Origin of the sequence: Conexibacter sp. W3-3-2 (assembly GCF_009707605.1) — a bacterium.
Taxonomy (GTDB): Bacteria; Actinomycetota; Thermoleophilia; order Solirubrobacterales; family Solirubrobacteraceae; genus Paraconexibacter; species Paraconexibacter algicola.
The window spans coordinates 2,750,624-2,977,007 of sequence record NZ_WLYW01000001.1; the positions used below are offsets into that span (position 1 = coordinate 2,750,624).

211 protein-coding genes, 2 tRNA genes and 7 pseudogenes (2 of these 220 cut by a window edge) are annotated in these 226,384 nt (G+C 75.1%); 113 read left to right on the forward strand and 107 right to left on the reverse strand.

The window, feature by feature from the left end; all coding sequences use genetic code 11:
- Positions 1-380: the start of a phosphoribosylaminoimidazolesuccinocarboxamide synthase gene (locus tag GKE82_RS13295; protein ID WP_309233586.1), read on the reverse strand. 511 nt of this gene lie to the left of the window's left edge; the window shows 380 of its 891 coding nt (coding positions 1-380); it begins with the start codon at positions 378-380; its stop codon lies off the left edge, out of view.
- Between the two features lie 60 nt (positions 381-440).
- Here GKE82_RS13295 and GKE82_RS13300 point away from each other — a divergent pair, with 60 nt between their 5' ends.
- Positions 441-974 (forward strand): class IV adenylate cyclase, encoded by a 534-nt coding sequence (locus GKE82_RS13300; protein ID WP_154733629.1) that lies wholly within the window; start codon positions 441-443, stop codon positions 972-974.
- Positions 975-985: 11 nt separating this feature from the next.
- Entirely contained in the window at positions 986-1,873 is an 888-nt protein-coding gene (locus GKE82_RS13305) for an MYG1 family protein (RefSeq protein ID WP_154733630.1), read from the forward strand.
- Positions 1,874-1,882: 9 nt separating this feature from the next.
- Here GKE82_RS13305 and GKE82_RS13310 read toward each other — a convergent pair whose 3' ends face one another.
- Positions 1,883-2,320, reverse strand: coding sequence for a MarR family winged helix-turn-helix transcriptional regulator (locus tag GKE82_RS13310; protein WP_196189221.1), 438 nt, complete (start codon positions 2,318-2,320; stop codon positions 1,883-1,885).
- On the reverse strand, positions 2,317-3,804 hold the full coding sequence (locus GKE82_RS13315) for a DHA2 family efflux MFS transporter permease subunit (RefSeq protein ID WP_154733631.1): 1,488 nt from the start codon (positions 3,802-3,804) through the stop codon (positions 2,317-2,319). Before GKE82_RS13315 ends, GKE82_RS13310 begins: the two co-directional genes overlap by 4 nt.
- 231 nt (positions 3,805-4,035) lie before the next feature.
- Between GKE82_RS13315 and GKE82_RS31455 the strand changes: the two are divergent.
- Positions 4,036-4,764 (forward strand): annotated as a pseudogene (locus GKE82_RS31455) (PPK2 family polyphosphate kinase); the annotation flags it as partial.
- Positions 4,765-4,872: 108 nt separating this feature from the next.
- Here GKE82_RS31455 and purB read toward each other — a convergent pair.
- Positions 4,873-6,333 (reverse strand): adenylosuccinate lyase, encoded by a 1,461-nt coding sequence (gene purB, locus GKE82_RS13325; protein ID WP_154733632.1) that lies wholly within the window; start codon positions 6,331-6,333, stop codon positions 4,873-4,875.
- On the opposite strand from purB, the gene GKE82_RS13330 reads away from it, so the two are divergent.
- Positions 6,332-6,949 carry a nitroreductase family protein gene (locus GKE82_RS13330; protein WP_154733633.1) on the forward strand — a complete coding sequence of 206 codons (618 nt, stop codon included), beginning with the start codon at positions 6,332-6,334 and terminating at the stop codon, positions 6,947-6,949. The genes purB and GKE82_RS13330 overlap by 2 nt on opposite strands.
- Positions 6,950-7,015: 66 nt before the next feature.
- Here the strand turns inward: GKE82_RS13330 and GKE82_RS13335 are convergent, their stop codons facing one another.
- Genes GKE82_RS13335 through GKE82_RS13345 form a run of 3 tightly spaced genes read right to left on the reverse strand, consistent with a single transcriptional unit; the run spans position 7,016 to position 9,058 of the window.
- The gene (locus tag GKE82_RS13335) at positions 7,016-7,483 is read right to left on the reverse strand and encodes an AIR carboxylase family protein (protein ID WP_107567379.1); all 468 of its coding nucleotides are present in this window, start codon (positions 7,481-7,483) and stop codon (positions 7,016-7,018) included.
- Positions 7,480-8,751, reverse strand: coding sequence for a phosphoribosylamine--glycine ligase (gene purD, locus GKE82_RS13340; RefSeq protein WP_154733634.1), 1,272 nt, complete (start codon positions 8,749-8,751; stop codon positions 7,480-7,482). Before purD ends, GKE82_RS13335 begins: the two co-directional genes overlap by 4 nt.
- 25 nt (positions 8,752-8,776) lie before the next feature.
- Positions 8,777-9,058 (reverse strand): GYD domain-containing protein, encoded by a 282-nt coding sequence (locus GKE82_RS13345; protein ID WP_107567381.1) that lies wholly within the window; start codon positions 9,056-9,058, stop codon positions 8,777-8,779.
- A gap of 135 nt (positions 9,059-9,193) precedes the next feature.
- Here GKE82_RS13345 and GKE82_RS13350 point away from each other — a divergent pair, with 135 nt between their 5' ends.
- The gene (locus tag GKE82_RS13350) at positions 9,194-9,907 is read left to right on the forward strand and encodes a hypothetical protein (RefSeq protein ID WP_107567382.1); all 714 of its coding nucleotides are present in this window, start codon (positions 9,194-9,196) and stop codon (positions 9,905-9,907) included.
- 55 nt (positions 9,908-9,962) lie between these two features.
- Here GKE82_RS13350 and clpB read toward each other — a convergent pair.
- A pseudogene (gene clpB, locus GKE82_RS13355) lies at positions 9,963-12,540 on the reverse strand (ATP-dependent chaperone ClpB).
- A gap of 258 nt (positions 12,541-12,798) precedes the next feature.
- Between clpB and GKE82_RS13360 the strand changes: the two are divergent.
- The 4 genes from GKE82_RS13360 (at position 12,799) to GKE82_RS13375 (ending at position 15,712) form a co-directional block, all read left to right on the forward strand.
- Entirely contained in the window at positions 12,799-13,029 is a 231-nt protein-coding gene (locus GKE82_RS13360) for a hypothetical protein (protein WP_154733635.1), read from the forward strand.
- Entirely contained in the window at positions 13,029-13,187 is a 159-nt protein-coding gene (locus GKE82_RS13365; RefSeq protein WP_154733636.1) for a hypothetical protein, read from the forward strand. Before GKE82_RS13360 ends, GKE82_RS13365 begins: the two co-directional genes overlap by 1 nt.
- Before the next feature lie 117 nt (positions 13,188-13,304).
- A complete protein-coding gene (locus GKE82_RS13370) occupies positions 13,305-14,672 on the forward strand; it encodes a hemolysin family protein (protein ID WP_309233588.1) in 1,368 nt (455 codons plus the stop codon).
- The gene (locus GKE82_RS13375; protein WP_154733637.1) at positions 14,669-15,712 is read left to right on the forward strand and encodes a hemolysin family protein; all 1,044 of its coding nucleotides are present in this window, start codon (positions 14,669-14,671) and stop codon (positions 15,710-15,712) included. Before GKE82_RS13370 ends, GKE82_RS13375 begins: the two co-directional genes overlap by 4 nt.
- A gap of 46 nt (positions 15,713-15,758) precedes the next feature.
- Here the strand turns inward: GKE82_RS13375 and GKE82_RS13380 are convergent, their stop codons facing one another.
- From GKE82_RS13380 to GKE82_RS13400, 5 genes are all read right to left on the reverse strand, one after another.
- Positions 15,759-16,265, reverse strand: a complete 507-nt coding sequence (locus tag GKE82_RS13380) for a heat shock protein transcriptional repressor HspR (RefSeq protein ID WP_107567387.1) — start codon at positions 16,263-16,265, stop codon at positions 15,759-15,761.
- Positions 16,265-17,395, reverse strand: a complete 1,131-nt coding sequence (gene dnaJ / locus GKE82_RS13385) for a molecular chaperone DnaJ (RefSeq protein ID WP_154733638.1) — start codon at positions 17,393-17,395, stop codon at positions 16,265-16,267. The genes GKE82_RS13380 and dnaJ overlap by 1 nt, the downstream gene beginning before the upstream one ends.
- Before the next feature lie 14 nt (positions 17,396-17,409).
- Positions 17,410-18,045, reverse strand: a complete 636-nt coding sequence (locus GKE82_RS13390; RefSeq protein ID WP_154733639.1) for a nucleotide exchange factor GrpE — start codon at positions 18,043-18,045, stop codon at positions 17,410-17,412.
- A 6-nt stretch (positions 18,046-18,051) separates the two neighbouring features.
- A complete protein-coding gene (dnaK, locus tag GKE82_RS13395; RefSeq protein ID WP_154733640.1) occupies positions 18,052-19,965 on the reverse strand; it encodes a molecular chaperone DnaK in 1,914 nt (637 codons plus the stop codon).
- A 93-nt stretch (positions 19,966-20,058) separates the two neighbouring features.
- Complete coding sequence (locus GKE82_RS13400; RefSeq protein ID WP_154733641.1) at positions 20,059-23,886, reverse strand: VWD domain-containing protein; 3,828 nt, start codon at positions 23,884-23,886, stop codon at positions 20,059-20,061.
- A gap of 84 nt (positions 23,887-23,970) precedes the next feature.
- On the opposite strand from GKE82_RS13400, the gene GKE82_RS13405 reads away from it, so the two are divergent.
- The gene (locus GKE82_RS13405) at positions 23,971-24,921 is read left to right on the forward strand and encodes a sensor domain-containing diguanylate cyclase (protein WP_309233589.1); all 951 of its coding nucleotides are present in this window, start codon (positions 23,971-23,973) and stop codon (positions 24,919-24,921) included.
- 287 nt (positions 24,922-25,208) lie between these two features.
- Positions 25,209-27,083, forward strand: coding sequence for a helix-turn-helix transcriptional regulator (locus GKE82_RS13410; protein ID WP_154733642.1), 1,875 nt, complete (start codon positions 25,209-25,211; stop codon positions 27,081-27,083).
- A gap of 15 nt (positions 27,084-27,098) precedes the next feature.
- Here the strand turns inward: GKE82_RS13410 and GKE82_RS13415 are convergent, their stop codons facing one another.
- Positions 27,099-27,698, reverse strand: coding sequence for a TetR/AcrR family transcriptional regulator (locus GKE82_RS13415; protein WP_196189222.1), 600 nt, complete (start codon positions 27,696-27,698; stop codon positions 27,099-27,101).
- A gap of 120 nt (positions 27,699-27,818) precedes the next feature.
- Between GKE82_RS13415 and GKE82_RS13420 the strand changes: the two genes are divergently transcribed.
- The 6 genes and pseudogenes from GKE82_RS13420 to GKE82_RS27120 all read left to right on the forward strand — a co-directional run bounded on the left by GKE82_RS13420 (position 27,819) and on the right by GKE82_RS27120 (position 35,873).
- Entirely contained in the window at positions 27,819-29,342 is a 1,524-nt protein-coding gene (locus tag GKE82_RS13420; protein WP_154733644.1) for an MFS transporter, read from the forward strand.
- A 145-nt stretch (positions 29,343-29,487) separates the two neighbouring features.
- Positions 29,488-31,923, forward strand: coding sequence for a nitrite reductase large subunit NirB (gene nirB / locus GKE82_RS13425; protein ID WP_154733645.1), 2,436 nt, complete (start codon positions 29,488-29,490; stop codon positions 31,921-31,923).
- Positions 31,920-32,246 carry a nitrite reductase small subunit NirD gene (gene nirD, locus GKE82_RS13430; RefSeq protein ID WP_154733646.1) on the forward strand — a complete coding sequence of 109 codons (327 nt, stop codon included), beginning with the start codon at positions 31,920-31,922 and terminating at the stop codon, positions 32,244-32,246. The genes nirB and nirD overlap by 4 nt, the downstream gene beginning before the upstream one ends.
- Positions 32,247-32,284: 38 nt before the next feature.
- A pseudogene (locus GKE82_RS13435) lies at positions 32,285-33,675 on the forward strand (molybdopterin-dependent oxidoreductase); the annotation flags it as partial.
- A gap of 357 nt (positions 33,676-34,032) precedes the next feature.
- Positions 34,033-34,359 (forward strand): molybdopterin dinucleotide binding domain-containing protein, encoded by a 327-nt coding sequence (locus tag GKE82_RS27115; protein ID WP_196189224.1) that lies wholly within the window; start codon positions 34,033-34,035, stop codon positions 34,357-34,359.
- A 17-nt stretch (positions 34,360-34,376) separates the two neighbouring features.
- A complete protein-coding gene (locus GKE82_RS27120) occupies positions 34,377-35,873 on the forward strand; it encodes an FAD-dependent oxidoreductase (protein WP_309233807.1) in 1,497 nt (498 codons plus the stop codon).
- Positions 35,874-35,876: 3 nt separating this feature from the next.
- Here the strand turns inward: GKE82_RS27120 and GKE82_RS13450 are convergent, their stop codons facing one another.
- The 3 genes from GKE82_RS13450 to GKE82_RS13460 are packed head-to-tail and all read right to left on the reverse strand — an operon-like array spanning position 35,877 to position 38,013.
- Positions 35,877-36,380: a GNAT family N-acetyltransferase gene (locus GKE82_RS13450; RefSeq protein WP_154733647.1), complete on the reverse strand. Its 504-nt coding sequence runs from the start codon at positions 36,378-36,380 to the stop codon at positions 35,877-35,879.
- An 8-nt stretch (positions 36,381-36,388) separates the two neighbouring features.
- On the reverse strand, positions 36,389-37,117 hold the full coding sequence (gene nth, locus GKE82_RS13455) for a DNA lyase (RefSeq protein WP_309233590.1): 729 nt from the start codon (positions 37,115-37,117) through the stop codon (positions 36,389-36,391).
- The gene (locus GKE82_RS13460; protein ID WP_107567398.1) at positions 37,114-38,013 is read right to left on the reverse strand and encodes a carbohydrate kinase family protein; all 900 of its coding nucleotides are present in this window, start codon (positions 38,011-38,013) and stop codon (positions 37,114-37,116) included. Before GKE82_RS13460 ends, nth begins: the two co-directional genes overlap by 4 nt.
- Positions 38,014-38,046: 33 nt before the next feature.
- Between GKE82_RS13460 and GKE82_RS13465 the strand changes: the two genes are divergently transcribed.
- The 7 genes from GKE82_RS13465 to GKE82_RS13495 all read left to right on the forward strand — a co-directional run bounded on the left by GKE82_RS13465 (position 38,047) and on the right by GKE82_RS13495 (position 47,738).
- On the forward strand, positions 38,047-38,877 hold the full coding sequence (locus GKE82_RS13465; protein WP_107567399.1) for an alpha/beta fold hydrolase: 831 nt from the start codon (positions 38,047-38,049) through the stop codon (positions 38,875-38,877).
- Positions 38,874-40,490, forward strand: coding sequence for a glycosyltransferase family 87 protein (locus GKE82_RS13470; RefSeq protein ID WP_154733648.1), 1,617 nt, complete (start codon positions 38,874-38,876; stop codon positions 40,488-40,490). The genes GKE82_RS13465 and GKE82_RS13470 overlap by 4 nt, the downstream gene beginning before the upstream one ends.
- A gap of 64 nt (positions 40,491-40,554) precedes the next feature.
- Complete coding sequence (locus tag GKE82_RS13475) at positions 40,555-42,138, forward strand: hypothetical protein (protein WP_154733649.1); 1,584 nt, start codon at positions 40,555-40,557, stop codon at positions 42,136-42,138.
- A 75-nt stretch (positions 42,139-42,213) separates the two neighbouring features.
- Positions 42,214-43,032, forward strand: coding sequence for a phosphatase PAP2 family protein (locus tag GKE82_RS13480; protein ID WP_107567402.1), 819 nt, complete (start codon positions 42,214-42,216; stop codon positions 43,030-43,032).
- Between the two features lie 40 nt (positions 43,033-43,072).
- On the forward strand, positions 43,073-43,675 hold the full coding sequence (locus GKE82_RS13485) for a CDP-alcohol phosphatidyltransferase family protein (protein ID WP_107567403.1): 603 nt from the start codon (positions 43,073-43,075) through the stop codon (positions 43,673-43,675).
- Between the two features lie 108 nt (positions 43,676-43,783).
- Positions 43,784-45,772, forward strand: coding sequence for a sensor histidine kinase (locus tag GKE82_RS30815; protein WP_154733650.1), 1,989 nt, complete (start codon positions 43,784-43,786; stop codon positions 45,770-45,772).
- Positions 45,773-45,803: 31 nt separating this feature from the next.
- A complete protein-coding gene (locus GKE82_RS13495; protein WP_309233591.1) occupies positions 45,804-47,738 on the forward strand; it encodes a PHP domain-containing protein in 1,935 nt (644 codons plus the stop codon).
- Between the two features lie 447 nt (positions 47,739-48,185).
- Here the strand turns inward: GKE82_RS13495 and GKE82_RS13500 are convergent, their stop codons facing one another.
- A complete protein-coding gene (locus GKE82_RS13500; RefSeq protein WP_154733651.1) occupies positions 48,186-48,377 on the reverse strand; it encodes a hypothetical protein in 192 nt (63 codons plus the stop codon).
- A 36-nt stretch (positions 48,378-48,413) separates the two neighbouring features.
- Here GKE82_RS13500 and GKE82_RS13505 point away from each other — a divergent pair, with 36 nt between their 5' ends.
- The 3 genes from GKE82_RS13505 to GKE82_RS13515 all read left to right on the forward strand — a co-directional run bounded on the left by GKE82_RS13505 (position 48,414) and on the right by GKE82_RS13515 (position 49,950).
- Positions 48,414-48,671 carry a hypothetical protein gene (locus tag GKE82_RS13505; RefSeq protein ID WP_154733652.1) on the forward strand — a complete coding sequence of 86 codons (258 nt, stop codon included), beginning with the start codon at positions 48,414-48,416 and terminating at the stop codon, positions 48,669-48,671.
- A gap of 117 nt (positions 48,672-48,788) precedes the next feature.
- Positions 48,789-49,394, forward strand: coding sequence for a uracil-DNA glycosylase family protein (locus GKE82_RS13510; protein WP_154733653.1), 606 nt, complete (start codon positions 48,789-48,791; stop codon positions 49,392-49,394).
- A gap of 4 nt (positions 49,395-49,398) precedes the next feature.
- Positions 49,399-49,950 (forward strand): hypothetical protein, encoded by a 552-nt coding sequence (locus tag GKE82_RS13515; protein ID WP_154733654.1) that lies wholly within the window; start codon positions 49,399-49,401, stop codon positions 49,948-49,950.
- Between the two features lie 245 nt (positions 49,951-50,195).
- On the opposite strand, the gene GKE82_RS13520 is transcribed toward GKE82_RS13515, so the two are convergent.
- From GKE82_RS13520 to GKE82_RS13530, 3 genes and pseudogenes are all read right to left on the reverse strand, one after another.
- Positions 50,196-51,383, reverse strand: a complete 1,188-nt coding sequence (locus tag GKE82_RS13520; RefSeq protein WP_154733655.1) for an ABC transporter permease — start codon at positions 51,381-51,383, stop codon at positions 50,196-50,198.
- Positions 51,384-51,399: 16 nt separating this feature from the next.
- Positions 51,400-52,056: pseudogene (locus tag GKE82_RS13525) on the reverse strand (ABC transporter ATP-binding protein); the annotation flags it as partial.
- 98 nt (positions 52,057-52,154) lie between these two features.
- Complete coding sequence (locus GKE82_RS13530) at positions 52,155-53,096, reverse strand: zinc-binding dehydrogenase (protein ID WP_107567408.1); 942 nt, start codon at positions 53,094-53,096, stop codon at positions 52,155-52,157.
- Between the two features lie 20 nt (positions 53,097-53,116).
- Here GKE82_RS13530 and GKE82_RS13535 point away from each other — a divergent pair, with 20 nt between their 5' ends.
- Positions 53,117-53,839, forward strand: a complete 723-nt coding sequence (locus tag GKE82_RS13535) for a DUF480 domain-containing protein (protein WP_154733656.1) — start codon at positions 53,117-53,119, stop codon at positions 53,837-53,839.
- Positions 53,840-53,891: 52 nt separating this feature from the next.
- The gene (locus GKE82_RS27125) at positions 53,892-54,596 is read left to right on the forward strand and encodes a hypothetical protein (protein WP_196189226.1); all 705 of its coding nucleotides are present in this window, start codon (positions 53,892-53,894) and stop codon (positions 54,594-54,596) included.
- 1 nt (position 54,597) lies between these two features.
- On the opposite strand, the gene GKE82_RS13545 is transcribed toward GKE82_RS27125, so the two are convergent.
- Positions 54,598-55,299 carry a TVP38/TMEM64 family protein gene (locus GKE82_RS13545; protein WP_107567411.1) on the reverse strand — a complete coding sequence of 234 codons (702 nt, stop codon included), beginning with the start codon at positions 55,297-55,299 and terminating at the stop codon, positions 54,598-54,600.
- Between the two features lie 84 nt (positions 55,300-55,383).
- Between GKE82_RS13545 and GKE82_RS13550 the strand changes: the two genes are divergently transcribed.
- The 3 genes from GKE82_RS13550 (at position 55,384) to GKE82_RS13560 (ending at position 59,273) form a co-directional block, all read left to right on the forward strand.
- Positions 55,384-56,886 (forward strand): PD40 domain-containing protein, encoded by a 1,503-nt coding sequence (locus GKE82_RS13550; RefSeq protein WP_154733657.1) that lies wholly within the window; start codon positions 55,384-55,386, stop codon positions 56,884-56,886.
- Positions 56,883-58,244 (forward strand): hypothetical protein, encoded by a 1,362-nt coding sequence (locus GKE82_RS13555; RefSeq protein WP_154733658.1) that lies wholly within the window; start codon positions 56,883-56,885, stop codon positions 58,242-58,244. Before GKE82_RS13550 ends, GKE82_RS13555 begins: the two co-directional genes overlap by 4 nt.
- A 186-nt stretch (positions 58,245-58,430) precedes the next feature.
- On the forward strand, positions 58,431-59,273 hold the full coding sequence (locus GKE82_RS13560; protein WP_154733659.1) for an FkbM family methyltransferase: 843 nt from the start codon (positions 58,431-58,433) through the stop codon (positions 59,271-59,273).
- 13 nt (positions 59,274-59,286) lie between these two features.
- Here GKE82_RS13560 and rlmD read toward each other — a convergent pair whose 3' ends face one another.
- Positions 59,287-60,675, reverse strand: a complete 1,389-nt coding sequence (gene rlmD, locus GKE82_RS13565) for a 23S rRNA (uracil(1939)-C(5))-methyltransferase RlmD (protein WP_154733660.1) — start codon at positions 60,673-60,675, stop codon at positions 59,287-59,289.
- Positions 60,676-60,696: 21 nt separating this feature from the next.
- On the opposite strand from rlmD, the gene GKE82_RS13570 reads away from it, so the two are divergent.
- Complete coding sequence (locus tag GKE82_RS13570; protein WP_154733661.1) at positions 60,697-61,878, forward strand: hypothetical protein; 1,182 nt, start codon at positions 60,697-60,699, stop codon at positions 61,876-61,878.
- Positions 61,879-61,881: 3 nt separating this feature from the next.
- On the opposite strand, the gene GKE82_RS13575 is transcribed toward GKE82_RS13570, so the two are convergent.
- Together GKE82_RS13575 and argF are read right to left on the reverse strand one after the other, a co-directional pair.
- On the reverse strand, positions 61,882-62,529 hold the full coding sequence (locus GKE82_RS13575) for a hypothetical protein (protein ID WP_154733662.1): 648 nt from the start codon (positions 62,527-62,529) through the stop codon (positions 61,882-61,884).
- Positions 62,530-62,539: 10 nt separating this feature from the next.
- On the reverse strand, positions 62,540-63,421 hold the full coding sequence (gene argF, locus GKE82_RS13580; RefSeq protein ID WP_154733663.1) for an ornithine carbamoyltransferase: 882 nt from the start codon (positions 63,419-63,421) through the stop codon (positions 62,540-62,542).
- A 21-nt stretch (positions 63,422-63,442) separates the two neighbouring features.
- On the opposite strand from argF, the gene GKE82_RS13585 reads away from it, so the two are divergent.
- Positions 63,443-64,225, forward strand: a complete 783-nt coding sequence (locus GKE82_RS13585; RefSeq protein WP_154733664.1) for an endonuclease/exonuclease/phosphatase family protein — start codon at positions 63,443-63,445, stop codon at positions 64,223-64,225.
- Positions 64,226-64,261: 36 nt separating this feature from the next.
- Positions 64,262-64,657, forward strand: a complete 396-nt coding sequence (locus tag GKE82_RS13590) for a plastocyanin/azurin family copper-binding protein (protein ID WP_154733665.1) — start codon at positions 64,262-64,264, stop codon at positions 64,655-64,657.
- Between the two features lie 23 nt (positions 64,658-64,680).
- Here the strand turns inward: GKE82_RS13590 and GKE82_RS13595 are convergent, their stop codons facing one another.
- From GKE82_RS13595 to thiO, 4 genes are read right to left on the reverse strand one after another with little or no spacing between them, the layout of a single operon-like run.
- Positions 64,681-65,166, reverse strand: coding sequence for an ester cyclase (locus tag GKE82_RS13595; RefSeq protein WP_196189227.1), 486 nt, complete (start codon positions 65,164-65,166; stop codon positions 64,681-64,683).
- Entirely contained in the window at positions 65,163-65,966 is an 804-nt protein-coding gene (locus GKE82_RS13600) for a thiazole synthase (RefSeq protein WP_154733667.1), read from the reverse strand. Before GKE82_RS13600 ends, GKE82_RS13595 begins: the two co-directional genes overlap by 4 nt.
- On the reverse strand, positions 65,963-66,172 hold the full coding sequence (thiS, locus tag GKE82_RS13605) for a sulfur carrier protein ThiS (RefSeq protein WP_154733668.1): 210 nt from the start codon (positions 66,170-66,172) through the stop codon (positions 65,963-65,965). Before thiS ends, GKE82_RS13600 begins: the two co-directional genes overlap by 4 nt.
- A complete protein-coding gene (gene thiO, locus GKE82_RS13610; protein ID WP_309233594.1) occupies positions 66,169-67,317 on the reverse strand; it encodes a glycine oxidase ThiO in 1,149 nt (382 codons plus the stop codon). The genes thiS and thiO overlap by 4 nt, the downstream gene beginning before the upstream one ends.
- A 110-nt stretch (positions 67,318-67,427) precedes the next feature.
- Between thiO and thiE the strand changes: the two genes are divergently transcribed.
- From thiE to GKE82_RS13640, 6 genes are all read left to right on the forward strand, one after another.
- Entirely contained in the window at positions 67,428-68,117 is a 690-nt protein-coding gene (gene thiE, locus GKE82_RS13615) for a thiamine phosphate synthase (protein ID WP_154733670.1), read from the forward strand.
- On the forward strand, positions 68,104-68,661 hold the full coding sequence (locus GKE82_RS13620; RefSeq protein WP_146175258.1) for a hypothetical protein: 558 nt from the start codon (positions 68,104-68,106) through the stop codon (positions 68,659-68,661). Before thiE ends, GKE82_RS13620 begins: the two co-directional genes overlap by 14 nt.
- A 9-nt stretch (positions 68,662-68,670) precedes the next feature.
- Positions 68,671-70,041 (forward strand): dihydrolipoyl dehydrogenase, encoded by a 1,371-nt coding sequence (gene lpdA, locus GKE82_RS13625; protein ID WP_154733671.1) that lies wholly within the window; start codon positions 68,671-68,673, stop codon positions 70,039-70,041.
- A gap of 42 nt (positions 70,042-70,083) precedes the next feature.
- Complete coding sequence (locus GKE82_RS13630; protein WP_196189228.1) at positions 70,084-70,740, forward strand: DsbA family protein; 657 nt, start codon at positions 70,084-70,086, stop codon at positions 70,738-70,740.
- Positions 70,737-70,991: a hypothetical protein gene (locus GKE82_RS13635; protein WP_154733673.1), complete on the forward strand. Its 255-nt coding sequence runs from the start codon at positions 70,737-70,739 to the stop codon at positions 70,989-70,991. Before GKE82_RS13630 ends, GKE82_RS13635 begins: the two co-directional genes overlap by 4 nt.
- 378 nt (positions 70,992-71,369) lie before the next feature.
- Complete coding sequence (locus GKE82_RS13640; RefSeq protein WP_309233595.1) at positions 71,370-71,888, forward strand: sugar transferase; 519 nt, start codon at positions 71,370-71,372, stop codon at positions 71,886-71,888.
- A 27-nt stretch (positions 71,889-71,915) separates the two neighbouring features.
- Here GKE82_RS13640 and GKE82_RS13645 read toward each other — a convergent pair whose 3' ends face one another.
- Complete coding sequence (locus GKE82_RS13645) at positions 71,916-72,320, reverse strand: SRPBCC family protein (RefSeq protein ID WP_309233596.1); 405 nt, start codon at positions 72,318-72,320, stop codon at positions 71,916-71,918.
- Positions 72,321-72,354: 34 nt separating this feature from the next.
- Between GKE82_RS13645 and GKE82_RS13650 the strand changes: the two genes are divergently transcribed.
- Positions 72,355-73,092, forward strand: a complete 738-nt coding sequence (locus tag GKE82_RS13650; RefSeq protein WP_154733675.1) for a 2-oxo acid dehydrogenase subunit E2 — start codon at positions 72,355-72,357, stop codon at positions 73,090-73,092.
- A 22-nt stretch (positions 73,093-73,114) separates the two neighbouring features.
- Here the strand turns inward: GKE82_RS13650 and GKE82_RS13655 are convergent, their stop codons facing one another.
- Entirely contained in the window at positions 73,115-73,708 is a 594-nt protein-coding gene (locus GKE82_RS13655; RefSeq protein ID WP_154733676.1) for a hypothetical protein, read from the reverse strand.
- Positions 73,709-73,827: 119 nt separating this feature from the next.
- Positions 73,828-74,493: a hypothetical protein gene (locus GKE82_RS13660; RefSeq protein ID WP_107567433.1), complete on the reverse strand. Its 666-nt coding sequence runs from the start codon at positions 74,491-74,493 to the stop codon at positions 73,828-73,830.
- A gap of 59 nt (positions 74,494-74,552) precedes the next feature.
- On the opposite strand from GKE82_RS13660, the gene lipB reads away from it, so the two are divergent.
- Positions 74,553-75,239, forward strand: a complete 687-nt coding sequence (lipB, locus tag GKE82_RS13665) for a lipoyl(octanoyl) transferase LipB (protein ID WP_154733677.1) — start codon at positions 74,553-74,555, stop codon at positions 75,237-75,239.
- 382 nt (positions 75,240-75,621) lie between these two features.
- Here lipB and GKE82_RS13670 read toward each other — a convergent pair whose 3' ends face one another.
- Entirely contained in the window at positions 75,622-75,987 is a 366-nt protein-coding gene (locus tag GKE82_RS13670) for a hypothetical protein (RefSeq protein WP_154733678.1), read from the reverse strand.
- 133 nt (positions 75,988-76,120) lie between these two features.
- On the opposite strand from GKE82_RS13670, the gene GKE82_RS13675 reads away from it, so the two are divergent.
- From GKE82_RS13675 to GKE82_RS13685, 3 genes and pseudogenes are all read left to right on the forward strand, one after another.
- Positions 76,121-77,221, forward strand: a complete 1,101-nt coding sequence (locus GKE82_RS13675) for a ferredoxin reductase (RefSeq protein WP_154733679.1) — start codon at positions 76,121-76,123, stop codon at positions 77,219-77,221.
- Positions 77,218-78,451 (forward strand): annotated as a pseudogene (locus GKE82_RS13680) (fatty acid desaturase family protein). Before GKE82_RS13675 ends, GKE82_RS13680 begins: the two are co-directional and overlap by 4 nt.
- Positions 78,452-78,544: 93 nt before the next feature.
- Positions 78,545-80,503 (forward strand): serine/threonine-protein kinase, encoded by a 1,959-nt coding sequence (locus GKE82_RS13685; protein ID WP_154733680.1) that lies wholly within the window; start codon positions 78,545-78,547, stop codon positions 80,501-80,503.
- Here GKE82_RS13685 and GKE82_RS13690 read toward each other — a convergent pair.
- Complete coding sequence (locus GKE82_RS13690) at positions 80,500-81,885, reverse strand: glutamate decarboxylase (protein ID WP_107567439.1); 1,386 nt, start codon at positions 81,883-81,885, stop codon at positions 80,500-80,502. The two genes, GKE82_RS13685 and GKE82_RS13690, sit on opposite strands and share 4 nt — an antisense overlap.
- A 32-nt stretch (positions 81,886-81,917) precedes the next feature.
- Positions 81,918-82,598 carry an FHA domain-containing protein gene (locus tag GKE82_RS13695; protein WP_309233598.1) on the reverse strand — a complete coding sequence of 227 codons (681 nt, stop codon included), beginning with the start codon at positions 82,596-82,598 and terminating at the stop codon, positions 81,918-81,920.
- Positions 82,599-82,694: 96 nt separating this feature from the next.
- Here GKE82_RS13695 and lipA point away from each other — a divergent pair, with 96 nt between their 5' ends.
- From lipA to GKE82_RS13730, 7 genes are all read left to right on the forward strand, one after another.
- A complete protein-coding gene (gene lipA, locus GKE82_RS13700; protein ID WP_154733681.1) occupies positions 82,695-83,696 on the forward strand; it encodes a lipoyl synthase in 1,002 nt (333 codons plus the stop codon).
- A 24-nt stretch (positions 83,697-83,720) separates the two neighbouring features.
- Positions 83,721-84,488 carry a rhomboid family intramembrane serine protease gene (locus tag GKE82_RS28535; protein WP_309233599.1) on the forward strand — a complete coding sequence of 256 codons (768 nt, stop codon included), beginning with the start codon at positions 83,721-83,723 and terminating at the stop codon, positions 84,486-84,488.
- Positions 84,488-84,670 (forward strand): hypothetical protein, encoded by a 183-nt coding sequence (locus tag GKE82_RS13710; RefSeq protein ID WP_107567442.1) that lies wholly within the window; start codon positions 84,488-84,490, stop codon positions 84,668-84,670. Before GKE82_RS28535 ends, GKE82_RS13710 begins: the two co-directional genes overlap by 1 nt.
- A complete protein-coding gene (locus GKE82_RS13715) occupies positions 84,667-85,626 on the forward strand; it encodes a D-alanyl-D-alanine carboxypeptidase family protein (RefSeq protein WP_154733682.1) in 960 nt (319 codons plus the stop codon). The genes GKE82_RS13710 and GKE82_RS13715 overlap by 4 nt, the downstream gene beginning before the upstream one ends.
- Positions 85,627-85,655: 29 nt before the next feature.
- Positions 85,656-85,913: a hypothetical protein gene (locus GKE82_RS13720; protein ID WP_107567444.1), complete on the forward strand. Its 258-nt coding sequence runs from the start codon at positions 85,656-85,658 to the stop codon at positions 85,911-85,913.
- 124 nt (positions 85,914-86,037) lie between these two features.
- Complete coding sequence (locus GKE82_RS13725) at positions 86,038-87,252, forward strand: acyl-CoA dehydrogenase family protein (RefSeq protein ID WP_309233600.1); 1,215 nt, start codon at positions 86,038-86,040, stop codon at positions 87,250-87,252.
- Between the two features lie 55 nt (positions 87,253-87,307).
- Positions 87,308-88,432 (forward strand): acyl-CoA dehydrogenase family protein, encoded by a 1,125-nt coding sequence (locus tag GKE82_RS13730; protein WP_154733683.1) that lies wholly within the window; start codon positions 87,308-87,310, stop codon positions 88,430-88,432.
- Between the two features lie 114 nt (positions 88,433-88,546).
- Here the strand turns inward: GKE82_RS13730 and GKE82_RS13735 are convergent, their stop codons facing one another.
- On the reverse strand, positions 88,547-89,227 hold the full coding sequence (locus tag GKE82_RS13735) for a zinc metallopeptidase (protein WP_107567447.1): 681 nt from the start codon (positions 89,225-89,227) through the stop codon (positions 88,547-88,549).
- 90 nt (positions 89,228-89,317) lie between these two features.
- Here GKE82_RS13735 and GKE82_RS13740 point away from each other — a divergent pair, with 90 nt between their 5' ends.
- Positions 89,318-89,971, forward strand: coding sequence for a DUF2461 domain-containing protein (locus tag GKE82_RS13740; RefSeq protein ID WP_154733684.1), 654 nt, complete (start codon positions 89,318-89,320; stop codon positions 89,969-89,971).
- A gap of 13 nt (positions 89,972-89,984) precedes the next feature.
- Here GKE82_RS13740 and GKE82_RS13745 read toward each other — a convergent pair whose 3' ends face one another.
- From GKE82_RS13745 to GKE82_RS13765, 5 genes are all read right to left on the reverse strand, one after another.
- Positions 89,985-90,899, reverse strand: a complete 915-nt coding sequence (locus GKE82_RS13745; RefSeq protein WP_158276647.1) for a LysR substrate-binding domain-containing protein — start codon at positions 90,897-90,899, stop codon at positions 89,985-89,987.
- Positions 90,900-91,089: 190 nt separating this feature from the next.
- On the reverse strand, positions 91,090-91,521 hold the full coding sequence (locus tag GKE82_RS13750; RefSeq protein ID WP_107567450.1) for a response regulator: 432 nt from the start codon (positions 91,519-91,521) through the stop codon (positions 91,090-91,092).
- A gap of 47 nt (positions 91,522-91,568) precedes the next feature.
- Positions 91,569-92,003 (reverse strand): response regulator, encoded by a 435-nt coding sequence (locus tag GKE82_RS13755; RefSeq protein WP_154733686.1) that lies wholly within the window; start codon positions 92,001-92,003, stop codon positions 91,569-91,571.
- Entirely contained in the window at positions 92,000-94,270 is a 2,271-nt protein-coding gene (locus GKE82_RS13760; protein WP_154733687.1) for an ATP-binding protein, read from the reverse strand. Before GKE82_RS13760 ends, GKE82_RS13755 begins: the two co-directional genes overlap by 4 nt.
- Entirely contained in the window at positions 94,267-94,815 is a 549-nt protein-coding gene (locus GKE82_RS13765) for a biliverdin-producing heme oxygenase (RefSeq protein WP_107567453.1), read from the reverse strand. The genes GKE82_RS13760 and GKE82_RS13765 overlap by 4 nt, the downstream gene beginning before the upstream one ends.
- A gap of 97 nt (positions 94,816-94,912) precedes the next feature.
- Between GKE82_RS13765 and GKE82_RS13770 the strand changes: the two genes are divergently transcribed.
- Complete coding sequence (locus GKE82_RS13770) at positions 94,913-95,431, forward strand: hypothetical protein (protein ID WP_154733688.1); 519 nt, start codon at positions 94,913-94,915, stop codon at positions 95,429-95,431.
- Between the two features lie 40 nt (positions 95,432-95,471).
- Positions 95,472-95,921: a hypothetical protein gene (locus GKE82_RS13775; protein WP_154733689.1), complete on the forward strand. Its 450-nt coding sequence runs from the start codon at positions 95,472-95,474 to the stop codon at positions 95,919-95,921.
- 9 nt (positions 95,922-95,930) lie between these two features.
- On the opposite strand, the gene GKE82_RS13780 is transcribed toward GKE82_RS13775, so the two are convergent.
- The 8 genes from GKE82_RS13780 to GKE82_RS13815 form a co-directional block, all read right to left on the reverse strand.
- Positions 95,931-96,003 (reverse strand) — tRNA-Ala (locus GKE82_RS13780).
- 14 nt (positions 96,004-96,017) lie between these two features.
- Positions 96,018-97,364 (reverse strand): patatin-like phospholipase family protein, encoded by a 1,347-nt coding sequence (locus tag GKE82_RS13785; protein ID WP_107567456.1) that lies wholly within the window; start codon positions 97,362-97,364, stop codon positions 96,018-96,020.
- Between the two features lie 96 nt (positions 97,365-97,460).
- On the reverse strand, positions 97,461-98,363 hold the full coding sequence (locus GKE82_RS13790; RefSeq protein ID WP_154733690.1) for a neutral zinc metallopeptidase: 903 nt from the start codon (positions 98,361-98,363) through the stop codon (positions 97,461-97,463).
- 251 nt (positions 98,364-98,614) lie between these two features.
- A complete protein-coding gene (locus tag GKE82_RS13795) occupies positions 98,615-99,301 on the reverse strand; it encodes a hypothetical protein (RefSeq protein WP_154733691.1) in 687 nt (228 codons plus the stop codon).
- A 29-nt stretch (positions 99,302-99,330) separates the two neighbouring features.
- Positions 99,331-101,262 carry a diguanylate cyclase gene (locus GKE82_RS13800; protein WP_107567459.1) on the reverse strand — a complete coding sequence of 644 codons (1,932 nt, stop codon included), beginning with the start codon at positions 101,260-101,262 and terminating at the stop codon, positions 99,331-99,333.
- Between the two features lie 60 nt (positions 101,263-101,322).
- Complete coding sequence (locus GKE82_RS13805; RefSeq protein WP_154733692.1) at positions 101,323-102,096, reverse strand: hypothetical protein; 774 nt, start codon at positions 102,094-102,096, stop codon at positions 101,323-101,325.
- A 24-nt stretch (positions 102,097-102,120) separates the two neighbouring features.
- On the reverse strand, positions 102,121-104,748 hold the full coding sequence (locus GKE82_RS13810; protein ID WP_154733693.1) for a choice-of-anchor D domain-containing protein: 2,628 nt from the start codon (positions 104,746-104,748) through the stop codon (positions 102,121-102,123).
- A 134-nt stretch (positions 104,749-104,882) separates the two neighbouring features.
- Entirely contained in the window at positions 104,883-106,517 is a 1,635-nt protein-coding gene (locus GKE82_RS13815; RefSeq protein WP_107567462.1) for an AMP-binding protein, read from the reverse strand.
- Positions 106,518-106,584: 67 nt separating this feature from the next.
- Here GKE82_RS13815 and GKE82_RS28540 point away from each other — a divergent pair, with 67 nt between their 5' ends.
- From GKE82_RS28540 to GKE82_RS13835, 4 genes are all read left to right on the forward strand, one after another.
- On the forward strand, positions 106,585-107,277 hold the full coding sequence (locus GKE82_RS28540; protein ID WP_309233601.1) for an AzlC family ABC transporter permease: 693 nt from the start codon (positions 106,585-106,587) through the stop codon (positions 107,275-107,277).
- Positions 107,274-107,576 carry an AzlD domain-containing protein gene (locus GKE82_RS28545; protein ID WP_199223859.1) on the forward strand — a complete coding sequence of 101 codons (303 nt, stop codon included), beginning with the start codon at positions 107,274-107,276 and terminating at the stop codon, positions 107,574-107,576. Before GKE82_RS28540 ends, GKE82_RS28545 begins: the two co-directional genes overlap by 4 nt.
- Positions 107,577-107,608: 32 nt before the next feature.
- The gene (locus GKE82_RS13830; RefSeq protein WP_309233602.1) at positions 107,609-108,901 is read left to right on the forward strand and encodes an NAD(P)/FAD-dependent oxidoreductase; all 1,293 of its coding nucleotides are present in this window, start codon (positions 107,609-107,611) and stop codon (positions 108,899-108,901) included.
- Between the two features lie 118 nt (positions 108,902-109,019).
- A tRNA-Ala gene (locus GKE82_RS13835) sits at positions 109,020-109,092 on the forward strand.
- A 60-nt stretch (positions 109,093-109,152) separates the two neighbouring features.
- On the opposite strand, the gene GKE82_RS13840 is transcribed toward GKE82_RS13835, so the two are convergent.
- On the reverse strand, positions 109,153-110,598 hold the full coding sequence (locus tag GKE82_RS13840) for a cytochrome P450 (RefSeq protein WP_154733695.1): 1,446 nt from the start codon (positions 110,596-110,598) through the stop codon (positions 109,153-109,155).
- 25 nt (positions 110,599-110,623) lie between these two features.
- Between GKE82_RS13840 and GKE82_RS13845 the strand changes: the two genes are divergently transcribed.
- The gene (locus GKE82_RS13845) at positions 110,624-111,277 is read left to right on the forward strand and encodes a TetR/AcrR family transcriptional regulator (RefSeq protein ID WP_154733696.1); all 654 of its coding nucleotides are present in this window, start codon (positions 110,624-110,626) and stop codon (positions 111,275-111,277) included.
- Between the two features lie 41 nt (positions 111,278-111,318).
- On the forward strand, positions 111,319-113,187 hold the full coding sequence (locus GKE82_RS13850) for an LVIVD repeat-containing protein (protein WP_154733697.1): 1,869 nt from the start codon (positions 111,319-111,321) through the stop codon (positions 113,185-113,187).
- Positions 113,188-113,196: 9 nt separating this feature from the next.
- Here GKE82_RS13850 and GKE82_RS13855 read toward each other — a convergent pair whose 3' ends face one another.
- From GKE82_RS13855 to GKE82_RS13870, 4 genes are all read right to left on the reverse strand, one after another.
- Positions 113,197-115,299: a hypothetical protein gene (locus tag GKE82_RS13855; RefSeq protein ID WP_154733698.1), complete on the reverse strand. Its 2,103-nt coding sequence runs from the start codon at positions 115,297-115,299 to the stop codon at positions 113,197-113,199.
- Positions 115,296-115,835, reverse strand: a complete 540-nt coding sequence (locus GKE82_RS13860) for an RNA polymerase sigma factor (RefSeq protein ID WP_196189229.1) — start codon at positions 115,833-115,835, stop codon at positions 115,296-115,298. Before GKE82_RS13860 ends, GKE82_RS13855 begins: the two co-directional genes overlap by 4 nt.
- A gap of 122 nt (positions 115,836-115,957) precedes the next feature.
- Positions 115,958-117,220 (reverse strand): ammonium transporter, encoded by a 1,263-nt coding sequence (locus GKE82_RS13865; protein ID WP_233243722.1) that lies wholly within the window; start codon positions 117,218-117,220, stop codon positions 115,958-115,960.
- Positions 117,217-117,579 carry a P-II family nitrogen regulator gene (locus GKE82_RS13870; RefSeq protein ID WP_107567471.1) on the reverse strand — a complete coding sequence of 121 codons (363 nt, stop codon included), beginning with the start codon at positions 117,577-117,579 and terminating at the stop codon, positions 117,217-117,219. The genes GKE82_RS13865 and GKE82_RS13870 overlap by 4 nt, the downstream gene beginning before the upstream one ends.
- Before the next feature lie 151 nt (positions 117,580-117,730).
- Between GKE82_RS13870 and GKE82_RS13875 the strand changes: the two genes are divergently transcribed.
- Positions 117,731-118,576, forward strand: a complete 846-nt coding sequence (locus GKE82_RS13875; RefSeq protein WP_154733700.1) for an alpha/beta hydrolase — start codon at positions 117,731-117,733, stop codon at positions 118,574-118,576.
- Here the strand turns inward: GKE82_RS13875 and GKE82_RS13880 are convergent.
- The gene (locus tag GKE82_RS13880; protein ID WP_230316169.1) at positions 118,557-119,180 is read right to left on the reverse strand and encodes an acylphosphatase; all 624 of its coding nucleotides are present in this window, start codon (positions 119,178-119,180) and stop codon (positions 118,557-118,559) included. The genes GKE82_RS13875 and GKE82_RS13880 overlap by 20 nt on opposite strands.
- Here GKE82_RS13880 and GKE82_RS13885 point away from each other — a divergent pair.
- Positions 119,179-120,120: a bile acid:sodium symporter family protein gene (locus GKE82_RS13885; protein WP_230316871.1), complete on the forward strand. Its 942-nt coding sequence runs from the start codon at positions 119,179-119,181 to the stop codon at positions 120,118-120,120. The two genes, GKE82_RS13880 and GKE82_RS13885, sit on opposite strands and share 2 nt — an antisense overlap.
- A gap of 49 nt (positions 120,121-120,169) precedes the next feature.
- Positions 120,170-120,757 carry a VOC family protein gene (locus GKE82_RS13890; RefSeq protein ID WP_154733701.1) on the forward strand — a complete coding sequence of 196 codons (588 nt, stop codon included), beginning with the start codon at positions 120,170-120,172 and terminating at the stop codon, positions 120,755-120,757.
- A 6-nt stretch (positions 120,758-120,763) separates the two neighbouring features.
- Here the strand turns inward: GKE82_RS13890 and GKE82_RS13895 are convergent, their stop codons facing one another.
- From GKE82_RS13895 to GKE82_RS13910, 4 genes are all read right to left on the reverse strand, one after another.
- Complete coding sequence (locus GKE82_RS13895; protein ID WP_154733702.1) at positions 120,764-122,158, reverse strand: hypothetical protein; 1,395 nt, start codon at positions 122,156-122,158, stop codon at positions 120,764-120,766.
- 61 nt (positions 122,159-122,219) lie between these two features.
- Positions 122,220-122,738 carry a Clp protease N-terminal domain-containing protein gene (locus tag GKE82_RS13900; protein WP_154733703.1) on the reverse strand — a complete coding sequence of 173 codons (519 nt, stop codon included), beginning with the start codon at positions 122,736-122,738 and terminating at the stop codon, positions 122,220-122,222.
- A gap of 345 nt (positions 122,739-123,083) precedes the next feature.
- A complete protein-coding gene (locus GKE82_RS13905) occupies positions 123,084-124,271 on the reverse strand; it encodes a CocE/NonD family hydrolase C-terminal non-catalytic domain-containing protein (RefSeq protein WP_196189230.1) in 1,188 nt (395 codons plus the stop codon).
- Positions 124,183-125,193, reverse strand: coding sequence for a CocE/NonD family hydrolase (locus tag GKE82_RS13910; protein WP_154733705.1), 1,011 nt, complete (start codon positions 125,191-125,193; stop codon positions 124,183-124,185). Before GKE82_RS13910 ends, GKE82_RS13905 begins: the two co-directional genes overlap by 89 nt.
- Before the next feature lie 99 nt (positions 125,194-125,292).
- Between GKE82_RS13910 and GKE82_RS13915 the strand changes: the two genes are divergently transcribed.
- Positions 125,293-127,284: an FAD-dependent oxidoreductase gene (locus GKE82_RS13915; protein ID WP_154733706.1), complete on the forward strand. Its 1,992-nt coding sequence runs from the start codon at positions 125,293-125,295 to the stop codon at positions 127,282-127,284.
- Here the strand turns inward: GKE82_RS13915 and GKE82_RS13920 are convergent.
- Positions 127,263-127,634: a helix-turn-helix domain-containing protein gene (locus GKE82_RS13920; RefSeq protein ID WP_309233603.1), complete on the reverse strand. Its 372-nt coding sequence runs from the start codon at positions 127,632-127,634 to the stop codon at positions 127,263-127,265. The genes GKE82_RS13915 and GKE82_RS13920 overlap by 22 nt on opposite strands.
- A gap of 57 nt (positions 127,635-127,691) precedes the next feature.
- Between GKE82_RS13920 and GKE82_RS13925 the strand changes: the two genes are divergently transcribed.
- Entirely contained in the window at positions 127,692-128,549 is an 858-nt protein-coding gene (locus tag GKE82_RS13925) for an SDR family oxidoreductase (protein ID WP_154733707.1), read from the forward strand.
- 7 nt (positions 128,550-128,556) lie between these two features.
- On the opposite strand, the gene GKE82_RS13930 is transcribed toward GKE82_RS13925, so the two are convergent.
- From GKE82_RS13930 to GKE82_RS13940, 3 genes are all read right to left on the reverse strand, one after another.
- A complete protein-coding gene (locus GKE82_RS13930) occupies positions 128,557-129,003 on the reverse strand; it encodes a hypothetical protein (RefSeq protein ID WP_107567479.1) in 447 nt (148 codons plus the stop codon).
- Positions 129,004-129,268: 265 nt separating this feature from the next.
- Positions 129,269-131,272, reverse strand: coding sequence for a biotin carboxylase N-terminal domain-containing protein (locus GKE82_RS13935; protein ID WP_154733708.1), 2,004 nt, complete (start codon positions 131,270-131,272; stop codon positions 129,269-129,271).
- A gap of 10 nt (positions 131,273-131,282) precedes the next feature.
- On the reverse strand, positions 131,283-132,884 hold the full coding sequence (locus tag GKE82_RS13940; protein WP_309233604.1) for a carboxyl transferase domain-containing protein: 1,602 nt from the start codon (positions 132,882-132,884) through the stop codon (positions 131,283-131,285).
- Positions 132,885-132,932: 48 nt separating this feature from the next.
- On the opposite strand from GKE82_RS13940, the gene GKE82_RS13945 reads away from it, so the two are divergent.
- Both GKE82_RS13945 and GKE82_RS30820 read left to right on the forward strand, forming a co-directional pair.
- Positions 132,933-133,526: a TetR family transcriptional regulator gene (locus tag GKE82_RS13945; RefSeq protein ID WP_154733709.1), complete on the forward strand. Its 594-nt coding sequence runs from the start codon at positions 132,933-132,935 to the stop codon at positions 133,524-133,526.
- Between the two features lie 99 nt (positions 133,527-133,625).
- Positions 133,626-134,552 carry a DUF559 domain-containing protein gene (locus GKE82_RS30820; protein ID WP_154733710.1) on the forward strand — a complete coding sequence of 309 codons (927 nt, stop codon included), beginning with the start codon at positions 133,626-133,628 and terminating at the stop codon, positions 134,550-134,552.
- Between the two features lie 86 nt (positions 134,553-134,638).
- Here GKE82_RS30820 and GKE82_RS13955 read toward each other — a convergent pair whose 3' ends face one another.
- Positions 134,639-135,649 carry a phosphotriesterase gene (locus tag GKE82_RS13955; protein WP_154733711.1) on the reverse strand — a complete coding sequence of 337 codons (1,011 nt, stop codon included), beginning with the start codon at positions 135,647-135,649 and terminating at the stop codon, positions 134,639-134,641.
- 34 nt (positions 135,650-135,683) lie between these two features.
- Positions 135,684-136,778, reverse strand: coding sequence for an alpha/beta hydrolase (locus GKE82_RS13960; protein WP_154733712.1), 1,095 nt, complete (start codon positions 136,776-136,778; stop codon positions 135,684-135,686).
- Positions 136,779-136,860: 82 nt separating this feature from the next.
- Here GKE82_RS13960 and GKE82_RS13965 point away from each other — a divergent pair, with 82 nt between their 5' ends.
- From GKE82_RS13965 to GKE82_RS13990, 6 genes are read left to right on the forward strand one after another with little or no spacing between them, the layout of a single operon-like run.
- Positions 136,861-137,289 (forward strand): hypothetical protein, encoded by a 429-nt coding sequence (locus GKE82_RS13965; protein ID WP_154733713.1) that lies wholly within the window; start codon positions 136,861-136,863, stop codon positions 137,287-137,289.
- The gene (locus GKE82_RS13970) at positions 137,286-138,230 is read left to right on the forward strand and encodes an FAD:protein FMN transferase (RefSeq protein WP_154733714.1); all 945 of its coding nucleotides are present in this window, start codon (positions 137,286-137,288) and stop codon (positions 138,228-138,230) included. The genes GKE82_RS13965 and GKE82_RS13970 overlap by 4 nt, the downstream gene beginning before the upstream one ends.
- 4 nt (positions 138,231-138,234) lie before the next feature.
- Positions 138,235-138,810 carry a ferric reductase-like transmembrane domain-containing protein gene (locus GKE82_RS13975; RefSeq protein WP_107567489.1) on the forward strand — a complete coding sequence of 192 codons (576 nt, stop codon included), beginning with the start codon at positions 138,235-138,237 and terminating at the stop codon, positions 138,808-138,810.
- The gene (locus GKE82_RS13980; RefSeq protein ID WP_154733715.1) at positions 138,807-139,628 is read left to right on the forward strand and encodes a hypothetical protein; all 822 of its coding nucleotides are present in this window, start codon (positions 138,807-138,809) and stop codon (positions 139,626-139,628) included. Before GKE82_RS13975 ends, GKE82_RS13980 begins: the two co-directional genes overlap by 4 nt.
- A gap of 44 nt (positions 139,629-139,672) precedes the next feature.
- Positions 139,673-140,194, forward strand: a complete 522-nt coding sequence (locus GKE82_RS13985) for a DUF4333 domain-containing protein (RefSeq protein ID WP_154733716.1) — start codon at positions 139,673-139,675, stop codon at positions 140,192-140,194.
- A 38-nt stretch (positions 140,195-140,232) separates the two neighbouring features.
- The gene (locus tag GKE82_RS13990; RefSeq protein WP_196189405.1) at positions 140,233-141,264 is read left to right on the forward strand and encodes an LLM class F420-dependent oxidoreductase; all 1,032 of its coding nucleotides are present in this window, start codon (positions 140,233-140,235) and stop codon (positions 141,262-141,264) included.
- An 11-nt stretch (positions 141,265-141,275) separates the two neighbouring features.
- On the opposite strand, the gene GKE82_RS13995 is transcribed toward GKE82_RS13990, so the two are convergent.
- The 3 genes from GKE82_RS13995 to GKE82_RS14005 form a co-directional block, all read right to left on the reverse strand.
- Positions 141,276-142,019 carry an NAD(P)H-dependent oxidoreductase gene (locus tag GKE82_RS13995; protein WP_196189231.1) on the reverse strand — a complete coding sequence of 248 codons (744 nt, stop codon included), beginning with the start codon at positions 142,017-142,019 and terminating at the stop codon, positions 141,276-141,278.
- 87 nt (positions 142,020-142,106) lie between these two features.
- On the reverse strand, positions 142,107-144,041 hold the full coding sequence (locus GKE82_RS14000; RefSeq protein ID WP_154733719.1) for an acyl-CoA dehydrogenase: 1,935 nt from the start codon (positions 144,039-144,041) through the stop codon (positions 142,107-142,109).
- A 60-nt stretch (positions 144,042-144,101) separates the two neighbouring features.
- The gene (locus GKE82_RS14005) at positions 144,102-144,989 is read right to left on the reverse strand and encodes an alpha/beta fold hydrolase (protein WP_154733720.1); all 888 of its coding nucleotides are present in this window, start codon (positions 144,987-144,989) and stop codon (positions 144,102-144,104) included.
- Between the two features lie 144 nt (positions 144,990-145,133).
- Here GKE82_RS14005 and GKE82_RS14010 point away from each other — a divergent pair, with 144 nt between their 5' ends.
- Positions 145,134-146,744 (forward strand): FlgD immunoglobulin-like domain containing protein, encoded by a 1,611-nt coding sequence (locus GKE82_RS14010; RefSeq protein ID WP_196189232.1) that lies wholly within the window; start codon positions 145,134-145,136, stop codon positions 146,742-146,744.
- Between the two features lie 7 nt (positions 146,745-146,751).
- Here the strand turns inward: GKE82_RS14010 and GKE82_RS14015 are convergent, their stop codons facing one another.
- Both GKE82_RS14015 and GKE82_RS14020 read right to left on the reverse strand, forming a co-directional pair.
- A complete protein-coding gene (locus GKE82_RS14015) occupies positions 146,752-147,030 on the reverse strand; it encodes a hypothetical protein (RefSeq protein ID WP_154733722.1) in 279 nt (92 codons plus the stop codon).
- Positions 147,027-147,428, reverse strand: coding sequence for a GNAT family N-acetyltransferase (locus tag GKE82_RS14020; RefSeq protein ID WP_107567498.1), 402 nt, complete (start codon positions 147,426-147,428; stop codon positions 147,027-147,029). Before GKE82_RS14020 ends, GKE82_RS14015 begins: the two co-directional genes overlap by 4 nt.
- A 67-nt stretch (positions 147,429-147,495) precedes the next feature.
- Between GKE82_RS14020 and GKE82_RS14025 the strand changes: the two genes are divergently transcribed.
- Genes GKE82_RS14025 through GKE82_RS14040 form a run of 4 tightly spaced genes read left to right on the forward strand, consistent with a single transcriptional unit; the run spans position 147,496 to position 152,968 of the window.
- Positions 147,496-148,950, forward strand: coding sequence for a DUF5715 family protein (locus tag GKE82_RS14025; protein WP_196189233.1), 1,455 nt, complete (start codon positions 147,496-147,498; stop codon positions 148,948-148,950).
- Between the two features lie 51 nt (positions 148,951-149,001).
- Entirely contained in the window at positions 149,002-150,270 is a 1,269-nt protein-coding gene (locus GKE82_RS30825) for an HtaA domain-containing protein (protein WP_154733724.1), read from the forward strand.
- A gap of 24 nt (positions 150,271-150,294) precedes the next feature.
- Positions 150,295-151,407 (forward strand): HtaA domain-containing protein, encoded by a 1,113-nt coding sequence (locus tag GKE82_RS14035; protein ID WP_154733725.1) that lies wholly within the window; start codon positions 150,295-150,297, stop codon positions 151,405-151,407.
- A 49-nt stretch (positions 151,408-151,456) separates the two neighbouring features.
- On the forward strand, positions 151,457-152,968 hold the full coding sequence (locus GKE82_RS14040; RefSeq protein ID WP_154733726.1) for an acetyl-CoA acetyltransferase: 1,512 nt from the start codon (positions 151,457-151,459) through the stop codon (positions 152,966-152,968).
- 57 nt (positions 152,969-153,025) lie between these two features.
- Here GKE82_RS14040 and GKE82_RS14045 read toward each other — a convergent pair whose 3' ends face one another.
- Positions 153,026-153,940 (reverse strand): hypothetical protein, encoded by a 915-nt coding sequence (locus GKE82_RS14045; RefSeq protein WP_154733727.1) that lies wholly within the window; start codon positions 153,938-153,940, stop codon positions 153,026-153,028.
- A 155-nt stretch (positions 153,941-154,095) separates the two neighbouring features.
- Positions 154,096-156,118: pseudogene (gene tkt, locus GKE82_RS14050) on the reverse strand (transketolase).
- A 20-nt stretch (positions 156,119-156,138) separates the two neighbouring features.
- Here tkt and GKE82_RS14055 point away from each other — a divergent pair.
- Genes GKE82_RS14055 through GKE82_RS14065 form a run of 3 tightly spaced genes read left to right on the forward strand, consistent with a single transcriptional unit; the run spans position 156,139 to position 157,798 of the window.
- A complete protein-coding gene (locus tag GKE82_RS14055; RefSeq protein ID WP_154733728.1) occupies positions 156,139-156,507 on the forward strand; it encodes a CrcB family protein in 369 nt (122 codons plus the stop codon).
- The gene (locus GKE82_RS14060) at positions 156,504-156,839 is read left to right on the forward strand and encodes a CrcB family protein (protein WP_154733729.1); all 336 of its coding nucleotides are present in this window, start codon (positions 156,504-156,506) and stop codon (positions 156,837-156,839) included. Before GKE82_RS14055 ends, GKE82_RS14060 begins: the two co-directional genes overlap by 4 nt.
- A 53-nt stretch (positions 156,840-156,892) precedes the next feature.
- Positions 156,893-157,798, forward strand: a complete 906-nt coding sequence (locus tag GKE82_RS14065; RefSeq protein ID WP_154733730.1) for a haloalkane dehalogenase — start codon at positions 156,893-156,895, stop codon at positions 157,796-157,798.
- Here the strand turns inward: GKE82_RS14065 and GKE82_RS14070 are convergent.
- From GKE82_RS14070 to GKE82_RS14080, 3 genes are all read right to left on the reverse strand, one after another.
- Positions 157,782-158,231 (reverse strand): GyrI-like domain-containing protein, encoded by a 450-nt coding sequence (locus GKE82_RS14070; RefSeq protein ID WP_154733731.1) that lies wholly within the window; start codon positions 158,229-158,231, stop codon positions 157,782-157,784. The genes GKE82_RS14065 and GKE82_RS14070 overlap by 17 nt on opposite strands.
- A gap of 30 nt (positions 158,232-158,261) precedes the next feature.
- A complete protein-coding gene (locus tag GKE82_RS14075) occupies positions 158,262-159,791 on the reverse strand; it encodes a potassium/proton antiporter (RefSeq protein ID WP_309233605.1) in 1,530 nt (509 codons plus the stop codon).
- Between the two features lie 318 nt (positions 159,792-160,109).
- Complete coding sequence (locus tag GKE82_RS14080; protein ID WP_154733732.1) at positions 160,110-160,997, reverse strand: SDR family oxidoreductase; 888 nt, start codon at positions 160,995-160,997, stop codon at positions 160,110-160,112.
- 208 nt (positions 160,998-161,205) lie between these two features.
- Between GKE82_RS14080 and GKE82_RS14085 the strand changes: the two genes are divergently transcribed.
- Positions 161,206-162,780 carry an ATP-binding protein gene (locus tag GKE82_RS14085; protein ID WP_154733733.1) on the forward strand — a complete coding sequence of 525 codons (1,575 nt, stop codon included), beginning with the start codon at positions 161,206-161,208 and terminating at the stop codon, positions 162,778-162,780.
- Here the strand turns inward: GKE82_RS14085 and GKE82_RS14090 are convergent, their stop codons facing one another.
- A complete protein-coding gene (locus GKE82_RS14090; protein WP_196189234.1) occupies positions 162,781-164,535 on the reverse strand; it encodes an RNA polymerase sigma factor in 1,755 nt (584 codons plus the stop codon).
- A gap of 118 nt (positions 164,536-164,653) precedes the next feature.
- Between GKE82_RS14090 and GKE82_RS14095 the strand changes: the two genes are divergently transcribed.
- Entirely contained in the window at positions 164,654-165,547 is an 894-nt protein-coding gene (locus GKE82_RS14095) for an alpha/beta fold hydrolase (RefSeq protein WP_158276656.1), read from the forward strand.
- On the opposite strand, the gene GKE82_RS14100 is transcribed toward GKE82_RS14095, so the two are convergent.
- Positions 165,544-166,089 (reverse strand): hypothetical protein, encoded by a 546-nt coding sequence (locus tag GKE82_RS14100; RefSeq protein WP_107567513.1) that lies wholly within the window; start codon positions 166,087-166,089, stop codon positions 165,544-165,546. The two genes, GKE82_RS14095 and GKE82_RS14100, sit on opposite strands and share 4 nt — an antisense overlap.
- A 56-nt stretch (positions 166,090-166,145) precedes the next feature.
- Positions 166,146-167,243: an HD-GYP domain-containing protein gene (locus GKE82_RS14105; protein WP_158276657.1), complete on the reverse strand. Its 1,098-nt coding sequence runs from the start codon at positions 167,241-167,243 to the stop codon at positions 166,146-166,148.
- Between the two features lie 59 nt (positions 167,244-167,302).
- Between GKE82_RS14105 and GKE82_RS14110 the strand changes: the two genes are divergently transcribed.
- Entirely contained in the window at positions 167,303-168,058 is a 756-nt protein-coding gene (locus GKE82_RS14110; RefSeq protein WP_154733735.1) for a DUF3105 domain-containing protein, read from the forward strand.
- A gap of 21 nt (positions 168,059-168,079) precedes the next feature.
- Here GKE82_RS14110 and GKE82_RS14115 read toward each other — a convergent pair whose 3' ends face one another.
- Positions 168,080-169,081 (reverse strand): ATP-grasp domain-containing protein, encoded by a 1,002-nt coding sequence (locus GKE82_RS14115; protein WP_158276658.1) that lies wholly within the window; start codon positions 169,079-169,081, stop codon positions 168,080-168,082.
- Positions 169,082-169,112: 31 nt separating this feature from the next.
- Here GKE82_RS14115 and GKE82_RS14120 point away from each other — a divergent pair, with 31 nt between their 5' ends.
- From GKE82_RS14120 to GKE82_RS14130, 3 genes are read left to right on the forward strand one after another with little or no spacing between them, the layout of a single operon-like run.
- Positions 169,113-169,949, forward strand: coding sequence for an ion transporter (locus GKE82_RS14120; RefSeq protein WP_107567517.1), 837 nt, complete (start codon positions 169,113-169,115; stop codon positions 169,947-169,949).
- A 29-nt stretch (positions 169,950-169,978) separates the two neighbouring features.
- Positions 169,979-170,365 (forward strand): cupin domain-containing protein, encoded by a 387-nt coding sequence (locus tag GKE82_RS14125; protein ID WP_154733736.1) that lies wholly within the window; start codon positions 169,979-169,981, stop codon positions 170,363-170,365.
- Positions 170,366-170,404: 39 nt separating this feature from the next.
- A complete protein-coding gene (locus tag GKE82_RS14130) occupies positions 170,405-170,737 on the forward strand; it encodes a DoxX family protein (RefSeq protein ID WP_107567519.1) in 333 nt (110 codons plus the stop codon).
- A gap of 6 nt (positions 170,738-170,743) precedes the next feature.
- Here GKE82_RS14130 and GKE82_RS14135 read toward each other — a convergent pair whose 3' ends face one another.
- The 4 genes and pseudogenes from GKE82_RS14135 to GKE82_RS28565 form a co-directional block, all read right to left on the reverse strand.
- Positions 170,744-172,507, reverse strand: a complete 1,764-nt coding sequence (locus GKE82_RS14135) for a sugar transferase (protein ID WP_154733737.1) — start codon at positions 172,505-172,507, stop codon at positions 170,744-170,746.
- A gap of 2 nt (positions 172,508-172,509) precedes the next feature.
- Positions 172,510-173,142 carry a dihydrofolate reductase family protein gene (locus GKE82_RS14140; RefSeq protein ID WP_309233808.1) on the reverse strand — a complete coding sequence of 211 codons (633 nt, stop codon included), beginning with the start codon at positions 173,140-173,142 and terminating at the stop codon, positions 172,510-172,512.
- Positions 173,139-173,387, reverse strand: a complete 249-nt coding sequence (locus GKE82_RS28560) for a glycosyltransferase (protein ID WP_309233809.1) — start codon at positions 173,385-173,387, stop codon at positions 173,139-173,141. Before GKE82_RS28560 ends, GKE82_RS14140 begins: the two co-directional genes overlap by 4 nt.
- A gap of 94 nt (positions 173,388-173,481) precedes the next feature.
- Positions 173,482-174,297: pseudogene (locus GKE82_RS28565) on the reverse strand (glycosyltransferase); the annotation flags it as partial.
- Positions 174,298-174,320: 23 nt separating this feature from the next.
- Between GKE82_RS28565 and GKE82_RS14150 the strand changes: the two are divergent.
- The gene (locus GKE82_RS14150) at positions 174,321-175,040 is read left to right on the forward strand and encodes a ZIP family metal transporter (protein WP_107567524.1); all 720 of its coding nucleotides are present in this window, start codon (positions 174,321-174,323) and stop codon (positions 175,038-175,040) included.
- An 8-nt stretch (positions 175,041-175,048) separates the two neighbouring features.
- Positions 175,049-176,014: a glycosyltransferase family 2 protein gene (locus GKE82_RS14155; protein ID WP_309233606.1), complete on the forward strand. Its 966-nt coding sequence runs from the start codon at positions 175,049-175,051 to the stop codon at positions 176,012-176,014.
- 21 nt (positions 176,015-176,035) lie between these two features.
- Here the strand turns inward: GKE82_RS14155 and GKE82_RS14160 are convergent, their stop codons facing one another.
- Together GKE82_RS14160 and GKE82_RS14165 are read right to left on the reverse strand one after the other, a co-directional pair.
- Positions 176,036-177,196, reverse strand: coding sequence for an acyl-CoA desaturase (locus GKE82_RS14160; RefSeq protein WP_154733740.1), 1,161 nt, complete (start codon positions 177,194-177,196; stop codon positions 176,036-176,038).
- Positions 177,197-177,226: 30 nt separating this feature from the next.
- The gene (locus GKE82_RS14165) at positions 177,227-178,309 is read right to left on the reverse strand and encodes a ferredoxin reductase (RefSeq protein ID WP_154733741.1); all 1,083 of its coding nucleotides are present in this window, start codon (positions 178,307-178,309) and stop codon (positions 177,227-177,229) included.
- Positions 178,310-178,383: 74 nt separating this feature from the next.
- Here GKE82_RS14165 and GKE82_RS14170 point away from each other — a divergent pair, with 74 nt between their 5' ends.
- Positions 178,384-179,529, forward strand: coding sequence for a helix-turn-helix domain-containing protein (locus GKE82_RS14170; RefSeq protein WP_154733742.1), 1,146 nt, complete (start codon positions 178,384-178,386; stop codon positions 179,527-179,529).
- 10 nt (positions 179,530-179,539) lie between these two features.
- Here the strand turns inward: GKE82_RS14170 and GKE82_RS14175 are convergent, their stop codons facing one another.
- Positions 179,540-180,985, reverse strand: a complete 1,446-nt coding sequence (locus tag GKE82_RS14175) for a lipopolysaccharide biosynthesis protein (protein WP_196189235.1) — start codon at positions 180,983-180,985, stop codon at positions 179,540-179,542.
- A gap of 25 nt (positions 180,986-181,010) precedes the next feature.
- Here GKE82_RS14175 and GKE82_RS14180 point away from each other — a divergent pair, with 25 nt between their 5' ends.
- A complete protein-coding gene (locus GKE82_RS14180) occupies positions 181,011-182,162 on the forward strand; it encodes a glycosyltransferase (RefSeq protein ID WP_196189236.1) in 1,152 nt (383 codons plus the stop codon).
- A 3-nt stretch (positions 182,163-182,165) separates the two neighbouring features.
- On the opposite strand, the gene GKE82_RS14185 is transcribed toward GKE82_RS14180, so the two are convergent.
- Positions 182,166-183,338, reverse strand: a complete 1,173-nt coding sequence (locus tag GKE82_RS14185; protein ID WP_196189237.1) for a serine protease — start codon at positions 183,336-183,338, stop codon at positions 182,166-182,168.
- A gap of 43 nt (positions 183,339-183,381) precedes the next feature.
- Here GKE82_RS14185 and GKE82_RS14190 point away from each other — a divergent pair, with 43 nt between their 5' ends.
- The 3 genes from GKE82_RS14190 (at position 183,382) to GKE82_RS14200 (ending at position 186,326) form a co-directional block, all read left to right on the forward strand.
- Positions 183,382-184,065, forward strand: coding sequence for a response regulator transcription factor (locus tag GKE82_RS14190; RefSeq protein ID WP_309233607.1), 684 nt, complete (start codon positions 183,382-183,384; stop codon positions 184,063-184,065).
- Positions 184,062-185,279, forward strand: coding sequence for a HAMP domain-containing sensor histidine kinase (locus GKE82_RS14195; RefSeq protein WP_154733746.1), 1,218 nt, complete (start codon positions 184,062-184,064; stop codon positions 185,277-185,279). The genes GKE82_RS14190 and GKE82_RS14195 overlap by 4 nt, the downstream gene beginning before the upstream one ends.
- Before the next feature lie 105 nt (positions 185,280-185,384).
- Positions 185,385-186,326 carry a cation diffusion facilitator family transporter gene (locus tag GKE82_RS14200; protein ID WP_154735171.1) on the forward strand — a complete coding sequence of 314 codons (942 nt, stop codon included), beginning with the start codon at positions 185,385-185,387 and terminating at the stop codon, positions 186,324-186,326.
- 6 nt (positions 186,327-186,332) lie between these two features.
- Here the strand turns inward: GKE82_RS14200 and GKE82_RS14205 are convergent, their stop codons facing one another.
- Positions 186,333-187,022 carry a metal-dependent transcriptional regulator gene (locus tag GKE82_RS14205; protein ID WP_154733747.1) on the reverse strand — a complete coding sequence of 230 codons (690 nt, stop codon included), beginning with the start codon at positions 187,020-187,022 and terminating at the stop codon, positions 186,333-186,335.
- Positions 187,023-187,142: 120 nt separating this feature from the next.
- Here GKE82_RS14205 and GKE82_RS14210 point away from each other — a divergent pair, with 120 nt between their 5' ends.
- Positions 187,143-187,718: a hypothetical protein gene (locus GKE82_RS14210; protein WP_154733748.1), complete on the forward strand. Its 576-nt coding sequence runs from the start codon at positions 187,143-187,145 to the stop codon at positions 187,716-187,718.
- Here the strand turns inward: GKE82_RS14210 and GKE82_RS28570 are convergent.
- The 8 genes from GKE82_RS28570 to GKE82_RS14255 all read right to left on the reverse strand — a co-directional run bounded on the left by GKE82_RS28570 (position 187,708) and on the right by GKE82_RS14255 (position 200,558).
- Positions 187,708-188,742 carry a hypothetical protein gene (locus GKE82_RS28570; RefSeq protein WP_230316172.1) on the reverse strand — a complete coding sequence of 345 codons (1,035 nt, stop codon included), beginning with the start codon at positions 188,740-188,742 and terminating at the stop codon, positions 187,708-187,710. The two genes, GKE82_RS14210 and GKE82_RS28570, sit on opposite strands and share 11 nt — an antisense overlap.
- A 531-nt stretch (positions 188,743-189,273) precedes the next feature.
- Positions 189,274-190,776, reverse strand: a complete 1,503-nt coding sequence (locus tag GKE82_RS14225; RefSeq protein ID WP_154733751.1) for an O-antigen ligase — start codon at positions 190,774-190,776, stop codon at positions 189,274-189,276.
- Positions 190,777-192,654 (reverse strand): N,N-dimethylformamidase beta subunit family domain-containing protein, encoded by a 1,878-nt coding sequence (locus tag GKE82_RS14230; protein ID WP_154733752.1) that lies wholly within the window; start codon positions 192,652-192,654, stop codon positions 190,777-190,779.
- Complete coding sequence (locus GKE82_RS14235; RefSeq protein ID WP_107567539.1) at positions 192,651-193,193, reverse strand: histidine phosphatase family protein; 543 nt, start codon at positions 193,191-193,193, stop codon at positions 192,651-192,653. The genes GKE82_RS14230 and GKE82_RS14235 overlap by 4 nt, the downstream gene beginning before the upstream one ends.
- Positions 193,190-193,966, reverse strand: a complete 777-nt coding sequence (locus GKE82_RS14240) for a phosphosulfolactate synthase (protein ID WP_107567540.1) — start codon at positions 193,964-193,966, stop codon at positions 193,190-193,192. The genes GKE82_RS14235 and GKE82_RS14240 overlap by 4 nt, the downstream gene beginning before the upstream one ends.
- A gap of 16 nt (positions 193,967-193,982) precedes the next feature.
- A complete protein-coding gene (locus GKE82_RS14245) occupies positions 193,983-195,236 on the reverse strand; it encodes a LytR C-terminal domain-containing protein (protein WP_154733753.1) in 1,254 nt (417 codons plus the stop codon).
- A 12-nt stretch (positions 195,237-195,248) separates the two neighbouring features.
- Positions 195,249-197,219, reverse strand: coding sequence for a nucleoside-diphosphate sugar epimerase/dehydratase (locus GKE82_RS14250; protein WP_107567542.1), 1,971 nt, complete (start codon positions 197,217-197,219; stop codon positions 195,249-195,251).
- A gap of 57 nt (positions 197,220-197,276) precedes the next feature.
- On the reverse strand, positions 197,277-200,558 hold the full coding sequence (locus GKE82_RS14255) for a M14 family zinc carboxypeptidase (protein ID WP_154733754.1): 3,282 nt from the start codon (positions 200,556-200,558) through the stop codon (positions 197,277-197,279).
- 102 nt (positions 200,559-200,660) lie between these two features.
- Here GKE82_RS14255 and GKE82_RS14260 point away from each other — a divergent pair, with 102 nt between their 5' ends.
- The 8 genes from GKE82_RS14260 to GKE82_RS14295 all read left to right on the forward strand — a co-directional run bounded on the left by GKE82_RS14260 (position 200,661) and on the right by GKE82_RS14295 (position 208,787).
- Positions 200,661-201,614, forward strand: coding sequence for a Gfo/Idh/MocA family oxidoreductase (locus GKE82_RS14260; protein WP_196189238.1), 954 nt, complete (start codon positions 200,661-200,663; stop codon positions 201,612-201,614).
- Positions 201,615-201,675: 61 nt separating this feature from the next.
- Positions 201,676-202,602: a GNAT family N-acetyltransferase gene (locus tag GKE82_RS14265; protein WP_154733756.1), complete on the forward strand. Its 927-nt coding sequence runs from the start codon at positions 201,676-201,678 to the stop codon at positions 202,600-202,602.
- Complete coding sequence (locus GKE82_RS14270) at positions 202,599-203,300, forward strand: bifunctional 2-polyprenyl-6-hydroxyphenol methylase/3-demethylubiquinol 3-O-methyltransferase UbiG (RefSeq protein WP_154733757.1); 702 nt, start codon at positions 202,599-202,601, stop codon at positions 203,298-203,300. Before GKE82_RS14265 ends, GKE82_RS14270 begins: the two co-directional genes overlap by 4 nt.
- Entirely contained in the window at positions 203,293-204,696 is a 1,404-nt protein-coding gene (locus GKE82_RS14275; RefSeq protein ID WP_154733758.1) for a hypothetical protein, read from the forward strand. Before GKE82_RS14270 ends, GKE82_RS14275 begins: the two co-directional genes overlap by 8 nt.
- A complete protein-coding gene (locus GKE82_RS14280; RefSeq protein ID WP_154733759.1) occupies positions 204,693-205,445 on the forward strand; it encodes a bifunctional 2-polyprenyl-6-hydroxyphenol methylase/3-demethylubiquinol 3-O-methyltransferase UbiG in 753 nt (250 codons plus the stop codon). Before GKE82_RS14275 ends, GKE82_RS14280 begins: the two co-directional genes overlap by 4 nt.
- Positions 205,446-205,454: 9 nt before the next feature.
- Positions 205,455-205,886, forward strand: a complete 432-nt coding sequence (locus tag GKE82_RS14285) for an FdtA/QdtA family cupin domain-containing protein (RefSeq protein WP_107567549.1) — start codon at positions 205,455-205,457, stop codon at positions 205,884-205,886.
- Positions 205,887-205,891: 5 nt separating this feature from the next.
- Positions 205,892-207,034: a DegT/DnrJ/EryC1/StrS family aminotransferase gene (locus GKE82_RS14290; protein WP_196189406.1), complete on the forward strand. Its 1,143-nt coding sequence runs from the start codon at positions 205,892-205,894 to the stop codon at positions 207,032-207,034.
- Positions 207,027-208,787: a glycosyltransferase gene (locus tag GKE82_RS14295; RefSeq protein WP_154733760.1), complete on the forward strand. Its 1,761-nt coding sequence runs from the start codon at positions 207,027-207,029 to the stop codon at positions 208,785-208,787. The genes GKE82_RS14290 and GKE82_RS14295 overlap by 8 nt, the downstream gene beginning before the upstream one ends.
- A 2-nt stretch (positions 208,788-208,789) precedes the next feature.
- Here GKE82_RS14295 and GKE82_RS14300 read toward each other — a convergent pair whose 3' ends face one another.
- From GKE82_RS14300 to GKE82_RS14325, 6 genes are all read right to left on the reverse strand, one after another.
- Entirely contained in the window at positions 208,790-210,397 is a 1,608-nt protein-coding gene (locus GKE82_RS14300; RefSeq protein WP_154733761.1) for a PAS domain S-box protein, read from the reverse strand.
- Positions 210,398-210,461: 64 nt separating this feature from the next.
- On the reverse strand, positions 210,462-212,207 hold the full coding sequence (locus tag GKE82_RS14305) for a hypothetical protein (protein ID WP_154733762.1): 1,746 nt from the start codon (positions 212,205-212,207) through the stop codon (positions 210,462-210,464).
- A 28-nt stretch (positions 212,208-212,235) separates the two neighbouring features.
- Positions 212,236-212,529 carry a DUF4333 domain-containing protein gene (locus GKE82_RS14310; protein WP_107567554.1) on the reverse strand — a complete coding sequence of 98 codons (294 nt, stop codon included), beginning with the start codon at positions 212,527-212,529 and terminating at the stop codon, positions 212,236-212,238.
- A 53-nt stretch (positions 212,530-212,582) separates the two neighbouring features.
- Positions 212,583-212,990 (reverse strand): DUF4234 domain-containing protein, encoded by a 408-nt coding sequence (locus GKE82_RS14315; protein WP_154733763.1) that lies wholly within the window; start codon positions 212,988-212,990, stop codon positions 212,583-212,585.
- A 114-nt stretch (positions 212,991-213,104) separates the two neighbouring features.
- Entirely contained in the window at positions 213,105-214,106 is a 1,002-nt protein-coding gene (locus GKE82_RS30830; protein WP_154733764.1) for a glycosyltransferase, read from the reverse strand.
- A gap of 66 nt (positions 214,107-214,172) precedes the next feature.
- The gene (locus GKE82_RS14325; protein ID WP_154733765.1) at positions 214,173-215,186 is read right to left on the reverse strand and encodes a DUF354 domain-containing protein; all 1,014 of its coding nucleotides are present in this window, start codon (positions 215,184-215,186) and stop codon (positions 214,173-214,175) included.
- Positions 215,187-215,233: 47 nt separating this feature from the next.
- Between GKE82_RS14325 and GKE82_RS14330 the strand changes: the two genes are divergently transcribed.
- Complete coding sequence (locus GKE82_RS14330) at positions 215,234-215,668, forward strand: VOC family protein (RefSeq protein WP_107567559.1); 435 nt, start codon at positions 215,234-215,236, stop codon at positions 215,666-215,668.
- Here the strand turns inward: GKE82_RS14330 and GKE82_RS14335 are convergent.
- Positions 215,665-216,786 carry a DegT/DnrJ/EryC1/StrS aminotransferase family protein gene (locus GKE82_RS14335; protein WP_154733766.1) on the reverse strand — a complete coding sequence of 374 codons (1,122 nt, stop codon included), beginning with the start codon at positions 216,784-216,786 and terminating at the stop codon, positions 215,665-215,667. The two genes, GKE82_RS14330 and GKE82_RS14335, sit on opposite strands and share 4 nt — an antisense overlap.
- Before the next feature lie 54 nt (positions 216,787-216,840).
- Here GKE82_RS14335 and GKE82_RS14340 point away from each other — a divergent pair, with 54 nt between their 5' ends.
- The 7 genes from GKE82_RS14340 (at position 216,841) to GKE82_RS14370 (ending at position 223,449) form a co-directional block, all read left to right on the forward strand.
- The gene (locus tag GKE82_RS14340) at positions 216,841-217,521 is read left to right on the forward strand and encodes a DedA family protein (RefSeq protein WP_154733767.1); all 681 of its coding nucleotides are present in this window, start codon (positions 216,841-216,843) and stop codon (positions 217,519-217,521) included.
- Complete coding sequence (locus GKE82_RS14345) at positions 217,518-218,342, forward strand: undecaprenyl-diphosphate phosphatase (RefSeq protein WP_158276663.1); 825 nt, start codon at positions 217,518-217,520, stop codon at positions 218,340-218,342. Before GKE82_RS14340 ends, GKE82_RS14345 begins: the two co-directional genes overlap by 4 nt.
- A gap of 27 nt (positions 218,343-218,369) precedes the next feature.
- Positions 218,370-219,467, forward strand: a complete 1,098-nt coding sequence (purM, locus tag GKE82_RS14350) for a phosphoribosylformylglycinamidine cyclo-ligase (RefSeq protein ID WP_107567563.1) — start codon at positions 218,370-218,372, stop codon at positions 219,465-219,467.
- Positions 219,464-220,372: an alpha/beta fold hydrolase gene (locus tag GKE82_RS14355; protein ID WP_154733769.1), complete on the forward strand. Its 909-nt coding sequence runs from the start codon at positions 219,464-219,466 to the stop codon at positions 220,370-220,372. The genes purM and GKE82_RS14355 overlap by 4 nt, the downstream gene beginning before the upstream one ends.
- 81 nt (positions 220,373-220,453) lie before the next feature.
- Positions 220,454-221,032, forward strand: coding sequence for a hypothetical protein (locus GKE82_RS14360; protein WP_154733770.1), 579 nt, complete (start codon positions 220,454-220,456; stop codon positions 221,030-221,032).
- Positions 221,033-221,077: 45 nt separating this feature from the next.
- Entirely contained in the window at positions 221,078-222,154 is a 1,077-nt protein-coding gene (locus GKE82_RS14365) for a HupE/UreJ family protein (RefSeq protein ID WP_154733771.1), read from the forward strand.
- Entirely contained in the window at positions 222,151-223,449 is a 1,299-nt protein-coding gene (locus GKE82_RS14370; protein WP_154733772.1) for an MFS transporter, read from the forward strand. Before GKE82_RS14365 ends, GKE82_RS14370 begins: the two co-directional genes overlap by 4 nt.
- On the opposite strand, the gene GKE82_RS14375 is transcribed toward GKE82_RS14370, so the two are convergent.
- From GKE82_RS14375 to GKE82_RS14390, 4 genes are all read right to left on the reverse strand, one after another.
- Positions 223,446-223,742 (reverse strand): hypothetical protein, encoded by a 297-nt coding sequence (locus GKE82_RS14375; RefSeq protein WP_154733773.1) that lies wholly within the window; start codon positions 223,740-223,742, stop codon positions 223,446-223,448. The genes GKE82_RS14370 and GKE82_RS14375 overlap by 4 nt on opposite strands.
- A gap of 9 nt (positions 223,743-223,751) precedes the next feature.
- The gene (locus GKE82_RS14380) at positions 223,752-224,441 is read right to left on the reverse strand and encodes a CHAP domain-containing protein (RefSeq protein WP_154733774.1); all 690 of its coding nucleotides are present in this window, start codon (positions 224,439-224,441) and stop codon (positions 223,752-223,754) included.
- 92 nt (positions 224,442-224,533) lie between these two features.
- A complete protein-coding gene (locus tag GKE82_RS14385) occupies positions 224,534-225,340 on the reverse strand; it encodes a flagellin (protein ID WP_154733775.1) in 807 nt (268 codons plus the stop codon).
- Between the two features lie 130 nt (positions 225,341-225,470).
- On the reverse strand, positions 225,471-226,384 hold the 3' portion of the coding sequence (locus GKE82_RS14390; protein WP_154733776.1) for a glycosyltransferase family 2 protein. It continues 322 nt past the right edge of the window; the window shows 914 of its 1,236 coding nt (coding positions 323-1,236); its start codon lies off the right edge, out of view; it ends in the stop codon at positions 225,471-225,473.

Sequence of the window (226,384 nt, forward strand, 5' to 3'; positions counted from 1 at the left end):
GGCAGCTCGATCCCGGAGACGCGGCCGGTGGCCTGGTAGTCGGTCCAGCCCGAGCCGGTGATGTAGCCGCGCACGACGGCCTCGACCGGCAGCATCGTGAGCTTGCGCACCACGGCGGCGCGTCCGCGCACCTCGGCGGGCACGCCGTCGGTGTAGGAGACGACGTGGTTCGGCACGATCGGGGCGGTCCGCTCGAACCAGAACGCGCTCAGCGCGGTGAGGACCTTGCCCTTGTCCGGGATCGGGTTCGGGTGGATGACGTCGTAGGTGGAGATCCGGTCGCTCGCGACGAGCAGGACCGTGTCCGCGCCCAGGTCGTACATCTCGCGGACCTTGCCGCGGTGCAGCAGGGGCAGGTCGGCGAGGGACGGCGGGCTCACGTGGGCCGATGCTAGCGACCACAGCGGGCGGCAGGCGCGCGCCCGCTAGCGTCCGGGCACGTGATCCCGCCCGCCGCACCCCGCCGCAACGTCGAGCTGAAGGCCCACGATCCGGATCCGGTCTCGACCCTCGCCGCCGTCCGCGACACCGGAGCCGTCTCGATGGGCACGCTCGAGCAGGCCGACACGTACTTCCCGGTGCCCCACGGCCGGCTCAAGCTCCGCGACGAGGGACCGCGCGGCGCGACGCTGATCTCCTACGACCGCCCGCGCGAGGCCCGCGCGCGACCGAGCAGCTACCGGCTCGTGCCGGTCCCGGACCCGGCGTCGCTGCGGGCCGCGCTGGCGCAGGCCCTCGGCGAGTCCGGGACGGTCGTGAAGTCCCGCCGGCTGCTGATGCACGGCGCGGTCCGGATCCACCTCGACCGCATCGAGGGGCTCGGCGACTTCGTCGAGCTCGAGGCGGTCGCACCGCCGGACTCGGACCTGCAGGCCGAGCACGCCGCCGTCGACGCGCTCGCGCGGGCCCTCGGGATCACCCCGGACCGGGTGGTCGACCGCGGCTACGCGGAGTTGCTCGGCATCCACGACTAGGCTGCAGCGCCATGCGCGTCGCCACCCACTCGGGCTCCTTCCACGCCGACGAGGTCTTCGCCCTCGCGGTCCTGCGCGCGGTCCACGGGGCGGAGAACGTGGAGATCGTCCGCACGCGCGACCGGGAGCTGCACGCCGCCGCCGACCTGCGGGTGGACGTCGGACACCGCTACGACCCTGCCACCGGGGACTTCGACCACCATCAGCGCGGCGGCGCGGGCGAGCGGCCGAACGGGATCCGCTACGCGTCGTTCGGCCTGGTGTGGAAGGCGTTCGGGGTGCAGGCGTGCGGCGGGGACGAGGTCACGGCGCGGTTCGTGGAGGAGGCGCTCGTGCAGGGGATCGACGCCAACGACACGGGCCAGACGATCGCCACCCCGGTGGTGGAGGGCGTGGCGATCATGGGCGTCAGCGGCGTGATCGGCGGCTTCAACCCGACGTGGGAGGAGCCGGAGGACGACGCCACGGTCGACGCGCGCTTCCACGAGGCGCTCGCGCTCGCCGAGGGCGTCCTCGCGCGCGAGATCCGCGGCGCGGCGGCGACGGCGCGCGCGCAGGAGATCGTCGCCCGCTGCGTGGCGGCGAGCGCGGACCCGCGGATCGTCGAGCTGGACCGGTCGCTGCCGTGGATGCGCGCGGTGCACGCGCACGCCCCCGAGGCGCTGTACGTGCTCGCCCCGAAGTCGGCGGGCTGGGGCGTGCAGGCCGTCCAGGCGGTGCCGGGCCAGTTCGCCAACCGCAAGGATCTGCCGGAGGCGTGGGCGGGCCTGGAGCACGAGGCGCTGCAGGAGGTCACCGGGGTGCCGGACGCCGTGTTCTGCCACGCGGCGCGGTTCCTGGCGGTGGCGCGCAGCCGCGAGGGCGCGATGGCGCTCGCGCGCGCCGCGGTCGACGCCTGAGCGCTTCGCCTAGAAGCGCAGCAGCAGGGCGGTGAGCCGCTCGAGGGTCCGGGTCGCCTGCGCGAGCTCCTCGGGGGTGTCGTCGCCGAACGCCTCGTCCCACAGCGGCTGGATGCGCGCGCCGACCGCGTCGTACTTCTCGCGCCCGGCGGCGGTGAGCACGACGTCGACCCGGCGACGGTCCGCGTCGGAGCGGGCGCGCTCGACCAGCCCGAGGGCGGCGAGGCCGTCGACGGCCTGGGTGAGCGACGCGGGCGTCATCTCGGCGGCGACGGCGAGCTTGCCGGCGGGCGCGGTACCGCCGAGCTCGACGAGCGCGTGCACGACGCGGTACTGCGGCCACGACAGCCGGCCGGGCTCGGGTTCGCGGCTGCGCAGCCGTCGCTCGGTGTGCAGCAGCTCGCGCAGCGCGCGGCGCAGCTCCAGGAGCTGCTCCTCGCGGGTCACGCGGGCACCGCCTCGCGCAGCGTCTCCTGCGCCTCCTCGACGGCCTGGACGTCGGTGGCGCGGCGCGCGGCGCGCTCGACGGCGAGCAGCCGCAGGGCGGGCAGGAGGGCGAGCAGGGTCACGCCGAGCACCCACCAGTAGGTGCTGGCGAACCCGTCGGCGGCCCCCGCCGCTCCCGGGGCCGCGTCGTCGAGGCGGTGCTGCAGGACGACGGTGAAGAGCGCGGTGCCGAGCGAGCCGCCGACGCGCTGGAGCGTGTTCAGCTGCGGGGAGGCGTCGCCGACCTGGTCGGGGCGCAGCACCGCGAACGCGACCGACATCGCGGGGACGAACGCGATCCCGATGCCGATGCCGCGGACGACCATCGCGGCGCCGATCAGGACGTAGGAGGTCTCCGCGCCGATGAACGCGAACGGGATCGTCGCGACCGCGGTGACGACGACGCCGATCGTGGCGATGAGCCCGCCGCCGTAGCGCTCGGTCAGCCGTCCGGAGAGGAACATGGCGAGCGCGGCGCCGACGCCCTGGGGGGCCATCAGCAGGCCGGTGGCGGTGGCGCTCTCGCCGCGCAGCGTCTGGAAGTAGAGCGGCAGCAGGATCATCGAGCCGAACATCGCGGCGCCGAGCGCGAAGGTCAGCAGCGACGCGTTGCGGAAGCCGCCGTTCTGGAACAGCCGCACGTCGAGCAGCGGGCGGGGGATCCGCAGGGCGCGGAGCGCGAAGGCGACGACGAGGACGGCGCCGGCGAGCAGCGGCAGCACGACCGGCGCGCTGGCGAGGTCGTGGGTGGCGGTCTCGGCGAGGCCGTAGGTGATGCCGACGAGGCCGGGGGCCAGCAGCGCCATCCCGGCGAGGTCGAGGCGGCCGGCCTCCTGCGGCTCGTCGTGCGGGAGCAGGCGCAGCGCGGCGACGACGGCGACCGCGCCGACGGGCACGTTGATGAGGAAGATCCACTCCCAGCCGGCGCTCTCCAGCAGCACGCCGCCGAGGACGGGGCCGAAGATCGGCGCCATCACGACGGCGACGCCGACGAGGCCCATGACGCGGCCCATGCGCTGGGGGCCGGCGGCCCGGGCGAGGATCATCTGGCCGACGGGGAGCAGGAGGCCGCCGCCGGCGCCCTGGATGACGCGGGCGGCGACGAGGCTGGGGGTCGACCAGGCGAGCGCGCAGAGCGCGGAGCCGGCGGTGAAGAGGACGAGGGCGGTGAGGTAGAGCCGTCGGGCGCCCCAGCGGCGGGAGGCCCAGCCGGTGATCGGGATGACGGCGGCGAGGGCCAGCAGGTAGCCGGTGACGATCCACTGGATGTCGGCGAGCGGGCTGCCGAGGTCGCGCGCGAGCGTCTCGAGGGCGACGTTGACGATCGTCGTGTCGAGGACCGACATGACGGCGCCGAGGACGACGACGATCGCGACGGAGACGACCTCGCGGCCGAGCGGCTCGGGCGGGGTGCGGGGGTCGTGTGCGGTGACCGGAGAACTCATCAGGTACCGAACATTAGGGACCTAACGATCTCGCGCAAGGGCGCCGCGGGCAGGTTGGCGGGTCGCCCTGCGCGGGTGGACACGCAGGGCGACCCTGTTGGGCGGGCCGGTGACAGCGAATCCCGGCCCACGCCTGCCGTCGCGCACGCGACGGGCGAAGACTCCGTGCGCGCCAGCATCCTCCCTTCCGGACCCCTGGGTCAAGGGCGACGGAGATGCGATGCTGCGCGCATGCCCTCCCGCCCCGTGTCCGACCGCTGGCGGATCCGCCCGCGCACCACCGTCGACCTCGCGGCGATCGACCCCGGCACGAAGGCCGGCGCCCCCGGCGACAAGCTCGCCACCAAGGACGCGTCAGCCGTCCTGCGCGCCCGTCTCGCCGAGCTGCAGGCCCGCCTGTACGCGGAGGGCTCGCGGTCGCTGCTCGTCGTCCTGCAGGCGATGGACGCCGGCGGCAAGGACGGCACGGTGCGGGCCGTGTTCGAGGGCGTCAACCCGCAGGGCGTGCGCGTCGCCTCGTTCAAGGCCCCCACCGCCCAGGAGCTCGCGCACGACTTCCTCTGGCGGATCCACGCGCAGGCGCCGGGCGACGGCGAGATCGCCGTGTTCAACCGCAGCCACTACGAGGACGTGCTCGTCGTCCGCGTCCACGGCCTCGTCGGCGAGGACGTCGTGCGCGCCCGCTTCCGCCGCATCCGCGCGTTCGAGGAGCTGCTCGTCGGCGAGGGCACGACCGTCGTGAAGATCATGCTCCACATCTCCGCCGAGGAGCAGCGGGCGCGCCTGCAGGAGCGGGTCGACGACCCGGCCAAGCGGTGGAAGTTCAACGCCGCCGACCTCGCCGAGCGCGAGCACTGGGACGCCTACCAGCGCGCGTTCGAGGACGCCATCGCCGCCACGACCACGCGCGACGCGCCCTGGTATGTCGTGCCCGGCGACCGCAACTGGTACCGCAACTGGGCGGTCCTGAACATCCTCGTCGACACGCTCGAGCGGCTCGACCCGCAGTACCCCCGGCGCCCGCGGGCGTCGAGGGGACCGTGGTGGAGTGAGCCGCCGGGCGGCCGCTCAGAGGATCGCGCCGGGGGTGTAGGAGGCCGCCTGCGGGAAGCGGGCGAGCACCTCCTCGACGCGCGCGACGACCGCGCGCGTCTGGGCGACCGCCCCGCCGGTGAACGCGAGCGGCTCGGCGACCGCCTCGCGCAGCGCGTCGAGCGTCATGCCCAGCCGGTCGTCGGCGGCGAGGCGCCCGAGCAGCTCGTTCTCCGCCGTGCCCTGCTCGCGCATCCCGAGCGCGACGCCGACCGCGTGCTCCTTGATCGCCTCGTGCGCCTCCTCGCGGCCGGTGCCCGCCCGGACGGCGGCCATCAGCACCTTCGTGGTGGCGAGGAACGGCAGGTAGCGGTCGAGCTCGCGGGCGATCACCGCGGGGAACGCGCCGAACTCGTCGAGCACGGTGATGAACGTCTCGTAGAGGCCGTCGGTGGCGAAGAACGCGTCGGGCAGCGCGACCCGGCGGACCACGGAGCAGGAGACGTCGCCCTCGTTCCACTGGTCGCCCGCGAGCTCGCTGACCATCGACAGGTGGCCGCGGAGGATCACCGCCAGGCCGTTGACGCGCTCGCACGAGCGCGTGTTCATCTTGTGCGGCATCGCCGACGAGCCGACCTGGCCGGGCTGGAAGCCCTCGGTGACGAGCTCGTTGCCGGCCATCAGCCGGATCGTCGTCGCGAGGTTCGACGGCGCGCTGACGACCTGCACGAGCGCGGAGACGACGTCGAAGTCCAGCGACCGCGGGTACACCTGCCCGACGCTCGTCAGCACGCGCTCGAAGCCGAGGTGCCGCGCGACCCGCTCCTCCAGCTCCGCGAGCCGCCCCTCGTCCCCGTCGAGCAGGTCGAGCATGTCCTGGCTCGTGCCGACCGGTCCCTTCACCCCGCGCAGCGGGTAGCGGGCGATCAGTTCCTCGAGCCGCTCGAGCGCGACGAGCTGCTCGTCGGCGACCGTGGCGAACCGCTTGCCGAGCGTCGTGGCCTGCGCCGGCACGTTGTGGGAGCGGCCCGCCATCACGAGCGTCTCGTACTCGGCGGCGCGCGCGGCGAGCCGCGCGAGCGTCGCGACCACGCGCGTGCGGACGAGCTCCAGCGACGCGCGGATCTGCAGCTGCTCGACGTTCTCGGTCAGGTCGCGCGAGGTCATCCCCTTGTGGATGTGCTCGTGCCCGGCGAGCGCGGAGAACTCCTCGATGCGCGCCTTGACGTCGTGCCGCGTGACCCGCTCGCGCTCGGCGATCGACGGCAGGTCGACCCGGTCGACGACCGCCTCGTAGGCCTCGATCACGCCGTCGGGGACGTCGACGCCGAGGTCCTTCTGCGCCCGCAGGACCGCGATCCACAGCTGCCGCTCGAGCACGATCTTGTGCTCGGGGGACCAGATGCGCGCGAGCTCCGCCGAGGCGTAGCGGTGGGCGAGGACGTTCGGGACGGCGGTCACCGGGCGATTCTCGCGCACCTGCCAGGATCGGGGCATGGCGCTCGACCGCGAACCCGGGCAGGACGGCCCGCCCATCCACGAGCTGCTCGCGCAGCGTTGGAGCCCGCGTGTGTACGACCCGGGGCACGAGCTGACCGACGAGGACCTGCGGACGGTGCTGGAGGCGGCCCGCTGGGCGCCGTCGTTCGGCAACGTGCAGCCGTGGGCGTTCGTCGCGCTGCGCCGGGGGGACGCGCAGCACGCGGCGTTCACGGAGCTCCTGTCGCGCGGCAACGCGTCCTGGGTCCCCCGCGCGAGCGCCGTGGTGGTGACCGCCCATCGCGTGACGGAGGACGACGGCGCGACGGTCGACTACGCCGCGTACGCGGCGCACGACCTCGGCCAGGCGACCGCGCACCTGTCGGTCCAGGCGACGGCGCTCGACCTGCACGTCCACCCCTTCGCGGGGTTCGACCACGCGGGCGCCGCGGCGCTCCTGGAGGTCCCGGCGGCGTGGGAGCTGACCATCGGCGTCGCGATCGGCCGCCTGGCCCCGCCGGAGTCCGTCGAGGCCTCCGACCCCCGCCTCGCCGAGCGCGACCGGCGCCCGCGGGCGCGCAACCCCCTGGCGGAGATCGCCTTCGCCGACCGCTTCGGCACCCCACTCCGCTGAGCCCACGCCGGGAACGCGAGGGTGCGGTCGGGCGCGCCGTGGCGTTCCCGGGCCCGGTCGCGCGCGCTACGCGGCGAGGATCCGCAGCGCGAGGTGCGCCGCGTTCTGCGCGTTGTCGAGCCCGACCGCCGCGACCGGGACGCCCGGCGCCATCTGCACCACGCCCAGCACGGCGTCGAGGCCGCCGGACACCGTCCCCGGAGCGGTCAGCGGCACGCCGATCACCGGCAGGTCGGTGTGCGCGGCGGCGACGCCCGGCAGCCCGGCCGACAGGGCGGCGCCCGCGACGATGACGCGCAGGCCGCGCATCCGGGCGTTGCGGCAGTAGTCGGCGACGGCCTCCGGGCTCTTCAGCACGCGGATCTCGTACCGCACGCCGGCCTCCTCGAGCACGGGGCCGGCCTGCTCCATGACGGGCAGCGCGGCCTTCGTGCCCATGACGATCCCGACGCGCGGCGCCCCGACCTCGAGCTCCTCGAAGGCGACCTCGGGCCGCGTGGTCGGCGTCAGGTCCGCCCCGGGCTGCTCGCTCATGGGTGCGCGCTGCGCTCCACGGCGCGCAGCGCGATGTCGCTGCGCTGCTGCCTGCCGGCGAAGGCGATGTGCTCGGCCGCCGCGTACGCGGCGGAGCGGGCGGCGGCCGCGTCGGGCCCCAGCGCCGTGACGTTCAGGACGCGCCCGCCGGCGGTGACGATCGCGCCGTCCACCGCCCGCGTGCCCGCGTGCGTGATCTCCACGCCGGTCGCGGCCGCGGCGTCGAGTCCGGTGATCGGGTCGCCGGTGCGCGGCGCCTCCGGGTAGCCGGCGCTGGCGAGCACGAGCGTCACCGCCCAGCCGTCGTCCCACTCGAGCGCGATGCCGTCCAGGCCGCCCGGCTCGACGGCGCGCAGGAGATGCTCGAGCAGGTCGGACCGCAGCCGCGGCAGGACCGCCTGCGTCTCCGGGTCGCCGAAGCGCGCGTTGAACTCGATGACCTTCGGGCCCGCGGCGGTGAGCATGAGGCCGGCGTAGAGCACGCCGTGGAACGGGGTGCCGCGCCGCGCGAGCTCGTCGATGACGGGCTGGTGGATCTCGCGCACGATCCGCTGCACCAGCGCGGCGTCGACCCCGGCGACCGGGGAGTAGGAGCCCATGCCGCCGGTGTTCGGGCCCTGGTCCCCGTCGAAGATCCGCTTGTAGTCCTGGGCGGGGGCGAGCGCCACCGCCCGCTCCCCGTCGCAGAGCGCCAGCAGCGACAGCTCCTCCCCGACGAGGAACTCCTCCACGACGACGCGGCCGTCGCCGTAGCGGCGCTCGACGAGGAACGCCTCGAGCGCCTCGCGGGCCGCCGCCTCGTCGGGCGCGATGACGACGCCCTTGCCGGCGGCGAGCCCGTCGAACTTCAGGACCGTCGGGTAGCCGGTGATCGCGGCCAGACCGGCCTCGACGTCGTCCACCGCGGTCCACGAGGCGGTCGGGACGCCCGCCGCCTCCATGACCTCCTTGGCGTACTCCTTGGAGCCCTCCATGCGCGCGGCGGCCGCGATCGGGCCGAACGCCCGGCGGCCGACCGCGGCGAGCGCGTCGACGAGGCCCGCGACGAGCGGGACCTCGGGACCGACCACCACGAGGTCGACGTCGTGCTCCTGCGCGGCGGCCACGAGCCCGTCGGTGTCGGTCACCGCCACGTCGACGAGCGTCGCGTCGGCGGCGATGCCGGGGTTGCCGGGGGCGCAGAGCAGCTGCGGGGACTGCGGGCTGCGGGCGAGCGCGCGCACGATCGCGTGCTCGCGGCCGCCGCTGCCGACGACGAGGACCTTCATGGGCGGTGGGGCTCCTGGGGAGGTCTTAGAGCGACGCGATGAAGTCGTCGATCGGGATGGCGGGCAGCGTCTCGTAGCGGGCGGTGCCGCGCGAGCCGAGCTCGAGGCTGACGCGCGCCATCGTCTGCTCGTCGGGCGCCTCGACGATGTTGATGAAGTCGTAGCGGCCGAGCGTGGACCACTGGGCGGTGACCTTCGCCCCGAGCTGCGCGACCTCGTTGTTGACCTCGCGGATGCGCTGCGGGTTGTTCTTGACCGTCTGCACGCCTTCCGGGGTGAGGGTCGAGAGCATGATGTACGTGGGCATGGGGACCTCCGTGGGTTGGTGCCGCAGGACGACTTCCGGACACCGCGCGTTCTACCCGATCCGCGTGTTCCCGTGTGCGGACACCGTCGCACGGAGCGGCTACCGTCCGTCCACACCGCCCGCCCCGGAGGTCCCATGAACGCCCGTCGTACCGCCGTGTCCGTCCTCGCGCTGTCGCCGCTGCTCGCGGTGCCGGCCGTCGCCCAGACCCCGGCCGCGACCCCGCGGATCCAGACCGACCTGGACTGCTACGCGGACGTCGGCGGCGACGACCGCCGTCCGGTGATCCTGTCGGGCAACCAGTTCCAGCCGAACGCGGACTACCAGATCAACCTCGACGGGCAGCCGCTGCCGGGCGGCACCGGCAGGACCGACGCGCTCGGCGCGATCGGGCCGGGCGAGGTCCGCACGCCGTCGCTGGCGTCGCTCGGGGAGCGCCAGCGGCGCTGGACGCTGCGGGTGGACTCGGGTGCCCAGTCGGCGACGACGAGCTTCTTCACCTCCGACGTGTTCGCGGGCTTCTCGCCCTCCCGCGGGCGGCCGTCGACGCTGAAGGTGCGGTTCACCGCGACCGGCTTCAACCTCGAGCAGCGCGCGAAGGCCCCGTCCGTGTACCTCCACTACGTGCGACCGAACGGGAGGCGCAAGGCGACCGTGCGGCTGGGCACCGCCACGGGCGCGTGCGGCAACCTCGCCCGCACGAAGCTGCGACGGCTGTTCCCGTTCGAGGCCGAGAAGGGCCTGTGGCGGCTGCAGTTCGACACCAGCCCGACCTACCGCAAGGGCACGTCCAAGACGACGTTCACCTACTACACGGTCGGCGTGCGGATCCGGACCGTGACGGGCTGAGCGCGCCGGTCCACCCCGTCCCGCACCGGGCGGCGCGGGACGGGCGGACGGACGGTCAGGCGGTCGCCACGTCGGGCGACGGCGCACCGGCGGTGAGCACGAGCTCCCCGTCGACGGCCTCGACGTGCACGGTGTCGCCCTCGCGGTAGGTGCCCTCCAGGATCGCGATCGCCAGCGGGTCGACGAGCCGCTTCTGGATGACCCGCTTGAGCGGCCGGGCCCCGTAGGTGGGGTCGTGCCCGAGGTCGCCGAGCAGGGTGCGCGCACCGTCGGTGAGCTCGACCTCGACCCCGCGCTCGCGCACGCGGCCGACGAGCCGCTCGACCTGGATGTCGACGATCTCCGACAGCTGCTCGCGGCTGAGCGCGTGGAACTCGACGATGTCGTCGAGGCGGTTGAGGAACTCGGGCCGGAACGTGCGCTCGAGCGCGGCGCGGTACCCGTCCGCACTGCCCGCCCCGACGTTCGAGGTCATGATCAGCACGACGTTCTTGAAGTCGACGGTGCGCCCCTGGCCGTCGGTCAGGCGCCCGTCGTCCATCACCTGCAGCAGCGCGTTGAACACGTCCGGGTGGGCCTTCTCGACCTCGTCGAGCAGCACGACGCCATAGGGCTTGCGGCGCACCGCCTCGGTCAGCTGGCCGCCCTCGTCGTAGCCGACGTAGCCGGGGGGCGCCCCGACGAGCCGGGCGACGGAGTGCTTCTCCATGTACTCGGACATGTCGATGCGGACCATCGCGTCCTGGCTGTCGAACATCTGCTCGGCGAGCGCGCGGGCGAGTTCGGTCTTGCCGACGCCCGTGGGGCCCATGAACAGGAAGGAGCCGATCGGCCGGTCCGGGTCCTGCAGGCCGGCGCGCGAGCGGCGGATCGCGGCGGCGACGGCGGAGACCGCCTCGTCCTGGCCGATGACGCGGCGGTGCAGCCGCGCCTCCATCTGCACGAGCTTCTCGATCTCGCCCTCCATCAGGCGGCTGACCGGGATGCCGGTCCAGCGGCCGACGACCTCGGCGATGTCCTCGGCGTCGACCTCCTTCTTGAAGAAGCGGCTGGCCGGCGCGTCCTCGTCGGCGGCCGCGGCCTCAGCCTCCTCGAGGCGGCGGCGCAGCTCGGGCAGCTCCCCGTGGCGGAGCTTCGCGGCGGTCTCGAGGTCGGCCTCGCGCTCGGCCCGCTCGAGCTCGCGCTCGACCTCGCCGATCCGCTGGATGACCTCGCCGACGCCCTGCGCGGCGTCCTTCTCGCGCTGCCACTCCGCGGTCATCGCGGCGTGCTGCTCCTCGAGGTCGGCGATCTCGCGCTGGAGCGCGTCCAGGCGCGCCTTGGAGGCGTCGTCCTTCTCCTTCTCCAGCGAGGTCTGCTCGATCTGCAGCTGCAGGATGCGGCGGCCGACCTCGTCGATCTCGGTGGGCACGGAGTCCATCTCGATCGCCAGTCGCGACGACGCCTCGTCGATGAGGTCGATCGCCTTGTCGGGGAGGAAGCGGTCGGAGATGTAGCGGTGCGACATCGTCGCGGCGGCGATGAGCGCGGCGTCCTGGATGCGGACGCCGTGGTGCTCCTCGTAGCGCTCCTTGAGGCCGCGGAGGATCGCGATGGCGTCCTCGACGGACGGCTCCCCGACCGTGACGGGCTGGAAGCGCCGCTCGAGCGCCGCGTCCTTCTCGATGTGCTTGCGGTACTCGTCCAGGGTGGTGGCGCCGACGGCGCGCAGCTCGCCGCGGGCGAGCATCGGCTTGAGCAGGTTGGCGGCGTCGACGGCGCCCTCGGCGGCGCCCGCGCCGACGATCGTGTGGAGCTCGTCGAGGAACAGGATGATCTGCCCCTTGGCCTCCTGGACCTCCTTGAGGACGGCCTTCAGGCGGTCCTCGAACTCGCCGCGGTACTTGGCGCCCGCGATCAGCGAGCCGATGTCGAGCGCGACGACGCGGCGGTGGGTCAGGGCGGCGGGCACGTCGTTCTGCACGATCCGCTGGGCGAGGCCCTCGGCGATCGCGGTCTTGCCGACGCCGGGCTCGCCGATCAGCACCGGGTTGTTCTTCGTGCGCCGGGAGAGGACCTGGATGACGCGGCGGATCTCGTCGTCGCGGCCGATCACCGGGTCGAGCTCGCCGCGCTCGGCGCGCGCGGTGAGGTCGATGCCGAAGCGCTCGAGCGCCTGGTAGCGCTCCTCGGGGTTCTGGTCGGTGACCTTGTGCGGGCCGCGGACCTCGCCGATGGCGGGGAGCAGCCGCTCCTTCGTGGCGCCGGCGCCGCGCAGCGCCTCGCCCCCCCCGCGAGCCATGTCCGGAGAGCGAGAGCAGCAGGTGCTCGGTGGAGATGAAGTCGTCGCCGAGCTCGCGCATCTCGTGCTCGGCGGCCCGCACGACCTGCACGAGCTCGGAGGCCGGCCCGGCGACCTCGCCGCCCTCGCCGAGGCGGGGGAGGTCGTCGATCGCCGCATCGGTGGCGGCGCGGATCGCGGTCGTGGCCACGCCGAGCTTCGCGAGGACGGCCGGGACGATGCCGTTCTCCTGGTCGAGGAGGGCGAGCAGGAGGTGCTCGGGCATCGCCTGCGGGTTGCGGCGGCGCTCCGCAAGCGAGACGGCGTCGCGGACGGCTTCCTGGGTGAGCGTGGTGAAGCGATCGGGCTGCATGGGCGGGTCCGTTCAGGAGAGGAGGCACGATCTCAGTCGTACGGACTGAGATTTTTGCACACCACCACCATCGCCGCAAGACCGGTCCACGCTGCCGTGCGTGCCTGCCGTCCGCCCCGCGATCGCGACGCCGGTCGCGCTCCTCGGCCTCCCCGTCGCCGACGCCGCGGGCAACCCGACGCGCGTCGGCACGCCGGGTCCGCACTCGGCTGGGCGGGCCCGGTTTCCAGCCCCCGGCCGGCGGGTACGACCCGGCCCATGTCGCTAGAGCGCGAGATCAACCCCGAGGCCCGCGACGAGTCGAGCCCGCACGACGGCGCGTCGAAGGAGCCCTTGGGCCCCTTCACCCCGGACGACGAGACCCCCGCCGGGGACACGCCCGAGGTGCACGACATGATCAACCCGCACGACCTGCGTCCCGGCACGCCGGCCCGCCGGGCGGCCGAGGAGGCCGTCGGCGAGGACGGGTTCACCAAGGGGAACGTCTGATGCGCCGCGTCATGCTGCTGCGCGAGCCCCTGCGCCGCCGGCCCTACGGCGAGCGCTCGCTCTCGCAGTCCCACGGCGCTCGCCGCTCGCGCGTGGCCGTCGTCGGCCCGCGGTACGCGTCCGCGGTGGCGCGGCGCGGCATGGACCGCCAGCGCTGAGCGCCGCGCGGCCCGCCCCGGGCCGCCGATGTCCTACCCTCTCAGGGCACCGATGCCCGACGACCCAGGCTGTAGCGCCCCGCGCCCCCTTCCCGTGAGCAGACAGGGGGGCGCGCGGTGATCGAACTGCTCCTCATCCTGATCTCGTTGGGGCTCGTCTTCGCGTGCGGCCTGTTCGTCGCCTCGGAGTTCTCGCTCGTCACCGTCGACCGTCCCACGGTCGAGCGCCGTGCCGAGGAGGGTGACGCGGCCGCCGACGGCGTCCTCGACGCGCTGCGGTCGCTCTCGACGCAGCTGTCCGCCGCCCAGGTCGGCATCACCCTGACGAACCTGCTGATCGGCTTCCTCGCGGAGCCCGCGATCGCCGACCTCGTCCACGGGCCGCTCGAGGACGTCGGCGTCACCGGCGACGCGGCGGACGCCACGAGCCTCGTCATCGCGCTCGTGCTCGCGACCGGCGTGACGATGGTGTTCGGCGAGCTCGTACCGAAGAACCTCGCGATCGCCCGGCCGCTGGAGACCGCGCGCGCGGTCCAGCGGTTCCAGCGCACCTTCACGGTCGTAGCCGGGCCGGTCATCCGGCTGTGCAACGACAACGCCAACCGGCTGCTGCACCGCCTCGGCGTCGAGCCGCAGGAGGAGCTCGCGTCCGCGCGCAGCCCCGAGGAGCTCGCGTCGCTGGCCCGCCGGTCCGCCGAGCAGGGCACGCTCGGGGACGCGACGGCCGAGCTGCTGACGCGCTCGATCGCGTTCGGCGAGCACCGCGCGATCGACGTCATGACCCCGCGCGTGAAGGTCCACGTGATCGGCGCCGACAGCCCGGCGATCGAGGTCTTCCGGCTCGCGCGCGCGACCGGTCGGTCGCGCTTCCCCGTGGTCGAGGGCGACCGCGGCGACGTCTGCGGGATCGTCCACGTCAAGCACGTCATGGCCGTGCCGCACGAGGACCGCGAGGACGTCACGGTCCGCTCGATCATGGTCGACCCGGTGCTCGTCCCCTCGACGATCGAGCTCGACCCGCTGCTGACGCTGCTGCGCGAGGGCGGCCTGCAGCTCGCGGTCGTCGTCGACGAGTGGGGCAACGTCGACGGCATCGTGACGCTCGAGGACCTGATCGAGGAGATCGTCGGCGACGTGCGCGACGAGCACGACGGCCGCGAGGAGACGGTCCGCCATCACCCGGCCGGCGGCTGGACGATCTCCGCGCTGCTGCGCGAGGACGAGGTCCAGGAGGAGATCGGCATCGCGATCCCCGACGACCCCGAGGTCGAGACGGTCGGCGGCCTGATCGCCCTGCACCTCGGACGGATGCCGCAGGTCGGCGACGCGATCGAGCTCGAGGGCTCCGACGCCGACGGCACCCCGCAGCAGGTGACGCTCACGGTCCTCGCGATGGACGGTCTGCGGATCGACCGCGTCCGCCTGCAGGCCGAGCCGGCGGTCGCCGCGGACGACGACGCCGAGCCCGCGGAGGGGGAGCGATGAGCCCGCTCGCCGCGCTCGGCGTCTCCCTCCTGCTGCTGGCCGCCAACGCGTTCTTCGTCGGCGCCGAGTTCGCGATCATCAGCGCCCGCCGCACCTCGATCGAGCCGCGTGCCGAGGAGGGCTCGCGCGCGGCCCGGATCACGCTCGGCGCGATGGAGAACGTGTCGATGATGCTCGCCGCCGCGCAGCTCGGCATCACGATCTGCTCGCTGGGCCTCGGCTTCGTCGCCAAGCCCGCGATCAGCTACGCGCTCGAGGCGCCGTTCGGCGACCTCGGCATCCCCGACTCCGCCGCGTACGCGCTGTCGTTCGCGATCGCGCTGACGCTCGTCAGCTACCTGCACGTCGTGCTCGGCGAGATGGTCCCGAAGAACCTCGCGCTCGCCACCCCCGACCGCGCCGCGCTCGCGCTCGGCCCGCCGCTCGTGCTCGTCGTGCGCGCGCTGAAGCCCGCGATCTTCGCCATGAACTGGACGGCGAACGCGATCCTGCGGGCGTTCGGCGTCGAGCCGAAGGACGAGGTGACGAGCGCGTTCACGCGCGACGAGGTCGCCGGCCTCGTCGAGGAGTCGCGCAAGGAGGGCCTGCTCGACGCGGACGAGACGCGGCTGCTGACCGGGGCGCTGACGTTCGAGGAGCGACGCGCGCGCTCGGTCCTGATCCCGCTCGATGCGCTGGAGACCGTGCCGCCCGACGTGACGCCCGCCGAGCTCGAGCAGGCCGCGACCCGCTCGGGGTACTCGCGGCTGCTCGTCGCCGGGCCGGACGGCACGCTCACCGGCTACCTGCACGTCAAGGACGTCCTGGAGTTCGAGGACCGCCACCGCCACCGGCCGATCGCGCCGTCGTGGATCCGGTCGATGCCGACCGTCCGGGCGGACGACCGCCTGCGCGAGACGCTCGAGTCGATGCGCCGGGGCACCGCGCACCTCGCGCGCGTCGTCGACGCCGACGGCACCGTGCTCGGCGTCGCCGCCCTCGAGGACGCGCTGGAGGAGCTCGTCGGGGAGATCCGCGACGAGGCGGGCGCCGCCGCCTGAGGCCGTAGCCCGCCGCGCGGATCGCGGACGGACCGGATCGCCCGCGTCAGCCGCGGTCGATGCGGATCCGGGTCGTGCGCGGCGCGACGTCCTTCGCGCGCACGACGTCGGTGCCCGGCTGCTCGTAGCGGACGATGTCCGCACGGACCTGCTCGCGGACGGCCTCGAGGCGCTCGATCTCCTTCGTGAGCGTCTCGGCGCGCGCCTCGAGCTCGTCGACCTTGCGGCGGGCCTGCTCGAGCTGCGTCTGCTTGCGCTCGAGCGTGTCCTCGAGCTCCATGACCTTCTCGACCCCGGCCAGGTTGAGACCGAACTCGGTCGTCATGTGCTGGATCTTGCGGAGCCGCTCGACGTCGGCGTGCGAGTACAGCCGGGTGCCCTTCGGCGAGCGCTGCGGCTCGATCAGACCGCGCGCCTCGTACATGCGCAGCGTCTGCGGGTGCATCTCGGCGAGCTCCGCGGCGACCGAGATCATGAAGACGCCGCGGTCCTCCGCGACGGTGACGCGGACCGAGCTGCGACTGACGGTGCGGCGGCGGTCGTCGTCGGTCATCAGGTCGTCGCCTCGAACAGCTGGGCTCGCGGGTCACCGGTGAGCACGGCCTGCAGTCTCTCGACCGCCTCGGACTGCTCCTTGCTGAGCTCGGTCGGCACGTCGATGACGAACCGGTAGTGGATGTCGCCCCGCGTGCCGGTGGCGCCGAGCTTCGGCGGCCCCGCGCCGCGGAGCCGCTGGACCGTGCCGTGCTTCGTGCCGGCCGGGACGCGCAGGGTCTTGCGGCCGTCGAGCGTCGGCACCTCGACCTCCGCGCCGCGCATCGCCTCCGGGATCGACAGCGGCACCTCGACCTCGAGGTTGTCGCCCTTGCGCCGGAAGATCGGGGACGGGTCCACGCGCGTGAGGACGTACAGGTCACCGGGCGGTCCGCCGTGGCGGCCGGGCTCGCCCTTGCCCGCCAGCCGGACCTTCGAGCCGTCCTGGACGCCGGCCGGGATGTTGACCCGGTACTTCTTCACCGTCCGGGTCGCGCCGCTGCCCCCGCACGTCGGGCACGGGTGCTCGACGATCGTGCCGGTGCCCTCACAGCGCCGGCACGGCTGGGAGATCGAGAACAGGCCCTGGCCCTGCGCCTCGATCCCGCGACCCGAGCAGCGCGGGCAGATTGTCGGCGACGTGCCGGGCTTGGCGCCCGCTCCGCGGCAGGTCCCGCAGGTCTGCGAGGTCGGCACCTGCAGCGGGACCTGCGCCCCGTCGATCGCCTGCTGGAAGCTGATCGAGACGCTCGCCTCGAGATCGCCGCCGCGCTCGGGGCGCGGCCCGGTCGGTCCGCGACGCGTCCCGGCCCCGCCCCCGGCGGGGCCGGTCCCGCCGCCGAAGATGTTGCTGAAGATGTCCGAGAACGAGCCGGCGTCGAAGCCACCGCCCCCGCCCGCCGTGCCGCCGCCGAAGCCTCCGGCCCCGCCGCCGAACAGGCCGCCGCGGTCGTACTGCTTGCGCTTCTCCGGGTCGCCGAGGACGTCGTATGCCGCCTGGACCTCCTTGAACTTCGCCTCCGCGGCGGTGTCCCCCGGGTTGCGGTCCGGGTGGTACTGGCGCACGAGCTTGCGGTGCGCCTTCTTGATCTCCTCCGCGGAGGCCTTCTTGTCGACGCCGAGCGTCTTGTAGAGATCGGGACGGGCCATGTGGTGCTCCTGCGCTACTGCGCGACGACGACCTTCGCGGCCCGCAGGACGTCGTCCCCGAGCAGGTAGCCGGCGGAGTAGACCTCGGTGATCGTGCCGCTCGCGACGCCCTCCGCGGGCATCTGCGCGATGGCCTCGTGGCGGTGCGGGTCGAACGCGGCGCCCTTGGGGGCGTCCTGGACGATGCCGACGCGGCCGAGCGCGGCGATCAGCTCCTGCTGGACCAGGCGGATCCCGCTGGTGAGCTGGTGCTCGTCGCCCTCCTGCGCCTCGGCGGCGGCGAGCGCCCGCTCGAGGTTGTCGAGCGCCGGGAGCAGCTCCTTCGCGAGCTTGGCGACGCCGCGACCGTGCGCGACCTCGACGTCGCGCCGCGCGCGCTTGCGCACGTTGTCGGTCTCGGCGACCGCGCGCAGGTACTGGTCCTTGTAGTCGGGCTCGGGCGCGGCCTCCGGCGCGGCGGCCTCGGCCTCCGCCGCGACCGGCTCGCCGGGCGCGGCGGAGTCGACGGCCGGCTCGGGCTGGGGCGCCGAGCCGGTGCCGGGCACGTCGGCGGTCGCCGCGGGCTGCGCGGCGCCGTCCGGCGCGGGCCCGGCCCCCGACGCCTTGGGCGTCGGGGTGTCCGGCGTGGTGGGCTCCTCGGGAGCGGTCATCGGGGACTACCGCCCCTCGTCCACGACCTCGGCGTCGACGACGTCCTCGACGTCGTCGGCCGGGGCGTCGGCCGACGCCCCGTTGGCGCCCTCGGCCGCCGCGGCCGCCTGCTGCTGCTGGGCCTTCTCGTACAGGGCCTCGGAGACCTTGTGGAACGCGGCCTGCAGCGCCTCGGCCTTCGCCGTGATCGCGGCGGCGTCGGAGCCGTCGAGCGCCTCGCGGACGTCCTTGATGGCCGCCTCGATCTCCGTCTTGGACGCCTCGTCGACCTGGTCGCCGAGGTCCTTGAGCTGGCGCTCCGCCTGGTAGGCGGCGTTCTCGGCGCCGTTGCGCGCCTCGGCCAGCTCGCGGGCCTGCTTGTCGGCCTCGGCGTTGGACTCGGCGTCGGACACCATGCGCTTGATCTCGTCGTCGGACAGGCCGCCGCCCGCCTTGATCTCGATCTTCTGCTCCTTGCCGGTGCCGAGGTCCTTCGCGGACACCGACAGGATGCCGTTGGCGTCGATGTCGAAGCCGACCTCGATCTGCGGCACGCCGCGCGGCGCCGGCGGGATGCCGGTCAGCTGGAACTTGCCGAGCGACTTGTTGTAGGTCGCCATCTCGCGCTCGCCCTGCAGGACGTGGATCTCCACCGACGGCTGGTTGTCCTCGGCCGTGGAGAAGACCTCCGACTTGCGGGTCGGGATCGTCGTGTTGCGCTCGATGAGCTTCGTCATGACGCCGCCCTTGGTCTCGATGCCGAGCGTCAGCGGCGTGACGTCGAGCAGCAGGACGTCCTTGACGTCGCCGGAGAGGACGCCGGCCTGGATGGCGGCGCCGACGGCCACGACCTCGTCCGGGTTGACGCCGCGGTGCGGCTCCTTGCCGGTGAGCTCCTTGACCTTCTCCTGCACGCTGGGCATGCGGGTCATGCCGCCGACGAGGACGACGTGGTCGATCGACGCGGCGCCCTTGTCCTTGGCGTCGTCCAGCGCCTGCCGGACCGGGGCGACCACGCGGTCGAGCAGGTCGGCGGTCAGCTCGTTGAACTTCGCGCGGGTGATGCGCACGTCGAGGTGCTTCGGGCCGGTCGCGTCCGCGGTGATGAACGGCAGGTTGATCTGCGACTCCTGCGCGGAGCTCAGCTCGATCTTCGCCTTCTCGGCGGCCTCGTACAGGCGCTGGAGCGCCATCGGGTCGGCCTTCAGGTCGATGCCCTGGTCCTTCTTGAACTCGCCGGCGAGCCAGTCGACGATCGCCTTGTCCCAGTTGTCACCGCCGAGGTGGTTGTCGCCCGCGGTCGACTTGACCTCGAAGACGCCGTCGCCGATCTCCAGCACCGACACGTCGAACGTGCCGCCGCCGAGGTCGAAGACGAGGATCGTCTGGTCGTCCTCCTTGTCGAGGCCGTAGGCGAGCGACGCGGCGGTCGGCTCGTTGATGATGCGCTTCACGTCGAGGCCCGCGATCTTGCCGGCGTCCTTCGTCGCCTGACGCTGGTCGTCGTTGAAGTACGCGGGGACGGTGATGACCGCGGAGTCGACGGTCTCCCCCAGGTACGCCTCGGCGTCCGCCTTGAGCTTGGCGAGCGTCATCGCGGAGATCTCCGGCGGCGAGTACTGCTTGCCGTCGGCCTCGATCCGCGCGTCACCACCGGTGCCGGAGACGACCTTGTACGGGACGATCGACTCCTCCTCCTTGACCTCGGCCTCCTTGCGGCCCATGAAGCGCTTGACGGAGAAGATCGTGTTCGTCGGGTTCGTGACCGCCTGGCGCTTGGCGACCGTGCCGACCAGCCGCTCGCCGCCCTGGGTGAACGCGACGACGGACGGGGTGGTGCGCCCGCCCTCGGAGTTCTCGATGACGGTGGGCTCGCCGCCCTCGAGGACGGCCATGCACGAGTTCGTCGTGCCGAGGTCGATGCCGATGGTCTTGCCCATGTTCAGGCTCCTTCAGTGACGTGAGGGGGGCTGCGGCTCCTCGCCGCTGCAAATCTAAGTGCGAGTATGGCAGATATTGCGCGCGGGCTCGCGTCAGTCCGTGGTGAGGCGCCCGATCCATGTTCCACCGGGCGCCCCGTCCCGCCCTTCAGGCGCGTAGACGAGGTCCAGCGCACCCTCCCGCGCCACCCCGGACCAGGGCGAGACGCCCGTCCGGGTCGTCACCACCGGAGGCGCGACGATCCGGGCCGGCACCGTGAAGGTGACGCCGTCCGGCTCGCTGCGGCGGACGACCAGCCGGCCCGTCCCGTCCTCCCACGCCACCCACACACGTCCGCCGGCGGGCTCGGGCAGCACGCGCACGCCGATCGGTGCCTCACCGTCGACGGTCGCCACCACCGTGGCCTGCGGCGCACCCGCCCGCCAGACCCGCACTTCGTGCCGCGTCGGCGGGACGGACCGCCGGTAGCCGAGGAGCACCCCGCCGCCGGACCGCGCCACGAGCGAGAGCCGCCGTAGCCCGGCGGCGTCGTCGTACCCCAGCGCGTAGCCGTCGGCGCCACCGGGCGGGACGATCGCGGGGCCCACCGGGGTACCCGTGGCCGCATCCACACGGTGCGCGACGAGCGACGGGGACGGACAGTCCCAGCGTCCGCCGATCGTCCACGCCTCGGCGCCCGCGTCGATCGCGACCGCGACGCTGGATGCGTAGCAGTCGCTGCCGCCCTCCGGGTCCACCCGCTCCCCCGGGTCCGTCCGTCCGACACCTCGGGCGAGGTGCGCGGCGCCACCCCGCGGAAGCACCGTCAGCGGCGTGCCGTCGCGTGTGAACACGGTCGACGGGGTCTCCCCGCCCGACAGGCTGTCGGTCGTCACGATCTCCGGTGGCGCCCACGGAGCCCCAGGGGTGCCCGCCCGGCTCAACGCGGTGCCCGCGTCGAACCCGGGAATGCGATCCGGCACGTCGACGGTCGCCCACGTCGCGACCGGCGTGCCGTCGGGGGCGACCGCGAGCGACGGCTCCGCCTCCGCGCCCGCGACCGGCTCGAGCGGGCCTGCGGTGCCGGCCGCCGCGTCGAGACGCTGCGCCACGATCTCGCCCGGCCCCCCGCCCGGCTTCTGCATCCACGCGGCGACGAGCCCGCCCCCCGCCATCGCGACGACGCTCGCGGCACCGCGGCGGTCCGCACCACCCGGCACCGCCGCGAACCTCACCGGCGCCGCGGCGGCGCTCGACTCGGCCGCGGACTCCGCCGCGGCCGCATCGGCCGCCCATCCAGGATCGTTCGTCCGCGCGACGTCGGCGGCGCACGTCGCCCTGGCGAAGACCGAGTCGACTCCGCGCCGCGCGCACACCGACGCGGCGTCCCGCACCTCCTCCGGCGACGGCCTCCTCGTCGGTCGGCGGGGCACGGTGCGGTCGACGAACGACGCCGGGGACTCGCCAGGCTCGTAGCGGAGGATCGACGTCGCGGACGTGACACGCCACGAGGGCCCGAGCACGTCGTAGAGCGCGTCGTCGAAGGCGGGCCCCGCGCCGTCCATCAGCGACGTCCCACCCCGTCGCGCCTTCTGGCGCAGCGCTTCGGGCAGGGTGCCCCTCGAGGTGCGCAGGTCGTCGTCAGGACGTCCGTCGGCGTCCCCGAGCAGACCGGCGAGCTTCCCTGCGCGCCCGGGGCCGGGAGTGAAGCCGATCCCCAGCCGTCCCGGCCGGGCGCTCGTCACGAGCAGCCGGGTGCCGTCCGGCAGCCGCACGGTGACCCCGAGCTCGTCCGGGGTGAGCGACAGGTCGCCGACCGTCGTCGGGGCCCGCAGCACCGTGCCGTCGCGCCGGACACGGAGCGCCTCGCCCGGTGCGTCGAAGACGACCGTGGCGGAGCCGGAGCGCACCGCGACCATCGACATCAACGACGCGTCGCGACCGACACGGGCGAAGCGGGCCTGGACCTCGAGGCCGCCCGCGCCCCGGGCCAGGACGAACTCCCCCACCGCCTGGAAGCTGTAGAGCAGTCCGTCGAAGGTGATCAGGTGCGGGTCACCGAGGACCACCGCGGTCCCGGGCTGGCCCGCCGGCGACGGGCCGCCTGGCCGCGTCGCGGGGTCGCAGAACTGCTCGAGCGTCAGGCGCGACACGCGGACGGTCGCCCCGGTCCGCGCGCCGCCGACCGCGAGCCGCAGGTCACCCGGGGTCTTCGCCGACGACGGCGGGGTCCCGCTGGTCCCTGCCGGGCAGGCGCAGTCGCCGTCCTGGCAGAAGTAGGCCGGCTGGTCGCGGAGCGTCAGGTCGACCGGCGGGTTGGTGACCTGCCCCTTCCCCTGGAGCACGCGAACCTCGGTGAGCGGGACACGCGGGTCCCGCGGGACCAGCGCCAGACGGTTCCCGAGCGGCTTGGCGGTGACGACCCCGGTCGCCGCAAGGACCTGCTCGGGCGTGCGGACCTGCGTGTCGGCGACGACGTACGGCCGGCGCTGGAACCACAGCGGGGTGAGGACGCCGCTGCGCGCGAGCCCCGGCGCCCAGGCGTCCTCGAACGCGGGATCGGTCCCGCCGGCCGCCTCGTAGGCGCGGGCGTCACCGCCGGTCCCCCACGCGCGGATCGCCCCGTCGATGACGCGGAAGAAGGAGTCGGGAGCGATCTCGTCGAGCCGACCCCAGAAGCCCTCCGCCGTGTAGGTCCGCTCGAACAGTCCGTAGTCCGGACGGCGCAGGTAGTTCAGGTACGAGCTCGGGGTCCCGCCTGAGCCGAGCCCGGTCACCCGGTCGGCCGCGTAGTTGGCGCTGCCCTCGATCAGCCAGTCGGAGTAGCCCATGAGCCGCCCATCGAGCTCGAACTGCATGCAGTGGAAGGCCTCGTGCGCCAGCGAGTAGGTGCGGTATGCCGCGGACTTCGTGGCGAGCCAGCTCTCGAACGTGCGGATGCGGCAGGTGGTCGGCGAGAGCGACGGCTTGCCGACGTCGTCGATCGCCAGCGTCACCGCGGCGGCTTTGCCGCCGGGTGGGCCGGGCTCGGACTCGACGAGGAGACGCAACCGCGGCGGCCGGCCCAGCAGCGCGGCGTACCGCGCGCGGAAGCCCTCGATCGCCGCGACGTCGGAGCTGGACCCCGGCGCCCGGAACGCGGTTCGGCGGGCGGCGGGGGACGCGCTGGTACCGGTGAGCAGGTCGATCCCGAGCGCGCGGCCGGCAGCGGCCCGCTGCGCGGGCGTGAAGGCCCGAGCGTGGTGCAGCGCGTGCCGCAGCGCGGCGGTCGCCGAGGCCGGCGCGTCCACGAGGCCGCCCGGCGCCGGGACGCCGGGGATGCGGGCGCCGGTCGTCGCCGCGACGAGCCGCAGCGCCCCCGCCGGCGTGAGTGCGCCGTCCGCGCGACGGCCCGCGGTGAGATAGCCGTCGAGCGTCGGTGTCAGGCGCTCGTCGAGCCGCGCCTCGAGCGCGCGGAGGACGCGGACGCTCGCGCTCCGCCGCGCCGCCGTCGTCGACGCGGACGGGACCCAGCGGAGGACCGCGATGCCTCGGCCGCGCAGGACGAGCCCCACGTGGATGGCGCGCGAGCCGCCACGGCCCTCGCGGAGCGCGGCGAACACGCCCGTACCGGGGATACGCTGCGCGCCGCGCGCCCAGCGCCGGACCAGCGTGCGGGCGCGTGCCGCCGACGACAGCACGACGGTCCCCGTCCGGACGACGCGCCCGCCGGCGAGCCGGGTCCCGCTCGCCCGTGCCGTGCCGCGCGCCGCCCGCAGCGCCCGCCGGTCCGCCGCATCCACACGGCGAGCCAGGACGTCGATCGCGAACGCGCGCGGCACCGGGACCGCCCGGCCGCCCAGGTCCGCGGCGCCGAGGGCCGGCACCTGCGCCGTGGCCGCTCCCGGGAGGGCCACGGGGACGAGGAGCAGGGCGAGGACCACCACGCGGAAGCTGGGCATGCCGCAAACCTACGACGCCCGGGCTGCGCAGCGGCCATCCCAAGGGCGTCACCCACGCAGCCCGCATCCCGCCAGACTGTGCGTGTGCCGGATCAGGACGCCGCCCAGCCGTTCGAGGACTTCGACGCCGCCTGCGCGGCGGTCCTCGACTACCTCCGCGACCGCTTCGGCCTCGGCCTGTGGATGGTCACGCGCACGCTCGGCGAGGACTGGATCGTGCTGCGGACGACCACCGGCGAGGACCCGCTGGTGACCGCCGGCTCGGTGCACGCCTGGGACGACTCCCTTTGCTCGCGGATGATGGCCGGGGAGGGGCCACCCGCCGCGCCCGACGTCCGCGCGATCCCCGCGTACGCGACCGCTCCGATCACCGCGCAGCTGGGCATCGGCTCCTACCTCGGAGTCCCGATCGAGCTGCCCGACGGCGAGCTGTTCGGCACGCTCTGCGCGATCGACCCCGACCCCGCCGAGCAGGACCTCGCGCACGAGCTGCCCGCCGTGCGCATGTACGCACGGCTGCTCTCGACGATCCTCGCCCGCGAGCTGGAGGCCCAGCGCGAGGCGCGCCGCGCCCAGGTCGCCGAGGACGAGGCGACCCACGACGCGCTCACCGGCCTACTCAACCGCCGCGGCTGGGACATCGCGCTCCGCGAGGAGGAGGCGCGCTGCGTCCGCTACGGGCACCCCGCTGCCGTGCTCTCGGTCGACGTCGACGGCCTCAAGGAGATCAACGACGCCGAGGGCCACGCCGCGGGCGACGACCTGCTGCGGCGCGCCGCCACCGCCATGCGCACCGCGGTCCGCGCGCACGACGTCGTCGCGCGGCTCGGCGGCGACGAGTTCGGCGTCCTGCTGCCGGAGTGCCCCGGCGGCGAGGCATCGCGGCTGGCGACCCGCATGCGCGACCGGCTCGCGATCGCCGGCGTCACCGCGTCGATCGGCTGCGCCACCCGCCCCACCGGTGACGGCGGGCTCGTCGCCGCGCTCGCCCGTGCCGACGAGCGCATGTACCGCGCCAAGCGCGGCCGGGGCTGAGGCGCGGGACGGCCCCGCCCCCAGCCCCGGCGCTCGCCGCCGGGGCGTGGGGGAACGCTCCCGGCCCGCGGGCGCGCAGGGATGCGCCAGGCGGCTGGTCCGTCCCTGGAGGGGACGGGCACGCCGGCGCCCCACCGTGTGGCGCCGGACACGTGCGACCGTCCTGTCGTCGGGCCCCCGCGGAGCAGCGGCTCCGCCCACCTGACGGCCGGGACGGTAGAGCGGCGGGCGCGCCGACTCCAGTCGTGGTGGGTAGTTCCACCCACCACGCGCCCTAGAGTGGGCGCATGGGGATCACCGTGGACCTGACGGACTGGATGGACGCGATCACCGAGCGGGACCCGCTCTCGCTCCTGCTGGCCGACGAGGACGGCACCCCGTCCGATCGCGCCCGCTGCATCGCGATCCTCGAATCGGTGCGCGAGGACGCCGCCCAGCGCGCGGACGAGGTCGCCCGCGGCTACATCGAGCTCGCCTCCGCCGTCCTGGGCCACGCCTCCTTCGACGAGCAGACCGTCGAGCAGGCCAACTCGTTCAACCCCGGCGCGGACGGCCACGCCGTCCTCATCGCGCGCGAGCGCGTCTGGTGGGCGGCGATGTCGGTCGCGGACGCCGACGGGTCGATCGCCCGCGCCCTGCGCGAGACCTACGACGGCATCCTCAACGCCTACGCGCCCGCGACCACCGCGATGCTCCTCGCCGGCCGGCGGCGGCCGCGGGGCGGCATGACGAGCGACGAGCTCAACGTGCTGATGGGCTACCTCACCGACGGGATGACGCTGCGCGGCCGCATCGACCCGCTGTTCGGGCCCGAGCAGCAGGCGCTCGTGACCGGCCGCCTCTTCGACCTGCTCACCGAGGACGACCCCGACGGCCTCGTCGACGACGAGGCCGAGGGCAGCGCCGCCTGGCTCGACCGGGAGCTCGCGGTCCGCGGCGTGACCGTGGCCGGCGCGGCCCCGCAGGTCCTGCAGCTCCTGCGCATGGCCCAGCTCGACGACATCGCGCTCGTCCGCGCCCGCCTGCGCTGCGCGACGGTGCTCCGCGCCCGCGACCTGCGCGGCACCGCCGAGGGACTGGCCGCCTGGCGGCTCGCCGCCCTCACCGTCGGGATCCTCGACCCCACCCACGAGCCACTCGTCGCCGACGTCGCCAGCAGCCCGGGCGCCGCGGGCGAGCCGCTGGACGAGCTCGCCCGGATCCGGGCGCTGCTGCGCCTCGGACGCCCCGCCGCGGCCGCCGACGCCGCGACCCGCCTGGCGGCCCGCTGGCGCGACGCTGCCGGCGCCGCGCTGGCGACCGCGCTCGCCGCCCAGGCCCGGCTCGAGCTCGACGACCCCGGTGCCGCGCAGCGGCTCGCCGACGAGGCCGTCGCCGCCGGGGGCACGGCGGCCGCGCACGCCCACGCCGTCCGCGCCCACCTCCTGCACGACCGCGGCGAGCACGAGGCGGCCACGGCCGCCACCGAGCTCGGACGCGCCGCGGCCGACGCCGCCGGCGCCGACCACCGCCCGCACGTCGCCCTGGACCTGGCCGCCGGGACGATCGCGCTGGCGACCGGCCAGGCCACCGCCGCCGCCGACCTCGGCCGCACCGCCGGCGACCGTCTGGCCCGCGTGCTCGACACCCACCCGGCCGGCGGGCCGTGGCGCCTGCTCGTCGCGCGCGCCCGCGTCGCCGAGGGCGACGCCCCGCAGGCCCGCCGGCTCGTCAGCGACACGCTGCTCGCCCTCGGTGGCGCCGAGTCGCCGACCGTGCGCACGCTCGCGCTGCTCGTGCACGCCCGCACCGAGCAGGGCGCCGCGGCCACCGCGACGCGCGAGGAGGCCGCCGCGATCGCCGACCGGCACGGCCTCGCCCGCCTGGCCCGGATCGCGCGCGCCGACGACTGGACCGGCGCCCCCGCCCCGGCGCCCGCCACCGCACCCGCGACCGCGCCCACGACCGCCGCCCCGACCGTGGTCGACCTCGCCGCGCTCGGCCTCTCGCCGCGCGTCGCGGAGGTCGTGGCGCTCGTGGCCAAGGGCATGCGCGACGCCGAGATCGCCGACGCGCTCGGGATCGCCGTGCGCACGGTCAACCGGCACGTCGCCACCGCGCTGAAGACGACCGGGGCCCGCAACCGCGTCGCGCTCACCCGGCTCGTGCTCGGCCAGGACTGACGGAACGGCCGCGGCTCACGCGGTCGGCCAGTCCTCCGGTCCGGGCGCCTGCGGCAGCGGCACGATCTCCGCGAGCGTCGCGGCGAGCACCGCGCGCGCCGGCCGCCGCTCCCCCGGCCGCACCTCGGCGAGCGCGTGGGCGCCCGCGTGCAGCGCGCGGGCGAGGAACGGCGCGAGCGCCGGGTCCAGGCCGTCCGCCGAGAGGTCCCGGCGCAGCGTCTCGGCCATCCGGTCCGGCACCCGGCGGACGGCGGCGCGCACGTCATCGGCGACCGCCGACGACTCGTGGTGCGCGGTGCGGTGCAGCAGCCGGGCGCCCGCCGGACGGGCGGCCGCGTGGTCCAGCAGCGCGCGGACCGCGGCGGTCGCGCGGTCGCGCGCGGTCCGTCCCGCGGCGGCCCGCTCGGCCCCGTGCAGGCGGTCGACCACCCGCTCGACCTCCGCCTCGACCGCCAGCAGGAACAGCGACTCCTTCGAGGTCCCGTGCACGTACAGCGTGGGCTTCGCGACCCCGAGACGCTGCGCGAGCTCCGCCGCGGAGATCCCGTGCAGCCCGTCGGCCGCGAACGCGTCGGCGAGGACGGCGAGGTCGAGACGGGCACGGGGACGGGCCATGCGCACATGGTGTTCCCGAACCACCCGGTTCATCTTCGACCGCGCGGTGCGAGCTGCCCGGGCATCCTTCGACCGACGGTCGATGGAGGGTCGACCGGCGGCGCTCCAACGTGGTCTCCCATGAGCACCACCATCGATCGGGCCGGCGCACCACGGGCCCCGAGAACCTTCGCTCCGAGCGGCGTGCGCGGCCGCTGGATCGACCACTGGGAGCCCGAGGACGAGCACTTCTGGGAGACCACCGGCAAGCGGATCGCCCGGAAGAACCTGATCCTCTCGATCTTCGCCGAGAACATCGGGTTCAGCGTCTGGGTCCTCTGGACCATCATCGTCCTGAACCTCGGCAACGCCGGGATCACGATGTCGATCTCGGAGCTGTTCTGGCTCACCGCCGTCCCGAACCTCGTCGGCTCGTTCCTGCGGATCCCCTACACCTTCGCCGTCCCCCGCTTCGGCGGCCGCCTGTGGACCGGGATCAGCGCCTCGCTGCTGCTGATCCCGACGCTGCTGCTCGCGTTCCTCGTCCCCAGCGGCTGGCTGCTCGAGCAGTCCCACGACACCCAGTTCTGGGTGCTGCTCGCCTGCGCCGCGACCGCCGGCTTCGGTGGCGGCAACTTCTCCTCCTCGATGGCGAACATCTCGTTCTTCTACCCCGAGGGCAAGAAGGGCCTGGCGCTCGGCCTCAACGCGGCCGGCGGCAACCTCGGCGTCGCGATCGCCCAGCTCCTCGTCCCGCTGGTCCTCATCATCGGCGTCCCCGCCGCCGCCGTGAAGCTCCCGCAGCACGAGGTGCACCTCGCCTACGCGGGCTTCATGTGGATGCCGTTCATCGTCCTCGCGGCGATCGGCGCCTGGCTCGCCATGGACTCGCTCACGCAGGCCAAGGCGGACACGTCCTCCTACGTGAAGGCCCTCGGCCACGGCCAGACCTGGATCATGTCGGTCCTCTACATCGGCACCTTCGGCTCGTTCATCGGCTACTCGTTCGCGCTGCCGCTGGTGATCAAGAACACGTTCCCGGAGTTCCTCGCCCAGCACCAGTTCATCGCCACGTACCTCGCCGGGCTCGGCTTCGTCGGCGCGCTGCTCGGCTCGGTCTCGCGGCCGTTCGGCGGCTGGCTCAGCGACCGCATGGGCGGGGCGCGCGTGACGCTCGCCTGCTTCCTCGGGATGGGCGTCTTCACCGGGCTCGCCATGGTTGGCGTGCAGGAGCGCAGCTTCGGCGTGTTCTTCGCCGCGTACATGGCGATCTTCGTCCTCGCCGGCATGGGCAACGGCTCGACCTACCGCATGATCCCGTCGATCTTCGCGGAGCTCGGGCGGCGCAACGGCGGCGACGCGGTCGACTACAAGCGCCGCGCCGCCGCGGTGATCGGCATCGCCGGGGCGATCGGCGCCTTCGGCGGCTTCCTCATCCAGGTCGCGTTCCGGCAGGCATCGCTCGACGTCGCCGCAGCGGTCAAGGCGGCGAAGGACCCCGCCGAGAAGGTCGCGGTCGCCGCCGCCAACGCCGACTGGTCGATCCCCGCCCTGTGGGTGTTCCTCGGCGCCTACGTCGTCCTCGCCGCCCTCACCTGGGCCGTGTACCTGCGGCGGACCTCGGACACCAGCCGCGTGCCGAGCTTCGCCTCCGCCGGGGTGTAGGCGCCCCGCCTCCACCGTTTCCTGACCGCCCGGTTCGGATTGGACCGGGCGGTGTGAACTTCCCCGCCGCGCTCGACCCGGGGGCCGTAGAGGCCCCGACGACCCGGTCCTAGCGTGGCGGACGTGACCGAAGGGACCCCCTGACATGTTCTCCACCCACGGCATCCTCGTCATCGGCGGCGGCATCGCCGGCCAGGCCGTCTGCGAGGCGGTCCGCGCCCGCGACACCGACGTCCCCGTGACGCTCGTCTGCGCCGAGGACCACCTCCCCTACGACCGCGTCCGGCTCGGCGACCTGCTCGAGGAGACCGGCTCCGTGCAGGCCCTGCGCCTGCGACCCGACGCCTGGTACGAGGACGCGGGGATCACCGCGATCACCGGGGCGCGCGTCACCGCGCTGTCCCCCGACGCCGGCACGGCGACCCTGTCCACCGGCACCGTCCTGCACTACGACCGCGTCGTGCTCTGCACCGGCAGCGACGCGCTCGTGCCCCCCATGGAGGGCTCGGCCGCCACCGGCGTCGAGGTCTTCCGCGACCCGGCGGACTGCGCGGCCATCCTGGGCGCCGCGCGGTCCGCCCGGCACGCGGCGGTCATCGGCGGCGGGCTGCTCGGCCTCGAGGCCGCCCACGCGCTCGCCCGCGGCGGCACCCCGGTCACGCTCGTCCACCTCGTCGACCGGCTGATGGAACGCCAGCTCGACGCGCCCGCGGCCGCGCTGCTCGCGCCCGCGATCGAGGCGCTCGGCGTCGAGGTGCGGCTCGAGCACGCGACCCGCGAGATCCTCACCCACGGCGACGGGCGCGCCTGCGGACTGCGGTTCGCCGACGGCACGACGCTGGACTGCGACCTCGTCGTCGTGGCCGTCGGCATCCGCCCGCAGGTCTCCCTCGCCCGGGACACCGGCCTCACGGTCGAGCGCGGGATCGTCGTCGACGACCGGCTCGTGACCTCGCACCCGAACGTCCTCGCCGTCGGCGAGTGCGCGCAGCACCGCGGCGTCGTGCACGGGATCGTCGCCCCGATCCACGACCAGGCGCAGGTCGCGGCCGACACGCTCGTCGGGCGTCCCGACGCGCCCGCGTACACGGGCTCGATCCCGACCGCGAAGCTCAAGGTGATGGGCGTCGACCTCGTGACCGCCGGCGCCCCCGAGGGCGAGCGGGAGGTCGTCGTCGCCGACGCGGCCGCCGGCACCTACCGCAAGCTCGTCTGCGATCCCGACGGGGTCGTCCTGGGCGCCGTCCTGCTCGGCGACGCCCGCGGCGCCGAGCTGCTGATGGACGCGGTGCGGACCGGTCGCACCACCGACGACCCGCTGGCGCTGCTGGCCGAGGCCTCGCAGGCCACCGCGGCCGAGCTGCCCGACAGCGCGCAGGTCTGCAACTGCAACGGGATCTGCAAGGGCGAGATCGTCGCCGCGATCCGCAGCGGCGGGCTCGGCTCCACGCAGGAGGTCGTCAACGTCACCCGGGCGGGCGCGGGCTGCGGCTCCTGCAAGCCGGTCGTCAGCGAGCTGCTGCAGATCGAGCGCGCGGGCGCCGCCGAGGAGCCCACCTACCTGTGCCCGTGCCGCAAGCTCACCCGCGAGGCCGTCGGCGAGCTCGTCCGCACCGAGGACCTCTGCTCGGTCAGCGAGATCTCCGCCGCGTGCGGGGCCGGCCGCGACTGCGGCGCCTGCAAGCCCGGGCTGAGCTACCTCGTCGAGGAGCGCCAGAAGGTGAAGTTCCGCCAGGAGCGCCACGCGAAGTTCATCAACGACCGCGTGCACGCGAACATCCAGAACGACGGCACCTTCAGCGTCGTCCCGCGCATCCGCGGCGGCGTCGTCACCAGCGACGAGCTGCGCCGCTTCGCCGACGTCGCGGACAAGTACGAGCTGCCGATGATCAAGATCACCGGCGGCCAGCGCATCGACCTCCTCGGCGTGAAGAAGGAGCAGCTGCCCGCCGTGTGGGAGGACCTGGGGATGCCCTCCGGCTACGCCTACGCGAAGGCGGTCCGCACCGTCAAGACCTGCGTCGGCACGCAGTTCTGCCGCTTCGGCCTCGGCGACGCGATCACGGTCGGCATCGATCTCGAACGCGCGATGGAGGGCCTGCACACGCCGCACAAGGTGAAGGCCGCCGTGACCGGCTGTCCGCGCAACTGCTCCGAGGCGTACGTGAAGGACATCGGCCTCGTCGCGATCGGGGACGCCGCCGCCCCGCAGTGGGAGATCTACGTCGGCGGCGCCGCCGGCGCGTCGATCCGCAAGGGCGACCTCCTCACGACCGTCGACTCCGCCGAGGAGGCCCAGCGGGTCGCGCTCGCCTACCTGCAGCACTACCGCGAGCACGGCGAGCACCTCGAGCGCACCTACGGCTTCCAGGAGCGCGTCGGGCTCGAGGCGGTCCAGGCGGTCGTGCTGGACCCCGAGCAGCAGACCGCGCTGCTCGAGCGGTTCGCGATCGCGAAGGCCGCCTGCGACCCCGACCCGTGGCAGGAGCGCTACGCGCCCGTCCACCCCAAGCAGTTCTCCGAGCTCGACAGCGATCCCGAGGGCCTCGACCTCGTCGCGCTCGCGGAGGCCACCCGATGAGCACCTGGACCCGCATCGCCGACGTCACCGACGTGCCGCTGCTGGAGGGCCGCAGCGTCGAGCTGCACGGTCGCCGCATCGCGATCTTCCGCCTGCCCGACGGCTGGGCGGCCACCGACGCCGCCTGCCCCCACCGCGGCGGCCCGCTGCAGGACGGCATCGTCGCCGACAGCTGCGTGACGTGCCCGCTGCACCAGCGCCGCTTCGACCTGCGCAGCGGCGCGCAGGTCGGCGGGGAGGACCGCGTCGCCATGCACGAGGTCCAGGAGCGGGACGGCGGCCTGTGGGTGCGGCTGGCCGTCGCCGCCCGGGTCGCCGCGTGAGCCTCCCGGCCCCGCCCCCCGCGACCCGCACCCGCGAGGTGCGGACCGCCTGCCCGTACTGCGGCACCGGCTGCGGCCTCGTCGCCGAGGTCGCCGGCGGCCGCGTGCAGGCGGTCAAGGGCGACCCGCTGCACCCGGTCAACCGCGGCGCGACGTGCCGCAAGCCGCTGCGGCTCCCGGACGCCCTCACCGCCGCCGACCGCGCCACCACCCCGCTCTGGCGGGACGCCCTCGACGCGCGCTGGCGACCGCGGACCTGGCGGCAGACCGCCGGGGAGCTCGCCCGCCGACTGCAGGACGTCACCCGCCGTCACGGCCCCGACGCGATCGCGCTCTACCTCTCCGGTCAGATGCTGACCGAGGACTACTACGCGGCCTCGAAGCTCGCCAAGGGGTTCCTCGGCACCAACAACGTCGACTCGAACTCGCGGCTGTGCATGTCCAGCGCGGTCGCCGGCTACACCGGGGCGCTCGGCTCCGACGGGCCGCCCGCGTCCTACGCCGACCTCGACCAGGCCGACCACGTGCTCGTGCTCGGCTCCAACACCTCCGCCTGCCACCCGATCGTGTGGTCGCGCATCCGTCGCCGCCGCCAGGAGGGCGCGACCGTCACCGTGATCGACCCGCGCGCCACCCCGACCGCGCAGCAGGCCGACCTGCACCTCGCGGTGCGTCCCGGGGCGGACCTGCCGCTGCTCAGCGCGATGCTCCACGTCCTCGAGGGCGAGGGCCTGCTGGACGAGGCGTTCCTCACCCGGCACACCGAGGGGGCCGAGGAGGCGCTCGCCGCCGCGCGCGAGTGGACCCCCGGCCGGGCGGCCGAGGCCTGCGGCCTGGAGACCGAGGAGATCGTGCGCGCCGCGCGCATGTTCGGCGGTGCCCGCCGCGCGATGGCGCTGTGGTCGATGGGCGCCAACCAGTCGACCGTCGGCACGCTGAAGAACCGCGCGCTGATCAACCTCTGCCTCGCGACCGGCAACATCGGCCGGCCCGGCACGGGACCGTTCTCGCTGACCGGCCAGCCCAACGCGATGGGTGGCCGCGAGTCCGGCGGGCTCGCCCACCTGCTCCCCGGCTACCGGCTGGTGACCGACCCCGAGCACCGCGCCGAGATGCGGCGGCTGTGGGACCTGCCGGCCGACCTACCCGGCATCTCGCCCGCGCCCGGCATCCCCGCGACCGAGCTCGTCGAGGCGCTCGAGGACGACCGCGTCAAGGTCGTCTGGATCATCGCGACGAACCCCGCCGTCTCGCAGCCCGACGCGGCGCGCTTCGCGGCCGCCCTGCGCCGCGCGGAGCTCGTCGTCGTCCAGGACGCCTACCACCCCACCGAGACCGGGGCGCTCGCCCACGTCGTCCTCCCGGCCGCGCAGTGGGGGAGAAGGACGGCACCCAGACCAACAGCGAGCGGCGCGTGTCGCTCGTGCGCAAGCTCGTCGACCCGCCCGGGGACGCGCTCCCCGACTGGGAGATCTTCGCGCGCGTCGGGCGGGCGCTCGGGCATCCCGACGCGTTCGGCTGGCGCACCGCGGCCGACGTGCACGCCGAGTACGTCACCGCGACCGCGGGACGGCTGTGCGACCAGACCGGCCTCTCGCACGAGCGACTGCGCCGCGAAGGACCGCTGCAGTGGCCGGTGCCCGCGCGCGGCGTCGACGGCGAGGACCACGCCGGGACCGAGCGCCTCTACACCGGCCGGCGCTTCCCCACCCCGACCGGCCGCGCGCGCCTCGCGCCGACCCCGCACGCCGAGCCCGCCGACCGGCCGGGTCCCGAGCACCCGCTCGTGCTGACGACCGGCCGGGTCGCCCACCAGTGGCACACGATGACGCGCACCGGCAAGGCGAAGGACCTGCTGGCCGCGGAGCCCGAGCCGTTCGTGGAGCTGCACCCCGACGACGCCGCCACCGCCGGGGTCGCCGACGGCGAGCTCGTGCTCGTCCGCTCGCCGCGCGGCCGCGCGACCATGCGCGCCCGCGTCACGGACACCGTCCGCCCCGGCGTCGCGTTCGCCCCGTTCCACTGGGGGGCGCTGCACCTGCCCCCGGGGCCGGGGCGCTCAACGGCGTCGTCGCCCGCGCGATCGACCCGGTCTCCAAGCAGGCCGAGCTGAAGGCGAGCGCGGTACGGATCGAGCCGCTCGGCGCCGACCGCCCGGCCGCTGCCGCGTCCGCCGACGACCCCGGCGCGCGCCCGCGGCGGCTCGTCGTCGTCGGCGGTGGCATGGCCGGCATGGCGACCGTGGAGGCGGCGCTCGCCAACGTGCCCGCGGGCGCCCCCGGCTTCGACGTCACGATCATCGGCGCCGAGCCGGTCGCCCCGTACAACCGCGTGCTGCTGTCCACCTACCTCGCGGGCGGGGTCGGGGAGCACGAGCTCGCGCTGCGGCACCCCGACTGGCTGGCCGCGCGCGGCGTGACCCTGCGGCTCGGCGTGCCCGCCCGGCACGTCGACACCGCCGCCCGGGTCGTCGAGCTCGCCGACGGCGACACCGTTCCCTACGACGACCTCGTGCTGGCGACCGGCTCGCGACCGTTCGTCCCCCCGGTCCGCGGCGCGGACGCCGGCGGCGTGCACGTGTTCCGCACCACCGCCGACGCCGGCGCGATCCTCGAGCGGGCCGCGCGCCCCGAGGTCCGCCGCGCGGTCGTCATCGGCGGTGGCCTGCTCGGGCTCGAGGCCGCGCGGGCGCTGACCGAGCGCGGCCTGCGGGTCACCGTCGTGCACCTCGCCGACCGGCTGATGGAGCAGCAGCTCGACGCCCCCGCCGCCTCGCTGCTGACCCGGGCGCTCTCGGCGCTGCGGATCACCGTGCGGGTCGGGGCGCGCACGCAGGCGATCGTCCCCGACGAGGACGGCCACGTCCGCGCGGTCGCCCTGGAGGGCGGCGAGGAGCTGCCCGCCGACCTCGTCGTGATCGCCGCGGGCATCCGGCCCGACGTGGACCTCGCCCGCACCGCCGGGCTCGAGCTCGACCGGGGCGTGCTGGTCGACGACGAGCTGCGAACGAGCGCCCCCGGCGTCCGGGCGGTCGGGGAGTGCGCCGAGCACCGCGGGCACGTGTACGGCCTGTGGGCGCCGCTGCTGGACCAGGCGCGGGCGGCCGGCGCGTCGCTCGCCGGGCAGCCCGCCGCGTTCCAGGGCGCACTCCCCGCCACGACCCTGAAGGTCGCGGGGATCGAGCTGTTCTGCTGCGGCCGGGTGCTCGAGGAGGACGGGGACGAGGAGGTCCTCGCGCTCGACACCCGCCAGGGCCGCTACCGCCGCCTGCTGCTGCGCGACGGCCGGCTCGAGGGCGCGATCCTCCTCGGCGACCTGCGCGACGCGCGGGCGCTGCGCGAGCTGCTGCGCGACCGCGGCGAGGTGCCCGCGTCGCTGCTGGACGGCCCCGCCGCGTCGGCGAACGCGGACGCCGCACTGGCCGGCGCCGTCGACCCCGCGATGAACGTCTGCTCGTGCCAGGGCGTCACGCACGGCGAGATCGAGCACGCGATCCGCGACCGCGGGCTCACGAGCGTCGACCAGGTCGCCGAGCACACGCGCGCGTCGACCGGCTGTGGCGGCTGCCGCCCGGACGTCGCCGAGATCCTCGCGCGGCTGCGCGCCCGCGCGGCCACCCCGGCCTGACGGTCAGGGCAGCGCGGACACCAGCGCGTCGAACGGGCGCAGCCCGCGCGCCCGGTAGTTCGGCAGCGCCGCCGGGCCGTCGAGGCGGCGGGTGTGGACCCACACGCGGCGCGTCCCGTCCGGGTGCAGCGCCCACGCCTCCTCGATCGCGCGGGTCAGCAGCCAGCCGCCCAGGCCGAGCCCGTGGTAGTCGGGCAGCAGGCCGAAGATGACGATCTCCACGGTCCCGCGCGGCTGGACGGCCAGCTCGAAGAAGCCCGCCTCGCACGGCACGCCGTGCACCGCGGCGAGCGCGCGGTGCGTGGTCACCGACGCCGTCCACGCCGCCCACCGCTCCGGCGTCCACGCCAGCCGGTCGGTCCACGCGTACGCGGCGCCGACACCGCGGTAGAGGCGCCGGTTCACGTCGCCCTTCTCGGGCGGGACGGGCGTCAGGTCGGCCGGGATGCGTGGAGGCGCGGCCGGGCGCAGGTCCGCCGGCGAGCGCATCTCCAGGGAGGTCTGCACGTCGATCCTCACCGGGCCACCCCCACGCCCGGGCAGGACCGCCGCAGCGCGCAGCCGCGACAGCCGGGCCGCTGCGCGTGACACGTGCGACGGCCGTGGCGCAGCAGCTGCACGTGCAGCTCCAGGGCGCGGCCGCGCGGCGTCAGCGCGTTCATCGCGTCGTGGCGCTCGGGATCGAGGCCGGATCCGGGCCGCAGCAGCCCGAGCCGCTCGCCCACGCGCGAGACGTGGGTGTCGACCGGCACGTCGTCGCGGCCGAACGAGAACAGCAGCACGCACGCGGCGGTCTTGCGGCCCACCCCGGGGAGCGCGCAGAGCGCCTCGCGGCACGCCGGCAGCGGCGCGTCGCGCATCCAGTCCAGCGACAGGTCCGCGGGCAGCGCCTGCAGCATCGCGACGATCCGCCGGGACTTCTGGACGTGCAGCCCGCCGGGCCGGATCGCCTCCTCCACGTCGGCGATCGGCGCGTCGCGGACCGCCTCCCACGTCGGGAACCACTCCCGCAGCCGCAGGTAGGCGACGTCGCGGTTGCGGTCGTTGGTCGACTGCGACAGCACCGTCAGGACGAGCTCGGCGAGCGGGTCGCCGTGCGGCGGCTGGACGGGCACCCCGTAGAGCGCGGCGAGCCGCCGGCGCAGGCCCGCGACGCGGGCGCGGCTCGGCGGGGCCCACTGCGCGCGCGGGACGGGCGCGACCGCGACCGGCCGGGCCGCGGCGCCGGCACGCGTGGGACTCACCCGACGGCGCCCCACCGCTCGGTCGCGCGCGCGGCGGCCGCGACCGCGATCGGCAGGCCGGCGGCCAGCGACGCCGGGTAGAAGCGGGTCTTCGCGAGCTCCGCGACGAGCGTGCCGAGCAGGACGTCGCCGGCGCCGGTCGTGTCGACGGTGGCCGCCGGAACGCCGGGCACCTCGAAGCGCATGCCCGGCCCGCGCAGCACCGCGCCCTCGGCGCCGCGCGTGACGACCGCGTGCTGCACGCGCGAGGACACGAGGCTCCCCGCGACCCCCGCGGCGTGGATCTCGCCGGTGAGCAGGCGTCCCTCCTCCTCGTTGAGCTTCACGAGGAAGGCGCCGTCCAGGCAGGCACGGGTCGCCTCGACCGCCTGCGCGGTCGACGGCCAGCGGTGCAGGCGGAAGTTCGGATCGACGATCACCGGCACCCCGAGCGCCAGGGCCCGCTCGCGGGCCGCCATCGTCAGGGCCCGCTCGGTCTCGCCGACGAGCGTGTTGGAGGTGATGACCAGCGCGTCGGCCTGCTCGACGAGCTCCGGCAGGTGCGGCCCCGCCGCCTCGACGCCCACGCCGATCGTGTCCCCGTGGATCAGGAACGACGGCTGCGCGTCGGCGTCGACCGTGACGAACGCGACGGCGGTCGCCGCTCCGGTGACGAGCCGGAAGCCCTCCAGGCCGACGCCCTCCGCCTCCAGCCGGCCGCGCAGCCACGCGCCCCATGCGTCGTCCCCCGCGCCGCCCGCGAGCTGCACCGCCGCGCCCGCCCGGGCGGCGGTCACCGCGACGTTCGCCATCGCCCCGCCGAAGTGCGGGACGAAGGAGGTCGCCTGCGAGAGATCGTCCACCGGGGACTCGCAGACCAGATCGACGAGCGCCTCACCGAGGCAGAGCGTGGCCATGCGCGGCAGTGTGACACGACTATTGTGGCGCCCATGGGCGTGAAGGACGTGGTGCTCCGCACCGGCGAGCTCGACGGTCGGCCCGTCGCCTGGCGGGAGGCCGAGCCCCCGGCCGGGGAGCTGCCGACCGTGTATGTCCACGGGGTCCCGACCAACGCGGACCTGTGGCTGCCGTTCCTCGCCCGCACCGGCGGGGTCGCGCCCGACCTGCCCGGCTTCGGTCGCAGCGGCAAGCGCGGGGACGGCGACTACACGATGGAGGGCTACGACCGCTGGCTGGAGCGGTTCCTGGAGTGGCGGGGGATCGACCGCTTCAACCTGCTCGTGCAGGACTGGGGCGGCGTCGGGCTGCTGCCCGCCATGCGCTTCCCCGAGCGCGTCGCGCGGCTCGCCGTCGTCAACGCCGTGCCGCTGCTGCCGGGCTACCGCTGGCACCGGATCGCGCGCGCGTGGCGCACCCGCGGGCTCGGGGAGATCGCGGTCGGCCTGATGGTCCGCCCGCTGCTCAAGCAGCTCTCGCGCGAGGCGCGCGCGACCCCGGGACCGATGCCCGACGACTTCCTCGACCTCGTCTGCGACCACCTCGACCAGGGCACGCAGCGCGCGATCCTCGCGCTCTACCGCTCCAGCCCGCCCGAGAAGCTCGCGGCGGCGGGCGCCGGGCTCGGCGCGCTCGACTGCCCCGCGCACGTCTGGTGGGGGCAGGAGGACCCGTACATCCCGGCGCGGTTCGGCCCCGACTACGCGGCGGCGCTCGGGAACGCCGGGTTCACCGCCGTGCCCGGGGCCGGGCACTGGCCGTGGGTCGACCGTCCCGAGCTCGTCGACGAGATCACCGCGTTCCTGCTGGCGGACGCGGGGTGAGCACCGCCGCCGTCCCCCGCCCGGTCCGCGTGGCCCGGGCGTCGCTGTCGCACCACCACGCCCCCTGGGTCGTCGCGGGCGTGCTCGCGCTCGTCTACGTCCTCTGGCAGCCCGCAGCGGGCGACCTGCCCGCCCAGACCTACCGGACGTGGCTGTTCGAGCACGAGGGCCCGTCGCTGTTCGACACCGCCTGGTACGGCGGCCATCACCTGCCCGGCTACTCGCTGCTGTTCCCGCCGCTGGCGTCGCTGCTCGGCGTGCAGCTCGTCGGCGGGCTGAGCGCGGTCGCCTCCGCGTGGCTGTTCGCCCGGATCGCCGAGGAGACGCTCGACGACGACGTCTGGCTCGGCTCGCTGTGGTTCGGGGTGGCGAGCGCGTCGACGCTGCTCGCAGGCCGGCTGACGTTCGCGCTCGGGATCGCGTTCGCGCTCGGCGCCGTGCTGCTCGCCGTCCGGCGCCGGCCGGCCTGGGCGACCGCCGTGGCGGTCGGCACCGCGGTCGCGAGCCCGGTCGCCGCCCTGTTCCTGGCGATGGTGCTCGGCGCCTGGTGGCTCGTGCAGCGCGACCGGCGCGACCTGCTGCTGGTCGCCGTGGTCGGCGCCGCACCGGTGATGGCGATCAACCTGTTCTTCCCCGAGGGCGGCGGGCAGCCGATGGAGACCGGCACGTTCCTGCGCACGCTGGGCACCACGGTCGCGATCGCGCTGCTGCTGCCGCGCGAGCGGCAGGTGCTCCGTGCGGTCACCTGGGTGTACGCGCTGGCGATCCTCGCGAGCTTCGTGATCGTCAGCCCGATGGGCTCGAACGTCACGCGGCTCGGCACGCTGTTCGCGGGCCCGGTGCTCGCCTGCGCGCTGCTGCCGCACCGCCGGGTGCTGCTCGCCGTCCTCGCCCTGCCGCTCGTGCAGTGGCAGTGGCAGGCGCCCGTGCTCGACTGGCACCGCGCGCACGACGACCCGCTCGTGCAGGCCCGCGCCTACGAGCCGGTGCTGCGCTTCCTGGACCGTCAGCGCAGCCTCGAGGGCCCGTTCCGCGTCGAGGTGCCGTTCACCCAGAACCACGTGGAGGCCGACCTCGTCGCGCGGCGTCACCCGCTCGCGCGCGGCTGGCAGCGCCAGCTCGACACGAAGTGGAACGGGCTCTTCTACGAGGACGGGGAGCTCGAGCCCGCCGAGTACCGGCGCTGGCTGGACGAGAACGCGGTCCGCTACGTCGCGCTGCCCGAGGGCCGGCTCGACCAGACCGCGAAGGCCGAGCGACGGCTGCTGCAGCACGGCGACGTCCCGGGGCTGCGCAAGGTCCTCGACGAGGGCCGCTGGACCGTGTGGCGTGTCGAGGGCCCGACCGCGACCGCCCTCGCGACCGGGGCCGGGGCGCGCGTGACCGTCCTGGACCACGACCGCGTCGAGCTCGACGCCCCTGCCGCGGGGGACGTGCTCGTGCGGGTCCGCTTCACCCCGTACTGGCGGGTCCGCACCGGCGACGCGTGCGTCTCGCGGGACGCGGGGGACCAGCAGTGGACGCGCGTGCGGGTGCGGCGGCCCGGACCGGTGACGCTCGTGACGACGTTCTCGCCCGGCCGCGTCGGCGCGACCGGCGAGCGCTGCCCCTGAGCGCCTGCCCGCGGTCACCGCTCGTTCACCGCGCCCGTCCCCTGGTGCGCCACCGTGGGCGGCGATGGCGACGGTCCTGCGCACCCCCGTCCGCGTCCCGGCCTGGCTGCTCGCCGCGATCGGCGCGACGCTCTGGCTGCTGCTCGCGCCGCGCACCCCGGACCTCGCCGCACAGGTCTTCCGCGCGGGCCTGTGGGCCAGCGACGGCTTCGAGGTCTGGAACGGCAACTGGTACGGCGGCCACCACCTCCCCGGGTACAGCCTGACGTTCCCGCCGCTGGGCGCCTGGTTCGGCCCGCGCGTCGTCGGCGCGGTGGCCGCCGTCGCCTCCGCGGTGCTGTTCGACCGGCTCGCCCGCGCGCACGTCGGCGATCGTGCGCGCTGGGGCGTCGCGTGGTTCGCCGCCGCCACCACCTGCGACCTGCTGATCGGCCGGCTGACGTTCGGGCTCGGCGTCGCCGTCGGACTCGGCGCGCTGCTGGCGCTGCAGCGCGACCGGCCGCGCACGGCGGCCGCCCTGGCCGTCGTGTGCGCGGCGACGAGCCCGGTCGCCGGGGCGTTCCTCGCCCTGGCCGGATCCGCCGTCGCGCTGACCGCCCCGGCACGGCGGGCCGGCCTGGCGCTCGTCGCCGCCGCGGGCGCGACCATCGCGGTGCTCGTCGTCGCGTTCCCGGAGGGCGGCCGCCAGCCGATGTCGCTCGGGGCGGTCTGCGCGATCGCCGGGTTCTCGCTCGCGCTCGCGGTCCTGCTGCCCGCGCGCGAGCGGACCCTGCGGGTCGGGGCGCTGCTCTACCTGCTCGCCGGGCTCGCCGCGTTCCTCGTCGCGACCCCGATGGGCAGCAACGTCGCGCGGCTCGGCGCGACGTTCGCCGGGCCGCTGCTGATCATCGCCGCGTGGTCGCCGCACGCCGCGCGCTGGCGGCGGGCGGCGATCGTGGCGCTCGCCGTGGGGATGGCCGCCTGGCAGTGGCTCGCACCGATCCGGGAGGTCGCCAAGGGCGCGGGCGACCCGTCGACCTCGGCCGCGTACCACGCCCCGGTCGCCGCGTTCATCGCCGCGCAGGGAGGACCGCTCGGGCGCGTCGAGGTCCCGTTCACGCGCGGGCACTGGGAGGCCGTCCACCTGGGCCGCCGCCTGCCGCTGGCGCGCGGCTGGGAGACCCAGCTCGACACGCGCTACAACCCGCTCTTCTACGACGGCACGATCGACGCGCGCAGCTACCGCGCGTGGCTGCGGCGCACCGCCGTCCGCTGGGTCGCGGTGCCCGACGCGCCGCTGGACCCGTCCGGTCGCGCGGAGGCGGCGCTCGTCGCGCAGGGCCTGCCGTACCTGCGGCGCGCGTGGGCGGACGCGCACTGGGTCGTCTACGAGGTCCGCGACCCGGCACCCCTGGCCCGCGGTCCCGCGGAGGTCGTGCGCCTGGACCGCGACGAGGTCGTGCTCGACGTGCGGGCCGTCGCCCCGATCGTGCTGGCGGTGCACCACACGCCGTACTGGCGGGCCGACCAGCCGGGCGCCTGCGTCGGACCGCAGGGCCGCTGGACCCGGGTCGTGCCGACCCGCCCGGGCCGCCTGACGCTGCGCGCGAGCTTCGCCCCGGACCGCATCCTGCGCCGCGACGCGCGGTGCACCCCGCGCGGCCCCTGACGGTCACCGGATCACGACAACCGGGTAACAGGTGTTTCACCACCCCGGGTCCGATGGGTAGTCTGTCCGTCTCCGATGCTCGTCCGCGTCCTCGACTACCGGACGCGACTGTTCCCCAGGGGCGTCCTCGACGTCGCGGTGCAGGTCGCGATCTTCTTCGCCATGTACTACGCGTACAGGATGCTTCGCGGCGCCATCGACAACCCCGAGGGGGCCGCGGTCGCGTTCGAGAACGCCCGCAACCTCATCGACATCGAGCGGTCGCTCGGGCTGTTCGTCGAGCCGAGCATGCAGGCGTGGGCGTCGGGCACCGGCTTCCTCGTCGACGCCGCGAGCGCGATCTACGTCAACGCGCAGACCTCGGTCACCGTCGGCGCCCTCGCCTACCTGTACCTCCGCCACAACGCGCACTTCTACTTCGTGCGCAACATGTTCTTCTTCGCGTTCCTCTGCGCGATCGCCGGCTACGTGCTGTACCCGACCGCGCCGCCGCGGTTCTTCCCCGAGTGGGGCTTCTTCGACGCGGTCGCGGAGTTCAGCGGCATCTCGAGCACCGACCCGTCGCTGGTCAACAAGCTCTACAACCCGTACGCCGCGGTGCCGTCGATGCACATCGCGTTCGCGCTGATGATCGGCATCCCGCTCGCGAAGCTCGTCAAGTGGCGCGTGCTGAAGGTGTTCTGGGCCACGTACCCGGTCATGGTGCTGTTCGTCATCGTCGTGACCGGCAACCACTTCCTCGCCGACGCGTTCCTCGGCGCGGTCGCGGCGGTCGTCGCCGCGCTCTGCGCCCGGACGGTCTCGCGGATCCGCCCGGACCGCTGGGGATGGGGCCCGGCCGCGCCGGCCGGCCCGCCCACCACGCCGCCGGCCCCGGCCGCGGCGACCGCCTGACCGCCGGTCCGGGCACCGGCCCGCTACCCTCCCCGACGCCATGAGCACGCCGACCCCGCGCGGTCAGCGCCGCGAGATGACGCGCAACGCGCTCATCGAGTCGCGCCTGACGCCCAACGCGATCTCGCTCACCGGTCTGGCCCTCCACTTCGTGGCGGCCGCCGTCCTGTGGAACGGCCACTTCGTGGCCGGCGGCATCGCGTTCATCATCGGCTCGGTCTGCGACACCCTCGACGGGCGCTACGCGCGCATGTCGGGCAAGGGGTCGCCGTTCGGGGCGTTCCTGGACTCGACGCTCGACCGCGTCGAGGAGGCGATCATCCTCACGGTCGTCGCCCGGTACTTCGCCCAGCAGGGCGACGACGCCGCCGTCGTCGGCTGCGTCGTGGCGGTCGCCGGGTCGCTGCTGGTGAGCTACACGCGCGCCCGCGCGGAGGCGCTCGGGGTCGAGTGCAAGGTCGGCTTCGCGAACCGCGCCGTGCGCGTCGTGATCCTCTCCGTCGGCCTGCTGTTCGCCACCGGTCCCGGGGACGTCGAGCTGCTCGCTCCCGCCGTGTACGTGCTCGCGGCAATGTCGCTCGTGACGACCCTGCAGCGCATCTTCCACGTTCGCGGCCAGCTGATCGCCGCCAAGACCTCCTGACCGCGCCGCCTGGCGGACCGCAGCTCGCGGGGCCCGCGAGCTGGTGTCCGGCGGACGGGGGTCGCCGTCACTGTTCGCGCTCCCGCGCGCGCACTAGCCTGCAGGGCGGTGAGCGACCGTCGGCGCATCGACATCCTGGACCGCGCCGGACTCGCCGTCCGCGCGCCGGACGAGGACCCCGACATCGCGGTCCGCGTCATCAGCCTGCGGTTCCTCGTGCTGATCCGCAGCGTCGGGCTGACGGTGACGATCGCCGCGGGCGCGCTCGGGGACCCGCGGCCCGCCTACTGGGCCGTCGCCGCGGTCGCGGTCGCCGCGCAGCTGGCGAGCGCCCGCGTCGCGTTCTCCGACCGCTGGGAGCAGACCTCCGAGCACCTCTTCCCCCTGCTCGGCCTGAGCCTCGTGTGCGGCCTCGTCCTGACCTCCGGGGGCGCCGCGAGCCCCGCCGCGCACGTCGCGATCGCCTTCCCCGCCATCGGCGCGTTCATCCTCGGCCGGGTCCGCGTCCTGGCCTCGTGCGCGGTCGTCTTCGTCGCGCTCGCCGTCCCGGTCCTGCCCGACGTGCTCGACGGCGATCCGGGCGCCGGGCGCACCGCGGTCGGGCTGCTGTGCGGCCTCGGCTTCACCGCCGCCGTCGCCGTCGCGATCGCCTCCGGGCGCACGATCCTCGGCGAGCGCCTCGCCGACCTCTACCGCGAGCGCCGACTGCTCCTGGTCGACGAGCTCACGACGGCGGGGACCGAGCGTCGCCGCATCTCCGCGGAGCTCGGCGCCGGCCCGTTGCAGCTGCTGCTCGCCGCCAAACAGGACCTCGAGGAGCTCGCCGAGCCCGGCGGCGACGACGCCGCCGCCCGCAGCCGGAGCGCCGCCACTCTCCACGACGCGGCCCGGCTCCTGCGGGCGACGATCGTCGCCCTGCGCGAGCCACGCGCCGGCGCCGACCCGCCCGACGACGCCGCGCCGATGTCCGACCCGCAGATCGCCGGCCGGCTGCTCGCGATCGTGCAGCTCGCCGCGGTCCCGACCTTCGGCGCCGCGACCATCGTGGGCGCCGCCGACGGCGGCGAGCTCGATTCGGCGATCGCGCTCGTCGGCCTCGTCGCGGTGGTCCAGCTCACCGTCCTCGCGGTCGCGTTCGGTCCGCACTGGGACCGGCTCCCGCAGACCGCGGTCGCGGTCGCCTGCACGCTCGCCGTCGCGGCGGCGACCGCCCTGAGCGGTGGAGCGCAGTCACCCGTGCTGATCCCGGCGGCCGTCCTGCCGATCAGCTTCCTGCTGCTCGGACCGGGGATCGTGCAGGCACCCGTCGCCGGCGCGCTCGCGGTCGGCCTCGCGGCCGCGATCGTCCCCGACGTCGCCCAGGGCGAGCCGGGAGCCGGCGTCGCGATGGCCGTGACCGCCATGGCCCTCGTCTGGACCGGCCTCGCGGCCTTCGTCGGCACGCTGGGCCGCCAGCGCCTCGAGCAGCGCACCGCGCGCCTGGAGACCGCCCGCCGCACCCTGCTGCGCGACTCCGTCGCCGTCCAGGAGCGCGAGCGCGGCGCCGTCGCGCGGTCGCTGCACGACGACGTGCTGCAGCTCGTGCTCGCAGCGGCGCAGGAGACCGCCGAGCCGGGGCCGGACGCCGCGGCGCGAGCCCTCGCCCACACCGCCGCGGGCGTCGCCGCGCTGCGCGAGGGCGCCGACGCGCTGCACCCCTCCGCGCTCGAGCACGGTGGCCTGGCCCCGGCGCTGCGGGAGATCGCCGCGCGCGCCGCGCGCCTCGGCGGCCCGACGCCGAGGGTGCGGGTGGCCGACGGGGTCGCCGCCCGCCATCACGAGCTCGTCGTCGGTGTCGCCCGCGAGCTGCTGACGAACGTCGCGAAGCACGCCTCGGCCACCGGCGCGACCGTCGAGGTCACCCTCGACGCGGCGGCGGTGCTCCTCGTCGTCGACGACGACGGCTGCGGCATGGCGCCCGCGCGACCACAGCGCGCCCTGGAGTCCGGGCACGTCGGCCTGGCCTCCTGCCGCGAGCAGGTCGAGGCGGCCGGCGGGACGGTCGAGCTGCGCTCGGCGCCCGGCGAGGGCACGACCGTCCGGGTGTGGCTCCCGTAGGCCCGGACGCGGTCGAAGTATCGTTCGGCCCGTGTCCGTCCCGCGCCTGACGATCGCCCACGTGACGCCGTACCCGTGGGACGGTGACGGCCCGGACACGACGCCCGGCGCGGCCGGCGAGGTCGGCCGGGCGGTCGCCCGGACCACGGCCCTGCTGGCGCAGCGCGGGCACCGCGTGCTCGTCGTCGCGCCGTCCACCTCGGCAGCCGCCGTGCGGACCACCCGCCGGGCGATCCGCGCCGGCGAGCTGTTCGCGCAGGACGGCACCGTCGCCGTCGCGGCCGTCGGCGAGGTCCTCACCGCGCCCGGCCCGGTGCGGCGCAGCCCCGGCCTGCCGGTCGACGTGGCCCGCACCGTCGAGGAGCTGCTCGGCTCCGTGTCGCTGGACATCTGCCACGTGCACGAGCCGTTCGCCCCGTCGGTGCCGAGCGTCGCGCTGCGCCACTCGCGCGCGCTGAACGTCGGCACGTTCCACGCGCCGACCGAGCGGCACGTCGCCACGCAGGTGACGAAGAAGCTCGTCGAGCGGGTCTTCGGTCGCCTCGACGCGCGCCTGGCGAGCTTCCAGGCCACCGCCGAGCTGATGGGCCGCCACTTCCCCGGCCGCTACGAGGTCGTGCACCCCGGGGCGGACCCGGCGCCCGCCGGCGCCACGCCGCGCGCGACGTACGCGGGCGCCCCGGTGCGGCTGCTGTTCGTCGACGAGGAGGAGCGCGGGGCCCTGCGACTGTTCCTGCGCGCCCTGCGGCGGCTGGACACCGGGGAGCTCGCCGCCCCCTGGGAGGCCGTCGTCGTCAGCGCCCGCGGCCCGTCCTCCTCGACCCCGCTGCGGCACGAGCTGCGCGAGCGCGTCCGCTTCGTCGGCGGCGCCGAGGCCGACGCCGAGCTCGCCGCCGCGCACGTGCTCGTGTGCGCCAGCGACGGCGGCGCGCCGGCCCCCGGACTGCTGCTGCGCGGCATCGCCGCGGGAGCGGTGCCGGTCGCGTCGCGCCTGCCCGCCTACGAGGAGCTCACCGAGGACGGCGCGGGCCTGCTGTTCGAGCCGCGCGACGTCGACACGCTCGCGGCGCAGCTGCAGCGGCTCGTGTCCGACGCCGCGCTGCTCGCCCGCGTCCGCGGCGCCGGGCAGGAGCTGCGCGACCGCAGCGGCTGGGAGCGGGTCACCGACGACCTCGAGCGCGTCTACGGGGCGGTCGTCGCCCGCCGCCACGACACCACCGGGGACCCGGAGATCCGTCGGCGCCTGCAGTCGCGGCCGCTGATCGACGTCGACCTGCACATGCACACCGACCACTCGCACGACTGCGCGACCCCGGTCGAGGTCCTGCTCGCCACCGCCCGCGACCAGGGCCTCGGCGCGATCGCCGTCACCGACCACAACGAGATCTCCGGCGCGCTCGACGCCGCCGAGAAGTGCGCCGAGTACGGCGTGAAGGTGATCGTGGCGGAGGAGGTCAAGACCGCCAACCAGGGCGAGGTGATCGGCCTCTTCCTGACCGAGAAGATCCCGCGCGGCCTGACGCTCGAGGAGACCGTCGCGGAGATCAAGCGCCAGGGTGGGCTCGTGTACGTGCCGCACCCGTTCGACCGCATGCACGCCGTGCCCGACTACGAGCACCTGCTGACGATCGTCGACGACGTCGACGCGCTCGAGATCTTCAACCCACGCGTCGCGATCGGCTCCTTCAACGAGGAGGCCGAGCGGTTCGCGGCCAAGTACCGCATCGTGGCGGCGGCGGGCTCGGACTCGCACGTCGCCCAGGGTCTCGGGACCGTCCGGATCCGGATGCGCGACTTCGACGGGCCGCAGGAGTTCCTCGAGTCGCTGCGCGACGCCGAGATCCACACCCGGCGCGGCACGCTGCTCTACGTGCAGGCGCTGAAGTTCCTGGAGACGAAGGCCACGCCGCCCGCCGCGCGCAAGGCCCGCCGGGCGCGCCGCGTCGAGCGCGCCCGCCGCAGCTGAGCCCGCACGGGTTCGTGAGAGCTCCGTGAGGACGGGCGTGCCGGGACGCGCGCGCGGGAAGGACGGCCCCATGACCCGTCTGCGCCGTGCCCTCGCCGTCCTGCCGCTGCTCGCGACCGCCGCCGTCGCGCTCGCAGGCCCGACCAGTCCCGCGCAGGCCGCGGATCCCCCGCGCTACAAGCTCTACTACGACCTCTTCGACCGTGGCGGCGCGAAGATCCCCGGGCACGACACCTCCTGGGTGCCGCAGGGGCTCGCGTACTGGTCCGAGCAGGACGCGCTCGTGATCTCGTACTACGACGGGAACGAGAAGCAGAAGAGCCGCATCGCGATCATCGACCGGAACACCGGCGCCAAGCGCAAGATCCTCGTGCTCCCCCGCAAGGGTCACGCGGGCGGCATCGGGTTCACCAAGCGGTTCCTGTGGGTCACCCAGGACGGCATCGTCTACCGCGTCCGCAAGAGCGAGCTCGCGAAGCCCGAGATGTCGACCGTGAAGCTCGACGAGGACTGGCCCGTCTCGGCCTCGTCGTTCATGACCATCGCCGGCGACCGGATGTGGCTCGGGCAGTTCCGCGAGAACGCCAACGGCACCACCTGGGAGTACCGCTTCGCGAAGGGCGGCGTCCCGGTCCGCACGGGCCGCAACATGATCAACCCCCGCAGGTCCAGGGCATGGTCATCACCGGCGGCAAGGTCGTCTGGAGCCGCTCCTACGGGCGCGACAACGACAGCCGCATCGACGTCCACGCGCTCGGGTCGACGTTCGGCCGGCCGCTGCGGTCGATCCTCGCCCCGAACATGTCCGAGGGCATGGTCATCGCCCGCGGGGAGCTGCGCGTCGTCTACGAGTCCGGCTCCTCGAAGTACAGCGACGCCGACTACCGCGTGCGCACCGTGCACCGCGCCCCGATCGGGCGCATCGTCGGCTGACCCCGGCGGGCCCGCCTCCGCGCGGCGCTACCATCGGCCGATGGCCGGTCGAGCGCCGCGCAAGTCGTGATGCAGGGCGAGGACGCAGCCCCGCCGCCGTCGAACAAGACGTCGCCGATGCCTGCGACCGACGACGAGATCCGGGAGAAGTACCTGGAGCGCGCGATCCGTGAGCTGAACACGCTCACGCGCGAGATCCAGGACTGCTCCGACTGCCCGCGCGGGAGCCTGATGCCGGTCCTCGGCTCCGGGCACCCGCAGGCCGACGTGTTCCTGCTGAAGCTCGCGCCGACCGCGGCGGAGATCGAGGAGGGCGTGGCGTTCTACGGCCGTGTCGGCACGGCGCTGATGAAGTCGCTGGAGCGGCTGCGCATCGATCCACTCGTCGTGTACGGGACGCTGTGCGTCAAGTGCCCGGTCAGCGACACCGCCCTGGCCGACCCGGGGTGCATGGCCCGCGTGGTGCAGGAGCTCGCGATCGTGCAGCCGAAGATCGTGGTCGTGATGGGCGAGGAGGCGCTCGCCGTGCTGAACGACCTCGACGTGCCGCTCGCGCGGCCGGTGGTCGCCGAGCCGGGCCGGGTGCAGGAGCTGACGCCGTCGATCGACGCGCTCTACACGCCCGACATCGACCACGCGCTCGACGAGGAGGGCGCCAAGCGCGCGTTCTGGTCGGCGTTCCGGGTCCTCGGCGACTGGTACGCCGACCTCCCGCCGTACTGAGTCGATGGTCGACGCGGGCGCGCTGCTCGTCGCGCTGGCGACCGGCGCGGGGGTCGTCGCGGCGACCCCGCTGGGGGATGTCCGCTGGAGCGTCGTGCTCGTGCTCGTCGCGACGGGCCTGCTCGCGGGCGCCGGGCTCGCCTCCGGGCAGGACGCGACGGCCACCATGGTGCTCGTGCCCGCCGCGGTCGCGTTCGCGTGCGCGGGGATGCTGTTCGCGCGCGTCTTCCACGAGCCCGCGTTCGTGCTCGCGATCCCGCTGCTCGTCGCTGCGCTGGAGCTGGTCGGGGGCGACGTGCGGACCGATGCGACCGACACCGTCGACCGCGTTCTCGCCTCGTCGGTGTTCTTCCTCGCGGTCTTCGCGACCTGGGCGCGCCGCGACGGGCGCCTGCGGCGCGGGCCGACGCTCGTGGCGCTCGCCCTCGCCCCCGCCCTGGCGGGCCTCGTGGGGGACCTCGTCGACGGGTTCGGCACGGCGCCGATCGCGTTCGTGGCCGCCGCCCTGCTGGTGCCCAACGCCGACCGGCTCGTGCGCGAGCCGGCCGGCGCCTGAGCCTGGGCGCACACACCGCGAACCGAGAGAGCGGCGGTGCGGAGCCCAGGCGGGGGACGGCTCCGCTGCGTGGCACCGTCCCCCGCCCGAGATCCGCGCCGCCGATGAGGAGCGGAACCGTCGCGCTGACTCGACCAGCTCCTCGGCGGTGATCGGGGGGAGCTGCATCCTCCCGCGTCCGGCAGGCGGCTCCATCCGGGGAAACCCCGGATGCGCGCTCCGCAGCCGCCCGCAGACCTGGGCGCTCAGGCGCGGGCGGCGCGCCAGGTCTCGCGCAGCGAGGCGCGCTTGCCGGTGCGCAGCGCGCCGCCGGCGTAGATGCGGCCCGCCAGCGGGACGACGACGGCGATCGCGGCGAGCATGAGGCCGACCGACAGCGCGATCTCCCAGGTGGCCGCGGCGTCCTGCACGATCCGCGAGGGCATGACGAGCGGGGCGCTGGGCGGCAGCAGGCTCGCGATCCGCGCGACGCCGCCCTCGGGGTCGCTCTGCGCCGCGAACGACGCGAAGAACGCGGCCATCAGCACGAGGTTCATCGGGCCGGTCGCGGACTGCAGGTCCTCCTGTCGGGCGACCGTGGCCGCGAGCAGCGCGAACACGGTGGCGTAGAACGCGTACCCGAGCAGGAACCACGGCAGGACCGCGAGGATCGCCGGCAGGGTGGCATCGGGGAGCTCGACCGCCCCGGTCACGGCGGCGACCCCCACCCCCAGGCCCGCCATTCCGAGCAGCTGGACGAGCCCGAGCGCCCCGATCCCGAGGATCTTCCCGGCGAGCAGCTGCCACGGCCGCACGGTCGAGAGCAGCAGCTCGACGACCCGGGAGGACTTCTCCTCGACGACCCCGGACGCGACCCAGTTGCCGTAGCCGATCAGCTGGAAGTACAGGAGCAGCACGACGACGAACGCGACACCGGCGGCGGCCGCGTCGTCCCCGCCCGGATCGAGCTGCGCGGTCCGCACCGGGCTCGGGTCGAGGATCCGACGGACCTCGGCGGCGTCGGCGCCGCGCTCGCGCAGCGCGCTGGCGGTCCCGAGGTCGCGGGCGGTGGTCTGCACGAGCAGCGCCAGGTCGTCGTCGGGATCCTGCTCGGCCGACAGGGTGGCGCCGCGGTCGGTGAGGGCGGCGTCGGCGTCCCCGTCGGACACGGCGGCGCGCGCGGCGGCCACGTCCGCGACGCGGTCGACGGTGAGCTCGACGTCGTAGGCGTCGGCGCGCGCCTGCAGCTGCGTGACGAGCGCGGCGGGCACGTCGGGCGTGACGGCGAGCGTCTGCTTGGACGGCCCGTCGAGGCCGAGCGCGCTCGGGACGACGACGACCGCGATGAGGATCACGACGGACAGCACCGTCGAGACGAGGAACGACCGCTCGCGGCCGCGTTCGACGATCTCGCGCCGCGCGACCAGCCAGGTGGCTCCGCCGCGCTCAGGCACGGACGAGCTCCCGGTAGCGGGCGGGGAGGCCGGCGACCTCGCCCACGGTGACGACCTGGCCGCCCGAGACGATCGCGACCGCGTCGCAGAGCTTCTCGACGAGCTCGAGCTGGTGGCTGGAGAAGAGGACGGGGACGCCGGCTTCGGCGCGCTCGCGCAGGACCTCGGACATGAGGTCGACGCCGACGGGGTCGAGGCCGCTGAACGGCTCGTCGAGGATCAGGCACGCGGGGTCGTGCACGAGCGCGGCGGCGAGCTGGACGCGCTGCTGGTTGCCCAGGGACAGGTCCTCGACGCGGTCGTCCGCGCGGTCGGCGAGCCCGACGCGGTCGAGCACGGCGTCGGCCGCGTCCGCGGCGGTCGCGGCGTCCCGGCCGTGCAGGCGCGCGAAGTGGACGAGCTGCGCGCGGGCACGCATCCGCGGGTAGAGCCCGCGCTCCTCCGGCAGGTAGCCGAAGCTCGCGCGGTCAGCGGGCGTCGCGGGCCGCCCGTCCCAGAGGACGTCTCCGGCGTCGGGCTCGAGGACGCCGAGCGCGATCCGCATCGTCGTGGTCTTTCCGGCCCCGTTGGCGCCGACGAAGCCGAGCAGCTGCCCGGCCTCGAGGGTCAGGGAGAGGCCGTCGAGGGCGACGCGGTCGCCGAACGCCTTCCGCAGCTCGCGCAGTTCCAGCACGCCCGCGAGATACCCACCGGACCGCCGGGGCGAACGGTCGACGCGGCGGTACGAGGCGGAAAACCCGAGCGTCGGACGCCCCGGAGACGGGTCCCTCGCTACAGCTCGAGGACGATCTTCCCGAGCTTGCCGCCCGCCGCGAACCGCTCGTAGGCGTCGTGGACCCGCTCCAGCGGGAACGTCTCGGCCACCGGGACGGTGAGGGCGCCGCGGGCGAGCAGCGGCAGCACGCTGCGCTCCATCGCCCGCGCGGTCAGCGCCTTCTCCTCCAGCGGCCGGGCGCGCAGCGTCGAGGCGCGGATCGCGCCCCGCTTGGCCATCAGCGCCAGCAGGTTCAGCTCCGCCTTCCCGCCGCCGCCCACGCCGATCACGACGATCCGCCCGCCGGTGTTCAGCGCCTGCACGTTGCCAGGCATGTTGGGGCCGCCGACGAGCTCCAGGACGACGTCGAACGGGCCGTGGTCGGCGAACCCCTCGGGGTCCAGGACGACGTCGGCGCCGAGCTCGGCGACCCGGTCGCGCAGCTCGGGGTTGCGGACCGTCGCGGTGACGTGCGCGCCGGCGGCGGCGCCGAGCTGGACGGCGGCGGTCCCGACGCCGCCCGCGGCGCCGTGGACGAGCAGCCGCTCGCCCGCGACGAGGCCGCTCTGCGTGAAGATCGCGTCGTGCGCGGTCGTGAACACCTCGGGCACGCCGCCCGCCCCGGGCCAGTCCAGGCCCTCGGGGACGGCCATCAGCTGCCGCTCGTGCACGACGCACAGCTCGCCCTGACCGCCGCCGCCCACGATCGCCATGACGCGGTCGCCCTCGGCGAAACGAGTGGCGCCTGGGCCGAGCTGTGCGACCTCGCCGGCGAGCTCGAGGCCGGGGATGTCGGCCGGGGAGCCGGGCGGGGCCGGGTAGAAGCCCTTGCGCTGCAGGAGGTCGGCGCCGTTGAGGCCCGCGGCCCGGACCCGGACGAGGACCTCCCCGGCGCCGGGGGTCGGGTCGGGGTGCTCCTGCACCGACACGGCACCGTCACGGATCGTCGCTGCTCTCATGGCCGACTACCCTACGCGCCGTGGATCCCGATGCCGTCGAGCTCCGCGTCCTGGGCTGCCTGATCGAGAAGCAGCGCACGACGCCGGACCAGTACCCGCTGAGCCTCAACGCGCTGCGCCTGGCGTGCAACCAGTCGACGAACCGCGACCCGGTGGTCGACTACGACGAGCACACGGTGCGGGAGGCGGCCCAGCGGCTCGGGCGGCGCCGCTGGTCGCGGCTGGCGAGCAGCTCCTCGTCGCGGACCGCGAAGTACCGGCACCTGCTCGACGAGGCGCTCGGCATCGGGCAGGACGAGCTCGCGCTGCTCGGCGTGCTGCTGCTGCGCGGCCCGCAGACTCCGGGCGAGCTGAAGGCGCGCAGCGAGCGGCTGCACCGCTTCGCGGACCTCGACGAGCTGCTGTTCACGCTGCAGAAGCTGATCGGCCGGGGGCACGTCGCGAAGCTCGAGCGGCGCCCGGGGCAGAAGGAGGAGCGCTACGTGCAGCTGCTCGGGGGCGAGGAGGAGGCCGGGGCGGACACGACGTCCGTGGCGGGCGCGCCCGCGCCCGTGACGACCCCGGGTGCGGCGGCCGCGTCCGACGCGCCGACGCCCGCCCCCACCCCGGTCCCCACGGCCGCGCCCGCGCCCGCCGACGACGCGCGGGTCGCGGCCCTCGAGGCGCAGGTCGCGCGCCTGCAGGACGACCTCGCGGCCGTCCGCGGCGAGCTGCGCGCGCTGCGCGAGGAGCTCGGCGCCTGAGCGCCGCGTGCGACTTGCGTCGTACGGCGGCCCCGTGAGAAGGTCCCGCCCCATGAGGATGAGGCTGGCGGCAGGGATCGTCGTACTGGCCTGCGCGGCCCTTCCGGGCGCGGCGCAGGCCCAGAGCCCGTGCGGCGGGTTCCTGCAGCGGCCGTGCCCGGCGCCCACGCCGACCCCGACCCCGGAGCCGACGCCGACGCCCACGCCGGAGCCGACGCCCGCCCCGGAGCCGGCGCCGCTGGAGGCGTCCCGGTACGCGGCGCTCGAGCCCGTCATGGCCGCCGCGGTCCCGGCGTTCAGCCCGAAGGCCACGCGCGCGCAGGAGCGGCGCTATCTGCGCCTCTGCCGCGACCTGTCGACCGACGACGCGCTGCTGCGCGACTACCGCCGCCACTGCCTGGCCGAGGTGGCCAGCGCGTCGGCGTTCGAGTGCTCCGGCAGCGCCTGCGTCGGCGCACTGCGCCGCGGCATCATCCGGCTGACGACCGAGATCGCGCGCGCCCGCGCGCTCGGACGCACGGCGACCCGGGAGGTGGAGGATCGCGCCTGCCGCAACGTGCTGCGCGTGCCCGCCAACGACATCGCCTTCCTCGGCGTGCTGCGGACCTACGCGCGGGAGCTGTCGCGCGCGAAGAGCCGCCGCGCGCTCGACCGGGCCGAGACCCGCTTCGACCGGGCCTCGCGCCGCCTCGACCCGCCCCGCAGCCCGGCGGCCCGGCTGACCGCGCTGCGGGCCCGTTGCGCGCCGCCGGCCTGAGTCAGGTCTCGGCGTCGACGACGGGCGTACGCCGACGGTGGGCCCAGATGCCGGCGGCGACCGCGAGCAGCAGCGGCGTGAGCGCGGCCCACAGCCGCGGGTCGGACGGGTGCAGCGACTCGAGCCGCGAGCCGAGGTAGACGCAGGCGATGGTCAGCGGCAGGAACCCGATGACGGTCGTCCAGACGAACCGCCACAGCGACACCCTCGTCGCGCCGGCGACGTAGCCGATGAGGCTGAACGGGACGAGCGGGATCAGCCGAGCGGCGAGCAGCGCTCCCGCGCCGCCGCGGTCGACGACCGCCTCCGCCTTGCGGGCCCGCTCCTCGCCGACGAGGCGGTGGATCGCCGGCCGGCCCGCGTAGCGTCCGACGTAGTAGGTGCCGATCGCCGACAGCGTCCAGCCGGCCATCGCGATCGGCACGGCCGCCCAGAACCCGTACACGTAGCCCGAGGCGGCGCTGGGGATCTCCGACGGGTACGGCACGACGATGTGGACGAGCATGAACGCGTAGAGCAGCAGCACGCCCGCGACGCCGAGCTCGTCCAGCCGCTCGCGCACGAGGCCCGTGTCGCCACGGAAGGCGGCCTGGGCCAGCTCGCGCAGATCGGGGACGAGCAGGACGAGCGCCACGAGCGCTGCCATCCCGCCGAGCGTGAACAGCAGCGCGGTCCGGGAGGCGCGTTCGGGCGGGAGACTCACCCCCCAATCATGGCGGACGCGCCGAGCTTCGACACCGGTCGCGGATCGTGGTTCGGGACGGCGCCGACGGGGTAGGGGCGCGGCATGGCTCCCCGTGCGCGATGGCTGGCCCTCCTGACCACCGCCGCTCTCGGCGCCGCGGCGCCCCCGGCCGCCGCGGAGGTCCGCTCCGGGTCCGCCCCAGACCCGGCGGGCGACAGCGCCGACCCGGCCCCTGCCCGCGACATCCTCGGCGCGCAGGCCGACTACGACAGCGACGCCGGGACGTTCGCGCTGCGGCTCACCCTCGCCGCGCCCGCCGACGCGAGCACCCGCTCGTTCGTCTTCGGGTTCGTCGGCTCGGAGGTCAGCGGCGGCTGCGGCTTCGCGGAGGGCGGCACGCCGACCACGCGTCTGGGCGGCGGGACCGTGTCCGGTGACGGCTTCGTCTGGAACGAGAACGCCGGCACCCCGACCGCGCCGCAGCCCGCGAACGCCGCCTACGACGGGGCGACCGTGTCGGCCTCGGTCACCAGCCCGTCGCTCGCCGGCCGCCCCTACACGTGCGTGCGCGTCTCGCTGCAGGAGCCCGGCGGCTCGGGCACCGTCTACGACAGCGTGGCGATCTCCCTGCCGCAGTCCCCGACCCCGCAGCCCACCCCGACTCCCCAGCCGTCCCCGACCCCGGTCGTCACGCCGCCCAGCCCCGACGCGGACGCCCCGCCGGTCCGCGGCTCGGACCGCACGAAGCGCGGTCGCGCGTCCGGCACCGTCATCTACGGCATCTGCGGCAGGAACCTCTGCCGCGTCGACCCGCGCACCCGGCGCCTGACGACGCTCTACCGGGCCCGCGGCAAGGACGAGTACCAGGGCGTCTCCGCCTCCCCGAGCGGCCGGACGCTCGCCTTCAGCTACGGCGACGACGTCTTCCGCGCCTCGCGCGACGGGCGCGGGCGCAGGAAGATCGGCGAGGGCATCTTCCCCGCGGTCAGCCCCGACGGCCGCAACTTCGCGTGGATCCAGTACATCGTCACGCCGCTGTGCGTGCCGAACATCGACCTCGGCCTCCAGTGCCAGTACCCGCTCGCCCCGTCGCTGCAGCGCCGCGGCCCCGGGGAGGCGGACTCGACGACCGTCGAGACCCTCCTCGGCGAGTTCGCCTGGTACCGGGGCCGCACGTTCCTCGCCCCCGAGGACCCCGACGAGGGCGAGGCCGACTTCATCTGCGAGCTGAAGGACCGCACCGCCGGCAAGGACGAGGGCGACTGCCTGCGACCGGTCGCCGTCGACCCGGCGCGGTTCCTGTCCACCCCGTCCGTCTCGCCGGACGGCCGCTACCTGGCGGTGGTCAGCGAGCCCGTCCCCGCGGACTCGAGCAACGCGATCCGCAAGGGTCGGATCGCGCTCTACAGCCCGGCGACCGGCCGCTTCATCCGCTACCTGACGACCTCCCGGCGCGACGACACGCCGATCTTCAGCCCCGACGGGCGGACCGTCGCGTTCAACCGCGGCACGGACCTGCTGACCGTGCCGACGCGGGGCGGCTCGCCGTCGCTGGTGAAGCGGAACATGGCCCTGACCGGCCCGAGCTGGGCGAAGCGCCGATGAGCCCGCGACGCGCCGTCCGGCTCGCCGTCGCCGCCGGGCTCGCCGCCGCCCTCCCGGCGGTGGCCGCCGCGCCCGCGAGCGCCCAGCAGCTGCTGCGCAGCTGGGGGACGCTCGGGGACGCCCCGACCCAGTTCCGGGACATCAAGGACGTCGTCGCCGACGCGCGCGGCTACGTCTACGTGCTCGACGAGACGCTCGGCTCGAGCGGTCGCGTGCAGAAGTTCACCGCCGACGGACGGCTGATCCGGACCTTCGGTCGACCGAACGACCCGGACGACCAGCGGCGCACCGAGGAGCTGCCCGGCGCGATCGACAGCGGCGAGTCGCTGGCGATCGGGCCCGACGGCACCGTGTACGTCGGCGAGGCCGGCCCCGACCGCGCCCGCGTGAGCGTCTGGAGCCCCCTGGGCGAGTACCGGCGGGCGTTCGGCTCCCGCGGCGACGGTCCCGGCCAGTTCCGCAGCGCCGCCGGCCTCGCCGTCGACGGGGCGGGCAACGTGCTCGTCGGCGACAGCAGCAACCAGCGCGTCGTGGTCTTCACCAATCCCGGCGCCTTCGCCGGGACGATCGGTGCGGGCACGAGCCTGTCCGCCGTCGACGAGCCCACGCTCGGCTCCACCGATGGCCTGACCTTCGGGCCCAACGGGCTGCTGTACGTCGGCGACTCCCCGCAGGTGAAGCTGTTCCGGCCGACCGGGGAGTTCGCGGGCCTGTTCGGGCAGCGGGCCGACGACCCCGGCCCGTTCTTCCAGGACGTCAGCGACCTCGCGTTCGCCGGACCGGTCCTCTACGTCAGCGACCGGCGGCTCTCGCGCGTGCAGGCGTTCACGGAGACCGGCGGCTACCTCGGCCAGCTCGGCGCCGGCCCGGGCTCGCAGCCCGGCCAGCTGACCGAGCCGACGGCCGTGACGACGGACTGCCGCGGCGCGATCTACGTCGCCGACGCGGGCAACCGGCGCATCCAGAAGTTCGGGCCCGCGGGCGCGACGCCGTGCGGGGACGTCACGAACGACCCGCAGGAGCGGTTCCTGGTGAAGCTCGGCGGCCCGACCGTGCTGCGCTTCCGCGAGGACTTCGCGGCGGTGCCGCAGGTCACCTGCGACCGGCCCTGCACCGCGACGGTGACGGGCACGGTGCGGATCAGCGGGCGGCGCCGCGCGGTGCGCCTGGAGCCGGCGCGCGAGGTCATCAACGGTCCGGCGCCCGTCCGCGTGGCGGTGGCGCCCAGCGAGGCCGGCACCGACGCGATCGCCGCCGCGCTGCGCCGCCGCAAGCGCGTCAGCGCGAGCCTGCGGCTGTCGGTGCGCGACCTCGCCGGCAAGACCGTCGTGCGCACCCGCGTCTACCGCCTGCGCTGACGCGCCGCCACCGGGCGCGGCGCCCGCCGCGCCGCGCCGTGCCGCGCCCCACCGCCCCCCGCCCCCCGCGCGCCCCGCCCCGCCGCAGGGCGTACTGGGTGATCTCGATGCCGGATATGGGTGCGCGATCACCCGGTACGCCGCGTCGTGGCGGGTCGCGGGACGGGACCTGCGAGCATCCGGCCGGTGCCGGCCCACCCCGCCCGCATCGCGCGCTCCCGCGCCTACCGCCTCTACACCCGGTTCCCGCCGGCGCTGCGCGCGCGGCTGGAGGCCGACGGCGCGACGGGCGTGCCCCTGGCGCTCGTGCAGCGGCTCGTCGACCGTGGACCGGTCGAGGTCGCGGCCGGCGCGGCCCGCGGCGTGCTGCTCGACCCGCGGGCATTCCCGCTCACCCACGTGCAGGCGCACGGGGCGGTGCGCGGGACGCTCGAGCCCGAGGTGCAGGAGGCGCTGCGGCGCACCGTCGCGCCCGGGGACGTCGTCTACGACATCGGGGCGAACGTCGGCTTCTTCACGCTGCTGGCCGCCCGGCTCACCGGTCCCGACGGGCACGTCGTGGCGTTCGAGCCGTCCCCGCCCGCGGTCGCCGGGCTGCGCGCGAACGTCGCGCTGAACGGCCTCGCCGTCACGGTGCGGGAGGCCGCGGTCGCGGCGACGCCCGGGCGGGCCCGGCTGCTGCAGGTCGGCGAGCACAGCTGGTCGCACCTCGAGGACCGTGGCCACCACCCCGGCACGACCGCGGTCGTCGAGGTCGAGGTCACGACCGTCGACGCGGAGGTCGCCGCCGGCCGGCCCGTCCCCGCGGTGGTGAAGCTCGACGTCGAGGGGTCGGAGGTCGCGGCGCTCCAGGGGATGGCGCGGACGCTCGCCGAGCACCGCCCCGCGCTCGTGATCGAGCTGCACGGCACCAACCACGAGGTGCTGGACGTCCTCGACGACGCCGGCTACCGCGCCGAGAACCTCGAGGGCCCGCAGCCGCTGCGCGACGCGGGCCCGGTCCACCTGCTCGCGCGCCCCGCGCGCTGAGCGCCGGCCCGCGTCAGTCCCGCGCGGGGTTCTGCACGCCGCCCGGCCCGGCCTCCAGCAGCGCGACGCACTCGATGTGCGGCGTCTGCGGGAACATGTCGACCGGCCGCACCCGGCGCAGCACGTAGCCGGCCTCGACGAGCTGGGCCGCGTTGGGGGCGAGCGTCGTCGGGTTGCAGCTGACGTAGACGATCCGCTTCGGCGCGGTCTCGACGATCCGCCGCACGACCTTCTGCGACAGGCCGGCGCGCGGCGGGTCGACCACGACGAGGTCCGGCTTCTTCGCCTTCTCCGCCAGCTCGCGGAGCGCGAGCCGCACGTCCCCGGCGAAGAACTGCGCGTTGGAGACCTCGTTGGCGCGCGCGTTGGCGATCGCGTCCTCGATCGCCTGCTCGATGATCTCCAGGCCCCAGACCTCGCCCGCGCGCTGCGAGAGCACCAGCCCGATCGTCCCGATGCCGCAGAACAGGTCGTAGACGCGCTCCCAGCCCTTCAGGCCCGCGTACTCGGCGGCGACCGCGTAGAGCTTCTCGGCCATCTCGGTGTTCGTCTGGAAGAACGCCTCGGCGCTGATCGAGAACGTCAGCCCGCTGAGCTCCTCCTCGATCGCGGGGCGGCCCGCCACGAGCTCGGAGAAGCCGCCCTGCGTCGTCTCGCCCGTCCCGTCGACCTGCGTCCAGACGAGCGAGTCGCACGGCACCGCCGCCTCCAGCGACGCGCTGTCGAGCTCCCCGGGGGAGGTGACGAGGCGGACCTGCAGCTGCCCGGTGCGACGGCCCTCGCGGATCACGAGGTTGCGCAGGAACCCGAGCGTCGAGCGGCGGTCGTAGGCGGTCAGGCCCTCCGCCCGCGCCCAGGCGAGCACCTGCTCGCGCGCGGCGTTCGCGCGCGCCGAGCCGAGCTTCGACTCGCCGTCGACGATCGTCTCCCACGAGCCGGGGGCGTGGAACCCGCAGACGAGCCCGCCCGGGGCGGTCGCGTCGACGCCGAACGAGTACTCGAGCTTGTTGCGGTAGCCCCACTGCTCGACCGCGGGGACGATCTCCTCCATCTCGAAGCCGTCGAGCTTGCCGATGCGCCGCAGGGCGTCCTCGACGTGCTCCTGCTTGTGCGCGAGCTGGACCGCGTAGGGCATGACCTGCCAGGCGGCGCCCGGGTGGTGCGCGACCGGCTCGATGCGGTCGGGTCCTGGCTCGAGGATCTCGAGCGTGCGCGCCTCCGCGTACTTGCGGTTGCGCTTCGTGACGACGGCGCGGACCCGGTCGCCCGGGATCGCGCCCTGGACGAACACGACGTAGCCGCCACCGTGGCGCGCGACGCCGTTGCCGCCGTGGGCGAGCCGGTCGATCGTGAGCTCGAGCTCCTCCCCGGTCTGGGGGCGGGATGCGGCGGGGGCGTCCATGGCTGTCAGGATGGCAGCCCGATGGAGATGAGCGCCTACCGGGCCCGCGCCCAGGAGTACGCGACCGCCCTGGGCGGCGCGCACCACCGCCACTACGCGGGCGTCGACCCGACCTGGGAGCCGACGGCGATCCACGCCGCGTTCGCGGACGTGATGGCCGACGAGGCGATCGACCACCTCGCGGACCTCGCGCAGAACGGGAACGCCGGCGCGCGGCTGCTGTGGGGCTTCGCGGTCCGCAGTCGCCTGCGCGCGGTCGCCGCCCCGCACGACGCGCAGCGCGCCCGGCTCGAGGGCGCCAGCGGCCTCGCCGCGCTGACCGAGGAGCTCGCGGTCGAGCCGTCCCCGCTGCGCCGCCACGAGCTGGAGGAGGCGCGGATGACGATCGTCGCCGAGCAGCTGTCCGCCCCGGCCGCGGCGGCGCTGGACGCGGTGCGGCGGGAGATCCGGGCGCTCGGCTGGCCGTCGGCGCGCGCGCTGTGGACGGCGATGACGAAGGTCGACCTCGGGGCGCTCGGCCGTCACGCCGAGACGCTGCTGCGCGAGGAGTCCGCCCCCGCCCTCGACGGGGCGCTGACGCGCGCCGACGGCCCCGCCTGGCACCGCGCCGCGTGGGCGGACCACCACTTCCCGGCGGACGGGCAGCTGGCGCTGCTGCACGACGCGCTGCGGCAGGCGGGCGCGGACCCGGACGCGCCGGGCTTCGCGATCGACGCGGAGCCGCGACCGGGCAAGTCGCCGCGCGCGTTCTGCGCCGCCGTGACCGTGCCGGGCGACGTCCATCTCGTCGTGCGCCCGGGCGCGGGGGTCGGCGCGGCGGAGTCGCTGTTCCACGAGGCGGGCCACGCGCTGCTGCTCGCCTCCCGTGACCCGTCGTGGCGCTTCGAGGAGCGCCACCTGCTCCCCGCCCACCTCGGCGAGGCGGCCGCGTTCGCGTTCGAGGCCCGGCTGCCGGACTTCGGCGACGAGCGGCTGCGCGAGCACCTGCGGCTGCGCCGCGTCCTGCGCCGCCGCCGTCAGGCCGCACGGCTGCTGCACGAGCTCGACCTGCTCGACCGCGGCCCGGTGAAGGAGCTGCGCGAGCGCTACGCGCAGCGGATGGCGACGGCGACCGGCCTGGACTGGCCGGGCGCGCCGTGGCTCGTGGACGCCGACCCGCTGCTCACCGCCGCGGACTACGTCCGCGCCGAGCAGCTGCTCTGACCGTCAGGCGAGCTTCTTGTCGACCGCGCCGAGGACCGACTTGCGGTTCGCGTTGCGGGTCTCGTACTCGCGGACCTTGCGCAGGTCGGAGGCGTCGAGCTCCCCCAGGCGCGAGACGATCTGCGCGGCCGTGAGGTCGTCGTAGCCCTCGATCGGGAACGCGCCGCCGGGCGCCGGGAGCTTCGCCGCGCGGCGCACGCGGTCGGCGCCGCGCAGCGCCCGGTCGGAGCTCTTGACCGCGGTGTCGCGCACCTTGCGGGCGGCGTCGTCGAGGTCGGTGCGCCCCTTGTCGAGCAGACCCTCGACCTCGGCGATCAGGTCGTACGCCTGCTGGCGGCCGGTCGAGACGAGGCCCTGCACGAGCTGCTCGGCGTCGTCGCGGGTGAGCCGTCCGCGCGACACCGCGTCGTCCATCGCCTCCTGCACGCGCTGGGCGGTCAGGACCACGCCACCGGCGAGCAGGTCGCGCAGCTGCGAGATGTTCGAGCGCAGCGCCTCGTCGCGCAGCGCCGCCGCCTCGTCGTCGCCGGGGGCCGCCTGCGCGACCGGCCGGCGGACCACCGCGGGGGCTGCGTCGTCGGTTCCCGTGCCGTCCGTCGACGCCCCGGAGGTGCGGCGCGTCGTTCCCTCGGACTGCTTGGGCTGCGGCATGTGCCTGATGCTACGCGACCGGCGCGAGCAGGAGCTCGAGCAGCGCCTTCTGCGCGTGACGGCGGTTCTCGGCCTGGTCCCAGATGCGCTGACGGTCGCCGTAGAGCACCTCGGCGGTGATCTCCTCGCCCGGGTGGGCGGGCAGGCAGTGCAGCGCAACTGCGTCGGGTGCCGCGAGATCGAGCAGCTCGTCGTCGATCCGGTACGGGGTCAGAGCGGCACGGCGCGCGTCCGCCGTCTCCTCGTCGCCCATGCTCACCCACACGTCCGCGTAGATCGCGTGCGCGCCCGCGACCGCCTCGGCCGGGTCGCTCGTCAGCAGCGCGCCGGTGCCCTCCTCCAGCTGGTAGCCGTCCGGCGCGGCGACCGCGACCTCGACGCCCGCCAGGCCGCCGAGCAGCGCCAGCGAGCGCGCCACGTTGTTGCCGTCGCCGACGTACGCGAGCTTCAGGCCGCGGACGTCGCCGAACGTCTCCTTCAGCGTCAGCAGGTCTGCGAGCGCCTGGCACGGGTGGTGGCCCGCGGTGAGCATGTTGAAGACCGGGATGTCGCCCTCCGCCGCGAGCTCCTCGAGCATCGCGTCCGGGCCGGTGCGCACGCCGACCGCCTGCACGTGCCGGCTGAGGATCCGCGCCGTGTCCTTCACCGACTCGCCGCGCGAGAGCTGCAGGTCCTCGGCGCGCAGCAGCATCGCGTGACCGCCGAGCTCGACGATCCCCGCCTCGAAGCTCAGGCGCGTGCGCGTCGACGGCTTCTGGAAGATCAGCGCCACGACCTTCTCGCGCAGCGCGTCGGAGGAGTACGGCGCGGCCTTCAGCGCGACGGCGCGGTCCAGGAGGGCGTGCAGCTCGTCGGCGCTCAGCTCGAGCCCGGTCAGGAGATGGCGGGGCATGGGCTGCGGAAGGATACGGGGGTGCGCGTCCTGAGCTGGAACCTCTTCCACGGCCGATCGCTCCCGGAGACCGAGCGGTCGCTGCTGCCCGAGTTCTCCGCCGCCCTCGCGGCGTGGCCGTGGGACGTCGCCCTGCTGCAGGAGGTCCCCCCGTGGTGGGGGCCGGCGCTCGCCCGCGCGACGGGAGCACCGTGGGCGCGCACGGCGCTCACCTCGCGCAACCAGCTGCTGTGCCTGCGCCGCGCGGTCGCGTCGCGCCGGCCGGGGCTGCTGGGCTCGTGGGGCGGCGGCGCGAACGTCATCCTCGTGCGCGCGTCGGCGGGCGTCGTGACCGACCACCGCCGGGTGCGCCTGACGCGCACGCCCGAGCGGCGCGTGGCGCACGCGGTCGCGCTCGCGGGCAGCCCGCTGGCCCCCGAGGGCGTCCTGTGGGTCGGCAACCTGCACGCCTCCCAGGCCGACCCGCTCGAGCGTGCCCGGGCCGACGGGGCGCGCGCGGAGCGGTGGCTGCTCGGCCTGCCGGGCGCCGGGCCCGCCGTCGTGCTCGGCGGCGACTTCAACGACCGCGAGCCGCCGCCCGGGCGACCGCTGCGCCCGGTCGCCTCGCGGAGCGTCGACCACGTCCAGGTGGGGGCGGCGCTGACCGCGGCGGCGGGCGCCGCGACGCTGCTGCGGCGCGCCCGCGAGGTCGACGGCGAGATGCGCCGGCTCAGCGATCACCCACCGCTGAGCGTGGAGCTGCGCCGCGCCGAGGCAGGGAAACCGGTGTCCGAGGGTGAACCGGATGACAAGCTGCGTCCGTAGGAGCAGTCGCCCCTCCCCACAGGAGAACCACACCACATGCGCAAGACCGCCGTCGCCCTCTCCCTCCTCGCCCTCGCCGGGTTCTCCGGCTGCGGCGACGACGACGAGGACACCACGAGCAACGCCCCTGCCGAGACCACGACCAGCCAGACCGGCGCCGCCCCGGCCCCCGAGGCCGCACCGGGCGAGGTCATCATGAAGGGGATCCGCTTCCAGCCCGCCGAGATCACCGTGAAGGTCGGCGACACCGTCACCTGGAAGAACGAGGATCCCGTCGACCACAACGCCGTCGACGAGGCCGGTGGCCAGTTCAAGTCCGAGCTGTTCGGCGAGGGCAAGACCTACGAGTTCAAGACCACGAAGGCCGGGGTCATCGACTACGTCTGCACCGTGCACCCGGGCATGACGGGGAAGATCACCGTCACCGAGTAGCGCGTCCGGGCCGGGGGCCGCGCTCAGCGGCCCTTGGTCCAGCCGAACCCGCGGAGCATGAGGAGCGCCCGCTCCCCCATCGTCCCGCGGGCCGGCAGCACGCCGAGCTGCACGGCCGCGTCGTAGCGGTCGAAGAAGCCACGCACCCGCCAGACCCGCTCGCCGGGTTCGTCGAGCTCCACGTAGAAGACCGCGTGCAGCACGAGGAACCGCCCGGTGGCGGGCAGGCCCGCGAGCTCCTCCTTGTGGGTCGCGAGGAGCTTGACCGGCGCGCAGCCGTAGCGCCCGTCCGGGCTCCACAGCCGCTGCGCGGTCGCCTCCATGCGGGCGTCCGGGAACGCGTCCCACAGCCGTTGGGCGTGCCGGCCGAGCTCGCCGACCGACTCGATCGGCTGGTCGAGCACCGGGTCCTCGTAGTGGACGTCGGGCGTGCAGACCGCGCGAAAGGCGTCCGGGTCGCGGGAGGACCACGCCTCCTGCCAGGCGTCGAGCAGCGCGTCGCGGCTCACTGGGCGGGGACCGAGTCGGGGTCGAGCTCCGGGCGCCCCTCGTGGGGCGTGGAGGCCTGCGCGTAGGTGCGCCGGGGGATCCGGCCCGCCAGCCGCGCGAGCCGCCCGCCCTCGACCCCGGCGCGGATCGCGCAGGCCATCGCGACCGGGTCGTGCGCGCGGCTGATCGCGCTCGCGCACAGCACGGCGTCGCAGCCGAGCTCCATCGCCAGCGCGGCGTCGGAGGCGGTCCCGACCCCGGCGTCGAGGACGACCGGGACGGTCGCCTGCTCGACGATCAGCGCGATGTTGTACGGGTTGAGGATCCCCTGGCCGGAGCCGATCGGGGAGCCCAGCGGCATCACCGCCGCGCAGCCGACGTCCTGCAGCCGGCGGGCGAGGACCGGGTCGTCGGTCGTGTACGGGAGGACGGTGAAGCCGTCGGCGACGAGCTGCTCGGCCGCGAGCAGCAGCTCGGGCGCGTCGGGCAGCAGCGTGCGCTCGTCCCCGATGACCTCGAGCTTGATCCAGTCGGTCTCGAACGCCTCGCGCGCGAGCTGCGCGGTGAGCACGGCGTCGCGCGCGGTGAAGCAGCCCGCCGTGTTGGGCAGCAGCGCCACGCCGCAGTCGTCGAGCGTGTCGACGAGCGAGCCGCGCATCGCCGGGTCGATCCGGCGCAGCGCGACCGTGACCATGCCGGTGCCGCTGGCCCGGACGGCGGCGGCGAGCGTCTCCATCCGCGGGAAGCCGCCGGTGCCGAGGACCAGGCGGGACGGGAACGGGCGGTCGGCGATCAGGAGCTGGTCGTCCACGCCCCTCATCCTCCCTGAACGGCGCCGACGACCTCGACGCGCGTCCCGTCCGGGACGGTCGTGGTCGTCCACGCGCCGCGCGGCACGACGGTGGCGTCGAGCGCGACCGCGACGCCGCGGCCGTCCGGGTCGACGCCGGCGACGCGCCGGACGAGGTCGGCGACGGTGAGTCCCGGCTCGAGTTCCGGGGCGTCCTGGCCGTTGACGGTGATCACGCGGCGACGCTCGCCGGGTCGAACCGCTCGGGGGCCACGGCGGGACCGGCGGCCGGATCGGTGGCGCCGCGCAGGCCGGCGGCGACGACGTCCGCGGTGACGGGCGCGAGGAGCACCCCGCCGCGGTGGTGCCCGGTGGCGAGGTGCAGGCCCGGCGCGTGCGGGTGGGCGCCGAGCAGCGGCGTGTTGTCCGGGGTGCCGGGGCGCAGGCCGGCGACGGTCTCGGCGACCGCCAGCTCGAGGCCGCCGGGCACGACCTCGTGGAGGTCGCGCAGCAGCTCGTGGAGGCCGAGCGCGGTGACCTGCGTGTCGAAGCCCTGCTCCTCCATCGTCGCGCCGAGGATGACGGTGCCGTCCTCGCGCGGGACGAGGTAGCCGCTGTCGAACCGCACGACGCGCTGCAGCAGCGGCGGCTCGCCCGCGCGCGCCGGGTGCAGGCGCAGCAGCTGTCCCTTGACCGGCCGGACGGGCACGCGCACGCCGTGGTCGCGCAGCGGCGCGGCGGCGACCGCCGACCAGGCGCCGGCGGCGAGCACCGTCGCGCCCGCGCGCACCTCCCCAACCCCGGTGACGGCGGCGCCGTGGGTGCGCAGGACGAGGTCGCCGGCGTGCTCGCGCAGCTCGACGGCCGGGTGCGCGCGCAGGGCGGCGAGCAGCGCCGCGACGACCGCGCGCGGGTCGACGACGTGGTCGTCGGGCGCGTGCAGCGCGCCGCGGATCGTCGGTGCCAGCGCGGGCTCCAGGCGGCGGGCCTGGGAGGGCAGCAGCGACGCGACGGGCGCGCCGAGCTCGGCGCGGATCGCGGCCTCGCGGACGTTCGCCTCCGCCGCGTCGCGGTCGCGCGCCACGACGAGCGTGCCGGTCTCGCGGTAGCCGACGTCGACCCCGGTGGCGTCCTGCAGCTCGCGGGCGAACGCGGGCCAGCGGCGCGCCGAGTCCAGCCCGAGGGCGAGCAGCGCGCGCTCCCCGGCGTCCGCCTCGGCGACCGGGGCGAGCATGCCCGCGGCGACGTGGCTCGCGGCCGCGCCGGCGGCGCCGCGCTCGAGCACGACGACCCGCGCGCCGTGGCGGGCGGCACGCCAGGCGACCGCCAGACCGGCGACGCCGGCGCCGAGCACCGCGACATCAGGGAGGGGCGAGGACACGCCCGTCCATCGTAGCCCGCGCCCCCGCCCGGCCCGGGGACCGCGACCGGCGACGGCGGCGCAGCCGGGCATCGCGCGGGGCCGCAGCCACGTACCCTGGGAGATCGCCGATGGCCGAGCTGTCCCGCACCGAACGCCTCGCGCGCCTGGACCGGGCGCGGCTCTATCTCGTCACCGACGCCGAGCCCGGCGCGGGACCGCTCGCCGACGTCCTCGTGCGCGCGCTCCACGGCGGGGTCGACATCGTGCAGCTGCGGATGAAGGACGCCGCCGACGACGCGATCCGCGCCGCCGCGCAGGTCGTGCGGCGGGTCGCGCACGAGCACCGGGCGCTGTTCGTGCTCAACGACCGGCCGGACCTCGCCAAGGAGGTCGGGGCCGACGGCGTGCACGTCGGCCAGGACGACCACTCGGTCGAGCAGGCGCGCGCGCTCGCCGGCCCGTCGCTGCTCGTCGGGCTGTCGACGCACGCGCCCGACGACCTCGACGGCGCCTGGCTGGACCGCGCCGACTACGCGGGCGTCGGACCGGTCCACGCCACGCCGACGAAGCCCGGACGGCCCGCCGCCGGCCTCGAGTACGTGCGCCACGCGGCCGCGTCGGCCGCGACGCTCCCCTGGTTCGCGATCGGCGGCATCGACACGACGAACGTCGCCGCCGTGCGCGCGGCGGGCGCGTCCCGCATCGCGGTCGTCCGCGCGATCGCCGACGCGCCCGACCTGGACGCGTCCGGTGCCGCCGCACGCGCGCTGCGCGCCGCCATCACCCAGACGCAGGAGGACCCCGTTGGGACGCCGTAGCCGCAAGTCCGGGCAGGCCGCCCCCGAGAGCGTGCGGCGGACCCCGCCGCCCGGCCTGGAGCGCGCCAAGCCGGACATGCGCGCCCAGTACGCGAGCCGCTCCGCGAAGTCCGAGGCGCGCAACGCCGAGGTCCGCGCGAAGCTGCGCCCGCTGGCCCCCGACGAGCACCCGCGCCCGCTGAAGTTCGGGATCGCGACGTGCCTGGTCCTCGCGATCTCCAACGTGACGCTCGCGCTGTCCGGCTACGAGCTGCAGAACTCCGACACCGACGGCGCCAACGCGTACGTCGGGGTGACCGCGTTCAGCATCATCCTCGTCGTCGCCGCGGTCGGGATGTACAAGCACAAGTACTGGGCGATCCTCGGCTTCCAGGCGCTCCTGGCGCTCACCGTGCTGATCGCCGGACTGTCCGTCGTCGTCGCCTCCAACGTGCTCGCGCTCGTGCTCTGCCTCGCCGTCATCGCGTACGGCGGCTGGCTGTTCTGGTCGATGATCCGCGTGATGGCCCGCGTGCAGATGCCCGAGGCTCGTCGGCCTCGATAGGCTCGATGCATGGCTGACTCCTCGTTCGACTGCATCGTCATCGGCTCGGGTCCCGGTGGCTACGTCACCGCGATCCGCGCGGCGCAGCTCGGTCTCACGACCGCCTGCATCGAGAAGGGGGACGTCGGTGGTCGCTGCCTGAACGTCGCCTGCATCCCCGCGAAGGCGGTGCTCCGCGTCGCCGACATCGCGCAGGAGGTCCGCGAGGCCGGCGAGTTCGGCATCAAGGTCTCCGAGCCGGAGATCGACTACTCGGCCGTGTCGGACCGGCGGCTGAAGGTCATCAAGACGCTGACGGGCGGCGTGTCCGGGCTGCTGAAGAAGAACGGCGTCGAGTACGTCGAGGGCTTCGCGTCGCTGCTCGGCGACGGCAAGGTCAAGGTCGGCGACGACACGCTCAGCGCGAAGCTCATCATCCTCGCGACCGGCTCCGTGAAGAAGCCGATCCCGGGCACCGAGTTCGGCGGCCGCGTCATCGGCACCGAGGAGGCCTGGGCGCTGGACGAGCTGCCGAAGACGCTCGCGGTCGTCGGCGCCGGCGCGTCGGGCACCGAGATCGCCTCCGCGTACGCCCGCCTCGGCGTCACCGTGCAGCTGTTCGAGGGGCTCGACCGCGTGCTCCCCAGCGAGGACGCGGACATCTCCAAGATCGCGGCCCGGCAGTTCAAGAAGACCGGGATCGACGTGCACACGTCGACGTTCGTGGAGAACGTCCAGACCTCCGACGAGAAGGTCACCTTCACCTACGGGGGCACCGACGGCGAGGCCGACTGGCTCGTCATCGCGGCCGGCCGCGGCCCCGACGTCGAGGGCCTCGGCCTCGACACCGCGGGCGTCAAGCTCGCCGACAACGGCCTGATCGAGGTCGACGAGTACGGCCGCACGAGCGTCGAGGGCGTGTACGCCATCGGCGACCTCGTCCGTGGCCCGGCGCTCGCCCACAAGGCCAGCGAGGAGGGCGTCATCGCGGTCGAGCACTTCACCGGCACCCCGACCCACCCGCTCGTGCACGTCGACATCCCGCGCGCCACCTTCTGCCTGCCGAACGTCGCCTCGTTCGGCCTCACCGAGGAGCAGGCCAAGGAGGCCGGGCACGACGTCGTCGTCGGCAAGGTCCAGTACGGCGCGGTCGGCGCGGGCGCGGTCTACGGCGACCGCACGGGCCTCGTGAAGATCGTCGGCGACAAGAAGTACGGCGAGATCCTCGGCGCGCACATCGTCGGCGCGAAGTGCACCGAGATGATCCAGGAGATCGTCAACGCCAAGGCGCTCGAGGGCGGCTACCCCGAGCTCGCCCGGCAGATCCACGGCCACCCGACGATGAGCGAGGCCGTGCTCGAGGCCGCCCGCGCGGCCGACGGCTGGCTCATCCACGGGTGAGGGTTCGCGACGACGTCGCTGCCCGGGTTCGGGTGTCGGACCGTGGATGAGCGGGACGACGACGTGCTCCGGGTGATCCGCCCGCAGGACGGTCCCGCCGCGACGCCCGCGGACGTCGAGTTCGGCGACGGCGTCCGCTTCTACTACGACTTCGCCACGCCGGACAGCTACCTCGCGATCGAGCGGCTCGTGCACACGCTCGGGGTCGTGCCCGAGCTCATCCCCGTCCGCCGGCGCGACCTCGCCGACCCCGCGGCGCTGCGACCCGCCCCGGGGGACGTGGCGGCGCGCAGCGCGATGTCCGACGTCGTCGCGGGCCGGCACCTGCAGCCGCTGCGCTGGCCGGCCGCCTGGCCGTTCGACGACGAGCTGGCGCTGCGGGCGGCGACGTACGCGCGCGGCATCGGCAAGGTGGCGGCGTTCTCGCTCGCGGCGCTGCGCCAGGCCTACGCGGGCGGCGCGGACCTCGGCGCCGAGCAGACCGTGCTGCTGGCGGCGGCCGCCTGTGAGATCCACCCGCGGGCGCTGCTCGTCGGCGTCGGGACGCGGAACGTCGCGGCCGCGCTGGACCGTGCGGGCGAGACGGCGCGCGCCGACGGGGTGCGCGACCTGCCGTCCGTGGTGGTCGGGGACGCGGTGTTCGTCGGCGACGCCGGCCTGGACGCCGCGGCGGCCGCGATCGACGCGTCCGTGGCGTGAGGGCGGGCCGCGCGTACGAGCTGCTCGTGACCCGGGGCGGTCGCGGCTGGCGGCTCCTCGCGCCCCCGGACCGGGTCGACCACCTCGAGGTGGTCGAGATCGACAGCGGCGAGGTCGTCCTCTTCTGGGACTGCCTGCCCGCCGACGCGTCCCGCATGGCACGGGCGCTGCGCGCCGATCTGGCGCAGCTCGAGGCCGACGCGTTCCTCGATCGCTGGACGGCGATCGAGTCGGTCTCCGACCTGCCGTAGCGATCGCACGACGCCGCTGACCGATCGGGGCCCGGCGGGTCCTCCGATCGGTCGACCCGAACCGGCGTTCGGGCCGATGCACCGATGTTCTGTCGGAGGACCGCGGAGCGCCCGCGCAACCGTCCCGTCCGGTGATGGGGCGGGGTCCGCGCGGCGCCGATCCTTTCCCTGCAGGCGAACACCACCGTTCAGCTCCTGGCAGGGAGGACCAGATGCTCACGCTCACCACGACCCTCGACGCACCCCCGACCGCCCCGCGGCACGCCGCGCAGACCGCGCCCGCACCGCAGGCCTCGGCCCTGCGCTTCGCGGTCAAGCACGCCGCCGGCTGGCTCCTGGCGCTCGTCGCCGTCGTGGTGCTCCTGCCGCTCCCTGCTGGTGATCGCCGCCGCGGTCAAGGCCTCCTCCCCCGGCCCGGTCCTCTACCGCCAGCGCCGCGTCGGCCGCGACGGCCGCACGTTCGACATCCTGAAGTTCCGGTCGATGGGGCCCGCCCCCGTCGAGGCGCGCGACTTCCGCCCGACGGCCGGGAGCGCCCCCGGCGGCGTCGAGGGCACCGACCGTCGCACCCCGGTCGGCAAGCTGCTGCGCCGCACCTCGCTGGACGAGCTGCCCCAGCTGCTGAACGTCCTGCGCGGCGAGATGGCGCTCGTCGGGCCGCGGCCGGAGCGCCCCGAGTTCGTCGAGCAGTTCAGCGCCGAGGTCGACCGCTACGCCGACCGCCACCGCGTCCGCGTGGGCATCACGGGCTGGGCGCAGGTGAACGGGCTGCGCGGCCAGACGTCGATCGCCGACCGGGCCGCCGCCGACAACTGGTACGTCGACAACCACTCGCTGTGGCTCGACGTCAAGACGCTCGCGCTGACCGCGCGCGCCGTCTGCCGCGCCGCCGAGTAGCACCGCCCCCGTGGCGCGCGTCGCGGCTCAGCGGCCCGCGGACGGCCGCTCCGCGACCCGCGCGAGGCGACGGACGAGCAGCGCGACCACCGGCCCGTAGGTGCGGGCCAGCAGCGCCTCCACCGGGGCGGGCGCGCGGAGCTGCACGGCGACGACCGCGCCGCGCTCGAGCGGCTCCACGACGTGGTCCATGAGGATCCCGCCGACGTCCCAGGTCCAGCTGCGCCCCGCCTCCACCGCCGTGATGCGCGCGGGGACGGGCACCACGCCGAGCAGCCGCGCGGCGCCGCGCGCGCCCTCGCGCACCTCGGGCTCGCCGAGCCCCCAGGCGCCCCGGACGTGCGGGGCCCAGTCCGACCAGCGGTCGGGCCGGGCGAGCAGCGCCCACGCGGTCGCCGCGTCGGCGGCGGTGTCGGCCTGGTAGCGGAGCACTGCCCGGGATACGCCCCGTACTAGGCTGAGGCTCATGGCCGACCCGCAGCAGACCGCCGCCCCCGCCTCCCCGCCGGCCCCCGGTGTCGGGCTCGCGAAGGGCGAGGTGACCGTGCAGGAGCTGACGCGCGTGCAGCAGCTGATCGCGCGCCGCGCGGCCGAGTCGCGCGCCACGGTCCCGAGCTACGACGTGACGGTCGCGGTCGACGCGGAGGCGCTGCTGGCGCTGCGCGAGCGCCGTCTTGCCGCGCAGGAGCCGGTCCCGACGGTCACCGAGCTCGTCGTGGGGGCGGTCGGTCGCGCGCTGCGGGAGCACCCGCGGCTCAACGGCGCCTACCGCGACGCGCGCGTCGAGCTGCACGAGCGGGTGAACGTCGCGGTCATGGTCGGCACGCCCGAGGCGCTGTACGCGCCCGTGATCGTCGACGCCGACCGCGCGACCGTCGAGGAGATCGGCGACCAGCTGCGCCGCCTGGCCGCGCGGGTCCGGGAGGGCGAGATCGAGGCGCGCGAGCTGAGCGGCGCGACGTTCACGGTCGCGAACCTCGGCATGCACGGGGTGGACCGCTTCGCGGCGGTGATCACGCCGCCGCAGGCCGCGATCCTGTCGGTCGGGGCGGCCGCGCCGCGCGCCGTGGTGCGGGACGGCGCGGTGGTGGCGCGCGCGACGATGGACCTCACGCTCTCGTGCGACCACCGCATCGTCTACGGCGAGCACGCCGCCGCGTTCCTGGCGCGCGTGCGGGACCTGCTGGAGCGCGCGGAGGTCTGAGCGGCCGGGTCGCCCGCCGCGCTCAGCGGCGCGGCTTCAGCGCGTCGAGGATGTCGGAGACCGTGTTGGTGACGCCCTGCACGGTGTCCCCGACGACCTGACCGGTGTCGTCGACGGTCTGCCCGAGGGTCGGGCTGACGGGGTCGAGCTTGGCGCCGACCTCGCTGACGGTGGTGTCGAGCGCGCCACCGAGTCCGGCGCCGACGTCACGGACCACCTCGGTGGCCGGGCGACGGCGGGCGGGCTTCTTCTGCGCGGGCGCGGTCTCGCCGGGCCCGTCCCCCCACTCGCGGGCGGGCATGACGGCGCCGTTGCCCGTCACCTTGCGCGCGGGCCGGCGGGTGACCTCGACGTGCGTGTCGGTCGGCGCCGGGATCGCCTGCGGGACGGCGGTGCGCCGCGGGGCGCGGACGGCCGCGCGGGCGGTCGGCGGGGCCTCCGGGACGACGAGGGCGGTCCGGGCGGCGACGGTGTCGGCCTGCACGGGGACGCCCGCGTCGGCGAGCATCGCGGCGGGCGTGTCGGGCAGCTGCGGGGCGCCACCGGGCCAGCCCTTGAAGGCGACGACGGTGCTGACCGACGCGAGCAGCAGGACGCCCACGAGGACCAGGCTCATGCCGGTTCCCAGGGAGGCGAGGATCACGCGCGTCGGCCGCATCTCCTCGCGTACTCGGCCCGCGCGCGCGGGGGCTTGAGCGTTCGGCCCCGAAGTTGGCGCGATAGCGCTTACGACGTTCAGCCGCCGCCGCGGCGGCCGGGGTTGTCCGGCCCGGCGAACCGGGAGTTCGGCTCCTGGCTCGTGTCGACGCGGATCCCGGGCGGGCTCTGATCGGTCTGCACGAGCAGGCAGAGGTGCTTGGACGGGTCCGGCCCCGGGATGCAGGTCCGGTACAGGTCCGGGCCGGCCATGTAGGTGTCCGCCCGCTCGATGTTCGCGCGGAACTCCGGCGGCGCCTGGTTGGCCACGTAGCGCCGGACCGCGGCGGACTGCGCGGAGAAGTCCTGCTCGCGGTCGACGATGTCGTCGTGGTGCGCGAGGCCGAGGACGAGCAGCAGCGCGGCGAGCGCCCCGAGCAGCCCGGTGCCGGCGCGGTCGACCGCGACGTCCTTCGGCAGACGCGGCACGCGGCGGCGCAGGAGCCAGCCGGCGACCGGGGCGCCGACGGCGACGACCGCGAGGTTGAAGAACCCGCAGAGCAGGAAGGCGGGCAGGACGCCGATGCCCTCGCCGGCGATCGGCCGCCAGTGCAGCATCACGGCCTCGAGCGTGGTAAGCGCGTAGAACGCGGGCCACATCGTGGCGCCGGCGAGACGCCAGCGCAGCCGCGACCGCCAGAGACGCTCGACGGGCTCGTCGTCGAGGTCGTCGTGCAGCGGCGGGTTCGGGGCGGCGTCGGCCACCCGACGAGGGTCGCACACCGGCCGTCGGGCCGCCCACGGCGGTGTGCCACGATCCGTGGATGGGCGAATCGCTGCGCGTCGTGCGACTGGGGACCGTCGAGTACCGCCAGGCCCTGGCGATCCAGGAGCGCCTGCGCGAGGCGCGCCAGGCGGACGAGGTCCCGGACACGCTGCTCGTCCTCGACCACCCGCCGGTGCTGACCGTGGGGCGCCGTCGCGGCGAGGGCGACCTGCCGATGGGCGCCGCCTGGTACCTGGGGAACGGGATCGACGTCGTCGAGGTCAACCGCGGCGGCAAGGTCACCTACCACGGGCCCGGCCAGGTGGTCGGCTATCCGATCATGCGCGTCACCGACGTGGTCGGTCTGGTCCGCGACATGGAGCAGGCGCTGATCGCCGCGCTCGCCACCGAGCACGTGCCGGCGCACAGCCGCACCTGCGAGGGCCCGGACTTCACCGGCGTGTGGGTCGAGGACCGCAAGATCGCGTCGATCGGCGTGCACGTCGCCAAGGGCGTCACGATGCACGGCTTCGCGATCAACGTCAGCAACGACATGCAGCCGTGGAACTGGATCGTGCCGTGCGGCCTGAGCGAGGTCCAGATGACCTCGCTGTACCTGGAGAACGGCCGCCCCGACCGCCTCTCCCCGTTCACGGACGCGATCGTCGCCGCGTTCGCGCAGCGCCTGGACCGCGAGGTCCAGGAGACCGACGCCGCCGCGCTCGGCCAGCTCGTCACCGGCTGATCGGGCGCCCTGGGGCGCGCCGGGGCGCACGGCGCGCCGGGCGCGCCGGGCGGCCGAACTGGGTGATCTGCGTGCCATATCTGGGCTCGGGCTCACCCAGTACCGCGCGGTGCGCGCCGCGTGCCGTCGTACTGGGTGATCTGCGTGCCACATGTGGACCTGCGATCACCCAGAACCGCGGACCCCGCGCCGCGTGCGTGCGCCGGGGCGTGCCCTGACGCCCGCAGAGCCCGAGCGCCATCGCGCGCGCCCGCCGGCCTGCCCGCACGGCCGAACTGGGTGATCTGGATGCCGGATATGGGCCGCAGATCACCCAGAACCGCCCGGGTCGGGCCGGGCGCGCCCCGGCGAACGCGCGTGCTCGCGGCGCCCGCGCGGCGTGCTACTCGCCGGCGTTCGCGGCCGCGACGCCCAGGGCGACCGCGCCGGCGGCGGTGAGGCCGCCGAGGACGGCGGTGGTCTTGGGGAGGCTGCCGTCGCGCCCGCCGAGGACGGCGCTGACGACGTCGGCGGCGTCGGTGAGGACGCCGATCTTGATCCAGGTCGCGCGGGACGGGCCGGTCGTGGCGTTGGTGCCGACCGCGAGCGCGACGTCGCGGGCGCCGAACAGACGGGCCATGTAGGAGGCCTGCGGGTTGGCGTCGACGTCCATGCCGAAGAGCTTGCCGAGGGTGTTGGGGGCGACGAAGGCTCCGACGCCGACGGCGATGCGGAGTCCGGTGAGGATCTGGAGGGGATTCTTGGCCATGGACGCGACCCTAACCGGATGCGCCCACCTCCTGTCTCTATTTGACATGAAACGATGTCACATGATTCCATGACACGTGATGCACGACGCTCCCCGGTTGCTCCCGAACCTCCGACAGGCGTAGCGTCCCGCCATGGTCGAACACGGCGCTGCGCCCAAGATCTCCGGCCTCCGACGACTGCTCGTCGGAGCCGCCCGGACCATCACCACCCCCCTCGTCCCCGACGACTACCTCGGCCTGCTCGACCCGCGCTGGTCCGCGCGCGAGCTCATGGGCACGATCGTGCGCCTCAAGCCCGAGACGCCGGACGCGACGACCGTCGTCGTGAAGCCGTCGTTCCCCTGGCCCGGTCACCGGCCCGGCCAGTACCTGCGCATCGGCGCCGAGCTCAACGGCATCCGCCACTGGCGCGCGTACTCGCTCACGAGCGATCCCGACCATCCCGAGGGCCTCGTGTCGATCACCGTCAAGCACGTGGAGGAGGGCCTCATGTCGCCGTTCTTCACGCGACGCGTCCAGCCCGGCGCCATGGTCTACCTCGGGCAGGTCGAGGGCGAGTTCCGCCTGCCCGACCCGCTTCCGCAGAAGGCGCTCTTCTTCAGCGCCGGCTCCGGCGTCACGCCGATCTGGGCGATGATCCGCGAGCTCGAGCGCCGCGACGGCCTGACCGACGTCGTGCACATCCACTGCGCCCGCGAGCCCGAGACCGTCATCTTCGGCGAGGACCTGCGGCGGATGCACGCCCGCTACCCCGGGTACACGCTGCACGAGCACCTCACCGGACAGGTCCCTCGCATCACCCCCGACACGCTCGCCGAGCTCGTGCCGGACTGGGCGGAGCGCGACACGTTCCTCTCCGGTCCCCGCGAGATGATGGACGTCTTCGAAGACCACTGGAAGACCGTCGGCGACCCCGACCGGCTGAACATGGAGCGCTTCCAGCCGATCATCGGTCGCGGCGACGCGGAGGTCGGGGGCGGCGGGACCGTCCGCTTCCGCGTCACCGACGTCGAGGCCACCTGCGCGCCCGGCGTCTCGATCCTCGTCGGGGGCGAGGAGGCCGGTGGCCTGCTCCCCTACGGCTGCCGCATGGGGATCTGCCACACCTGCGTCGGCCGGCTGCGCGCCGGCCAGGTCCGGGACCTCCGCACGGGCGAGGTCCACGGCGAGCAGGGCCAGACCGTCCGTACCTGCGTCAACGCCCCGGAAGGACACGTGGAGATCGAGCTATGACCACCGCCACCTACACCAGCGACCACCCGAACCATCCGCTGCACCGCCTGACGCCCGAGCAGATCGAGGAGATCGGCGACGCGTTCCAGGCGATCCACGACGAGGTGAAGGCGGACCTCGGCGAGCGCGACGCCCAGTACATCCGCAACCTGATCCTGTTCCACCGCCGCCTCGCCGCCCTCTCGCGGATCGTGCTGATGGCCTCGCGCTACCCCCGGCGTGGGTGCTCGGCACCACGGGACTCAGCGTCGCGAAGATCCTCGAGAACATGGAGATCGGGCACAACGTCCTGCACGGCCAGTGGGACTGGATGAACGACCCGAACATCCACTCCTCGACCTGGGACTGGGACACCGCCTCGACCGCGGAGTCCTGGAAGCACTCGCACAACTACCTGCACCACACGTACACGAACGTCGTCGGCAAGGACAAGGACGTCGGCTACGAGATCATGCGGGTCGACCCCAAGCAGCAGTGGGAGCCGCGGTTCCTCGCGCAGCCGGTCGTGAACGTGCTGCTGATGCTCCTGTTCGAGTGGGGCGTCGCGCTGCACGACCTCGACATCGAGGCGATCCGCAAGGGCAAGAAGGACCCGAAGGAGCTCAAGCGCGAGCTGCGCGGCATCGGTCGCAAGGCCGGCCGGCAGATCCTCAAGGACTACATCGCGTTCCCGGCGCTGAGCGGCCGCAAGGGCTTCAAGGCGACGTTCGCCGCGAACTTCACCGCGAACCTCGTGCGGAACATCTGGTCCAACGCGATCATCTTCTGCGGCCACTTCCCCGACCAGGCGTACACGTTCACCGAGGAGGAGGCGGCGGACGAGTCGCGGGGCGCGTGGTACCTGCGCCAGCTGCTCGGCGCGGCGAACATCGACGGCAGCGACACCTTCCACCTGATGAGCGGCAACCTCAGCTACCAGGTCGAGCACCACCTCTTCCCGGACATGCCGAGCAGCCGCTACAAGGAGATCGCCCCGAAGGTGAAGGCGATCTGCGAGCAGTACGAGCTCCCGTACAACACCGGCCCGTTCCTGCAGCAGTGGCTGATGGTCCAGCGCACGATCCTGCGGCTCGCCTTCCCCGGAGGCGAGGAGCGCCCGAAGGCGCCGCCGTACGTCGCGCCGCCCGAGGTCCAGGACCCGGGCCCGGTCGTCGCGAGCGCGCAGGGCCCGATCCCCGCGTTCCCGTGAGCGGCACGGGGGTGGGTACGGCCCATCCCCTGGGTGGCTGACCGCGGGGTCGGGCGCGCGTAGCGTCCGACCCCGTGGAGTCCCCGCCGCCCGACAGCCATCCGCGCACCGCACCGGAAGTAGGATCCCGGGCCGTGCTGGCCCCCGGGACCGAGATCGCCGGCCATCGCGTCCGGCGCGAGCTCGGGCGCGGCACGACCGCGATCGTGGTGGAGGCCGACCCGCCCGGCGGCGGCGCGCCGGTCGCGCTGAAGGTCCCGCTCTCCGGGACCGCCGACGACCCGACGGTGCGTGCGCGGTTCCTGCGCGGCGCGCGCGCCCAGGCGGCGCTCGCCCATCCGGCGGTCGTGCGCGTGCACGCGGTCGGGGAGAGCCCGGTCCACGGGCCGTGGGTGGCGATGGAGCTCGTGCGTGGCGCGACGCTCGGGGAGCTGCTGGGCGTCGGCGAGCTGCCGGGGGACCGCGCGCTGCGGGTGCTCGAGCAGGTCGCGGGCGCGCTCGACGCCGCGCACGCGGCGGGCGTCGTGCACCGGGACGTCAAGCCGTCCAACGTGCTCGTCGACGGCGACCGCGCGTGGCTGGCGGACTTCGGCCTGGCGCGCGGGGACGAGGACGACGACGCGACCACGCGCGCCGGGGCGGTCATCGGGACGCTGCCCTACCTGGCCCCGGAGCTCGTGCGCGGCGGGCCGCCGTCGGCCGCGGGGGACCGCTACGCGCTCGCGGCGGTCGCGCACCAGCTGCTCGTCGGGGAGACCGTGTTCCCGCGCCCGACGGACGCCGCGATCCTGTTCGCGCACGTCGAGGAGCCGCCACCGGCGGCGAGCGCCCGTCGACCCGCGCTGCCGGCGGCGATCGACGCCGTGCTCGCGCGCGGCCTCGCGAAGGAGCCCGCCGACCGCTTCCCGACCGCGACCGCGTTCACGGACGCGCTGCGCGAGGCGCTGGGCCCCGCGGCGGCGCAGCTGCCGTCCCCGGTGCCCGCGACCCGCGCGGAGGCCTCGACCGTCGACCCGCCGTCGGGGGCCGCCACCGCGGCGTCGGCCCGGGACGAGGGCCCGCCCGCGCACCCCGCGCCGTCGACTGCCGGAGATCGCCGGGACGCGGCCGGCGCGACCCCGCCGCGGCGCGCGCGACCCGGCCGGCGGCTGCTGCTGCTCGGCGCGCTCGCGGCGGCGGGGGCGGCCGCCGGGGTCGTCGTGCTGGTGCCCGCGGAGGACCGTGGTCCCGCCCGGGCCGCCGACGTGGTCCCGCCGGTCGGCAGCGGCCTCGTGGCGATCGGCAGCGCGCTCGACGGACCGGCCGAGGAGCTGCGGGGCCGCGACTGCCGCGACCGGGTCCCGTCGGGCAGCTCGCCGGCGTGCACGGTGCTGCAGACCGAGCTGCCGGGCCGCCGGACCGTCGTGCCGACGACCGGCGCGATCCGCGCGTGGACCGTCCGCGGCGCGCGCGGCGAGCTGGTCCTGCAGGTGCTGCGCCGGCGGGGCGGCGAGATCTTCCAGGTCTTCCGCTCGCAGCCCACGGTCGTCCCCGACACCGGCGTGCACCGCTACCCGCTGGCGCTGCCCGCGCTGGCCGGGGACCTCGTCGCGCTCGCGGTCCTGCCGGGCGCCCGGGTCGGGTTGCGGCCCGCGGCGGGCGCGCGGACCGAGCGGTGGTTCGGCCCGGTGAGCGCCCAGACCGGTCCCGGCCGGACGACGGGGTTCGCCTACGACGTGCAGCTGCGCGTCGAGCTCGAGCGCGGCGCGACGGTGCCCCCGCCGCGGCTGCTCGTCGGCGCGGAGGCGGCCCGGGCGCGCGCGGGCCGGGAGGTCGCCGCCTCCGAGACGCGCCTGCCGGACGGTCGCCGCGTGCGCGTCGCGCTCGTCGAGGTGGGAGGCGCGGTGGTCGTGGACCTCTTCCGCGGCGGGGTGCGCCGCGCGCGCAGCGTCGTGCCCGACCTGCGGCCCGGCGGTGAGGTCGTCGAGTTCAAGGCGTTCGAGTCCCCGGGCAACGACAGCCAGCTGAACGTCGGCTGGCGCAACCCGGGCACGCGCAGCGACATCGCCCACTACTTCGGGCTGCTCGCCGAGTCGCTGGAGTACTACAGCTAGTGGTGGAACGCGGTCGGCTCCCCGCCGACCGCGCCGCGCCCGGAGAGCGCGGCGACGACCTCGCCGAGGTGCTCGACGAGCTTGGCGGCGAGCTCGGGACCGAAGCCGTTGCGGACGACGACGCGCAGCACGGCGAGGTCCTGCAGGCCCTCCGGGAACGTGTACGCGGGCACGAGCCACCCGTACTGCCGCAGCCGGGCGGACACGTCGTAGACGTCGAAGGCCGTCTCCCCCTCGCGGATGCGCACCGCGAAGACGGGCAGCTCGCTGCCGTCGGACACGAGCTCGAACGGCTCGATCTCCGCGATCCGCGCCGCCATCCAGGTCGCGGTGTCACGCGAGGCCTGCTGCACGCGCCGGTAGCCCTCGAATCCGAGCCGCAGCAGCTCGTAGTACTGGGCGACGACCTGGGCCCCGGGGCGCGAGAAGTTCAGGCCGTAGGTCGGCATGTCGCCGCCGAGGTAGTTGACGTGGAAGACGAGCTCCTCCGGGAGCGCGTCGCGGCTGCGCCACACCGCCCAGCCGACCCCGGGGTAGACGAGCCCGTACTTGTGGCCGGACGCGTTGATCGACCGCACGCGCGGGACGCGGAAGTCCCAGAGCAGGTCGGGGTCCAGGAACGGGGCGACGAACCCGCCGGAGGCGGCGTCGACGTGCACCGGCACGTCCAGGCCCGTCTCGTCCTCGAGCGCGTCGAGCATCGCGGCGATCTCGGCCACCGGCTCGTAGCTGCCGTCCATGGTCGAGCCGAGGATCGCGACGACGCCGATCGTGTGCTCGTCCACGAGCGGCCGGGCGCTGTCGGCGTCGAGGTGGGTGCGGCCGGGGGCCAGCGGGGCCTGGCGCGCCTCGACGTCGAAGTAGCGGCAGAACTTCTCCCAGCAGACCTGGACGTTGGCGCCCATCACGAGGTTCGGTCGCTCCACGGACGCGCCGGCGGCGCGGCGCCGCGCCTCCCAGTGGCGCTTGAACGCGAGGCCGGCGAGCATGCACGCCTCGGAGGATCCGAGCGTCGAGCAGCCCGTGGCGCCCTCGCCGTCCGGGCGGGTCGGGGCGTTCCACAGGCCGGCGATCATGCTGACGCAGCGCGCCTCGATCTCCGCGGTGAGCGGGTACTCGTCCTTGTCGATCATGTTCTTCTCGTGGCACTCGGCCATGAGCCGGGCGGCCTGCGGCTCCATCCACGTCGTCACGAACGTCGCGAGGTTGAGCCGGGCCTGCCCGTCGAGCAGCAGCTCGTCGTGCACGACGCGATAGGCGGTCTCGGGGTCCATCTCGCCGTCCGGGAGGCGGTGGCGCGGGAGCCGGTCGGCGCCTCCGGGCGGGGCGTGCTGGGGACGCACGGAGAGCGGCGGGGCGTCGGGCCGGTGGGCGTGGAGCATGGGCGCGACGCTACCGGTCGGGCGCTGCGTGCTCAGCCGGGCGGGGCGAGGTCCGCGGCGCGGACGAGACCGGTGGCGAGCGCGCGCCGCGCGAGCTCGGCGCGCTTGCGGTTCTGCGGCAGCTCCTCGACCCCGAGCTTCTGGAACAGCGACCGCAGTTGCGTCTTGACGCCGGGGATGGAGAGGACGAGCTCGTCGGCGATCTCCTGGTTGGACGCGGGCGACGCGACGCCGCCACTGGCGGCCGCCCACGGGCGGCACAGCGCGACGAGCACCCGGTGCTCGGCGGGCGTGAGCTTCGCGGCACCGGCGGTGTCCTGGGCCTGGACGGTCTCGACCGCCTGCTGCGCGGGGGCGCGGACGACGAGCACGGTGCGCCCGATGCGCACGAGATCACCGGGCTCCAGCGCCCGGCGTCCGGTGACGCGGTCGGGGCCGACGAAGGTGCCGTTGCGGCTGAGGCCGTCGTCGACGACGGTCCAGCGCGCGGCGACGCGCTCGAGTCGCGCGTGCGAGCGCGAGACCTCCGGGTCCCAGTCGACGGTAACGTCGTTCTCGACCGCGCGCCCGATCGTGACGAGGTCCCCGTCGAGCGCGTGGAAGACCAGGCGGGCGTCCCCGGCGCGGTAGGCGAGGTACGGCACGCCGCCGCGGTCCGCGGCCAGCACCGCGGACAGCTCGCTCGCGGTCAGCTGGTAGGGCCCGAGCGCCACGGCCCGCATCATCGCGCAGCCCGGCGCCGTCGTGGGCGCGCCGACACCGGATCGAGACCCGGGGCCGCCGACGGGCGATCTGTAGCCTGGATGGCGATGGCCACGACGCCGAAGACGACCGACGACCGGCACCTCTCGACGCGCTCGCGGCGCAACCCGGGCGGCATCGACGTGGTGCAGTTCCTGGGCAGCGAGGGCGTCCCGATCCGCGAGCGCAAGCCGCCGTGGTTCAAGGTCCCGGCACCGGGCTCGCCGCGGTACCTCGAGCTGCGCCAGCAGATCAAGGACGAGGACCTCCACACGGTCTGCCAGGAGGCCGCGTGCCCGAACATCGGGGACTGCTGGGAGCGCGGCACGGCGACGTTCATGATCCACGGCGACACGTGCACGCGGCGCTGCGGCTTCTGCAACGTGCGGACCGGCAAGCCGACGTGGAACGACCCGCTGGAGCCGGCGCGGGTGGCGCGCTCGATCGCGAAGATGGGCCTGCGTCACGCGGTCATCACGAGCGTCGACCGCGACGACCTGCCGGACTACGGTGCCGGCATCTGGGCGGCGACGATCCGCCAGGTCCGCAAGCAGGCGCCGCGCTGCAAGATCGAGGTGCTGACCCCGGACTTCCGCGGGGCGGACATGCCGCTGGCGCGCGTGATCAACGAGGGTCCGGACGTCTTCAACCACAACGTCGAGGTCGTGCCGCGCCTGTACCCGATCGCGCGTCGCGGGTCGACGTGGGAGCGCTCGACGCGCGTGCTGCGGACCGCGAAGTTCTACGGCGGCGACCGGCTCTCGACGAAGTCCGGCCTGATGGTCGGGTTCGGGGAGACGGTCGACGAGGTCGTCGAGACGCTGAAGCTCCTGCGCGAGGCCGAGGTGCAGATCATCACGGTCGGCCAGTACCTGCGGCCGACCGAGCGGCACCTGCCGGTGATCCGCTACTGGCACCCGGACGAGTTCAAGGAGGTCGAGGAGCGCGGCATGGCGCTGGGCTTCGACCACGTCGCGTCCGGGCCGCTGGTGCGCTCCAGCTACCACGCCGACCTGCACGTCCAGCAGGACGAGCCGGGCGTCGGCCCGGTCGCTGCCGCCTCCGCGTAGCGCGCCCCGTACCCTCCCGGAGCGGTGTTCCCGCTCAAGGACAACATCCCGACCGACCGGCTGCCGGTCGTCACGCTGACGCTGATCGCGCTCAACGTGCTCGTGTACCTGCTGCTGCAGCGGCCGGGGTCGATCCTCGGGGATCCCGACCAGCAGTTCATCGTCGACTGGGGCGCGATCCCCTACGAGTTCAGCCACCCGGGCGACCAGTGCGGGATCCTCGGCTCGCAGCTCGTGTGCGACGGACCGGGCGTCGAGGTCACCGGCCCGCCGACCGTCCTGACCGCGTTCAGCTCGATGTTCCTGCACGGGGGCCTGCTGCACCTCGCCGGGAACATGCTGTTCCTCTGGATCTTCGGGAACAACGTGGAGGACGCGATGGGCCGCGCCCGGTTCGTCGCCTTCTACCTGCTCGGCGGCCTCGCCGCGCTGGGCCTGCAGATCGCGGTCGGCCCGGACGAGATCGTCCCGACGGTCGGGGCGTCCGGGGCGGTCGCCGGGGTGCTCGGCGGCTACATCCTGCTGTATCCGCGCGCCCGGGTCGTCACCCTGATCTTCATCGTCTTCTTCTTCACGATCATCGAGCTGCCCGCGACCCTGATCCTCGGCTTCTGGTTCTTCCAGCAGATCGCGTTCGGCGCCCTGGACCTGACGAACCCGACCGGGGGTGGCGGCGGGGTCGCGTACTTCGCGCACATCGGCGGCTTCCTGTTCGGGCTCGTCGCGATCCGCCTGTTCGCGACCCGCGTGAAGGATCTGCCCTTCGGGGGCGCGAAGTACCCGGTGTACTGATGTCCAACGAGCACCGCACCGTCCTCGGCCTCGCCCTCGCGTTCACGCTGCTGCTCGGCGTGTTCACGATCGCCGACCTCGTCGACACCGGCCCCACGCCGCTGTCGCTCGTGTCGCTGATCGTCCTGGCGATGTTCGCCTTCGGGATCATCGGCGCGCTGCGCCAGCCACCGGACCGGTGAGACGGCGCCCGCTGGTCCTCCTGCTCACCGCCGGCCTGGCGCTGGGCGGCTGCGGCCTGCTCGACGACGGGCCGCGCACGCCCGCGGTCGTGACCCCGGCGGTCCCGGCGCTGCCGCTGACGCCCCCGCAGGAGGCCAACGGCGCGCTGCTGGTGGACGGGGGCCCGAAGGCGCTGGACCTGCGCCTGGACGCGACGGCGATGGATCCCGTCCGCGTGGCGTTCAAGCGGCCGCCCGCGGCGGGCCTGCTCGTCGACATCGACAGCGGCGAGGTGCTCTGGCGGCTGCGGCCGGTGACCCCGCTGCCGATCGCGTCGCTGACGAAGATCATGACCGCGGTGCTGACCGCGGAGCGGACGGACGCCGACGAGAAGGTGCGGATCTCCGCACGGGCGCGCAACGTCGAGGGCTCGAAGATCGGGATCCTCCCGAAGAAGCAGCGGGTGCGCCTGGAGACGCTGCTCAACGGCCTGATGCTCGTGTCGGGGAACGACGCGGCCGTCGCGCTGGCCGAGCACGTCTCCGGGACGGAGGCGGCGTTCGTCGCGCAGATGAACGAGCGGGCGAAGGAGGAGCGGCTGGCCTGCACGGCGTTCGCGTCGGCGAGCGGGATCGTCGACGAGGGCAACCGGTCGTGCGCCGTCGACCTGGCGGCGATGGCGAAGCTCGCGCTCGACCAGCCGCGCGTGGCGCGGATCATGAAGCGGCGCCGCGCGGTGCTGCCGTTCCCGACGAAGGGCGGCCGCATCTACCTGTACGGCCACAACTACCTGATCCGGGACGGCTACCCGGGCGCGCTGGGCGTGAAGACCGGGTACACGGACGCGGCGGGCCGCTGCTTCGTCGGGGCGGCGGAGCAGAACGGCCGTCGTCTGGTCGTCGTGCTGCTGCACTCCCCCGACCCGGGCAGGCAGGCGACGCAGCTGCTCAACCGCGGGTTCTCGCTCGGCACGTAAGTTCCGTCGGCGGCCGCGGTTGGGGGGACATGACCATCACCCACACCATCCGCTCCGCCGCCGCCGTCCTCGTGACCGCCGCGGCGCTCGCCGCTCCTGCCGCCGACGCCGCCCCCCGCCCGGTGGGCGGGCTGAGCGCCGGCCCCGTCCAGCCCCAGGTGACCTGGGACCACGCGAAGTGGAAGCAGTGCTGGACGCTGTCCTACGCGCAGGGACGCCAGGACGGGCTCTCCCCGAACGGGGCGACGGCGTACGCCGACCTCGTCTGCGGCGACCCGCCGAAGTGACCCGGAGCGGGCGCCGCCGGACCCCCGGCGGCGCACTTCCAGAACAGGCGCTCTGTCGCTCGTTGGCGCCGTGCCAACAGTGCTACGGTCCCTCCTGACTGACCAGTCGACCAAGGAGAACAGGGTGGATCTGAACGACACCCCCGAGCAGGCCGCGTTCCGCGCCAAGGTGCGCGACTGGCTCGAGGCGAACAAGGCCGACGCCCCGCCCGCCGGCGGCGACAGCGGTGACACGGCCTACATCGACAGCCGCCGCGCCTGGCAGCGCAAGCTCGCCGAGAACGAGCTCGCCGGCCTCACGTGGCCGAAGGAGTTCGGCGGCCAGGGCCTCGGCCCGATCGAGCAGGTCATCGCCAACCAGGAGATCGCCGCCGCCGGCGTCCCCGGCATCCTCGACGTCATCGGCATCGGCATGATGGGCCCGACCCTCATCGCCCACGGCACCGACGACCAGAAGGCGAAGTACCTCGGCCCGATGCTCCACGCCGACGAGGTCTGGTGCCAGCTGTTCAGCGAGCCCGCCGCCGGCTCGGACCTCGCCGCGGTGCAGACCCGCGCGAAGGACAACGGCGACGGCACGTACACGCTCAACGGGCAGAAGGTCTGGACGACGTACGCGCAGTTCGCCTCCTACGGGATGCTGCTCGCGCGCACCGACCCCGAGCAGCACAAGCACAAGGGCCTGACGATGTTCGTCATCGACATGAACACGCCGGGCATCACCGTGCGCGGCCTGCGGCAGATCACCGGGGAGGCCGAGTTCAACGAGGTCTTCCTCGACGACGTCGTCGTCCCGGCCGAGAACATCGTCGGCCAGGTCAACGGCGGCTGGGCCACCGCGCTCACCGTCCTGATGTTCGAGCGGCTCACGATCGGCCTCGGCTCCGAGGGCTTCGGCTACCGCGCCGACCGCTTCGCGACCGCGCTGGCCAACGACGCGGCCGCCGCCAAGGACCCGACGACCCGCAAGCGGCTCGGCGAGATCTCGACCGAGCTGCTCGCCGTGCGCTTCAACGGCTACCGGACACTGACCGCGCTGGCGAAGGGCCAGATCCCCGGCCCGGAGGCCGGGCTGGCGAAGGTCACGACCGTCAACGCGGCCATCGCGGCGGGCGACCTGCTCGCCGACGTGATCGGCCCCGACGCGCTCTCCGAGGAGAGCGAGTGGTACCACATGATCTCGTTCCTCCCGGGCCTGAAGTCCGCGGGCGGCACCGAGGCGATCCTGCGCAACACGATCGGCGAGCGCGTGCTCGGCCTGCCCCCGGAGCCGCGGCTCGACAAGGGCATCCCGTTCAGCGAGCTGCGCGCCAAGGAGAAGGAGGCCGTGACGGCATGACCGGGCGTCATCGATCGACAGCAGCTGGCGACGACACGAAGGGCGGTCCGTCCCGATGAACCTCGCACTGAGCGACGAGCAGGAGTTCCTGCGCGAGGCGGCGCGCGGCGCGCTGTCGCGCTTCAAGACCGTCGAGGCCGCGCGTGACGCGCTCGAGGGCACGCCGCTGCCCGACCTCTGGACGGTGGCCAAGGACGCCGGCTGGCCCGGCCTCCTCGTCTCCGAGGAGCACGGCGGCGCCGGCCTCGGCGTGTTCGACGCGCTGCTCGTCGCGGAGGAGACCGGTCGCGTGCTCGCGGCCGTCCCGTTCCTCGGCGTGCTCCCGGCGACGCTGATCCTCGACGCCGCCGGCCACGGCGACGTGCAGGCCGCCGCGTCCGGGGAGACCCGGGTCGCGTACGTGCCCGCGCGCCCGCCGAGCGCGACGGTGGACGGCTGGACCGTCGATCCGGCGCGCGGCAAGGCCCGCCCGGCGGCGCCCGCCGCGACGGTAGACGGCGACACGGTGACGCTGAGCGGCACGGTCGCCTGGGTCCCGGACGCCCCGGAGGCCGACCTGCTGGTGGTCGTCGGCGTGACCGCCGACGGTGCGCCGGTGGCGGCCGCGGTGCCCGCGTCGGCCGCGCAGGTCGACACGGTCGCCGGGTACGACGCGACGCGTGCGCTGGCGCACGTCACGCTCGACGGGGCGCAGGGCGACCTGCTCGACGTCGACGAGGAGGTCCTGCACCGCGCCTGGTACCTCGCGCACGCGATCCTCGCCGCGGAGGCGATCGGCACGATCGCCACGACGCTCGACATGAGCGTCCAGTACGCGAAGGAGCGGTTCACGTTCGGCCGCGCGATCGGCTCCTACCAGTCGATCAAGCACGAGCTCACCGAGGTCCTGCGGACCCTGGAGAACGCGCGCTCGCTGCAGTTCTACGCAGGCTACGCGGGCGAGTCCAAGCAGGACGAGTTCGCCCTCGCGGCCTCCGCGTTCCGCTCGGCGGCGGGCACGGCGCTCGACCACGCGGCACGCTCGAACATCAACGTGCACGGCGGCATCGGGGCGACGTGGGAGCACGACGCGCCGCTGTACTTCCGCCGTGCGCAGCTCGCCCGCCGGCTGCTCGGCGGCACCGGCGACGCGACCGATCGCGTCGCCGACGAGCTCCTGAAGTCCGCCGCGGCGGCCTGACGGTCCCGGCTCTGCCGCCGCGCCCGGGAGAGCTCCCGGCGCGGCGGCGGTGGGGTGTCGCGTCGCCCTCCGCCCCGCGCGATCGCGCGCAGGGCGGGTCACGGGCGAGACGTCTCAGTCCTGCAGGTAGGCGAGGACGAAGTAGATGAGCTGCGACAGGGCGGCGATCGCACCGACCACGTAGGTCATGGCGGCCGCGGTCAGCACCTTGCGGGTGCCGCTGCGCTCCACGTCGGTGACGAGCCCCATGCCGGCGAGCTGCACCTGGGCGCGGCGCGACGCGTCGAACTCGACGGGCAGCGTCACGAAGTGGAACAGCACGGCGACGGCGTAGAGCGCGATCGCGACCTGGATGAGGCCGATCGCGTTCATGAACGCACCGGCGAGCAGCAGGAAGATCCAGGTGGACGAGGCGAACGCGACCGCGGGGAAGAGCGCGGAGCGCACCTGCATCGGCGCGTAGGCCTTGTCGTGCTGGATCGCGTGCCCGACCTCGTGCGCGGCGACCGCGGCAGCCGCGATCGACCGGCCGGCGAAGACGGGCTCGGACAGGAAGACGCCGCGCGAGCGCGGGTCGTAGTGGTCGCTCAGGGGACCACCGGGCGACGGGTGGACGGGAACGCCGTGCAGGCCGTTGGCGTCGAGGATCCGGCGCGCGACCTCCTCGCCGGTCATGCCCGACTGCACGCCGATCTCGCTGTTCGTCGCGAACGTCCGCTTCAGCCACCACTGGGCGGCGAGGCCCAGGACGAGCGCGGGGACGAGGAAGACGAGGTACATCACGATGCCATCCATGAGTCGATGGTACGTCCGGTCGGTCGGGCTTCAGGAACGTTTTAGGAGGTCCAGCCGATCGGACCCCCACCGATCGGTAGCGTGGTCGCGATGCCCGAGTTCACCGGCTTCCCGCCCGCGGCGATCGCGTTCCTGGAGGACCTCGAGGCACACAACGACCGCGACTGGTTCAAGGCCAACCGCGACCGCTACGACGACCATCTGGTGGCTCCGGCGCTCGCCCTCGGCCGGGACCTCGCGCGGTTCGGCCCGGTGCGCCTGTTCCGGCCGTACAACGACACGCGGTTCCATCCGCGCCCGCCGATCAAGGAGCACATCGGCATCCCGTTCGGGTTCGAGGGCGGGATCGGCTGCTACGTCGAGCTGAGCCTCGACGGGCTGCTCGTCGCGGCGGGCATCTACCGCGTCGAGAAGGACCAGGTCGCCCGGCTGCGCGAGGCGGTGGCCGACGACCGCACGGGTCCGGCGCTCGTGCGGGCGCTGGGGAAGGCGCGGCGCGCGGGCCTCGAGCCGCAGGACCCGGACCTCGTGCGCGTGCCGCGCGGCTACGACGCCGATCACCCGCGCGCCCCGCTGCTGCGCCATCGCCGGCTGGTGGTCGGCCACCGGGAGGCGACGCTGTCGGACTGGCTGCACACCGCGGAGGCGGGCGAGCGGATCGGTGCGTGGCTGGACGCGGCCGCCCCCACGGTCCGCTGGCTGCGCGAGCACGTCGGGCCGCCGCGGACGGGCGCGCCGGCCTGACCGCGCGGCGCGGTCAGAGGCGGCCGTCGCGCGCGGCGCGGACGGCCTCGACGAACGAGGCGACGACCGGGGACGTGTCCCGTTTGCGGAACGCGACGGCGAGCTCGACGCGCGGGGCGGGGCCGACGATGTCGCGGTAGACGACGTCGTGGCGGTCGAGCGCGCGGACGGACGCGGGCACGAGCGACACGCCGAGCCCGCTGGCGACGAGCCCGACGACGGTCTGCAGGCCCTCGGCCTCCTGGACGACCAGCGGGGCGGCGCCCTCGGCGGCGAGCGCGCGCTGGATCGCGTCGTGCTGGCCGGGCGCCGCGGCGGCGGAGAGCTGCACGAACCGCTCGCGCCGCAGGTGCACGAGGGTGAGCGACGGCATGCCGACGAGGTGATGGTCCTGGGGCAGCACGACGACGACGGGCTCGTCGGCGAAGTGCTCGATCTCGATGCCCTCGGCGGACACGGGCGGGCGCAGGAAGCCGACGTCGATCTCGCCGTGGACGAGGCCGTCGACCTGGGCGGCGGTGCCGAGCTCGCGCAGCGTGAGGTGGACGCCGAGGTGCTCGGTGCGGAACCGGCGCAGCACGTCGGGCACGCGGCCGTACATGGCGGAGCCGACGAAGCCGATCGACAGGCGGCCGAGCTCGCCGCGGTCGGCGCGGCGGGCGACGTCGACCGCCTGGTCCATGGCGGCGAGCACGGCGCGCGCCTGCTCGAGGAACGCCTGCCCGGCGACGGTGACCTCGACGCCGCGCCGGTTGCGGATGAGCAGCTCGACGCCGAGGGCCTCCTCGAGCGTCTTGATCTGCTGGCTCAGCGGCGGCTGGGACATGTGCAGGCGCTCCGCGGCACGCCGGAAGTGGCGCTCCTCGGCGACGGCCACGTAGGAGCGCAGGTGACGCAGCTCGATGCGGTGCGGGGCGGGCTCGATCACGGGCGTGCCCCCCAACGCAACAGGGCCACTCCGAGAAGTGGCCCTGACGTACTACGAGGGAGGAGAGGGTGCAACTCGGCGATCACCAGGATATGAGGGCGACCGCTGGTTTGAAGTTGCTCGGCAAGCCTACGGCGAAGGTGCACGCATCTCCAATATCAGATCCGGACCCTGTGAGAGGCCTGGCGTATCAGTCGCGGGCGGGGATGACGGCGTCCAGCCAGAACGACCGCAGCGCCAGGATCCGGCGACGGAACTCGCCGGGATCGAGCGCCTTCTGCACGTAGCAGTTCGCGCCCCCGCGGTACGCGGCGTGCACGTCCCCGGGACTGCCGGAGGTGGTGAGGATGATGATCGGCAGCACCCGCAGCGCGTCGTCGGCCTTGACGTGCTCGAGCACCTCGCGGCCGTCGGTGCCCGGCAGGTTGAGGTCGAGGACCACCAGGCCGGGGGCGGCGACCTCCGCGTAGGCGCCGCGGCGGAACAGGTAGTCGAGCGCCTCGTCCCCGTCGACGCAGCGGTCGACCCGCAGGTCGGGCTCGACCGCGTGGAACGCGCGGACGAGCGCCTCGAAGTCCTCGTCGCTGTCCTCGACCGCGAGGATCGTGCTGTACGCCGCCACCGCCCTGCACTGTACCCGGGACCGCGCGGCCCAGCCGCCCCGGCGCGTCAGTCGTCGCAGTCCGCCGGCAGGACGACCGCGTCGAGCCAGAAGCTCTTCAGCGCGGCGATCGACCGCTCGTAGTCGTCCGGGCGCAGGGCCTTGCGGACGTAGGCGTTGGCCCCGTCCCGGTAGGCACCCGTGACGTCCTGCGGCGCCGCCGAGCTGGAGAGCACGATCACCGGCAGCGCCCAGCCGTCCGGCTGCGCGCGCTTGAGCGTGGCGAGCACCTCGCGCCCGTCCGTGCCCGGCAGGTTGAGGTCCAGGACCAGCAGCCCGTAGCCGTGGTCGCCGGCCAGCCGCGCGAGCGCCTCGTCGCCGTCGCCGGCCCGGTCGATCCGAGCCTCGGGCGCCAGCCGACCGAAGGCCCGGCTGAGCGCGTAGAAGTCCTCGTCGGAGTCCTCAGCGACGAGGATCGGACGGCTGCCCGGGCGCGCCGTCATGCGTCCGGGTCCTTCAGCGTGAAGCACATCTCGGTGCCCTCCCCGTGGACCGACTCGGCCCAGATCCGGCCGTGGTGACGCTGCACGATCTTCTCGGCGAGCGTCAGGCCCGCCCCGGTCCCGCCGCCGAAGCGGTCCCGGGCGTGCAGGCGCTTGAAGATCCGGAAGATCGTCTCGAGGTGCTTCTCGCGGATCCCGATGCCGTTGTCGCGCACGACGAACGCGGGCTCCGGCACGCCCGCACCGGGCGGGGTGCGCGGCTCGTGCGTCACCTCGATCCAGTGCTCGTCCTTGTCGGGGTCCTGGTACTTGATCGCGTTGGAGACCAGATTGTTCAGCAGCTCGCGGACGCGGACGGCGTCGCAGCGGACCGTCGGCAGCGGCCGCGGGACGCGGACCTCGATCCCCCGCAGCGACCCCTCGTGGATCGCGAGCGTCTGGGCGAGCACGTCGCCCATGTCCGTGTCGGAGACCGCGAGGTCGATCCGCCCGACGCGCGAGTAGTGCAGCAGCGTGTCGATGAGGTCCTCCATGCGGCCCGCGAGCCGCATGATCGTCGCGACCTGGTCGCGGCCCGCCTCGTCGAGGTCGGCGAGGTGGTCCTCGGTGAGGTAGTGGACGTAGTTCGTCAGGCCGCGCAGCGGCTCCTTGAGGTCGTGCGAGGCGATGAACGCGAACTGGTCGAGCTCCGCGTTGGAGCGCTCCAGCTCGAGGTTCAGCGCCGCGAGGTCCTCGGCGCGCCGCACGACGACCCCGACGATCGTGGACCGCAGCTCCTCGGCGGCCTGCAGCTCGGCGGCCGTCCAGGGCTGCGCGCTGCGGTCGACCGTCTCGCGCCAGAGCGCGAAGGACCGGCGCGGCTGCAGCCGCATCCCGTCCGGGGACTGCTCCACCGGCTTGGTCGGGTCGCCGCCCCACGACACCGTGCGCACGACCTCGGGCCGCAGCCACAGGATCCAGTCGCGCCGGTCGACGGACACCGGGGCGCCGAGGACGCCGGCGGCGACGTCCCGCACGTCGTCGAAGGACGGCTCGTCGCGCGGGAGGGTGGCGGTCACCAGCAGCGGGGACCCGTCGTCGCTGCGGCGTACGTGGCGCAGCAGCGCGTCGACGCGCTCGGGCGGCGGGGTGCGACCCAGCAGCACGCGCTCGTCGCCCACCTGCACGATCGCCCCGGTCGCGCCGACGACGTCGAGCAGCCGCTCGTCGCCGACGAGCGCGGACGGGAACGCCTCCGGCTCGGAGAGGCGGTCGACGAGCTCGCGCTGCACGCCGCGGATCCGCGCGCGCTCCGCGTGCTCCTCGCTGTCCTGCGTCGTGGAGAGGTGCAGCGACACGACCTCGCCGAGGAACTCCGCGGCGGCCCGCAGCGGCCACGGGAGCTCCTTGCGGTCGCCGTGGTGGCAGGCGATCAGGCCCCACAGCCGGGAGCCGTCCATGAGCGAGATCGTGAGCGTGGCGCGCACGTCCATGTTCGCCAGGTACTCCAGGTGCATCGGCGAGACGCTGCGCAGCACGGCGTGGCTGAGGTCGACCGGCGCGCCGGTGTCGGACCGCAGCGGCGGTTCGAGCACGGCGGGCTCGTAGCGGATGTCGAGGATCGCCCGGACCCAGTTGGTGCGGTAGAGCTCGCGGGCCTGGACCGGGATGTCGGACGCGGGGTAGTGCAGGTCCAGGAACGACTCCAGGTCCGCGCGGCGGTGCTCGGCGATGACGTGGCCGGACCAGTCGGGGGCGAACCGGTAGACCATCACGCGGTCGAAGCCGGTCATCGCGCGGACCTCCTGCGCGACGCGGTCGGCGAGCTCGACGACCCCGGTCACCCCGGCGAGCCGGCGCAGCACCTCGCGCACGCCGGCGTAGCGGTCGTCGTGCCCGGCGCGGTCGCCGGCGGGCACGAGCTCGAGCAGCAGCAGCCCGTCGTGGCGGTGGGCGAACGCGTCGAGGCGGCGGGTGTCGCCGTCCCCGCCGATCCAGCCGACGGCGATCGGTCCCGCGCCGCGGTCCTGGAGGCCGGTGAGCTCGCGGGCCAGGGCGGCGGCGTCCGGGACGCCGGCGGCCTGCGGCAACGGCGTCCCGAGGAGCTGCGGCACGGGGACGCCGAGCAGCTCGGCGGCGTTGGCGCTCGCGTGGCGGATGACGAGGTCCGGCTCGTCGAGCACGAGCAGGACGCCGTGGGGCTGGATCGCGCCGGGCACGTGGATCGGCTCGCGGTCGCAGGTGGTCAGGTCGACCGGGGTGCCCGCGGGCAGCGGCTGCAGGCTCATCGCAGCACGCCCTCGGTCTCCAGCCAGTCCTCGAGCGCCGCGAAGGTCTCCTGCGCCGCCCCGACCGTCTCGTCGGGGTCGTCGTCGTGCGCCGCGAGCGCCTCCTGGAACCGTCGCCACATGGGCCCGGTCTGCCCGCCGTAGGGCGCGAGGAACCGCACCGCCTGCGGGGCGGGGTCGGGGAGCGTCGCGCGCACGTGGCGGCTGATGCCCGCGCCGCCGAGCGTCGCGCCCTCCACGACGTACGCCGCGCCGAGCGCCCGCGCGGTGGTCGCCAGGTCGGGGATCGGGGCGCGCCGCGCCGGAACCGGCGCGCCGAGGTCGCGCAGGTCGGCGCCGAGGCCGGGGAGCTTGCGGCGCGCCGTCAGGTCGGGGAGCGCGGCCCGCAGCCCGGGGTGGGCCTGGAGCGCCTCCTCCAGCGGGGCGTGGAAGCCGTGCATGCCGCGCAGCACGGCGCGGTAGTCGTCCAGGCCGCGCAGCACGCCCGGCAGGCCGAGCCGCCGCTCGAGCCGGTGGTGAGCGACGCGCGTCGCAGCTCTCAGCATGGGGGCGAGCGTCTCGATCGCCCGACCCTAGCGCGCCGCCCCCGGCGGCCGAGCGGTGCGCGGCACGACGGGGCGCCATCCCCTAGCCTCCGGCGCCGTGCGCACCACGTCCCGCCGACCGGCCGTCCTGCTGCTCGTGCTCCTCGCCGGGATCCCGGCGGCCGGCTGCGGGAAGGGCGAGCTCGTCCTCGACGGCGACCGCGAGCCCGCCTCCGCCGCGCCACCCGCCCCCGCCCCGTCCTCGAGCGCGGCGGTCCGGGCCGCGATCCCGGACGGGCTCGCCGCCCCCGAGCGCGGCGCGGCCGAGATCGTCCTGAAGTACGCGCGGGCCGTCGCCGACGGCGACTACGCGCGGGCGTGCGCGACGCGCGTGCGCGCGGAGCGCACGCGCCTCGCCCGCGCGTCGGGCACGTGCGAGCGCGCACTGCTGCTGAACTTCCGCGGCCGCCCGCGCGAGCTGTTCGCGACGATGGAGGTCGCCGCCGTGCGCATCCGCGGGGACCTCGCAGGTGTCGACCTGCGCCAGCCCGGCGGCCGCACCGAGCTCACCCTCGCCGCCCGCCGGGTCCGCGAGCGCTGGCGCGTCGAGGACGTGCCCGACGCGCGCAAGCCCTGAAGGCGCGTGGGTTGCCCGGGCGACGGGTAGGACGGCGATCATGCCCGCCCGACCGCTCGTCCTCGCCGCGTCCATGCTCACCCTCGCGGTCGTCCTGCTCGCCCCCGGCGGCGGTCCGGCCGCCCCGGCGGACGCGGACGCCGCCAAGCCCATCCGGGTGTCGCTGAGCTTCTCGTTCCAGCGGGACTCCGGTGCCCGGCTGCGCCAGGCGACGCTCATCTGCGAGCCCGACGGACGCATCACCGCCTCAGGGTGGCTCGCCAACCGTCCGAAGCGCGCGTGCGAGGTGGCCCGGCGCCAGACGAGCCTGCTGCTGGCCGGCCCGGCCCGCGGTGAGGGCGGGACCTGCCTGTCACAGGTCTACGGGCCGCAGCGCGGCCGGATCTACGGGACGCTCGCGTCGCGTGGCGTCAACCGCGCGGTGTCGCGGACCGACAGCTGCCGCGAGCGCTTCTACCAGGCGGTGCGACCGCTGTTCCCGAAGGGCTGACCGACCGAGTGGAGCCAGACGGATTCGAACCGACGACTTCCTGCTTGCAAAGCAGGCGCTCTACCAACTGAGCTATGGCCCCGCGGTGAGCCGAGTCTAGCGCCGCCGCAACGACCGCCACTCGTCGATGGCGAGCTGCTCCCGGGCGGCCTGCGTCTCGACCTGGTCGACGTGGAAGTCGTGCGCGGCGTCCGAGCACCAAAAGCGCGGGTGGCGATCGAGCCAGCGCTGGGCGTCCGCGGCCCCGGCGGCGAGCAGCTCCTCGACGAACAGCTCGTCGAACAGCAGGAACGACAGCAGCTCGCCACGGGCGCGCGTGCGGTCCCCGCCGAGCAGCCGGGACATCAGCGGGTAGTCGATGTCGCGCAGCCCGCGCAGGCCCGAGTAGCGCTCGCGGAACACGCGGTCGGCGATCAGCCCCATCTCGCCGCGCCGCTCCGGCGCCACCAGCGCGTAGGAGATCTTGCGGTAGGGCAGCCGGCCCCGCGCGGTGCGGTAGGCGCGCGCGGACCGTGACGTGCTCGACCCGGCCGCCGCGCCCTCCACGAAGAACGAGTTGATCGACACCATCCGCTGGAGGTCGTCGGAGACCTGGTCGACCAGGAGCCCGTCGACGATGTTCGCCGCCACGTCCGCCATCCGCGGGATCGGGGGCTTCTCCGGCGGCTGCGCGCGCGGCGCGAACGGCTCGAAGCCGATGATCACCACGCGGTCCGCGCCGAGCGCGAGCGCCGGCGCGATCGGGGAGTTCTGCCGCGTGCCGCCGTCGATGTAGAAGTCCGCCGCCGCCTTCGGGACCGTGACCTCCACGGGCGGGAACAGCACCGGGATGGCCGCCGAGGCGCGCACGTGCTCCGGGGACATCGAGGGGACGCGCACGTAGCGCAGGTCGTCGCTGGCCGACTGGCGCGGCAGCCGCCCCTTCGTCTCCACGAACGCGACCGGCTGGCTGCGGGTGAGCGCGGTCGCGACGACGCAGACCGCGTCGATCAGGCCGTGCTTGACGTTGCGGTGCAGCGCCAGCCAGTCGATCCACTGCGCGAGACTGCGCTGCAGCGGCGACGGGTCGAGCACCGAGGCGAGCCGGACGCCCGGGACCTCGAGCAGCTCGCCGAGGAAGCGCGCGGCGACGAGCGGCAGGCCCGGCCCGAAGACCGGCTTGATGACGTCGGACTTGCGCATATCGCGCCAGCGCGACAGGGCGATCTCCGCGATCTCGTCGGCGCCGCGGTCCGCCAGGGACCCCAGCAGCGCCGCGTTGATCGCGCCGACCGAGGTGCCGCAGACGATGTCGACGCGCTCGCCGCGCCGCTCGAGCTCCGGGAGCAGCACGCTGAGCGCGCCCGCCTCGTAGGCGCCGCGCGCGCCGCCGCCCGGGAGGACGATCGCGGTCTTCGGTCCGGTGCCGTTCGTGGCGGTGGTGGAGGAGGAGCCGTCGGGCATGCGGGTGGGAAGACTGTCGCAGCGGGTCCGGTCCCGGGCTTTGGCCCCGGGGTCCAGGCCCGTCGGTCGATCGTGGCCGTGCGGTCGAGCGGAACCCTAGAGGTCGGCGGAGAAGGTGTCGCAGCGCTCGGGATCGCCGCTGTCGTAGCCGCGCCGGAACCACGTCTGGCGCTGGGCGGCCGAGCCGTGCGTCCAGGTCTCCGGGTTCACGTCCGCCCCGGCGGCCTCCTGGATGCGATCGTCGCCGACGCTCTCGGCGGCCGAGAGCCCCTCCTCCAGGTCCCCGGACTCGAGCAGCTCCCGCGTGTAGGCGGCGTGGCCCCAGACGCCGGCGAAGCAGTCGGCCTGCAGCTCCTGGCGGATCGACAGGTCGTTCTCCCGGTCGGGCTCGCGCTCGCTGCGGGCGCGGACCTGCTCGTCGATGCCGAGCAGGTTCTGCACGTGGTGGCCGATCTCGTGGGCGATCACGTAGGCCTGCGCGAAGTCGCCGGGCGCGCCGAAGCGGTCCGACAGCTCGCGGAAGAACCCGAGGTCGATGTACACGCCCTGGTCGGGCGGGCAGTAGAACGGGCCGGTGTCGGAGGTGCCCGTCCCGCACGCGGTCGACGTGCGGCCGCGGAACAGCTCCAGGGTCGCGTCGCGGTACTGCTCGCCGGAGCGCCGGAACTGCTCGCGCCAGACGCCCTGCACGTCGTCCAGGACGAAGCTCACGAAGTCGACCTGTCGCCTCTCCGGGTCCGGGGCGTCGGCGTCGAGCGCGTCGTCGGTGGCGGCCGGGACCGTCGGGCCGCCGAGCTGCTCGAGGATCTCGCCGAGCGCTCCGCCGCCCGTCCCGGTGCTGCCGCCGTCGCCGCCGGTGCCGACGAGCAGCGCGACGATGATCACGATGATGGTGCCGAGGCCGCCGCCGAGCTTGCCCGGCAGCGGGATGCCGCCCCCGCCGGTGGAGGCGCGGCGGTCACGGAGATTCCCGCTCCGCTTTCCGGGGCTCCAGCGCATGCGCGGATCCTAGTGCGCGGGTGGGAAAGGGCGGGGCGTCCGGGGGTTCCGACCCGAACGCCCCGAAGATCCCTTCGCGCCCGCGCGGCGTGGCGCGGGCGGCTGGACCAGCTGCGGGCCGGCGGTTCCCCAACGACCGGCTCGCGTGGTGTGTGCGTCCCTCCGGTCATCGGCGCGGCGACCGGTCCGCTGAACGGGGATGGACGTTCGTCCGACGCGCCCCGGTGCCGTCCACCGGCGCGGGTCGCGACTCAGAACTCGAAGTCGCGCGGCGGCTTCTGCTCGAACCAGAGCCGGTCGTGCTCCGGCGTCTCCTCGAGGAACTCCGGGGTGTCCTCGAGCACGTCGTGCTCGCCGGGCTCCTCGTCGGCCGGGACGACGTCGCGCGGCGCCAGCGGCGCGGGCTCCGGCGCGCGGGCCGGCGGATCCGCGGGCGGGGCGGCCGGCGGGGCCGGGGCACCGCCCATCGCCTCGAGGTCGTCGAGCGAGAACGCCTGCGTCGGCTGGTCGGCCGCCGGGGCGGCCGCAGCGGGCTCCGGCGCGGTCGGCGCGACGGGCTCGTAGGCGGGCTCGGGGCGCGGCGGCTCGGGCTCGCGCGCGACCGGCGGCGCCTCGTCGGCGGGCGCGGGCGGTTCGTACGCGGGTGCCGGCGGCTCGGCCACGGGCTCCGGCGTCGCGCGCGGGCGCTCGGCGGGCGGCGCGACCTCGCGCGCGACCGGCTCATCGGCGAACAGGCCCGCGTCGGACGCCTCGCGGTCCGCTACGGGGGCGTCCTCGGCGGCCGCGGCCGCACCGGGCGGCTGCAGGTCGATCGCTGGATCACCGCGGCGGATCGGCCCGAAGGCCTCGTGCTCGAGCTGCGCCAGCTTGCGGGCGTCCTCCCCGCTGCGGCGCTTGAGCTCGAGGTGCTCGCGGATGGCGTCGTCGAGCAATCCCATACCGGTGACTACCCTAGCGCCGTCGCCGGTCAGCCGATGCGCTGCGCGCGCTCGGTCCGGTTCTTGCCGCTGTGCTTGGCGGCGTAGAGCGCCTCGTCGGCGGCGGCGATCAGGGCCCGCACGTCGTCCGCGGTCCCCGGCACCTCCGCCGCACCGAAGCTCGCGGTGATCCGCAGCGTCGTGCCGTCCTCGGGGAGCGGCAGCTCGAGCTCCTCGATCCCCTGCCGCAGCCGCTCGGCGAGGTTGTACGCGCCCTCCAGGTCGGTGCCGGGCAGCACGATCGCGAGCTCCTCGCCGCCGTAGCGGGCGGGCTCGTCGATCTCGCGCGCGGTCGCCTTGAGCACGCGCGCCACCTCGCGCAGGACCTCGTCGCCCAGCTGGTGGCCGTGCGTGTCGTTGACGCGCTTGAAGTCGTCGATGTCCAGCAGCACGAGCCCGACCGGCTGGTCGAAGCGCTTGGAGCGCTCCACCTCGGTCGCCAGCGCCTCCTGGAAGCGCCGGCGGTTGGACAGCGTCGTCAGCTCGTCGGTGACCGCCTGCCGCTCGACCGTCTCGTGCAGGCCCACGTTCTCGACCGACACGCCCGCCTGCCCGGCCAGGTAGTGGAAGAGCTCGCGGTCCTTGTCGTCGAACGGGACCCCACGCCGCGCCACGGCCATGATCCCGGTGACGCGCGGCGGGCCGTCCGGGCTCTGGTCCGGGGCGGTGCGCAGCGGGTGGGCGAGCGCGTGCAGGTCGCCGCTGGACACCGTCGCCGGGCGACCGGTGGCGAGGACGTCGGACTCCCCCAGCCGGATGATGTCCTCCAGGCCCGCGGGGTCACCACCGACGGCGAGCTGGCGGAACTCGCCGCCCTCGTCGGGGCGCAGCGTCGCGCGGGCGGCCCCGCCGGGCCCGGCGACGCCCTCCACCGCGGTGCGGACGAAGATGTCCAGCAGCGCCTCGCGGTCGAGGTTCGACGCGGCGGTGTCGCCGATCGTCCGCATCGCGCTCGTCAGGCGGACCTCCTCACGCTGCAGCGCCTCGACCTTCTCCTGCAGCTGCCGGCTCATCGCGTTGAACTCGGTGCCCAGCGCGGCGAACTCGTCGCGGCCGACGGTCGGCACGACGATCCCGAAGTCCCCCTCGCCGATCCGCCGGGCGGCCGCGAGGAACTCCGCGATCTGCCGCTGCAGGGCGCGCGCGACGATCAACGCACAGAGGAACGCGAGCACGAAGAACCCGGCCAGGAGACCGATCGCGAAGCCGCGCGAGGACTGCCGGTCGTTCGTCGTGCGCGCCTCGTCGGCGAGCACGGTGATGCGGGTGCGGCCGCCGTCGAACGCGGGCGCGGTGAAGCTCGCGCTGCGGTAGGAGATGCCGCCGAGCTCGACGACCGACGGGACCGTCGGCAGCACGCCGGGCTGCACGTCGGCGAGCGTGTCGATCGGCGCCCCGCGCGGGCGCGACACGACGACGTCGAGATCCGTGGCCTCCTTCACGAGCGTCGCGTAGGAGCGCGGGCCTGTGGTCGAGACGAGCAGCGAGCCGAACGAGCGGCCGCCGTCGTCGCGCAGCTCCCGGACCGCGGGGAAGACCGCGTCACGCGACCCGACGTCGACGAACGTGCCCGCCGGACGCCGGATCACCAGCCGCTTGAGCTCGAGCTCGCCCACGAGCGTCGCCGCGCGCCGCCGCGCCGCGGCGGCGTCCCCGGCGCGCAACGCGGTCGCCAGCAGCACGTCCTGGGAGACCTCGACCGCGGCACGGTCGGCGTCGTTGCGCGCCCGCTCCTGGAGGTTGATCGCCGCCTCCTGCCGGGCCGCCAGCCGCGCGTCCGCCTTGGCCGACTCGTTGTCGTCGAGCAGCCGGAAGACGATCACGCTCAGCGAGATCATCGGCACGATGACGATCGCGACGAAGAAGAACGTCAGCCGCCCGCGAAAGCTGCGCAGGAAGCTGAGGAGGCGGGACGTGGGCATGGGACAGCGCCAGCGTACCCGCGCCGGGGGCGGCGTCCAGCCGCTGTCCGTCCGTCCGGGCTACCCGTCGACGTAGGCCGAGGCGTCACGAGCGACCGCGACGGTCAGCACGCGGCCCCCCGACACCACCGCCCCGCGCGCCTCCTGCGCCCGGACGGCGCGGTCGACGAGCTCGCGCGCGGCACGCGGCGCGGTGAACCCGTCGAGCCCGTCCAGCAGGCCCGGGTCGGCGGCGGAGTCCCAGTCCTCGACGAGCCCGGCGTGGCGCTCCTCGCTGGTGACGAGCTGCCGCGACCCGAGGAACGCGCCGATCGCCTCGGGCTCCTGCGGCGGGCGGCCGCAGCGCACCGCGCCCTGCCAGATCTCCCCGCGGGCGCGCGCGGGACTCCAGCCGGCGACGTACACGCGCACCGACCAGTCGCGGCCGAGCGTCTCCTCGTCCGCGTCGGGGGCGGCGGCGAACGCGGCGCGCACCAGCGACGGCGCGACGAGCGCGCAGAGCTGCTCGGTCAGCTGCTCCGGGTCGGTGGGGGGCGTCGTCAGCTCGCGCTCCCAGAAGCGGACGCGCTCCGCGTTGGTGACGATCCCGCGGCGCGTCCAGTCGGGCAGCAGCTCCGGGTCGAGGTCCGGCTCGAGCCGGTCGGCGACGACGCGGCCGTCGTCGTCGAAGCTGAAGCGGTCGTGGTCGGGCAGGTGGTCGCGGCCGCCGAACGCGACCGCGAACCGGTCGAGGACCGGCAGCACCTTCACCGTGCGGTCGCCCTGCACCGCCGAGCGGCCGTCGGCGGCCAGCCCGAGGGTCGTGGGGGTCACGGCGAGCCCGATCGCGGTCATGCGATCAGCCTAGGGCCCCGCGGGTCAGCGGCGGACCGTCACGCGCCTCGTCGCCGTCCGGCGCACGCCGTCGGGCCCGACGACCTGCAGGCGCAGCGTCACGGTCGGCCGCCGGGCGCGCCGCAGCTGCCGCCGGCCCGCGGTCGTGAGCGTCAGCGTGACCCGCGCGGTCCGTCCCGCGGGCACGGCCGTGCGACCGCGGGCGAGCGTCGTGCGTCCCCGCACCGCCGTGGCCGTCCCCGTGACCGCGCACGCCCGGCGCGCACCGGCCGGACAGCTGACGAGGAACGGCGTGCGCAGACGGCGCCCGCGAAGGCTCGCGGTCCCGGACGTCCGGATCCGCGCGGGCCCGGTGGTCGTCGGCGGTGCGGCGGCGGGGCCCGGCGTCACGGTGGGCCCGGGGGCCGGCGGCGTGGTCGCGGTGACCGGGGCGTCCGGGGTCGGCTCCGCGACCGGCGTCGGCAGCGTCTCGACGCCGCGACCGCGCAGCTCGAGCCCGAGCTCGAGCTTCCGTCCGTCGACGTCGACGGTGAGCGGGACGGACCGCCGGCCGAGCCCGCCGGGGACGAACGTGTAGTGCAGCCGGCAGCTCGTGCCCGGCGGCAGGACGGCGCCGCAGTCGTCCTCGACGGTGCGGTCGCGCGTGAACGGACCGAGCTCGTCCGGCGCGAGCTCGCCCGAGGCGTCGCGGAGCCGGACGTCGAGCTCGCTGGTCCCGGTGTTCCGCAGGACGGCGGTGAGCGCGATGCCCGGCCGCCCGTCCGGGAGCGCGTCCCCGAAGTCGAGGACCGGCGGGGTCAGGGTGGCGCCGCGGCGCACCCCGGTGCCCGCGAGCGTCACGGTCCGCTCCGGGGCGTCGCTCGTGAAGGCGAGCGTCGCGGCCTTGTCCCCCGGGCTCGTCGGGTCGAACGCGAACCGCACCGAGCAGCTCGCGCCGACCGCGAGCACGAGGTCGTGCGTGCAGTCCCCGTCGGCCGGGGGCTCCAGGACGAAGTCCTCGGCGTCCGGCCCGCGGAGGCTCGTCGCGTCGTAGGTGACCGGTGCGCTGCCGACGTTCTCGATCCTCAGGAAGTCCCCGTAGTCGGTCGCGCCGTCGTCGACCTGCTGCTCCCCGAAGCGGTACCGCTCCTGCTCGAAGATCGCGTAGCGCAGCCGGCGCTCCGTCCCGACCGCGGAGAGCGGGACGCTCAGCGGCGGGGCGTTGCTCGCGACCCGGATCGCGGCCGACCGCGCACCCGTCTCCTGCGGGACGAACCGCACCCGCACGGTGCACGTGTCGTCCGGGGCCAGCACCAGTCCTGCGGCGCAGTCGCCGGCCTGACCGGTCAGCAGCTCGAAGCGATCCGGCGCCGCACCGGTCAGCGTCGGCGCCGAGGAGAGCTTCGCCGGGCCGGTCCCGGTGTTCCTGACCGTCGTCGACTGCGCGGCGGACGGACCGTCCGCGACCACCCGGGACCCGAGGTCCAGCGCGGCCGGCGTCGCCGTCAGCAGCCCGGATGCGGCATGGACCCGGACGGTGACCCCGTCGTCGTCCCCGCTGACGAGGTCCAGGAGCCCGTCGCCGTCCATGTCGGCGAGCGCCAGCGCGTTGGGCTGCCGGGCCGGGAACGTGTCGACCGTGCCCGACGCCCGGGCGACGCGGACGCTCCCGTCGATCAGCGCGGCGCCGTCGAGCGCGCCGTCGCCGTCGAGGTCGGCGACGTTCAGCGCGGTCCCCGGATAGGGCGTGGCGTCGAAGGTGACCCCGCGGCCGGCGGAGGAGAGCACGCCCTGGCCGTCGTTGGCGATCCGCTGGATCCCCACGCCGACCGACGGCGCGCCCGTCAGGAGGAGCAGGTCGTCGACCCCTGCGGCTCCCGGGACCGGGACCAGCGACGCGCTGTAGGCCGTGCGCGGCCGCGCCGTGTCGTACGGCACGAGCGCACCGTCCTGCACGCGCAGCCCGCCCGGCTGCGTCTGGGCGCGGCAGACGCCCCCGCCGGAGCCGCAGACGACCCGCACGGCACCGAAGGCGATCTCGGGAGCGCCGGAGCCGTCGAGGTTCGCGGGCGCGATCGAGCCGATCGTGACGTCGGGAACGGTGGTGCTCGCGTACGGGGTGATCGAGCCGTCCGTCCCGCCGGCGTAGAGCCGGACCGCGGAGCCGCTCTGCGGTGCCGTGGCGATGTCGAGGCCCCCGCCCGGCACGAAGTCGGCGACGGCGAGACGCAGCGCCCACTCGGGGGTCGCGACGTCGACCCGGTCGAACCCGGCACCGGTGCTGCCGGCCCCGGTCGCGGTCCGCAGCAGGGCGTGCAGGCCGGCGCTGTCGACCCACACGACGTCGTCGCGGCCGTCACGGTCGAGGTCGCGCACGACAACGTCGACCGCCGACGGCGCCGGGACCGACAGCAGGGACGCGTAGTCGAGGTCGCCGTCGTCGCCCGCGTCCCCGAGCCCACGGGCGAGCTCCAGCCGGTCGTCGGCGACCGTCGCGACGTCGCGCACGTCGCCGGCGTCCAGGAACCCGGCCGCGACGGCCCGAACGGTCTTCCCCGCGGTCGGCGCGACCGCGGACGTCGAGCCGGCGAACGGGTACGCGACCGCGGACGGCGCCGCGACGGCGAGCGCGAGGGACGCGGCGAGTGCCGCGAGGGCGAGCGGGCGTGGCATGCGACTGGAGAGCTCCCGGGACCGGGCGGCACGCCTCATGCGTCCGCCGACCGGTCATGGTGGACGGCGGGCCCGTCCGGAACGTCGTCCAGCTGACGTATCTTCGACCGCTGTCGCGCCGGACCCGGCCCGGGTCAGGCGGTCGCGGCCGCCGCCCGCAGCCCGAGCCGCGCGACCGACTCCTCGCGCATGACGTTCTTGCGGACCTTGCCGGTGACGGTCATCGGGAACGCGTCGACGACCAGCACGTAGCGGGGGATCTTGTAGTGCGCGAGCCTGCCGGTGCAGAACGCGCGCAGGGCGTCCGCGTCGAGCGCGGGGGCGCCGTCGCGCAGCTGCAGCCAGGCGCACAGCTCCTCGCCGTAGCGGGCGTCGGGCACGCCGACGACCTGGGCGTCGAGGACGTCCGGGTGCGTGTACAGGAACTCCTCGACCTCGCGCGGGTACACGTTCTCCCCGCCCCGGATGACCATGTCCTTGGAGCGGCCGACGATGTTCAGGTAGCCCTCGTCGTCCATCGTCGCGAGGTCCCCGGTGTGCATCCAGCCGGCGTCGTCCTTGGCCTCCGCGGTCTTCTCGGGGTCGTTCCAGTAGCCGCGCATGACCGAGTACCCGCGCGTGCAGAACTCGCCGGTCTGCCCGCGCGGGACGGTGAGGCCGGTGAGCGGGTCGACGATCTTGACCTCGACGTGCGGACCGACCCGGCCGATCGAGCCGACCCGGCGCTCCAGCGGATCGTCGCGGCGGGTCTGGGTCGAGACCGGGGACGTCTCGGTCATGCCGTAGGCGATCGAGACCTCCTCCATGTGCATCTCGTCCACGACCCGGCGCATCACCTCGGTCGGGCAGGGCGACCCGGCCATGATGCCCGTTCGCAGCGACGTCAGGTCGTGCTCGGGGAACGTCGGGTCGGCGAGCATCGCGATGAACATCGTCGGGACGCCGTAGAGCGACGTGCACCGCTCCTGCGCCACCGCGCGCAGCGTCGCGGTCGGGTCGAAGCCCGCGGCCGGGATCACGACGCAGGCGCCGTGGCTCAGCGCGGCGAGGTTGCCCATGACCATGCCGAAGCAGTGGTAGAAGGGCACCGGGACGGCGATCCGGTCCGCGTGCGTGTAGGAGCACAGCTCGCCGACGAAGAAGCCGTTGTTGAGGATGTTGTGGTGGGAGAGCGTCGCGCCCTTCGGGTTGCCGGTCGTGCCGCTCGTGTACTGGATGTTGATCGGGTCGTCGGGGTCGAGCCCGGCGAGCCGCTGCGCGAGCGCCTCCGCGTCAACGGGCGTGGCGGCCAGCGCTGCCCAGTCGTCGTCGCCGAAGAACACGACGTCCTCCACGGCGGGGGTGTCGGCGCGGACCTCGGCGACCATCGCCCGGTAGTCGCTCGTCTTGAAGTCGGGCGCGCTGAACAGCAGGCGGATCCCGGACTGGTTCAGCGCGTACGTCAGCTCGTGCGTACGGTAGGCGGGGTTGACGTTCACGAGGATCGCGCCGACCTTCGCGGTGGCGTACTGGACGAGCATCCACTCCAGCCGGTTGGGCGCCCACACGCCGACGCGGTCGCCCGCCGCGATCCCGCGTGCGAGCAGCCCGCACGCCACCGCGTCCACCGCGGCGTCGAGCTGCGCGTAGGTGAGCCGCACGCCCTGCTCGCAGGAGACCACCGCCTCCCGGTCGGGATGCTCGGCGGCGACGCGCCTCAGCAGGCCGCCGATGGTGTCGCGCAGCAGCGGGGTCGCGGACGCGCCGTGGGCGTAGGACAGCTCGGGCATGGACCGACGCTACCGGCGCGGCTCGCACCGGTGTGCGGGGTGTCGGGGGACGCGCTTGAATGCGCGGGTGCGCCGACCCGACCCCGTCCTGCGCGCCGCGCTCGCGATCGGCCTCGCGACCGGCGCGTACGCCGTCTCCTACGGGGTGCTGGCCGTGGCGGCGGGACTGTCGGTCGCGCAGACCTGCGCGATGTCGGCGCTCGTCTTCACCGGGGCGTCGCAGTTCGCGGTGATCGGGGTGCTCGGCGCGGGCGGCAGCGCGGCGGCCGCCCTGGCCCCGGCGCTGCTGCTCGCCGCCCGCAACGGGCTGTACGGGCTCGCGCTCGCGCCGGTGCTGCGCGGCGGCCGGCTGCGGCGGGGCGTCGAGGCGCAGCTCGTGATCGACGAGTCGACCGCGATGGCCCGGGCCCAGGCCGACCCGCACGGGGCGCACCGCGCGTTCCTGCTCACCGGCCTGAGCGTGTTCGTCTGCTGGAACGCCGGGTCGCTCGCCGGGGCGCTGGCGGGCGAGGGGATCGGCGACCCGCGTGCGCTCGGGCTCGACGCGATGTTCCCGGCCGCGTTCCTCGCGCTGCTGTGGCCGCAGCTGCGCGACCGTGCCACGCGGACGGCGGCGGGCGTCGGCGCGGCGGTCGCGGTCGCGCTCGTGCCCGTCGCGCCGGCGGGGCTGCCGATCCTCGCCGCGGTGCTCGGCGTGCTGCCGGGGCTGCGGGCGCTGCGCGCGGCCGCGCCGACCGACGACCCCGCGGACGCCGCGTGAGCTGGACCGCGCTGCTGCTGCTGGCCGCCGCGGCCTGGGCGATGAAGGCGGCCGGGCCGCTCGTGCTGGGCGGCCGCACGCTACGACCGGACGTCGAGGCGGCCCTGGGGCTCGTGCCGGTCGCGCTGCTCGGCGCGCTGATCCTCGTGCAGACGGTCGACGGCGGCGAGCGACTGGTGCTCGACGCGCGCGTGCCCGCCCTGGGCGTGGCGGCGCTGCTGGTCTGGCGGCGGGCGCCGTTCCTCGTGGTCGTGCTGGTCGCCGCGGCGACCGCCGCGACGCTGCGCGCGATCGCGTAGGCCCGCGCCGGTCCTGGCGCGTACCCCTTGTCGTGAGCTCTTCCCCGTCCCGTCCCGTCGTCGTCGTCGGAGCCGGCCTCGCCGGTCTCGCGTGCGCCCGCGCGCTGCACGAGCGCGGCGTCCCCGTCACCGTGCTGGAGGCCGACGACGGCGTCGGCGGGCGCGTGCGAACGGACGTCGTCGAGGGCTTCCGCCTGGACCGCGGCTTCCAGGTCCTCCTGACCGGCTACCCGCAGGCGCGCGCGCAGCTCGACCTCGACGCGCTGGACCTGCGCGAGTTCCACGCCGGGGCGCTCGTGCAGCGCGGCGGCCGCCAGGTCGTCGTCGGGGATCCGCGCCGCCACCCGCTCGAGGCGCTCGGCGCGCTGCGCGGCGGCCTGGCCGCCCCCGGGGACGCGCTCGCGCTCGCGCGGCTGCTGCGCGACGCGCACCGCGCGGTCCGCGACGGCGCCGACGCTCCGGGCGCACCGGCCGATACGACGACGACCGCGCAGGCGCTGCGCGACGCGGGCCTGTCGGACGCGCTGATCGACGGCTTCCTGCGGCCGTTCCTGGCGGGCATCACGCTCGACCCGCGGCTGGACGTGAGCGCGCGGTTCCTGCGGTTCGTCCTCGGGTCGTTCCTCGCCGGGGGCACCGCGGTCCCGAACGCGGGCATGCAGGCCATCCCCGAGCAGCTCGCGAGCCGCCTGCCCGCCGGGACGGTGCGGCTGGGCGTGCGCGTGACCGACGTCGACGAGGACGGCGTGACGCTCGCCGACGGCGGCCGCGTCGACGCGGCGGCCGTGGTCGTCGCCACCGCCGGGCCGGTCGCGGCGCAGCTGCTGCCCGAGGTCCCGGACCCCGGCAGCGTCAGCACCACCGCGCTGTGGTTCGACGCCCCCGCCTCCCCGACCGCCGGCCGGCCGATCCTCGTCCTCGACGGGGACGGGCACGGGCCGGTGAACAACGTCGCCGTGCTGTCGGACGTCGCCCCGGGCTACGCGCCGGCGGGCCGCACGCTCGTCAACGCGAGCATCCCCGGCGACGCGCCCGGCGACGACGCGACGACCGAGACCGCGGTCCGCGACCAGCTGCGCGGCTGGTTCGGCGCCACGGTCGACGGCTGGCGGCTGCTGCGCACCGACCGGATCGCCCACGCCCAGCCCCGCCAGGAGCCGGGCGCCCTGGAGCCCGAGCAGCGGCCGGTGCGGTTGCGCTCCCGCCTGTGGGTGTGCGGCGACCACCGCGACACCGCGTCGATCAACGGCGCGCTCGCCGGCGGCCGGCGCGCGGGCGTCGAGGTCGCGGTCACCCTGCGCGAGGCCGCTCGCGCAGCGGCCTGAGCGGCGCGCGGTCGGTGGCGGCGGGCGCCCGATCGGCGCGCCGCCGCGGATCGATCGCGGGGACGCGCCGCGAGCGGGCGTCCGGGCGGTCGATCCTGCTACCTTCCGGGACCCGTCTGGGGCTGTAGCTCAGCTGGTAGAGCGCTGCCTTCGCATGGCAGAGGCCAGGGGTTCGAGTCCCCTCAGCTCCACTCGACGCGAAACCCGCCCCCGAGGCGGGTTTCCTCGTTCCGGGGGCCGGTCGACCGCCGTCAGACCGGTCGCAGCTCGACGGGCAGGCCGTCGGCGGGGAACGGCCCGGTGCCGAAGTCGATCACCGGGTCGTAGGAGGCCGGGACCGACCAGCGGCGCGTGAGCAGCAGCCGGTGGAGGATCGCCTTGACCTCCATGCCGCCGAAGTGCATGCCGATGCACTTGTGGACGTTGCCGCCGAACGGCGCCCACGCGTACTTGTGAGAGAGGTCCTCGCGGCGACCCTCGGCGAACCGCTCGGGGTCGAAGCGGTCCGGGTCGCTCCACCACGGCTCCATGCGCTGGCTCGGGTACAGGCCGACCGCCAGGAGCGTGCCCTGCGGCACGAAGCGCCCGTCGATCTCGGTGTCGGTCAGCGTCCGCCGCGCGACGATCCCGACCGGCCCGTTCATCCGCAGCGTCTCGCGGAAGGCGAGGTCCATCGCCGGGAGCGCGTCGAGGTCGTCGTAGCCGATCGCCTCCTTGCCGAGCGCGACGGACTCCTCGCGCAGCCGCTCCTGCCACTCGGGGTGCTGGCCGAGGTAGTGGACCATCATCGTCGTGGTGATCGTGCTCGTGTCGTGCGCGGCCATCATGAGGAAGATCATGTGGTTGACGATGTCGGCGTCGGAGAACCGCTCGCCGTCCTCGCTCTCCGCGCGGCACAGGACGCTGAAGAGGTCGTCGCCGTTGCTCGCGCGCTTCGTGGCGATCTGGTCGCGGAAGTACTGCTCGAGGTAGCGGCGGCTGCGCAGCCCCTTGTGCCAGCGGCCGCCGGGGACGTCGGCGCGGACGACGGCCTGACCGGCGACGACGGTCTCGACGAACGCCTCGTTGACGCGGTCGGCCTCCGGGCCGAGCTCCCCGCCGACGAAGACCTCGGTCGCGATGTCGAGGGTCAGCTGCTTGATCGCCGGGAGCAGCGGGAACGCGCGGCCGACCGGCAGGCGCTCGACCCCGCGAGCGATCGTCGGGGTCATGTTCTCCTGGTAGACGTTCAGCCGGTCGCGCTTGAACGCCTGCTGCATGATGCGCCGGTGGTGGCGGTGCTCCTCGAAGTCCATGAGCATCACGCCGCGCTCGAAGAACGGGCCGATCAGGTAGTTCCATCCCTGCTGGCTGGAGAACGCGCCGTCGCGGTTGGCGAGCACGGTCTCGATCGCGGACGGGCCGAGGACGAGCGCGACCTGCGTGCCGAAGCCGCCCAGCCAGGAGACGCTGCCGTAGCGCGCGTAGCGGTCGCGCGAGAAGGCGATCGTGTCCTGCAGGAGGTTGAACGTGTAGCCGACGCCGGGCGGTCCCGGGTCGCCCATCACGGGCTGCAGGCCGCTGCCGGCGGGCGGCTGCGCGAGCGCGCGGACACCGCGCTCGGGCGCGCGCCGGGCGGCCGCGGCGGCGGCGCGGCGGGCGCGGACGCCGACGGGGATCGGCTGGTCGGTGAGTCGGGTCAGCAGGCGTTCCGTCATCTGGGTCGCTAAGGTACCAGATGACGTGAGCCGCGCGGAGACGATTCCCGAACCGCCCCCGACACCCCGCGTGTACGGCGGTCAGAGCGCGGACTCCCGCGCCCAGGCCCGCCGCGCGCGGCTGCTCGACGCCGCCTTCGAGCTCGTCGCCGAGCACGGCCGCCAGGGCGTCACGATCGCCGCGGTCTGCCAGGCGTCCGAGCTGAACAAGCGCTACTTCTACGAGTCGTTCACCGACCTCGACGAGCTGCTCGCCGCGGTCACCCGCCGCCTCGGCGACGACGCGATCGCCACCGCGATCGGGGCGATCGACCCCACCGACGACGGCGACGCCCGCATCCGCTCGGCCGTGCACGCGCTCGTCGCCGACATGACCGACGACCCGCGCCGGGCGCGCGTGCTGTTCGGCGCCGTGCCCCTCGGCGACACCGCCGCCGGGCACCGCAGCACGACCATCCACCGCATCGTCGCCGCCGCGACCGCCGAGGGCCGCGAGATCCTCGGGGACGCCGCGGAGGCCCGGATCGCCCAGGCCGCGGCGATGCTCGTCGGCGGCACTGCGCACGTGCTGCTCGACTGGCTCGACGGGCGCCTGGAGGTCGACCGCGACGCGATGACCGAGGACCTTGTCGCGTCCTGGCTGGCCATCCGCGACGCGATCTCCCGCCCCGATCGCTGAGCACCCGCCCACGACGCTCCGGATCCCGGTAGCGTCGGCGGATGGGTCGAGGAGCTCGCCGCGCATCGCTGGTCGCCGTCGTCGTCGCCGCCGTGCTCGGCGCGACCGGAACGCCGCCCGCCGCGGCCGCATCGCCCGCCGTCTGCGGGCCGCAGGACCGCACCGAGACCGGCCTGCAGGGGCAGATCCCGGTGGCCGACCGCGTCAGCGGCCGGGCGGCGCGCGGCTACAACTGCAACCTCGACGAGGTCGGCGCCTTTCCCGGCACCGCGTTCGCGAACTTCGACACCTACCGCAACTGCGCGTACTACTCGGACACGATCGGCCTCTACAGCGCCGAGGGCGGCACCGTCGTGCTCGACGTCAGCGACCCGCGCAACCCCCGGCAGACCGACTACCTCACCGCGGGCCCGTTCCGCAACGCGGGCGAGTCGCTGCGCGTGCACCCCGGCCGCGGCCTGCTCGTCGCCGACCGGTACACGATCTCCGGGGTCGGACGGCTCGACGACCCCGCCTCGCCGCGACAGCTCGCCGTCTACGACATCTCCGGCGACTGCCGCAAGCCGAAGCTCCTGGCCGACACGGTCATGCCCAGCGCGGTCGGCCACGAGGGCTGCTTCCAGGCGGACGGCAACGTCTACTACATGGGCTCCACGGACACGATCACGCCGATCGACCTGACCGACCCGCGCAACCCACGCCAGCTGTCGGCGCCGCGCCCGTACGGCATCCACGGCTGCTCCACGAGCGCCGACGGCACCCGCGGGTACTTCGCCGACATCGGGCTCGGCCGGCTGCTCATCGCCGACACCAGCCAGGTGCAGCAGCGCCGGCCCGACGCGGCGATCACCCCGATCGGGGAGCTGTACCTGCCCGACAACGGCGGCCAGCAGTCGACGATCCCCCTCACCTACGACGGGCGGCCCCACCTCCTGAACTGGGGGGAGTACCGGTCGCTGGGCAGCCAGTGCATCCCCGGGGAGAAGGCCGTGTCGAACTTCGGCTACCCCGTCATCGTCGACCTCTCCGACGAGACGAGGCCGCGCGAGGTCTCCCGCCTGCAGACCGAGGTGATGCTCCCCGAGAACTGCGCGAAGATCCTCGCCGACCGCGCGTTCCTGACCGTCGACGGCCTCACCGCCGGGGACGTCTTCCCGGTCATCGGCTCGCAGGTCTTCCTCTACGACTCCCACTACTGCTCGGTCGACCGCGTGATCGACCCGACGATCACCGCGTGCGCGAGCTTCGGCTCCGGCGTGCGCGTCTACGACATCCGCGACCCCGCCAAGCCCCGCGAGATCGCGTACTACAACCCCGGCACCGTCAGCACCGGGGCCGGGGCGCTGCTCGCCAACGCCACCGTCGCGCGGCCGGTCATCCGCTCCGACCTCGGGCAGATCTGGTTCCCCGACGCCTACAAGGGCTTCCACGTCGTGCAGTTCCGCGACGGCGTCTGGCCGTTCAAGGACCAGGACCCCTGCCCGCACGAGGACGCCTACCTCGCCCAGTACGACCTCGGCTACGAGGACTGCCGCGCCCAGCGCCGCAAGCCCGTCCAGCTGCCGAGCTCCGCGCCGTGCCGGTCACGGCGCTCGTTCGACATCCGCCTGCGGCGCGGCGTTCGCGCCCGCGTCGCGCAGGTGTTCGTCAACGGGAAGCTTGTGCGCACCGTGCGCAACACGCGCACCGCGCGCATCCGGCTCACCGGACTGCCGAAGGGCCGCTACACCGTGCGCGTCGTCGTGCGCACCACCGGCGGCCGGCGCATCGTCGAGACCCGCCGCTACCGGACATGCGTGCCCTCCGGTCGCCGGCCGACCAGCCGCGCCGTCACCGTCTCGGTCGCCGACCAGCGGCAGATCCAGCAGCTGCTGCTGCTCTGCCGGCTGGTCGCCGCGCGCGCCGACTGAGCTGAGCGCTCAGGGCAGGCGCGCGCTCGCCGGCCGGACGTCGCAGTACTCCCCGCAGGTCAGCGTCGAGAACCCGTAGACCCGCCCGGAGACGATCGGCCGACGGACGCCGCGATCGCCGTCGTAGACGCCTCGGTACCGACCCGGGCTCCCGGCGACGGGCCGCATCCGGACCTCCCGGCCCAAGAAGGTGACCTCGAACCGTCGGGCCGGACGGTCCAGCCGCGCGGCGAGGACCACCCGTCGGCCCCCGACCGGATCGCGACGCAGGCGGACAGCCCCGAGGATCCGTGGGATCGGGTAACGGGCCACTACGCGGTTCACCGCCCTCGGGTTCGGGAACCGCTGCACGCGACCGTCCCGCAGGGTGACCTCGAGGAGCAGGTCGAAGCTCCGCACGGACGGCGGGAACACGGCCAGGAACGTCCGCCCGACCGCCCCGACCGGCAGCACCCGCCTTCCCGCGGCCGTGACCACGGCGACCTCTCGCACCCGGCTCGCGATCGCGCCGACGAGCACCGTGCGGCGCGGGGCGGACGGCCCGGGACCGAACGTGCCGGGCCGCGACCGCGGCTCGACCGCGATCGTGCGGGCGAACACCGCACCGCGCGTGAGGTCCCCGCACACCGGGCGCAGGCTGGTGGAGTCCCGCCGGGGATCGCGGCCCGCGTCCTGGTTGACCTGCACGCAGGTGCGGCGTGCCGTCGGCCGCGGACCGCCCTGCGCCCACCACATCGGCAGGCCCTCGGGGTCCGACGCCAGCGCCACGCCGTCGGGGCGAAGCGTCGGCGGGAGACTCGTGCGGTAGTAGCGGGTCGAGCCGTCGGCCAGCCTCGCCGTGAGGAGGGCGCTGCCGCGCGCCGCCTCCCCGTACAGGACGAGGAACGCCCCGGTCCGCGAGCGCGGGACCACGAACGTTCCGCCGGGCCCGGCCACGGTCAGGCGCCGGACCTGGGGCCGGACCGTCCCGCCGATCGCGACGCCCGCCTTCGTCCCGGAGCCGACCGAGACCGACCACGGCCCGTCGCCGCGAGCACCCAGGGGCCGGCAGGGGCCGCCCTCGGCCGTCGGGTAGCGGCGCAGGCGCGCCTCGGGACCCTGCGCGTGGCACGCGTACCGCACCAGCGTCCCCCGGCGGACCTTCGACCAGGGGAACTGCAGGACCGCGACCGTCGGACCGCCGTCGGGGTCCGTCGCCCGCAGCTCGATCGTCCCGGTCGGGGGCGCTCCGGCCACCGGGGGTCGCTCGACGGGGCGGCCGATCGACACGACCCCCGGGACGTCGATCCCGGCGCGCGGAGGAGCCGGATCCGGCGGTCCGCCCGAGGCGACCACGACCCCGGCCACCGACGCCGCGAGGACGAGCAGCAGGACGGCGCGGGCTCGGGTCACGGTGAGACCTCCTGATCGATCGCGGGGGTTCGGCGCGCCGGAACGGACGGCGCGGGCGGCGCGGGCCGCCCGGCGAGCGCCACGGTCGCCCCGCGCCGGTCCAGCGCCCGGACGCCCCGCACGCCGACGAGGTCGTGGTCGCCGAGGGAGCACCACGAACGCCCGCAGGTCGTCCGGGAGGTCACGGGCGCGGAGCAGGTCGGCGTCGGGAGCCGGGGGCGTGGTCGCGATCACGCGCACCGTCGGGGTCACGGAGCGCGTGACCGTCACCTCGACCCGGGAGACCGGACCGCGGACCGTGCCGCCCACGAGCCCCTGCGCGGCGGCCGCGTCGAGGCTCGTCGTGAGCGGCGCGAGCCGGTCGACCGGCGCGCAGCGGCCCGCGCCCGTGTCGCGACGGACCGTGAACACGCAGACGCCGACGGCGGAGCGTCCCGAGAGCGCCGCCCGGTAGGCCTCCACGCTCCAGGCGCCGCGACCGTCGACTCCGGCAGCGAGGGTGGCACGCCGTCCGTCCGCGACCTGGACCGGCAGCGGCGTCTCGCCGCCGGCCAGCCCGGCCCAGTCCGTCGCCGTCCCGGCCGCCGGGACCGCGACGACCAGCGCCGCCGCCGCGACACTGCCGACGAGACGACGGCGCCGACGGGCCTCGCGACGCTCCGCCCGAACCGCGTCGCCGAGCTGCTCGCCGAGGCGATCGAGGGCTCCGATGTCGCTCATGGCCGCCCCTCCGCCGCCACGAGTGCCCCGTCGAGCGCCCGCAGCGCCCGCGAGACCCGGGCGCGCGCGGTCTGCTCGGTGACCCCGAGCGCCGCGGCGACCTCGGCGTAGTCGCGCTCCTCGACGACGCGCAGCCGCAGGACCTGCTGCTGCGCGTCGTTGAGCGCCAGGAGCGCCTCGCGGACCGCCGCGCGCTCGGGGGCGGAGTGGACGAGCTCCTCGACGCGCGCGTAGGACTCGTCGTCCATCGCGGGCCGCTGGACGCCGAGCCGTCGGGTCGCCCGGCGCTGCACGGCAGCGTGCCGGTACCAGTGTGAGAGCTGACGGCGCGCGATCCCGTGCAGGTACGCGGCCTCCTCCTCGCGCGTGCGTCCACGGAACCTCCGCCGACCGGTGAACGCGGCGGCGAAGGTCTCCGCGACGAGGTCCATCGACGCTTCCGGGTCCATCGTCCGGCGGGCGAAGAACCGCAGCAGCGGCTCGGCGTGCGCCGTCCAGAGCTCCCGGAAGGTCGATGGTCCCAGACGGGGTTCCACACCCCTACAGTGCCGCCGGCCCACACCGTGTGACAACCGATGCGGGCCCGCGGCACGGGCCGTGTACGGATTATCCGGACAGCCCTGTCCGGATAATCCGTACATCGCGGCCGCAGACGGCCTCAGCGGATCGACGCGAACTCCGTCGAGACGAGCAGCGCGCCCTCGCTGGCCGGGTAGGCCTCCTCGCCGTGGGCGACGAGGTCCAGGCCGGTGCCCTCCTCGTCCTCCGCCACGCGCAGCGGCATGAGCGCCCCGATCGCCTTCAGCAGGCCGTAGGTCACGACGAACGCGTAGACGATCGCGGCGACGACGGCGATCAGCTGGTCCCAGAGCTGGCCGGCGTTGCCGTAGATCAGGCCGTCGGACACGCCGTTCCAGCCCGTCTCCGCGACGAGGCCGATGAAGATCATGCCGACGACGCCCGCGGTGCCGTGCGCGGCGAGGACGTCGAGCGTCTCGTCCAGCTTCGTCTTCGGACGCCAGAGGATCACCGCGTAGGACGGGAACGTCGCGACGACGCCGAGGACGAGCGCCCAGCCCGGGGAGATGAACCCGCCCGCCGGGGTGATCGCGACGCAGCCGACGACGATCGCGGTGGCCGCGCCGACCGCGGTCGCCTGCTTGTTGCGGATGACGTCGAGGATGATCCAGGTGACGAGCGTCGCCGCCGGCGTCAGCAGCGTGTTGACGAACGCGAGCACGCCCGCGTTGCCGGTCGAGAAGCCGGAGCCGCCGTTGAAGCCGAACCAGCCGAACCACAGCAGGCCGGCGCCGACGAGGACGAACATGCCGTTGTGCGGCAGGATCGCCTGGCGGCCGTAGTCCTTGCGCGCGCCGACGACCATCGCCGCGGCCACGGCGGAGAAGCCGGACGCGATCTCGACCGGGACACCGCCCGCGAAGTCGAGCGTGCCGCCCTCGATGAGCCAGCCGCCGCCGAACGCCCAGTGCGCGAGCACCGCGTAGACGAGCACCGACCACAGCGCCGCGAAGATCAGGAACGGCACGAACCGCATGCGCTCGACGACCGCGCCCGCGACGAGCGCCGTCGTGATGATGCAGAACGTCGCCTGGAAGGCGAAGAAGACGATGTGCGGGATCGTCATGCCCTCGCGCGGGACGAAGTCGACGCCCTGCAGGAACGCGTGGCCGAAGCCGCCGATCAGGTCGCCGTCCCCGTCGAACGCGAAGGAGTAGCCGATGACCGACCAGGTCAGCGTCGCGATGCCCATCGCGGCGACGCACATCATGAACGTGTTGAGCGTGTTCTTCGCGCGGACGAGACCGGCGTAGAAGAGGCCGAGCGCGGGCGTCATCAGGAGGACGAGCGCGGTGGCGACGAGCATCCAGGCGGTGTCGCCCGTGTTGACGGCGGCGATCACGGGGTCACGTCCTTCGTCGGGGTGATGGCCTGGTTGTCGGCCTCGCCGGAGCGGATGCGCACGACGCGCTCCAGCGGCAGCACGAAGATCTTCCCGTCGCCGACCGCGCCGGTCTGCGCGCCCGCCGTGATCGCCTCGATGGCGGGGTCCACGAACTCGTCGGAGACCGCGATCTCGAAGCGGACCTTCTCGGCCATGCTCACGGACACCGTGGTGCCGCGATAGGTCTCGACCCGCTCGAGCTCCCCGCCGTGCCCCTGCACGCGGGTGATCGAGAAGCCGCGGATGTCGGCGGCGTAGAGCGCGCCCAGGACGTCGTTCGTCTTCTCGGGACGGACGATCCCGATCACGAGTTTCATGCGGTTCTCCTGCTTGGTTGACCCAACCCGGGACCCGAAGGCCCCTGCGACCGCCAAGCCTGGCGGGCAGGCGCCGCCGGGTCGTTGTCCACCCGTATGAACCGCGGCGCGCGCGGTTGTCCACGTGGCGAGTTGGTCCGTATCCCCCTCGATGAGGATCAGCGACCGGATCAGCGCCACGCTCATGCACGCGTCCGCGCGGTACACCGTGCGGTACGGGAAGGACCTGCGATTCGCCGGGCAGGACCTGCCCGCCCCCGCCCGCCGCAAGCTCCCCACCCGGCACGGGCGCGTGACCGTGTACGAGTACGGCGGGACCGACGGTCCCGCGCACGTCCACTTCCACGGCGGCGCGTGGCTCATGCGCTACCCGCAGATGGACGACTGGTGGTGCCGGTACGTCGCGGCGACCGCCGGCGTGCGGGTCGTGAACGTCGACTTCCGCACCGGCCCGTACGTCCAGTACCCGGTCGCGCAGGAGCAGTGCCACGACGTCGCCGCGGCGATCGCGCAGGAGGCGCCGGTCACGGTCGGCGGGTTCTCCAGCGGCGGCGGCAACGCCGCGTCGGTGTGCCTCCAGGCCCGCGACCGCGGCACGTTCACCGCGCGCCTGCAGGTGCTCGGCGTGCCCGCCCTGGACCTCGCGTCCGAGCTGCCGACCGGCGCCGGGATGATCTCGCCGTCGCTGCGCGGGCTCGTGCGCCGCGTGTACTTCCCCGACCCGGCGTCCCGCGCGGAGCCGTACGCCTCCCCGGTCCTCGCGGACGACCTGTCGGGCCTGCCGCCCGCGATCGTGCTGACCGCGGAGCGCGACACCCTGCGCCGCGACGGCGACACCTACGCCCGGCGGCTGCGCGAGGCGGGCGTCGAGGTCGTGCACGACGTCACGCCCGGCGCCGACCACTACTTCCTCACCGAGGACCCCGTGCGGGCGCGCACCACCATGGCGATGGTGGCCGAGCGGGTGCGGGACGCGCTCAGCGCTCCCGGCGCTTGACCAGGAGCCAGCGATCGTCGGCGGTGCGCTGCAGCGCGAAGCCGCCGGTCAGCCGCTCCCCGTGCAGGACGAAGACCGCGTGGCCGCGCTCCAGCGCCGCCGGCCACGGGACGCGTCCGCCCTGCTCGTACGGTCCCGCGTCCCACGTCGGGCCCGTGGCGGCCGGGGCGTCGGGGGCGAGGGGGAGCGCGAGCCGCTTCTCCGACGGCTCGGTGGACGGCGGCTTGCGCAGCGCCCAGCGCCGCCGGCCACCGTCGACCTCCAGCGCCAGCTCGTAGCCGCCGTCGTCGGTCTCGCGCACGGCGAACGCGCCGGCCGGCACGCCGCGGATCGCGAACTGCTCGTGCCCTTCCACCGGCACGTACTCGAGGTCCAGGCCGCGGACCTCGGCCCGCGGCGGACCCTCGTTGAGGAACGAGATGAAGCGGTCCACCGCGCCGTCGGGGCCCTCGGCGTGCACGTGCACGGTCTCGCCGTCCTCCCCGTTGCGGACCCAGCCCAGGACCCCGAGCTCGCGGGCCCGGGCGACCGTGGCGTCGCGGAAGAACACGCCCTGGACGTGCCCGACGACGGTCGCGCGGATGGCGGTCAGCTCCTCGTCCATGGGCGCGATCGTCGCACGCCACTCCGGGATCTGGCACGCTCCCGCCCGTGGGGGAGCGAGGAGCGCCGTGACCGAGATCGTCCTGCCGATCGCCCTGGCGATCATCATGGCCACGCTCGGGCTGACCCTGACGCCCGACGACTTCCGTCGGATCTTCCGCGCGCCGCGCGGCGTCGTGATCGGCCTGGGCAACCTGCTGCTGCTCTCGCCGCTGTGGGGGTTCCTCGTCGCCGAGCTCACCGGCCTGGACCCGGTGATGGCCGTCGGCCTCGTCCTGCTGGCCGCGTCCCCCGGCGGCGCGATGGCGAACCTCCTCACCCACCTCGCGCGCGGGGAGACCGCGCTCAGCGTCACGATGACCGCCGTGTCGTCGGTCTGCGCGGTCCTGACCGTGCCGCTGTTCCTCACGCTCGCGATCGACCACTTCGACGCTCCCCTCGGGGACGACGTGTCGATGCTCGGCACGGTCGTGCGCGTGTTCAGCATCACGCTGATCCCGCTGGCGATCGGCATGACCTACCGGGCGCGCCGGCCCGAGAAGGCGCTCGCGCTCGAGCCGCGGATCAAGCCGATCAGCCTCGCGGTGTTCGCGCTCGTCGTGCTCGGCGCGGTGATCAGCGAGTTCGACAAGGTCACCGACTCGTTCGCGGAGGTCGCGCCCGCCGCGCTGCTGCTGAACCTCGTCGCGATGTCCGCGAGCTTCGCGATCGCGCTCGCGGCGCGGCTGCCGGAGCGGTCCGCCACCGCGATCGCGATGGAGCTCGGCGTCCACAACTCGACGCTCACGATCACCGTCGCCACCTCGATCGACAGCGAGCTGGCGATCCCCGGCGCGGTCTACTCGGTGTTCATGTTCCTCACCGCCGGGCTGTTCGCCCGCGTGATGGGACGCCGCAACGCGGCGGCGGGCGCCGAAGCAGCCGCGGCCGCCCCCGCCTGACGCGCCCATCCGCACCCGCCGGCCATTGTGGGCTGCGAGGCTACGGACTATGCGCAAGCTCCAGGCCCAGGGCGTCCACCACATCACCCTCGTCGGCGCCGACCGGCAGACCTCGATCGACTTCTGGGAGGGGGTGCTCGGCATGCCGTTCGTGTTCGAGCAGCCGAACCTCGACAACCCCGGGGAGAGCCACCTGTACTTCGACCCGGGCGACGGGCGCCTCATCACGATCTTCACCAACGAGGACCGCACCCCGGAGCCGTCGCGCACGCCCACCGACCCGGGCTGCGTGCACCACCTCGCGATCAACCTCTCGCAGGCGACGTTCCGGCAGGCCGTCGAGCGGCTCGACGAGCGCGGCATCACGCACTCCGGCGTGAAGGACCGCGGGTTCATGGACTCGATCTACTTCACCGACCCGCTCGGCTTCCTCATCGAGCTGGCCTCCTACCGCTTCGAGCCGCCGGCCGGCGTGACGCACACGCAGGTGCTGCTGCTCGCCCACCAGATCCGGGTCGAGCGCGGCGACTACAACATCGCGCCGATCCACCTCGCCGACGCGATCGAGCAGCTCGTGCTGCGCACGCAGGAGTCGCTGTCGGACGACCGCACCCCCAAGCGCGCCTACCGCGGCTGAGCCCGCTCAGGCGCGGCGTGGCACCCGGGCGGTGACGCGCCGCACCTGGCCGTCGAGCGCGACGGTCAGGGTCAGCGTCAGCCGCCCCCGGACGCCAGCCACGCGCCGGGCGCTCGTGCGCGACAGCCGCAGCACGAGCGTGCGCGGCGCCGTGGTCACGCGCCGCGCGGCGCGGTAGAGCGTCACGCGGCGGCCACCGATGCGGGCGGACACGCGGACGCGGGCGACGCCGTCGGCCCCGCCGACCGCCAGCGCCAGGCGCCGGCGCACCACGACCGCTCGGCGCGTCGCGCGGCGCGGATGCACGACGAGCCCGGACGGGCCCGGCGTGACCGCCGGGGCGGGCGCGGGGGCCGGCGCGGGCGCGGGCGGGGCGGGCACCGGGTCGGGCACGAAGCGCGCCTTGAACGAGAAGTTCGCGAACCGCTCCGTGCGGTCCGGGCGCGTCACCGGATCGGACGCGAAGCCGAAGACGAGCCGCGGCCCGCCGCTGCCGACCTGGACGGAGATCCCCTCCGGCTCGCGGAACGGCAGGTCCGCGAGCGACGCCGTCGTGCCGATCCGGCCCCGGTTGCGCGTGCGGGGATCGAGCGTCACCGCCCGGATGTACGCATTCCCGGGCTTGGGCACGTGGTCGTAGGAGTCCCCGTAGTAGAGGTAGGCGCGCGTGCCCGCGACCGTGTAGCCCTGCGAGGTCGCACGGGCACCGCCCGGCCGGTTGCGCTCACCCGCGCTCGGGGTGGTGCCGAGGACCCGGCGGCGGTCCCAGCGGCCCGCGAGCGCGTCGGCGCGCGGGACCGCCATGAAGCCGTAGACACCCGAGCCCGCCGCGTACCGGACCACGAGGTCGCCGGTCACCGGGTCGATCACCGGTCGCGGCGAGCGTGAGCCCAGCCCCGGCGGGGTCACGTCGCGGACGGTCGGGGAGCGGGGCGTGACCGTGCGGCCAGGCGTGTAGACCACGCGGGCCACCCGGGTGCCGAAGCCGACCCCGGAGCCGTTCGGACGGCTGGCCGACTCCACCCAGATCGAGATCGCCGAGCCGTCCCGCGACACGCCCATCGAGACGCCGTGCCCGAAGCCGTCGAGCCGCATGCTGTCGCGCAGCCGACCGCCGAGGTCGAGCCGGTTGAGCCACAGGTCACCGTCCTTCTTGGCCCCGCCCTCGACCGTCTGCAGGACGAACAGGCTGCGGCCCGCCTCGTCGAACGCGAACGACTGCAGGGCGTTCGGGCCCCGGAGCTTCGCGCCGAGCAGGCCGCCCCGGAAGTGGTCGGAGGGCGCGGTCACGTCGAACGCCCCGTCGGGCAGGCCGAGGCCCTGCGCGGACGCGGCCGCCGGGAGGGCGGCCGGTGCCCCGAGGGCGAGCGCGACGAGCGCGGCGGCGGGGAGGCGACGCATGCGCCTCCCCTACCCCCATGCACGCCGGGACGTGCATGAGGGATCCGTGAGAGCGCCCGGGCTACGGGCGCTGCGGGCGGGCGGCCTCGAGGGCGGCCTGGACCTTTGCGGCGTCGAGCCCGAGCTCCTTGGCGAGCGCGGCGGCGAGCTCGCGGTCACGGGTCTCGTGCTCCGCGCGGTGCGCCTTCTCGGCGGCCTCCACGGCCGCGGTCGCCTTCGCGGTCGACACGTCGAACGCCTTCGCGAGCGCCGCGACCAGGGCGGACCGGTCGGGCTTGGCGCCCGGGGTCGGGCGTGCCGTGCCGCGCTCCGGCCGGTTGGCGTCGAGCACCTCCTGCACCTGCGCCTGCGTGACGCCGAGGGCCTTGGCGATCGCCGCCGCGCGGTCCGCACCGCGCGCCGACCGCTCGCCCTTGGCGGGCCGGACGGCGTCGAGGGCGGCGCGGAGCTTCGTCTCGGTCACGCCGAGCGTCTTCGCGAGCGCCGCCGTGTCCATCCGCGGGCCGTGGCCGCGACCGCCCGGACCGCGCGCGGCGCGGGTCTCGACGGCCGTGACGGTGAAGTCGCGGTCGACCTTCACCTCGACCTCGGTGCCGTCGGCCTTGCGGACGTGCGCCTCGTAGATGCCGCCCTCGTCGGTCTCGACCCGCAGGACGGTGCCGCCCGGGACCTTCTCGAGCGCGGCGGCCCGGACCTTTTCGGCGGTCTCGCCGGTCAGCGCCGTCTCGTTCGGGGCGCGACGCTCGGTCGCGGTGCCGGACGGGCCGGTCGTGGAGGCGGCGGTGGCGTACGCGCCGCCGCCGAGGGGACAGGAGGACGGCCGACGCGATCGCGGCCGTGCGCTTGGTGGAGGGGATCATGGTCGTCAGGATCGGCGCCCGGGCTGAGCGCCGGCCGGGACGACCCTGGGAATCCCCCAGAGCCGTCAGCGCACGCGCACCGCCCGGGTGCGCGCCGTCAGGGCCAGCGTGCCGCGCCGCGCCCCGACGCGCGCCGCGTAGCGTCCGGCGCGGCGCACGCGGAACGTCACCCGGTAGGCGCCGACCCGCGCCGAGACCCGCCGCGTGGCGACGACGCGTCCGGCGCGCCGCAGCGCGACGGTGACGCGCGCGCCCCGCGGCGCGTTGCCGAGCACCGTGATGCGCCGCACGCGGCTGCCCCGCCGCCGGGCGGTCGCGCTGATCCGGGCCGTCAGCCGCGCCGTCGGCCCGCCCACCGGGACGTTCGCCGGCGGGGCGCCCGCCGGGACCGGCAGCGCGGTCTGCGCGGCGGGCAGGGTGAAGCCCGGCGCGGTCGCGGCGTCGATCGTCTCCTGCGGCACGGTGATCGGGGCGTCCTCCAGCCACGTGTCCAGGCGCTTCGGCCGCTTGAGCGCGGCGGCCTCGGTGCGGCGGTGACGCAGGAACGGCAGGTCGACGGTGCCGCGCACCAGCGTCACGGTCTGCTGCGTGCCGACCGGCGTCCACCACTCGGCGTCCGCCGAGCCGACGCGGACCCCGACCCGGTGCCCGGCCGGCAGCTTCCAGTCCTGGCCGTAGAGGTCCAGCTCGACGCGCCCGTCGGCCGGGACCAGCGACGCCTCGCGGCTGAGCAGCAGCGCGCGGCGGTCCGGGGCGATGTCGTACACGTCGACCGACAGCGACGCGCCCGGGCGGGCGGCGGCGAGCTGCAGGGAGGCGTGCGGGACGCCCGCATAGTGCGCGTCGTGCGGCAGCGGCGGGCTGATCGTCCACGCTCCCAGGCCGTCCGTGCCCACCGGCAGCAGCGACGCCTCGCCGGTCCCCCGGTTGAGGCCCGTGTCCTCGTAGCGGCCGCCGGGGGTCAGGGTGGTGCGCAGCGGCTGCACGTCGGCGGGCGGCCACGACCGCTCCGTCCGCCAGCTGCCGTCGGAGGTCTGCACGCGGATCGGCGGGTCGCGGTCCACCGGCGCGTCGGCCAGCGGGACGCCGCGGACGTGGTGGTCGAAGAACCGCATGACCTCGGCGTGGAAGCCCGCGAGGTCCCGCCGGTCGCCGCTCTCCTCCTCACCGCCGCGGATGTGGTCGAACTGCCCGTACCAGGCACGGTGCCCGCGGCCGCCCAGCGCGTTGAAGAACCGCCAGGCGCTGGCCACCGGCTTGGTGTTGTCCTCGAGGAACCCCTGCGTGAGGAACAGTGGGACGCGCCCGCGCCCGACGGCCTGCCGCACGAGGTCGCGGGCCTGCCAGAACGGCGTGCTCTTGTCGCTGTTGCCCGCCTGCTCGAGGTAGCCGCGGACCGGGCAGCCCGGTCGCTCGAGGTCGTTCAGCGCGTTGAGCTGGTACTGCGGGGAGTCGCTCGTGACGATGCCCGGGGTCGCGGCGATGTCGTAGTAGAGCAGCGGCGTGCCGAGCGAGTTGAGGGAACCGCACGCCGTTGGCGTAGAGGTACTCGTACTGGTCGTAGACCGGCTCCATCGAGACGACCGCCTTCAGGCCCGGCGGCTCCTTCACCGCGCCGACCAGGCCGGTCACGCCCAGGTAGGACTTGCCGTAGATGCCGACCGACCCGGTCGACCACGGGGCGTTGGCCGCCCAGCGGACCGCCTCGACGACGTCCGCCTGCTCCCCCGGGCCGGCGAAGTCCAGGCAGCCGGTCGAGCCGCCGGTCCCGCGCGTGTCGACGAACGCGAAGGTGTAGCCGCGCTGCATCAGCCGCCCGTGGACGAAGAGGTCCGTCCAGACGTCCGACGGTCCCGCCTGCTTGCCGACCGGGAGCGCCGGGTCGCCGTCGAGCGCGCCCGTGAGCCCGAAGCCGCCCGCGTGCGCGAAGTACGGGCCGATGGTGAGGATCACCGGGGTGCGCGCGTCCCGCGGCAGGCCCTTGGGGCGCAGGACGTCCGCGTGCAGGACGGTCCCGTCCGCCTCGGTGATGTACTCCTCGGTCCACTCGGCACCCACCCGCGGGTCCTCGTACCAGCGGGGACCGGACGGCAGGTCGGGGTTCGCGGCGACGGCCGCGGACGGCAGCAGCAGCACGGCGAGCAGCAGCGTCAGCAGGAGGGGGCGTGCGCGCATGTCAGCGCGAACGACGGCGGCGCCCGAACCATGCGGTTGCCCCGGCCGGACCGGCGGGGTTAGGGTCGGCCGGTCCGAGGTCCGAGAGGAGAGGTCCCGATGTCCGCAGCGCCCGTCGCCGTGCTCACCGACGCGCAGCGCGCCACGCTCGCACTGGTGTGCGACACCTACGCGCCCGCGGTGCCGAGCGCGAGCGCCGACCCGGTGGAGCGCGCGTTCCTCGAGCGTCCCGCGACCGCGGTCGGCGTCGTCGAGCAGGTCGAGGGCCTGATGGGCCAGGTCATGACCCCGGAGGAGATCGCCGGGTTCGCCGGCCTGCTGGAGGCGCTGGCGGATGCCGGGTTCGACGCGGCCGATCTCGCGGGGCGCACCGCGATCCTGCACGGCGTCGCCGCCGACCCGGCGGCACGGCTCGGGCTCGACGCGCTGCGCGGCCTGACGATGCTGTTCTTCTACGGGCTGCCGGGCGCCGACGGGCGCAACGTCAACTGGGACGCGATCGGCTTCCCGGGACCGCCGAGCGCCCCGCCGGCGACGCCCAAAACGCTCGCGGTGCACGAGGTCTCCGGGGAGCACGCCGTGCTCGCCTGCGACGTCGTGGTCGTCGGCTCGGGCGCCGGTGGCGGCGTCGTCGCGGCGCGCTGCGCCGCGGCCGGCAAGGAGGTCCTCGTGCTCGAGGCGGGCCAGTACCGCAACGAGGCCGACTTCTCCAACCTCGAGGTGCCCGGGTACTTCGAGCTCTACTACGGCGGCGGGCTCGCCTCGTCGGAGTCCGGGTCGCTCGCGATCCTCGCGGGCGCCACGCTCGGCGGCGGCACCGTGGTGAACTACATGAACTGCGTGCGGCCGCCCGCAGCGGTCCTGGCGGAGTGGGCGGGCCACGGGCTCGACGGTCTCGACGACGACGCGTTCGTGCGCGACCACGTCGACGTCGTGCTCGAGCGCATCGGGGCGAACACCGAGGCCACGACGCAGAACGGCACCCACCGGCGGATGCTCGCCGCCTGCGACGCGCTGGGCTACGAGCACCGGCCGCTGTGGCGCAACGCCGCCCCCGACGACGACCCCGAGCGATGCGGCTTCTGCCTGCTCGGCTGCCAGCGCGGCTGCAAGCGCTCGTCGATGACGACGTGGCTGCAGGACGCCTCCGACGACGGTGCGCGGGCGATCACCGGCTGCCACGTCGACCGCGTGACGGTGGACGCGACGGGCACCGCCACCGGGGTCGTCGCGACCGTCACCGCGCCGGACGGCACGACCACGGCGCTGACCGTGCGCGCGTCGACCGTCGTCGTCGCCGCGGGCTCGATCGAGTCACCCGCGCTGCTGCTGCGCTCCGGGATCGGCGGGCCGGCGGTCGGCCGGAACCTGCGCGTGCACCCGGCGTTCGTCGTCTACGGGATCTACGACGAGCCGGTCGAGGGCTGGCGCGGGCAGGTGCAGTCGGCGCTCTCGGACCACTTCTTCGACGTGCAGGACGGCCACGGCTTCCTGCTCGAGGCGGCCGGGCAGATGCCCGCCTTCGCGGCCGTCGCCTACCCGTGGGACAGCGGGGAGCAGCACAAGCGCCTGATGCGGCTGATGCCGAACACCGCGCCGTTCATCACCGTCGCGCGCGACCACGGATCGGGCCGGGTCGTGCTCGACGACCGCGGCCGGGCGGTGGTGCGCTGGGACCTCGACGATCCGGTCGACCGCGAGCTGGCGGTCCGCGCGCACGTCGAGCTCGCGCGCATGCACGTCGCCGCGGGGGCGGCGGAGCTCGTGACCACGCACGCGCGCGAGCTGCGCTGGCGCCAGGGCGACGACCTCGACGCGTTCCTGGACCGGCTGCGCGAGGCGTCCTACGACGCCGGGCAGGTGACGTGCTTCAGCGCCCACCAGATGGGGTCGTGCCGGATGGGCGGCGACCCGGAGACCTCGGTGGCCGACGGGCGCGGCGAGCTGCACGATGCGCCGGGGGTGTGGATCGGGGACGCGAGCGCGTTCCCGACCGCGCCGGGGGTCAACCCGATGGTCACGATCATGGCGCTCGCCGACCGCACCGCGGAGGCGATCCTCGCGGGCGATCAGTCCCTGGTCGCGTCGTAGGCGGACTGCGCGGCGAGGACCTCGCCCATCGAGCCCTCGACGAGCTCGATCAGGGCGACGAGCTGCTCGGCGAGGCGCGCGCCGAGCGGCGTCAGGCGGTACTCGACCTTGGGCGGGATCGTGCCCTGCACGTCGCGGACGACGAAGCCGTCGCGTTCGAGCGCCTGCAGGGTCTGGGCGAGCATCTTCTCGCTGACGCCGTCGACGCGGCGGCGCAGGGCGTTGAAGCGGGCGGGACCCTCGTGGAGCGCCCCGAGGGCGAGCGCGCCCCAGCGGCCGGTGACGTCCTGCAGGACGAGCCGCGAGGTGCACGCACGGGCGAAGACGTCGCTCTCGAGGGTCGGGTCCACCGACCGATCGTAGCGGATTGATAGTGCTAACTTTTCGATAGTGCTAGCTTTTTCGCCATGCCCTCCATCGCCATCACCGGCAGCACCGGACAGCTCGGCCGCGCCACCGTCACCCACCTCCTCGACCGCGGCGTCCCCGCCGCCGACCTCGTCGCGCTCGCCCGCACTCCCGCCGCCGCCGACGACCTCGCCGCCCGCGGCGTCACCGTCCGCGCGTTCGACTACGACCAGCCCGAGACGCTCGCCCCGGCGCTCGACGGCGTCGACCGCCTCCTCCTCGTCTCCGGCAGCGAGCCCGGCCGGCGCATCCCCCAGCACACCGCGGTCATCGAGGCCGCCCGGACCGCGGGCGTCGGACTGCTCGCCTACACGAGCATCCTCAACGCCGAGACCACCCGCATGCAGCTCGCCGCCGAGCACCAGGAGACCGAGCGGCTCATCGCCGACAGCGGGCTGCCCGCCGTGCTGCTGCGCAACGGCTGGTACACCGAGAACTACACGCGCACGCTCGACCAGACGCTCGAGCACGGCGCGCTCGTCGGCGCCGCCGCCAGCGGCCGCGTCGGGCTCGCTGCCCGCGACGACTACGCGCTCGCCGCCGCCGTCGTGCTCGCCGGCGAGGGCCACGCGGGCCGCGCGTACGAGCTGTCCGGCCCGGCGATCACGCTCGCCGAGCTCGCCGCGACCATCTCGACCGTCGCCGGCCGCGAGATCCCCTACCGCGCGCTCGCCCCGGCCGACTACGAGCAGCTGCTCGTCGGCGCGGGCCTGCCGGCACCGGTCGCCGCGATCTTCGCCGACGTCGACGTGCAGATCGACGCCGGCGCCCTCGAGCACGACGGCGACGACCTCGAGCGGCTCATCGGCCGGCCCGTCACGCCGGTCGCGGACACCGTCCGCGCCGCGCTCGCGTAGGCGCCGCTCAGCAGCGCGGAGTGGTCGACGCCTCGTTGGCGTCGAAGAACGCGCGGAGGGCCTCGGCGTGGAGGTCCTCGAGCGCGGGCAGCAGTGCGCCCGCGATCGGATGGGCGGCCATGTCGCCCTCGCGCTCGAGGTGACGGCCCATGCCGAACTCGGCCACGGCGTCCTTCAGCACGCCGACGCGCGCGATCGTCGTCTCGATCCGCGCCGTCGCCTCCGCGTAGCTCATGTCGGCGAACTCGTCGACCAGCGACGTCAGCTCCCGCAGCGCGAGTGCCTCGTCGGTCGACATCGACGCGTTCGCGAACCGCGCCTCGCGGATCGTGCGCAGCGCGTGCAGGGTCGCACCGATCTGATCGGTCGTGAGGTCGAACACGACGGTGACGGCGGGCAGACCCTCATGGTCCAGCCGGACGTCGATCAGATGTGGGAGCTCCACGAAGTGCATGTGCCTGTGTATCGGACGCAACGGTCGGAAACCGGAGCGGTCGTTGCGTATCCGTGCCCGGAACGGTGACAGATCATCCGTGCGGGACGGGCGCCGCACCGCCCGCGCGGCGACCGCGCCCCGGCACGACCACCGGGTTCGAACCGCCAGGAGCCCGCATTCTGGGCGTGGTTGCAGGGCCGGTGCAGGGGGACCGGCGGGTCGTCGCCCAGCCGCCCTGCGCCTGAACCTGGCACCGGGGCAGTCGATGCCTGGCGCCTCGGGGTCAGTCCTCGGGCGGCGCCTCGATCGCCGCCAGCAGCGACCCGGCGTCCACCTGCGCTCCGACCTGGACCGGCAGCTCGGTCACCGTGCCGTCCAGCGGCGCGACGATCTCGTGCTCCATCTTCATCGCCTCGAGGACCAGCAGCGGCGTGCCCGCGGACACCTCGTCCCCGACGCGCACGTCGACCCGGATCACCGAGCCGGGCATCGGCGCGAGCAGCGATCCGGGCGCGTCCTGCGCGCTCGGATCGAGGTAGCGCTCCTGCTCGACGAGGTCGACCTGCCCGGCCGGACCGGTCACCGCGGTCGGGCCCGCCTCCAGGCCCGTCGCGCGCCGCACGCTGAACGCGTGGCGCACCCCGTCGACCTCGAGCACCACCGCGTCCGCGGCGGCGGACAGCAGCCGCACGTCCCCGAGCGGGGCGTCGTCGACCGCGATCCGGTCCAGGCCCTCGCGGCGGAAGCGGTACGTCACGCGCAGGACCGCGTCGCCGTGCGCGTACTCCACGAGCTGGTCCTGGGACGGGCTGTTGCGCCAGCCGCTGGGCAGCGTCGCCTGCACGACCGCCGCGTCGCGCTCGGCCGCCTGCCGGGCGAGCGCCGCGGCCGCCGCCGCCAGCCGCACCTCCTGCGGGGAGGCGAGCGGCGCCCGCAGCGGCAGCGACTCGTCCCGGTCCAGGAAGCGCGTGTCGATCTCCCCGGCGAGGAACCGCTCGTCCTCCAGCAGCCGCACGAGGAAGTCGCGGTTGGTCCGCAGCCCGTCGATGTGCGTCTGGCGCAGCGCGGCCGCGAGCGTGCGCGCGGCCTCCGCGCGCGTCGGGGCGTGCGCGATGACCTTCGCGATCATCGGGTCGTAGTAGATCGAGACCTCCGACCCCGACTCGACGCCCGCGTCGACGCGCAGGCCCGGGCGGTCCTGCGGGAACACCAGGCGCGTGAGCACCCCGGTCTGCGGGAGGAAGTCGCTCGCGGGATCCTCGGCGTAGAGGCGGACCTCGATCGAATGCCCCACCGGCTCCGGCTTCCTCGCGTGCGCACCGATCGGCGCGCCCGCCGCGATCTGCAGCTGCTCGCGGACGAGGTCGACGCCCGTGACCTCCTCGGTCACCGGATGCTCGACCTGCAGGCGCGTGTTGACCTCGAGGAAGAAGAAGTCCTCGCTGCCGTCCGCGGCCAGGAGGAACTCCACCGTGCCCGCCCCGACGTACGCGATCGCCTCGCCGGCGGCGACCGCGGCGTCCCCCATCCGCGCGCGGAGCTCCGGCGACACGGCGACGGACGGGGACTCCTCGAGCACCTTCTGGTGGCGGCGCTGGACCGAGCACTCGCGCTCGCCCAGGTGCGTGACGGTGCCGTGCGTGTCGCCCAGGATCTGGATCTCGACGTGGCGGCCGCGCTCGACGAACCGCTCGAGGAGCATGCTGTCGTCGCCGAAGGCGTCCTTGGCCAGCCGCCGTGCGGCGCCGACGGCGGCCTCGAGCTCGTCACCGCTGCCGACGACCTGCATCCCCTTCCCGCCGCCCCCGGCGGACGGCTTGACGAGCAGCGGGTAGCCGACCCCGTCCGCCGCCTCGCGCAGTGCTGCGCCCTCGAGGCCGGTGACGTCGGCGTCCGGCAGCACGGGCACGCCCGCGTCGCGCAGCCGCGACTTGGCCCCGATCTTCGACCCCATGGCGTCGATCGCCTCCGGGGTCGGGCCGACGAAGGTGACGCCCGCGTCCGCGCACGCGCGCGCGAAGGACGACGACTCGGCGAGGAAGCCGTAGCCGGGATGGACGGCGTCGGCGCCGGTGCGGCGCGCCGCGTCGAGCAGCGCGTCGACGCGCAGGTAGGACTCGGCGGGCGTGTTGCCGCCGAGGCGGACCGCGACGTCCGCCTCGCGCACGAACGGCATGTCCGCGTCGGCGTCGGAGTACACGGCGACCGTGCGCAGGCCCATCGCGCGCGCGGTGCGGATGATGCGGCGGGCGATCTCGCCGCGGTTGGCGATCAGGAGCGTCTTCATGGTCGTCCCTCTACATCCGGAAGACGCCGTAGCCGTCGGCGCCCTCCACCGTGCCGGAGTGCACCGCGCTGAGCGCGAGGCCCAGGGCGGTCCGCGTGTCGCGCGGATCGATGATGCCGTCGTCGTAGAGCAGGCCGCTGTTGGCGAGCGCGAGCGACTCGCGCTCGATCTGCTCCTCGACCGCCTTGCGCATCGCGGCGTCGAAGTCCTCGTCGTAGGGCTTGCCCTTCGCCTCGGCAGCCGCCCGGGCGACGATGCTCAGCACGCCCGCCAGCTGCTGCGGACCCATCACCGCGAGCTTCGCGTTGGGCCAGGCGAAGACGAAGCGCGGGTTGTACGCGCGCCCGCTCATGCCGTAGTTGCCCGCCCCGTAGGAGCCGCCGGCGATGAGCGCGAGGTGCGGCACGGTCGAGTTCGTGACCGCGTTGATCATCTGCGCACCGTGCTTGATGATCCCCTTCTGCTCGTACTCCTTGCCGACCATGAAACCGGTGACGTTGTGGATGAAGAGCAGCGGGACGTCCATCCGGTTGGTCAGCTGGATGAACTGCGTGCCCTTCTGGGCCTCCTCGCTGAAGAGGATGCCCTGGGTGTTGGCGATGATGCCGACGGGGAAGCCGTGGATCGCGCCCCAGCCGGTGGTGAGCGAGGTCCCGTAGAGGGGCTTGAACTCGTCGTAGTCGCTGCCGTCGAGGATCCGCGCGATGACCTCGCGCATGTCGAACGGCTCCTTCAGGTCGATCGAGGCGATCCCGGCGAGGTCGTCGATCGGGGCGAGCGGCTCGCGGACCGGCAGGCGCGAGGGTCCCGGGCCGGCCTTGCGCCAGTTGAGCCGTCGCACGACCTGGCGGCCGAGGCGCAGCGCGTCGGGCTCGTCGGCGGCGAGGTAGTCGGCGAGGCCGCTGGTGCGGGCGTGCATGTCGGCGCCGCCGAGGCTCTCGTCGTCGGACTCCTCGCCGGTCGCCATCTTCACGAGCGGCGGGCCGCCGAGGAAGACCTTGCTGCGCTCCTGGATGAACACGTTCCAGTCGCACATGCCGGGGATGTAGGCGCCGCCGGCGGTGCTGTTGCCGAAGACGATCGAGACCGTCGGGATGCCCTGCCGGGAGAGGCTCGTGAGGCGGCGGAAGGTGTCGCCGCCGGGGATGAAGATCTCCGCCTGCTTGGGCAGGTCCGCGCCACCGGACTCGACCATCCAGACGAGCGGCATGCGGTTCGTCTCGGCGACCTCCAGCGCGCGCGTCGAGCGCTTGCCGGTGAACGGGTTGATCGTGCCGCCGCGGATCGTCGGGTCGGTCGCGATGATCACGCACTCGACGCCCTCGACGACGCCGATGCCGGTGACGACGCTCGCGCCGAGCTCGTAGTCGGTGCCGTAGGCGGCGAACGGGCTGAGCTCCAGGAACGCGCTATCGCGGTCCAGCAGCTGCTCGATCCGCTCGCGCGGGAGCAGCTTGCCGCGCTTGCGGTGGCGGGCGACCTTGCTCTCGCCGCCCCCGGCGCGCGACTGCTCGAGCAGCGCGTCGAGCTGGTCGAGCAGCTCCATCATGCCCGTGCGCTTGCGCTGGAAGTCGGCGGCGGCGCGGTCGACCTTCGTCCGGATGACGGTCACGCCGACGATTCTTACATGATCGTTTAACTCTGTGGGAGAGTTTGCGCCGTGGGTGAGCCGGTCGACGTCACACGGGCCAAGCTGCTGGACGCGGCGCACGACCTCCTGGTCGAGCGCCGTGGCACCGAGCCGTCGGTCGCGGAGCTCTGCGCGCGGGCGGGCGTCAACGTCGCGATGGTCAGCTACTGCTTCGGCGGGAAGCGGCAGCTGCTCGACGCGGTGCTCGACCGCACGGTCGTCGGCGTCGTCGCGCAGCTCGACGCGCTCGAGGCCCTCGGGCTGACGCCCGTCGAGACGCTGCGCCGCCACGTCGCGGGCGTCATCCAGAACTACCTGCACTACCCGTACGCGGTCGCGCTCGGCGAGCGCCTGGGCGACCCCGACGGCCGCCTCGCCGCCGCGTTCGCGCAGCCGCTGCTGGCGTTCCACACGCGGCTGCTGGAGCGGGGAGCGGCCACCGGCGACTTCCGCGCGGGCGTCGACCCGGCGCTGTTCTTCGCGACGCTCGTCGGCATGTGCGAGTTCTTCTTCAGCGCGCGCACCTGGATGGCCGCGGCAACGGGCTCCGACGTGGACGCCGCCCTCGTCGCCCGCTTCACCAGGCACTGCGAGGCCCTGGTCCTCACCGGCCTGGGAACCTGAGAGTGCGGCCGGGTGTGTCGCGACGTTCCACGGCGTGGTCACGGTTCCGCGACGACCTGGTGGTAGCGCCGTGACACGACGTCCGGTGGGCTCCCCGGTGTGCCCACACCGGTCGACATCCGCATCGCGCGGACCATCCGCGACGGCGGCGGGATCACGACCCGCAAGGCGCTCCGCGCAGCCAAGGTGACCCCCGCGTCCCTGCGGCTGCGCCTGGAGGCCGGGACCCTCGTCGAGATCCACCACGACGTCTTCGCGTTCCCCCAGGACGAGCTCCAGCCGACCACGGCGTTCCGCGCAGCGGTGCTCTCCTGCGGCGCCGGCGCGGTCCTCAGCCACGAGGCGCTCGCCGTCCACGCCGGGCTGCTGCGGCGCCGCGACGGGGAGGGACTCCCGCTGCACGTGACCGTCCCGCGGGCCCGCAACCCGCGCCGCGCGACGCTCACCGTCCACCGGATGGACCTCGCCCCGCACGAGCGGACCGAGATCGGCGGGCTCCCGTGCACGACGGTCGCCCGCCTGGTCTACGACCTCGCGCGGGCCGGGTGGGCCCGGCGGCGGCTCGAGCGCATCCTGGACGAGGCGGCGTTCCGGGGCTCGTGGCGACGGTGGGAGCTCGAGCGCATCCTCGAGCAGGCCGCCGACCACCCGGGTGCGGCCGTCCTGCGCGCGGTGCTGCGCGAGCACGTGCCCGGCACGACCCGGACCGCGAACGAGCTCGAGGAGCGGCTCCTGGCGATCTGCGACGCGCAGGGATGGCCCCGCCCGATCTGCCAGCAGCCCGACCGCCTCCGCGACGGGTCGCGCATCCTCCACGACTTCCTGTGGCCGGCGCTGCGGCTGATCGTGGAGACCGACGGGGACCGCGGTCACCGGACCCGCAGGCAGCGCCGACGCGACCAGCGCCGGGACGACGCCATGCGGCGGCGGGGGTACACCGTCGTGCGACTGCGCTGGTACGACGTGTTCGAGCGGCCCGACCGCGTCGTCGCGCTGCTCGCACCGCTGCTCGACGGGCGTCGGTGACCGGCGCCGGGAACCCCACGACGCGGTCGGCCCGCGCCTGGGGTTCCCGGGGCCCGGGCGTCGTCAGTGCCGCCGGGGGCGGACGGTCACGCCGACAGCCACGCCGCCGGGTTCGCCTCCAGCATCGTCGCGAGCTGCTCGTCGGTCACCCCGAGCTGCTGCATCGCCGGGATCTCCTCCTCGAAGATCAGCGTCGCGTGCCACCGCGGCGCGAGCATCTGCAGGACCTCCTGGGGGTACCAGTCGATCGTCGCGCAGCTGTCCTGCCCGAGCATCATCCGGTCGGCGTACCCGCGCGAGGCGAGCTCCGCGACGACCTCGTTGCGGCGCGCGGACGGGTTGAAGATGTCCAGGCCGAAGCGGTCCATGCCGATCCACACGCCGGTCTCGAGCACCCGCTCGATCGGGTCGAGCGCGTCGCAGTCGCCGACGTGCGCGACCTGCACCGCGTTCGCCGGAACGCCGCCCTCGTCGACGAGGATCTCGATCTGGCGCAGCGTCTGCTCCAGCGCGCGGGCGCGCTCCTCGTCCGACGGCGGGATCGGCCCCTCCGGGCCGAGCGCGGTGCCGCCCAGGCGGCAGTGGCTCATCACCGGCAGGCCCGTCCGCCGGTGGGCGTCGGCGACCGCGCGCAGGACCTTCTCGACGTCCTCGGTGATGCCGTGCTCGTCGACCGCGCACTTCAGGAACGCGGGCTTCACGCCCGTGCCCTGGATGCCGTGCTCGTGGTCGTGCACGAACGCGTCGGCCAGCGCGCTGCCGTCGCGGAAGCGGAAGTAGCGCGGCAGCGTCTCGTACACGTAGGCGCCCGTCGCGAGCACCATGTTCATGCCGGTCTGCTCGCCGACGCGCTTGGCCAGGCCCGCGTCGCGGCCGAGGTTCATCACCGCCGGGTCGACCCAGGTCCGCACCCCGTGCTTCTGCGCGTTGCGGACCTGCGTGAGCGCCGCCTCCTCCTCGGCGGGCCGGTCCGCGAGATGCGGCCACTCGGTGCGGACCACCTCGCTGACGGTCAGCAGGTGCTCGTGCACGAGCGTGCGGCCGAGGTCGCTCGCGGCGACCGGTCCGGCGGTGGTCTCGACGTGGGATCGGGGCATGGGGCGACACTACCGCCGCCCACCACCCCGGTTCTCAGCCTGCCGTGACCTCCGGCTCCGCGACCGGTGCGGAGACCATCGCCAGCAGCGCGCGCGTGGCGCCCGCGACCTCGATCAGCGCGTCACGCGACACGCGGCTGACGGTCGCCGCGTTCGCGAACCCGTGGATCAGGCCGGGGAAGCGGCGCAGCGCGACGCGCACGCCCGCGTCGCGCAGCGCCCGCGCGTACGCCTCGCCCTCGTCGCGCAGCGGGTCGAACCCGGCGGTCACGACGAGCGCGGGCGGCAGGCCCGTCAGGTCGTCGGCGCGCAGGACGGACAGGCGCGGGTCGAGCGGGTCCGCGTCGGCGACGTACTGGTCCTTGAACCAGTCCATCTGCGCCTCGGTGAGGAAGAACCCGTCGCTGAACAGCTCGCGCGAGCGGTACTCGCCCGCCCCGTCGGTCGCCGGGTAGAGCAGCAGCTGGAATACCGGCGCCTGCTCGCCCGCGCGCGTGAGGACGTGGCAGGCGACCGCCGAGAGGTTGCCGCCCGCGCTGTCGCCGCCGACCGCGACGCGGGCCGGGTCGGCGCCGAGGTCCTGCGCGTGCGCGAGCGCCCAACGCGTCGCGGCGACCGCGTCCTCCACCGGGCCGGGGAACGGGCACTCGGGCGCCAGCCGGTAGTCGACGCTGAGGACGTGCACGCCACCGTGGCGGCACAGCAGCCGGCAGACCTGGTCGTGCGTGTCGAGGTCGCCGACGACGAAGCCGCCGCCGTGGAAGAACACGAGCAGCGGATGCGGGCCGGTCGTGCTCTCCGCGGGCGCGTAGTGCCGCGCGCGCGGCGGGCCCTGCGCACCGTCGACCTCGAGGTCGCGGACGGCGCCGACCGGCACCGGCTTGCCGGCGATCGCCAGGGCCTGCCGGCGGATCTGCGCGCGCGCCTGCACGGGCGGGAGCGTCTCCATCCCGGGCAGGTTCTGCCGCTCGAGCATCGCGAGGGTCAGCTGGATCTCCGGCTCGAGCGCCTGCCCGTCGAGCGACACGGCGGGCTTGCCGGACAGCCGGACCTGCGCGCGCGGCGACAGCGCGGCGAGCGCCCGGGCGGCGCGGTACTCGAGGCGGTCACGGGCGGTGCGGGAGTCCATGCCCGCAACGATACGCCCGTTCTGACGGAACTCTCAGGGTTCCCTGAGGGAGATCGCACACCATCCCGGCACGGTGTACGGCATGCCCTCCCCCAACTCCGTCCGGCCCACCCCCCAGCCGCGGGACCCGCACGCTGTCGCCCGCGAGCGTCTCGCGGCGCGCGCCCGGCGTCTGCGGACGCTCCGCCTGCGGGCGGCCGGCGGAGCGGTGGGCGTCTTCCTCGCCGCCTGGCTGGCGCTGTTCGTGCCCGCCCAGGGCGCGAGCTCCTCCAGCACCAGCACGCAGGCCGCGAGCCCGGCGACCGGCGCCACCGACACCAGCCGCGCCGTCGAGTCCACCACCGGCACCGACGACGGCTGGAGCGACGAGACCTACGACTCGGGCACCACCGAGGACGGCTGGTCCGACGACACGAGCACCGACCAGGGCTGGTCCGACGACAGCGGCAGCACCGCGGGTGACTCCTCCGCGTCGGTCCCCGCCGCGCCGATGACCTCGGGGCAGTCGTGAGCACCGCGACCGCCATCGGGCACGAGCTGCGCTTCCCCTGCTTCGGCGGCACCGTCGGCGTCCGCGCCACCGGGGCCGGCGAGCAGGAGGCCGACGCGGCCGTCGCCCTGGAGCGAGCCCGCGCGCTGCTGCTGGAGATCCACGACCGGCTCACCCGGTTCGAGGACGACAGCGAGCTGTCGCACCTGAACGCCGACCCGCGCGAGCGGGTGCCCGCCTCGCCGCTGCTGCGCCGCTTCGCCGCCGCGGTCCGCGAGGCCGGTGAGCGCTCCGACGGGCTCGTCGACGCGACCTGCCTGCCCGCGGTCGAGGCCGCCGGGTACCGCGAGCACCTCGACCCCACGGCCGCGCACGACCCCCGCGCCGCGACCGCACCCACCTGGACCGCCGACGGCGCCTGGCGCCGCGTCGGCGTGGACGGCGAGCACGTCGTCCGGCCGGTCGGGGTGCGCCTCGACAGCGGCGGGATCGGCAAGGGCCTCGCCGCCGACCTCGCGGGCGAGCTGCTCGCCGGCCTGCCCGCCTGGGCGGTCGACTGCGGCGGCGACCTGCGGATCGGCGGCAGCGCCCGCGTGCCGCGGTCGATCGCGATCAGCGACCCGTTCCACCCCGGTGAGACCGTGCACGAGCTGCAGGTCGCGCGCGGCGCGGTCGCCACCAGCGGCACCACCCGCCGCGCCTGGACGACCACCGGGACGGGCGCGGACGCCCACCACCTCGTCGACCCGCGGACCGGCCGCCCGGCCGACACGGGCGTCGTGCAGGTCACGGCGCTCGCCCCGACGGCGCTCGAGGCGGAGGTCCGTGCGAAGACCGCGCTGCTGCTCGGCCCCGCCCGCGCGCGTCGCGCGCTGCCGCACGGCGGCGTCGTCGTCACCTCCGGCGGCGACGTGCAGGTCGTCCCGCGTCCCGTCCGTGTCCGTCTCCCCCGACCCCACTGAGCCCATGGCCTCCACCGACCCCCAGCTCCTCTGGATCACCAGCCGTGCCGCCGGCACCGCCGCGATCGTCTGCGCCAGCGCCTCCGTCAGCCTCGGGCTGACGATGGGCGGCCGGCTCGCGAGCGGCCCGGGCCGCACCCAGACGTTCAAGACCGTCCACGAGACGCTCGCGATCGCCACCCTCGTCGCGATCGTCGTGCACGCGGCCGCGCTGCTCTACGACCCGTGGCTGAAGCCCGGCCTCAGCGGCATCCTCGTCCCGTTCACGATGGACTACCGGCCGCTGTTCACCGGCCTCGGGATCCTCGGCGGCTTCGCGTTCGCCGCGTTCAGCCTCGCCCCGTACGCCAAGAAGCTGCTCGGCGAGCGCTGGAAGGTCCTGCACCGGTTCACGCTCGTCGCGTGGCTGCTCAGCACCGTCCACGTGATCGGCTCCGGCAGCGACGTCACGGAGCCGTGGTTCGCCGCGCTGCTCGTGATCTGCATCGCGCCGGTGCTGCTGCTCCTTCTCGCCCGCGTCCACCAGGCGCGCCCCGATCTCTTCGCACCACCCACCAATCCCCAGCAGGAGGCTCGATGATCACCCGACGCATCGTCGTCGCAAGCACCGCCGCCGTCGCGCTCGCCGCCGGCGGTGCCGCCGCCGTCGCGGCGACCGTCAAGGACGACCGCAAGGAGGCCGAGTCACAGGTCCTCTCCGACGCGGCGAAGCGGCTGAACGTCACGCCGTCGGAGCTGAAGGACGCGCTCGGCAAGGCCCAGGACGCGCAGCTCGACCAGGCCGTCAAGGACGGCAAGCTCACGCAGGCGCAGGCCGACGCGATCAAGAAGCGGCGCGCCGAGGAGGGCACGGTGCTCGGCCTGCCCGGGCGCGGCCCGCACGGCGGTCCCGGTCGCGGCTTCGGCCCGGGCGGTCCCGGCGGCCCCGGTCACGGCCCCGGTCGCGGACTCGGCCCGCTCGGCGGCGCCGCCGACGCGGTCGCCAAGGAGCTCGGCCTGACGCGCGAGAAGCTGCTGGAGCAGCTGCGCTCCGGCACGACGCTCGCCGCCATCGCCAAGGCGCAGAACAAGGACCTCGCCGACGTGAAGAAGGCGGCGCGCACCGCGCTGGCCAAGACGCTCGCCGACCGGGTCGCCGACAAGAGGATCACCGACGCGCAGCGCGACCACGTGCTCGAGGAGTTCGACGAGCACTTCGACGAGTTCGCCTCCGGCCAGGGCGGCCCCGGCCGGTTCTTCGGCCGCGGTCGCGGCCACCACGGCCCGGGCGGCCCGGGCGGCCCGGGCGGTCCCGCGCCGACGCCGCCGACCGGCCCGGCCGGCCCGGCGACCCCGGACCCGCAGGCCACCCCCGGCTCCTACCCGGGCGAGATCGCGCCGGGCGCGAACCCGGCCTGAGTCACCCGGGCGGATCTGCGGCGGGAGGCGTAGTCTCCCGCCGCATGCGCCGCCCCCTCGCCCTGCTCGCCACCGTCGCGCTCGTACCGCTCGGCCTCGCCGGCTGCGGCGAGGCGACCGTCGACGCGGACAAGATCGAGTCGGAGATCCGCACGGGCTTCGAGTCCCAGGTCCCCGGGGCGAAGGTCGCGTCGATCGACTGCGACGAGGACATCCCCGGCACGAAGGGCTCCCGGGGCGCGTGCCGCATGACCCGTGACGGCGACGTGCGCCTGCTCGTGTCCGTGACGGTCACCAGCGAGGAGGACGACGGCCGCATCCGCTGGCAGGTCACCTCGGCGAACATCCCCGGCAGCTCGCTGGAGCAGCGGGCCGCCGACGCGCTCGAGCGGCAGGTCGGCAGCGCACCCGACCTCGTCTCCTGCCCCGACCGCGTCGACCTGAAGGCCGGCGCGACCGTGCGCTGCGACGTGACGGTCGACGCCCAGACCTACGGCGCGACGGTGACCTTCACCGACGCCGACGGAGCGTTCGACATCAAGGTGGACGACCGCCCGCGGACCTGACCGGCCGGGGGCGGTACGGTCGCGGCATGGCCCGCGACCTGAAGCTCGCCCTGCAGACCGGCTACTGGGGCTCCGGCCCACCGCACGGCGTCGAGGAGTCGATCGCCGAGGCGGAGCGGCTCGGCTTCCACTCGATCTGGACGGCGGAGTCCTACGGCTCCGACGTCCTCACCCCGCTCGCCTGGTGGGGGTCGCGCACCGAGCGCGTGCAGCTCGGCACCGCGATCATGCAGATGAGCGCGCGCCGCCCGGCGGCCGCCGCGATGGCGGCGATCACGATGGACCACCTCAGCGGCGGACGGTTCATCCTCGGGCTCGGCGTGTCCGGCCCGCAGGTCGTGGAGGGCTGGTACGGGGAGCCGTTCGCCAAGCCGCTCGCCCGCACGCGCGAGTACGTGTCGATCCTGCGGGAGATCTGGGCGCGGCGCGGACCGGTCACCTTCGAGGGGGACCACTACACGCTCGGCCTGCCCGGCCCGTCCGGGCTCGGCAAGCCGCTGAAGTCGACCGTGCACCCGTTGCGCGAGGACATCCCGATCTACCTCGCGGCGGAGGGCCCGAAGAACGTCGCGCTCGCCGCCGAGCTGTGCGACGGCTGGCTCGCGCTGTTCTACTCGCCGCACGCCGAGGACCTGTACCTCCCCAACCTCGAGGAGGGGTGGGCCCGGGAGGGCGCCCGCCGCTCGCGCGAGGACTTCGAGGTCGCCGCCACCGTGCCGGTCATCGTGCACGACGACGTCGAGCAGGCCGCCGACCTGCTGCGTCCGATGTACGCCCTGTACTTCGGGGGCATGGGCGCGAAGACGAAGAACTTCCACGCCAACGTGCCGATCCGCATGGGCTACGAGGCGGTCGTCGACGAGGTCCAGTCCCTGTACCTGGAGGGGAAGAAGACCGAGGCGGCGGCCGCGATCCCGACCGCGCTCGTCGAGCAGATGGCGCTGATCGGCCCCGCCGACAAGATCCGCCACGACCTCGAGGCGTGGCGCGACTCGGTCGTCACGACGCTGATGATCAGCGGCGACGCCGCGACGATCCGCCGGGCCGCGGAGGTCGTGCTCGACGCGTAGTCCCCGGCGCGTCAGGCGCGGCGGTGGCCGATGACGCGGATCTCCACGTCCTCGCGCAGCCGCCAGTCCTCCCCGACCTCGCCGGCGTGGTGGAACGGGATCGTCTCGGCGGTCCGCCAGTCCGCCAGCCGCGCGGCGAGGTCGTCGAGGATCGCGTGGCGGTCGTCGTCCTGCACGAACGCGACCGCGTTGGCCACGAGCGCGGGCAGCACGCCGAACCCGGTGTAGCCGAGCACGCCGTTCTGCAGCGGCCACAGCACGATCTCGACGTCGCCCATCAGGCCGTCGGGCGCGAGCATCCCCGGCCACGCGTTCGTCGTCGTGACGAGCATCGCGCGCTTGCCGGCGAAGCCGCCCTCGGCGTAGCGGCGACCGCCGCCGTAGGCGACGTCCTTGACGAGCACGCGGTCGAACCAGCCCTTGAGGATCGCCGGGACCGAGAACCACCACAGCGGGAAGACGAGGACGACGAGGTCGGCGGCGCGGAGCTTCTCGACCTCGGCGGCGACGTCGTCGCAGAGCGTGTCGGTGCGGACGGCGTGCTGCTGCTCGCGGTCGTACCAGAGCCGGTGGTCGAAGCGGCGGTTGGAGAACTCCTCGCCGCGGGCCACCGGGTCGAAGCCCATCGCGTAGAGGTCCGAGACCGCGACCTCCATGCCCTGGGCCTGCAGCTCGGCGACCGCCCGGTCGCGCAGCGCCGCGCCGAACGACGTCGGCTCGGGGTTGGCGTAGACGACGAGGGCGCGCTCGGGCATGGCCCGCATCCTGCCAAACGGACGGTGTGTCCGAACACGCCGGTGCGCCCGGGTCCCCGACGATCGGGGCCCGGGCGCCGGGTGGTCCTACGGGAGCGCGATCGGCGCGGCGAGCACCTCGTCCGGGATGCCGAACGCGTCGACGAGCTCGCGCGCCTGCTCGCGCACGTCCATGCAGAGCAGGTTCACCTCGGTGGTGATGCGCTTGGAGCGCTGCGTGGTGAGCCGGCCGTGCTCGAGGTACCAGCCGCGGTCGGCCTCGATCGTGCTCAGCGCGTAGAGGTCGCAGAGCTGGCCGAGGGCCTCCTTGAGCTGCGGGTCCTCGCAGCGGTCGATGCCGGCGACGAACGCGTCGAACACCTTGCGCTCGACGTGTGCGCGAGCGGTGTGGATGACGTGGTCCTGGCAGAAGTTGAAGACGCGGAACGGGTCGAACCCGTTGTCGATCCCCGACTTCAGCCGGCGGGCGACGCTCGCGAGGATGTGCTCCTCGCGCCAGCGCAGCAGCTCGCCCTGGTAGCCGCGGTCGCGCAGCTCGCGCTCGTCGTCGGAGGCGGGCAGCACGTCGACCAGCGCGCCGATCAGCTGACGGGCGAGCGACTTCTCGACGACCGTCTCGACGACCTGGCCGGCCACGAAGCGCACGAGCGCCGGCTGGTCCATCGACGCGAACTGGTCCTTGTAGTCGGTCAGCAGGCCCTTGGCGACGAGCTGGTACAGGATCCAGTTGTCGCCCTCGAACGTCGTGAAGACGTCGGTGTCGGCCTTCAGCGCCGCGAAGCGGTTCTCGGCGAGGTAGCCGAAGCCGCCGCACGCCTCGCGGGACTGCTGGATCGTCTCGGTCGCGTGCCAGGTGGTGATCGCCTTCAGCCCGGCCGCGTAGGACTCGAGCTCGCGCTGGTCGCGCTCGGAGAACTCGCCGCCGCTGAACGCGACGTGGAGCTTCGCGGCGACCTCCTCCTGCGCGAAGTGCAGCGCGTAGCTCTTGGCGAGCAGCGGCAGCAGGCGGCGCTGGTGGGTGCGGTAGTCGAGCAGGAGCGTCTCGCTCTCGCCGCCGGGCGGGCCGAACTGGCGGCGCTTGAGGCCGTGACGGACGGCGATGGTCAGCGCGTTCTTCGCCGCGTTGCCGGCGGCGCCGCCGACGCACACGCGCCCCTGGATCAGGGTGCCGATCATCGTGAAGAAGCGGCGGTTCGGGTTCTCGATGTCGCTCTCGTAGACGCCCTCGGGGGTGACGTCGGCGTAGCGGTTGAGCAGCGCCTCGCGCGGGATCCGCACGTGGTCGAAGGAGAGCATCCCGTTGTCGACCCCGTTGAGGCCGATCTTCTCGCCGCAGTCCTCGATCGTGACGCCGGGCAGCGGCGTGCCGTCCGGGTCGCGCAGCGGCACGATGAACGCGTGGACGCCGGGCTTCTCGGTCCCGACGATCAGCTGCGCGAACACCGCGGCGATGCGCCCGTGCACGGCGGCGTTGCCGATGTAGTGCTTCGTCGCCGCCCGGTCGGGCGTGTTGATCACGAACTCGTCGGTCTTCGGGTCGTAGGTGGCGGTCGTGCCGAGCGACTGGACGTCGGAGCCGTGCCCGATCTCGGTCATCGCGAAGCAGCCGGGCAGGTCGGCCCGGATCGTCTGCTCGAGGTAGAGGTCGTGGTGGCGCTTGGTGCCGAGGTGCAGCAGCGCGCCGCCCCACAGGCCGAACTGCACGCCGCACTTCACGAGCAGCGACAGGTCGCCGTGCGCGAGCGTCTCGAACGCCGCGATCGACGCGCCCACGTCGCCGCCCCCGCCGTACTCGACGGGGAAGCCCATGCCCGTCTGGCCCTCGGCGGCCAGCATCCGCATGCGCTCGAGCACCAGCTCGCGGTACTCGTCGGTCGGCAGCCCCTGCACCGGTGCGTGCTCGGGCTGCGAGAGGATCCGCCGGGTCAGCTCGCGCACCTCGCGGTACGGACCGTCGAGGTAGCGGCGCAGCGCGTCCGCGTCGAGCGAGATCGCGGCGGGCCGGTAGGAGGTGGAGGCCATGCCCCAGATACGGCGCTGCGCGCTCGCGGGGACTTCCCGCGCGCGCGCGTGTGCGTCATCTCACGGAGCGCCGGGCGCGAACAGCGCGAGCACCTCGGCGCGCACGAGGTCCGGGCGCTCGTCGGCGATGAAGTGCCCGGCGCCCGGGACGAGCTTCAGCCGGTAGTCGTCGGCCTGGGCGGTCTCGGCGGCGGCGAGCGACGCGTCGATCGCCGTGTCCCGGTCGCCGAACAGCGTGACGGTCGGCACGGTCGAGCGGCGCTGCTCGGGCTCGCGACCCAGGCGCGGCAGCTCGTGCAGCAGGAAGGTGCGGTAGGTCGCCTGCCCGGTGCGGGCGCAGACCGGGTCGCGGAAGCGGTCGACGAACACGGCGGCGTCGGCGGGCCCGAACGCCTCCCGGTTCTTCACCGCGATCCGGAACAGCAGGTGGAGGAAGCCGGTGCGCTGCTGCAGCGGACGGCCGAACGCGGCCATCACGGGCTGGTACAGCAAGAAGCGCCAGAGGTGCGGGGCGAGCGTCCTCGGCGTGTTCCACGGGTGCGCGATGTTCAGCGCCAGGTACGCCGTGAACCGCTGCGGGGCTCCGAGCACGAGCAGGTGCCCGATGTAGCCGCCCCAGTCGTGGCCGACGAGGCCGACCCGCTCGAGGCCCAGCGCGTCGAGCAGCGCGAGCAGGTCCTGGGCGACCTCCTCCTTCTCCCAGCGGTGCCGGGCCGGGCCCGACCAGCCGTAGCCGGGCAGGTCGGGGGCGATGATCCGCAGCCCGGCGGGCGGGTCGGCGAGCAGGTCGCGGTAGCCGAGGTGGTGCTGCGGCCAGCCGTGCAGGCACAGGATCGGCAGGCCGTCCGGGTCGCCGGCCTCGGTCACGTGGAAGCGCACGCCGCGCGCGTCGACGTAGGAGCGGCGGACGCCGTCGATCGGCGGCGGGACGGGGACGGTGCCGGGCATGGCGGCAATCTACAGGCGCGTAGGTTCCTCGGGGCGGGCGGGATCACCGGGGTGCGACCCGGCACCCGCTTGCGCGCGGGGTCGGCGGCGAGGAAACTTCGACAGTCGGCGCACTCCGACCACGTCCCACATCCCGAGGTCCCCTTGTCGCCGTCCGTCCGTCCCGCCGCGGTCCCCGCCGCGCTCGTCGCCCTGCTGACCCTGCCCGCCGCCGCGGCCGCCGGGGAGCTGCAGGCGGTCTCGTCCCTGAGCAGCACCTGCGACCCGTCGACCACCGGGACCGTGCTCTCCGGTCCCGGGGTGGACACGCCGCTGGTCGCCGCGCTCGCGGCCGGCTCCTCCGCGGTCACGATCGACGGCGTCCGCGTCGGCGCCGGCGAGGTGCTGTGGGCCCCGCTGCCCGCGCGGGCCAGGACGGAGCGCCCGTTCGCGGTCAGCTGCCCGGAGACCGCCGGCGACACCCGCTACGAGATCCGCCTGCACCCGATCCCGGCCCTGCCGACCAGCTACGTCGGAGCGGTCGGGTCCGACGCGGTCAGCACCCTGCCGTTCACCCTCACCCGCCCGGCCACGGTCGTCGCCGACGTCGTCACCGAGGACGGGGCGGTCACCGTCGACGGCGCCCCGGTCGACTCCGCCACCCCGGTCGCCGTGCGCCTCGGCACCCGCTCGGGCACGGGGACCGTCACGATCGCGCGCCGCGACGGCTTCCCGATCTGGGAGGCGCGCCTGCGCGCACTGCCGGCCACCGTGTCGAACCTGCGCTTCCCATCGCCCTTCACCAACGCGACGCCGCGGGCGATCGGGAGCGTCGACCTCGACGAGCCCTCGCGCCTGGAGGTGACGGTACTGCCGCCGACGGGCGAGCTCGTGGTCGCGCGGCCGCTCGCGCCGACCGACCTGCCCGCGGGCACCGTGCCCGTGGCCTGGGACGGCCGCAACCTTCGCGGCATCGCCACGCCCGACGGGTCGTACCGCGTGCGGGTCCGCAGCGAGGACGCGACCGGGCGCCGGACCGAGGTCCTCGCTCCGGTGACGCTCGACCGCACCGGCCCCGCGGTGACTGCGGGCCGCGTGTCGGTGACGCTGCCGCAGTCCGTGCAGCTCTTCGCCGAGGACCTGCAGTCCGGGGTCGCCGAGGTCCGCGTCGCCGTGCCCGCGTCCGCGGGCGGCAGCGCCCGCACGATCACCGCGGTGCAGACCGCCCCGTCGCCGACCACGCCCGGCACGCCGCAGCCGCGCCTGCGGATCACCGTCCCCGCCCCCGACGGCGGCTGGCGGGCGGGCCGCCACCCGCTGACCGTCACCGCGGTCGACCGGGTGGGCAGCACCAGCACGCGGACGCTGACGGTCGACGCCGTCGAGGTGCGGGGCGGCACCTGCGGCCGGGCACTGGCCGCAACCGCGGCGCTCGTGAGCAGCCGCGTGCGCGATGCGCTCGCGTCGACCCGCGAGGGGCGCGGGCGCGATGCGGCTCGCGTGTACCGGATCGCGGCGGTGCGCTGCGTCGACCTCGATCGCGACGGCACCCGGGAGATGGCGGTCCTGCTGCGCAGCCGCCGCGCCGGCGCGGTGACGCCTCTGGTCGTCTTCCGCGTCTCGCCGCAGGGCACCTACGCGCCGCGCGTCATCAGCACCCGGCACGCGCTGCGCGGCATCGCGGCGCGCGGCCGGACGGTGCGGGGCACGACGACGCGCGGCCGGGTCGTGACGGTCCGCGCCGCGGGGCGGGACCTCGTGCTGCGGGTGCGCTGAGCGCGCCTCAGGCGGCGGGGTGCTCGCGCGCCCAGGCGACGATCCGCTTCGAGCCGCCGATCCAGGTGCCGTCGTCCAGCTGCAGCGCGGGCACCCAGTGGCTGCCCGTGCCCGCGTGGACGCGCTTGCGTCCCGGGGTCTGGAGCGCCCCGGGGATCGCCCCGAACGAGTAGGTCCGCTCGACCTCCGGGTCGTGGCCGGCGTCGCGCAGCGCCTGCAGCGCACTCGCGCAGACGTGCTCGTGCACCGGGGTCGCGAACGCGCCCCAGCAGACGTAGAGCTTCACGGTCGTCGCACCATCCACTTGTAGAGGTCGTCGGGCTTCGTGAACCCGTGCTGCTCGTAGAGGCCGTGCGCGTCCTCGGTGGCGAGCATCAGCCGGCGGACGTCGCGCAGCTGCTCGTGCGCGACGACGGCGGCGATCAGCGCCCGGGCGACCCCGCGGCCGCGGGCGGCCGGGAGGACGAACACGTCGCAGACCCAGCCGAAGGTCGCGTAGTCGGTGACGACGCGGGTGAAGCCGACCTGGGCGCCGTCGTCGTCGTACGCGCCGAAGCAGAGGGAGTGGTCGATCGCGCGGTCGACGCGCTCGCGGGGGACGCCGATCGACCAGTAGGCCTCCTCGCTGAGGAAGCGGTGGATCACGTCCCGGTCCAGGCGGTCCTTGTCGGCGCTGATCTCCATCTCCGCGGAACGGTAGTGACCGCGGGCGTGACGCGGACGCGACAGCGGGTCTGACAGGCTGCCGGGCGTGTCGTCCCGCCGGTCCCCGCGGAGCGCCCGCCCGTACGTGGCGGTCGCGCTCGCCCTGCTCGCCGTGCTCGTCGTCGCCGGTGCGGCGATCCTGCGCGACGGCTCGGGCGGCGGGCTGCGCCCCGGGTCCGGCGGCGCCGACGGCGGCACCGACCCGCTCGCGTACCGCGACGGCGATCGCGCAGCGCTGGAGCGCGCCGCGGCCGACGGTCTGGCGCACGTGCTCTACGCGAAGTCCCCGGGCGGGGCGGTCGCGACCGCGCAGCGCGTCGCGCGCTGGCGGCCGCTGATCGAGGAGATCGCCGGTGGGGACGGCGGCACCGTCGACCCCGACACGCTCGAGGCGATCGTGTTCCTGGAGAGCGCCGGCCGCGAGGACGCGCGCGTGTCCGACGACCTGGAGGGCGCGGCGGGCCTGACGCAGATCCTCGCCGAGACGGGGACGAACCTGCTCGGCATGCGCGTCGACGTGCGCGCCAGCGAGCGGCTGACCCGCGGGATCGCGCGCGGCAGCAAGGTCGCGGCGCGCGTGGCGCTGCGCCGCCGGATCGACGAGCGGTTCGACCCTGCGAAGGCGCTCGCGGGGACGGTCCGCTACCTCGCGTTCGCGCGCAAGCAGCTCGGCGACCGGCTCGACCTCGCCGTCGCCGGCTACCACATGGGCGTCGGCAATCTCCAGGAGGTCCTGCGCCGCTTCGGGGAGGGCGACGACGTCCCGTACGCGCGCCTGTACTTCGACAGCACCCCCGTCCGCCACCCGGACGCCTACGCGAAGCTCGCGTCGCTCGGGGACGACTCCGCGACGTACCTGTGGCGGGTCCGGGCCGCGCAGGAGATCATGCGCACGTGGCGCGCGGACCCCGCCGCGCTGCGGACGCTCGCCGCGCGGCAGACGGCGAAGAACAGCGCCGAGGAGGTCCTGCACCCCAAGGGCTCGACCCCGATCTACGAGGACCCGTTCGCGCTCGGTCGGGCCCGGGCCGCGGGGACGCTGCGCGCGCTCGACGCGGACGAGCTGGACGGCTACGGCATCCGGCTGGACCCGCAGATGGGGGAGCTCGCGCCGCGCCTGCAGCAGTCCCGGCGGCTGTACCGGGCGCTGCGCCCGGAGGCCCTCGCCGTGCTCGCGTACATCGGCACAGGCGTGCGGCAGCTCGCGGGGGACGACGACGCGCGGCTGACGATCACCTCGAGCGTGCGGGACACGCCGTACCAGCGGCTGCTGACGCGGCGCAACATCGAGGCGACGCGCAGCTACTCGCTGCACACCACGGGCTTCGCGTTCGACATCTCGCGCACGTACTCGTCGCGGGCGCAGGCGCGCGCGTTCCAGTTCTTCCTCGACCGGCTGACGGCGCTGAACCTCATCGCGTGGGTGCGCGAGCCGGGCGCGATCCACGTGACCGTGTCCGGGGACGCGCGGCGGCTGCTCGGGGTGCTGGGCCCGCCGTAACCGGCGTTTGTTAGGTCACCCTTACAACTTCTGGTAGCGTCCGGCCGCATCGTGCGTGCCCGGTCGCTGCTCCCCACCCTCGCCCTCGTCGCCGCGGTTCCCGCGGGGATCCCGGGCGCCGCGCACGCCGCCGGGACGGGCACCGCGGCGATCACGCCGGACGGCGACGGTGGCGCGGTGCGCCTGACCACCGCGCGACGGCTCGCCGTGACCGCGGTCGCCGGCGGTGAGCTGCGGCTGGCGGGCGCGCTGCGCCTGCGGGCCCGCGGCGCGGCGCGCACGGTGACCGTGACGGGACTGCGCCTCGCGGTCGCCCGGTCCCCGCTGACCCTGCGCGGGACCGTCGCGGGACGCCGCGTGACCCTCGCCCGCGCGACCCCGGCGAGCGGCCGACCGCTGCGCACCGACGCGACGACCGGCGCCGTGCGGCTCGACGGCGCCGTCCTGCGACTCACCGCGGCGGGCGCGCGCGCCCTGCGCGGACCGCTGCGCCTGCGCCGCTCCCCGGGCACCGCGCGGCTGGGCCGGCTCTCGCTCGCCGTCCCCGCCCGTCCCGCCACCCCGGCCCCGGCCCCGGCGCAGCCGACCGCCCCGGCGGTGCCGACGGCCACGACGCCTGTCGCCACGCCCACCCCCGCGCCCGCGACGACGCCCACGGCGACCGCGACCCCCGCGCCCACGCCGGCGCCGGGCCCGACCGCCGACCCGTGCTGGGCGAGCCGCCCCGCGACCCCCGTCGGCGCCGCGGACTGGATCGCCTGCGACCCGGCAGCCGGCGGCAGCCTGCGCAGCTTCACCACCTACGTCCGCGGCAGCTGGTCGGCCGCCCCGCCGTGCGTCGTCGGACGGGCCGGCGTGTTCCCGTCCGCCGGCGCGAGCCGGATCGACGACGCCAACCCCTTCGACCACCGGCTCACCGTGGCCGCGGTCGACCGCCCCGCCGACGGCACCGTGCGCCTGCGGCTCGCCGGCACGCTCGAGTACGCGCTCGACGCCCACGGCATCGACCAGGCGACCGCCGACCCCGTGATCGTCCTCTCCGCCGACCGCCGGACCGGCACCGTGCGCGCCGACGGCCGCGCCGCCCAGGGCGGCCCGTCCAGCGCCTGCCCGGCGACGCCGACGCCGTTCACCGACCGCGAGATCCTCGAGCTGCGGATGGACGAAGCCCACGCCGTCACGACCGGTCCCGCCGGCACCACCTTCACCCACGTGCCCGCGCGGCTGACCGCGACGGGCGCGACCACGATCGGCGCCGGCTTCTACCCGGCGGGCGCCGCGTACGGCTCGTTCACCTTCACGGTGCCGGCCGCTCCCTGACCCACCACCACAGGACCCACACCCATGCCCAGCCCCGTGCGTCGACGCGTCCCGCGTCCCGTGCTCACCGGCGCCGGCCTGCTCGCCGTCACCGCCCTCACCGCCCCCGCGGCGATCGCCGCGCCCCAGCCGGTCATCGGCGGCCAGCTCGACTGGACCTCCGTCAACGTCTACGGCCCCGCCGGACAGACGCCCCAGAACCGCACCTGGGTCGGCTACGTCACCAACAGCCCGAGCCCGGCGACCCCGCGCGGCACCGCGACCCCGAGCGGCTGGGCCTGGGGGGACACCGTCCTGCCGACCAGTCCGCGCGGCGCGGACGTCACCGTCACCTGGTCGTTCCCGGCGATCGGCGGCACCTACGACCCCGAGACCGGCACCGGCACCGTGCGGCTCGCCGGCACGCTGACGTTCACCTCGGCGCCGCCCCCGGACGGGCACGGCTTCACCGTGTCGATCGAGGACCCCGTCGTCGAGCTCGACGGCACGAGCACCGCGCGCCTGTACGCGACCGGTCTCGCGTCCCCCGGCACGACGCGGTACACGCGCGCCGCGCCGGTCTTCACCCTCGACCGGTCCGCCGCCACGACGACGGCCGACGACCAGGGCACCGTGCGCATCTCCGGGCTCGTGCCCGCGGTCGCCCAGACCGGCTACGTCTTCCCGGGCACCGACGGTGCCGCGCCGAGCGGCTACCCGGCGGGCGCCGGACCGGACCGCACGCCGAACACGTTCGGCGGCTTCGCGCTCCAGGTCGTGACGCCGCGCGCGGGCGCGACCGGCGCCGACGGGCCGACCGGCGCGGGCGGCGCGACGGGCGCGCCGGGCGCCGTCGGACCGCAGGGTCCCGTCGGCCCCGCCGGGGCGACCGGCGCGCCCGGCCCCGCGGGCCCGGCGGGCCGCGACGGCGTCGTGCGGACGGTGACGCTGCGCGGGGCGCGCGCGCCGTTCGGGCGGGCCGCGGCGGCGGTCGAGCTGCGCCGGGCCTCCGGCGCGGTCGTCGGCACCGGGGTCGTGCGCGGCCGGCGGCTCACCGTCGTGACGCCCGTGGGCACCCGGCTCGTGGGCGCGTGGACGCTGCGGCGCACCACGCGCGCGATCCGCACCGCGCGCAGCGCAGCCGTGCGGATCGGCTGAGCCATCGGGCGCGGTCACCGAAAGTGGGGAGCAGTACGCTCCACTCTCCATGACCGCGCTCGATCCCCGCACCCCCGTCCTCGTCGGCGCCGCCCAGCTGACGCACCGACCGGCGGACGGCCCGCCGCCCGCGCCGCACCTGCTCATGACCGACGCGGCGCGCGCCGCGATCGCCGACTGCGCCGCGTCGATCGGGGCGGACGCCCTGCTCGACAAGGTCGAGGTCGCCGCGTCGATCGACCTGTTCTCGTGGCCGGTCCCGGATCCCGCGGCCGTGATGGCGCAGGAGCTCGGGATCAGCCCGCGCGCGACGGTCCGCACCGCGCGCGGCGGCAACGGCCCGATCGCGCTACTGGGGGACCTCTCGTCGCGGATCGCGGCCGGGGACCTCGACGTCGCCCTGATCTCGTTCGGCGAGTCGTTCAAGCCGTTCATGGCCGCGGTGCGCGGCGGCACCTCGACCGGCTGGCCCGAGCAGGGCGAGGACGTGACGCCGACCTGGTCGGTCGGCGCCGACAAGGAGCCGTCCAACGCGGCGGAGACGGCGGCGGGCCTGCTCGCGCCCGTCTTCTACTACCCGTTCTTCGAGCACGCCCTGCGCGCCGCCGCGGGGCGAACCCGGGAGGAGCAGCGCGCGCACGCCGCCCGCATCTGGGCGCGGTTCGCGCAGGTCGCGCGCGAGAACCCCTACGCGTGGTCACCGGACGCCCCGACCGACCCCGACGTGCTCGGCACCCCGTCGGCGGACAACCGGCTCGTCAGCGACCCCTATCCCAAGCTGCTCAACGCGAACATCTCCGTCGACCAGGCGGCCGCCCTGGTGCTGACCAGCGCGGAGGCCGCGGCGGCCGCGGGCATCCCGCGCGAGCGCTGGGTCGTCGTGCACGCGACCGCGGGCGCCGCCGACCACTGGTTCGTCAGCGAGCGCTGGCAGCTCGACCGCTCCCCGGCGATCGCCGCCAACGGCCGGGCGGCGCTCGGGCATGCGGGCATCGCGATCGACGACGCGGCGCACCTGGACCTCTACTCGTGCTTCCCGTCGGCCGTGCAGATCGCGGCGGGCGAGCTCGGCGTCGACCTGTTCGACCCGTCGCGCGCCCCGACCGTCACCGGCGGCCTGACGTTCGCGGGCGGTCCGGCGAACGGGTACGTGCTGCACGCGCTCGCGACGCTCGTCGACCGGCTGCGCGCGGACCCGGCCGCGTTCGGGGTCAGCACCGCGGTCGGCTGGTACCTGACGAAGCACGGCCTCGCCGTGCTCGGTGGCCCCGAGACGGTGCCCGCCCGCGCGTTCGCGCACCACGACGTGCAGGCCGAGGTGGACGCCCAGCCCCGCCGCGAGACGACCCACGGCGCCCCCGCCACCGCGACGGTCGAGACGCACACCGCGCTCTACGACCACACCGGCGCGCCGACGATCGCGTTCGCCATGGGCCTCACGCCCGACGGTCGCCGCGCCGTCGGCGGCTCGCAGGCCCCGGAGATCGTCGAGGCCCTCACCGCCAGCGACCCGCTCGGCGTCGAGGCGACGTTCGACGGCGCCGGAGCGCTCACCCTGTAGCCCGACCGCCGACTGCGCCGCAGCTCATCGGAATGGTGAGCTGCCGCGCAGAGGCGGTCACCGACGGCGGGGCCGCCCGAACCGCGCGCCGCGCGCGAGGAGCACCGGCCCGACCCGCGCCACGACCACCGCCGGGCGGTGGAACACCTCGTCCCACTGCGCGCGGACCACCTCGATCCCCCGCGCCCGCAGGTCGGCGTCGCGCTCGGCGTCGCGCGCCTGCCGGTAGGCGCCGGCGTGGCCCCGCCCGCCGTCGGTCTCTCCCGCCACGCGCAGGTCCGGCCACAGGAAGTCGTGGCGGATCCGGCGCCCGGACCGCAGGGTGTCCGGCTGCTGGCAGATCGGCCGTGGCCAGCCCTGCGCGTCGCAGATCGCCAGGAACGCCTCCTCCAGCTCGTTCTGCGTCCGGGTCGTCCCGGGCACGTGCCGGCGGAACGCCTGCTCGAGCACGGCGTGTCCGCGTTGCCCGCGGGTCCGGACGAGGAGCTCCTCGACCTCCCACGGCCGCCAGGACCCCTGGTAGGCGGCCTCGTCGATGAGCCGCTCCACGAACCGGGCGTCGCGCGTCGCGGCGAGCCGCAGCAGCAGCCGCGCGACGGTCAGACAGCGGACCCCGTCGTGCTCGACGACGTCCCGGGGGTCGAGCGTCCCGACGCGGTGCACCGCGATGCCGGGCCGGCGCGGGCACCGGCGCTCGCCGACGATCACGTGGACGCGGTCGTCGGCCGGCTCCTGGAACGTGATCAGCCCTCGGTGCTCGGCGCACGACCAGTCGGCGAGCACCGCGCCCGCCCCGCACGACAGGACCGCGGCACGGCGACGGACGTCGTCCGGCAGGACGCCGAGGGCGAAGACGCCCGCGAACGGCTCGACGAGGCGGCCGTCGCGCAGGCGCCGGGCCACGGCGTTGCGGTGGACGCCGGCCGCGCGCAGGGCGGCGGCGCTCGCCACGCCGCCCCCCGCGGCGATCACCGCGTGGATCGTCGGCCCGGCGTCGGCGCCTCTGCGCCGCAGCTCATCGGAATGGTGAGCTGCCGCGCAGTCGCCGGGTGGGATGTCGGGGACGGGCATCCGCCGACCCCATCACCGACCGCTGTCACAGGGCTACCACCACCCTGTGGCGGGACTCACTCCTCTTCGAGGAGCTCCTGCACCGCCTCGACGACCGCGTCGGCGGTGATGCCGAAGCGCTCCAGCAGCTCGCCGCCCGGCGCGGACGCGCCGAAGTGGTCGATGCCGAGCGGGATGTCGGCGTAGCGCTCCCAGCCGATCGTGACGCCGGCCTCGATCGACACCGTCGGCAGGTCCCCGGGGAGCACGTCCTCCTGGATCTCCCTCGTCCTGCTCGTCGAACAGCTCCCACGACGGCATCGAGACGACGCGCACGTGCACGCCCGCGGCGGCGAGCTTGTCGGCGGCCTCCAGCGCGACGGCGACCTCGGAGCCGGTGGCGATGATCGACGCGGACTCCTCGCCCTCCGGCTCGCGCAGGACGTAGGCGCCACGGGCCAGGCCGCGCGCGGACTCGAGCTTCTCGCGGTCGAGGATCGGCAGGTCCTGCCGGGAGAGGATCAGCGCGGCCGGGCCGTCGAGCTCCTCGAGGATCACGCGCCACGCCTCCGCGACCTCGGTCGCGTCCGCGGGACGGATGACCGTGAGGCCCGGGATCGCGCGCAGGGACAGCAGGTGCTCGACCGGCTGGTGCGTCGGCCCGTCCTCGCCCACCGCGACGGAGTCGTGCGTGAAGACCCAGGCGACGTTCAGCTCCTGCAGCGCGCTCAGCCGGATCGACCCGCGCATGTAGTCCGCGAACTGCAGGAACGTCGAGCCGTACGGGCGGACGATCCCGCCGTGCGCGGCGAGCCCGTTCACGGCGCCGCCCATCGCGTGCTCGCGCACGCCCCAGTAGACGTTGCGGCCGACCTGGTCCTTGGTGAACCGCTCGTCGTCGCCGCCGGGGAAGATCGTGGCGGTCGAGCCCGAGAGGTCCGCCGCGCCGCCGACCATGGTCGGCACGTGGCCGGCGAACGCCGCCATCACGGCCTTGCCCGCGGCACGCGTCGCCAGCTTCGGCTTGCCGAACGCCTCGGCGTCACCCGGCAGCACGTCGGCGAGCCCGGGCAGCGGACGGCACGACCAGCCCGCGTCCCACGCGGCGGCCTTGTCGGCGTCGGCGGCCTTCATCGCCTCGAGACGCTGCTCCCAGGCCGCGCGCTCCTCGGCGCCCTTGCGGCCGGCCGCACCGGCGTGCTCGAGCACGCCGTCGGGGACGAGGAACTGGGCGTCGGGGTCCCAGCCCATGATCTCCTTCGTCGCGCGGATCTCGTCCTCGCCCAGCGGCGCGCCGTGGGCGCCGGAGGTGCCCTGCTTGTTCGGGGCCGGGTAGCCGATGATCGACTTCACGCGGATCAGCGACGGCTTCGCCGTCTCGGCCTGCGCCGCGGCGATCGCGGCCCGCAGCGCGGCGAGGTCGTTGGCGTCCTCGACGGTCTGCACGTGCCAGCCGTAGGACGCGAACCGCGCGGTGGTGTCCTCGTCGAACGACAGCGACGTCGGGCCGTCGAGCGAGATGTCGTTGTCGTCGTAGAGGTAGACGAGCTTCCCGAGACCGAGGTGCCCGGCCAGCGACGCGGCCTCCGAGGCGATGCCCTCCATGAGGTCGCCGTCGGAGACGATCGCGTAGGTGAAGTGGTCCTGGACCTCGCTGCCGAACGTCTCGCGCAGGAACTTCTCCGCCATCGCGAGACCGACGCCGTTGGCGAAGCCCTGGCCCAGCGGCCCGGTCGTCACCTCGACGCCCGGCGTGCGCCAGCTGCCGTCCTCGCGCCGCTCGCGCTCGGGGTGGCCGGGGGTGCGCGAGTCCCACTGGCGGAACTGCTGGAGGTCCTCGACCGTCAGGTCGTAGCCGGCGAGGTGCAGCGCCGCGTACTGGAGCATCGAGCCGTGGCCCGCGCTCAGCACGAAGCGGTCGCGGTCCGGCCAGTCCGGGTCCTGCGGGTCGTGCTTCATCACCTCCGCGTAGAGGAGGAAGGCCGCGGGCGCCATGCCCAGCGGGAGCCCCGGGTGCCCGGAGTTCGCCTTCTGGATGGCGTCCATGGACAGGGTCCGGATGGTGTCGATGGAGAGCTGGTCGAGATCGGCGGCGGCCATGGCTCGTACCCTACGGGGCGATGCTGCTCGCCGTGTTCCTGGGAGGCGCGCTCGGCGGGCTCGCCCGCTGGGGACTCGCCGACGGTCTCGGGGCCGGAGCGCACGACGGGGCCTGGCCGACGGGCACGATGGTCGCGAACCTGCTCGGCGCGCTGGTCCTCGGGATCGTCGCCGCCCGGCTGCTGCGCCACCCGGACCCGTCGCCGCGGCGCGCCCGGGCGGGCGCCCTGCTCGGTCCGGGGCTGTGCGGTGCGCTGACGACGTTCAGCACGCTGCAGGTCGAGGCGGTGCGGCTCATCGACACCGGACACCCGGGCACGGCGCTCGCATACATGGCCGTGACGATCACCGGCGGCTTCGCGCTCGTGCGGGTGGGGCTGCGGGCGTGACGACGGCGCTCGCGGTTGCCCTGCTGTCGGGCACCGGCGCGGTCGCGCGGGTGCTGACGAGCCGCGCGCTGGGCGAGCCCGCGCACCGCGGCACGCTGCTGCTGAACCTCGCCGGGGCGTTCGCGCTCGGCGTGCTGACCGGCGCCGGGGTGACCGGCGACGGCCTGCTGCTGGCGGGCACCGCGTTCCTGGGCTCGTACACGACGTTCTCGACCTGGATGCTCGACGAGGCGTCGCTGCCCGCGGCCGCCGCGGGCCGCCTGCTGGCGGCCGCGACGCTCGGAGGGGCGGCGTGCGCGGCGGCCGGGTGGGCGCTGGCCGCCGCGGCCTGACGTCCGGCATGACGTTTTCCCCGGTGATGACACGCTGTCAGTAGGCTCGCGGCATGACCGACATCGTGCGCACGCCCGAGGACCGCTTCGCGGGCCTTCCCGACTTCGACTACGCCCCCGAGTACTTCGAGACGCGCGAGGGTCTGCGGATCGCCTACCTCGACCTCGCACCCGCCGGCGGCGGCGACGCCCCGGCGGTCGTCTTCCTGCACGGGGAGCCGACCTGGTCGTTCCTCTGGCGGCTCGTCTTCCCCGCGGTGCGCGAGGCGGGCTTCCGCTGCATCGTGCCCGACATGCCCGGCTTCGGTCGCAGCGACAAGCCGACCGACTTCGCCTGGTACACGTACGACCGCCACGTCGGGGTGATGACCGAGCTGCTGGACCACCTCGACCTCACCGGCGCGACGATCGTCGTGCACGACTGGGGCGGCCCGGTCGGCCTGCGCCTCTACGTCGAGCAGGCGACGCGGTTCGACCGCGCGGTGATCATGGACACCGGCCTGTTCACCGGGCACCAGAAGATGAGCGACGCCTGGAACGCGTTCCGCGGCTTCGTCGAGCAGACCGAGGACCTGCCGGTCGGCATGCTCGTCGCCGGGGGCTGCTTGACCCCGCCCCCCGCCGAGGTCGTCGCCGCGTACGAGGCGCCCTACCCGGACGCCGCCTCCAAGGCGGGCGCCCGCGCCTTCCCGCTGATGATCCCCCTGACCCCCGAGTCGACGGGGGCGGAGGCGGGCCAGCGCGTCCTCGCCGCGCTCGCGCAGGACGAGCGCCCGGTGCTGATGCTGTGGGCCGACCAGGACCCGATCCTCACCCCGGGCACGGGGAAGAAGTTCGCGGCCGCGATCGGCTACGACGGCGAGCCCGACGTGATCGAGGGCGCCTCGCACTTCCTCCAGGAGGACCAGGGCCCGGCCATCGGCGCCCGCATCGCGCAGTGGCTCACCGCAGCGGGATGACGATCTCCGTCACCCGCCGGGCGGGGTCGGGCTCCTCGCCCGGGTCGGTGACGTAGGACTCCCAGAACGACCCGGCGGGCGTCTCGCCGCGCTGCAGCACCCAGGCGTGCAGGGCGCGGCCCGCCGCCTCGAGCCCGTCGTAGGCGCCGACGTGGCGGGCGATCGCGGCCCGCCCGCCCGGGAGCACGTCCGCACCCTGCCCGTCGTCGGCGACCGCCGCCACCGGCACGCCGAGCTGGACGCGCAGCGGATCACCGAGCTCGAGGTAGCGGATGAACGGCGGTCCGGCGGGCGCGACGCGCAGCTCCCCGAGACGGTCGTAGAGCGCCGGGAAGCCGCGGTCGACGACCCGGGCGAACCCGGCGAGGTCGGTGGCGTGGTGGGAGACGACGGCGGGCCGGGCCGCGATCGTGCGGATCTCGAAGTCGGTCATGCCGGGAACGACCGGCCGACCGCCCGGAACTCATCGCGCGACGGCGGCGATGACCTCGGCCCACCAGGCGCGGTCGCTGTCCGCGGTCGCGCGGGAGAGCCGCCGGCGGGCGTAGGCGCCGAGCAGGTCGCGACGACCGAGGGCGAGCGTCTCGCCGCAGACCGCCAGGACGCCGTCGTCGAGCAGCACGAGCGACCCGGCGGTGTCACGGCGCAGGCGCAGCCGGTCGACGACCTTGCGCCCGGCCACCGTCGTGGGGTCGGCGGGGTCGCCGTCGGCGGGGTCCCACGGGCGGACCGTGAACGGCGTCGCGTGCGCGCGGACCTGGCGGGGCGGGCGCGGCGGCGGCCCGACCGGCCCGGTGCGCCAGCGCTCGAGCAGGTCGCGCATCTCGACCGCGACGGAGGAGCGCACGAGCACGTGCAGGCTGTCCCCCACCTCGATCGTGTTCGCCCCGCGCGGCGGGATCGCCTCCTCCCCGCGGACGATGACGTTGATGAGCGCCTCGCGCGGCAGCCCGAGGTCGCGGACCTTGACGCCGACGATCGCGTCCTCCGGACCGACGGGGAACTCGACGACCTCGGCGCCGAGGCGGCGGATCGTGCCGGTCTCCTCGATCACGCGCGGCAGCGCGGGCTCGTTGGTGGTGACGTGCAGCCGGTTGGCCAGCGGCTCGAACGTCACGCCCTGCAGGATCGTCGAGAGGACCACGACGAAGAAGACGATGTTGAAGAACTCGGTGGACTGCGGGACGCCCTCGATGACCGGGAAGGTCGCCAGGACGACGGGGACCGCGCCGCGCAGCCCGGCCCAGCCGAGCGCGACCCGCTCGGCCGCGGTGAAGCCGAAGCCGATGGTCGCCACCCAGGCGGCGATCGGCCGCGCGACGAAGCACAGGACGAGCGCGACCGCGGTGCCCTCGACCCACACGTCGGCGAGCTGCGAGGGGAAGACGAGCAGGCCGAGGACGAAGAACATCGACAGCTGCGCGACCCAGGCCATCCCCTCGTGGAACGCCACGACGGTCCGCTTGGCGGGGATCAGCGCGCCGCCGAGCGCGAGGCCCGTGAGGTAGGCGGCGAGGAACCCGGAGCCGTGCAGCACGTCGGCGCCGCCGTAGGCGATCGCCGCGGTCGCCAGCGAGGCGACGGGGAAGAGGCCGGTGCTGGCGAGCTGCGCGCGGCGGAACGCCTGCACCGCGAGCCAGCCGACCCCGAGGCCGACGACCGCGCCGATGCCGAGCTCGATCGCGAACTCGACGAGGAAGTCCAGCGGCCCGTGCGGCGGGTGGGCGATCGCCTCGACGAACCCGAGCACGAGGAGCACCGCGACCGGGTCGTTGAACCCGGCCTCCCCCTCGAGCGAGCGGGCGAGGCGCCGGCGCAGCGTCGAGCCGCGCAGCAGCGCGAAGATCGCGGCGCCGTCGGTCGAGGAGAGGATGGCGCCGAGCAGCAGGCCCTCGAGGACGCTGAGGTCGAGCAGCAGGACCGCGGCGAACCCGGTGATCGCCGCGGTCGCCGCGGTGCCGACGAGCGCGAGCGACATCGCGGGCCGCAGCACGGGCCGGATCTCCCCCAGCCGGCGGCGAGGCCGCCCTCGAAGAGGATCAGGACGAGGGCGATGATCCCGATCGTGCGGGCGAGCTCGAAGTCGGTGAACTCGAGCTCGCCGATCCCGTCGGAGCCGAGCAGCATGCCCAGGCCGAGGAACAGCACGAGTCCGGGCACGCGCAGCCGCCCGGCGAGGAGGGAGGCCAGCAGACCGAGGGCGAGGAGCGCCCCGGTCGCCAGGATCATCTGGCCGTCGTTCACGGAGACGCAACCCTATGGGTCCGTGCCACCCGGTGGTTATCGACCGGGTGGCACGGTCGAGCGGTGCTCAGGTCGACTCGGTGAGCTGCTTCGTCTCCGCGCCGGGCTCGAGGCCGGGCTCGGAGTTCGAGGCGCGCAGCTCGTACGCGCGGCGGGTCGCGTCGTCGCGCTGGGCGAGGACCTTGTCGGCCTTCAGGGCGGTGGCGATCGCCTCGCGGCCGCGGCGCGGCAGGACGTTCATGACGGTGGTGATCGCCTGCACCTGGCGCGGGACGAAGACGTCGAACTTCGGGAAGTGCAGCGCGCGGACGATCTCCTCGGCCACGTCCTGCGGCTCGATGTGCTTGACGCCGCGGGTGGGCTGCAGGCCGGAGGCGAGCTCGGTCTTCACGACGACCGGCATCACGCACGACACCTCGATCGGCGTGTCCTTGACCTCGGCACGGACCGCCTCGCTGACGCCGACGACGAAGTGCTTGGTGCCGCAGTAGGTGGCGCCGCCGGGGAAGCCGCCCTTGCCCGCGGTCGACGCGACGTTGACGAGGTGGCCGGTGCCGCGCTGCAGGAAGCGCGGCAGGATCTCCTTCATCCCCCAGAGGACGCCGTTGACGTTGATGTCGATCTGGCGCTGGGTGGTGGCGTCGTCTTCCTCGAGGAAGGAGCCGAGCTGCATGATGCCGGCGTTGTTGACGAGCACGTCGATCGGGCCGAGGGCCTCCTCGGCGTCGTCGAGGAACTGCTTGAAGGACGGGCGCTCGATGACGTTCAGCGGGAACGCGACGACGTTCGGGCCGAGCTCCAGGGCGGTCTTCTTCGCGAGCTCGAGGTCGAGGTCGCCGATCGCGACCTTCATGCCCTCGCGGACGAACGAGCGCGCGGTCTCCTTGCCGATGCCGCGGGCACCGCCGGTGATCGCGGCGACCTTGCCGGTGAGGACGCGGGGCTGCTTGGCCATGGGGATTCCCTCCTGGGACGACGGACCGTGACGAAAAGTTGACGCAGGCGTCACTCTAGCGCCGTCCGTCCCCCGGCGTGCAGGGACGCCCGCCACGCCCGGAGCGCCGCACCCCGCGCGATCACCCAGTTTCCGTAGTACCGTTGGGGGGCGGCCACCCCGCACACGGGTCCAGCGGTGCGGGCGCCGGCCGCCAGGGGGCAACTGCATGAGCACGACCGTCTACGTGGCGAGCCGCGACACCGCGCGCCGGCTCGACCTCATCACCGCCGTCGAGGCGTCCGCCGACGCAACGCTCCGCGGCTCGTCGGACTCCGGCCACACCGCGCTGCACGACCTGCTCGCCGCGGAGGTCGACGTCGCCCTGCTCGACCGGGACCTCCCCGGCATCGACGGCGAGGCGATCGGCCGCGCGCTGCGGGACGCGGGCCGGCCGACCCGGGTCGTCCTCGTGGGCCGCGACGACGGACAGGTCGCGGGCGTCGCCGCGGTCCTCGCGCCGGAGGAGGTCGTGCGCCACCTCGACGCGCTGCTCGCCCCGCGCGAGACGCCCGTCGCGCCCGGCGGCGCATCGCGCCCGGTCGCGGCGCGCGACCTGCGCCACGACGGGGGCCTCGCGTCCGACGAGCGCGAGCACCGGATCGCCGTGCACCGCGTCGCCGCGCTGCGCGCCGTCTGCGGCGTCGCGGTCGGGATCTTCGCCGTGGCCGACATGGGCGCGCTGCAGCCGGGGTTCTGGTGGGCATACGCCGGGCTGCTCGTCTGGCTGGTGGTCGGCCTGCTGGTCCTCCGGCGGCCCGGCGCCCGGCGGCGGGTCGCCGCGGTGACCGTGCTCGACGCGGCCGCGATGTTCGCCCTGATCGAGACCTCGGGCGACGCCACGTCCGCCCTGCGCTTCCTCCTGCTCATGGGCCCGCTCTGCTACACGCCGTTCGTGCCGCCGGCGACGCTCGCCCGGCTCGTCCCCGTGGGCGCCGCCGCCTACGTGGGGGCCATCGTGCTCGACGACCTGCACGCGGTCGCGCGCACCGCGATCGTCGAGTGGCTGTTCGTCTACGCCATGGTGAGCGTCTACGCCGTGATGAGCGCGCGGCTCAACGCGCGCCGGCTCGGCGACGTGCGCCGGCTGTCGGCCGCCCGGCAGCAGCTGCTCGGCCAGCTCCTGACCGCCGAGTTCCGCGAGCGGCGACGGCTCTCGCAGGACCTCCACGACGAGTCGCTGCAGCTGCTGCTGGCGGCGCGGCAGGACCTCGAGGAGGCCGCGCCCGGCACGCCGCACCCGAGCCTCGCGCAGGCGCAGCACGCGCTGACCGAGGGCATCCGCCTGCTGCGCGAGACGGTCCACGACCTGCACCCGATCGCCCTCGACCACGGCGGCCTGGACCTCGCGCTGCACGGCATCTGCGAGCGACAGGGCCGACTCGGGGGCTTCGCGGCCCGGGTCACCGTCGCCCCCGACGTCCCGGGCCTGGACGACGAGTTCGTCGTGTCGCTCGCCCGGGAGCTCGTCACCAACGTGGCCAAGCACGCCGCCGCCGAGCGGGTCACCGTCGACGCCCTCCTCGAGGACGGACTCCTGCTGCTCGCGGTGGCCGACGACGGACGAGGCATCCCGGCGGGCCGGCCGGCCGCCGCGCTCGCGGAGGGGCACATCGGGCTGGCGTCCCTCGTCGAGCGGGTCGAGGCCGCGGGCGGCACCACGACGATCGACTCGACGGTCGGACGCGGGACGACCGTGCGGGTCGCCGTACCGGTGCGGCGCAGCGACTCGACCGGACCCTGATCAGTCGTCGTCCCGACCGCCGCGGCCGCCGCCGCCCTGGCGGTCGGAGGCGCCGCCGGAGCCGTCCTCGGACGCGGGCGCGGACGGCGAGGCGTCCGGCTGCGGCGCGGTGGTCGCGGTCTCCGGCTCGGCGGTGCCGCCGCGGTCCGGGCGCGGGGCCTTGACCCTCTTCTGAGGCTTCGCGACCGCTGCGGGGCGCTCGGTGCGCGTGCGGTCGTCCGTGGAGCGCCCGGAGTCGCGCTGCTTCTTGCCGCCGCTGCGTCCGCGGTCGGCGGGGCGGGCCGCCCCCTCGCGGGCGGGCTTCGGCGCGGAGCCCTCCGTGCGATCGGACCCCCTGTCGCGCTCGCGCTCGGCGTCGCGCTCGCGCTCGCGGCTCTCGCGCCGCCCAGGTCCGCGGCGGGAGGACTCGGGCCGGTCGCGGTTGCTGCGCGCCGGGCGCTCCTCCCGGCCGTCACGGTCCTCGCGTACGGGCGCCTCGTCGCGGCGGTCCTCGCGGTCCTCCCGGTCATCGGCCTCCTCGACGGCGGGCCCGGAGGCGCCGCCGCCCGGGCCGGCGGAGCTGGCGGTGCCGGCGGTGCCGGGACCGCTCGTCAGCGCGCGCCCGGCCGCGAGCTCGGCGATGCCGCCGCCGGTGAGCGGGACGATCGCCCCGACCGGCCGGGTGAGGACCGGCCCGCCGGGCGCGGCGGCCGGCGCGGCGGGGGCGGATGCCGCCGTCGCGGTCGACGTCTCCGCGGCGCGCGGCGGGGCCGCGCGGAGCTCGTGCACCGCGACGTAGCCGGAGCCACCCGCGCCGCCGACGACCGCGAACGCGGCGAGCGCCTTGACCGCGGCGCCCTGCAGGCCGATCGCGGCGAACGTGCCGCCGGCGCCCCCGGCGGCCACGGCACCCGCACCGGCGATCCCGGCCCCGGCGACCGCGGCACCCCCGCCACCGACCCCGCCCGCACCGGCCCCGCCCGCCCCGGCACCGAAGACCCCCGCGAGCGCCGAGCTCTTCAGCGCCGCACCGGGCACGACCGGCAGCAGCACGGCGATCGCCGCGCGCTGGCGCTGGACCTCGAGCTTGAACGCGGTGCAGCCCGCGCACGCCTCGAGGTGACGGCGCAGCTGCGTGCGGCGCAGCGCCCCGCCGCGCAGGGTGGCGAGCTGCTCGCGGATGTCGGCGCAGTCGGTCTCCCGCGCCTGGCGGGCGCCGTGCAGCTGCTCGCGGGCCTGGAAGACGAGCGCCTTGACCTTCTCCTTGCGCACGCCGAGGATCACCGCCACCTCGTCGTGGGTGTGCGCCCCGAGCTCGGTGAGGACGAGTGCGGCGCGCTGGTCGTCCGGCAGTCCGTGGAGGTCGGCGAGCATCGCGCGGAGGTCCTCGCGGCGCTGGACCTCGGCCGCCAGCCCCTCGACCGCGGGCTCGACGACGTCGACGTCGGCGTGCTCGCGGCGGGCGCGCAGCACGGTGAGGCAGCGGTTGCGGGCGATGGTGAAGAGCCACGCCTTGAGCTGGATCGGGCGGTCGTCGGCGCGCAGCGCGTCGTAGGCGCTGAGGCACACCTGCTGCAGCGCGTCCTCGGCCTCCTCGCGGGTGCCGAGCATGTGCCGGCAGAAGGACAGGAGGCTGCGGTGGTAGCGGTCGTAGACGACCTCGAAGGCCGCCTCGTCCCCGGCGCGGACACGGGCGACCAGCCGCTCGTCGGAGAGCGTGCGGAGAAGCGGGCGGGGCCGGCTGCGGGATGAAGCGGCTGCTGCCACGAGAGACATGGACGGGTCTGCTCCGGGTCGGTCAGGGACGTGCGCACACGACCACCAACGCACCACACCGTCGCAGGTTGGCAGGTCGCGTGCCCGACTCCCACATACCCCGGGGTATGCTGGACGCATGTCGAGCTTCGTCCACGACGGCCACCGTCTCGCCTACACCGAGCACGGACCGGCCGACGGTCCGCCGGTGGTCCTCGTCCACGGTCTGCTGTTCTCGCAGAAGCTGATGACGCCGGTCGCGCAGGAGCTCGCGCACCGCGGCTACCGGGCGATCACCCTCGACCTCCTCGGCCACGGGCGCTCCGACCGGCCGCCCGCCATGCAGGAGTACTCGATGGCCGCGTTCGGCCGCCAGATCGTCGGGCTGCTCGACCATCTCGGCATCGAGCGCGCCGTGCTGCACGGCCTGTCGCTCGGGGCCAACTCGGCGCTCGAGGCCGCCGTCATCGCCCCCGACCGGGTGCAGGGGCTCGTGATCGAGATGCCGGTGCTCGACAACGCGCTGATGGGCTGCGCGATCGGCTTCACGCCGATCATGCTGACGCTGAGCTTCGCCCGCGCGCCGATGCAGGCGCTCGCCGCGGTCACGCGCCGGATCCCGACCGGCGGCCTCTACTTCGCCGACCTGCTGCTCGACGTCGTCCGCCAGGACCCCGGGCCGAGCAACGCGGTCTTCCACGGGCTGTTCTTCCACCGCGTCGCCCCGACGCAGGCGCAGCGGCGCGCGATCACCGCGCCGACGCTCGTCGTCGGCCATCCGAACGACCCGATCCACCCGTTCAGCGACGCGGACGCGCTCGTGCACGAGATCGCGGGCGCCCGGATGGTGCGCATGCGGTCGATCGTCGAGGGGCGCGTCCTGCCGGGGCGGCTCGTGCGGGAGATCCTCGGGTTCCTCGAGGAGACCTTTGCGACCGAGGCCTCCCGGTCGGGCCGCACGCGGCGCAACGGGCACGGTCCGGTCAACGGCACCGTGCGGACGCTCCCGCGCCGCGCGCGCGAGGACCGCTAACGGCGCGCGAGCGGTACGGCGAGCCTCAGCGGGGCGGCCTGCCCCGCGACGACGAGGACCGCGTCGCGCAGCGGTCGCGCGGGGGCGTCGAGCACGAGCTTGCCGGTGAGCCGCTCCCCCGGGCCGAGCTGCTCGTGCAGCAGCGGCTTCCAGGGCGAGTAGAGGACCGCGTCCGCCGCCTGCGCCGCGATCGGCAGCGCCGCGCCGCCGGCGAACGCCGAGAACCGCTCGTCGGAGACGGTCAGGTCGCGGTCGGTGCGGTTCACCAGCGTGACCTTCACGACGAGGTAGGACCGCCCGGTGCGGGCGCGCGGTCCCCCGCCGGCCCGCAGCGGCAGCGCCGCGCGCTGCTCGGCCGCGGCGGCCTGGACGGCGAGGCCGTCGACGGTGCCCGACGTCGGGGCCGCGAGCAGCGCCGGGCGACTCGGGCTCGACTGGACCGGCAGCGTCGTGACGACGAGGGCGGTGAGCGCCGCGGCGACGGCGGCGAACGCGCACAGGCGTGCGCGAGGCACCGACCGCAGGAGAGGGGGAACGGTCATGCGCCCTCCAACGTACTAGAAACCGTTGCGTTACCGATGCGACGTGCGTCGCGGTTTCAGCAGGTGGGCGCGGAGCCGTCCTCCCGCAGCCCGAGTACCTCGAGGCGGCCGTCGTCGAGCAGCCGCACCACGGCATCCACGACCGCCGGGTCGAACTGCGTGCCGGCGCAGCGGCGCAGCTCCTCCAGCGCGGACGCGACCGGCATGCCGCGCCGGTACGGCCGGTCGGAGGTCATCGCCTCGAGCGAGTCCGCCACGAAGATGATCCGGGCCTCGACCGGGATCGACTCCCCGGCCAGCCCGTCCGGATAGCCCCGGCCGTCGACGCGCTCGTGGTGGTGACGGATCCACACCGCCTCCTCGACGAGCCCGGCGTGATGGAGCATCCGCGCCCCGACCACCGGGTGCACCTTGATCTGCTCGAACTCCGCGTCGGTCAGCCGGTCGGGCTTCGAGAGGATCGTGTCGTCGATCGCGATCTTGCCGATGTCGTGCAGGAACGCCGCGCGACGGATGCGCATCACGTGCGCCTCGTCGAGCCCCAGCTCCTGGCCGACCGCGACCGCGTACCGCGCGACGCTCTCGGAGTGGTCGCGCGTGTGCAGGTGCTGCGCGTCGATCGACTCCACCACCGCGAACAGGTGGGCGAGGATGTCCCCCGACCCCTCGTCCAGCTCGGGGGCGACCGCCTCCCCGGCGACCGCGCAGAGGTTGCGACCGTGCTCCTTGGCCCAGCGCAGCGCGCGGCGCGCGTGCCGCTCGATCTCCTCGCGCGTGCGGCCGTCGTCGGGGACCGCCGCGACGCCGGCGCTCAGCGTCACGCGCCGGCCGTCCAGCAGCGGGCGCCGCGCGACGACCGTCCGCAGCCGCTCGGCCACCAGCAGGCCGTCGAGCCGCCGGGCACCGGGCAGCGCCAGGCCGAACGTCCCGCCACCGATCCGCAGCAGCGTGTCGTGCGGGCGCACGAGCGACCGCAGCAGCTCCTCGAGACGGTCCAGCAGCTCGTCGCCGGCCGCCGGTCCGTGCTCGGCGTTGACCGCCTGCAGCCGGTCGACGTCCAGCAGCACCAGCGCGACCGGGACGGTCTCCCCGGGGCTCTCGCGGTCCGCCGCCTCGATCGCCGCACGCCGCTCCGCGAACGGCAGGGTGCTCATCGGTCGACCACGGGACGGGGAACGCGCATGACCACTGGATCGGCCGTCGCGTGGAGCACTTGAGCCCCGGTACCATGGCGGGCACATGTCGAGTCGCCAGGAAGAGAAGGGAAGCGCGCCGCAGGCAGCGCGAAGAGGAGGCGGCGAAGGCCGCCAAGGCCGAGGCGTCCAAGAAGCGCCTCCAGCTGGTGGCCGGTGTCGCGGTCGCGGTGCTCGCCGTCGGCGGCGTGACCGCCGCGGTCCTCGCGGGTGGCGGTGGTGGCGGCGGTGCCGGCGACCCCGACGCCAGCGGCAGCGGCCCGACGGTCGCGCTGGCCGCGCCGAAGATCACCGACCTCGCCCAGGCCGCGAAGGCCGCGAACTGCACGCTGCGCGAGCAGCTGCCCAACGAGGGCAACAACCACGTGCAGGGCGAGGTCACGAGCTACAAGACGAACCCGCCGACCTCGGGCGACCACAACATCGAGCCGGCCGCCGAGGGCGAGAACCGCGGCGCCGAGTACGAGGCCGGCACCGAGCCCGCCAAGGAGAACTGGGTGCACTCGCTCGAGCACGGGCGGATCCTGTTCCAGTACGCGCCCGGCACGCCGACCGCGGACGTCACGAAGCTCCGCTCCCTCTACCTCGAGGACTTCCAGGGCGGCAACGGCTACCACCAGATGCTGTTCCAGAACAACACGGACATGCCGTTCAAGTACGCGGCCGTCGCGTGGACGAACTACATCGGCTGCCAGACGCTCACCGACGAGACGATCGACGCGTTCCGCGCCTTCCGCGCGAAGTACGTCGACAAGGGCCCCGAGCTCATCCCGTAGGCCCCGTGGCCGCGCCGCCGCTCAGCGCGGCGCGGGCGGACCGGGCGGCGACACGATGTCCCGCCCGGTCGGCTGCATCGCCTCGTCGAGCTCCAGCTGCCAGTAGTAGCGCGTGAAGTGCCGGCCGGCGACGAACTCGCCGACGTGCGGGTCCGGCCGCTCCCCGTTGGCCATCGCCACGATCAGCTCCGGGTAGGTACGGCCCGGCAGCGCCGCGTACATCGGGGCCGGGAACGCGCCGCCGAAACGCGTGTTCACGTCGGTGATCCCGAGGCCGAGGTCCTTGTCGCGGAACGCCTGGACCGTGCACGGGCCGCGCACCCCGAGCGCCTCGACGACCCGCCGGCCGAGCTCGATCAGCTCCGGGTCGGCGATCGCCGCGCCCTTGATCGACTCCCCGCCCCGCGACTCGAGCATCGTGCGCGGGATGACGTTCAGGCAGCGGCCCTCGGTGTCGCTGAGGCAGTCCATCGAGAACTCCGGCCCGTCCATGAGCTTCTGGATCATCACCGGCTCGTCGACGTAGTCGACGAAGAACTCCGCGTCGCGCCGGTCGCGGCACGGGTGGATCGACCGCGCCCCGGAGCCACGGACCGGCTTGACCATCACCGGGTAGTGGTCGGCGATCGCGTCGAGGTCGTCCGGCAGGACGGTCGGCGGCGACGGCAGGCCCTGCGCGGTCAGCCAGAGGTGCGTGCCGTGCTTGTCGTAGGTCGCCGACGCGCTCGCGCTCGGCGGCACCAGCGCCTCGGGCAGGTGGCCCTCCTCGCGCGCGACCGCGAGCGTCTCGATGTCGAGGTCGGTCAGCGGGACGATCGCGCCGACGTCGTGCTCGTCGCACAGCGCGCGCAGCGCCGGCACGTAGGCCGGGTCGCGGATCAGCGGGACGCTGCTGCGCACGGTCGCCGCGTACTGCGCGGGCGCCAGCGGCGACGGGTCGGCGGCGACGACGGTCGTGTGCTGCGCAAACGCGCTGACGATGTCGTAGCGCTTCCCGACACCGGTGAGGAGGACGGCCTTCATGTGGCCGGACTCTGGCAGGATCCCCGGCTGCATGAGCGAGCGCTGCCGTCGGCTGACCGAGTCCACCCGGTTCGAGGCCGGGATGCTCGTCGTGATCCTCCTGAACGCGGTCGTCCTCGGCCTCGAGACGTTCGAGAGCGTCGTCGACGACGCCGGGGACCTGCTGCACGTCCTCGACAAGGCGTTCCTGGCGATCTTCACCGTCGAGCTCGCCCTGCGGCTCGGCGCGGTCCGCGGCCGGCCCGGGGCGTTCTTCTCCAGCGGCTGGAACACGTTCGACTTCGTCGTCGTCGCCGCGAGCTTCATCCCGGGACTCAACGCGTCGCTGCTGCGGCTCGTGCGGCTCGCGCGCGTCGTGCGGGTCGTGCGGTTCCTCCCCGACCTGCGGGTGATCGTCGCGGCCGTCGGCCGCAGCGTCCCCGGGGTCGCGTCGCTCGCCGTCGGGACCGCGCTGCTCGTCTACGTGTACGGGATGGCGGGCTGGCTGATCTTCGACACGCACGACCCGGACAACTACGGGGACGTCGCGCAGTCGATGCTCACGTTCTTCGTGATGCTCACGCTCGAGAACCTGCCCGACAACCTCGAGATGGGCCAGGAGCTGAGCGCGTGGACGGTGCCGTTCTTCATCAGCTACGTGCTGCTCGCCTCGTTCCTCGTGTTCAACCTCTTCATCGGGATCGTCCTGAACTCGATGGAGGAGGCGCGCGCCGCCGACCACCAGCGCCAGCGCGAGCGCGACCGGGCGGCCGCCGCCGCGACCGAGTCGACCGAGGACGACGCGATCGTCGCCGTCGAGGACCGCATCGACGAGCTGCGCGCGGCGCTCGACGCGCTCACGCAGGAGCTCGCCGACCGGCGGCGATGAGCATCACCCGCCGCGGATAGGCTCGCGGCATGAGCGCCTTCACGAAACGGAACCTGTTGCAGGCCACCGACCGCGCCCCCGACTTCGGGATGGCCGAGATCGGCCAGGCGATCTTCCCGTTCGAGGAGCTCGGCGCGACCGACACCGGCCTCGCGCTGCACCGGATCAACCCGGGACGGCGCCACGCGTTCGGCCACCGCCACGTCGCCGCGGAGGAGATCTTCGTCGTGCTCTCCGGCAGCGGTCGAGCGAAGCTCGGCGACGAGCTCGTCGAGCTCGCCCGGCTCGACGCGCTGCGCGTCGCCCCGGAGACGTGGCGGGGCTTCGAGGCCGGCCCGGACGGGATGGAGCTGCTCGCCTTCGGTCCGCGCCACGAAGGGGACGGGGAGGTCGACCCGGGGTTCTGGCCCGCCTGACCCTGGCGCCCGGCCGCTCGCGGCTGGCATAGTGGCCCCATGCCCGACATCCCCCTGATCGTCCTCGCCGTCGTCTTCCTCGGCGCCGGCGGGTCCAAGCTCGCCGGCGTCCCGCTGATCCGGGCGAACTTCGAGCGCTGGGGGCTGCCCGACGCCGCCCGCCTGGGGATCGGCGCGATCGAGGTGGTCCTCGCCGTCCTGGCCGTGCTCGCGCTCGGGGACGACGGGCTGGCCCGGGTCGTCGCGGTCGCGGCGCTCGTGGTCATGGCCGGCGCGCTGGCCACGCACGTGCGGGCGAAGGACGAGCCCAAGGAGTACCCGCCCGCCGTGCTCGTGACGGTCGCGGCGATCCTCGTGCTCGCGACCGCCTGACCGCGATCAGGAGGTGGCGGGACCGTCCCAGCCGCCGGTCTCGCCCTTGTACGTGTCGTCCCGGCGACCGCCCGGGAGCAGCATCCGGGCGGTCATCAGCAGGATCCGCACGTCGAGCGCCACCGAGGCGCGCTCGATGTAGTCGAGGTCCATCTCGATCCGCTGCGACCACGGCAGCGCGGCGCGGCCGTTGACCTGCGCCCAGCCGGTGATCCCCGGGCGCAGCGCGAGCCGTCCGCGCTGACGGTCGGTGTACTGCGCGACCTGTCCCGGCACCGTCGGGCGCGGGCCGATGATCGCCATCTCGCCGCGCAGGACGTTCACGAGGTTCGGCAGCTCGTCGATCGACGTCGCGCGCAGCACCGCGCCGACCTTCGTGATCCGGGCGTCGCCCTTGTCGACCGCCAGCCCCGCGCCCTGGAACTCCGCCCCGTCGACCATCGTGCGGAGCTTCAGGACGTCGAACTCGCGACCGTGCTGGCCGACCCGTCGCTGGCGGTAGATCACCCCACCCGGGGAGTCGAGCCGGACCGCGAGCGCGGCCGCCGCGAGGATCGGGCTGGTCAGCAGCAGGACGGCCGCCGCGACGACGACGTCGAAGATCCGCCGCAGGGGCTCAGGCATCGGTGGTGCTCCGGGTTCCTTCGGGGGCTGCCAGCCGGCCTCGGTGCCGTGGCGCAGGTGGTCGAGGAGGCCGAGCGCGATCGACGAGGTCGTGCCGACGTAGTAGCGGGCGATCAGGAACGGGCGGCTGCGGACCGGGGCCAGCGCCGAGCCGAGCAGCGCGGCCTGCGCGGCCAGGCAGAGCCGCGCGAGCGGCCCGCCGCCCAGCCCCACCCAGAGGGCGTTCGCGGCGAGGGCCTTCACGTGCAGGAACGGCGACGCGTACCGGAGCACCCGGTGCCCGAAGAGCGCGTAGGCGTACCGGGGCGGGACGCGGTCGAGCCGCAGCAGGCCGCCGCGCAGGACGATCGCCCAGGCGTGGCTCATCATCCGCCGCTTGCGCGCCGCCTCGCCCTCGATCGAGGGGACCATCAGCTCCTGCGCGCGCGCCGCCGGCTCGTAGACGGCGCGGTGGCCGTGCTGCACGAACGTGAACGGGAAGCTCAGGTCGTGGCCCATCACCGGGTCGACGACGACGTACGCGTCCCGGCGGGTCGCGTAGATCGCGCCGTTGCCGCCGGTCACCGAGTGCAGCCGCGACTCCATCGCGCGCAGCCACATCTCGTAGCGCCAGTACACGCCCTCCTGGTTGTCGCCGCCCGCGTTGACGAACGTGACGTTGCCGCACACGTAGCCGACCTCGGGGTCCGCGAACCGGGCGACGAGCGTGCGCAGCGCGTCGGGCTCCCAGGTCGCGTTGGCGTCGGAGAACGCGACGATCTCGCCGGTCGCGCGCTCGACCGCGAGGTCCTGCGAGCGGATCTTGCCGCCGCGCGGGTTCTCCAGCACGAGGTCCGCCCCAGCCTGCCGGGCGCGCGCCGGGGTCGCGTCGGGCGACCCGTCGCAGCTGACGATCACCTGCAGCTTCTCGCGCGGGTAGTCGAGGGCGAGCGCGTTCGCGACCTTGGCGGCGATCACGTCCTCCTCGCGGTAGGCGGCGACCACGAGCGTCACCGTCGGCAGGTCCGCCTCCGGCACCGGGGGCACGCCGGGCGGGACGACGCCGAGCAGCCGCTCGCGCAGCCACAGCGACAGCGGGTAGCCGACCTGCGCGAAGACGAGCAGCCCGGCACTCAGCCAGAACCCGATGGCGGCGAGGAGGCGCACCCCTAGTCGCGGACGACCCGATAGCGCACGTGGGTCGCGAGGTCGGACGCCCGCGACTGGACCTGCTCGAAGCCGACGCCGTCGAGACCGTCGAGCAGCCGCTCGCCTGCGCCGAGCAGCACCGGCGAGAGGTTCACGGACAGCTCGTCGAGCAGCCCGGCGTTCAGCGCCTGCTGCACGGTCGAGGCACCGCCGGCCACCGAGACGTCCCGGTCGCCGGCGGCCTGGCGGGCGCGGGCGACGGCGTCCTCGATGCCGTCGGTCACGAAGAAGAACGTCGTGCCGCCCGCCATCTCCAGCGGCTCACGCGGCACGTGGGTGAGGACGAAGACCGGCCCGTGGTAGGGCGGATCGTCGCCCCACCAGCCCTGCCAGTCGAGATCCCACTGACCGTTCGCGGAGCGCCCGCCGAACATGTTGCGGCCCATGACGAACGCGCCGACCCCGGCGAGGATCTCATCGCGGACCGCCGCGTCGACCGGGTGCGGCTCGCCGTCGTCCGCCGGGAACATCCAGCGATGCAGCTGCTCGCCGCCGACGCCGAGCGGGGCGTCGCGCGACTGGTCGGGGCCGGCGCAGTACCCGTCGAGCGAGGCCGTGATGTGCGACTTCACCAGGGGCATGGTGTCCATCATCGCGCGAGGCGGCGGTACAGCGCCTCGTGCTCGGCGGCGACCGCGCTCCACGCGTAGCGGCCCTCGCGCGCGGCGCGCGCCCCGGCGGCCAGGCGCGCCCGGTCCGCCGGATCGGCGAGCAGCCGCGTCAGCGTCGTGGCCAGCGCGGTCGGGTCGCCCGGCGGCACGAGCGTCGCCGCCCCCTCCGCCGCGACCTCCGGGAAGCCGCCGACCGCGCTCAGCACCATCGGCTTGCCCATCCCCATCGCGCTGAACAGCACGCCCGACTGCTCGATCTCCCGGTAGGGGGAGGACGACGAGGTCGGCCCGGTCCAGCAGCGCCGCGGCCCCCGGATCGGTGATGAACCGCTCCACCCAGCGGACCCCGCCCGCCGCGTCGGCGGTCGCGTGCAGCGCGCGCGTGTCCATCCGGGGCATCCCGGCGATCCACAGCTCCGCGTCGGTCTGCCCGGCGCGCCGCAGCAGCGACCACGCGTCCAGCAGCACGTCGAGGCCCTTGTACTCGCGGAAGAGCCCGAAGAAGAGGACGACCGGCACGTCGCGCCCCACGCCCTTCAGCTCCGGCGGCAGCGCCGCGCCCTCCGGGTCCGCGGCCGCCAGGCCCGCGAGGTGCCCGAACGCCCCGTGCGGGATCACGGTGATCTTCTCGGCGGGCACGTCGGCCTCGAGGACGAGCCGGTCGCGGCCGTGCCGCGAGTGCGCGATGACGTGGTCGACCCGGTGGTAGACGCGCTTCTGCGCCGCCAGCTGCCCCCAGCGCGGCTCCCGGGGCAGGATGTCGTGCGCGGTCAGCACGACCGGCCGGTCGCGCGGCAGCAGGAACGGGTCGACGTGCTGGATCGCGCACCACTGCACGTGCAGGACGTCGGCGCGCTCGCGCCGGGCGCGCCGGGCGACCCCGCGCATCCCCGGCACGTGCTGGGCGACCTTCGCCCCCAGCCGCAGCGGTCCGGGCAGGCCGCCGCCGTGGCGGTAGAACCGCTCGCGCAGCTCGTAGCCGGCCGCAGCCGCGCGGCCCCCGTCCCACGGCGCCTCCGCGTACGGGAACCGGCTCGTCTCGAGCACCACGTCGAGCCCGCGCGCGGCGAGCGCCCCGCAGAGGGCGTGGTCGTAGGGCGGGGTGAAGGCCGAGGGGTCGACCTGATGGACGCGCACGGCCGGGAGTATCGTCGCCCGCGATGGGATCCGCGGCCCTGTGGGGCCTCATCTCGGCCTCCTCGCTGCTGCTCGGCGCGCTCGTCGGGCTGCGCGTGCGGCTGACCGACCGGGTGCACGGGCTGCTGCTCGGCTTCGGCGCCGGCGCCCTGATCAGCGCCGTCGGCGTCGAGCTCGCGCTCGAAGGGCTCGCCGAGGGCTCGGTCCTCGTGCTCTCGGTCGGCCTGGCGGTCGGCGCGCTGCTGTTCGTCGGCGGGAACCTCGTGCTCGAACGTCGCGGTCCCGGCCGGGAGCGGCGCGTCGCCGACGGGGCGGCGGTCGCCGGCGGGGCGCTCGCGCTCGGCGCGCTGCTCGACGGCGTGCCCGAGTCGGCGGCGATCGGGCTCGGGCTCGCGCAGGGCGACGGGGTCGGCGTGGCGCTGGTGGCCGCGGTCTTCCTCTCGAACTTCCCCGAGTCCGTCGGCGCCGCCCACGACGCGCGGCGCGCCGGCACCCCGGCCGCCGCGGTGCTGCGGCTCTGGACCGGGATCGTGCTCGCCTGCGTCGTCGCGTGCGTGCTCGGCCGTGAGCTGCTCGGCGGTGGCGGCGAGCCGGTCGCGTTCGTGCAGGGGCTCGCGGCCGGCGGCATCCTCGCGATGCTCGCCGACACGATGATCCCCGAGGCCTACGAGCACGGCGGCCGCGCGGTCGGGCTCGTCACCGTGCTCGGCTTCACCGTCGCGCTCGCCCTCTCGCAGGCATGATCCGGTCCGTGCCGGTGGACCTCGTCTTCTGCGTCGTGAACACCAACGGCCGCGAGCTGCTGCTGCGCGGGCTCGACGCGATCGCCCGCGAGCAGGCGGCGGGCGGCTTCACCAGCCGGGTGCTCGTGCTCGACAACGCCTCGGTCGACGGCTCCCCCGACGCGGCGCGCGCCCACCCCGCGGTCGACGAGGTCCTCGCCCTGGACCGCCGCACGGGCAAGGCGCAGAACGACTCGACGCTGCTGCGCCGCGCGCACGAGGACGGCGCCCGTCACGGGCTGCTGCTCAACGAGGACAGCGAGCTGCGGCCCGGGGCGGTCCGCGCGCTGCTCGCCGCGCTGGACGCGGACCCGCGCGCCGGGGCGGCGGGCGCCGCGCTGCTGCGGCCCGACGGCGCGACGCAGGCGGCGGCGTGGCGCTTCCCGGGACTCGGGACCGCGGTGGCGTCCGCGCTGCTGCTGCACCGGCGGCTCGTCGTGCAGGGCGACGGCACCACGCCCACGACCCGCCGGGTGGACTGGGCGCAGTCCGCCTGCCTGCTCGTGCGCACCGAGGCGGCCGCCCAGGTCGGCTACCTCGACCCGGACTTCTTCGTCTACAGCGACGAGGTCGACTTCGCCCGGCGCCTGGCCGACGCCGGCTGGCACTCCCTGTTCGTCCCCGGCGCGGTCTGCGTGCACCACGAGCAGCTCTCCACCGGCAGCGTGCCCGAGCGCCGGATCGTCGAGATGGCCCGCGGCCGCGACCGCTACCTGCGCAAGCACCACGGGACGGCGACCGCGCTGGTCGTCCGCGCGCTCACCGCGCTGCCGTACGCGCTGCGGACCGTCGCGGCGCTCGTGCTGCCCGGCCACGACCCGCGCCGCTACGCACGGCACGTCACCGCGACGCTGCGCCCCGGACGTGGCGAGGGCCTGCGCGAGGCGGCGGAGGCGTTCAACGCCACGGTCGCGGACGGCCGCGACGCGCGCTGAACGGCCCCGCCGGCCGCCCGCTCAGGCGACCGCCGCGAGCGGCCGCGGGTCGGCCGCGGCGACGTCCGGCAGGTCGGTCGCGAACGGCGCGGGCGCCTGCTCGCCGCCGCCCGGGAGCGAGAGCCGCAGCACCTTGCGCCAGACCTGCAGGTACTGGGTGAGCAGCGGCCCCGACGTGTACGGGAGGTCGTAGCGCTCGCACAGCTCCCGCACGCGCGGGGCGATCTCCGCGTAGCGGTTGCTCGGCACGTCCGGGAACAGATGGTGCTCGATCTGGAACGACAGGTTGCCGCTCATCAGGTGCATGAGGCTGCTGCCGTCGATGTTGCAGGAGCCGAGCAGCTGCCGCACGTACCAGCCGCCGCGGGTCTCGTCCTCGAGCTGGGACTCCTCGTAGTCGAACGTGATCGCGCCGTCGGGGAAGTGGCCGCAGAAGATCACCGTGTGCGACCAGACGTTGCGCACGAGGTTGGCGGTCAGGTTTCCCGCGAACGCCGGGACGGCGCTGGGCCCCGAGAGCAGCGGCCACAGCACGTAGTCCTTGGCGAACTGCTTGCGGGCCTTGCGGCCGATCGACTTCAGCTCCTCCTTGGCGACCGACCAGGGCTTGCGGCCCTTGCGGACCTCCGCCATCTCGAGGTCGTGCAGCGCGATCGCCCACTGGAAGACCGCGGCGAGGACCAGGTTGTAGACCGGCTGACCGAGGTAGTACGGCACCCACCGCTGCGCCGGGTCCAGGCGCAGCGTGTCGTAGCCGATGTCCCGGTCCTTGCCCACCACGTTCGTGAACGTGTGGTGCATGTAGTTGTGGGAGTGCTTCCACGACTCGGCGGTGGAGGCCGAGTCCCACTCCCACGTGGTCGAGTGGATCTCCGGGTCGCGCATCCAGTCCCACTGGCCGTGCAGGACGTTGTGCCCGATCTCCATGTTCTCGAGGATCTTCGCGACGCTGAGCATCGCGGTCCCCGCCACCCAGGCGGGCGGGAACAGGGAGACCAGCAGCGCGGCGCGACCGCCCACCTCGAGGCCGCGCTGCGCCTTGATGACGGAGCGGATGTACTCGGCGTCGCGCTCGCCGAGGTCGGCGAGGACCTCGTCGCGGATCGCGTCGAGCTCGGCGCCGATGGCGTCGAGGTCGGCGGGGGTCAGGTGGGCGATCGGGCTGTCGGTGGTGGTGCTCATGGCGGCTCGTTTCGGTCGGGGGGACGCGCGTCAGAGGTCGATCTCGACGTCGCCGGCGGCGGCGGAGATGCAGGTGCGGATCGGGTCGGGCTGGTCGGGGTCGGCGGTGACGAGCTCCCCCGTGCGCAGGTCCACGACCGAGCCGGAGCACAGCGCCCCGACGCACGTGTGGCAGATGCCCATGCGGCAGCCGCTGGGGAGCAGCGCCCCGGCCGACTCGCCGGCCACGAGCAGCGGCGTCGCGCCGTCGGCGTCGACCTCCTTGCCCGCCCGGCGGAAGCGGATGCGCCCGCCCGCCGCCGTGGCGCCCGCGGCGGGGACGACCGGCCGGAACCGCTCGAGGTGCAGCGCGTCGGGGACGCCCGCCTGCGCGTAGCGGGCGGTCAGCGCGTCGAGCAGCCCGGCGGGCCCGCACGCCCAGGCGGGGCGCGCCCGCCAGTCGGGGCAGTGCTCGTCCAGGCGGGCGACGTCGAAGAGGCCGTCGCGGTCGTCGAGGTGCTCGACGACGGTCAGGCCGTCGTGCTGGGCGTGCAGGCGGCGCAGCTCGGCGCCGAAGATCACGTCGTCCGCGGACGGGGCCAGGTGGATGTGCACGACGTCGCGCAGCCGCTGTCGCGCGGCGAGGTCCCGGAGCATCGACATCACGGGGGTGATGCCGCTGCCGGCGGTGACGAACAGGAGCGGTCCGCCGGTGGCGGACAGGCGCGCGGGCAGCGCGAAGTCGCCCGCGGGCGGGGCGAGCCGGACGATCGTGCCGGGCCGCGTGCCGTGGACGAGGTGGCGGGAGACCACCCCGTCGTCGATCGCCTTGACGGTGATCGCGATGCGCCGGTCGCGGCGCGGCGCGGGGGAGGTCAGCGAGTAGGTGCGCCAGTGGCGGACGCCGTCGACGTCGACGCCGACGCGCACGTACTGGCCGGGGACGTGGGCGGGCAGCTCGCGGGTACGGATCCAGATCGTGGCGCTGTCGCGCGTCTCGGGCAGGACGGCGTCGACGCGGCCGCGCAGCTCGCGGGTCGACCACAGCGGGTCGACGTACTGCAGGTAGTCCTCCGGGAGCAGCGGCGTGGTGACGGCGGTGGCGAGTCGGGCGGCGCGCGACAGCAGGCTCATGCGTCCATGGTTCCCGACGTGGAAGCGAATTTCTGCCCTCGATCGTCACATCATTCCGTGTCATTCTGTTGGAAATGCAACATCAGGGAGTCACGCCGTGGCAGGACATCCCCCCGTCCCTGGCCCCCGGTCTGCAGGAGCGCATCCCCCGGATCACCGAGGACATCATCCGGGCGGTCCGGGCCGAGGTGCGCGAGTACGACCAGCCGCTGGAGGGCGAGTTCGGCCGGCTCATCTCGCAGGGCGTGCGCCAGGCGCTCGAGCAGTTCGTCGGCCTGCTCGGGACCGCGCAGACCGCGCCGGACGCCGGGATCTACGCGGCGATGGGCCGCGCCGAGCTCGACGCCGGGCGCACGCTCGACGCGCTGCAGTCCGCGTACCGCACCGGGGCGCGGGTCGCGTGGCGCGGGCTCGTCTCCGAGGCGGACGGGCTCGACCCCGGCGTCATGTTCCGGCTGGCCGAGGCGATCTTCGCCTACATCGACCAGCTCGCCGCCGCGTCGGTGGCCGGCTACTCCGAGGCGCTCGCCTCCCGCGCCGGCTCGGTGCAGACCCGGCGCCAGGCGCTCGTCGACGAGCTGCTCGCCGAGCAGCCGTCCGCGACCGCGGTCCGCGCGGCGGCGCGGGCGGCGCAGTGGACCGTCCCCGAGACCCTGGCCGTCGTCGTCGCCGACCACGCCGACCCGGTCGCGCTCGTGCGCCGCGCCCCGTCCGGCACGCTGCCCGCGCGCACCCCGGACGGGGCGGTCCTGATCGTCCCCGACCCCGACGGGCCGGGCCGCCGGGAGCGGCTCGCCGCGTGCCTGGCGGGCGTCGCGAGCGTCATCGGCCCCACCGTCGCGCCCGGCGAGGCGCACCGCGCGGCGCGCCGGGCGGCGGTCGCGCTCGGCCGGCTGCAGCCGGCCGGGCCGGTCCGCGCCGACGAGCACCGCCTCGACCTGCTGCTCGCCGCCGACCCGCCGCTCGTCGCCGAGATCGTCCAGGCGCGGCTGGGACCGATCGCCGGCCTCTCCCCCGCCGCGCGGGCGCGCGCCCGCCGGACGCTGCGCGCCTGGCTCGACACGCACGGGGACGTCACGCGCATGGCCGAGCAGCTGCACGTGCACCCGCAGACCGTGCGGTACCGCATGGCCGGGCTGCGCGAGCTCCTCGGGCCGGAGGCGTTCGACGAGCCCGCCGCCCGGTTCGAGCTGCAGGTCGCGGTCCGCGCCTCGTCGTGAGCCCGCCGCCTCAGCGGGGCAGCAGCGCGCGCAGCCGGGCCCGCTCGGCCGCGGAGAGGAACCGCGTCGCCAGCAGCAGGACGGGGATCCAGGCGAGCCACGCCACCCGGCTCAGCCAGCCGACGGCGCCAGCGGTCGGCAGCAGCAGCTCGCCGCTGACCGCGACCGCGGAGAGGATCGCGACGGCGAGCGCGAGACGGCGCCACTCGAACGGCACGACGAACAGCCGCCGCGTGAGCAGGTGCAGCACCGCGATCATCACGAGGTAGGCGACCGCGAGCGCGATCCCCGCCCCGGCGATCCCCAGCGGCGGCACGAGCAGGACCATCGCCAGCACGTTCACCGCGACGCCCGCCAGCGCCGCGGGGAAGTTGCGGGTCGTCACCTTCGCGCGGCCCGCGATCGTCACGAGCACGAGGTTCAGCCCGTAGAGCGCCCAGCCGAGCGCCAGCCACGGCAGCGCCTCGTGGGCGGTGACGAAGTCGGGGCCTGCGAGCAGGTCGACGACCTGCCGCGAGAGCAGCGCGAGCGCGGCGACGGTCGCGCCCGTGACGAGCACGTACAGCGTCGTGATGAACGCGTAGAGCCGCCGCGCCTCGTCGTCGTCGCCGACGCTGTAGACCAGCGGCGGCCACGCGGACTGGAACGCGCGGACCGCGACGATCACCGCCGTGGCGAGCTTCACCGCGACCGCGTAGACGCCCGCGGCGGCCGGGCTCTCCACCCGCAGCAGGTAGGCGCGGTCGACGACGTTCAGCAGGAACACGGTCGCCTCGGCCGGGACGGTCGGCAGGCCGAACGCCAGCGGCGCGGCGAGCCGAGCGCGGACCCCGGCGGGCAGCAGCCGCACACGGTCGCGCAGCGACCACCAGACCCCCAGCAGCACGACGGTCGACGCCGCGTAGTTGCCCAGCACGTAGCCGACCGCGCCCGCGTCGAGGCCGACGACGAGCGTCACGGTCAGCCCGACCGTCAGCAGGACGTTGGTCAGCGACGCGGCCAGGTACGCGCGCCGTCGCTCCTCCACGCGCAGCAGCGCGTAGGCGATCTCGAGGTTCGTGAACGCCCACAGGCCCAGCAGCCCCGCCGCCATCAGCTCGCGGTCGCGGGTGCCCAGCAGCAGCTGCGACAGCGGCCCGGAAGCGAGCAGCCCGAGGCCGAGCACCGCGGTCGAGCCGAGCACGACGAACCCGGTCGTCGCGCGCGCCAGCGCGATCCGCCGGTCGTGGTCCTCGTCGTCGAACCAGAACCGCACGAGCGCCTCGCCGACCCCGGCGCGCAGCAGGATGCTGCCGAGGATCACGAACGTCAGCAGCGTCTCGGCGTAGCCGTAGTCCGCGGTGGTCAGGTGCCGCGTGTACAGCGGCAGCGTGACGAGCGCGAGCAGGGACGCCAGCAGCCCGGCGGCCTGGTAGGCGGCGCCGGAGGCGACGAGCCGCTTGAGGTATCCGCCCACGGCGCGCACCGTATCGTTGCCCGTCGTGACCGGCCGCCCCGTCGCCCTGCTCCTGCTGCCGCGCGCGCTCGAGGGGTTCATCCTGCGCGACCAGGTGGAGGACCTGCTCGAGGGTCCCGGGGTCATCGCCGCCGACCCGCCGCGCGTGCCGTACGGGGCGCTCGCGCGCCTCCCCGCGGGCCTGCGCGAGACGATCGCCTCCGGCCAGGCCCGGCGCCTGTTGAAGACGCTGCGCAAGGGCCTCGCCCGCCGCCACGGCGGCTCGCGCTCGGACGTCCGCATCGGCGTCGTCGTGATCTTCCACGCCGTCCAGGAGCCGCTCGCCCGGCATCTCGTGCGCCGCGCGGGCGAGGACTGCGAGCTCTGGTACGGGCGCTGGGACCGCTACGAGGCCGCGCACGACGCCGCCCCGCCGCTGCGCGCGCTGCTCGCCGAGCTGCACGAGCGCGCCGCCACCGCGTCGGCGCTGACGTTCTGCGCGAGCGTCGAGCTCGAGCGCCAGGAGCGCGACGCCGGCCGCGACGCGGTCCTCGTCGGCCTCAGCGGCGGCGACTTCCCGGCCCCCGAGCCGCTGCCCGTGCCCACGGCGGCGGAGCTCGACGCCGTCGCCCCCGGGGCCGGGACGGCGGTCACCGACGGCGAGGTCGTGGCGCTGTCGCTCGGCCACCTCGGCCGGCGCACCGACTGGGCGCTGCTGCGCGCGCTGTGCGAGCGCCGGCCGGGGCTGCGGCTGCTGCTCGTCGGCGAGCGCCACGACGACGAGATGCCCGACGACCCGGACTTCGCGTGGGTGCGCGACGCCCCGCAGGTCGTGTGGTGCGGGCGGCGCAGCGACGACGAGGCGGCACTGCTGCTGCGCGGCGCCGACGTCGGCCTGCTGCCGTTCCGCGTCGACCCGTTCAACGACGCCGGCCTCCCCTACCGGATCGTCAAGGCGGCGAAGCTCGGCCGCCCCACGATCACCCCGGACCTCGCGGGCGTGCGCACGTGGGAGCAGGCCGTCGAGGTCGCCCCCGACCTCGACGCGTTCGCGGCCGCGCTGGACCGCGCGGCCGGGGCCCGCCACCGGCCCGACCTCGAGCTGCGCGCGTGGGCGCTGCGGCAGACCCCGCGCCGCGTCAACCGGCCCCTGTGGGACCGGCTGCGCGAACGCGGGGTCGACACCGGCGGGCGCTGAGCGCTACTCGACGCTGACCGTCAGCCGGGCGGGCTGCACGGTCCGGCGTCCTCCGCTGCTGACCACCGCGGAGAGCCGGACCGTGCCGAAGGGCAGCTGGACCTGTGCGACCCATCGTCCCGCCGCGACCCGCCGGGCCGCGACCCGGCGGTCGACGGCCGCGTACCTGCGGCCCGCCTCCCGCCGGATCCGCACGACGACGCGGTCCGCGATCGTGCCCGGCGGCACGCGGACCTCCACGCGGCAACGGACCCCCGGACACGTGATCGCACCGAAGCGCGCCGTGCCCCGCCCTGCCGCGGGCGTCGTCAGCGGGGAGGTGGGCGCGGTGGTCCCCGCACCGCCACCCGAACCCTCCCCGGCGGTTCTCGCCGCCCCGTCCGTGGCGCGCACGATCCATGCCGCGCGGGCGGCGACGCGCGCGTAGACCCCCGGCGCGTCACTCCTCCCGCAGGCGTCGGCGCCGAACGAGACGATCCCGATCTGCCGGCGGAGCCCGTCGTCCCCCGTGACGACGAGCGGCCCGCCGGAGTCCCCCTCGCACGAGTCGGGTCCCCCGAGCCCGCCCGCGCAGACCATCACCGCCGGGAGGAGGTCCTCCCCGTACGCGTCGGCGCACGCGGCGGTCGACCGGACCGTCACGGTCGCCGCGCGCAACGCGTCGGTCCCCTCGTCATCGGGGTCGCTGGAGGTCCGTCCCCAGCCCGACACCTCCGCCCGTGCCCCGGCCGGCGCGTCGCCCGGTCCGGCGAGGAGCAGCGACGGGACCGGCACGTCACGGGTGAGCGTCAGGACCGCGACGTCCCCCTCGCTCGTGCGCCGGTTCCACGTCGGGTCGATCCGGATCGCCGCGACCCCCGTGCGGCGACCGGTCTCCTCGTCGGAGAGCCGCGTGCGGCCCGACACGACCGTGAGGCCCTCCGCCCGTTCCCCCTGGACGCAGTGCGCAGCGGTGAGGACGTGCCGGGGCGAGATCACGCTGCCACCGCAGAACTGGCCCTCGTAGGCGGGCTGTCCGGCGGTGATGATCGCGACCGTCGACGGCTGCTGCGCGACCGGGGACGGACTGCCGTGGAGCACCCGCCACGCCGCGCCGCCGTCGACCGCGAACGCGCTCGCGGACGGAACCACGACGGCGGTCGCGGCGATGAGGAGGAGGGTGCGGGGCACGGGCATGGCCGGGATGGTGCGACACGGCCGATGAAGCGAAGATGAAGCGGTGCGCATCCTGGTCGTCGAGGACGAGACCGACATCGCCGCCGCGGTCGCGACCGCGCTGCGGGACGCGGGCTACGCCTGCGACGTGGCCGCCGACGTCGCGCAGGCGGACCTGCTCGTCGACCTGCATCCCTACGACGCGGCGGTGCTCGACCGGCGGCTCCCCGACGGCGAGGGGCTCGAGCTGTGCGCGGCCTGGCGGGCGGCGGGGCACGGCTTCCCGGTGCTCGTGCTGACCGCGTTCGACGGGACCGCGGCGATCGTCGACGGGCTCGGCGCCGGCGCCGACGACTACCTGACGAAGCCGTTCGCGGCGGCCGAGCTCGTCGCGCGCGTGCAGGCGCTGCTGCGCCGCGCCCCGGTCGCCCCGCGGCCGGTGCTGCGGATCGGGGCGCTGGAGATCGAGCGCGGTCCGCGCCGCGTGCGCGACGGGGCGGTGGTGGTGTCCCTGACCGCGAAGGAGTTCGCGTTGCTGGAGCAGCTCGCGCTCGCCGACGGCGCGGTCGTCGACCGCTACGCGCTGCTGGAGTCCTGCTGGGACCACGCGGCCGAGCCGGGCTCCAACGTCGTCGACGTGCACGTGCGCGCGCTGCGCCGCAAGCTCGGCGCCGACGTGGTCGAGACCGTCCGCGGCGCGGGCTACCGGATCGGGGCGTGCCGCGGCAGTGCGGGGGACGCGTCGTGAGCGCCCTGCGGCGGCGGCTGACGGTCCTGGTCGGGGTCGCGGTCGCGCTCGCGATCGCGGTGCCGTCGGCGCTGCTCGTGCGCGCCGACGCCGACCGTCGCGCCGAGGCGCTGGACGGCCAGGTGCGGCTGTCGGCCCGCGACATCACCGCGATCGTCGGCGAGGGCGAGGAGGCCGGCGCCCTGGACGTCGAGGCCTACCAGCAGGTGCCGCGCGCGCCGGGCGCCCCGCTCACCGCGGTCGTCGGCGACGACGGCGCCCAGGTGGTCGCCGACCGGCAGCCCGGCGACGCGCTGCTGGACCGCGCGCTCGTGCTCAGCGACCGCGACGAGAGCGACCCGGTCGACGCCCCCGGGGACGTGCGGCTGGTCGCGCTGCCGATCATCGGCGAGGACGACCAGATCGGCACGGCCATGGCCTGGTCGCCGCTGCAGCCGTTGCGCGACCGCACGCGCGAGCTCGCGCTGCGCACCGCGGTCGGGGCGATCGCCGGCTGGCTGCTCGTCTGCGGGGCGGCGTTCGTGCTGATCGGGCGCGCGGTCCGCCCCACCGATCTCGCGGTCGCGCGCGAGCAGGCGTTCCTCGCCGACGCCGCGCACGAGCTGCGCACCCCGTGGGCGATCGTCCGCGGCCGGGCCGAGCAGGCGCAGCGCGACGGGGTCCGCGACGAGGACCTGCGCGTGATCGTCGCGACCGCGCAGCGCGCCGGGGACACCATCACCGACATGCTCGAGCTCGCCCGGCTCGACGCGGGCCGCGCGATGGTCGTCGCCGAGCCGCTGCGGCTCGACGCGCTCGTCGCGACGTGCCTGGACGAGCGGGCCGACGAGGCCTCACGGCGCGCGGTGCGCGTGCGGCTCGACGCGCCCGACCGCGTCGTGGTGCCGGGCGACGAGCGGCTGCTGGCCCGCGCGATCGGCAACCTGCTCGACAACGCGCTGCGCCACGGCGGCGAGGGCGGCGTCCTGCGCGTGGCGGTGCGCGAGCGGCCCGAGGGCGGCGCCGAGATCGAGGTCGAGGACCGCGGTCCGGGTATCCCGCCGGGCCAGGTCGACCGGGTGTTCGACCGCTTCCACCGCGGGGCGGGCGCGACCGCGGGCGGGGCGGGGCTGGGCCTGCCGATCGTGCAGCTCGTCGCCCGCGCGCACGGGGGCGAGGTCACCGTGCACGACGCGGCACCGGGCGCCCGGTTCGTGCTGCGCCTGCCGCGCTGAGCGCCTCACTCCGGAGTTGGGCGCGGCACATCCTCCACGAAGCCGGACCACGAAGCGCGGGGGTGCCACGATCCGCCGGTGAGCCCCGTCGAGCAGCGCCACCGGATGATCCGCCTCGTGCGGCTGTCGGTGCTCGCCGCGGTGGCGACGATCGCGCTGAAGACGGCCGCGTGGGCGGTCACCGGGTCGGTCGGCCTCCTGTCCGACGCGGCCGAGTCGCTCGTGAACCTCGTGGCCGCGCTCGTCGCGCTGTTCGTCGTGCACTGGTCCACGCAGCCGCCCGACGAGGAGCACGCCTACGGGCACGAGAAGGCCGGCTACCTGTCGGCGGGCCTGGAGGGCGGCCTGATCCTGCTGGCCGCGGGCACGATCGGCTACGGCGCGGTCGACCGGCTGATCGACCCGCAGGAGCTCGACAGCGTCGGGATCGGCCTGGCGGTGAGCGCGGTCGCGACCGTGATCAACCTCGTGATGGCCCGCGCGCTGATCCGCACCGGGCGCGCGTACGCGTCGATCACGCTGGAGGCGGACGGCAGGCACCTGCTGACCGACGTCTGGACCTCGGTCGGGGTCGCCGTCGGCATCGTGCTCGTCGTCGTCACCGGCTGGGAGCGGCTGGACCCGATCATCGCCCTGCTCGTCGCGGCGAACATCGTCGTCACGGGCGTCGGCCTGATCCGGCGCTCGACGAGCGGGCTGATGGACAAGGCGCTGGAGCCCGACGAGCTCGCGCGCGTGACCGCGGTGCTCGACCGTCACCGCTGCGCGGAGGTCGAGTTCCACGCGCTGCGCACCCGCCGGTCCGGGCCGCGCGCGTTCGTGTCGGTGCACGTGCTGGTCCCGGGCTCGTGGAGCGTGCAGCACGGCCACGACGTGATCGAGGGGATCGAGGCGGACCTGCGGGCGGCGATCCCGCACGGGCTGACGACGATCTTCACGCATCTCGAGCCGATCGAGGACCCGGTGTCGTTCGCCGATCGCGACCTCGACCGTCGTGACAGCGGGCCGGCGGACGCCGCGGCCGCGCCGGACGCGCGGCGCGACTGACCGCGCTCAGCCCGCGGTGACGAACACGTGGCTGGCGGCGCGGTCGCCGACGACGAGCTCGTCGCGGCCGAGCGTCACGGTCACGTGCCCGGCGGCGGGCTGCACGTCGCGCACGGCGAGGTCGGCGCCCGGCACGAGGCCCGCGCCGAACAGCCACCGCACGAGCTCCGGGTCGCTCTCGACGACGCCGACGACCGCGCAGCGCGTCCCGGCCTCGAGCTCGACGAGCCGGCGCAGCGCGCCCGCCTCGGCGCGCTCGTCGGCGGCGCCGACCGGCCAGCCGTGCGGGCAGCGGCCCGGGGAGCCGAGCCGCTCGTGCAGGCGGTCGACGAGCTCGGGGGTGAACGCGTCGCGCATCTCGACGGCCATCGGGTGCACCTCGGCCGGGTCGTAGCCGAGCATGTCGACGAGGAACGTCTCGATCACGCGGGTGGCGCGGACGCCGCTCTCCGCCAGCGCGATGCCCGCCGGGGTGAGGGCCAGGGCACGGCCGGGCCCGCGCTCGACGAGGCCCTGCTCGTCGAGGCGGCGGAGCATCTCGCCGGCCGAGGCGCGCGAGACCCCGAGGCGCTCGGCGACGCGCGCGGCGATCGGCGTGGCCGCCTCGGAGGGCCGGTAGACGCCGACCGGGAACAGGAGGCCGTAGAGGACCTCGACGTAGTCGACGGCCCGGGAGTTGCCGCGTGGCGCGCTCACCGGCCCATCCTACGTCGCGACCGGGCGGGTCGAGGCGCCCGGTCCGGCAATCCCGATCGTTGCGGTTTGTATTAGGGTGGCCTAAGCTCCGCCGACCGTCCGCCACCCGGGAACACCGCCATGACCTGCACCACCGACCGCTGCGCCACCGCCGCCGACTGCACCCGGCACGTCGCGCTGCTCCTCGCCGGGGACCGCGGCACCGCCGCCGCGCGCTCCGCGGCCGCCGCCGACGCCGCCCTCGACGACCTGGCGGCCGCGCTGCGCGCCTGCCGCTCGGGCTCCGCCGCGCGCGAGCTGCGCGCCTGCGCCGCCGTGCTGGCCGAGCGGTTCACGGTCGACCTCGGCGGCACGCCCGCCACGCTCGCCCCCGACCGGGTCCTCGCCCGCGGTGCCGGCGCCCCGCTCGTGCTCGGCGCGATCGCCGTCACCGCCGCGCGCCGTGGCGGCGTCGCGCTCGGCCTGCTCGCCGGTCCCCACGGGCGCTACGCGGTCGCGCACGCCACCTACGCCAAGCCGCTCGTGCTCGACCTGCAGGAGGGCTTCGCGCTGCAGGACGTCGGGGGCCGCGAGTCGCTGCACCGCTGGCTCTGCGCGCACGAGACCGCGCAGCGTGTCGCCGAGCTGCGCCGCAGCGGCCGGCGGAAGGACGCCCGCACCGTGGCGCCCGCCGCGGCGCCGGCGCTCAGCAGCTGACGCCGGCCACGAACGTCCGGTTGCGTGCGACCTCGCGGAACCCGTCGGGGAGCCGGTTGGTCGTGCGCGGGGTGCCGTCCGCCCGGCCGATGCGCCGCACGTTCTTCTCCCCCACCGCGACCAGCGCCACGCCGGTGCTCGGCAGCAGGCCCGCGGCGCGGCGGCGGTCGTCGGAGCGGGCGATGACGTCGGCCTCACCGACGTCGAGCACCCAGCGCGTGTCCGGCACGAGCCGGTAGTTCGGCAACGTCACCGGGCCGCAGCGCAGCCCGTCCTGCACCGCGGGCACCGCGAGGACGGCCTCGAGGTCGTCGTGCACCGCCCGCAGGTAGCGCAGCTCGGTCGCGAACCGGCCGGGGGCGTCGGCCTTCACGACCGCGACCGCGAGGACGCCGAGGACCGCGCCGGCGATCGCGCCGCCCCGCCAGAGCGCGCGGCGGGCGTGCCCGGCCTCCAGGAGGGTCCACCCCGCGAGCGCGATCGCGGCGAACAGGCACAGCGCGACGACCGGGACCGTGAGGTAGCGGGGCAGGATCGACAGGCCGGCCACGCCGACGCCGACGAACGTGATCGCCCCGGCCCCGAACAGGGCGGCGAGGACGTGCAGGGCGCGCAGCCCCAGCGGGCGCGCGGCGAGCAGGCACAGCGCGATCCCGCCGAGCGCCGCCGCCGCGACGGGCGGGCGGGCGGTGTCCGACAGGAACGAGACGAAGGCGCGCGGCACGGCCGCGATGCCGCGGTCGCGGCCCAGCGCCTCGGCGAGCGCGCTGGTGGAGTTGAGCGAGAACAGCGGGTCGCCGGTGACCGCGAGGTCGCTCAGCGCCCACAGGACGGGCGCCACGAGGACGCCGGCGAGCAGGCCCGGCCGGGCGAGCGCATCGCGCGGCCCGACCGCGGCGCGCCACGGCGTGCCCGCGGCGAGCGCGGCCCGCACGCGCGCCGCCGGTCCGTGCCAGAGCCACAGCAGCCCGGCGAGCACCCACGCCTCGGGGCGCAGCAGGCCGGCGAGGACCAGCAGCAGCATCGGAAGACCCGCCCCGGGCTGTCCATCTCCGGCCCCCGGAGGGGCGGTGAATGTCCGTTCACCGCCGGGTGGCCGGGGGTCGCCGGGGGGCGCCGGGCCTCCAGGGCGGCCGCCCACAGGACGAGGGCCAGGAACGGGACGTCGACGTAGCCGCGGGCGGCGAACAGCAGGAACGCGAACGAGGAGCCCACGAGTGCCGCGGCGACCGCCCCGACCGGCCGGTTGGCGACCGCGGTCCCGAGACGGTAGACCGCCCAGCACAGCAGCACGTGGCTGACCGCGGCGAGCACGACGACCGCGCGGTCCGCGTCGTCCCCGAACAGGACGCCGAGCACGAGCCCGACGAGGTTCCACAGCGGATGCTGGGTCGGGGCGGCGTACGCCTCGAAGCTCGGCAGCACCCCGTCGGCGAGCTCGCGCCCCCAGACCAGGGCGTAGTAGCTGTCGTAGTTCGGGTAGGTCGGGACGAGCAGCGCCGCGACGAGCGCCGCCACCGCCAGCGCCCCGAAGACGAGCCGCTCGGTCCGCGCGTCAGGCCGGGACGGCATCGGCGTCGACGTCGACCGCGCGAGGGCGACGGGCGGGCGGTCCCGCGCGCCACAGGGCGGTGCCGACCGCCAGCAGCGCCCAGGCCAGCGGGTCCTCCAGGAACGCGGCGTAGACCATCGTGTGCAGCAGCAGCGCGCAGAACGCCGCGCCGACCACGGCGCGCGGCAGCGACCGCGACGCGCCGCGCAGCAGCCGCGACAGCGCCGCCGCCAGCAGCGCGAGGTACACGGCTAGGCCGACGACGCCCTGCTCGGCGGCGACCGTGATCGGGATCGTGTGCGAGGCGCTCGCGGCGCGCGCCGCGGAGGCGCCCTCGCGGCGCCGGTACTCGCGGGCGAACGAGCCCGAGCCCTGCCCGAGCACCGGCGCGTCCCCGACGAGGCCGACGCCGCCCTCGATCAGGTCGTAGCGGCCGCTCGTCGCGTTGTCCGCGCTCTCGGCGTCGCCGAGGTCGAGGTTGATGAGGCCCGGGGCGAGCAGGACGAGCAGCAGTCCGGCGACGAGCAGGCCGCCGGCGCCGATCGCGGCGCGCCGCGGGTTCCAGCGCAGGCCGCCGAGCACCGCGAGGCCGAGCAGCAGCGCCGCGAACGAGGACTGCGAGAGCGTCAGCACGAGGCCCGCCCACAGCAGCGCGAGCGCGGCGGCGGTGCGGACGACGTCGGTGCGGTCGCGCGCCCACAGCAGCACGCCCGCCAGGCCGAGCATCACGATCGCCAGGAAGCGCCCGTAGATGTTCGGGTCGAAGAACAGCGAGTTGACGCGGAAGTAGTCCTCGAGCTGGTTGCTCGCGAGCACCTTCGGGTTCAGCAGCAGCTGCTTGGTGCCGTACTCGTAGAAGCCGATCAGCACGAGCGCCGCGGCGAGCCCGACGAGCACGAGCAGGCAGCGGCGCAGCAGCTCGGTCGTCCACGCCACGCGACCGAGCAGCAGGAACAGCGCCGCGAACGGCACGTAGAAGAACACGAGCTGCTCGAGCGCGTGGTCGACGTCGGAGGAGTACGCGGTCTGCGCCGCGTAGAGCACGAGCGTCGCGCCGAGCAGCCACTCCAGGGCGCCGGGGCGCGGCTCGGGCTCGGCGCCCGGGCCGGGACCGGCCGCGCGCAGCCGCGGCAGCGCGTACGCGAGCGCGCCGGCGGCGACGACGAGGTACAGCGGCAGCAGCAGGTTCGACGTCGACCCGCCGGCGCTGATCGGCACGCGGAACGGGATCGCGGCGACGGCGGCGAGCGGGAACAGCTGCGGGCGGCGGTCGACGACGCGCGCTCCGACGGCGAGGACCGCGAGCCCCGCGAGCACGCCGACCGCCGCGAACGCGGGCCGGTCGCGCAGCGTCTCGAGCTGGGAGCTGTCCCAGATGTGCGCGACGAGGATGACCGGCGCGAGCGCGAGCGCCCCGAGCAGCGCGGCCGCGCGACCGCGCGGGCTCGGCGCGACGAGCGCGGCGGCCGCCAGCAGCGAGCAGACGATGAGCGCGGCGACGTCCATCTACCGCGCCCTCGACAGGGTCCAGACGTTGCGCACGAGCGCGGCGAGCTCCGGCGAGGACGACAGCGCGGCAGGCAGCTCCGGCAGGCCGGTGCGGATCACGAGGCCGCGACCGAAGCGGGCGGCGACGATCACCGGCCGCGAGTTCGGGGTCACCGCGGCGGCGACGCGCTCGGCGCCATCGCCGAGCGCCTGCACGGGCTCGATGACCCGCAGGCCGCGGAACTCGCCCTCGGTCCCGGCGAACAGGTCGATCTCGTCCTGGAAGTCGGTGAGCGTCACCGGCGCGCGGACGAGCGCGCCAAGCCGCGCGCCGAACAGGTCGGTGGCCAGCGGGGCCGTCGGGTCGGTCAGCCGCAGCCGCGGGGTCTGGCGGACCTCGCGCTGCAGCGAGCGGGTGCCGAACAGCGTCACGGTGCCACCGGCGCGCGCGAACGCGCGCAGTGCGCGGCCCGCCCGCGTGTCGAGCCAGCGCACGTCGCCGGGCAGGATCACGCCCTGGTAGCCGTCGGCCAGCTGCGGGCCGCGACCGGCGGCGAGCGCCACGTCGGTGGTGACGTCGTAGCGGCGGCGGGTGCGGTCGAGGTGCGCCAGCAGCGGCGCCTCCCCCTGCGCGAAGCCGACCGGCAGGCCGTCGCCCGCACCGACGAGGATGCGCTGCAGGCGCACGGGCAGCCCGCGGTCCAGGACGTCGGGCAGGCCGTCGCCGTCGTCGTCGACGGGGTTGCGGCCCTGCCAGGTCGTCGCCGGCAGGACGACGAGCACGCCGCGGGGCTCGGCGCGCGTGCCGATCGTCGGCGTCGACGGGCGCACGACCCAGGGCACGCGGACCCGTCGCGTCCGCGTGCGGACGGTCAGCAGGTAGACGCCGCCGCGGGTGTCCGAGGCCGGCGCGGTGATCGACAGCACCGCGCGGGTGTTCGGCCGGCCGCTGCGGGCCAGGACGCGGCCCGGCTCGCCGAGCCGGCTGAGCGACCAGGTGTAGCGCTCCTGCCGGGCGTCGACGCCGAAGACGCCGCGCTCGCCGGCGCGAGTCGGCTCCAGCGGCGGCTGCACGCCGAGGTACCGGACGGTGATTCCGCCCCGGCCGGGGAACGGCTCCCCGTAGGTGGTGGTCGGCAGGCCGCGCCGGTCCAGCGGGACGCTCGTGCCGATGTTGCCGGCCTGGTCGCGGGCCTCGACGACGACGACGTACGTGCCCGGGGAGGCGTTGCGGCCGTCGGAGAGCCGGCCGTCCCACGGGAACGTCGTGGCGTCCGCGGGCAGGTCGGCGGGACCGTAGACGCGGCGGGTGGCGCCCGGCCCGGTCTTGAAGATCGTGACCTTCTTGCGCGGGTCCTTCCCGGCCGGGGCGGCGAAGCGCACGGTCGCGGGCTCGCCCTCGGGGTTGGGGAGCAGCTCCGGCCGCGGCCGGTCCGTGTCGGAGACCGGCCCGATCGACGTCACGCGGACGACGGGCGGCGTGGTGTCGAGCCGCACCGAGCGCTGGAAGACGATCGAGCGGCCCTGCTCGCGCAGCGTGAAGCGGTAGCGGTAGACGCCGTCCGGGGCGCGGCCGCCACCGTCGGTCTCGCCCTTCCAGAGCACGCGCGTGGGCGTGTAGCGCTCGACCGCGCCGTCGATGAGCGTGCGGACCGGGTCGCCGTCCGCGTCGACGACCTCGAGCTTCACGCGGTCGGCGTCGCGGAGCTTGAAGCGGATCCGCGCGCCGTCGAAGCGCCCGTCGGAGTTCGGGGAGAAGAACGGGTCGACCGTGACCTGCTGCAGGATCGACGGCTGGTTCTTCAGGTTCTGCGCGACGAAGAACGCGCCGAAGGTCGCGACCACCAGGGCGGCGAAGACGACGACCGCGGCCCGCCGCGTCGGCGGTGCGCTCACAGCGCCACCAGCGAGCCGTTCGGGACCTCGATCTCCATGAAGGCGTCCAGGCCCCGGGAGTGCGTGTGGCAGATCGCGACGCGCATGACGCCGCGGTGGCAGACGACGAGCGCCGGCAGCGCCCCGGCCTGCGTGACGTCGACGAGCCCGGCGACGACGCGGTCGAGCTGCTGGCGGAGCGTCTCGCCGCCCGGGAAGCCGAAGTCCTCGTCGGCGTGCAGGTAGTGCTCGAAGCCCTCGGGGTCGCGGGCGCGGACCTCGTCGTGCGTGAGGTCGGTCCAGTCGCCGGTGTCGGTCTCCATGAACCGCGGGTCCTCCACCGGGGACAGGCCGATGCGCGCGGCGACGATCTCCGCGGTCTGCCGGGCGCGCAGCACGGGGGAGCAGTAGAGCGCCGCCCACTCGTGGCGGGCGGCCTCCGCCGCGAGTTCGTGCGCCTGCTCGATCCCGCGCGCGTTCAGCGGCACCGCGGTCTGGCCCTGGAAGCGGTGGGCGACGTTGTAGTCGGTCTCCCCGTGGCGGGCGAGCGCGATGATCACGCGCGGTCCTCCGGGTCGTGGCGCTCCGGGGCCATCGTGTCGGAGCGCAGCCCGAGCCGCAGCGTCTCCAGCGAGAGCACGTCGGTCGGGGCGATGTTGCCGAGGTTGACCTCGTGGCCGAAGCGCTGCAGGAACCAGACCTGCTGGTCCTTGCGCGGGGCCTCGAACAGCAGCCGCTGCACCGGCAGGCCGTGCGCGAGCTCGTCGATGAGGCCCATGCGGACCTCCCCGTCGGCCCGGTAGATGCCGGCGGTGCCGGACTCGCGGGCCTCGGCGATGACCTTCCAGGCGCCCGCGTCGAGCTCGCCCTGGATCAGCTCGACCCAGCGGTAGGGGGCCATGATCCGCGTGTCGTCCTTGGATCCGACCTCGGAGAGGACGCGGAACCCCTCGGCGACGAAGTGGGCGATCAGCTCGCGCTTGCGGTCCGGGTCGAGCTCGATCGTGCCGTCGCTGACCTCGACGTGGCGGATCCCGAGACCGCGCAGCCAGTCGACGTAGGCGGGGACGCGGTCGTCGCGGATCGCGAGCTCGGTGAGCGTGCCGCCGAACGTGACGTCGACGCCGTGCTCGCGGTAGCGGGCGAGCTTCGCGTCGAGGTTGCCGGTCACGAGCGCGGTGCCCCAGCCGAGCTTCACGAGGTCGACGCTCGCGCCGGCGACCTCCATGAGCGCGTCGACCTCGGCGACGCTGAGCCCGCGGTCCAGGACCGAGGTCACCCCGGCGTCACGGGGCTTGGCGCTGCGCGCCGGGAGATCCAGGAAGCCGGACAACCGGGGCGTCCGGGGGCTACTGGCCCTGGTCGGCCCCGACGGTGACGACGACGGCCGCGTCGTCGCCCGCGATGAGGCGCGTGCCGTCGTCGAGGGCGGAGACGGCGCTGGCGGGTGCCCCGATGCGCCGGGCGACGTCCTCGGCGGCGCGCCGGTTGCCCTCCGCGAACTGCACCGTCGTGGTGGTCCGCGACTGGTCGTTGGCGTTGCCGATCGTGCCGGTCTTGTAGCCCGCGGCGGCGACCTTCTCGGCCGCGCCCTTCGCGAGGCCCGTCGTCGTCGTGCCGTTGAGGACCGCGACGGTCACGCTGGAGCGGACGATCTCCGGGGTCGTGGACGTCGACCGGGTGGTCGGACGGTCCTCGCCGTCGTCGTTGGCGACGTCGTTGGCGGGCGCGGTGGTGATGACGTTGCCGGGCGGCGGGCTCTCGTCGCCGCCACCGATCTGGGTCGCCACGAGCAGGCCGACGAGGACCACGGCGAGCACGCCGGCGGCGATCGCGACGATCCCACCGCGGGCGGCGGGATCGCCCTTCTCGCGGCCCCCGCCCGGGGAGCCGCCCGCCGGCGTCGCGGCGCTGGCGCGCACGCCGCCCGGGGTGGCGGAGGCGGCCGACACGCGCCGCAGCGGCACCGCGGTCTCGCCGGAGTCCTGGGTGGCCGGGCGGGTCGGCGGGAGCGTCAGCTCACCGGTGCCCCCGCCGGTGGGCGGCGGGCTGCTCGGCGGCACGGCGGGCGGCACGGCCCCGCCGGGGGTCACGACGGTCGGCTGGTCGGTGCCGGGGGCGGCGGGCGCCTTCGCGGCGCCGGCGGCGGTCGCGGCGGCCGGGACGGTCAGGGCGCCCGGGGCGCCGGGGTTCGCGGCCGGGACGGCGGGCACGGGGGGCGGTGGGGCCCCGGGGGTCGCCGCCGGGGTGCCCGGGACCGCGGGCGCGCCGGGCACGGCCGGCTGGCCCGGCGCGGGCTGGGCGGCGGCCTGGCCAGCGGCGGTCGCGGGCGGCGCGACCGGGCTGGCCGCGGCACGCGCGGGCTGCGCGACGACGCGGCGGCTCGCGGCGGCGGCCGCGGCCTCGGACTCGACGCGCTCCTGCAGCTCGGCGGCACGCTCCGGCGCCCGGCCGGCCCACTCGCGCAGGCGCCGCAGCTCGCGCGCCTGCCCGAAGTACAGGAGCGACATCACGGCGAGTCCGACGATGGCAGCGAACCCGGCGTACGCGCCGAGCGACTGGACCTTGTCGGAGAGCTCGAGGGCTGCGGGAGCCAGCGGCATGAATCGGGCAGTCTAGACCGAGCCGCCGTCAGGACGCCGCGCCACGCTCGGGGCGCGCGCCTCGGACGGCTGGACGGCCCCGGGGACGTGGATGGCCGACAGCTCGGACACCTTCGCCGCGAGCGCCGCGGCGTCCCCCTCGAGCACGAGCAGCTGGATCTGGTCGAACATCGCCTCGACCGTCTCGGGCTCCAGCGTCTCCCGCTCGGCCCGGCGGATCTTGTCCTCGTCGGTGGGGACGATCCGCTCGAAGTCGTTGAAGAGGTCCTCGTCGAGCTTCTCGCCCGGGCGGCGGCCGACGACCTCGATCGCGATGTCGCGCCCCGGGGTCAGGCCGCTGAGCTCGATCATGTCCTTGGCGAGCTGCAGGATCGACACCGGCTCGCCCATCTCGAGCACGAAGATCTCGCCGCCGGTCCCCATCGAGCCGGAGCGGATGATCAGCTGGACCGCCTCGGGGATCGTCATGAAGTAGCGGGTCATCCGCTCGTCGGTGACCGTGACCGGGCCGCCGAGCGCGATCTGCCGGCGGAAGATCGGGACGACCGACCCGGAGGAGCCGAGCACGTTGCCGAAGCGCACGCTCGCGTAGCGGGTTCCGGGCCAGCGGCGCCCCGCCGCCTCGACCGCGAACTCGGCCAGCGCCTTGGAGGCGCCCATCACCGTGGCGGGCGAGACCGCCTTGTCGGTCGAGACGAGCACGAACCGCTTGACGCCGCTCTCGCCCGCGATCCGCGCCATCAGCCGGGTGGCGATCGCGTTGTTGCGGACCGCCTCGACCGGGTTGAGCTCCATCAGGCCGACGTGCTTGTACGCGGCGGCGTGGAAGACGACCGTGGGCCGGTGGTGCGCGAACACCTCGCGCATCCGCTCGCCCTCCTTGCAGTCCGCGAGGACCGCGGCGAGCACCGACGGCTGCACGTGACGGTCGTCCTCGAGCTCGCGCTGGATGCGGAAGAGGTTGTCCTCGGCGTGGTCGAGCAGGATCAGCCGCCGCGGCGCGACGCGCGCGATCTGCCGGCACAGCTCCGACCCGATCGAGCCGCCCGCCCCGGTGACCATGACGACCTCGCCCTGGAGGTAGCCGCCGACGCGGTCGATGTCCATGACGACCGGCTCGCGGCCGAGGACGTCCTCGACCTGGATCTCGCGGACCTGCCGCACGACGTTGCCGCCGGTCTGCAGCAGCTCGAACACGGTCGGGAGGGTGCGGACCGGGATGCCGCGCTCGCGGCACTGCCGCACGATCCGGGCGCGCATCGTGCCGGGCGCGGACGGGATCGCGATCGTGACCTCGTCGGGCTCGACCTCGTCGAGGATCCGCGGCAGGTCCTTCTCCGTGTCCCCGAGCACGCGGACGCCGTCCACGCGGGTGCCGATCAGCCGCTTGTCGTCGTCGACGAAGCCGACCGGGTTCAGCCCGAGCTCCGCGTTGCGGACGATCTCGCGCAGCACGAGGCGGCCGCCGTCCCCCGCGCCGACGATGAGGATGCGCCGGGCGTCCTTGCGCGCGCGGAAGCCGGTGAGCGGCCGCTCGTGCACGGTCCGCGCCACGAACCGGGCGCCGCCGACGAACAGGAGCGTCAGCAGCAGGTGCAGCGCGAGGACGCCGTTGGGGATCGACACGCCGACGACGCCCGCGTCGCGCGAGATCCGCGTGACGGGGTCGACGATCGTCACGAGCACCGCGAGCGCGAGCGTCGCGACCACGACGCCCTGGACGATCCCGAGGAAGTCCCGCTGGCCCGTGTAGCGCCACCAGCGCTGGTACATGCGGAAGGCGCCGAACACCACGACGCTGATCAGGACCGCCCACCACCACGTGCGCTCGAACAGCGCGTCGTAGATCTCGGGCAGGCCCTGGTCGAACCGCAGGCGGTAGGCCAGGAAGTACGCGAGCGCGACCAGTCCCCCGTCCAGCAGCGCCTGCGGGACCGCGTGCCGGTGGAACGGGAAGGCCGTCGTCTTCGAGGGACGACGCATCGCGGGATTGTCGCACGGGCCGGACCTCACGGGGAGGCCCGGCCCGGCGATCGAGCCCTAGAGCCGCTGCGCCTGCAGCGTCGCGGTCGCGCGGCGGGCGCCCGCCGCCGCGGTGATCCGGACCGTGTAGCGGCCGCGCGGCAGGCCGCGGGCGGCGAGCGTCACCCGGTAGGTGCGGCGCGCGGCCCGGCCCTTCAGGACCTTCGTCGCGACGCGGCGGCCGCCGCGGGTGACCGTCACGGTGACGGTCGAGCGGCGCGCCACGCGGTAGGCGATCCCCAGCCGGCGGTTGCCGGTGCCGCCGAACGCGGGCAGCTCGAGCTTCGCCGTGGTCAGCAGCCCGCACGAGTCGGGCCGGTGGAACGCCGGGCGGACCGCGAAGCGGCCGCCGGCGCGCACGAGCGTCACGCGGCGCACGTCGGTGCGTCCGCGGGAGCGGATCGTGAAGCGCACGTAGTAGACGCCGTCGGCGACGGCACGCCCGCGCGCGTTCGCGCGGCCGTTCCAGGTGACCGAGCGGGAGATCCCGGAGAACGAGGCGACGCGGCGGTTGCCCACGACGCGGCGGCCCGCGCTGACCCGGAAGACGTCGATCCGCACCGGGGCGGCGACCCGCCGCGCGAACCGCAGCCCGATCCGGGTGCGCGAGGCCGGGGCGACGGCGACCGAGCGGAAGCCGGAGGTCGCCGCGCAGGAGCCGGAGCCGGAGCCCGAGCCCGACCCGGAGCCCGAGCCGCCGCCGACGATCTCGTCGGCGTTCGCGCCGCAGACCGCGCCGAGCGCCGCGGTCCTGCCGCGCTCGACCTCGACCTTGCGGGTGGCGAGGACCTGGTCGCCCTTGAGGCAGTCGATCGTGTACGCCTCGGTCGCCTTGCGGGGCCGGATCGTGTCCTGGCCCTGGCGGAAGCGCTCGATCCGGCCGCTCCAGCCACCGAAGCCGAGGTAGTTCGTGACGCGCAGGACGTAGTCGCCGACGGGCGGGGTGGCGAGGAGGATCTCCTCGGTCGCGCCGGGGGCGCCGCCGGAGGAGCCGACCTCCTTGAGCTCGCCGCCGACCTTGCGGAACAGGGTCAGGTCGTAGTCGTCGACCGGCAGGGCGCCGTCGACGGTGATCCGCAGGAGCGCCGCGGCGTCGGCGTCGGTGACGTCGAACGGGACGTCCTCGAACGTGCCGTCGGCGCCGGCGCCCGCGACCTGGTTGGGCTGCGTGGAGCCCTTCTCGGCGATCGCCTCGCTGCGGGCGGCCTGATCGGCCACCCCGGGGAACACGCGCTGGTCGACGAACGGGCGCGTGGAGGGGTTCACGTCCCAGGAGAACGTGCCGCTCTTCGCCACGTCGATCGTCGACTCCAGGACGTCCGGGAACGTCTGGACGGGCCCTTCGACCATGCCCAGCGGCGTGTCGACGAGGTCGAGCTCGGCCGGGCGCACCGGCGAGGTCTCCGACACGACCTCCTTGCGCAGCCGCAGCGTCACGCCGGCCGGGGCGCGCCCGGTGAGCAGCGAGTGCTCGGCCCGGTCGGCCGCGGTGGTCGCCGCGTCGTAGTAGGCGAGCCGGTTGCCACCGGAGTGCCCGGTGGTGACCTTCGAGCCGCTGTTCCAGTGGCGGATGACGTTCGCGAACGCGGGATGGAAGCCGCCGCCCTCCTTCTCGCCGGCGTCCTCGCCGATCTCGAACGTGTAGCCGTAGCCGCCGGTGGTGGAGTACGACCAGTCCTCGGTGCTGCCGGTCGTGTCGTACAGGCCGTAGGACGGGCCGGAGCTGTAGCCGTTGCGCGACGCCATCCGGTCGCCGAGCTTCTTCATCGCGGGCTCGTCGACCGGGTTGCCCTGCGAGCGGACGCCCGGCGGGCGCAGCACGAGGTTCGAGAACGTGTGGTTGGTGATCAGCGTCGTGACCTGCCGCTGGGAGATGAACGCGCGGATGTTCTGCGTCTCGTTCTCCGAGAACGGGCCGTAGCCGCGGAACGTGTCGTAGACCGGCAGGGCGCTCGCGCCGCCGCCGCCCCACAGGACGCCGTAGTTGCGGTTCGGGTCGACGCCGAGCGTGCGGTTGACCGGCAGCGCGCAGACGCCCTGGGGCAGCGACGTGGTGCCCTCGGTCAGCCGGCAGTTGCGGCGCTTGTAGTTCAGCGCCGGGTCGACGAGGTAGACGGCGGTCTGGTTGAGCCCCGTGTCCGGGACCTGCGCGTACTGGGGGTCGTTCTGCAGGTCGGTCGGCGCCTCGCGGGAGACGTTGAAGCCGTCGACGTTGACGACGGGGATGACGACGGTGCGCACGCGGGCGAGGAGGTCGTCGACCTTCGCGTCCTTGCCGGCCTTCGTGACGAGCTCGTACGCCCACTCCATCGCGTGCTCGCCGGACGGCCACTCGCGCGCGTGGTGGACGCCCATCTGCATGAACGTCGGGCGGCCGTCGGAGGCGCCGACGTTCTTGGCGATCTCGACGCCGTGGACCTCGCGGCCCTCGACGGTCTTGAACGGCAGGGTGATCGGGCGCACGAGGCCCGGGTAGCGCTCGACGAGCTGCTTGAGCTCGGCGTCGTAGTCGACGAGGCGGCGGTACTCGGTCCGGCCGGAGGGCAGCGACTCCGCCGGGGCCTGGCGCAGCGTGGCGCCGCCGGTGCGCGCGGTCCGGCCGCGCAGGCGGGCGGTCGCGAGGCGGTCCTGCGTGCGGGTCGCGGCGAGCTGGCGGACGAGGTCCTGCACGACGACCTCGGCGCGGAAGCCGGCGCGGCGCAGGCGCTCGAGGTCGGCGTCGCCGTAGAGGACCGCCTGCACGTGGTCGGCGGTCGCGTGCTCGGTGAGGTCGAAGCCGAGCGCGGCGAGCTGGGAGATCTGCTCGCGGCCCGTGATCGGGATCTCCACGAGGCTCGGGCGCGACGCGGCGGTGCCGGTCGGGATGCCCAGGGCGCTGACGGTCAGCTCGGCCTGGCGGGCGGTGCCGCGGCGGCGGCAGCCCTGCACGACGACCGTGCGGCCCTGCCCGACGAAGCCGGCCCCGACCTCGCTGGCGCCGAAGCCCGCGCCACCGGTGATCAGACGGCCCGTGGCCTGGTCGAACGCGGCGACGTCCCAGTCCCCGGAGGCGGCCTTCAGCGTGACGCCGAGGACGCCGCTGACGGGCATCGTGACCTCGCGGCGCACGACCCCGACCCGCTGGTCCAGGGGCGCGGCCACGCACGAGCGCGCGACGGGCTGCTCGACGGTGAGCGTGGAGCGCAGCACGGTGGCGGGCGCGGTCAGATCGGCGGCCTGGGCGGCCGGGGCGAGCGCCGCGCCGGCGGCGAGCGCGCCGACGGCGGCGGTCCGGAGGCGACGGGAGAGCGAAGCGGTCATCGGATGCTGCAACGACGCACGGCGCGGTTTCTGGCGGTCGACGGCGATCTGGCGCCTGCGGACGTCGTCGCGCAAGTTCCCGGCGCACCGTCCGATCACCGGGTGGTGCTGCGCGCCGGGATCATCGGGGCGGGCGCCGCGGGCCACGCCCACGCGCACGCCGTGAACGCCCTCCCTGCCGACCTCGTCCGGGTCGTCGGGGTCCACGACGCCGACCTCGAGCGCGCCCTCGCCCTGGCCGGAGCGACCTGGGCGGAGCCGTTCCGCGACCTCGGCGAGCTGTGCGCCGCCGTCGACCTCGTCGTCGTCTGCAGCCCGACCGAGGACCACGCCGCGCACGTGCTGCGCGCCGCCGCCGCGGGCTGCGACGTCCTCGTCGAGCGGCCCGTCGTCCCGCGCGCGCAGGACCTCGCGCGGCTCCACGCCCACGTGGCGCGCGCCCCGCGGCGGATCGTCGCGCAGGCCGGGCACGCCGCCCTGCACGACCCGCTGCTGCGCGTCCTCGTCCGCGCCCTCGCCCCGTACCAGCCGGCGACCGTCGAGCTGCGCTTCGAGACCCCGCGCGTGCCGGGCGCGCCGTCGGTGGTGGAGATCCTCCACGACGCGCTGACCGTCCTGCACCCGCTGACGCGCAGCGCGCCCGCGCAGATCCACGCGTCGGCTCGGCGGCGGCGGTCCGGCGGTGGCCTGGAGCACGTGACCGCGCTGGTGACCACCGACAGCGGCGTGCTCGCCACGCTGCACGTCGGCCATCTCTGCGACCGCCCGACGAAGCTCGCGCGCGTCGTCACCGACCGCGTCGTCGTCGAGGCGAGCGGCGACACCGGCGAGGTCGTCGTCCACCCTCGCGGCGACGACGGGGAGGTCGTCGTCCACCCGGCCGGGCAGGAGGACGCGCTCGTCGCGCAGGCCCGCTCGTTCGTGTCGGCGGTGGGCTCCCGGGCGGTCCCGGCCGTGCCGCTGTCCGCCGCCCTGCCCGCGCTCGAGCTGACCGAGAAGGTGCTGCGGCACGTCGACCTCGGCGAGCGGCTCGGGTCGGGCCGCCGCGCGGCCTGAGCCTCCCGTGCTCGCCCCGCGGGTCAAGGCGCGGCCGTCGCGGCCGACCACCCGGGACAGGATGTCCCTCCCATCCGCACTGCTGTTCAACGACCCGCGCTACCACGCCGTCCACGCCCCGGACGGCGCCCGCAGCGTCGTGCTCGCGCACCGCACCGACGACCGGGTCGTCGGGACGCTCGCCGGGGTCCTGGACGGTCCCACCTTCACCTCCGGCTACTCGGCGCCGTTCGGCGGCGTGGACCTCGAGCGCCCCGACGAGACCCCGTCGCGGATCTGCGCGGTCGTCGACGACGCGGTCGCCCAGCTCGACGCGCTCGGCGTGCGCGAGACGGTCGTGCGCTGCCGGCCCGCCTGCCACGGGGCGCCGGCCGCCGAGGACGCGGTGCGGTTCGCGCTGCTGAACGCGGGCTTCGCGGTCGCCGAGGCCGACCTGTCCTTCACGCTCGACCTGCGCGGGATCCGCGACGGGGAGCAGTGGCTCGCCGCGCGCAAGCGCGAGCTGCGCCGCGCGGTCCGCCAGGCCGAGCCCGAGCGGCTGACGCTCCGCGACGCCGAGGACTGGGACGCGGCGTTCGCGCTGCTGCGCGCCAACCGCGAGCAGCGCGGACGGACCCTGTCGGTCGACCTCGAGCGGGTGCTCGCGGTCCGCGGCGCGTTCGGCGACCGCGTGCGGCTCGCCGTGCTGCGCCACGACACCGAGGGGCCGGTCGCCGCCGCCCTGACCTACCGCGTCAGCGGTCCCGCCGAGCTCGTCGTCGCGTGGGGCGACGCCGACCACGACCTGCCCGCCTCCCCGATGCCCGTGCTGGCGCTGCGGCTCGTCGAGCGCGCCCTGGACGACGGTCTCGCGGCGCTCGACCTCGGCACCTCGACGCTGCCCGACGGCGCCGGGCACCGCGTCCCCAACGACGGGCTCGTCCAGTTCAAGCGCGCGGTCGGCGCGACCGCCGAGCTGCGGCCCGTGCTCGTGAGGCGGACGCCGTGAGCGGCGCCGACTACACCGCGATCTACGACCCGGACGTCGACTTCGACGCCCGCTACACGCTGGCGACCGCCGCGCGGATCGTCCCGCACCTCCACGCGGGCGAGCACGTGCTCGAGGCCGGGGCGGCGACCGGCCTGATGACCGCCGAGCTCGTCGCCGCCGGGGCGCGCGTGACCGCGATCGACCGGTCGGTCGGGTACCTCGAGCGCCTCCACGCGCGCGGGCTCCCCGGGGTCGTCACCGCCTGCCGCGACCTCGACGCCGACGCGCTGCCTGCCGGGCCGTTCGACCACGTCGTCGCGACGAACCTCCTGCACGAGCTCGACGACCCCGCCGCGTTCCTGCGCCGCGCCGCCGCGGTCCTGCGGCCCGGAGGGCGCGTGCACGTGTCGGTGCCCAACCCGACGTCGCTGCACCGCCTCGTCGCGCTGGAGATGGGCCTGCTCGCCGACCTGCACGAGCTGTCCGCGCGCGCCGAGGGCCTGTCGACGCGGCGCATGCTCGACCACGAGACGCTCGCGGCGCACGCGCGCGACGCGGGCCTCGCGGTCGAGGACCGCACCGGGGTCCTCTGCAAGCCGCTCCCCAACGCGCTGATGGAGCAGCTGCCCGCCGCGGTCCTCGACGGGCTCGACGCGGTCAGCCACCGCGTCCCCGACCTGTGCGCGATGACGCTGATGAGGCTGCGCCGTGCGTGAGCCCGTGCCGTCCGTGCCGGCCGTCCCCGGCCCCGCCCCGCGCCCGCGGCGCGCGCGGCCCGGCACGGTCACCGTGCTCGGCGGCAGCGTCGCCGCCCTGGTCACCGCGGACGCCCTGGCGCGCGCCGGGCGTCCCGTCGCGCTGCACCTGCCCGCGCGCGGCGCCGGCGGCGGCTTCGTCGCGCTGCGCCGCGACGGCCGCCGGCTCGAGCTCGGCGTCCGCGCGCTGGAGCTGGGCTACGAGGACGATCCCGCCGAGGCCCCGCCGCTCGCCGCGTACGACCCCGGGTTCGGCGGTCACCGCGCGTACACGCCGCTCGTCCGCCGCTGGGTCCAGGAGCTCGTCGGCGACCGGCTCGTCCCGCTGCCCGCCCCGCAGCTCGTGCTCGACGGCCGCCGCCACCCGGACGTGCACTTCACCGTCGACCTGCACGGGCTGCCCGCGCTGCTCGGACCGCGCCGCACCGCGCGCGTCGCCCGCGGCGCGGCCGCCGCGATCGCGCAGCACGGGGCCCGCGGGATCGCGCCCGACGCCCACCGGGACCTGACGCTCGCGAGTGCCTCGCTGGCCAACCACGGCACGACGTTCCACGAGACGCTGATCGCGCCGCTGGCCGACAAGTTCCTCGCCGACGGCGCCCGGCGCACGCTCGCGACATGGCGACGGAAGGTCTGGATGCCGCTGTTCTGGCCCGCGACGCTGCTGGAGGCGTGCCGGCCCGACGGGCCCGCGTTCCGGCCGCAGCGACGCTTCGAGACCGTTGCCGACACGCCCGGGCCCGAGGGTCCCGACGGCGGTCCCGGCGCGGTCGTCGCCGCGCTCCTGGCCCGCCTGCGGGCCGCGGACGCCGTGCGGATCGCGCCGCTGGAGGGCCGGCCCGCCGCCGCGCTGCGACCGGGCACCGTCGTCGGGCTCGGGCTGCGCGACCTCGACCCCGCGTACGCGCCCGAGCGCGCCCGCAGCGTGCTCGCGTGGCTGGAGGTGCCCCACGACGGTCCCGTGCCGCTCGTCCACGTCGCCGACCCCGAGAACCCGCTCGCGCGCGTGAGCGACAGCGGCCCCGGGCGGCGTGACGGCACCCGCGTGCTGTGCGCCGAGCTGCGCCACGACACCCCGAAGGAGCGGATCGACGCCGACGCGCGACGCGGCCTGCGCGACGCCGGGCTCCTGACGGCCGCCGCGCTCACCACCGCCCCGACCGTGATGACCGGCGCGCAGCCGACCTTCGACGCCCCCACCGCCGCGACCCGCGACGCGCACGCCGCCGCGCTCGCGCGCGTGCGGGCCGCCCACCCCGGCGTGGTCCTCGTCGGGCCCGCCACCGCCCCCGGGGCGGACGCGTTCAACGAGCAGGTCGTCGCCGGGCTGGCGGCCGCGGAGGCCCTGACCCGATGACCCCGACCACGCACGCCCCGCTGGACGCCGACGCGCTCGACGCGTACGCGCGCCGCTACTACCTCGTGCAGGACGACGTACCCGACCTGCACGTCGAGGACCTCCAGCAGGTCCACTCCGCCGACCTGATCGCCGACGCGGTCGCGGGCGCCGGGCGCGTGATCGAGCTCGGCTACGGGGTCGGGCTGATGACCCGCGAGCTGCGCGACCGCGGCGTGCCGATCGAGGTCCTCGAGGGCTCGCCGCTGCTCGCCGCCGCGGCCCGCGAGGCCCACCCGGACCTCGTCGTCCACGAGGGCCTGTTCGAGTCGTTCGTGCCCGACGAGCCGGTCGACGCGGTCCTCGCCCTGCACGTCGTCGAGCACGTCGACGACCCGCGCACGCTGCTCGCCCACCTCGCCACGTGGCTGCGGCCCGGCGGCCGGCTCGTCGTCGTCGTGCCGAACGCCGAGTCGCTGCACCGCCGTCTCGCCGTCCGCATGGGCCTGCAGCCCGCGCTGGACATCCTCTCCCCCCGCGACCACCTCGTCGGCCACCAGCGCGTCTACACGCTGGACGGGCTCGCCGCGGACGTCACCAGCACCGGACTGCGCCCCGTGTCGGAGCTCGGCTGGTTCCTGAAGACCCTCCCGAACTCGATGATGCTCGACTGGCCGCGCGAGCTGCTCATCGCCCTCAACCAGATCTCCGACGAGCTCGAGCCGCGCCAGCTGGCGAACATCGGGCTCGTCGCCGAGCGCCCCCGATAGGAGCACCCGATGGCCCTCGCCGACTGCCGCATCATCGGCTTCCCGAAGATCCACGACCCGCGCGGCAACCTCACCTTCATCGAGGGCGGGAACCACCTCGACTTCGACATCAGCCGCGTCTACTACATCTACGACGTGCCGGGTGGCGCCGAGCGCGGCGGCCACGCCCACAAGCAGACGCAGGAGCTGCTGGTGGCGATGAGCGGCTCGTTCGACGTCGTGCTGAACGACGGGATGGTCGAGCAGAAGTTCCACCTCAACCGCTCCCACTACGGCCTCTACGTGCCGGCGATGACCTGGCGGCACCTGGAGAACTTCTCCTCCGGCTCGGTCTGCATGGTGCTCGCCTCGCACCGCTACGCCGAGGAGGACTACTACCGCACCTACGAGGGGTTCGAGGCCGCGCTGCGCGGCGACGAGCCGCTGCCGGTCGCGGCGTGAGCACCCTGGCCCGGGAGCGACGCGCGGCCGGCCGGCCGGTCGGCGCGCCGGACCCCGTCCCGTTCCTCGACCTCGGCGCCGCGTACGCGGAGCTGCGCGACGAGCTGGACGCCGCCGCGCTGCGCGTCCTGCACTCCGGCTGGTACGTGCTCGGCCCGGAGGTCGAGGCGTTCGAGCGCGCGTTCGCCGACTGGGTCGGCGTGCGCGAGGCGGCGGGCTGCGCCAGCGGCCTGGACGCCCTGACGCTCGCGCTGCGCGCGCTGGGGATCGGTCCGGGTGACGAGGTCGTGGTGCCGTCCAACACGTACATCGCGACGTGGCTGGCGGTCACCGCCGCGGGCGCGACCGTCGTCCCGGTCGAGCCGGACCCCGACACGCACGCGATGACCCCGGACGCGGTCGCCGCCGCGCTCGGCCCGCGGACCGCCGCGGTCCTGACCGTGCACCTGCACGGCCGCGTCGCCCCGGACGCGCGGGCGCTGCGCGCGCTGTGCGACCGGCACGGCCTCGCGCTGGTCGAGGACGCCGCCCAGGCGCACGGCGCCGCGGGCGCGGGCGCGATCGGGCACGCCGCCGCCTTCTCCTTCTACCCGTCGAAGAACCTCGGCGCGCAGGGCGACGCGGGCGCGGTCACCACCGACGACCCGGCGCTCGCGGAGCGCGTGCGGATGCTGCGCAACTACGGCTCGCGCGAGCGATACCGCAACGACGAGGCGGGGATCAACTCGCGGCTGGACCCGCTGCAGGCCGCGATGCTCGCGGTGAAGCTGCCGCACGTGCACGCGTGGAACGCGCGCCGCCGCGCCCTGGCGGAGCGCTACGACGCCGCGCTGCGCGACCGCGTGCCCGGGCTGCGGCTGCCGGTGCTGCCGGCCGACGCGGCCACGCACGTCTGGCACCTCTACGTCGTGCGCGTCCGCGGCGGGGCGCCGGAGCGCGAGCGCCTGCGGGAGCGCCTGGCCGACGCCGGGATCGCCACCCAGGTCCACTACCCGGTCCCGCCGCACGCCTCCGGGGCCTACGCGGCGCTCGGGCTCGGCCCGTACCCGGTCGCGCAGCGGCTCGCCGACGAGGTGCTGTCGCTGCCGATCGGCCCGCACCTGGAGCCGGGGGCGGTCGACCGCGTCGCCGAGGTCCTCGGTGCCTGAGGCCGCCGCCGGAACGCTCGCCGGGCACGCCGCGACGATCGACGGGATCGCGCGCGCCGCGCGCGCCTGCGCCGACGCGGGCCGCCTCGAGACCGCGTCGGCGCTCGTGCAGAGCGCCGCGGGCATCGCCGCGCTGCGCCACCCCGGACGGTTCGCACACCCGGTCCTCGACGACGTGCTCGCGCGCGCGTCCGCGTCGCTGCCGGACGTTGCGTGGGTCGGCGGGCGCGGCGTGCTGCACGTGCTCTCCAACGCGCTGGAGGTCGGCGGCCACACGCGGCTGGCGTGGCGCTGGATGGAGCTCGACGGCGACCGGCCGCAGTCGTTCGTGGTCACCCGGCCGGTGCCCGGTCCGACGCCCCCGTCGCTCGCGGCGGCGGCCGCGCGCAGCGGCGGCCGGGAGTGGCGCGTGCCCGGCGCGCAGGCCGGGCTGCTGGCGACCGCGTCGGCGCTGCGCGAGCTCGCCGCGTCCTTCGACCTCGTCGTGCTGCACGCCCAGCCCAACGACCCGCTGCCGTCGCTGGCGTTCGCCGCCGTGACGGACCGTGCGCCCGTGCTGCTGTGCAACCACGCCGACCACTGCTTCTGGCTCGGCCGCGACGTCGCCGACGTCGTCGTCGGCCACCGCGAGGTCGCCGCGACGCTCGCGCGCACCCGCCGCGGCGTGCCCGCCGGGCGCACCGCGACGCTGCCGCTGCCGCTCGACGACGTGCCGGCGACCGACCCGGACGCCCGGACCGCGGCCCGCGCGCGCCTGGGCATCCCGGCCGCGGCGCGGGTGCTGCTGACGGTCGGCTCGGCCTACAAGTTCGAGGCGCCCGCGGGCGGTCACCTGCTCGACGTGCTGCTCCCGGTCCTCGCGGCGGATCCCGCCGCGGTGCTGCTCGCCGTCGGCCCGGCGCCGGAGGGGCGCTGGGCCGCGGCCGCGGCGCAGACCGCCGGGCGGGTCCTGGCCACCGGGGTCCTGCCCGACGTGGCCGACCTGCTCGCCGCCGCCGACGTCTACGTGGAGTCCTACCCGTGCTCGTCGGGCACCGCCGCGCTCGAGGCCGCCCAGACCGGCCTGCCGGTCGTCGCCTGGGCGCCCGACGCCGCGCAGGCGGCGCTGCTGGGCAGTGCCGGGGCCGCCGCGGGCCTGTGGCCGAGCGCGCGCACCGCCGCCGAGCTCGCCCGGCTGCTCGCCGCCCCCGCCCCGGCGCGTGACGCGGTGCTCGCCCACCACGCCCCGGCCCGCTGGCGGGCGACGCTGGCCGACGCGATCACCGCCCCCCGGGAGGGCGGCCCGGTCCGGGCCGCGCAGCTCGCCGACCCGCCGGTCGCCGACGCTCCCGAGGACCGGCTGCTGCTCGACCTGCACGTCGGGACCGGGCACTGCCACGCCCCCGAGGTCGTGACGCGCTGGGCCGCGCAGGCCGCCGCGCTCGCCGCCGTCCCCGCGGTGGAGCGCTGCTTCGTCCCCGGCCTGCTCGGTCCCACCACCCACCTCGAGCTCGCCCGCTGCTTCACCGACGCGGTCGTCGCCCCCGGGCCGGGCGAGGAGGCGACCGCGGTCGACCGGCTGCGGGCGATCCTGCGGGGCGGGCTCGCGCAGCGCGGGGTCGTCGCGCTCCCGCCCGACCGCGTGGAGGCGGCGTTCCCGGCGCTGGAGGCGGCGCTCGCCGCGGGCGAGGAGGTCGACCTCGATGTCGTGCCGACCGCCGACCCCGGCTCGCTGCTGCACGCCGGCGCCCTCGCGGTGCCGGCGGCCGCCTGAGCTCAGGCCGCGCCGCTGCCCGCGCCCGCGAGGGCGAGCGCCTGCGCCGCGTGCGCGGCCACGACCGCGAGCACCTCGAGCTCGGTGTCCGTCGGGCGCAGGCCGGAGGCGGGCCGGTCGACCGACAGGATCCCGGCCGGGTGGCCGTCCGCGTCGCGCATCGGCACCAGCAGCAGGTCGTGGGGGCGCCAGGCGTCCGCTCCCGCGGCCACCGGTCCGCCGAGCTCCGGCACGTGGTCGGGACCGTCGATCGACACCTCCGCCTCCGCGGGGACGAAGAACGTGCCGGCGCGCGCGAACCGCGGCATCATCAGCGGCGCCCAGTCGGCGTCCGCGTAGACGGCGCCCAGCAGCGCGACGTCGAGCTCCGGGCCGGAGGTCCAGGCGACCTCCCAGCGGCCGTCGTCGCGCCGGCGGTTGACGACGAGGTCCTGCCAGCCGAGGTGCTGGCCGAGCGTCTCGCGCAACGCCGCGTAGATTGCCGCCGGCCCGTGCGGCACGGCGGCGAGGATCCCGGTGAGCCGGCGCGTGGTGCCGACCGTCGTGCGCAGCTCCGCCTCCAGGCGCAGGCGCTCCTCCTCGCGGCGGCGCTCGCGCAGGTCCTTGAACGTGACGAGCACCCCGCCGCGTCCCTGCGCGCCGTCCGGCACGCGGGCCGCGGCGACGAGCACCGGGATCGCCGACCCGTCCCCGTGGCGCAGCTCGTGCGCACCCCCGGCCCCGCCCTCGCGGCGGGTCTGCTCGAGCAGCGCGTCGAGCGCCGCGGCGTCCTGCGGCGGCCAGAACGGCCACGGGGCGCGCGCACCGAGCAGCGCGCCACGGTCGTGGCCGACGAGCCGCTCGAGCGCGTCGTTGACCTGGACGATCGCCCCGTCGCGCAGGACGAGCAGGCCGTCCTGCACGGTCGAGGCGACCGCGGCGGTCCAGCGGCGGTCCTCGCGCAGCTGCTCCTCCAGCCGGCGCTGGGCGACGAGCGCCTCGACCGACCAGCCGACCCGCGCCACCGTCCCGGTCGACGCGCCGCGCTGCACCGTGAGGGTGCCGCCGAGCGCGTCGGCGCCGCGGCGCAGCCGCTCGAGTCCGACGTGGCCCGCCGCGCCCGCGCCGCGCACCCGCCGGTCGTCGACCCCGAGGCCGTCGTCGACGACGCGGACGTCGAGCCGCCCGGCGGCGACCGTGACGTCCACGACCGCCGCGGTCGCTCGCGCGTGACGCACGACGTTGCCCAGCAGCTCGCGCGCGGCCTCGCGCACGAGCGCGTCGTGGATCCCGTGCGCGGCCGGGGTGACCGTGACGGTGGTCGTGAACCGGCCGCGGCGGGCGGCCTCGTCGGCGATCCGGCCGATCGCCACGTCGAGCGGGTCGGCGTCCAGGCCGTCCTCGTGCATCGAGGTCAGCAGCGAGCGCAGCGCGTCCGCGACCTCCTGGAGCCGGTCCGGGAGCGTCGCGAGCAGGTCCTGGTCCCCGGCGAGCGCCTCCTCGGCGTCCTGGCGGGCGGCGAGCAGCGCCTGCAGCGGGCCGTCGTGCAGCGCGTCCGCGAGGCGGCGCCGCTCGGCCCGCTCGGCGTCGACGAGCTCCGCGAGCTCCGGCGATGACGGGCCAGGGACCATCCGGTCCCGAGGATGACGCCACGGCGGACGCGCCACAAGGGCGACGTCCGCCGCGGGCCGGGACCTACTCGTCCTGGTAGGGGGCGCGGACGGTCTTGAACGGCCCGTCCTCGGGGCCGACCTCGAGCGTCAGCGGGCGGCCCTTCTTCGGCGTCTCCTTGTAGTTGAAGTAGACGCCGTCCTTGCGCTTGCCGCTGAGGCGCAGCGCGTCGGTGCCCCACAGGCGGCTGCCGCTCTCGGACTCCTTGCCGAGCAGCAGGCCGAACAGGGCCTCGCCGTCGATGCCGCCCTTGACGCCCTCGGCGTCGAGCAGCACGGTGCCGGAGTCGCGGTCGACGAGCATGCCGATCGTGGAGCCGCGCTTCACGCCGACCGCGGTCGCCGCGAACGTGTACGAGGCGCCCTCGTCCTCGACGCCCGCGTAGAACTCGGGCGCCTCCTCCTTCTTGCCGTCGAGCTCGTAGTAGAGCCCCTCACCGCCACCGGAGACGAACACCGAGTCGGTCTGGCCCGGCGCGATCCGGATCGAGTCGATCGCGACGACGAGGCCGTTGCCGACGAGGTCGAGGTCGACGCGACGCGGCCGATCGAGGTTGGACCCGTCGATCGCGAACGAGATGTTGCGCCCGGCGGGCACCCGGTAGCGCGGCTCCGGGGAGGACTCCCAGTTGCGGACGCTGAACCCCTGGTCGACCTCGATCCCGGGGATCTCCTGCAGGAGCTTCCCGTCGAGGATGCCGGTGGTGCGGCCCTTGTCGTCGGTGAAGATCAGGTGCGGGTGGTCGGAGGGGTTGCCGCGCAGCGTGATCTCCGCGTACTGCTTGGCCTTCGGCAGCACGGAGCCGAGCGCCTCGCCGCCGTCGGCCTCGCTGCCGCCGCAGAACGGGCACGGCTGCTGCTGGTCACCGGGGCTGGTCGGGAGCAGCACCATCGACTGCGTCTCGTCGTCGCCCTCGTAGACCTCGCCGAGGTTCTGCGGGTTCGTGCCGCCGACGTAGCGCCACGTCTCCTCCTGCACGTTCACGTCGACCGCCCGGACGATGCCGGGGAAGTTGTTGTCGTAGACGAGGATCGCCATCTCGCCGTCGCCCTTGTCCTCGATCGCGAACGGCGTGATGGCGTGACCGCCGGTGCCGTCGGCCATGAGGATCCCGAGCGTGTAGTCCTCCTCGCCGGACACGAGCGTGTCGGTGAGGATGTCGACGATCTTCGACGGCTTGCCCTGCACGATCGCCTCCTGGACGAGCGGCAGGTCCTGGTAGACCCAGTGCTCGGCGATGGAGGTCTGCAGCGCGGGGTTGTCGACGATCTCGAGCGCCGCGGTCTGCTCGGCGCCGAACTCGGCGGCCTTGAGGTTCTGCTGGAACATGCGGATCGCGGCGACCGAGAAGCCCATGCAGTGGCCGCCGGCCATGCGCTCGTTCTCGTTCTCCATCCACCGCTTGGCGGGCGCGGTCAGGACGCAGTCCGTGCCGCTGCCGCGGACGCAGACCTGCTCGCCGAAGAAGGACTCGACCTCGGCCGGGGTGAGGTTCTCGGGGCCGACGTCGTTGCCGTAGTTCTCGAAGCCGAAGCCGTCCACGTCCGGACGGAAGCCGCTGTCCGCGACGATCTCGCCGGTCGGCTCGTAGCTCTCGTCGGTGCCGGCGGAGGCGGTGTCGCCCTCCTCGGCGGTGAGGCTGCGCAGCGCCTTGGGGGCGCCTTGTCGCCGAGCGCGGCGATCGGGGTCTTGCCCTTGGCGCGCTCCGAGACCTTCGGCGCGTCGTCGTCCCCGCCGCCGCAGCCGGCCAGCCCGGCGGCGAGCGCGCACGCACCCGCCGCCAGGCGCAGCCGCAGGCTCATCCGAGCTTCCAGCTGATGTTGCCGTCGTCGTCCTTCTGCGTGACGTTGACCGTGCCGGTCCGGCCGTCGCTGCCCTTGGCGTCGCAGGTGAACGTGTCGCCCTTCTTGGCCTCGACGTCGTCGGGGCAGGTCACGGTGACCGTGCCGCCGAGCTGCTCGCTCAGGCTGGCGCCGATGGACTCCTCGGCCTTGTCGGTGTTGACGGTCTTGCCGGTCGAGACCTCCGCCGAGCAGCCGCCGAGCCCGAGGGCGGCGACGGCGAGCAGGGAGACGGCGAATCGCGTGGTCATGGGGGAGAACCTCCGTGGGTCGTTCGGTGGGTGATGGTGCGCTGACCGATGGCTCAGGCGGCCTGCGCCTGCAGCACCCGGTTCAGGTTGCGCTGGAAGAAGTAGGTGCCGACGGGCCCGAGCAGGAACATCAGGACGAACCCGACGGGCGCGCTCATGTCCGGCTCGCGGCCGACGAGGCCCTCGGCGACGTTCAGGCGCTTCCAGGTGCGGAACATCGAGACGACCGCCGGGACGATCACGAGCGCGCCGAGCGTGACGGCGAGCACGGAGGTCACCGGGTTGGTGCCGGCCTCCTCGGTCCCCTTCGCCCGGCCGATCGCGGCGAGCTCCTTGTTGACCTTGTAGTACCAGACGATGCCGTAGATGCCGAGCGTGATCAGCGTCAGGCCGATGACACCCAGCGGGTTGCGCACGCGTCCGTCCTCGCCGCTGCCGGCGATCTGCACGTTCTCTGCCATGGGAATTCCCCCGTATGTGGTTGCTGACCGGCCCCGTCGCAGCCCTGCGACGCTTGGAACTGGGCCGTTGAGGCGCGGAAGGTAGCAGGCACGCGGCGGGTCTCCAACCCCACCTCAGGCCACCGTGACGAGCGGCACACCCGGTGCGGCGGCGCCCGGGAGGTGCCGGCCGAACGCCTCGAGGATCGTCCGGCGCTCCGCGTCGGGCGTGTAGCGCGCGCGGATCGCGGCGGACGCGGTGCGGGCGCGCGCCTCCAGGCCGGCCGGGTCGGCGCGGTGCGCGTCGAGCACCTCCTCGACCTGCCGCGCGAACGCGACGATGTCGCCCTGCGGGACCGGGTAGCCGTGCTCGTGGGTGAAGTAGTCGCGCCCGCCCATGCCGTGGTAGCCGACGACGAGGCAGCCGGCCGCCATCGCCTCCTTCGGCGGGAACGGGCAGCCCTCCGGGTAGCCGAACGAGAGGAAGACCAGCGAGGAGCGCTGGGCGGCGGCGACCTCGCGCTCGTTCATGCCGTGCAGCGGCACGACCTCGACGTCGCGCAGCGCGCCGCGCTGGCTGAGGATGTTCAGCACCTGGCCGGCCTGGTCGGCGTGCTTGCGCGGCATGTACGTGAGCCGCCGCGGCCGCGGCGCGCCCGTCTCCTCCACGAACCACAGGGCCGGGTCGAGCTGGTAGGTGATCCGCCGCACGTCCAGGTGCGGGAACGCGTAGCGCAGGTAGGCGGCGTTGTCGTCGCTGACGCAGACCGCGCCCGCGACCTCCGGGTGGTCGTAGGCGGTGGTCCCGGGGGCGGTGACGTGGTCGTAGCCGTGGAACGTGTTGTAGGCGTTCTGGTTGAACACCACCTTGCGCACGCCCGGGGCGATCTCCCCGAGTCGCGGCCCGTAGACCTCGGGCACGACGAGCAGGTCGCGGCCCGGCACGGGCGCGGCCTGCGCCGCGCACACGACCGGGGTGGCGTGCTCGAACCAGGTGCAGGCGAAGCCGGGCTGGTCGTGCACGACGACCGCCGGGATGCCGGCGTCGTTGCAGTGGTCGACGGCCCGGTAGACGACGCGGACGCCCCCCGAGGGGACGTCGGTGTCGGGGCACACGAAGTACGCGCGAGGCTCCACGCCCGGGTGGTCGGCCGGGACGGCTCGCGGTTGAGCGCCCGCGCGGCGCCTGACCGGCGCCCGGGCTCAGCGCAGCGGCGAGCAGAGCAGGTCGACGAGGACCGCCGGGTCGCGCGTGACGCGGTCCGGGGACAGGGCGCCCGGCGCCCGGTCGGGCGCGCGGGTGAGCTCGAGCTCCGCGGCGGAGGAGAGGCGGCGCAGGCGGCCCTCGGCGATGAGCCGCTCGTCGACGGCGCCGAGCCGCCCCTCGAACGTCGTGTAGACGGGCGTGCCGAGCGCGACCGCCTCGCGGTTCATCGTGCCGCCCGCGCTGACGACGAGGTCCGCGAACGCGATCAGCGACGGGGCGTCGATCGCGCGCTCCGGGACGATCACGCCGCCGAAGCGGGCGAGGTCGGCGCGCTGCTCGGGCGTGCGCGGCAGGACGACGACCTGGCCCTGCTCGCGCAGCCGGTGCAGGGCGGCGGCGAAGACGTCGTTCTCGAAGCGGTGGTAGAGCGCGACCGCGGGCGGGGTGCGCACGACCGCCAGCGGCAGCGCCGGGTCGAGGCCGAGCTCGTCGAGGACCGTCGCGTCCGGGGTCAGGTCCGCGAGGTAGTACTCCTCCTTCAGCCCCGCGTAGGCGCGGATCTTCGCCCGTGCCCCGTAGCGGTCCAGGCGCTGCGGGGGGATCGCGTCGGGGACCACGACCGCGTTCCCGAGCCGGCAGTTGACCGTGTGCTGCACGGTCGCCCACTCGTAGTCGAACATCGTCGAGCGCGGGATCCGCAGGAGCGCGGCGGCGACCGTGACGTCGTTGGAGCCGTGGCCGAGCGCGAGGTCGAAGCGGCCGTTGCGGCGCGCCCACCGGGCCAGCGCGGTGCTGCGGTCCACGAGCCCCAGGCCCTTCGCCGCGAGCCGGCCGCCGCGGTGCCGGCCGATGACCTCGGCGTCGATGCCGTGCCGCTCGCACAGCGCGACGGTCTGCGCGAAGTCCCGCGCGGTCACGCGGACCTCGGCGCCGCGCGCGCGGAGCACCTCGATCACGGGGCGCAGGACGAGGACGTGCGGCGAGTTGGTCAGGTCGATCCAGACGCGCATCTCGGTGCGGGAGCGTCGCAGGTCGGACGCCCGGGTAGCGTGCGCGCATGGGCATCACGCGCATGGACAACGTCGCGATCGTCGTCGAGGACCTCGACGCGACGGTCGCGTTCTTCGTCGCGCTCGGGCTCGAGCTCGAGGGACGCACGACCGTCGAGGGGGACTGGTCGGGCCGGGTCACCGGCATCCCCGGACAGCGCGTGGACATCGCGATGATGCGCACCCCCGACGGGCACGGCCGGCTCGAGCTCTGCCGGTACCTCGAGCCGGCGCCGGTCGCCGACCACCGCACCGCCCCGGTCAACGCCCTGGGCTACCTGCGGGTGATGTTCGCGGTCGAGGACCTCGAGGAGACGCTCGCGCGCGTGGAGCCGCTCGGCGGCCGGGTCGTCGACGAGGTCGTCGACTACCAGGGGGTCTACCGGCTCTGCTACCTCCGCGGGCCGGAGGGCGTGCTGATCGGCCTCGCGCAGGAGCTCTAGCCCAGCGCGCCGAGCCCGTCGCGCACCGCGGCGACCACCTCGGCGACCTGCTCGCGGGTCGTCGCCGCGCTGATCGGGATCGCGAGGTGCCGCCGCGCGGCCTCCTCCGTCCCCGGCAGCCCGCCGGGCGCGACCGCGGCGCGGCCGCCCGCCAGCAGGCACTCGACGGCGGGCTGGCGGTGCACGGGCAGGCGGTAGTAGCCGCGCGCCCCGACCCCGCGCTCGGTCAGCTGCGCCGCCAGCGCGTCGGGCTGCTCGGTCCCGATCACGTACAGGTGCCACGCCACGCGGTCGGCGGCGTCGGTCGCGCGCGGGAGCGTGACGAGCTCGCCCAGACCCTCCTGCGCGTACCAGGCGCCGACCTGCGCCCGGTGCGCCGCCCAGCCGTCGAGCGCGGGCAGCTGCACGCGCAGGATCGCAGCCTGCAGCTCGTCCAGGCGGGAGTTGTAGCCGACGTCCGTGTAGGTGACCTTGTCCTCGCTGCCGTGGAAGCGCAGCGTCCGCACGCGCGCGTCGAGCTCCGCGTCGGTCGTGGTGATCGCGCCGCCGTCCCCGAACGCCCCGAGGTTCTTCGACGGATAGAACGAGAACGTCGCGATCGTCCCCAGGCCGCCCGGCCGACCGCCGCCGCGCGCGGTGGACCCCGCGGACTGCGCGCTGTCCTCCAGCACCGGCACGCCCAGCGCGGCGATCTCCCGCACCGGCGCGACGTTGCCGAACAGGTGCACGGCGATGACCGCCTTGGTGTTCGGGGTCAGCGCCGCCTTCACCGTCTCGGGCGTGACGCACATCGTGTGCGGGTCGACGTCGCAGAACACCGGTCGCGCACCGGTCGGCGGGATCGCCTCGGCGCTCGCCCAGAACGTGAACGACGGCACGACGACGTCGTCGCCCGGCCCGACGCCCAGGGCCCGCAGCGCGATCGTGATCGCCTCCGTGCCGTTGGCGACCCCGGCGGCGTGCGGCACCCCGAGGTAGTCCGCGAACTCGCGCTCGAACGCCTCGCCGCGGCTGCCCAGGATGTAGTGCTCGCTGTCCAGGACCTCGTCGACCGCCTCGCGCAGCGCGCCCCGGAGGGCGCGGACGGGGGTCGCGGGGTCGAAGAGCGGCACGGGCATCGGTGCCCGGAAGCGTAACCCTCGGACGCCCGGCCACTATGTCCCAGGAGCGCCATGACCTTCCTCGCCGCCATGTACCTCGTCCTCGGATCGATCACCGATCCCATCGTCGAGCTCGCCGTCGACGTCGTCGACAAGGCCGGGCTCCCCGGGATCTTCGCGATGATGGTCGCGGAGAGCGCGTGCATCCCGATCCCGTCGGAGGCCACGTTCCTGTTCGCCGGGTTCAACGTCGAGCGCGGCGAGTACAGCTTCGTGGCGGTCGTCGCGGTCGGCGTCTTCGCGAACCTCGTCGGGTCGTGGATCGCGTACGCGGTCGGCTACTACGGGCGCGTCGACCTGCTGGAGAAGCACGGCAAGAAGCTGCACATCTCCAAGTCCCACCTGGAGTGGTCGGACCGCTGGTTCGCCAGGTACGGGGACGCGGCCGTGTTCTTCAGCCGGATGCTGCCGATCATCCGCACGTTCATCTCGCTGCCCGCCGGCGTCGCGCGGATGCCGTTCTGGCGCTTCACGATCCTCACCACCCTCGGCTGCATCCCCTGGATCGCCGGGCTCACCGCGATCGGGGTCGGGGCCTCCTCGAAGTGGGAGGAGTGGAAGGACAAGCTCCACTACATCGACTACGTCGTCGTGGCGATGATCCTCGTCGGCGGCGCGTACCTCGCGGTGCGCTGGTACCGCAACCGCTCCGGCGGCGACGGCGGCGCCCCGGTCGCCGACGCGGCCGCGTGAGCTCCGCCACGCGCGCCCTCACCCCCGCCGACGCGATCGGCCTCGGGCTCCTGCACGGGCCCGCCGAGCTGCTGCCGATCTCCTCCTCCGGGCACATGACGCTCGTGCCCTGGCTGCTCGGCCGCCCGTACGCGACCGAGCTCGACCCGGAGCTGCGCAAGGCGTTCGAGGTCGCGCTCCACGCGGGCACCGCGCTGGCGCTGATCGTCGCGCTGCGCGACGAGGTCGGCGAGGCCGCCCGCGGCCTGGACCTGCGTCGCGTGACGCTGCTCGTCGGCTCGTTCGTGCCGCCCGCGGTGGCCGGCTTCACGCTCGAGCGGCCGATCGAGCGGCGGCTCGGCACCCCGCCGACGATCGCGATCGGCCTGCTCGCCGGGTCGGCCGCGATGGCGCTCGCCGACGTGCGCGGGGCCACCGGTCGCGCCCGCGACGACGCCGGCCCCGTCGACGCGCTGCTGCTCGGCGTCGGGCAGGCGTGCGCGCTGATCCCCGGCGCGTCGCGCAACGGGATGACGCTCGCGGTGGCGCGCGCCCGCGGCTTCGACCGCGAGGACGCGAACGTCCTGTCGCGGCACGTCGCGCTGCCGATCATCCTCGGCGCCAGCGCCCTGAAGGGGACCCGGCTGGCCCGGCGTGGCCTGCCGGCCGGGATGGCGGCGCGGTTCGGTCTCGGGGTCGTCGCCTCGTTCGTGTCGACGCTCGCGTCGGTGCGGCTGATCCGCCAGGTGGAACGCGACCGCTCGCTGCTCCCCTACGCCGCGTATCGCACGCTCCTTGCGGGAATCGTGCTGCGGACCGCGCGGCGTCGCCGCACCCTCTGACCGCGTGGTCTGACAGCATCGCTCGCGATGACGGAACCGAACCAGTACGCGGCCGCCGGGGTCGACACGACCCAGTCGGACGCGGGCGTCGGCGCGCTCGTCGACGTGCTCAAGACGATCCGCCTCGACCGCTCGAGCGCCTCGGTGCTCCCCAGCGGCCACTACGCCAGCGTCCTGCGCGTCGCCCCGAACCTCGGCGTGGCCCTGTGCACGGACGGCGTCGGGTCCAAGCTCGTCGTGGCCGAGCAGGCCGACCGGCTGGAGACCGTTGGCATCGACTGCATCGCGATGAACGTCAACGACATCGTCTGCGTCGGCGCGGAGCCGATCGCGATGGTCGACTACCTCGCGGTCGAGCAGGCGGACGCGAGCGCGCTGGCGCGGATCGCGCAGGGCCTGAAGACCGGTGCCGAGGACGCGAACATCGAGATCCCCGGCGGCGAGCTCGCCGTGCTGCCCGAGCTGATCCGCGGCCATCCGTCCCCGCACGGCTTCGACCTCTGCGGCACGGCGATCGGCACCGTGGCGCTCGACCAGATCGTCACCGGCGCGGACATCAAGCCCGGGGACGCGCTGATCGGCGTGCCGTCGAGCGGCATCCACTCCAACGGGTACACGCTCGCGCGCAAGGCGCTGCTCACCGACGTGCGTGGCGACGGCGCCCTGACGTTCGACGACACGCCCGCGCAGCTCGGCGGCGCCTCGGTCGTCGACGCGCTGCTCGAGCCGACCGTCATCTACGTCAAGGCGGTCGTCGAGCTGCTGCGCTCCGACGTGCCCGTGCTCGGCCTCGCGCACATCACCGGCGGCGGCCTGACGAACCTGCTGCGGCTCGTCGGCACGCGGGCGGGCTTCACGATCGAGCAGCCGCTCCCGGTCCCGGGGATCTTCACGCTCATCCAGGAGCGCTCCGACGTCCCCGTCCACGAGATGTGGGAGGTCTTCAACATGGGCTGCGGCTTCGCCGTCGTCGTGCCGCAGGAGCGCGCCGACGACGCGGTCGCGCTGCTCGCCGAGCGCCATCCGGGCACCGCGCGGATCGGCACGGTCTCCGACGCGGCCGGCACGGTGGCCGTGCCGTCGCTGGGCGTCACCGGCGACAAGGACGGCCTGCGCGCGGCGTGAGCGCCTCCGCCGTGGCCGACGCCTACGGGCTCGCGGACGATCCCTCCTGGGAGGACGTCCGCTGGGAGGACCACGAGCGGTCCGTCCGCGTGCGCGGCGCGCGGGTCGCCTACGTCGACCTCGGCCCGACCGACCCGGACGCGCCGGCCGCCGCCCCGCTGGTCCTGCTGCACGGCTTCGGCGGCTGCTGGCAGAACTGGCTGCCGACGATCCCGCCGCTGGCGCGGTCGCGACGGGTGATCGGCGTCGACCTGCCGGGCTTCGGGGCGTCCGCGCTGCCGCGCGACCTGCCCACCCCGGCCGCGTTCGCGCGCGTCGTCGAGGCGCTGTGCGAGGAGCTCGACCTCGGCCCCGTCGTGCTGGCGGGCAACTCGCTCGGCGGCCTGGTCGCGACGATCGTCGCCGGACGGTCCCCGGACCGCGTGGAGCGCCTGGCGCTGCTGGCCCCGGTCGGCGGCGCGCACATCGCCCGGGTCGCGCTGGAGGCCGGACCGAAGATCCTCGGCATGCAGCTCGACCCGCTGCTGCGGCGCACGCCGCTGCGCTCGCGCGAGCACCCGCTCGCGACGCTCGTGCACGACCCCGCCGCGCTGTCGCCGCGGCTGATGCGCGCCGCCCTGCTGCCCGGGGCCGGCAAGCCGGGCGTGCCGCTCGCCGCGCTGGGCATCGGCCTGCAGGGCGTCCGCCACGCGAACCTCGACGGGCTGCTGCGCCGCATCACCGCGCCGACCCTGCTGATCTGGGGACTCGGCGACCGGCTGCTGCCCTCGCGGACCGCCGAGACGTTCACGCGCGGCATCGCCGACGCCCGGCTCGTCGTGCTCGACGACACCGGGCACGTGCCGCAGCTCGAGCGGCCCCGCACCGTGAACCGGCTGCTGCGCCAGTTCGCCGACGGCAGCTGAGCGGCCGGCGCCCGGGCGCGCGGCCCGTGTCCCGCACCGGTCCCGACGCCGCACGCGCACCGCGTGTGATTCCCTTTCCCCGTGGCCGACCGGCTCGCGCTCATCCGGCTCTACGCCCTGCTCGTGCTCGGGTCGATGACGCTGCACGAGCTCCGGTACGCCCTCCCGGGGGAGGCGTCCCCGGGTGGCGCGCACGCGGCCGGACACGGGTACCTCGCGGCGCTCGGGCCGCTCGTCGGCATGCTGGCGGCGCTCGTCCTCGCGGCGACCGTGCTCCGCGCGGCGGCCGGGACGCCCGGACGCGGCCGCGCCGGACGGCTCTGGCCGCTGCTGAGCGCGGGCGTGTTCGGCCTCTACGCCGGCCAGGAGCTGCTCGAGGGCCTGCTCTCCCACCACCACGCCGACGGCCTCTCCGCCGTGTTCGGCGCGGGCGGCTGGGTGGCGCTGCCGGTCGCCGTCGTCCTCGGTGCGATCCTGACGCTCACCGTGCGGATCGCGGACGTCGCCGCGTCCGACGCCCGCCGAGCGGTCGCGCGACTGCTGACGGTCCGGCTCATCCCGCGCGAGAACCCCTGCGTCGTCGCGCCCGCCGCGCTGCTCCTGCCCCGGCGGGCGCCCGCGCGCGAGCGGTCCGGCCGTGGTCCCCCGGTCGCGGTCTGACCACCGACCGCCATCCGACGACCGACCCCCTTCCAGGAGGACCACATGACCATGCCCGACCGGGGCCGCCTGCGCGGCTCCGCCGGCGCCGTCCTGCTGCTGCTCGCGCTGCCCGCGTCCGCGTGGGCGCACGGCATCAGCGGCGACGCCACCGACAAGTCCACCCTCGAGTACGTGCCGCTCGGCATCGAGCACATGCTGCTCGGCTGGGACCACCTGCTGTTCGTGCTCGGCATCCTGCTGCTGGCCCGTGGCCCGCAGCGTGCCGCCAAGCTCATCTCGCTGTTCGTCCTCGGCCACAGCGTCACGCTGATCGTGGCCACGCTCGCCGAGTGGCGGGTCTCCCCCACCGCGGTCGACGTGGTGATCGCGCTGAGCGTCGTCTTCGTCGCCGTGCTCGGGCTGCGGCGCGAGCCGCTCGACCCGCGGGCGCTCTGGCCGCCGCTCACGATCCTGGGCTTCGGGCTCGTCCACGGTCTCGGGCTCTCGACCCGCCTGCAGGACCTCGGGATCCCCGACGACGGGCTGCTCGCGAAGACGATCGCGTTCAACGTCGGGATCGAGATCGGGCAGCTGATCGCGGTGCTCGTGATGTTCGGCGTGGTGCGGCTGCTGGCCCAGGAGGTGCCGCGCTGGCCCGCGGTCCGCCGCGGGCTGTTCGCGACCATGGCCGCGGTGGGCCTGGTCCTCGCCGTCGTGCTGACGGTCCGCGGCGACGACGAGGAGGCCGGACCGGTCCGGCTCGCGGGCACGACCGCGCAGGCCGGGTGCACGACGGTCGAGGAGATCGCCACGGGTGGCGCCGCGGGCGGCCATCCGGAGCAGAAGTTCTTCGGGGCGACCGAGACGGTCCCGGAGGACGACCTGGCCCACGTCCGCGGGGACGGCTGGGTGATCGTCCGGTACGGGCCGCGCACGACCGCCACGCAGCTCGCGGCGCTCAGGCGGTGGATCGAGGGCTCCGACCGGGCCGTCGCCGCCGCACCGGACCCGGCGCAGCAGGCGGCGCTGGTCGCCACGACGGCCCGGCGCAAGGCGACGTGCGTGGAGCACGACCTCCCCGCGATCCAGCGGTTCTCCGCCGCGTGGCTCGCCGACCTGCGGGCCGGCCGGATCCGATGACCCGGCGGGAGCCGCTCCCGCACGCCCACGGCGGGCACGTCCACACGCACGCCCACGCCGGCCCGCACCGCCATCTCCTGCACCCGCGTCGCTCCGGCGGCGCGGGTGCAGGACCGCTCGCGAACGCCGCCTACCGGCGGCTCTACGCCGCGCAGGTCGTCGCGCTCGTGGGCTCAGGCGTGACGACCGTGGCGCTCGGGCTGCTCGCCTACGCGCTCGCCGGCGACGACGCGGGCGTCGTCCTCGGCGTCGCGCTCGCCCTGAAGATGGTCGCGTACGTCGGCCTGTCGCCGGTCATCGCCGCGGTCGCCCACCGGGTCGACCGACGTCGGCTGCTGATCACGCTCGACGTCGTGCGCGCCCTGGTCCTGTTCGCGTTGCCGTTCGTGACCGCGGTGTGGCAGGTGTTCGTGCTGATCTTCGTCGTCAACGCGTGCGCGGCCGGGTTCACGCCCGCCTTCCAGGCGACGATCCCGCAGGTCCTTCCCGACGAGGAGGACTACACCCGCGCGCTGTCCCTCTCGCGGATCGCCTACGACCTCGGCGAGCTGCTCAGCCCCGTGGCCGCGGCCGCCCTGCTGCTGCTCGTCGACTTCGACGCCCTGTTCGCGATCAACGGCGTGGCCTTCGGGCTGTCGGCCGCGCTGATCGCCGGCGTGACCCTGCCGGACCGTCGTCGCGCGCCCGCCGGGACGGAGCGCACGTGGGCGCGGATGACGCTCGGGGCGCGCCGGTTCCTGACCGTGCCGCGGCTGCGCGGCCTCCTCGCGCTCAACCTCGCGGCGGCCTGCGCGAGCGCCATGGTGATCGTCAACACGGTCGTGCTCGTGCGCGACGAGCTCGGCCTCGGCAGCTCCGCGGTGGCGATCGCGCTCGGGGCCGCCGGCCTCGGCTCGGTCGTCGTGGCGGCCGCGACACCGGCACTCCTGCGTCGCGTCACCGACCGCACCGCCATGCTGGGCGGCGCGCTGACGCTCGCCCTGACGCTGCCGCTGGTGGAGCGCCTCGACGGCTTCGCGACGCTGCTCGGCCTGTGGCTCGTCCTCGGGGCCGGCCTGGCGCTCGTGCAGACGCCGGTCGGCCGGCTGCTGCGCCGGTCGACGACGGTCGACGAGCTCCCGGAGCTGTTCGCCGCGCAGTTCGCGCTGTCGCACGCGTGCTGGCTCGTCACCTACCCGGTGGCGGGCGTCCTCGGCGCCGCGATCGGGATCGGGGCGGTCGGTGCGCTGCTGGGCGCCACGAGCCTCGTCGCCGCGCTGCTCGCGGCGGCGCTCTGGCGGGACGGTGAGCGCTAGCTCGCCGGCTTGCGCGGCGGCCGGGCGGCCTTCGCGCGCTCGCGCTGCGCCTTGGCGCGCGAGGCGACGACCTTCGAGCCGGGCATCGCGCGCATGATCGTGTCGGTCGTCTTCGCCGGACGGGCGATGTCGCGCAGCACGGCCTCGGTGGAGGCCAGACGGGTGTTGAGGTCGCGGATGTCCTTCGAGATCCGGCCGACGTCCTCCATCTTCTTCAGCGTCGCGACGAGCTGGTGGAAGTCGTCGAGCGCCCGGGTCAGGAGCGCGGGCCACGAGAACAGGAGGCGGAACATGGCCCGACGCTATCCGAGTCGCACGTACCCGAGCGCGGAGCCGGCGGCGTGCTGGCGGCGGATGACCTGGTCGGAGGAGTTGCCCTCGATCGTGTGCACCGTGCCGTCCGCGGCGACGGACTCGACGAGGCCGATGTGCTCGTCCCAGACGATCAGGTCGCCGGGCTGCGGGCGGGCCGGGGCGCTCGCGCTGTTCGGCACCGCGCGGCCGGTCCGCTGCGCCCACGCGTAGACCGCGTCGACGGACGCGAAGCCCTGCCCGGTCTCCCCCAGCGGGGTGCCCGCCTGCTGGGCCACCCAGCTCGTGAAGTACGCGCACCACGGGCCGACCCCGGGAGCGCCGCGCATCGCGGCGCGGTACTCGGCGATCCGCGGCGAGTCGTTGGAGCCCGGCGGCTGCTCGGTCACCCCGAGCTCGGCGGCGGCGATCTGCACGCGCCGCGCGCCGGTGGCGGAAACGCCGCCCGGCACGGCGGTCGCCCCGAGGACGCCCGGCTGGGTGCCGACCCCCGGCGTCCAGGAGCCGGCGGCGGCCGCGAGCTGCTGCTGGAAGGCGGTCGTCCCCGCCGTGCCGGAGCCGAGCGCGGCCGGGGTGGCGGTGGCCGCGGCGGCGGGCGGCGCCGCGGTCGCCGCGCGCAGCCGCGGGTCGACGAGCTGCTGCAGCTCTCCGACGCGGGCGATCACGGCTTCCAGGCTCATCTCCCCGGAAGATCGGACGGCCCGCGCTCGAGTTGAGCGCGGGCCGCCAGAACATCGTTCCCGACCGGGCCGGGGGCCCTGCGGACCTGCTGCTAGCGCAGCAGGCTCAGGACGCCCTGCGGCGCCTGGTTGGCCTGGGCGAGCATCGCCGTACCGGCCTGGCTGAGGATCTGGTTCTTCGTGAACTTGACCATCTCCTCCGCCATGTCGACGTCGCGGATGCGGGACTCCGCGGCGACGAGGTTCTCCTGGGCCGTGGCGGCGGCACCCAGCGCGTGATCCATGCGGTTCTGGACCGCGCCGAACGTGGCACGGGCCGAGGAGACCGCGGTGATGGCCGCGTCGATCTCCGAGATGTCCGCGGTGCCCGCCTGCGTCAGGGACGAGAACGTGGCGCCGACGGTGCTGCCGAGGCTGATCGTGGCGACCGAGATGGTCTCCCCGTCGTTGGCGCCGACCTGGAAGGTCACCGAGCCGGTCGCGTTCAGCAGCTTGATGCCGTTGAACTCGGCCGCGGCGCCGATGCGCTCGACCTCGGAGGCCAGCTGGTTGACCTCCGTCTGGATCGCGTCACGGGACGCCTGCGACAGCGAGCCGTTCTTGTACTGCACCGCCAGCTCGCGGACGCGCTGGAGCATGCTGTGGACCTCGTCGAGCGAGCCCTCAGCGGTCTGGACCAGCGACACGCCGTCCTGCACGTTGCGCTGGGCCTGGGCCAGGCCGCGGATCTGGCCGCGCATCTTCTCCGAGATGCCGAGGCCGGCAGCGTCGTCCGCCGCACGGTTGATCCGGTAGCCGGAGCTCAGGCGCTCCATGCTCTTCGAGGTCTCGCCCGTGGTGTGGTTGAGCTTGTTCCACGCGCCGAGGGCCTCGACGTTGTTCTGGATGCGAAGGGACATGCGGTTTCTCCTTGAAGCCGATGGTTGTCAGTCCCGGAGCTCCTCCATGAGCTCCTCTTACAGTCCGGGTTTTCGGCGCGAGCGCCGGGCGCTTGAGCGGCGTCCAGGCGTTCTGGACGCCGCGCGCCGCTCAGCGGGCGGCGCCGGGGACGCCGCTGCCGTGCCGCGCCTCGAACGCCGCGCGGTCGCGCGCGATCTGCGCGTCGATCCACGCGCGCAGCGACGGGTCGGCGGTCCCGACGGTCTCGCTGAGGCCGTGGCGGATCCGCGACTCGCGCACGAGCACCGGTGGGACCCCCGCGGCCCGCAGGCGCGCGAGCAGGTCGGTGTCCTGGTACCAGACCTTCAGGCCGGGGTCGAGGAACTCGCCGGGCGCGACGCCGTGGCGGTCGAGCGTGCCGCGGTGCAGCGCGAAGCACCAGGCGGCGAAGTCCTCGCGCATCGCGCCGTCCACGGTCATCGGGAAGACGACCTCGGCGGGCGGGATCTCGCCGCCGCTGCCGACGGTCAGGCGGGCGCGCAGCGGCGGCCACCAGCCGGGCAGGACCTCGACGTCGTCGTTGCAGACGACGAGGTAGGTGCCGCGGCCGGCGCGCAGTCCGGCGTTGACCGGGGCGGTGAAGCCCTGGGGCGGGGAGCCGTTGTCGACGACGACGATCTCGTGCGGGGCGTCGGTGTGCTGCTGCAGCGCGCGCACGCACGCGCGCAGGCGGTCCCCGGCGGCGTCGAGCGTCGGGATCACGACGGTGAGCTCGGGGGCGGCGCCGTACTTCCAGACGCCGCGCGCGGCCGCCGCGGCGGTGCGGCCGCCGACGCGCTGCACGACGGCGCGCGGGACGGGCTCGACGCGACCGTCGGCGGCGAGCGCCACGCACAGGGCGGGCAGGACGAGGTCGTCGGCGATCCGGCCGCGGGCGGCGAGGACCCCGGCCGCGACCGCGCGGCCCAGGGCCTCGCGGCGGCAGGCGAGCGCGAGCGCCGCGACGGGGGAGGTGCCGCCCGGGTCCTCCGCGGTGACCGCGGTGGCGACCGCGAGCGCCGGGT

Coding starts and splice junctions, on each gene's coding strand:
- GKE82_RS13460 (WP_107567398.1), bottom strand. CDS start 38,013: ATGGCCACGCTCTGCCTCGGTGAGGCGCTCGTCGATCTGGTCTGCGAG.
- GKE82_RS14160 (WP_154733740.1), bottom strand. CDS start 177,196: ATGAGCACCACCACCGACAGCCCGATCGCCCACCTGACCCCCGCCGAC.
- GKE82_RS13965 (WP_154733713.1), top strand. CDS start 136,861: ATGCCCTCCCCCAACTCCGTCCGGCCCACCCCCCAGCCGCGGGACCCG.
- GKE82_RS13800 (WP_107567459.1), bottom strand. CDS start 101,262: ATGCCCACGTCCCGCCTCCTCAGCTTCCTGCGCAGCTTTCGCGGGCGG.
- GKE82_RS14330 (WP_107567559.1), top strand. CDS start 215,234: ATGGGCATCACGCGCATGGACAACGTCGCGATCGTCGTCGAGGACCTC.
- GKE82_RS13895 (WP_154733702.1), bottom strand. CDS start 122,158: ATGCGTCGCCTCCCCGCCGCCGCGCTCGTCGCGCTCGCCCTCGGGGCA.
- thiE (WP_154733670.1), top strand. CDS start 67,428: ATGGCCGAGCTGTCCCGCACCGAACGCCTCGCGCGCCTGGACCGGGCG.
- GKE82_RS13795 (WP_154733691.1), bottom strand. CDS start 99,301: ATGGGATTGCTCGACGACGCCATCCGCGAGCACCTCGAGCTCAAGCGC.
- GKE82_RS14115 (WP_158276658.1), bottom strand. CDS start 169,081: ATGAAGGCCGTCCTCCTCACCGGTGTCGGGAAGCGCTACGACATCGTC.
- GKE82_RS13305 (WP_154733630.1), top strand. CDS start 986: ATGCGCGTCGCCACCCACTCGGGCTCCTTCCACGCCGACGAGGTCTTC.
- GKE82_RS13785 (WP_107567456.1), bottom strand. CDS start 97,364: ATGCCCGACGGCTCCTCCTCCACCACCGCCACGAACGGCACCGGACCG.
- GKE82_RS14210 (WP_154733748.1), top strand. CDS start 187,143: ATGACCTGCACCACCGACCGCTGCGCCACCGCCGCCGACTGCACCCGG.
- GKE82_RS13840 (WP_154733695.1), bottom strand. CDS start 110,598: ATGACGGAACGCCTGCTGACCCGACTCACCGACCAGCCGATCCCCGTC.
- GKE82_RS13915 (WP_154733706.1), top strand. CDS start 125,293: ATGTCCGCAGCGCCCGTCGCCGTGCTCACCGACGCGCAGCGCGCCACG.
- GKE82_RS13890 (WP_154733701.1), top strand. CDS start 120,170: ATGCGCAAGCTCCAGGCCCAGGGCGTCCACCACATCACCCTCGTCGGC.
- GKE82_RS14100 (WP_107567513.1), bottom strand. CDS start 166,089: ATGACCGTTCCCCCTCTCCTGCGGTCGGTGCCTCGCGCACGCCTGTGC.
- GKE82_RS14380 (WP_154733774.1), bottom strand. CDS start 224,441: ATGAGCCTGGAAGCCGTGATCGCCCGCGTCGGAGAGCTGCAGCAGCTC.
- rlmD (WP_154733660.1), bottom strand. CDS start 60,675: ATGGACGCCCCCGCCGCATCCCGCCCCCAGACCGGGGAGGAGCTCGAG.
- GKE82_RS13345 (WP_107567381.1), bottom strand. CDS start 9,058: ATGCCCACGTACATCATGCTCTCGACCCTCACCCCGGAAGGCGTGCAG.
- GKE82_RS13710 (WP_107567442.1), top strand. CDS start 84,488: ATGTCCAACGAGCACCGCACCGTCCTCGGCCTCGCCCTCGCGTTCACG.
- GKE82_RS14090 (WP_196189234.1), bottom strand. CDS start 164,535: ATGTCTCTCGTGGCAGCAGCCGCTTCATCCCGCAGCCGGCCCCGCCCG.
- argF (WP_154733663.1), bottom strand. CDS start 63,421: ATGCCCCGCCATCTCCTGACCGGGCTCGAGCTGAGCGCCGACGAGCTG.
- GKE82_RS13765 (WP_107567453.1), bottom strand. CDS start 94,815: ATGCTGAGAGCTGCGACGCGCGTCGCTCACCACCGGCTCGAGCGGCGG.
- GKE82_RS13400 (WP_154733641.1), bottom strand. CDS start 23,886: ATGCCCAGCTTCCGCGTGGTGGTCCTCGCCCTGCTCCTCGTCCCCGTG.
- GKE82_RS14365 (WP_154733771.1), top strand. CDS start 221,078: ATGACCATGCCCGACCGGGGCCGCCTGCGCGGCTCCGCCGGCGCCGTC.
- GKE82_RS13505 (WP_154733652.1), top strand. CDS start 48,414: ATGGTCATCACCGGCGGCAAGGTCGTCTGGAGCCGCTCCTACGGGCGC.
- GKE82_RS14120 (WP_107567517.1), top strand. CDS start 169,113: ATGAGCGAGCGCTGCCGTCGGCTGACCGAGTCCACCCGGTTCGAGGCC.
- GKE82_RS13755 (WP_154733686.1), bottom strand. CDS start 92,003: ATGACGGCGCGCCCGGGCAGCCGTCCGATCCTCGTCGCTGAGGACTCC.
- GKE82_RS13415 (WP_196189222.1), bottom strand. CDS start 27,698: ATGGCCCGTCCCCGTGCCCGTCTCGACCTCGCCGTCCTCGCCGACGCG.
- GKE82_RS14130 (WP_107567519.1), top strand. CDS start 170,405: ATGCCCGACATCCCCCTGATCGTCCTCGCCGTCGTCTTCCTCGGCGCC.
- GKE82_RS14080 (WP_154733732.1), bottom strand. CDS start 160,997: ATGGCCAAGCAGCCCCGCGTCCTCACCGGCAAGGTCGCCGCGATCACC.
- GKE82_RS13880 (WP_230316169.1), bottom strand. CDS start 119,180: ATGGACGAGGAGCTGACCGCCATCCGCGCGACCGTCGTCGGGCACGTC.
- GKE82_RS13575 (WP_154733662.1), bottom strand. CDS start 62,529: ATGCCGCAGCCCAAGCAGTCCGAGGGAACGACGCGCCGCACCTCCGGG.
- GKE82_RS14285 (WP_107567549.1), top strand. CDS start 205,455: ATGGCCCTCGCCGACTGCCGCATCATCGGCTTCCCGAAGATCCACGAC.
- GKE82_RS14040 (WP_154733726.1), top strand. CDS start 151,457: ATGACCGCGCTCGATCCCCGCACCCCCGTCCTCGTCGGCGCCGCCCAG.
- GKE82_RS14370 (WP_154733772.1), top strand. CDS start 222,151: ATGACCCGGCGGGAGCCGCTCCCGCACGCCCACGGCGGGCACGTCCAC.
- dnaK (WP_154733640.1), bottom strand. CDS start 19,965: ATGGGCAAGACCATCGGCATCGACCTCGGCACGACGAACTCGTGCATG.
- GKE82_RS13465 (WP_107567399.1), top strand. CDS start 38,047: ATGGGCGTGAAGGACGTGGTGCTCCGCACCGGCGAGCTCGACGGTCGG.
- GKE82_RS28570 (WP_230316172.1), bottom strand. CDS start 188,742: ATGCTGCTGCTGGTCCTCGCCGGCCTGCTGCGCCCCGAGGCGTGGGTG.
- GKE82_RS14250 (WP_107567542.1), bottom strand. CDS start 197,219: ATGCGTCGTCCCTCGAAGACGACGGCCTTCCCGTTCCACCGGCACGCG.
- GKE82_RS13590 (WP_154733665.1), top strand. CDS start 64,262: ATGCGCAAGACCGCCGTCGCCCTCTCCCTCCTCGCCCTCGCCGGGTTC.
- GKE82_RS14280 (WP_154733759.1), top strand. CDS start 204,693: ATGACCCCGACCACGCACGCCCCGCTGGACGCCGACGCGCTCGACGCG.
- GKE82_RS13655 (WP_154733676.1), bottom strand. CDS start 73,708: ATGAGCCTGGTCCTCGTGGGCGTCCTGCTGCTCGCGTCGGTCAGCACC.
- GKE82_RS13740 (WP_154733684.1), top strand. CDS start 89,318: ATGCCCGAGTTCACCGGCTTCCCGCCCGCGGCGATCGCGTTCCTGGAG.
- GKE82_RS13980 (WP_154733715.1), top strand. CDS start 138,807: ATGATCACCCGACGCATCGTCGTCGCAAGCACCGCCGCCGTCGCGCTC.
- GKE82_RS13475 (WP_154733649.1), top strand. CDS start 40,555: ATGGCGACGGTCCTGCGCACCCCCGTCCGCGTCCCGGCCTGGCTGCTC.
- GKE82_RS14165 (WP_154733741.1), bottom strand. CDS start 178,309: ATGAGCCTGCTGTCGCGCGCCGCCCGACTCGCCACCGCCGTCACCACG.
- GKE82_RS13335 (WP_107567379.1), bottom strand. CDS start 7,483: ATGAGCGAGCAGCCCGGGGCGGACCTGACGCCGACCACGCGGCCCGAG.
- GKE82_RS13410 (WP_154733642.1), top strand. CDS start 25,209: ATGGGGATCACCGTGGACCTGACGGACTGGATGGACGCGATCACCGAG.
- lipB (WP_154733677.1), top strand. CDS start 74,553: ATGGGCGAATCGCTGCGCGTCGTGCGACTGGGGACCGTCGAGTACCGC.
- GKE82_RS13735 (WP_107567447.1), bottom strand. CDS start 89,227: ATGGATGGCATCGTGATGTACCTCGTCTTCCTCGTCCCCGCGCTCGTC.
- GKE82_RS14065 (WP_154733730.1), top strand. CDS start 156,893: ATGACCGACATCGTGCGCACGCCCGAGGACCGCTTCGCGGGCCTTCCC.
- GKE82_RS13360 (WP_154733635.1), top strand. CDS start 12,799: ATGTCGCTAGAGCGCGAGATCAACCCCGAGGCCCGCGACGAGTCGAGC.
- GKE82_RS13925 (WP_154733707.1), top strand. CDS start 127,692: ATGCCCTCCATCGCCATCACCGGCAGCACCGGACAGCTCGGCCGCGCC.
- GKE82_RS14335 (WP_154733766.1), bottom strand. CDS start 216,786: ATGCCCGTGCCGCTCTTCGACCCCGCGACCCCCGTCCGCGCCCTCCGG.
- GKE82_RS14185 (WP_196189237.1), bottom strand. CDS start 183,338: ATGCCCGTGCCCCGCACCCTCCTCCTCATCGCCGCGACCGCCGTCGTG.
- GKE82_RS14225 (WP_154733751.1), bottom strand. CDS start 190,776: ATGGACGTCGCCGCGCTCATCGTCTGCTCGCTGCTGGCGGCCGCCGCG.
- GKE82_RS13675 (WP_154733679.1), top strand. CDS start 76,121: ATGGTCGAACACGGCGCTGCGCCCAAGATCTCCGGCCTCCGACGACTG.
- GKE82_RS13975 (WP_107567489.1), top strand. CDS start 138,235: ATGGCCTCCACCGACCCCCAGCTCCTCTGGATCACCAGCCGTGCCGCC.
- purD (WP_154733634.1), bottom strand. CDS start 8,751: ATGAAGGTCCTCGTCGTCGGCAGCGGCGGCCGCGAGCACGCGATCGTG.
- GKE82_RS14055 (WP_154733728.1), top strand. CDS start 156,139: ATGCTGCTCGCCGTGTTCCTGGGAGGCGCGCTCGGCGGGCTCGCCCGC.
- GKE82_RS14340 (WP_154733767.1), top strand. CDS start 216,841: ATGACCTTCCTCGCCGCCATGTACCTCGTCCTCGGATCGATCACCGAT.
- GKE82_RS13550 (WP_154733657.1), top strand. CDS start 55,384: ATGGCTCCCCGTGCGCGATGGCTGGCCCTCCTGACCACCGCCGCTCTC.
- GKE82_RS14085 (WP_154733733.1), top strand. CDS start 161,206: ATGAGCACGACCGTCTACGTGGCGAGCCGCGACACCGCGCGCCGGCTC.
- GKE82_RS13955 (WP_154733711.1), bottom strand. CDS start 135,649: ATGCCCCGATCCCACGTCGAGACCACCGCCGGACCGGTCGCCGCGAGC.
- GKE82_RS13775 (WP_154733689.1), top strand. CDS start 95,472: ATGCCCGCCCGACCGCTCGTCCTCGCCGCGTCCATGCTCACCCTCGCG.
- dnaJ (WP_154733638.1), bottom strand. CDS start 17,395: ATGGCCCGTCCCGATCTCTACAAGACGCTCGGCGTCGACAAGAAGGCC.
- GKE82_RS13315 (WP_154733631.1), bottom strand. CDS start 3,804: ATGAGTTCTCCGGTCACCGCACACGACCCCCGCACCCCGCCCGAGCCG.
- GKE82_RS13510 (WP_154733653.1), top strand. CDS start 48,789: ATGCCTGCGACCGACGACGAGATCCGGGAGAAGTACCTGGAGCGCGCG.
- GKE82_RS14375 (WP_154733773.1), bottom strand. CDS start 223,742: ATGTTCCGCCTCCTGTTCTCGTGGCCCGCGCTCCTGACCCGGGCGCTC.
- GKE82_RS13790 (WP_154733690.1), bottom strand. CDS start 98,363: ATGCGCTGGAGCCCCGGAAAGCGGAGCGGGAATCTCCGTGACCGCCGC.
- GKE82_RS13885 (WP_230316871.1), top strand. CDS start 119,179: ATGGGCGCGATCGTCGCACGCCACTCCGGGATCTGGCACGCTCCCGCC.
- GKE82_RS13365 (WP_154733636.1), top strand. CDS start 13,029: ATGCGCCGCGTCATGCTGCTGCGCGAGCCCCTGCGCCGCCGGCCCTAC.
- GKE82_RS13855 (WP_154733698.1), bottom strand. CDS start 115,299: ATGAGCGACATCGGAGCCCTCGATCGCCTCGGCGAGCAGCTCGGCGAC.
- GKE82_RS14005 (WP_154733720.1), bottom strand. CDS start 144,989: ATGCCCGGCACCGTCCCCGTCCCGCCGCCGATCGACGGCGTCCGCCGC.
- GKE82_RS13760 (WP_154733687.1), bottom strand. CDS start 94,270: ATGAGCCTGCAGCCGCTGCCCGCGGGCACCCCGGTCGACCTGACCACC.
- GKE82_RS13570 (WP_154733661.1), top strand. CDS start 60,697: ATGGAGATGAGCGCCTACCGGGCCCGCGCCCAGGAGTACGCGACCGCC.
- GKE82_RS14000 (WP_154733719.1), bottom strand. CDS start 144,041: ATGGCCTCCACCTCCTACCGGCCCGCCGCGATCTCGCTCGACGCGGAC.
- GKE82_RS14255 (WP_154733754.1), bottom strand. CDS start 200,558: ATGACCGCTTCGCTCTCCCGTCGCCTCCGGACCGCCGCCGTCGGCGCG.
- GKE82_RS14140 (WP_309233808.1), bottom strand. CDS start 173,142: ATGATGGACACCATGCCCCTGGTGAAGTCGCACATCACGGCCTCGCTC.
- GKE82_RS13670 (WP_154733678.1), bottom strand. CDS start 75,987: ATGGCCAAGAATCCCCTCCAGATCCTCACCGGACTCCGCATCGCCGTC.
- GKE82_RS14150 (WP_107567524.1), top strand. CDS start 174,321: ATGGGATCCGCGGCCCTGTGGGGCCTCATCTCGGCCTCCTCGCTGCTG.
- GKE82_RS14200 (WP_154735171.1), top strand. CDS start 185,385: ATGATCCGCCTCGTGCGGCTGTCGGTGCTCGCCGCGGTGGCGACGATC.
- GKE82_RS13935 (WP_154733708.1), bottom strand. CDS start 131,272: ATGAAGACGCTCCTGATCGCCAACCGCGGCGAGATCGCCCGCCGCATC.
- GKE82_RS14035 (WP_154733725.1), top strand. CDS start 150,295: ATGCCCAGCCCCGTGCGTCGACGCGTCCCGCGTCCCGTGCTCACCGGC.
- lpdA (WP_154733671.1), top strand. CDS start 68,671: ATGGCTGACTCCTCGTTCGACTGCATCGTCATCGGCTCGGGTCCCGGT.
- GKE82_RS13375 (WP_154733637.1), top strand. CDS start 14,669: ATGAGCCCGCTCGCCGCGCTCGGCGTCTCCCTCCTGCTGCTGGCCGCC.
- GKE82_RS28560 (WP_309233809.1), bottom strand. CDS start 173,387: ATGGGGATGGGCAAGCCGATGGTGCTGAGCGCGGTCGGCGGCTTCCCG.
- GKE82_RS13875 (WP_154733700.1), top strand. CDS start 117,731: ATGAGGATCAGCGACCGGATCAGCGCCACGCTCATGCACGCGTCCGCG.
- GKE82_RS14245 (WP_154733753.1), bottom strand. CDS start 195,236: ATGCCGCTGGCTCCCGCAGCCCTCGAGCTCTCCGACAAGGTCCAGTCG.
- GKE82_RS13350 (WP_107567382.1), top strand. CDS start 9,194: ATGAACGCCCGTCGTACCGCCGTGTCCGTCCTCGCGCTGTCGCCGCTG.
- GKE82_RS13870 (WP_107567471.1), bottom strand. CDS start 117,579: ATGAAACTCGTGATCGGGATCGTCCGTCCCGAGAAGACGAACGACGTC.
- GKE82_RS13390 (WP_154733639.1), bottom strand. CDS start 18,045: ATGACCGCTCCCGAGGAGCCCACCACGCCGGACACCCCGACGCCCAAG.
- GKE82_RS13960 (WP_154733712.1), bottom strand. CDS start 136,778: ATGGACTCCCGCACCGCCCGTGACCGCCTCGAGTACCGCGCCGCCCGG.
- GKE82_RS13805 (WP_154733692.1), bottom strand. CDS start 102,096: ATGACCGCGATCGGGCTCGCCGTGACCCCCACGACCCTCGGGCTGGCC.
- GKE82_RS13555 (WP_154733658.1), top strand. CDS start 56,883: ATGAGCCCGCGACGCGCCGTCCGGCTCGCCGTCGCCGCCGGGCTCGCC.
- GKE82_RS13930 (WP_107567479.1), bottom strand. CDS start 129,003: ATGCACTTCGTGGAGCTCCCACATCTGATCGACGTCCGGCTGGACCAT.
- GKE82_RS13515 (WP_154733654.1), top strand. CDS start 49,399: ATGGTCGACGCGGGCGCGCTGCTCGTCGCGCTGGCGACCGGCGCGGGG.
- nirB (WP_154733645.1), top strand. CDS start 29,488: ATGTTCTCCACCCACGGCATCCTCGTCATCGGCGGCGGCATCGCCGGC.
- GKE82_RS13730 (WP_154733683.1), top strand. CDS start 87,308: ATGAACCTCGCACTGAGCGACGAGCAGGAGTTCCTGCGCGAGGCGGCG.
- nirD (WP_154733646.1), top strand. CDS start 31,920: ATGAGCACCTGGACCCGCATCGCCGACGTCACCGACGTGCCGCTGCTG.
- GKE82_RS13650 (WP_154733675.1), top strand. CDS start 72,355: ATGGCCGACCCGCAGCAGACCGCCGCCCCCGCCTCCCCGCCGGCCCCC.
- GKE82_RS13420 (WP_154733644.1), top strand. CDS start 27,819: ATGAGCACCACCATCGATCGGGCCGGCGCACCACGGGCCCCGAGAACC.
- GKE82_RS13720 (WP_107567444.1), top strand. CDS start 85,656: ATGACCATCACCCACACCATCCGCTCCGCCGCCGCCGTCCTCGTGACC.
- GKE82_RS13995 (WP_196189231.1), bottom strand. CDS start 142,019: ATGCCCGAGCGCGCCCTCGTCGTCTACGCCAACCCCGAGCCGACGTCG.
- GKE82_RS13380 (WP_107567387.1), bottom strand. CDS start 16,265: ATGACCGACGACGACCGCCGCCGCACCGTCAGTCGCAGCTCGGTCCGC.
- lipA (WP_154733681.1), top strand. CDS start 82,695: ATGGCCACGACGCCGAAGACGACCGACGACCGGCACCTCTCGACGCGC.
- GKE82_RS13480 (WP_107567402.1), top strand. CDS start 42,214: ATGCTCGTCCGCGTCCTCGACTACCGGACGCGACTGTTCCCCAGGGGC.
- GKE82_RS14125 (WP_154733736.1), top strand. CDS start 169,979: ATGAGCGCCTTCACGAAACGGAACCTGTTGCAGGCCACCGACCGCGCC.
- GKE82_RS14170 (WP_154733742.1), top strand. CDS start 178,384: ATGCAACATCAGGGAGTCACGCCGTGGCAGGACATCCCCCCGTCCCTG.
- GKE82_RS13910 (WP_154733705.1), bottom strand. CDS start 125,193: ATGCGCGCACGCCCCCTCCTGCTGACGCTGCTGCTCGCCGTGCTGCTG.
- GKE82_RS14095 (WP_158276656.1), top strand. CDS start 164,654: ATGTCGAGCTTCGTCCACGACGGCCACCGTCTCGCCTACACCGAGCAC.
- GKE82_RS14300 (WP_154733761.1), bottom strand. CDS start 210,397: ATGGTCCCTGGCCCGTCATCGCCGGAGCTCGCGGAGCTCGTCGACGCC.
- GKE82_RS14325 (WP_154733765.1), bottom strand. CDS start 215,186: ATGCGCGTCTGGATCGACCTGACCAACTCGCCGCACGTCCTCGTCCTG.
- GKE82_RS13485 (WP_107567403.1), top strand. CDS start 43,073: ATGAGCACGCCGACCCCGCGCGGTCAGCGCCGCGAGATGACGCGCAAC.
- GKE82_RS13690 (WP_107567439.1), bottom strand. CDS start 81,885: ATGCTCCACGCCCACCGGCCCGACGCCCCGCCGCTCTCCGTGCGTCCC.
- GKE82_RS14265 (WP_154733756.1), top strand. CDS start 201,676: ATGTCCCTCCCATCCGCACTGCTGTTCAACGACCCGCGCTACCACGCC.
- GKE82_RS14315 (WP_154733763.1), bottom strand. CDS start 212,990: ATGGCAGAGAACGTGCAGATCGCCGGCAGCGGCGAGGACGGACGCGTG.
- GKE82_RS14105 (WP_158276657.1), bottom strand. CDS start 167,243: ATGAGCACCCTGCCGTTCGCGGAGCGGCGTGCGGCGATCGAGGCGGCG.
- GKE82_RS27125 (WP_196189226.1), top strand. CDS start 53,892: ATGAGGATGAGGCTGGCGGCAGGGATCGTCGTACTGGCCTGCGCGGCC.
- GKE82_RS13985 (WP_154733716.1), top strand. CDS start 139,673: ATGCGCCGCCCCCTCGCCCTGCTCGCCACCGTCGCGCTCGTACCGCTC.
- GKE82_RS14310 (WP_107567554.1), bottom strand. CDS start 212,529: ATGACCACGCGATTCGCCGTCTCCCTGCTCGCCGTCGCCGCCCTCGGG.
- purM (WP_107567563.1), top strand. CDS start 218,370: ATGACGGAACCGAACCAGTACGCGGCCGCCGGGGTCGACACGACCCAG.
- purB (WP_154733632.1), bottom strand. CDS start 6,333: ATGCCCCGATCCTGGCAGGTGCGCGAGAATCGCCCGGTGACCGCCGTC.
- GKE82_RS13530 (WP_107567408.1), bottom strand. CDS start 53,096: ATGAGAGCAGCGACGATCCGTGACGGTGCCGTGTCGGTGCAGGAGCAC.
- GKE82_RS13815 (WP_107567462.1), bottom strand. CDS start 106,517: ATGCCCGAGCTGTCCTACGCCCACGGCGCGTCCGCGACCCCGCTGCTG.
- GKE82_RS13330 (WP_154733633.1), top strand. CDS start 6,332: ATGGCGCTCGACCGCGAACCCGGGCAGGACGGCCCGCCCATCCACGAG.
- GKE82_RS13810 (WP_154733693.1), bottom strand. CDS start 104,748: ATGCCACGCCCGCTCGCCCTCGCGGCACTCGCCGCGTCCCTCGCGCTC.
- GKE82_RS13600 (WP_154733667.1), bottom strand. CDS start 65,966: ATGAGGGGCGTGGACGACCAGCTCCTGATCGCCGACCGCCCGTTCCCG.
- GKE82_RS14020 (WP_107567498.1), bottom strand. CDS start 147,428: ATGGAGATCAGCGCCGACAAGGACCGCCTGGACCGGGACGTGATCCAC.
- GKE82_RS14070 (WP_154733731.1), bottom strand. CDS start 158,231: ATGACCGACTTCGAGATCCGCACGATCGCGGCCCGGCCCGCCGTCGTC.
- GKE82_RS13850 (WP_154733697.1), top strand. CDS start 111,319: ATGGGTCGAGGAGCTCGCCGCGCATCGCTGGTCGCCGTCGTCGTCGCC.
- GKE82_RS14385 (WP_154733775.1), bottom strand. CDS start 225,340: ATGTCCCTTCGCATCCAGAACAACGTCGAGGCCCTCGGCGCGTGGAAC.